The following is a 228,660-nucleotide window of genomic DNA, read 5'->3' as shown; positions in this document are numbered from 1 at the left end:
GAACCGAGCCGGCTCCCGAAGGGGCTCAGCGCCGAAACCGGCCGCCTCGTGCTCGACATCCTGCGATCGAAGGGCGAACTGTCGTCGACCGAATGCGCCGAACTCGCCGGACTGTCCCGGGTCAGTGTGCGCCGCTACCTCGAGCACTACCTGTCCGAGGGGCGGCTGGAGGTCCGGCTGGAATACGGGGGCGCGGGCAGGCCCGTGCGCCGCTACCGTCCCGCCCCCCGCTGACCCGGACCCCGTCAGGATCGGGTGCACGTGCCGGGCAGCGCGAACGGTGTCGAATCGCCCGTGCCGCGGCTCTCCGCGCGCCGCAGCAGGTCGAGCGTGGCGGCGCCGAAGGCCGGCGAGTACGAGACCGAGTCGGTGCACCCGCCGTGGTCGAGGCCACCGACGAGCGCGACGACCCGCGAACCCGCCACCCACGGGCCCCCACTCCTTCCGTCACCGAGACCGGCGCAGACCACCGTCGGATAGCTGTCCGTCGACGTGGTCGCGGCAGTGCACGACACCGGACCGTCGCCCAGCGTCGGGTAGCCGGTGACCGCCACCGTGGTCTCGGTTGCCGGGGCAGGCGCCAGTTCGAAGCCACCACCCACGACCGATTCGACGGAAGCGGGAACGGTGGTTCCACTCGGCGCCACCCGGAGGACGGCGTAGTCGTGCCGGGGGTTCTGCGCCTCCAGCCAGGCGGGATCGACGTAGATCTGGGACACCGTCCACAGTCCGAACGGGGCGACTCCGCGGTCGTATCCGGGCGCGAACGACAGGGCGCCGCCGGACCCTGCGATGCAGTGCGCGGCGGTGAGCACGAGGTCGCCGTCCGTGCTGTCCAGTACCGATCCGGTGCAGACGTGGATCGGCGTCCCGGCCAGGAACAGCGGACCGACGCGTGCGTCCGCCGCGGCGGACGCGGCGGTGGCCGGAGCCCCGGCAGCCAGCAGCAGGGCCAACGCGGCTGCTGTCGTGCCGAACGTGCGGGTGGGCGTGACCACAGGACCATCATGCTCCGCCCGGCGTTCGCGGGCGGGCCGTTTCCTGCTGCCCGCCGTCCGGGTCAGCCGCGTTGCGGAAGCTGCTGCAGCGCCCACTCGTTGCCGTCTGGATCGGCGAAGTACACGAAGCGCCCCCACGCCAGATCCTGCACCTCGCTCACGGGCACACCGCGGGCCGACAGCTCCGCGTGGGCGGCGTCGGCGTCGTCGATGACGATCTGCAGTCCGTGCACCGAGCCGGGCGGGGTGTCGACCAGGCCCTCGCCGACGGCGATCGAGCAGGCCGATCCGGGCGGGGTGAGCTGGACGAACCGCACATTCTCGTCCACGCGGTGATCGTGGTCGACGACGAAGCCGACCTGGTCGGCGTAGAACGCCTTGGCCCGGTTCACGTCGGACACCGGCAGAATGATCAGCTCGATTTTGTAGTCCATGACCGGATGCTATCGACGGTCCCGGGCAATCGGGCCGAAACGCTCACGCCTGTTGCGCCGCCTTCTCGGCGGCCTGCGCCTGGGCGACCTGCTGCGGAGTGAAGCGGATGAACAGCGCCGCGAATCCGGCGATGAGGGCGCAGCCGGCGCTGCCGACGAGGGCGAAGGTGTAACCGTTGCCCAGTGCCTCGAGTTGCGCCGGATTCATGTCCGCAACCTTGCCGGAGATGCCGCCGAGCGACAGGGTGCGCGAGGTGGCCATCGCCCCGATGACGGCGAGGGCCAGGGGCCCACCCAGTGTCTGCGCCACCTGCGCGATCGCGGCGAGCGGCCCGATCTCCGTTTCCGACACCCCGGCGATGGCGCACAGCGGGAGCGGGACCACGGCGAGTCCGACGCCGAACCCGATCCCGATGACCGGTACGAACAGGTTGGCCAGATAGGTGGCGGAACTGTCGAGGGTCGATCCGTAGAGCAGCCCGACCACCATGATCGTGGCGCCGGCGACCACCAGCCACCGGGGCTGGATCCGCACGGCGAGCTTGGACGCCACCGCGGCCGCGCTGCCGAGGCCGAACGCGAACGGGATGAACGCGAGGCCCGCCTCTAGAGGGCTGTAACCGAGGATGTCCTGGACGAACAACGCCACGAACGCGGCGACCGTGAACATGACCGCACCGGCGAAGAAGATCGCGACGAGCGTCGCCACCCGGTTCTTGTCGTGGAACAGTGAGAACGGCAGCAGCGGGTTGTCGGCGGTCCGTTCGACGTACAGGAACGCGCCGAACAGCAGCAGCCCGGCAACGAGCGCGCCGATCACGTACGGACTCGCCCAGCCGAGCTCCGGGCCCTCGGTGAGCGCGAACACGACACCCGTCGCCGCGACCGTCGCGAGGACCGCCCCGGGAACGTCCAGCGCCAGACGCTCGCCCGCGGTCTCCTTCAGCGCCACGACCGCGCAGCCCACGATGACGACCCCGATGGGCACGTTGATGAGGAAGATCAGACGCCACGACACCTCGGTGAGCGCGCCGCCGATGATCAGCCCCGCGATCGATCCGATGCCGGTCATCGCCGCGAAAATCGCGATGGCCTGGTTGCGCGCCGGTCCGGCCGCGAACGTCGTCGCGACCAGGGCCAGCGCCGTCGGCGATGCCACCGCGGCGCCGACGCCTTGCAGGAACCGGGCCGCGATCAGCATGAACTCGCCCACCGCGAGGCCGCACAGCAGCGAGGCGACGGTGAACAGGGCGACACCGCCGACGAACATCTTCTTCCGGCCGAACGCGTCACCGAGCCGTCCGCCCAGGAGCATGAGGCCGCCGAACGCGAGCGCGTACGACGTGAGCACCCAGTTGCGGCCGCTGTCGCTGAGACCGAGATCGGCCTGCAGCGGGGCGAGCGCCAGGTTGGCGACGGTGCCGTCGAGAACCACCATCATCTGCAGCCCGCTCAGCACGACGATCGCCAGACCCATCACACGGGTGGCGGCAGTCGGAATCACCGCAGACTTCTTCGACGCTGAGGTGGTTTCGGGCATTCCGGAATCAGACACGAGGGTTCACGTTACCCAGCGTCCACAGAAAACCCGGCCACGGGCCCGATGACCACGATGGCGGGGGGACGGATCTGCTCTTCCTTGACCCGCGCCGCGACGGTCTGGAGATCGGCCCGGAGGGTGCGCTGCGTCCGCAGGGTTCCCTCCTGGATCACCGTGACCGGGGTGTCCACGGGACGCCCGCCGTCCATCAGGACGGTCGCGAACGCCTCGATGCGTTCGACGGCCATCAGCAACACGATCGTGCCCTTCAACCGGGCCAGGGCCGACCAGTCGACGAGCGAATCCGGGTGGTCGGGGGCGACGTGGCCGCTGACGACGACGAACTCGTGGGTGACGCCTCGATGCGTGACCGGGATGCCTGCGGCCGACGGCACCGAGATGGCGCTGGTGATGCCGGGAACCACGGTGACGGGCACACCCGCCGCGGCGCACGCCTCCAGTTCCTCGTAGCCGCGCCCGAACACATAGGGGTCGCCGCCCTTGAGCCGCACCACGAACTTGCCTGCCTTCGCGCCGTCGACGAGGGCGGCGTTGATCGCCTCCTGTGCCATCGCACGGCCGTAGGGAATCTTCGCGGCGTCGATGACCTCGACGTCCGAGCCCAGTTCGGCGAGCAGTTCCGGCGGGGCGAGGCGATCGGCGACCACCACGTCGGCACGGGCGAGCAGTCGACGGCCGCGCACGGTGATGAGGTCGGGGTCGCCGGGGCCGCCGCCGACCAGTGCGACACCGGCCGCCGGGGGCTCGGCGGTGTCCGCGACGGCACCGGACTGCAGACCCTCGACGAGTGCGGTGCGCACCGCGGCGGACCGGCGGTGGTCGCCGCCCGCGAGCACACCGATGCTCATTCCGTCGTAGCTCGCGCTGGCCGGGGTGACGGCCGTCCCGTAGCGGGCGTTGTCGGCGCGTACGCAGAAGACGCGATTCCGTTCGGCCTCGGCGACGATGGCCGCGTTGGTGTCCGGTTCGTCCGTGCACGCGATGGCGTACCAGGCGTCGGCGAGGTCGCCGTCCCGGTATTCGCGAAGGTCCACTGTGATCTGTCCCGCGGTGGCCATTCCCTCGACCGCCGGTGTGACCTCGCGGCTGATCAGGTGCACCCGGGCACCCGACGCGATCAGGAGCCCGAGCCTGCGCTGCGCCACCGTTCCGCCACCGACCACGACCACACGACGATCGGCCAAATTGAGTCCGACCAGGTAGTTGGTCTCGTCTCCGGTGGCAGCAGTCACGCGCTCTCCCCGTTTCTCCTGAAATTCCTGCACGACTCGTCTCGAACCTACGAAACTTTACGGGCTGCGGCGACGACGACGCCATTCGCGGACCACTTGGTCACGATCAGCGGCCCGCCGCCCGCACCGAGCACGGCCGCCGCTTCCGCGACGCTCGGCGATCCCGTCGCCGAGTGCACCCGGTCCGACGGGTTGGCCACCGCGACGGCGGCGAGTTCGTCCGCGGCGAATCCGCGGACGGGGACACCCAACTCCGATGCGGCGTCCACGAGGGCCGGTTCCGCGGCCTTGCGGTCGAGGGTGCACAGGCAGTGCAGCGTCGCGTCCGAAACGTGGTTCGCGGACGCCAGCGCGTGACGGACGGCGGCGAGAATGTCGGCGCGGCCCGCTGCCGCCCGGAACCCGACGCCGACGCAGACGTCAGCCACGAGCGGAGAACGTGCGCGCGGCGGCGACGAAACGGGTGATCGCCCGCGGATGACCCGCGGGGTGGGTGTGCAGGTACGAGGCGTGCACACCGCCGCGCACGAAGCCCTCCCGCGCGGGGGCGCCGTCCCAGGGGCGCCACCCCCACGCGGGTGCGAAGCCGTCCGCCTCCGCCGCGGCGAGGAACGTGCGATGGAACTCGTGGCCGACCACCCGCTCACCCGCCGCGAAGAGGGCGGAGTCCGTCACCGCCACGGCTTCGCGGTATCCGAGCGTCAGGCGAGACCCGAATGCGGCGTCGACCCCGACCACGGAGGCCATCGCGTGACCGTCGAGGCTGCGCGCGAGGTAGAGCAGACCGGCGCATTCGGCATGGATCGGCGCCCCCGCGGTGGCGAGCTCGCGGATCTGCGCCAGGAGAGCGGCGTTCCCGGCGAGCGCGACGGCGTGCTCCTCGGGGAAACCGCCGGGCAGCACCACACCGCTCGTGCCGGGCGGCAACGGGTCGTGCAGGGGGTCGAACGTGGTCACGTCCGCACCCGCCGCGCCCAGGAGTTCGCGGTGCTCGGCGTATCCGAACGTGAACGCGCGACCTCCGGCGATCGCCACGGTGGGACGCGGGCCGGGCGGAGGGGGCCCGACCTCGGCGGCGGGATCCCACACCGGGCCGTCGACCGCCGAGGCCGCGAGTGCGCGAATGGCCGGGAGGTCGAGGTGGCGGGCGGCGAGGCGGGTCATCGCGTCCACGGCGTTCACCGCGTCGGCGCCGTGTTCGGCGGCCGGGATCAGCCCGAGGTGGCGCGACGGGACCTCCAGCTCGGCCATCCGCGGGACGGCGCCGAGCACGGGGAGCCCGACGCGTTCGCACGCCTGCCGCAGCACCTGTTCGTGCCGTGCGCTCCCCACCCTGTTGAGGATCACCCCGCCGATGCGGACCCCGGAGTCGTACGTCGAGAAGCCGTGCAGGACGGCGGCCAGACTCTGACTGTGGCCGCGGGCGTCCACCACGAGCACCACGGGGGCGCCGAGCAGCGCAGCCACCTGGGCCGTCGATCCCTCGGCCGACGGCTCGTGGGACGCGGCGTCGATCTTGCCGTCGAACAGGCCCATGACGCCCTCGACGACCGCGAGGTCGGATCCCGAACTCCCGTGCCGGTACAGCGGGGCGATCCGCTCCGCGCCCACCATGACCGGGTCGAGGTTGCGTCCCGGGCGTCCCGCCGCGAGCCCGTGGTACCCCGGGTCGATGTAGTCGGGGCCGACCTTGAACGGCGCCACCGCACAACCGGACTCGCGCAGCGCCCCGACCAGACCGGTTGCGACGGTGGTCTTTCCGCTGCCCGACGCGGGCGCGGCGATGACCACCGCGGGCACCGCGGGGAGGGTGGTCACCACTCGATGCCTCGCTGGCCCTTCCGGCCTGCGTCCATCGGATGCTTGATCTTCGTCATTTCCGTCACCAGGTCCGCCGCGTCGATCAGCGCCTGCGGGGCGTCGCGGCCCGTGATCACCACGTGCTGGTTGCCCGGCCGGTTCCGCAGGACCTCGACCACCTCGTCGACGTCGACCCACCCCCACTTCAGGGGATAGGTGAACTCGTCGAGCACGTAGAAGCGGTGCTCCTCGGAGCCCAGCCTGCGCGCGATCTCGGTCCACCCCTCGGCGGCCGCGGCGGCGTGGTCTTCCTCGCTGCCGTGCTTACGCGTCCACGACCAGCCCTCGCCCATCTTGTGCCACTGCACGGCCCCGCCGGCACCGGTGTCGTCGTGCAACTGACCGAGCGCGCGGAACGCGGCTTCCTCCCCCACCTTCCACTTGGCGCTCTTGACGAATTGGAACACTCCGACGTCGAATCCCTGATTCCAGGCGCGCAGCGCCATGCCGAACGCGGCCGTCGACTTCCCCTTGCCCGGTCCGGTGTGGACCGCGAGCACGGGAGCGTTGCGCCGTTGACGCGTGGTGAGGCCATCGTCGGGAACGTTCTCGGGAACACCCTTGGGCATGTGTCTTCTCTCTCCCTGCCGAATTTCCGGATCCGGGTCAGGCCGCGGCGCGGACGACGCCCGCGACCTGCTGCGCGGACAATTCGCCGAGCCGGACGTACCCACCCCGCAACCGGCGGGCCAGCTCCGCGGCCAGCCCGAGCCGGACCATCCCGCTCTCGCAGTCGACGACCACGGACGCGACCGCGCTGTCGGCGAGCAGCCCCGCGGCCACCTTCGCACGGTGCAACGCATCCTTACCGCCGGTCGCCCGCCCGTCGGTCAGCGCGACGACGAGGGCGCGGCGCTGCGGGTCGCGGAGCCGTTCCCGCAACACGACCTCGCGCGCGCGCAGAAATCCTTCTGCCAGTGGAGACTTGCCGCCCGTCTTCATTCCCTGCAGACGGCGGACGGCGATGTCGACCGACGAGGTGGGCGGCAGGACGAGTTCCGCGGCCCGTCCGCGGACCGTGATCACCGCCACCTTGTCGCGGCGCTGGTACGCGTCGCGGAGCAGTGAGACGACGGCGCCGGTCACGGCCGACAACCGGTCACGGGCCGCCATCGACCCGGATGCGTCCACGACGAACACCACGAGGTTGCCCTCGCGGCCTTCGCGGATCGCTCCGCGCAGATCGACGGAATCGAGGATCATCCGCCCGGTGGTCCGGCCGCGGGCCACCTGCTGCCCGGCTGCGGCGAAGAGCGTGCCCACGAGGTGGAGTCCGTGCCCAGACTCGGCGGTCGAGCGCACCGCGCGACCGCGCGACGAGCGGGAACGTGAGCGCCGGCCCGGCGCGCCCTCGCCGACTCCGGGTACCTCGAGGAGTTTGGTGGTGAACTGGGTGCCGGTCGGCCCGGCCGGGCGCTCCGGGGGTGCCGGTGCGCCGCCGCCGGGCCCGTCCGGATCGTCGGGACCCTCGGGGTCGGTGTCCGCGCCGTCCGCCGCGGGCGGTGCGGTGGGCGGAGTTCCGGGTTCCTGCTCCGGCTGTTCCCCGCCGCCGGACCGCGCATCCTCGTCGGCCTGCCGGAGAGCGTCGTCGAGTTGCTGTTCGTCGAGACCGGGTTCGTCGAACGGATCCCGGCGGCGGCGGTGCGGCAGGGTCAGTTCGGCGGCCACTCGCACGTCCTCCGCCTCGACGGCCCCGGCGCCCCGCCACGCGGCGTGCGCGGTCGCCGTGCGGGCGAGGACGAGATCGGCGCGCATGCCGTCCACATCGAACGACGCACAGAGAGAAGCGATTCGGCGCAACTCGACGTCGTCGAGCACGACGGAGTCGAGCCGGTCGCGGGCCGCGAGGATGGCCGCGGCGAGGGCGGCGTCCTGCTCGGCGTAGCGCTCGACGAACCCCGCGGGGTCGCGCTCGAAGTCCAGACGACGCCGCACCACCTCCATGCGCACGTCCACCTCCCGCGACGCGGCCACGTCCACGGCCAGCCCGAAGCGGTCGAGGAGCTGCGGCCGGAGCTCACCTTCCTCAGGATTCATCGTGCCGACCATCACGAACCGGGCGGCGTGCGAATGCGAGATGCCGTCCCGTTCGACGTGCACGCGGCCCATCGCCGCCGCGTCGAGAAGCACGTCCACCAGATGGTCGTGCAGCAGATTGACCTCGTCGACGTAGAGCACACCCTGATGCGCGGCCGACAGCAGTCCGGGCTGGAACGCGCGCTCACCGTCGCGCAGCACCTTCTCCAGATCGAGGGAACCGACGACGCGGTCTTCCGTGGCTCCGACGGGCAATTCGATCAGCCGCGCCGGGCGGGTGCCGTTCTCGTCCTGCACCGCGGGCAGCAACGCGGTGAGAGCACGGACCACCGTCGACTTGGCCGTCCCCTTCTCACCGCGGACGAGGACGCCGCCGATGCCGGGATGGACCGCGCAGAGGACGAGGGCCAGCCGCAACCGGTCCTGGCCGACCACCGCACTGAACGGAAAACCCCACGAAAAGTCGGGTCGAACCTGGTCCACTTCACGATCCGTACGCACGCTGCATCCCTTCACGTCCCGGTTTCCTCGCCGAGAGCTTTGGCCGGTACGAACGCCGCGGCAATCTGGCTGGGAGACCGGATCGGCAACCAGGGTGATGGCAGCCGGTCAGAGATCCGTCACAGTGGCGGGACCGCGCCTGATTCGAACAGGACTTCCCCGCGGACATTCACCTGACGACCCTAGTCGGCGCTCACTGCCCCGCACTCGACGGGGCCGCCTCCGCCACCTCGTACGGGGCACCGCCGCCGCGACGCATGGGGACGTGCGGGATTCCGTCCTCGACGAACTCCTCACCGTCCGGCTTGAAACCGTGCTTGGCGTACATGTCCACGAGGTACGTCTGCGCGTTGATCCGGCACGGCGCGTCGCCGACCTCCGCGAGCGCGGCGCGCAGCAGACGCGTCGTGTGTCCTTGCCCCCGGGCCGGCCGCGCCGTGCACAGCCGGCCGATGCGGAACGACTTGTTGCCGTCGGCGTGCTCCTCGAGGAGGCGCAGCGTGCAGACCACCTGACCGTCCTGCTCCAGCCAGAAGTGGCGCGTCTCGGCCAGCAGGTCCCGGCCGTCGAGTTCCGGGTACGGGCACGCCTGCTCGACGACGAAGACCTCTACGCGAAGCCGGAGCAACTCGTAGAGCGTCTTGTTGTCGAGATCGAGAGCCCACGAACGCTTGAGTGCTGCGGTTGCCGTCATGACAGGCAACTATCGCACAGCACCCGCGAGCGTGCGCGCCCGTGGACCCGGGCCGAGCAGTCGGTCAGACCGCGACCGACGCGTCCTCCACCTTGCTGGTGTCGAGCTGCAGAACCTTCGACGTCCAGTCCCACACCTGCGAGAACAGGCCGGTGTCGTCGGAGAGCTTCACGCCCAGCGACGGGACCATTTCCTGAAGCTTCGGCTTCCACGACTCGTACTGGGCCGGGAAGCACCGCTGCAGGACGTCGAGCATCGCCGGCACGGCGGTCGAGGCGCCCGGCGAGGCGCCGAGCAGGCCCGCGATGCTGCCGTCGCCGGCGTTCACCACGGCGGTGCCGAATTCGAGGACGCCGCCCTTGCCCTTGGCGCGGCGGATGACCTGGACGCGCTGGCCTGCGGTGATGAGTTCCCAGTCCTTGCCGAGTGCCTTCGGGACGAATTCCCGCAGGGTCTCGATGCGGCCGGCCTCGGACATCGCGAGCTCACTGATCAGGTACTTGACGAGACCGAGTTCACTGACACCGACGCCCAGCATCGACAGGAGGTTGTTCGGCTTGACCGAGCTGGGCAGATCGGTGACGCGGCCCTGCTTGAGGAACTTGGGCGACCAGCCGGCGTACGGACCGAACAGCAGTCCGGGCTTGCTGCCGATCACGCGGGTGTCGAGGTGCGGAACCGACATGGGGGGCGCGCCGACCGCGGCCTTGCCGTAGACCTTGGCACGGTGCTGGTCGATGAGTTCCGGGTTGGTGCAGCGCAGGAACGCGCCGCTGACGGGGAACCCGCCGAAGCCCTTGGCCTCCGCGATGCCGGACTTCTGCAGCAGGTGCAGTGCACCGCCGCCTGCGCCGACGAACACGAACTTGGCGCGCACGACCTTCTTCGCACCATTGCGGCGATTGGTGACCTTGACCACCCAGCTGCCGTCGGACTGCTTGGTGAGGTCGGTGACCTCGTGTCCGAAGTGGACGACGCCGCCGGACGCGCCGACGTAGCCGAGGAGCTGCTTGGTGAGGGCGCCGAAGTCGACGTCGGTGCCGTCCTGGGTCCAGTTGAGGGCGATCGGATCGCTGAAGTCGCGGCCCTTCGCCATCAACGGCAGGCGGCGGGTGAACTCGTCGGGGGCGTCGATGTACTCCATGCCCGCGAAGAGGGGGTGGCCGGCAAGGGCGTCGTAGCGGGCCCGCAGGTACTTCGCGTTGGCCTCGCCGTGCACGAAGCTCACGTGCGGGATGGGGTTGATGAACTCCTTGGGCTGCGTCAGCACACCGCTCTCGACGGCGTGCGCCCAGAACTGCCGCGACACCTGGAACTGCTCGTTCACGTTGACGGCTTTCGTGATGTCCACGGTGCCGTCGGCGTTCTGCGGGGTGTAATTGAGCTCACACAGCGCGGAGTGGCCGGTGCCCGCGTTGTTCCACGGGTCGCTGCTCTCGGCGGCTACTGCGTCGAGCCGCTCGAATGTGGTGATCGACCAATCGGGCTGCACCTGACGCAGGATCGCTCCCAGCGTCGCGCTCATGATGCCCGCGCCAACCAGCACTACATCCGTTTTCGTCTCTACCGCATTCTGATCTGACACTGGAGTATCGACTTCCTTGTCCATAGCCGTACGCGCATACGCCTGCCGTGTTCGCCGGATAGGTTACCCGCGCGTATGAGCGAAAATCACCTGCCCCAATTGTGCGCCTCCCCGCACCCCCGAAACGCACATTAGATTGTGATCTGTGACTACTTGGGCTCCCGACGTTCTCGGCGACGGATATCAACAGCTGACCATCCCTCTCGGCACCGACCCCGACGGCGAGGGCGAGGTGAAGGCGACGCTGATCCGGTACCAGCCCCCGCAGGAGACGAGGAAGACCGGCCGCGCCGTGCTCTACGTCCACGGATTCACCGATTACTTCTTCCAGAAGCACCTGGCCGAGCACTTCGCCGAACAGGGTTACGCGTTCTTCGCCCTCGATCTGCGCAAGTGCGGACGCTCGCTCGAACCGGGGCAGACGCCGCACTTCGTCTCCGACCTGAGCCTCTACGACGCCGAACTGGACGAGGCGTTGCGCCAGGTCCGGGAACAGACCGCCGACGGGGAGGTCCTGCTGGTCGCGCATTCGACCGGCGGACTGGTGCTGCCGCTGTGGCTGCACCGCCTGCAGCGCAAGGCGGGCGGCACCGCAGCCCTCGGCATCAGCGGGGTCATCCTCAACAGCCCGTGGTTCGACCTGCAGGGTCCGTCGTACCTGCGGAACGTCGGCACGGTGGCCGTCGACGCGGTCGGGCGGGTCAAGCGCAAGTCGATCATCCCGAAGACCGGGCTCGACACGTACGGCGTGAGCCTGCACGTGGAGGGCAACGGCATCTGGAACTACAACCTCGACTGGAAGCCGCTGAGCGGTTTCCCCGTCACGTTCGGGTGGCTGCGCGCGGTGCGCCGCGGGCACGCCCAGTTGCACCGAGGGCTCGACATCGGGGTTCCCGCCCTGATCCTGCGGTCCAAGGCGTCGTACTTCGCGCCGCGGTACGACCCCCGGGTCGACACCGCGGACGCGGTCCTCGACGTCCGGCAGATCGCGCGCTGGGCGGGATGCCTCGGCGACCGCACCACGATCGTGCCCATCCCGGGCGCCCGTCACGACGTGTTCCTGTCCTCCGACGAGCCCCGCGCCCAGGCCTTCGCCGAGGTGGACCTCTGGCTCGAGTGGCTGCACGGCCACAACTCCGCAGAGGCCGCGCGGTGACGCACTTCGATCTGGCCATCATCGGTTCGGGGTCCGGCAATTCGCTGCCCGACGACCGGTTCGCCGACAAGAAGATCGCGATCCTCGAGGAGGGCACGTACGGCGGAACGTGCCTGAACGTGGGCTGCATCCCGACGAAGATGTTCGTCTACGCCGCGGAGGTGGCCCGCACGGTCACGGGGTCCGCGAAGTACGGCGTCGACGCGCAACTCGAGGGTGTGCGCTGGCCCGACATCGTGAAGCGGGTTTTCGGCCGCATCGACCCGATCTCGGCCGGCGGGGAACGCTACCGCGCCGAGGACAGCCCGAACACGACGCTGTTCCGCGGGCACGCGACGTTCGTGGGACCGCGGACCCTCGACACCGGGACCGGGGAAGTGATCACGGCCGATCAGGTGGTGATCGCCGCGGGGTCGCGGCCGATCATTCCCGGCGTCGTCCGGGAGTCGGGCGTGCGGTACTACACGAACGACGACATCATGCGGCTGCCGGAACTACCCGAGCGCATGGTGATCATCGGCGCGGGATTCATCGCCGCCGAGTTCGCGCACGTGTTCTCCGCGCTGGGCACCCGGGTGTCGCTGATCGCGCGCAGCTCACGCCTGCTGCGCCACCTCGACGACGACGTCTCCCGCCGGTTCACCGATCTCGCCGAGCGGAAGTGGGACGTGCACCGCGGGCACGCCGTGGCGGCCGTGCGCCGGGACGGCGACGGGGTCGCCGTCGAGCTCGCGGACGGCACCGTCGTGTCGGGCGACGTTCTGCTGGTGGCCACCGGGCGGCAGTCGAACGGTGACGCCATCGGGGCTGCCGCCGGTGGCGTCGACCTCGACGACGAGGGACGCGTCGTGGTCGACGAGTTCCAACGGACCGGTGCCGAAGGCGTTTTCGCGCTCGGCGACGTCTCCTCTCCCTACCAGCTCAAGCACGTCGCCAACCACGAGGCCCGGGTCGTTCAGCACAATCTCCTGCAGGGCGCGTGGACGGACACGTCGGGGCTGCGCTCCTCGGACCACCGGTTCGTTCCCGCGGCCGTGTTCACCGATCCGCAGATCGCGCACGTCGGGCTCACCGAGGCCGAGGCCCGCGAGGCGGGCTGGGACGTCACGGTGAAGGTGCAGGCCTACGGCGACGTCGCGTACGGGTGGGCCATGGAGGACGACGAGGGACTCTGCAAGGTCGTCGCCGAACGCGGCACCGGGCGTCTGCTGGGTGCGCACGTGATCGGCGCTCAGGCGCCGACGGTGATCCAGCCGCTGATCCAGGCGATGAGCTTCGGCCAGACGGCGCAGCAGATGGCGCGGGGGCAGTACTGGATCCATCCGGGGCTGCCCGAGGTGGTCGAGAACGCCCTCCTCGGCCTCGACCTGCCGTCCGAGTGACGGTCGCGAAGTCGGTCGCACTGTTCGCCGTTGCGGCGCTGTTCGAGATCGGCGGCGCCTGGCTGGTCTGGCAAGGGGTCCGCGAGCACCGCGGCTGGATCTGGATCGGCGCCGGTGTGGCGGCGCTCGGAGCGTACGGGTTCGTCGCGACGATGCAGCCGGATGCCAATTTCGGCCGCATCCTCGCCGCCTACGGCGGCGTGTTCGTCGCGGGCTCGCTGATCTGGGGCATGGTGGCCGACGGGTTCCGGCCGGACCGGTGGGACGTGTCGGGGGCCCTCATCTGCCTGCTGGGCATGGCCGTCATCATGTACGCCCCACGCTGAGCCCGGCCGGGCTCGGCGTGGGGCCACACCGGGTCTACCAGGGGCTGGTGCGAAGGACGATCTCGGTGGCCAGTTCGGCGGCCGCCGAGGCCGGAACGTTGGTGACGCCGTCGAGTTGGACGACGCGGAAGTCGGAGTAGACGAAGCGTCCGCTGGCGTCCGCCTCGGCGCGCCGGCCGGGGTCCGCGACCATCACGGTCGTGGGGAGTTCGACCGCCGGACAGTCGGATCCGCGCACCGCACCCGCGGCGTCGGGCGCCGCTGGATGCCCCCGGTCGGCGACGACGAGGCTCGCGAAGCGCCCGAACTGGCGGGCCGCCAGCGACCAGGCGAGTTCGGCCCCTTCCCGGCTGCCGACGAGGTTGACCCACCCGACCTTCAGCTCGTCGAGCAGGCCCATGACGGCTGCCTCGTCGAGACCGGTGATGTCCTCGGGGACGATCGTGCGCAGGTCCGAATTGTGCAGGCGTTCGCAGACGCCGTCGTAGACATCCGGCCCGTCGCCGGCCCCCGGTAGCAGGAGGACGGTGTGTTTGCTCTCCGGTCCGTCGATCCGGACCGTGCAGTTGCCATTTCCCACCGCCACGTGCGTCAGTTCCATGGGCTAAAAACTACGCGATCGCGGACCTGTTGCGCTCGGACCGCCCTAGTTCTATGGTTCATTACATGAGTAATGAACCGATCAACCGACGAGGCGGGCGTCGATGATCGACAACGGCAGACCGCTGTTCCAGCAGATCGCGGCGCTCATCGAGAACTCGATCATCGACGGAACCCTTCCCGAGGAAGGCCAGGTGCCGTCCACCAACGAGCTCGCCGCGTTCCACCGGATCAACCCGGCGACCGCAGCCAAGGGCCTCAATCAGCTCGTCGCCGACGGGATCCTCTACAAGAAGCGGGGAATCGGGATGTTCGTCACCTCCGGCGCCCGGAATGCGCTGCGCTTCAGGCGACGCGAGCGGTTCGCGCGCCAGTTCATCGATCCGCTCGTCACCGAGGCGGACAAACTCGGCGTCAGCATCGCCGAACTCAAGACCATGCTCGACCAACGGGAGGGAGCACGATGATCGGCACGCTGTCCGATACGAAGACCATCGCCGCGGCGCGGGGACTCGGTAGGCGATTCGGCGACGTCGCCGCGCTCGACGGGGTCGATTTCTCGTTGCAGGAGAACAAGATCTACGGTCTCCTCGGCCGCAACGGCGCGGGCAAGACCACGCTCATGCAGATCCTCACCGGCCAGGAGTTCCAGACCTCGGGCGCCGTGGAGGTCTTCGGGCGGGCGCCACACGAGAATGCCCGGGTGCTCACTGACGTCTGCTTCGTCAAGGAGAGCCAGAAATACCCGGACGACTTCAAGGTCCGGCACGTCCTCGCGAGCGCACGGCACCTGCTCCCCCACTGGGACGAGGAACTCGCACAGACATTGCTGGCGGATTTCGATCTTCCGCCCGGCCGCAAGGTGAAGAAACTCTCGCGGGGCATGACGTCCGCGCTCGGCGTGACGGTCGGCCTGGCCTCCCGCGCACCACTGACCCTGTTCGACGAGCCGTATCTCGGTCTCGACGCCGTCGCGCGGCACCTCTTCTACGACCGGCTGCTCGCCGACTACGCCGAGCACCCACGCACGGTCGTGCTGTCCACGCACCTCATCGACGAGGTCAGCGACCTCATCGAACACGTGATCCTGATCGACAGGGGGCGGATCGTCCTCGACGAGGACGCCGACGCGCTCCGCGAGGGCGCGGTCGTCGTCTCCGGTCTCGCGTCGCTCGTCGCCGACTTCACCTCGAACAAGACCGTGCTGCACCGGGAATCGCTCGGCGGACACGAACGGGCGACCGTACAGACCACGCTGTCGGACACCGAACGGGACCGAGCGGTGGACGAGGGCCTGCGGTTCGAGCCGCTCAGCCTTCAGCAACTCGTGGTCCGCAGCACCACAGCCGCCGGCACCACGGCCGGCAAGGAGGACGCACGATGACGAACCGGATCCTGACCGTCTCCCGCATCCACACCGTCGCCTGGCCCCTGCTCGTCGCGTGGCCGCTGGGCATACTGCTCGCGTCGTTCACGATCGGCGCGGCCATCTTCGCGCTGGTCGGCGACACCGGCAGCGACACCAATTTCACAGGCGGGGTCTTCTCCCTGTTCGGGTTCGCCCTCGTGTTCTACCTGCAGGCCATGACGCAGACGTTCCCGTTCGCCCTGGGAATGAGCGTCACCCGGCGCGACTACTTCACGGCCACCCTGATCGTCGCCGGCGTCCAGGTCCTCCTGTTCGGAGTGCTCCTCTACGGACTGTCGCTGATCGAGGAGGCCACCGGCGGCTGGGGTGTGGGGATGCGGATGTTCGCGATTCCCAACTACTTCACCTCCGCCCCGATGATCCAGCTCGCCACGTACTTCGCCTTCCTCGCACTGACCGCGGCGGCCGGAATGCTCTTGGGCGCACTGCATCACCGGTGGCGGGTGGTGGGCCTGTTCACCCTCGGCGTCGGCACGCTCCTCGCCGCGGGCGCCGCCGCATTCGTGATCACGTGGCAGAGGTGGTGGGCGGACATCGGCCACTGGTTCGCGGACGTCCCCCGATCGGTTCCGATGGTGTGGCTGCCTGCGCTGGCCGCCGCGGCGGGAATCCTCGCCGCATGGACGGTCGTCCGCCGCGCGACGGCCTAGCGCAGAAGATCTGACGCGATGACAGGCAGCCCTGCCGGGGCGCCCGCCCCGAGCAGCGCCTGGAGGGCGGGAAGATCGAGATTCTGCTCCACCAGGTCCGCCAGCAGATCGAGTTGGGCGGTCCGGATCGCGGCGACGTCCGTGTCCGGGGCGGTGACGAAACCGGTTCTCCCCGCGTGCTCGGCCACGTCGTCCAGCAGGATCCGGCGGAACCGGTCGGTCTCGAGCAGACCGTGCCAGTGGGTGCCGTACACGGCGCCGCGGATGCTGCCCTCCGCGGCGCCGCCGCGCGCGTGGAGCAGCGGCGGATCACCGTTGCGCCGGACGCGGCCGTGATGGATCTCGTACCCGGACACCGGGACTCCGTGGGCGTCGCCGCGGACCTGCGCGAGCACCTTGTCCGGGGCGAACTCCACCTCGAGGTCGAGCAGCCCCAGCCCGGGGACTGCACCCCGGCCGGATTCGACGTCGTCGACGATGACGGACCCGAGCATCTGGTAGCCGCCGCAGACACCGAGAACCGGGCCGCCGCGTTTCGCATGCACCGCGATCGCGTCCGCGATGCCGTTGCGGCGCAACCACTCCAGATCCGACACGGTCGACTTGCTGCCGGGCAGCACGACCAGGTCGGCATCCTCGAGCCGCGACGGGTCGGTGACCCAGCGCACCGACACCCCCGGTTCGCACGCGAGCGCCTCGACGTCCGTCGAATTGGAGATGCGGGGCAGGCGGATCGCGGCCACGCGCAGCCAGTCGTCGCCGACCGGGGGCGCCGGCCGCCCGACCGGGGCGTCACCCACCACACCCAGCGAATCCTCCGCGTCGAGCCACAGGTCCTCGGCGAACGGAATCACCCCGAGCGTCGGGCGACCCGTCATCGCCGTCAGCTGTCCCAGACCCGGCGCGAGCAGCGACACGTCGCCGCGGAACTTGTTGATCACGAAGCCCGCGATCAGCGCCTGGTCCTCCGGGGCGAGGACGGCCACGGTGCCGAACAGGTGGGCCAGTACCCCACCGCGGTCGATGTCGCCGACGACGAGCACCGGGAGGTCCGCCGCGCGGGCGAGGCCCATGTTCGCCAGGTCCGTGGCGCGCAGATTGATCTCCGCGGGTGAGCCGGCCCCCTCGCACAGCACCACGTCGTAGTCGGCGCGCAGCGACTGCAGTTCCTCGGCGACCACCGTCCGCAGGTGCCCCCGGTGCTCGATGTAGTCGCGGGCCCCGACGGTCGTGACCGCCCGCCCCCGCACCACGAGTTGCGACGTGCGGTCGCTGCCCGGTTTCAGCAGCACCGGGTTGAAGCGGACACTCGGCTCGAGCCCGCAGGCCGCGGCCTGCAGGGCCTGCGCCCGGCCGATCTCGCCGCCGTCCAACGTGACGACGGAATTGTTCGACATGTTCTGCGCCTTGAACGGCGCCACCCGGACACCCCGCCGCGCCAGCATCCGGCACAGTCCCGCCACGAGCACACTCTTGCCCGCGTCGGACGTGGTGCCGGCGACGAGCAGCGCGCCCCTCCACCGGCTCTCGCTCAAGGCAGGGTGAGGATCTCGTTGCCGGTCTCGGTGACCACGATGGTGTGCTCGAACTGGGCCGTCCACTTGCGATCCTTGGTGACCACGGTCCAGTCGTCGTCCCACATCTCCCAGCCGATGTCACCGAGGTTGATCATCGGTTCGATCGTGAACACCATGCCGGGTTCGATGACCGTGTCCACGGAGGGCTCGTCGTAGTGGAGGATGACGAGGCCGTTGTGGAACGTGGTGCCGATGCCGTGTCCGGTGAAGTCGCGGACCACGCCGTACCCGAAGCGGTGCGCGTACGACTCGATGACGCGGCCGACGACGTTGAGCGCCCGGCCCGGCTTGACGGCCTTGATGGCGCGCATCGTCGCCTCGTGGGTCCGCTCCACCAGCAACCGGTTCTCCTCGGCGACGTCGCCGGCGAGGAACGTGGCGTTGGTGTCTCCGTGCACGCCGCCGATGTAGGCGGTGACGTCGATGTTGACGATGTCACCGTCCTGGATCACCGTCGAGTCGGGGATGCCGTGGCAGATCACCTCGTTGAGCGACGTGCAGCACGACTTGGGAAATCCCTTGTAACCGAGCGTCGACGGATAGGCGCCGTGATCAGTCATGTATTCGTGCGCGATGCGGTCGAGTTCGTCGGTGGTGACGCCCGGCGCCACCGCCTTACCGGCCTCCTGCAGTGCCTGCGCGGCGATCTTGCTCGCCACCCGCATGGCCTCGATGGTCTCCGGGGTCTGGACCCACGGCTCGTTGCCTTCCTTGGCCGTGGGCTTCCACGCGTACTCGGGACGCTCGATCCCCGCCGGTACGGCGAGGACGGGAGACACGGTTCCGGGGCTCAGTGCTGTGCGGACAGACATGGGTACCAGGTTAGACCCGCACCTGGCCGGGTCGCCTCGGGACCCGCCGCGCGAGCTCTCAGTCCCGCAGGGTCGTGAGGAATGCGATCCGGTCGCCGCGGTAGAGAGAACGCACCCGTTCGATCGGAACACCCCCGGCGTCGAGCGAGAGCCGGTGGAGCAGCAGCATCGGCATGGCCGTGGTCGAGTCGAGCAGCGCGGCCTCTCGCGGGGAGGCCAGCACGGTCTCGATCCGCTCGGTGGCCGACGCGAACACCACTCCCGACTCGCGGATCGCCGCGTACAGCGAGGTGCCCGGGTCGAATGCGCGCGCCATCTCCCCGAAGCGACCCGCCGGCAGATGGGTGCTCTCGAGGCCGATCTTCTGGTCGTCCGCGAGCAGGACCCGTTCGAGGTGGATCACCGGTGCGCCGGCCGCGAGACCGAGCGCCTCGGCGAGGTCCGCGTCGGCGCCGAGTTCCTCGAACGTGACCAGTTCACGCCCGGGCACCCGCCCCTGGCTGACCGCGCCCTCCGTGTAGGACCGCAGCGACAGCGGCTGCACGAGCTTCGGGCTGGCGACGACGGTGCCGCGGCCTCGACGCTCGACGCGGCCCTCGACCAGCAGCTCGTGGATGGCCTGCCGCACCGTCTCGCGGGACACCGTGAACCGCTGGGCGAGTTCCCGCTCCGCGGGCACCGCGTCCCCCACCTCGAGTTCGGCGAGGATCGACTCGAGTTCGGTGCGGACCCGGTAGTACTTGGGGACGTTCGGCGCCTGGGTCATCGCGTGACGGTGCCGTTCAGCACGGACTCTCCTCGCGCGTCTGCGTCGTCGTTCATGCGGCTGAGCGTACCCGAAAAATGGTCTATACCAATTGTTCACCTGCCGTTCCCCCAGCGGTGGCCCACTGGTCTAGACCAAACGGCAGGCTTCTGGGCACCGACCTCTCATCGTAAGGAACTCACCATGCGCCTTCGCCCACGGATCGCGGCAGCCGCCCTGGCCGCGACCGTCCTCACTCTCGGAACCGCCTGCGGCGGAACCGGTACCGCCTCGACCTCGGGCACCGACACCGTGACCGTGTACAGCGCCGACGGCCTCTCAGGGTGGTACCAGTCGCGGTTCGACGCCTTCACCGCACAGACCGGCATCGCGGTGAATCTCGTGGAGGCCGGATCCGGCGAGGTCGTCTCCCGCCTCGAGAAGGAACAGTCCAACCCGCAGGCCGACGTCGTCGTCACGCTGCCGCCGTTCATCCAGAAGGCGGACGCTCAGGGACTGCTCGTCCCCAGCGGCGTCGACACCTCGGCCCTCCCCACGGCGGAGACGGACCCGGCCGGCCGCTACGTTCCCGTCGTCGAGAACTACCTGTCGTTCATCGCCAACCCCGCGGCGTCGCCCGCTCCCGCTTCCTGGGACGACCTGCTGTCCGACCGCTTCAAGGGCAGGATCCAGTACTCCACCCCAGGTCAGGCCGGCGACGGCACCGCGGTGCTGCTGCTCCTGCAGCACCTGATGGGCAAGGACGGCGCACTCGACTACCTCGCGAAGCTCCAGGCCAACAACGTGGGACCGTCGTCCTCGACCGGCAAGCTGCAGCCGAAGGTCAGCAACGGCGAACTGCTCGTGGCCAACGGCGACGTCCAGATGAACCTCACCTCGATCGCCGACGACGGTTCGACGTTCGACCTCTTCTTCCCTGCAACCGCCGACGGCACCCGCACCACCGTCGCCCTGCCGTACGTGATGGGTCTGGCGAAGGGTGCGCCGCGCAGCGAGCAGGGCAGACAGTTGATGGAGTTCCTGCTGTCCGAGGAGTCCCAGAAGACGGTCGCTGGCGAGGCGCGCGGCGTGTCGGTCCGCGAGGACGTGCGCGCCGCCACGAGTGACAGCGCCCCGGCGCGCGCCCTGCAGGGTGTCCAGGTGTGGTCGCCGAACTGGAACGACGTACTCACCGAACTCGATTCGGACGTCGCCGCGTACCAGAACGCCACCGGGAGCTGATCGTGTCGGGAATTCCAACAGGGCGGACGCACCAGCCGCACACCGTCGCAGTCCGCGGCGCCACCGACTACTCGGCGCCCGCCATCACGTTCGACCGGGTCACCGTCACCTACGGACGCGGCAGAGGCGTCACGCACGCCCTCGTCGACTTCAACCTCCGCGTCGCCCGCGGTGAGACCGTCGCCCTCCTGGGACCGAGCGGCTCCGGAAAGTCGACCGCGCTGAAGGCGCTTGCCGGATTCGTCCGTCCCACTTCGGGTTCGGTGCGGCTCGGATCACGCGACGTCACCGGCCTTCCGCCCGCGAAACGGGGAATCGGCGTCGTCGTGCAGTCCTACGCGCTGTTTCCGCACATGCGGGTTTCCGACAACGTGGCGTTCGGGCTCCGGGCCCGGCGGGTACCGCGGGCGGAGATCGGCGCGCGGGTGATCGAGGCCCTCGAGATGGTCGGCATGACCGCCTACGGTTCGCGCCTGCCCCGCGAACTGTCCGGCGGGCAGCAGCAGCGGATCGCGATCGCCCGGGCGCTGGCGATCCGGCCCGCGGTCCTGCTGCTCGACGAACCACTCGCCGCCCTCGACGCGCAGTTGCGCGAGAGCATGCTCGGTGAGCTCACCCGGCTGCGGGCGGCCCTGCCCGACACGGCGATGCTCTACGTCACCCACGACCAGGGCGAGGCGCTCGCCCTGGCCGACCGGATCGCCGTCATGCGGAACTCCCGGCTCGCGGACGTCGACACCGCCGAGAACCTGTGGAAGCGGCCACCCAGCAGTTTCACCGCGGAATTCCTCGGCGGCGCCAACCTGTTGCCGTGCACCGTCACCCGGGTGATCGGAACGTCGGCGCTCGTGTCGATCGGCGGCACCCCCGTCACCGCGACGGCCCCGCAACCCGACATCGGACACGTCGAGTGGGAGTCGGACCTGCCCGCGTTCCTGTGCGTCCGCCCGCACGCGGTCACGCTGACCGCGCCCGGCGTCAAGGGTTCGTTCTCGGCGCGAATCGTCTCGACGGTGTGGCGGGGGTCGACCACGCGGATCACCCTGTCCGTCGACGAACTCGAGGGAGTGCAGGTGGACGCGGACGTCGCCGGCCACGACCAGCGCACCCCCGGCGCCGTCGTCGGCGTGCAATTCCCCTCCGACGGCAGCGTCCTGGTGCCGGCGGCATGACCGCGACACTCGAACGCCCGCCCGCGGCGGCGACGTCTCCCCGGCCGGAACCGGTCCGGTGGCGCGCCGTCGCCTGGACGCTCCCACCCTTGCTGCTCGTCCTCGGATTCGCCGTCTACCCGATGGCTCGGGTGCTCACCGAGTCCCTCGGCTCCGACACCGGTTCCGGCCTGGACACCTGGTCCGACGTGCTCGGCTCGGAACTGTTCCGCACGGCCCTGTGGCGGACGGTGCAGATCGCCGCACTCTCGACTCTCGGCTGCCTGGCCCTCGGCACGTTCCTCGCGCTGGTGCTGGCGTTCGTCCCGTTCACGGGATCGAAGGTCGTGGGACGGCTGATCGACGCCGTGCTGTCGCTGCCGTCCTTCCTGATCACCCTCGCGTTCACCTTCCTCTACGGCACTGCCGGGGCGGTCAACGCGCTGATCGCGCGGATCACCGGCGACGGCGACGGGCCGCTGAACTTCGTCGGCACCCCACTGGGGGTGATCGCCGCCGAGATCACGTTCTTCACCCCGTTCGTCGTCCGCCCCCTGCTGGCCGCGTTCACCCAGATCCCCCGGGAACAACTCGACGTCGCCGCCAGCCTCGGGGCGTCGCCGCTGCGGGTGCTGCGGACCGTCGTGATGCCGGAGGCCTGGCCCGCGCTGCTGGCGGGTGGGTCGCTGGTGCTGCTGCTCACGCTCAACGAGTTCGGCATCGTCCTGTTCACGGGCGCCAAGGACGTGGTGACGCTGCCCGTTCTGATCTACACGCGCGGCATCGTCACGTTCGACCTGCCGGGCGCGGCCGTGATCGCCACGGTCCAGGTGGCGTTGTCGCTGGCCCTGCACTGCACGTACCGAACTCTGTTCGCGACACTGACGGGAGGCAGCCGTGCTGCTGTGGACGAGAAGATCTAGGGCGCTGGCCCTGAGCCTGTTCGGTCTCGTGGTGACCGTCGTCTTCGCGGCGCCGATCGCCACCGTGGTTGCCGCCGGTCTCGCCGGATCCTGGACGGGCCCACTGCCCTCGGACCTCGGCGGGCAGAATTTCGCGGCGGCACTGTCCGACGAGAATCTCGCCAGCCTCACCGTCAGCCTGCAGACGGCGTTCATCGCGGGTGCACTGGCACTCGCGGTCGGGACGTGGGCGGCACTTGCGGCGCGGGAGGCGCCGGCGTGGTTGCGCCGCGTCACCGACGCCGTCTTCCACCTGCCGATCGCGATCCCGTCCGTCGCGATCGGTCTCGGCCTGCTGATCGCGTTCAACTCGCGGCCGCTGCTGCTCGGCGGGACCAAGTGGATCGTGATCCTGGCGCACACCATCCTCGTGCTGGCGTTCACGTTCAGCGCCGTCTCGGCCGCGCTGGACCGGCTCGATCCGGCGTACCGGCAGGCCGCCGAATCGCTCGGCGCGGGGCCTGCCCGGGTGTTGTTCCGGATCACGCTGCCGCTGCTGCTCCCGGCCCTCGGCGCCGCGGCGGGTCTGTCGATCGCACTGTCCATGGGCGAACTGGGCGCCACCGTGATGGTGTACCCGGCGACCTGGAAGACGTTGCCGGTGAGCATCTTCGGCCTCACCGACCGCGGCCGGGTGTTCCTCGCCGCGGCCGACACCACCCTCCTGCTGGCGGTCACCCTGCTCGCGCTGCTGGTCGTCGGCCGCCTCCGCAGGCGCTGACGCACCCGTGCGCCTTTCTGGTTGTGGGAGCAACCAGAAAGGCGCACGGGCGGCGGAGCCGCCTACTGCTGGCGGAGCAGGTACCGCTGCACCTTGCCGCTGGGGGTCTTCGGCAGGCTCGGGACGAAGTGCACCGTGCGCGGGTAGGCGTGCGCGGCGAACTTCTTCTTCACCAGCGTCTGCAGTTCGACCTCGAGTTCGCCCGTCCCGTCGATGCCGTCGCGCAGGACGACGAACGCCTCGAGCACCTCACCGCGCAACTGGTCGGGCATGCCGACGACTGCCGCCTCGACGACGGAGTCGTGCATGACGAGCACGCTCTCGACGTCGAACGGCCCGATCCGGTAGCCGGCCATGATGATCACGTCGTCGTCGCGGGCGGAGAAGAAGTAGAAGCCGTCCTCGTCGGTCTGGCCTGCGTCGCCGGTGAGGTACCAGCGACCGTCGGCGGTGAACCGCTGCGCGGTCTTCTCGGGTGCGTCGACGTAGCCGGTGAACCACATCAGCGGACTGTTCCGGGTGTCGATGGCGACCCGTCCCGGGGTGCGCGGCGGGGCGAGCGCGTCGGAATCGTCCTCGAGGACGGCGCACGCCCACCCCGGCAGCGGCTTGCCCATGGACCCCTCGCGCACCTCGTCCCGCAGCCCGTCGGCCCAGGCGTTGGCGATGAACATGCCGTGCTCGGTCTGCCCGTAGTGGTCGCGGACGAACACGTTCAGGTTGGCCTCGGCCCACGAGATCACGTCGGGGGTGAGGGGTTCACCCGCCGACGACGCGCGCCGCAGCGTCACGGTTTCGGGGATCGGGGTGGGGTCGGCGCGCAGGCTGCGGTAGACGGTGGGGGCGGCGGCGAAGTTGGTGACGCCGAATCGCTCCATGACCTGCCAGGTGAGGGGTGCGGAGAACCCGGCGTGCAGCAGAATGCTGCGGGTGCCCGCGGCGAGCGGCCCGAGCAGCGCGTAGTAGAGGCCGTACGCCCAGCCGGGGTCGGCGGCGTTCCAGAACACGTCGTCCTTGCGGACGTCGAGGCCGAACTCCTGGTAGGCGTGGAACGACGCGAGCGCCCGCAGGGGCACCGGAACGCCCTTCGGTGTCCCGGTGGTGCCGCTGGTGAACAGCTGGACGAGGGGACCCTCGCCGCCGACCGTGACGGCGGCGCCCTTCGTATCGGTCGCGTCGTGCGCGTCCACGAGCGTCGCAAAATCGAGAGCGCCGGAGCCGCCGCCCACGACGACGACCTGCCACGGCGCGTCCACCGGAATGTCCTCCCCGGGGGCCAGCTTGTCGACCTGATTCGCGTCGGAGACGACGACCTTCGCACCGCTGGCACCGAGCCGGAACGCGATCGCCGGCGGCGCGAACGCGGTGAACAGGGGGACGTGGACGGCGCCCCGGCGCCAGATCCCCAGCAGCGCGACGACCAGTTCCGCGGACTTGCCCATCAGCGTCGCGACATGGTCGCCCGGCTCCACCCCCAGGTCCGCGAGTGCGGCGGCGAATCGCGCCGACTGCTCGCGCAGGTGGCCGTAGGTGAGGTCCGCCGACGACAGGTCGGATTCGACGACGGTGAATGCCACGTCGTCGGCGGGGTGACGATCACACAGCAGTTCCGCGGCGGACGCCGTCGGCGTGTCGTACTGGTCCAGCAGCTCACGCACGCGTGCGGCGGGATCGGTGGTCATGCGGTACTCCTCGTGTTCTCATGGCCAGGTAAAGAGGTCGGGCCGTCACCCGACTTCACTACGGTTATGATCTAGCTCACAGACTGCTGTGACTACCCCCGGAAAGGGGTGACGACTTGGTTGCTCGTGCACCGTCGCTGCTGCGCCCTCGGGACGGGGACGCACTGCGTGGTGAGCTGCGCAGCATCGCAGCTCACGGCGTCGCGCCGGTCCTGTTCGCCGGCGAGGTGCAGGGCGACACCCTCCACCTCAGCGAGTTCGTCGGCACCCGAACGAACAACCTCAAGGGGCTCGCCATCCCTCCGCGTTCCGGACTGGGCGGTCGCGTCGTCGCCCAGCGCACACCCGCGGCGGTCAACGACTACGGCAGAGCCTCGACCATCACGCACCACTTCGACCGGCCCGTCCTCAGCGAGGGGCTGCGGTCCATCCTGGCGGTGCCCGTCATGGTGCGGGGCAGCTCGCGCGCGGTGCTGTACGCCGCCATCCGCGATTGCGCGCCGATCGGCGACCGCACCGCGGACATCGTCGTCGCGGCGTCGCGACGCCTCGGTACCGAGATCGCCATCCGGGACGAGGTCGATCGCCGCCTGGAGATGATGGCGACGCTCGAGGGCAACGGCGCAGGCGGTGCCACCACCGAGGAACTCCGTGACATCCACGCGGAGTTGCGGAGTGTCGCGCAGACCGTCACCGACACCTCGCTGCAGGCCCGCCTCCGCGGGCTGTCCCAGCGCCTGGCCGGGATCCTGCGGCCGGACGCCGTCGCCGACGAGGACCCCGGCGTCCGCCTCACCCCGCGTGAGATCGACGTCCTGTCCCACGTGGCGCTGGGATGCACCAACGGGGAAGCGGCACAGCGACTCTCCGTCGGGCCCGAGACGGTGAAGAGCTACCTGCGCAGCGCCATGAGCAAGCTCGACGCCCGGTCGCGGCACGAGGCGGTGGTCACCGCCCGCAGGCTCGGGCTGCTCCCCTAGCGAACACGGTCTCCTCGAACGAGGGCCGCAGGCGGTAGCGAAAGGCGGTGGGTCATGGGATCGACAGCGGACGCCACGAATTCGAACGCACCCGGTTCGAATTCGCCCGAACAACCGAGCCTCAAGCGGGTCATGGGCCCGGGGCTGCTCCTGTTGTTCATCGTCGGCGACATCCTCGGCACCGGCATCTACGCCCTCACCGGCAAGGTGGCCAACCAGGTCGGGGGCGCGGTGTGGCTGCCGTTCCTGGTGGCGTTCCTCGTCGCGATCATCACCGCCTTCAGTTACCTGGAGTTGGTCACGAAGTACCCGAAGGCCGCGGGCGCCGCGCTGTACACGCACAAGGCGTTCGGGGTGCACTTCCTCACCTACATGGTCGCGTTCGCCGTGATGTGCTCGGGAATCACATCCGCGTCGACGGCGTCGCGGGCGTTCGCAGCGAACTTCGTCGAGGCGTTCCACCTCGACTTCTCCACCGGGATCGGCATCACCCTGCTCGGTCTCGGGTTCATGACGCTCGTGGGTCTCGTCAACTTCCGCGGGGTCAGCGAGAGCGTCAAGACGAACGTCGTGCTCACCTGCGTCGAACTGTCCGGCCTCCTCATCATCATCATGATCGGGCTGTGGGCCCTCGGCGTCGGCGACGGCGACTTCTCCCGGGTCACCACGTTCGACACCGGCGACCGATCCGCGCTCGGCGCGGTCGTCGCGGGAACCGCCCTCGCGTTCTTCGCGATGGTCGGGTTCGAGGACTCGGTCAACATGGCCGAGGAATGCAAGGAACCGAGCCGCATCTTCCCGAAGGTCCTGCTGACCGGTCTCGTCATCACGGGCTGCATCTACGTGTTCGTGTCGATCACCGCGATCGCGCTGGTACCGGTGAGCGAACTCGGCGAGGGCGACACTCCGCTGCTGAAGGTCGTTCAGGCCGGGGCGCCCGGCTTCCCGATCGGCATCTTCGCGTTCATCACCATGTTCGCCGTCGCCAACACGGCGCTGATCAACATGCTGATGGCGAGCCGGCTGCTGTACGGCATGAGCCGGGAGGGCGTCCTGCCGCCCCCGCTCGGCCGCGTGCACTCCACCAGGCGCACCCCGTACGTGGCGATCGTCTTCACGACGCTCCTCGCGTTCGGCCTCATCACCTTCGTCGGTGAGGTCCCCGAACTGGGCGGCACCACGGCGCTGCTGCTGCTGGGCGTGTTCACCATCGTCAACATCACCGTGCTCGTCCTGCGCAAGCAACCGGTGGAGCACCAGCATTTCCGGGTGCCGACCATCCTGCCGATCGTCGGCGCCCTCACGTGCGGCTTCCTCGTCACTCCCTTCGCCGACCGGCCCGCCGTGCAGTACCAGATCGCGGGCATCCTTCTCGGAATCGGTGTCGTTCTGTGGGCCGGGACCGTCGTCGTGAACAAGCGGATGGGCAAGGGCGGGCCCGAGATCGACCCCGAGAAACTCGCCGAGCACGAGTGACCCGACCGTCCGCCGCTCAGTGGAGCGAGAGGAACAGTTCGACCGACCCGTCCGGGTGGTGCACCTCCAGATCCTCGGTGAACGCGCGTTCGATCCGGCCGCGGGCCGACGCGTAGTCGGCGACGCTCCACGTCTCGGCCAGCGCGTCCGGTTTCGATTCGTCCTCGCAACAGAACCGAGCGAAGTAGCCGGACCGTACGCTGATCAGGACGTCACCGGGGTCCATCTTGTCGGTGGAATCGCACGGGTATCCGACGACGACCGTGAACGTGCGCGGCGGTGGGGATGCCGCGTAGACGACGAAGACCTCGGAGATCCCCCGATCCCTGATCCGCTCCACCGTGTAGTCGACGAGTTCCCGGCCCGGCCCGGGACGTCCGGGTCTCCCTTCGGGGATGGTCAGGCCCACAAACGATTCGGCCTGCCTCTTGACGATTTCGATCATTGCTTCTCACCTGTTGCACTCGACGGTCGGACGGCCTCGTCCACATGGATCGGGATGTACAGGTCGACGGCGTAGGCGTGTGGATACGCCTCGAGGTCGCCGGTGTACGTCCGCTCGATGTCGCCGTTCGACTCCGCCTCGCTGACCTGCGCCCACAGCCGCAGCATCACGTCCGGGAACATGCCCCGCGAGGTGAACTTCGCGTAGGTGCCGGGCGGGATCCGCGAAATGACGTGACCCCGGGTGGCGTCGTCCACCGTCGCGCACTCGTACCCGACGATCTGGGTGTAATACGACTCGACGTCGGGCGCGAAGTCGATGTAGGTGGAGGCGAGCGGTCCCCCGACCTCGTGGTGGAGCACCCTCGTCCAGGCGCGGTCGAGACGAGGGTCGCTCAGCTTTCCCAAGGCCCGCTGGGGGCTGCGCACGGGCAGCCCGGCCACCAGGGTTTCGCCGCGCTCGATGATCTCGAATGACATGTCAGATCGCGTCCTCGAGCACGTGCGCGTCGCGAACGCCGACGCAGGGCACCCCTCGAGCCCGCGCCAGCTGCATCGCCATCGCATCGGATGGCGAACAGAGTCCGTCCAGAACGTCCTCGGTCGCGATCGCGCAGACGACGTCACCCTCACATTCGGTGATCGATTCGATTCCACGGTCGGAAGCCCACTGCCGCAACGCAACCCACCGCGTCAGCTCGGTGCCGGCGCCCGGGCGCCCGACGAACAACACCCGCCGGGTACGGTTCGCCGTCTCCACACGATTCACTTCTGCACTGATGGTCATGGTCCGACTTCCTGTCCGCGTTGGCTTTTCGATCCCCGCTGTGCGGGTTCTTCCGTCTGCAACCAACTATGGACGGCACCGACGGCGAAGTCTGTCCGCCGATCAGCCCCCGAACAGGATGAATTCCGCGTCCCCCGATCGGTGGACAGCGGCCGGGTCAGTACCCCTCGGGCAGGGCGGCGAACATGTCGCGGGTGACGGCGACGGCGTTGTCGGAACTGCCGCCCCGCACCACCAATGTCGCGAATGCCAGGTCGCCGCGGTATCCGACGAACCAGGCGTGCGAGCCGCCCTCGACCTCGGCCTCACCGGTCTTGCCGTACACCTCGCCCTGATCTTCGATCCGCTCGGCGGTACCGCTCGTCACGACGAGGCGCATCATTCCGCGCAGCCCGTCGACCATCTCCGGGCTGATCGGCGGATGCTCCCCGTCGATCTTGGTCTCCCGTCCCGCGATCAACCGCGGCACGGGCGTCGTGCCGTGTGCGATGGTCGCCGCGGCCAACGCCATTCCGAACGGACTGACCACCACCTTGCCCTGCCCGAACCCGTCCTCGGTCCGCTGCACCAGGTCGTCGGCGGGCGGCACCGAACCCGAGTCGGTGGGCAGGCCGACCACTTCGTAGTCGGGCCCGATTCCGTACTGCGAGGCGGCGACGGTCAGTGCGTCGGGCTGCATCTCGCTGGCGAGTTTCGCGAACGAGGTGTTGCAGGAACGGGCGAACGCCGTCGCCATGGGCACCGTGCCGAGCGCGAATTCGTTGTAGTTCGGGACGCTGCGTTCACCGATGTCGATGCGCCCGGGACACGGCACCATCGTGTCGGGTGTCGCGATGCCCGAGGAGATCGCGGCGCCGGCGGTGATGATCTTGAACGTCGAACCGGGCGGATACAGGCCGGTGAGCGCAACCGGTCCGTCCTTGTCCGCCGCCTTGTTCTGCGCGACGGCCAGCACGTCGCCGGTCGACGGCTGGATGACGACCATCATCGTCTGGTCGGTGCGGGCGTTGACGGCGTTCTGCGCGGCGATCTGGATGGGACGGTCCAGGCTGATCGAGAATGACGGGGACGTCTGCGGCGCGGTCTCGGTGAGCACATCCGTGTCCACACCGTTCTGGTTGACCGTGACCACGCTCCAGCCGGCCTTGCCGTCGACCTCGTCGATCACGGTCTTCTTCACCTGACCGACCAGATCCGGAGCGAAATTCCGGTCGGTGGCCACGAGGTCCGCCTCGTCGGACACGCTCACCCCGGGAATGGCGCCGAGCACACCGGCGACCTGTTCGTAGTCGTCCGACCGCAACCGGGTGACGAGGTAGTCGCCCTTGACCGCCGTCGCCGATTCGGCGATCGACTGCGCGGTGAGCGTGTTGTCGAACGTGACGAGCGCCGACGCGAGGGACTGGGCGCTGCCGATCACGTTGCCCGACTGCGCCGCATCGAACTTCACCCGGTACACCACGCCGGGGACGAGGACGTCCGAACCGGAATGCTCGTTCACCCGCGCCCGAGGGGCCGCGGTGGACCGCAGTGACATCGTCTGCCGGTCCCCGAGCCGGGGATGGACGTTGGTGGAACTCCACCGCACGGCCCAGTCGCCGCCGCGCCGACCCATCTGCAGTTCACCCGAGTACGTCCAGACCCGGTTCTTCGGCAGATGCCATTCGTAGGTGTACCCGACGGTGGCCGTGTCACCGCTGACGTCGACGTCCGTCGTCCGGGCGTCGAGCGACTCGGCCTGCAGCGACGTCCACGCGGACTCGAGGGCCTGACGCGCGGCGTCCGGGCGATCCGACAGGTCGGCGGCCTGCTCCGAATCCTGCTCGGCGAACGCCGTCAGAAACGCCTGCGCCGCCGGTTCCGGACCGTCCGGTCTAGGCGTGCACGCGGCGAGACCCACCGTCAGCGCAGCGGCGCCGCAGAGGGCGATCGACTGGACGACGCGGGAGCGAGAGTGTGGCCGCAGGTTCATCGCCGCCCATGCTATGTCGGCGGACGCCGCCGACACGGTAGGCGGCCAGCGCGTCAGTCCAGGAGAATTGTGGCGAACGTCGCGACCTGCCGGAAGCCGATGCGTGCGTACGCGCTGCGGGCCACCGTGTTGAAGCTGTTGACGTAGAGACTGGCGATGCGGCCCTCCGCGATGACGGCCTCCGCGACCGTCGCGGTGCCCGCCGCGCCGAACCCGTGTCCGCGGTACATCGGGTGCACCCAGACGCCCTGGATCTGCCCGACCCGCGCGGACACCGAACCGACCTCGGCCTTGAACACCACCTGATCGTCCTCGAATCTCGCCCACGCCCGGCCGGCGGCGATGAGATTGGCGACGCGGCGCCGGTACCCTCGACCGCCGTCGTTGGCGCGGGGGTCGATGCCGACCTCCTCGATGAACATCGCGACCGCGGCGGGCAGGTACTGCTCGAGTTCGTGCATCCGCACCTGCCGGACCAGGGGATCCGGGCGGCACTGCGGGGTACTCGCGAGCGCCAGCAGCGGCTGATCGGGCCGGACCTCGCGGGCCGGCCCCCAATCCAGCTCGAGCATCTCCCACAGCGGCAGCGTCAATTCGGCCCGCCCGACCAGCGACGAGCACATGCGCGGCGTGCGACAGGCGCGGTCGGCGAACGCCCGCATGTCGTCGATGCTGCCGCGCAGCGGCACGAAATTCGCACCGGAGAAGCACAACGATTCGAGCGGCCCGCCCCGACTCCACAACTCGCCGTGGATCATCCGGGGATCGATACCGCCCTCTTCTACGCGAGCGGCAACCATGCAGGCGGCGACAGGATCGGCGTCGAGAACGCGGAGCACGTGTGCGGCGTCCCGACTGCTCAACTGTTTGGCACCGAGGAGCTTGAGCATCTACCCAACCTTGTCAGCTAGTGGACCTGCCCACCAGATTGCCACGAACTCGCCGGAAACGGGAGACGTTTCGTCGGCCACCGCGGGCGCCGGGTCAGCTGACCGTCACGACGGGAGATCCGGTGGTCGAATCGCCCTCCATCTCCTCGGCGATCCGCATCGCTTCCTCGATCAACGTTTCGACGATCTGCGCCTCCGGCACCGTCTTGATGACCTTGCCCTTGACGAAGATCTGCCCCTTGCCGTTGCCGGACGCGACACCCAGATCGGCCTCGCGGGCCTCACCGGGGCCGTTGACGACGCAACCCATGACCGCCACGCGCAGCGGGATCTCCATGCCCTCGAGTCCGGCGGTGACCTCGTCGGCGAGGGTGTACACGTCGACCTGGGCGCGCCCGCACGACGGGCAGGACACGATCTCGAGCTTCCGGGGCCGCAGGTTCAGCGACTGCAGGATCTGCGTGCCGACCTTGATCTCCTCCGCGGGCGGGGCGGACAGCGACACCCGGATGGTGTCGCCGATGCCCTCGGCCAGCAGCGCGCCGAACGCCACCGCCGACTTGATCGTGCCCTGGAACGCGGGACCGGCCTCGGTCACGCCCAGGTGCAGCGGGTAGTCGCACTGCGCCGCCAGCTGCCGATAGGCCTCGACCATGATCACCGGGTCGTTGTGCTTCACCGAGATCTTGATGTCGCCGAATCCGTGTTCCTCGAACAGGCCCGCCTCCCACAGCGCGGACTCGACGAGCGCCTCCGGCGTGGCCTTGCCGTACTTCTGCATCAGCCGTGGGTCGAGGGATCCGGCGTTGACGCCGATGCGGATCGGGATGCCTGCGTCGCCTGCCGCCTTCGCGACCTCCTTGACGCGTCCGTCGAACTCCTTGATGTTGCCGGGGTTCACGCGGACGGCCGAGCAGCCGGCCTCGATGGCCGCGAAGATGTACCGCGGCTGGAAGTGGATGTCGGCGATGACCGGGATCTGGCTCTTCTTCGCGATGGTCGCGAGCGCGTCGGCGTCCTCCTGCCGTGGGCAGGCGACGCGAACGATGTCGCAACCGGATGCCGTGAGTTCGGCGATCTGCTGCAGCGTGGCGTTGACGTCGTGCGTCTTGGTGGTGCACATCGACTGCACGGAGACCGGGAAGTCGCTGCCGACACCGACAGATCCGACCTGGAGCTGGCGAGTCTTGCGGCGAGGTGCGAGAACGGCGGCCGGGCCTTCGGGCATTCCCAATCCGACAGGGCTGGTCACGTGGGTGCCTTCTTTCGTAGCTTCGGGTCCGAGTTTAGCCATCACTGGAAGAGCTTGATCGGGTTGACGATGTCGGCGGTCAGCGTGAGGAGCATGTATGCGCCACCTATGACGATCACCACATAGGTGACGGGCAGGAGCTTCATGTAGTCGACGGGTCCGCCGCGCGGAAGCCCGCGCCTGCTGCGGAACCAGTCCCGGACCCGCTCGTAGACGGTGACCGCCATGTGCCCGCCGTCGAGGGGCAGCAGCGGCAGGAGGTTGAACATCCCGAGGAAGAAGTTCAGGCTCGCCAGCAGCAGCACGAACGCTTCCCAGATTCCCTGTTCGGCGATCTGACCGCCGATGACGCTCGCGCCGTACACGGAGATCGGGGTCTCCGGGTCGCGTTCGCCGCCGGTCACCGCATGCCACAGGTCGACGGCCTTGCTCGGCATCTGCACCATCCGCTCGGCGGTCATCGCGAACATGTCGCCGGTGAACTCGAACGACGCGGGAACCGCGGAGAGGGCCGAGTGTTCGACGACGCTCGGGGTCGCGCCGATGCCGATCGCACCGACAGTGGCCTCGTGCGGTTCGGTCTCCCCCTTCTCCTGGACCCAGCGCTGCACCTGCTGGACCGGGACGACGATCGTCTGTTCCTCGCCGTCCCGCTCGATCGTGAAGTCGACCGGACCGGACAGCGAGCGGGTCGCGGCGGCCACGTCGGCGAACGTCGGGGTGTCCGTGCCGTCGACCGCGGTGATGACGTCGCCGGTCCTGATGCCCGCCTGTTCGGCGGGGCCCGGTCCGGTGCACTCGGACAGGGCGAAGTCGGGGCCGGGACCCTGTGTCGGCGCCGCGCACCCGACCGATCCGACGACCGCGTCGGGAGACCGGTTCAGATCGGGCAGCCCCCAACCGACGGCGAGGACGTACACCAGCACGAGGCCGAGGACGAAGTTCATGCCGATGCCGCCGGACATCACCGCGAGGCGCTTCCAGGTCGGCTTCTTGTACATGGCCCGGTCCTCTTCGTCCGGCGCGAGCTCGTCCAGCGCCGTCATCCCGGCGATGTCGCAGAACCCGCCGAGCGGGAGCGCCTTGAGTCCGTACTCGGTCTCACCGCGGCGGAAGGAGAAGATCTTGGGTCCGAAGCCGATGAAGTACCGGCGGACCTTCATGCCGGTGGCCTGCGCCACCCACATGTGCCCCGCTTCGTGAAGTGCGATCGACAACGCGATCCCGAGGGCGAAGAGAACAACGCCCACTGCGAACACCATGCAGTTCTAGCCTTCCTGCTTCACGAGCTGGCGTGCTCGCTCACGTGCCCAGCCGTCGGCGGCCAGTACGTCTTCCACGGTAGCCGGTGGCGCCGACCACTCGTCCGCCTCGGACAGCACGGAGGCGACGGTGCGGACGATGCGCGGGAACCGGATGATTCCGTCCAAGAATGCCTGAGCGGCGACCTCGTTCGCAGCGTTGTAGACCGCTGTGAGGCATCCCCCACCCTTGCCTGCCTCGCGCGCGAGGTCGACGGCGGGGAAAACCTGCGAGTCGAGTGGTTCGAACTCCCAGGTGGAGGCGGTGGTGAAGTCGCAGGCCGCGGCGGCGCCCGCGACCCGGTGCGGCCAGCCGAGGGCCAGCGCGATCGGGAGCTTCATGTCGGGTGGGCTGGCCTGCGCGAGCGTCGAGCCGTCGGTGAACGTGACCATCGAGTGCACGATGGACTGCGGGTGGACGGTGACGTCGATCCGGTCGTAGTCGACACCGAACAGCAGGTGGGTCTCGATCAGCTCGAGCCCCTTGTTGACGAGGGTCGCCGAGTTCAGGGTGTTCATCGGCCCCATCGACCACGTGGGGTGGGCCCCGGCCTGCTCGGGTGTCACCGATTCCAGCCGGTCGGCCGTCCAGCCGCGGAACGGCCCGCCCGAGGCGGTGAGAACCAGACGGTCCACTTCGTCCGCACCGCCGCCGCGCAGGCACTGCGCCAGCGCCGAGTGCTCGGAGTCGACCGGCACGATCTGTCCCGGCGCCGCGGCCGCCGTCACGAGCGGCCCGCCGGCGACGAGCGACTCCTTGTTGGCCAGCGCGAGCCGCGCACCGGACTCGAGCGCGGCCAGCGTCGGCTCGAGGCCCAGCGAACCGACCAGTGCGTTGAGCACGACGTCCGCTTCCGTGGTCCGCACGAGTTCGGTGACGGCGCCGGGTCCGCTCAGCACCCCCGGCAGATCCAATGACGCCGCGGCCTGCGGATCCGCGACCGCGACGGACGACACACCCGTCTCGTGAAGCTGCCGGCCGAGCAGTTCGACGTTTCCGCCACCGGCCGCGAGCCCCACCACCGTGAACTTGTCCGGGTTGGCGGCCACCACCTCCAACGCCTGGGTGCCGATCGAACCGGTGCTGCCGAGCAGCAGGACGCGAGTGGGCCTGGTTTCATCCACCCACCCATTGTTCCTGATGAAATGCGGACCGCCCGCCACGGATGGCCCCGCTACGTACGACGGACAGTCGTATGTCACGATATGTCGAGTAGCGCAACCGAATCTGCAGGAGGATCGATCGTGGCCGGTACCCAGTTGGAGCCCTCGTCCAGCGACCCCATCGTGGCCGCACACATCGACACCGCGGAGGTCCCGTCGGCGGCGTGGGGCTGGAGCGGTGAGGCTCCGAAGACGTTCCGATTCTTCGGATGGTTCTTCGCCGTGTTCCTGCTGCTCATGATCATCGGCAACCACACCGGCCTGGTCGAGGACCTGTGGCTGATCGGCTGCGCGGCCCTGATGGTCCTCATCCTCGTGCGCGACATCGTGCTGCGGCGCAAGCCCCGGTAACACCGGACCACGAACAAACCCCTCGCCCCGATCACCCGGGGACGAGGGGTTTCGTCGTATCGGCCTGCGCGGCGAACGCTCAGTTCTCGGCGGCGAGCTGCCCGCAGGCGGCGGCGATCTCCTGGCCGCGGGTGTCACGAACCGTGCAGGACACGCCCTGCGCCAGCACGCGCCGGACGAATTCCTTCTCCACCGGCTTCGGGCTCGCGTCCCACTCACTGCCCGGTGTGGGGTTCAGCGGGATCAGGTTCACGTGCACCAGCGGTCCGAGCGCCTTGCGCAGCTTCTTTCCCAGCATGTCGGCGCGCCACGGCTGATCGTTCACGTCCCGGATCAGGGCGTACTCGATGGAGACCCGGCGGCCGGACTTGTCCGCGTAGTAGCGGGCGGCGTCGAGGACCTCCGCCACCGACCAGCGGTTGTTCACGGGAACCAGGGTGTCGCGCAGTTCGTCGTCCGGGGTGTGCAGGGACACGGCCAGCGTCACGCTGAGATCCTCGTCCGCGAGCTTGCGGATGGCGGGCGCCAACCCCACCGTCGACACCGTCACCGAGCGTTGCGACAACCCGAGGCCGTCGGGGGCTGGCGAGGTGATGCGGCGGACGGCGGCGACCACGCGCTTGTAGTTGGCGAGCGGCTCCCCCATGCCCATGAACACGACGTTCGACAACCGGCCCGGACCACCGTGGACGTCTCCGTCGCGCAGGGCGGCCGCGGCGGCACGCACCTGATCGACGATCTCGGCGGTCGACAGGTTGCGTTGCAGCCCGCCCTGCCCGGTCGCGCAGAACGGGCACGCCATTCCACACCCGGCCTGGCTGGAGATGCACAGCGTCGCGCGGTCCGGGTAGCGCATGAGGACACTTTCGAGCAGCGTCCCGTCGTTCGCCTTCCAGAGCGTCTTGCGAGTGTCGCCGCCGTCGCACGCCAGGTGCTTGACGGCGGTGAGCAGTGTCGGGAACAGCGCCGCACCCACCTGCTCGCGCACCGCGGCGGGAAGATCGGTCATCTTCTCCGGATCCGCCTCGAGCCGCGCGTAGTACTGCCGGGCCAGCTGGTCGGCCCGGAACCCGGGCAGACCCAGCTCCTTGACGGCCTCCCGCCGCTCGGTGGAGTCGAGGTCCGCGAGATGCTTGGGAGGCATCCCACGCCGGGGCGCGGTGAAAACGAGGGGAAGCGAGACAGCCATAATTTCTCCATTGTCCCATTGATTCGGGGTTCGTTGTCGTGCGGATGCCTGATCGACGTGGTTTCGCCGCCCGATGCGCATGCGGAACCCGCCCAGGTGGGTGAAGATCAACTCATGTCGAAAACACCGGACGACCCTTCGAACTTCCCACCGGACGTCCCGGCCGGTCGTGGTCCCGGCACCGGGCCGGCGCCCACGGACCCGGCACACCCCGACACGCCGCCGACCGGCACCGAGCATCCCGACGTCGCCCGCCGCAAGGGGATCAAGCACACGCGGGTGGGTGCCACCTGGACCGGCCTGGTCATCGGAATCGTCGTTCTGGTACTGCTTCTCGTGTTCATCCTGCAGAACCTCGACAGCGTGACCCTCGAACTGTTCGCCTGGGAGTTCACGCTCCCGCTGGGCGTCACACTGCTGTTCGCGGCGATCGCGGGTGCGGTGATCATGGCCCTCGCGGGCGGTGTCCGCATCATCCAGATCCGGCGGGCGGCGAACCGGCAGCGGCGTCTGAACAGTAATTTCTAACTGAACAATAGTTACGCAAGTGGATTACGACGACGCCCTGCGAGCAGAATTACTGTCGTGGATATCACCGGAACGGCACGACTGTGAAGGCCGACATGGAGACGACTGTGGCACCGCGCATCGCGGCTGAACAAGCACGATCCTGGCTGCTGGTTCCCGCCGGCAAACCCGAGGGTTTCGAGGCGGCCCACACCAGCGCCGCCGACGCGGTGATCCTCGACCTCGAGGACGCCGTCACTCCCGACCGCAAACCCCGGGCCCGGGCCGACGTCGTCGCCTGGCTCGGCGAGAACCGGCGCGCGTGGGTGCGCATCAACGACGCCACCACCCCCTACTGGGCGGACGACCTGGCGGCCCTGAACGGTGTTCCGGGTCTCGAGGGCGTCATGCTCGCCAAGACCGAGAGCGGCATGCAGGTCGACGCGACGGCCGAGCGACTCCCGGAGGGCACGAAGGTGCTCGCGCTCGTCGAATCCGCGATGGGTCTCGAGGCCGCACCCGAGATCGCCCGGACGGAGGCCACGTTCCGCCTGGCATTCGGCAGCGGCGACTTCCGTCGCGACACCGGCATGGACGACTCACCGCTGGCGATGGCGTATCCCCGCTCCCGGCTGACCGTCGCCAGCCGCGCTGCCCGGATCGCACCGCCGATCGACGGCCCCACCCTCGGCACCGATGTCGACGCCCTGGTCCGCGCGTCGGCGCTCACCCTGTCGATGGGGATGAGCGGCAAGCTGTGCATGACCATCGCGCAGACGGCGCCGGTCAACGACGCGCTGAGCCCGTCCCCGGCCGAGGCCGAATGGGCGCGCGACGTGATCGCGGACCTCGGCGAGGACGGTTCCCGGGTACGGGACGGCAGCGACCTCCCGAAGTTGGCGAAGGCCAAGAAGATAAACGCGCTCGCGAAGCTCTTCCACATCGCGCCGCGGTAGCGACACCGGTCAGAGCAACTCCAGCCCGGCGGGCTTTCGGCGGACGTGCACTCGGTAGCGCACGTCGAGAGCCACGCCGGGGGTCTGAGCGAACGCCGCCGATGCCGTCCTTGTGGTGAACTCGATGCCGAGGACTGCGCGCAGCGCCTCCCGGTACGGGAAGCGCCATCGGGTCTCCACGCGGGCCAGGTCGAACCCCTGGGCCGCGAAGAACTCCTCCACGGTCGCCGGGTGGTATTGCGGCAGGTCGGTACGCATCCACTCACCGTAGGGGTGGGCCGTCGCGTCGAGATCGACCACCACCAGCGCGCCGCCCGGGCGCAGCACCCGCATCGCCTCGCGGATCCCGCGGCCGCAGCCCGGACCGAAGAAGTACGCGGTCCGCGCGTGCACGACGTCGACGGTCGCGTCGCCGAGGGGTATGTCCTCCGCGGAACCGTCGAGGACGCGGACGTTCGGCAGATGCCCCACCCGGGTGCGGGCCCGTTCCAGGAGCGGCGGATGCGGTTCGACGCCGTAGACCGTCGCCGCGGACTCCGCGAAGACCGGGAGATGGAAACCGGAGCCGCAGCCCACGTCGGCGACGGTGCCGGCCGTCCAGTCCACGGCCGCGCGCAGGTGCCGGAAGATCGCCCCGTCCACGTCCTGGGCACGATTCTCCACCTCGTACCACTCCGGCCAGTGCCAGATGTTCGGGCTGGGAATGGTCACGGCAGCGCGGTCACACGAGGACCGTGAGCACCAGCCACGTCACGAACGCCGACGGCAGCAGGGAATCGAGACGGTCCATGATCCCGCCGTGCCCGGGCAGCAGGGTGCCCATGTCCTTGATGCGCAGCTCGCGCTTGACCTGGGATTCGATGAGATCGCCGAGCGTGGCGGTGACCACCAGCACGACGCCGAGGAGAACACCGATCATCGAGTTCTCGTCGAGGATCAGCGTGACCGTCAGCAGGCTGCCGATCACGCAGAACAGCAGCGAGCCGAAGAACCCCTCCCACGACTTCTTGGGGCTGATCGCCGGCACCATCGGATGCTTGCCGAACAGCACCCCCGCCGCGTAACCACCGACGTCGGAGCAGACCACGCCGATCATCAGGCACAGCACCCGCCCGGCGCCGTCGTCCTGCAGCACCATCAGCACGGCGAACGACGCCAGCAGCGGAATCCAGGACGCCACGAACACGGTGACCGCCGTGTCCCGGAGGAAGTTCTGCGGCGTCGCCTTCAACCCGTGGTCGAACAGGCGCCAGACCATGCAGACCAGTACCGTGCCCGCGAAGGCGCTGAGCACTCCGACCGGGCCGAACGGCCACCCCAGCCACAGGATCGCCTGGCCCCCGGCGATCAGCGGGATCCGGGGGGCGCTGATGCCGGCTTCGCGCAGCCGCTTCGTGACCTCCCACGTGGCGACGGCCATCGCGACCGCGACCACCCCGATCCACACGAGGGGCACGTAGACGAGGATCAGGATGAGCGCGACGCCGAGTCCGACGCCGACGCCGATCGCTGCGGGGAGGTTACGCCCGGCCTTGGACTTCGCGGCCGTGGCCGGTTCCGGCGTGGGCTTCCCCTCGGAGACCGGTCCCGAGGGGTCGCCCTCGGAGATGGGTCCCCCTGAGGTCCCGTGTTCTGCTGGCACGGTCACTGTCCCCGATCCACTCCTCGTCTCGTGACTAAACTTCCAGTAACTCGGCTTCCTTGTGCTTCACCAGTTCGTCGACCTGCGCGACGTACCGGGCGGTCGTCTTGTCGAGTTCCTTCTCGGCCCGCCCCACCTCGTCCTCGCCGGCCTCGCCGTCCTTCTGGATCCGGGACAGCTCGTCCATCGCCTTGCGGCGCACGTTGCGCACCGACACCTTCGCGTCCTCGCCCTTCGACTTCGCCTGCTTCACCAGTTCGCGGCGGCGTTCCTCGGTGAGCTGGGGAACGGAGATGCGGATCAGGTTTCCGTCGTTGGACGGGTTCACGCCCAGGTCGGAGTTCCGGATCGCCGTCTCGATGGCATTCAGCTGTGAGGCCTCGTACGGCTTGACGACGACGAGTCGCGCTTCCGGCACGTTGATGCTGGCGAGCTGCGTGATCGGGGTGAACGCGCCGTAGTAGTCGATTCCGATGCGGTTGAACATGCCAGGATTCGCGCGGCCCGTGCGGATCGATCCGAGATCGTCCTTGGCCACCGTGACAGCCTTCTCCATCTTCTCCTCGGCTTCGAAGAGAGCTTCATCAATCACGGCTGTTCCTCCATGTCGTTCTGCATCGATTCGTCACTGCCTCTGTTTCGAGAAAACACTGTGTCGAGCGTGGCACGCGCGTCATGACTTGACGAGCGTTCCGATCTTCTCACCGGACACCGCCCGAGCGATATTCCCCTCGGTCAGCAGATTGAACACCATGATCGGCATCTGGTTGTCCATACACAGGCTGAAGGCCGTTGCGTCGGCCACCTTCAGCTCCTGTTCGATGACCTCGCGGTGCGTGATCTGCGTGTACATCGTCGCGTTCGGGTCGAGGTTCGGGTCCGCGGTGAACACACCGTCGACGGCCTTGGCCATCAGCACCACCTCGGCGCCGATCTCGAGGGCGCGCTGCGCCGCGGTCGTGTCGGTGGAGAAGTACGGCATGCCCATGCCGGCGCCGAAGATCACGACGCGTCCCTTCTCGAGGTGACGCTGGGCGCGCAGCGGAATGTACGGTTCCGCCACCTGGCCCATGGTGATCGCCGTCTGCACGCGGCTGTCGATGCCCTCTTTCTCCAGGAAGTCCTGCAGAGCAAGGCAATTCATGACAGTGCCGAGCATGCCCATGTAGTCGGAACGCGCGCGGTCCAATCCTCGCTGCTGTAGTTCCGCACCACGGAAGAAGTTGCCGCCACCGATGACCACCGCCACCTGCACCCCGGAGCGCACGACCTCGGCGATCTGCTCGGCAACCTTGGTCACCACGTCGGGGTCGAGACCGACCTTGCCACCACCGAACATTTCTCCGCCGAGTTTGAGAAGGACCCGATGGAATCCCGTACGTTCGTTGGCTGGTTCGGACATTGCTCTCCTCAGTTCCACAGCACTCGTCGATTTCGACAGCGGCCGAGCGCACCCACGCGTCTCCTCGGCCCATTCAGACGGCCATCCTCATCCTGCCTCATCAGGACGGTGGCGGTATACGTAGGCCCCGCCGGGCGAGCGCACTCGTCCGACGGGGCCATACGGTTCACACGACTAGCTCGAAGCACCGACCTCGAAGCGCACGAAGCGCTTGATGGTCACGCCGGCCTCGTCGAGGATCGCCTTGACGGACTTCTTGGAGTCCTGCACCGAGGACTGCTCGGTCAGCACGACGTCCTTGAAGTAGCCGTTGACGCGGCCTTCGATGATCTTCGGCAGAGCCTGCTCCGGCTTGCCCTCGGCGCGCGCGGTCTCCTCGGCGATGTGACGCTCGTTGGCGACGATGTCCTCGGGAACCTCGTCGCGCGTGACGTACTTGGCCTTGAGCGCCGCGACCTGCATGGCGGCGCCGCGAGCGGCCTCCGCGGCAGCGTCACCCTCACCGGTGTACTCGACGAGCACGCCGACGGCGGGCGGCAGGTCGGCGCTGCGCTTGTGCAGGTAGACCGCGACCGGCCCGTCGAAGGAGGCGATCTTGCTCAGGACGAGCTTCTCGCCGATCTTCGCGGACTGCTCCTGGATGACGGTGTCGACCGTCTTGCCGTCGAGTTCGAGCGCCTTGAGGGCGTCGACGTCGGCGGGCTTCGCTGCCGCGGCGACCGTGACGATCGACTCGGCGAGCTTCAGGAAGTCCTCGTTCTTCGCGACGAAGTCCGTCTCGCAGTCGAGCTCGAGCAGGACGCCGTCCTTCGAAACGACCAGGCCCTCGGCCGTGGTGCGCTCGGCACGCTTGCCCACGTCCTTGGCGCCCTTGATGCGCAGCTGCTCGACAGCCTTGTCGAAGTCACCCTCGGCCTCAGCGAGAGCGTTCTTGCAGGCCATCATTCCGGAGCCGGTGAGCTCGCGGAGCCGCTTGACGTCAGCGGCGGTGTAGTTCGCCATGGTGAGCGAGCCTCCTCATATGTCTGTTGGGACGTAAGTCAGGGTAGTACTCGGGGCAGACCGTGAAACGGCCCTGACCAAAGATCTCTTGGTCAGGGCCGTGTGCATCGGATCAGGCCTCGGTGGAGGGAGCCTCTGCTGCGGGGGCCTCGGCAGCCGGAGCCGCCTGTGCCTCAGCTGCGGGAGCGGCCTCTGCTGCGGGCGCTGCCTGCGAGAGCAGTTCCTGCTCCCACTCGGCGAGGGGTTCACCGGCGCCGGCCTCGGGCTTCGCGTCCTTGTCGGAGCTCAGTCCGGCACGGGCCTGCACGCCCTCGGCCACCGCGGAAGCGACGACCTTGGTGAGCAGGGCGGCGCTGCGGATGGCGTCGTCGTTGCCCGGGATCGGGTAGTCGACGAGGTCGGGGTCGCAGTTGGTGTCCAGGATCGCGATGACCGGGATGTTCAGCTTGCGGGCCTCGGCAACCGCCAGGTGCTCCTTGTTGGTGTCGACGACCCACACCGCGGAGGGAACCTTGGCCATGTCGCGGATACCACCGAGGGTGCGGTCCAGCTTGGTCATCTCACGCGTGAGCATGAGGATTTCCTTCTTGGTGCGACCCTCGAAACCACCGGTCTGCTCCATCGCCTCGAGCTCCTTGAGGCGGAGAAGACGCTTGTGGACGGTGGTGAAGTTGGTGAGCATGCCGCCGAGCCAACGCTGGTTGACGTAGGGCATCCCGACGCGAGTGGCCTCGGCCGCGATGGACTCCTGGGCCTGCTTCTTGGTGCCGACGAAGAGGACGGTGCCGCCGTGGGCAACGGTCTCCTTGACGAATTCGTACGCCTTGTCGATGTACGTCAGCGTCTGCTGCAGGTCGATGATGTAGATGCCGTTGCGGTCGGTGAAGATGAACCGCTTCATCTTCGGGTTCCAGCGACGGGTCTGGTGGCCGAAGTGCGTGCCGCTGTCCAGCAGCTGCTTCATTGTTACGACAGCCATGGCTGTGTATCTCTCTTTCATTGCCGGTTGATGCCGAACGTCGGTGACGTTCCGCCCTGGCGCCCGTGAACCGTCGGACTCACATCGAAATGCGAGACCAGCCGACGATCCGTACACTGCGCGGACGCGCGAAGTCGGACTGTGCGAACACAGACCGCTCGATCAGTGTACGGCCTCCACGCCCTCCGCCCTAACCGCCCCGTCACACCACGGCCGACCGTGCAAGGGTTTCGCGAAATCTGTGGACAAAGCGCTCTCGATCCACAGATTCTTCCCGGCTGCCCTCGGCGTCCCGAACGTGCGGGATCGTCGGACCATGACGAGGTTCGGAACGACGCTGCGGGCGCTCGCGGCGACAGCCACGGCCGCCACCGTGCTGGCCGCGGCCACCCTCCTCACACCGCCCGCCGACGCCGCGCCGACCGGCGACTTCGACTGGCCCCTGCACCCGCGGCCGCGGGTGGTGCGGGCGTTCGACAATCCCGAGCACGACTGGCTTCCCGGCCATCGCGGCGTGGATCTTGGTGGCGTGCCCGACGAGGCGGTGCTGTCCGCGGGGGCTGGTGTGGTGGTGTTCGCAGGCACGGTCGCGGGCAAGCCCGTCGTCTCCGTCGACCACCCGGGCGGTCTGCGCACCACGTACGAACCGGTGACCGCCCGGGTCGCCCCCGGACTGCGTGTCGGCCGCGGCACCGTCCTCGGCACCCTCGAACCCGGTCATCCTGGCTGCATCACCCCCGTCGCCGCGTGCCTGCACTGGGGTCTGCGCCGCGACCGTGACTACCTCGACCCGCTCGGACTGGTCCGGGTGGCGCCGGTACGGCTCGAACCTGTCGGCGGCTAGCGCCACTCGGCGACAGCGTGTCTGCCCGCCGACTCCGGGAAGTCGTCCGCGACCATCGCGGCGAGTTCGACGAACGCTTTGCGCGTCGCGGGACGCAGCAGGTCCAGATCCACGACCGAGCCCTCGGCGAGGTGCTCGTCGAACGGCACCACCTTCACCGCACGGCACCGGGCTAGAAAGTGATTGGTCAGTTCCGTCATGTCGATCATGCTCGAGCCGGGCCGGGCGGCGCTGATCACGACGACGGTGCGGGACACGAGGTGCCCGTACCCGTGGTGCTGCAGCCAGTCCAGCGTGGCGGCGGCACTGCGGGCGCCGTCGATGGCCGGCGAACTCACCAGCACCAGGGAATTGGCCAGTTGCAGAACGCCGTTCATCGCCGAATGCATGATGCCCGTGCCGCAGTCGGTGAGGATGATGTTGTAGTACACCTGCAGGATGTCGATGACCCGCCGGTAGTCGTCCTCGCTGAACGCCTCGGAGATCGCCGGGTCCTGCTCGCTCGCGAGCACCTCGAGGCGGCTCGGCGCCTGCGACGTGTGAGCTCGGACGTCCGAGTAGCGCCGGATGTCCGGTTCCGCCGCTATAAGGTCGCGGACGGTCGAATGTGTCTGCAGGGGCACCCGTTGCGCGAGCGTCCCGAAGTCGGGGTTGGCGTCGACGGCGACCACGCAGTCGCCGCGCAGCGACGCGAACGTCGATCCGAGCCCGATCGTGGTCGTCGTCTTCCCGACACCGCCCTTCAAGGACAGGAACGCGATGCGATAGTCCCCCTGGATCGGCTGCCGGATCCGGTCGAGGAGCGCCGCGTCACGAGCCTCCCCCGACGACTCCCCCGGATTCACCGTTCCCCCGGTGAGCCGGTGCAGTCCGCGCCGCCAACCCCGGCTCGGCGCCTGGCGCGCCCGCTTCAGGAGCGCATCCGCCACCAGATCCTGATTGGTGACCTGATGCTGACTCGGTGCGGGAGCGGGATCGTCCCACGACTGCTGCACCCACGGATCCGCTGCGGCTTCGCCCACCGGGGCGCCGCCACCGTCGTTCAGCCAGGACGGCTGCGGTCGAGTCAAGTTTTCGCGGTCCACTGTTCCCCCGGGATGATGCAGAAACAACTGCAGATTCGTGGGGCGACGCTACCAAACCGGGCCAGGCCCGGGGATGCGCCTGATCGTGCACCGTACGCAGCCTCGACACGGACACGTCGGGCCGGGTGTACTCCTCGAGTATCAGCTCCACCGGTGCCGGCATGTCGTTGCGCATCGAGGCGACAGTCGACTCGGTCGGGACAGGAATCGAGCAGCACCGCCGCTAGAGTTCTTTTGTGCAACGAACGATCTCCATCCCGATGTTGTGTGTCCTGGCGTTACTGTCCGCGATCGCCCCACTGGCCACCGACATGTATCTCCCCGGTCTCCCCGTGATGACGGAGAGCCTGAACACCTCGGCGCCGAGCGTGCAGCTGACGTTGACCACGTTCATGGCCGGGCTCGGGATCGGCCAGCTCGTGGTCGGACCGTTGTCGGACGGCCTCGGGCGGCGGCGCCTGCTGATCGGCGCCACCGTCGTGACGACACTCGCCGCAATGGCCTGCGCCGTGTCCCCGACCGTCGAAATCCTCATCACTGCACGACTTTTCCAGGGGCTCAGCGGTGGTGCCGCGATCGTGCTAGCCCGTGCCTGCATCGCCGATCGTGCCCGCGGCGACAACGCCGCCCGGCTCTTCAGCATCATGATGATCATCGGCGGGGTCGCACCGGTGGTGGCGCCGCTGCTCGGCGGTGCCCTGCTCGGACCCGTCGGCTGGCGAGGAATCTTCTGGGTGCTCACGGCCGCCGGGGTCGTGATGTTCGCCGGCGTGCTGATCCTGGTTCCGGAGACGCTGCCCGAGGAGAACCGACACGGCGGCGGCCTCGCGGCCCTGGTGCACAACCTGCGGTATGTGGTCGGCAACCGCGTGTACCTCGGCTATGCGTTCGCGTTCATGTTCGGATTCGTCGCGCTCTTCTCGTACATCTCCGCGTCGCCGTTCGTCGTGCAGAACGTGCTCGGTTTCAGCCCGGGGCAGTTCTCCGTGGTCTTCGCCGTCAATGCAGCGGGCATGGTGACTGCGGCGATCGTGAACACCAGGCTCGTGGGCACGTTCCATGCCCGGCAGCTGCTGGGTTTCGGGGTGACGCTACTCCTGGCCGCGGGGGTCGTCCTGCTGCTCGCCGCGACGTTGCCGGCCGCGCCGCCGTGGTGGGCGATTCTCGTTCCGCTGTTCGTCTCGGTGTCGAGCATCGGTTTCGTGATGGGCAACGCGACGGCACTGGCTCAGGGTGAGGTGACCAAGGCGTCCGGCACCGGATCCGCACTCCTCGGGGCCGGCCAGTTCGGGCTCGCCGCGGTGGTCTCACCGCTCGTCGGCATCGCCGGACCCGACACGGCCGTGCCGATGGCGGTGGCAATCCCCGCCGCCGGCGTCGTGGCGATGACGTCGCTGCTGGTGCTGACGCGGCGGACGCATACGTCGTAGCGTCCGCCGCATCGGGTCACGCATCGGGTCAGCGGGAGGCACCCTCGCTCGCGGCGAGTTCGGACTTCCACACTCGGAAGCCCTCCTCCGTGCGGCCGCGGCGCCAGTATCCGGAGATCGACGCATCCGCCGCGGGGACGCCCCGCTCGTTGCGCACGTACGAGCGGAGGTTGTGCATCACGGCCTGCGCCTCACCGTGAACGAACACCTGCGCGCGGCCGGGCAGCCATTCGGTGTCGCGGACCGCCGCGACGAGGGGGGCGTTGTCTCCCGACGCCTCGTCCCCGATCCGGTCCGCCGTGTCGCCCCGGTGGATCCACGTGACGTCGACGCCCGTGGGCGCGTCGAAGGGAATCTCGTCGTCCGGCCCGGCGACCTCGATGATCACACTCCCCACCGCCGACGCGTCGAGTTTCCCGACGGACGCCGAGATGGCGGGGATCGCGGTCTCGTCGCCCGCGAGCAGGTACCAGTCGGCCGCCGGGTCCGGCGCGAACGCCCCTCCGGGGCCGCGCAGTGTCAACACGTCACCGGCGGCCGCGGACGCGGCCCACGGGCCGGCGACACCGGCGTCACCGTGGACGACGAAGTCGATGGCGATCTCACGCGTCACCGGGTCCACGGACCGGATCGTGTAGGTGCGCAGGACCGGCGCTTCGGGGCTTCCGAATTCGAGTTTCGCGTACGCGTCGGTGAAGGCGTTGGGAACGAAGCTGTCGAATCCCGGGTCGCCGAGGACTACCCGCACCATGTGCGGGGTCAGCCATTCGGTCCGGAGCACGGTCAGGGTCGCAGTCGGTTTTGCCACAGGCATCTCTCCAATGAACTCAAGTTGGTTAGCGTTACCTAACCACGGTACAGGAGGGGCTGCCGGCGGCGGTCGGAGCCGTTTACGAGCCGGATGCGATCAACAGGCTCAATACCTGCGCGACGAAGTTCCGCCACAAGTCCTCGGCTGACCCCATATCTCACTCCTCACGTGACGTATCCCATTCCAGAGACGTTTCTACTCCACCTCGGCGCCGATCGGCCGGTTCGACTCGCCCCGAGGCAGGCCGGCATGCGACGAACAGCCGGATCCGCGACACCCTTCGGTCCTTGCCTATATTGGCGACAGCCGATATAAAGGGAGTTGTGCATGCGTTCGACGTACTCGGCGACCCCGTTCGGCGGCGGATCATGGAACTCCTGTCGGCGGGCGAACTCTCGGCCGGTCAGGTGACCGAGGTCGCAGCAGCGGAGTTCGGAATCTCACAGCCGACGGTGTCCGGGCACCTGCGGGTGCTCCGGGAGAACGGGTTCGCCACCGTCCGGCGGGAAGGCACCAGACGTCTCTACGCGGTCGAGCCGGCGCCGCTGCAGGAAGTGGATCGATGGCTCGACGGGTTCCGGCGGTTCTGGAGCCAGCCGCTCGACGCGCTGGCCACCGAACTCGCCCGCGGGAGTCGTCAGAATCCCCGGCCGAGCCGAGCCGCACACCCCAACTCATCGACAGAAGGAGACCGACTGTGAACGAGATCGCCGGTCAGGACACCAGCCTGACGACAGTGCAGCGGAGCATGGGCAACCGGGAGATCGCCGAGGGTGCAGCGCGAACGGCAGTGCTCAGGCGACGGTACGACGCTCCGATCGACGAAGTCTGGAATGCCATCACGACCCCGGACCGCGTCGACCGCTTCTTCCTCCCGCTCAGCGGCGACCTGCGCGCGGGTGGTTCCTTCGCACTTCAGGGCCAGGCCAGTGGGGAGATCCTGGCCTGCGACGCCCCGCATCTGCTGCGGCTGCAGTGGACTCCTCCCGGCGACCGGGGTTACAGCGACCAGGTCGAGGTCCGGCTGACCGCCGACGGTCCGGATGCGACGTGGCTGGAGTTGGAACACGCCTCCGTCGCGGACGTCTTCCGGAACGATCCGGACACGGGCTGCTACGGCGTCGGAACGGGCTGGGAAGGTCCCCTGCACTATCTCGGCGAGTACCTGCGAGGCGTCCTGCCGGACCGCCCCAGCACCGAGTGGTACACCTTCGACGAAGCCGAGGAACTGCGCCTCGCCAACTACCGCGGAAGGGAGTGGGCGAAGGTCGAGGCACAGTACGCGCGAAGCACCGGCGACGCCTGAGAACGCACCGGGTCGCCCGCCCCCGGACCTGCCCCGTCTCACCGCTGCCGCGACCATCCCGTGTCGTCGACGCCGACGAAGCCCTCCATCTCCAGCAGCGGGAGCACGGCGCGGACCTGATCCACCGCGACCCCCGACAGTTCGGACAGTTCCCGGACCCCGCGCGGTCCGGCGGCCGGCAACGCCTCGTACACCAGCAGGGCGTCCCCCGACAGCGCGTCGAGATCGCGGACCACCTCGGGGCCTTCCCGCAGCCCGATCGGCCCGGCCTCCTCCACGACGTCACCGGCATTCGCGACCAACCGCGCCTCACCCTCCCGAATCATCCGATTGCATCCGGTCGACGACGCCGACGTCACCGGACCGGGCACCGCCATCACCGGACGCCCCAGTTTGCGCGCCCAGCTCACGGTGTTCCTGGCGCCGCTGCGCCAGCCCGCCTCCACCACGACCACCCCGTCGGACAGGCTCGCCACCAACCGGTTCCGCGCCAGGAACCGATGTTTCGCGGGAGTTGTGCCCGGCGCGTACTCGCTGATCACCGCACCGTTCTGCGCGATTTGCCGCAACAGGCGCGCATGCCCCGACGGGTATGCGCGATCCACGCCACACGCGAGCACCGCCACCGTCAGGCCACCGACGCCCAGCGCCGCACGATGCGCGGCGCCGTCGACCCCGAACGCCGCGCCCGACACGATCGTCCACCCGTCGACGGCGAGATCACCCGCGATCTCCGCCGTCACGTGCTCGCCGTACCCACTCGCCGCCCGTGTCCCCACGATCGAGATCGCCCGATCGGTGAGTTCGGCCACCGGGCGCGATCCGAGCACCCACAACGCCAGGGGCGGACCCTCGTCCCGCGACCGCGACAGAGTCCCGAAACCGAGGAGCCGCCACTGCGGCCACTCGTCGTCGTCCGGTGTCACGAGCCGGCCACCCATCGCCGCCACCAGTTCGAGATCCTGTGCTGCCGTGTCCACGTGGGCACGGGCGACCGTGCGCTCCCCCAGCACGTCCGACAGATCCCTCTCCCGCACCGCCCGCGCAGCCTCCTGCGGCCCCACCTCCTCTGCGAGCCGCGACAGCGCCGGACACGGCCCCTGCACCACCTTCGACAGATACGCCCACGCCAGTCGGCGCGGATCGGAAACTCCACTCGGATCGCTTGCATCACTTCGAATTTCCACCGTCATTGAAAACTCCGATCACGAAATCCCAGCGCGGTGACCACCTGCTCCGGCCCCGGCATGTCCAGCCCTGCCAGATCACTCACCGTCCATGCCACTCGCAGCGCGCGATCGGCCCCTCGGGCGGTGATCAGCCCCTTGCGCAGCGCGCGCTCCACCGGCGCCAGTGCCGGGCGCGCCAACCGGAACTTCTGCCGCAGGGCCGGGCCCGGCACCTCCGCGTTGGTGCGCCACCCGTAGTCGCTCCACCGCTCGCCGGCCGCGGCTCGCGCCTGGGCCACCCGCTGCCGGACGTCCTCGGTGCTCTCGCCGACGTCGTCGATGAACGCCCCGGTCGCGACGGCCTGCATCCGCACACGAAGGTCCACGCGGTCCATCAGAGGTCCCGACAACTTCCCGAGATAGCGTCGCCGGGCGGTCGGCGCGCACACGCAGTCCGCCTCCCGCGGCGGCGCGCACGGGCACGGATTGGCCGCGAGGATCAGCTGGAAACGCGCCGGGTAGCGGGCCACCCCGTCCCGTCGTGCGATCCGCACCTCCCCGTCCTCGAGTGGGGTCCGCAGAGCCTCGAGCACCTTGGTTCCGATCTCGGCGCACTCGTCGAGAAACAGCACCCCGCGGTGGGCGCGACTGACCGCACCGGGCTTCGCGACGCCGCTGCCGCCGCCGACGAGCGCACTCACCGACGCGGTGTGGTGGGGTGCGATGAACGGCGGCACGTCGATGAGGGGGCGCTCGGGTGGCAGGAGCCCCGCCACCGAGTGGATTGCCGTCACCTCGAGCGACTCGGTCTCGGTGAGCGGCGGCAGAACCCCCGGAAGACGTTGCGCCAGCATTGTTTTCCCGACGCCGGGTGGGCCGGTGAGCATGAGGTGGTGTGCTCCCGCCGCGGCGACCTCGACGGCCCATCGTGCCTCCGCCTGACCCACCACCTCGCTCAGATCGGCACGCACCGGTTGCGCGGCCCACTGCGCCGGCTCGGGGTACTCGAGATCACGCTCCTCCCGCATCCACGCGATCGCCGCCCGCAGATCGTGCGCGCCGAGCACCTCGACGCCGCCGACGAGCCCCGCCTCGGGCAGTGACTGCACCGGGACCACCACCGTCGCCCAGCCCGCGTTCTTCGCTGCGAGCACCGCGGGCAGGATCCCGCGCACCGACCGCAGCCGCCCGTCCAGCGCCAGTTCGCCGAGCAGAACGGTCTCGCGCAACCGCTGCCGCTTCACCTGCTTGGCCGCATCGAGCACGGCGGCGACGAGCGCCAGGTCGTACACCGAACCGACCTTCGGCAGCGTCGCGGGCGACAACGCGAGAATCACCTTCGAATCCGGCCACTCCTCGCCGGAATTCGCGACCGCGGCCCTGATCCGATCGCGAGCCTCCGACAGCGCGGTGTCGGGCAGCCCGACCAGATGCACCGCGGGAAGCCCACGGCCGATGTCGGCCTCGATCTCGACCAGCTGACCGTCGACCCCGGTCACCGCCACCGAATGCGCGCGTCCCAGCGCCATCAGAACGCATCCCGGACGTGTTCGATCTGGGGCTGCGGGCCGTGCCCGATCATGATCGCGACGACGTCGAAGCGCACCCGCGACCAGTGCCGGCTCGACTCCCGCAGCCATTCCACCGCCAGCAGACGGATCCGTCGCTGTTTGGAGAACGTCACCGCCTCGGCGGGAGTGCCGTATCCCAGGCCGCGCCGTGTCTTCACCTCGACGAAGACGAGCCAGTCCCCCTCCGCCGCAATGAGATCGACCTCACCGTATCGGGATCGCCAGTTGCGGTCGATGATCTCCATGCCCGCCTCGGTGAGGTACCGGGCGGCCAGATCCTCTCCATGTGCACCCAGCGCGAGATTGTGCGCCACAGCAGCCTCCACCCCGTCCCGCGGCGGCCCACCGATGCGAACCGCGCCTCTCGCACCACCGTGGCCCACTCGGATTACGGAAGAAGTGCTCGAGCTGGGCAAACGATTTGGGATGTGGATGGATCACACGTTGTGGACAACTCGGCATCTCGCGGCGACGGCTCACGGGAAAACCCCTGGCCAGTGCTGTCAAGCCGGTAATCGAGGGTCAGCCGACCGCCGGCATCCAGCGGCGTGCGAGACCGGCCACCCATTCGGCGGCCGCACCGGGATCCTCGGGTGGTGATTCGACGAGGACGAGTTCGTCGACTCCCGCGCCGGCCAGGGCGCCGACGTGGGACGGGTCGACTTCGCGCAGGGCAACGGACAGTCGCAAGTCGGCGGGATCGCGGCCCGAGTCCCGGCACAGTGCGCGGATCGCCTCGATCCGTTCGGCTACGGCGTCGACGCCGTCCAGGTTGAAGCCGTACCAGCCGTCGCCCCACGCCGCGACCCGGCGGAGCGCGGCATTGCTGTTGCCGCCGAGGACGATCGGAATCCGGCGGTCGCGCACGGGTTTCGGGTTCACCCGAATCGAATCGAAGTGGACGAACTCGCCGTCGAATGTCGCGACGTCGTCACTCCACAGTGTGCGCATCGCGGCGACGTATTCGGCGGTGCGCTCGCCGCGGCGCTCGAACGGAATGCCGAGCGCAGCGAATTCTTCCCTGGACCAGCCGATGCCGACGCCGAGGGTCAGCCTGCCACCGCTCATCAGATCCAGCGTCGCCGCCTGTTTGGCCATGAGCACGGGATTGTGTTCGGGTAACAGCACTATCCCGGTGGCGATGCCGATCGTGCGAGTGGCCGCCGCGGCGAAGCTCAGCCCGACCATCGGGTCGAGCCAATCCGCGACCGCGGGGACGGCGATCTTCCCGTCATCCGCGTACGGATACCGCGACGCCGGCCGGTCGACCATCACGACGTGTTCGCCGGCCCACAGCGTGGCGAATCCGCTGCTCTCGGCGGCTACGGCGACCGCGTCGATCACGGCGCGGCGAGCGCCGGTGCCGATTCCGAGGGCGTGCAACCCGAGGCGCATCGGCCGATCGTCTCACAGTTGCCCGGCCGGAGTCCCCGGTTCCGGGACGCACGACTCACCTATCCGCGCACGTCGAGGCTCCTGGCGTAATGCTCCTTGAACACTTCGAGGTGCGTCCAGGTCTCCAGGGCCACCACCCCGGTGATCGTCCGGATGTGCTCGGCGAGGGCGTAGAGGTCACCCGACGAGTCGGCGGCGACGGTGCCGATCAGGTCGAATCTGCCGAGTGACCGCGCCAGGAATTCGATACCCGGCAAGGCCTCGATCTGCGCGCAGGTTTCACGATCCCGCGATCCGAGGTTCACGCCGATGCCCATGGCGAGGGTCCGGCCGCCACCCCGCCGCCGTACGACGGCACCGACGCGCAACGCGGTGCTGTCGATCAGATGGTTCACCCGGTTCCGCGCCGCGCTGGGCGAGAGTCCGGTGCGCTCGGCGAGTTCGAGAAACGGCATCCGGCCGTTTCGTTCCAGCAACTCGATGAGCGCGACGTCCTTCGAGTCCAGTCGCACATCGGCCCGTAATGCGCTCTTGGGCATGAAGATTCCCTTGACGACCTCGGCGTAGAACAGCGTGTTGACGGTGCGGACACCGGGCACCTCGCGGATCGCGGCGATGGCGTCGTAGAGGTCCCGCCTGCCGGGGACACGCAGTTCGGCGATGATGTTGTACTGCCCGCTGACCGCGGAAATGTAGACGGCGGCCTCCGCCGCACAGAGCGCCGCCGCCACCGGGTTCACCGGCCCCGAGACGGCGACCGACACGTGCGCCATCGCCTCGAGGCCCAGCAACTCGGGATGGGCGACGGCGACGATGCTGACCGTGCCGGTGTCGAGCAACGCCTGGACGCGCGCGGACACGGCGGCACGCGGCGCGCCGACGGTCGCGGCGAGTTCGCGGTAGGTCGCTCGACCGTTCGCCTGCAACGCTGCGATGAGTTTGGAATCCAGTTCGACACTCATGAGACCCCGAATTTTCTCGATTTTCTTTCTGCACCGACGACAGATGAGAAGAATCGCATGGATCGTCGTATTCTGCGAATCGGTGCGAATCTGCTCCGATTTTCGAACACATTCACCGTAGACCGCGCGGTACGGAACTTTGATGCATTGCACCGCCCCTGGTCGGGGCGTAATTTCCCTCGCAGCCGGAACGTGACCCACACCACCATCTCGAAGGATCCCCATGCGCAAGCTGTTTCACCACGAGGCGTCGCCCCTCGACGCCACCGCCACCGTCTTCACCGGTGGCACGCTCCGCACCGTGGACGCCGACACCGAAGGCGCCGAGGCCTTCCTCGTCTTCGGTAATCGGTTCGCCGCCGTCGGCACCGTCGCGGAATGTCGTGAGGAGGCGCGGCGGATCGGTACCCGGACCGCCGATGTCATCGACCTCGCCGGGGCGACCGTCGTACCCGGGTTCGTCGATCCGCATGCGCACCCCCTGATGTACGGCCAGATGCTCAGCTGGGTGGACTGCGGCCCCGAGAAGGCGCGCAGCATTCCGGAGATCGTCGCGCTGCTGCAGGAGGCGGCCCGGAACCAGCCCGCCGGGATCCCGGTGCGCGGGTACGGGTACGAGCACCGCAACCTGGTCGAGGGCAGGCACCCCACGAAAGAGGAACTCGATCAGGTCGGTACCGACCGCGAGGTGTACCTGATGAACGCCAGCGGCCACGGCGGCGTCGTCAACACGTTCACCCTGGAACTCCACGACGTCACGCGCGAGACCCCCAATCCGCCCGGCGGCGAGTTCTTCCGCGACGCGGACGGCGAACTGACCGGCGAGCTGTCCGACGCCGCGTGCAACATCCTCACCGGCGTGAACGGGGTGAAGGTCGGCCACCACGGGCCGAACTTCCACCTCGAGGACGAACCCGAGGAACATCTGCGGCAGCTCTCCGTGGCGCAGGAGAAGTTCCTGGAGGGCGGCGTCACCACGATCGGCGACTGCCAGGTGACCCGGCGCGAGTTCGACATGTACCTGCGCCTGGCGGAGCAGGGACGGCTCGAGACCCGCGTGAGCATGTACCTGCTCAGCCACCTGCTCGATCATGCGCTCGACACCGGATTGCACGGCGCGTTCGGCAACTCGCGCCTCGCGTTCGGCGGGATCAAGTTCTACGCCGACGGCACGCTCGGCGGCTGGACCGCGTACTTCCCCGACGGGTACGTGGGCGACCCGTGCCGGACCGGTCAGCTCTATCACGAACCCGCCGACTATGCGGCGCTGATCGCGAAGGCACACGCGGCCGGCCTGCAGACCGCGACGCACGCGCAGTCACCGACCGCGATCGACATGGTCCTCGACGCCATAGATGCTGCGCAGAACGCGCGTCCCGACGCCGACGCCCGCCACCGCATCGAGCACTGCGGGTTGCCGACCCCCGAACAGATCACCCGGATGCACGCGCTCGGTGTGTACCCCGTCAACCAGCCACAGCACTACTACAACTGGGGCGAGGGCGTGACCGCCGCCATCGGCACCCCGGGCGAGCGGTTCAATCCGCTGGGCGAATTCGTCGAAGCCGACGTGCCGGTCACGATCAGTTCCGACGCACCCGTCGCCGAGCCCAAACCTCTCGAAGCCATCCAGGCCGCCGTCACCCGCATCACCCGCCAGGGCCATCAGCTCGGCTCGAACGCGTTGCGGCTGACGGCCACCCAGGCTCTCACCGCGCACACGCTGAACGGCGCCCGCGCACTCGGACGGGAATCCGAACTGGGCAGCATCTCCCCCGGCAAACGCGCCGATTTCGTCGTCCTCGGCGCCGACCCGCTCACCGTCGATCCGCACACCATCGCCGACATCGAGGTCCGGGAAACGTGGATCGACGGCGAATTGGCGCATTCCACCCGCAGCGACCTATTCTCGACCACTGCAACCACCGAGGATCAGTCATGAGTCACGACACCCAGATCGCCAAGGCCCGCAAGGCGGGTTTCGCGGCCTTCGTCGGCACCACCATCGAGTGGTACGACTTCTACGTGTACGCCACGGCGGCGGCACTGGTGTTCGGTGAGATCTTCTTCCCCTCCGACACCGACCGCCTGACCGGCATCGCGGCCGCGTTCGCGACCTACGCGGTGGGATTCTTCGCCCGCCCACTCGGCGGCATCGTCTTCGGGCACGTCGGCGACCGGCTCGGCAGGCGGACCGCACTGGTCGTGACACTCACCCTGATGGGCGCGGGCACGTTCCTGATCGGCGCGCTGCCGACGTACGCGCAGATCGGATTCTGGGCACCGCTGCTGTTGGTGGTCCTGCGATTCGTGCAGGGCTTCGCGGTGGGCGGCGAATGGGGCGGTGCCGTCCTGATGGCCGTCGAACACGCACCCGAGGACAAGAAGACGTTCTACGGCGGATTCGCGCAGCTCGGCAACCCCGCGGGCGCGCTGCTCGCCACCGGCTTCTTCAGCGTCCTCTCGACCTTCGGGGACGACGCGCTGCGCGACTGGGCGTGGCGGCTGCCGTTCCTGTGCTCGGCGCTGCTGGTCGGTGTCGGACTGCTGGTGCGACTGAAGGTGGAGGAATCGCCCGTCTTCGAATCCGAGGTGCACACGGCGACCGAACCCGAAGCGCTCCCGCTGAAGTACGCCCTCGTCACCAACTGGCGCCCGATCCTGCTCGGCATGGGCATCCTGCCGGTCGCGGTGGGTGGCTACTACCTGGTGACGACGTTCATCACGGCCTACGCCACCGACCCGGACGTCGGACTGTCCGAGACGCTGATCCTCAACGCGCTCAGCGTCGCCGCGGTGGTGGAACTGATCGCCACGCTCGGAGTCGCCTGGCTCGGCGACAAGGTCGGCCGGATCCGCGTCGTGATCTACGGACTGCTGGCGGTCGCGGTGCTCGCGGCGCCGCAGTTCCTGGTGCTGAAGTCCGGCTCGGTCGCCCTGATCTTCGTGACCTTCGCCGTCATGCGGCTGGTCCTGGCCGCGACCTACGGTCCGATCGCGGCGGTGTTGTCGCAGATGTTCCGACCGCAGGCCCGGTACACCAGCATTTCCCTCGCCTATCAGGGTGCGGGCGCGCTGTTCGGTGGACTGTCGCCGTTGGTCTCGACGCTCATGTATCAGGCCACCGGCAGCGTGTGGCCGGTGATCGGACTCCTGATCGGCATGTGCGCCGTCAGCATTCTCTGCCTGCTCGTGGCGCCGCAGCACGTCGATCGTGTGGACGAAGACACGTCCGTCACGTCGCGTCGCGGTCCGAATTCACCGGAGACGCATCCGCTGTCGTCGAGGTGAGTCCGGCGTCGTCGAGTGCACGCCCGGTGAGCACACGGCCCAGTTCGATCATCTCGGCAGCGCGATGGAAGTCGAGACTGCGGCACGCATTCCGCGGGACCCGGACGTGCACGTCCGGTGGATACGCGGCGAGCTGGTACCGGGCCAGCGTCGCCTGCATCACGTCGAGCGAACGGTTCATCACCGCGAACCGGCTGAACTTCGGGACGGCCACCGCGGTCCCCTCCACCACGGGCTGATCGCCGGTCAACTGGCCGTCCGGCTCCTCCGACGGATCCGGTTCGGTGTGCGCGGCTCCGAACCGTCCGACCACCGACCGCACGATGTCCAGGTCACGCAGCTGCGCGGCGCTGCGGCGGAAGCGTGCCATCCATTCGTCCACCGGCCGCGAGTCCGCACTGACGTTTTCGGGGGCCGGCGAACGGCCGTCCCGATCCTCGGCGCCCAGGCTGATCCCGACGGTCAGGTCGGCGCTCACCGAAACGAGCGGGGCCATCGGCAACGGGTCGAGGATGCCACCGTCGGCGAGGACCCTGCCGTTGAGCACGTACGGCGTGATAACCCCGGGGATGGCGATCGACGCGCGGATCGCGGCGTCGACCGGGCCGCGCTGGAACCACACCGACCGGCCGGCCGCGAGATCGGTGGCCACGGCGGTGTACGGGACGGGAAGATCCTCGATGCGGATGTCGCCGAGGATCTCCCGGACCCGGTGCAGGATCTTCTCGGCGTGGATGGCGCCCGGCGCCGATACCGACAGGTCGAGAAGCCGCACGACGTCGAGCTGTGTCAGACCGATCGCCCAGCGGGTGAAGTCGTCGAGCGTGCCCGCGGCGTGGAGGCCACCCACGAGGGCACCCATCGACGACCCTGCGACACCGACGATCTCGAATCCGCGCTCCTCGAGTACCTGGATTGCGCCGATGTGGGCGTACCCCCGCGCGCCGCCACTCCCCAGAGCCAGCGCGACGCGCCTCGGTCCGGTCATCGGATGATCGTACGCGGCCGGGAACTGCGGTCCGTCAGGACAGACCGTTGTCCGGCAGCCGCAGGTCCGGCTTGTCGAGTTCCTCGATGTTCACGTCCTTGAACGTGATGACGCGGACGTACTTGACGAACCGCGCGGGACGGTACATGTCCCACACCCAGGCGTCGGACATGCGCAGCTCGAAGTAGATCTCGCCGTCCGCGTTGTGCGGCAGCAGTTCCACCGAGTTGGCCAGATAGAACCGGCGCTCGGTCTCCACGACATAGGAGAACTGACCGACGATGTCCCGATACTCGCGGTAGAGCGACAGCTCCATCTCGGTTTCGTACTTCTCGAGATCCTCGGCACTCATCGGTCTCGGAGTCCTCCTGCTCTGGTGTGAATTGTCATCATCTCGCACTTCCGGAACTGTTATCCACTCGGTGTAGCAGCGCCGCCACATTCGACCACGAGCGGCGGTGCTCCGGGCACGGGCCCAGCACCTCGAGCGCCGCCAGGTGGGCGGGCGTGTTGTACCCCTTGTGGATCGCGAAACCGTAACCCGGATGTGTCTCGTCCATCGCGACCATCACCCGATCCCGCGACACCTTGGCCAGGACACTCGCCGCCGCGATGCATGCCGCCGCGGCATCGCCTCCGATCACCGGCAGCGACGGGGCCGGGAGCCCCGGGACGCGGAAGCCGTCGGTGAGAACGTAGCCGGGGGTCGTCGTCAGGCCGGCGACCGCACGCCGCATTCCCTCGATGTTGGCGACGTGGACCCCCATGCGGTCGACTTCGTCGGCCGGGAAGGACACCACGCTCCACGCCACTGCCAGGCGGGTGATGGCCGGGAACAGCTCTTCCCGGGTGCGTTCGGTGAGCTTCTTCGAATCGTCGAGCCGCGCCAGCGCCGGATACGGCTTCGGTGCGAGCACACACGCCGCCACGACGAGCGGGCCCGCACACGCGCCCCGGCCGGCCTCGTCGACACCGGCCACCGGGCCGAGTCCGCTGCGGACCAGGGCCGACTCCATCGTCCGCAGACCGGACGACCTGCGAATGACGATGCGTGGAGGCCAGGAAGTCACTTGCCCTGGATATCGGGTGAACTGATCGTGCCCATTCGCGACGGCGGCAACGCGATGAAGACCGCCTTGCCGATCACGTTGTCGAGCGGGATGGTGCCTTGCATGTCGTCGCCGACGTGGTAGCGGGAGTCCGCGGAGTTGCTGCGGTTGTCGCCCATCACCCACAGGTGCCCCTCGGGGACGGTGACGGGACCGAAGCAGCGCGCCGACTTCAGCGCCGTGTCGCAGGCCTGGGAGCCGGGGACGAAGGGGAAGTCCATGACGACGTAGGGCTCGTCGATCGGTTGTCCGTCCACCAGGATGCGGCCCTGGTCGTCGCAGCATTCGACGGTCTGACCGCCGGTGGCGATCACACGCTTGACGAGGTCGTTCTCGTCCGGCGGGACGAGTCCGACGAGGGAACCGACTTCCTGCGCACCGCGGATCACCACGTTGGAGGAACGGGTGGAGACGAAATCCTGTGACCACGAGTCGGGCCCGCGGAACACGATGACGTCACCGGGTTGCGGGTCCCCGAAACGGTAGCCGATCTTCTCGACCACGATGCGGTCGCCGGTGCAGCCCGCGCACCCGTGCAGCGTCGGTTCCATCGACTCCGACGGAATGAGATACACGCGGGCGACGAACGTCTGCAGCAGGAAACTCAGGACGAGCGCGACCAGGATCAGGATCGGCAACTCGCGGAGGAAGGAGCGGGGTTTCTTCTCGGTCTCCGCCGCACCGCCGTTCACTGCGGAGGTGGCGGCCGAATCGCCGGTGGTCTCGGATTCCGACGACAATGCCCGCTCCTTCGAAGAATCTGTCACGAAATCAGATTAGCCCGGCACCGCGAGTACGCAGTGCCGGGCTCATCGGAAAGGTCAGCGCTTTTCCTTGATCTTGGCGGCCTTGCCACGCAGATCGCGGAGGTAGTACAGCTTGGCGCGACGGACGTCACCGCGGGTGACGACCTCGATCTGTGCCAGGTTGGGGCTGTGAACCGGGAAGGTGCGCTCGACGCCGACACCGAAGGAGACCTTGCGGACGGTGAAGGTCTCGCGAACGCCGCCGCCCTGACGACGGATCACGACGCCCTTGAAGACCTGCACGCGCTCCTTGGAGCCTTCGATGACCTTGACGTGCACGTTGAGGGTGTCGCCGGGACGGAACTCGGGAATGTCGTCGCGGAGGGACTTCTTGTCCAGGAAATCGAGAGTGTTCATCGGTGTTCCATCCTTGCGTTTTCGCAGGAGCAGAGGAACCGAGCGGCACCCGGACGTTCGGAGAACACCGGCGCTCGTCTGGTTCGTGCCCAGATCAAGTACTGCTGCCTGGTCCAGGCAACCCGTCCATTGTGCCAGACGCCACCGGATGAAGCGAAATCGGCGGTGGCGCCGCATGCACCACGTGGTCGAGTTCCACCTCGGCCGCCACCTTGGCGTGTTCCGCGGCTTCCTTCACGTGTACCGCGCTGGGGGTGCCGGCGATGAAGTCCTGCACGAAGATCTTGGCCCGGATGACCGGCCGCCGCCACTTCCGCTCCCGTTCGAGCGCCCGGAGCATCCGCTTCGGCTTGGACGTGTAGCGCCACCGTGCCCACGGCGCGCTCGGCCTGCTCAGCCGAAGCGCCCCGATCAGCAGGATCGGGAAGACGAACAGTCCGAGCAGCCCGGTCCAGATCTTCCCCTTGAGCAGCACCACCGCCGCGATGAGCAGGTTGATCACGGATGACAGCGCGATCGCGACCCGCACCCAGGGATCCGGGGAATCGCGGAAGTCGGTGACGTTGATCAGTTCGAGCGGACGGAGACCGAGGAGCAGCAGACCGGTGACGGCGATCGCGACGAACACGGCATCGACGGACGTCCGGCCCTCGTCCGCCCAGTACACGTCCTGCAGGTAGAAGATCAGCGCGAACTCGTCCAGCACCAGCGCGGCGCCGATCCCGAAGAACGTGGCGAGGACGGCACCGGTGGTCTGGGTGCCGTCCTCGTACACGGCGATGAGGGAGACACCCGACACGAGCATCGTCACCACGCCGAACACCACGTGGTGGACGTGGTGCCCGCCGGGTTTCACGTTGCCGGGCCACCACGAGACCTCGGCGCGGATCATCCGCACGCTCAACCTGATGAACAGGAACGACGCGAGAAATCCGAGCAGGAAAAAGAGCAGAGGCAGGCGCCCGTGCCCGACGATTTCCCTATCCAGCCATTCGTACATCGGCATCCACTATCCCAGTAAAGAAAGGGTCACTCCACGGGAAAGAGGCCGCTCGTGTCGGGATGGTGACCTCTTACTTGCCGAACCCCGCCTTTCGGAGCGCGTCCGCCATCGACCCGCCGGGCGCCGGGCGGTTGTCCCGTCCCCGATCGCGTCCACCCTGCTGCTGCGGCTTGCCGCCGCCGCGCCGGTCCTGCCGCTGTCCGCCGCCGCTTCGATCCTGGCGCTGCGCGCCGCCGCTTCGATCCTGGCGCTGCGCGCCGCCGCTTCGATCCTGGCGCTGCGCGCCTCCGCTTCGATCCTGGCGCTGCGCGCCTCCGCCGCGGGGCCCGTCGTTCTTGCGACCGCCCGCCCCGACCTCGTCGTCGAGCCGCAGCGTCAACCCGATGCGCTGACGCGCCTCGTCGACCTCGAGGACCTTCACCGTCACCACGTCGCCCGACTTCACGACGTCCCGCGGATCCTTGACGAAGTTGTGCGACATCGCCGACACGTGGACGAGGCCGTCCTGGTGGACCCCGATGTCGACGAACGCGCCGAACGCCGCCACGTTGGTGACGACGCCCTCGAGCGTCATCCCCGGCTTCAGGTGCGACACCTTCTCGATGCCGGCCGCGAACGTGGCCGTCTTGAACTCCGGCCGGGGGTCACGTCCGGGCTTCTCGAGCTCACCGATGATGTCGGTGACGGTGGGGAGACCGAACCGGTCGTCGACGAAGTCGGCCGGGTTCAGGCTGCGCAGCGCGGACGTGTTGCCGATGATCTCGCGCACGCCGGTGCCGCTGGTCTGGACGATCTTGCGCACCACCGGGTAGGCCTCGGGGTGGACGCTGGACGCGTCGAGCGGGTCGTCGCCGTTGAGGATGCGCAGGAAGCCGGCGCACTGCTCGAACGCCTTCGGGCCGAGCCTCGCGACGTCCTTGAGACCCTTGCGGCTGCGGAACGGGCCGTTCTGGTCGCGGTGCGCGACGATGCTCTCGGCCAGGGACCCGGCGATACCGGACACGCGGGACAGCAGCGGTACTGACGCCGTGTTGACGTCGACGCCCACGGCGTTCACCGCGTCTTCGACGACGGCGCCGAGCGAACGCGCGAGCAGGGTCTCCGACACATCGTGCTGGTACTGGCCGACGCCGATCGACTTCGGGTCGATCTTCACCAGCTCGGCGAGCGGATCCTGCAGACGCCGGGCGATGGAGACGGCGCCCCGGATCGACACGTCCAGGTCGGGCAGCTCCGCCGAGGCGTACGCGGACGCCGAATACACGGACGCGCCGGCCTCGGACACGACGATCTTCGTCAGGTTGGTGGCGCCCGACTTGGCGATCAGCTCGCTCGCGAGCGCGTCGGTCTCCCGGGACGCGGTGCCGTTCCCGATGGCGATCAGCTCCACGCCGTACTTGGCGACGAGACCGGCGAGAGTGGCCAGGGAGGCGTCCCACTTGTTCTGCGGCTGGTGCGGGTAGATCGTCTCGTGGGCCACCACCTTGCCGGTGGCGTCCACGACCGCGACCTTGGTGCCGGTCCGGAAACCGGGGTCCAGGCCCATGGTGGCGCGGGTCCCGGCAGGCGCCGCCAGGAGCAGGTCGCGCAGGTTGGTGGCGAACACGTCGACGGCGTCCTTCTCCGCCGACTGACGCAGCCGCATCCGCGTGTCGATACCCAGAGTGACGATCATCTTGGTGCGCCACGCCCACCGCACGGTGTCGAGGAGCCACCGGTCGGCAGGCCTGCCGCGGTCGGCGATGCCGAACCGTCCGGCGATCCGGCCCTCGTAGACCGTCGCCTCGCCCGGGACGGGTTCTTCCGTGTCGGGCGCCAGGGTGAGCGAGAGCACCTCTTCCTTCTCGCCGCGCAGGACCGCCAGGATGCGGTGGGAGGGGAGCTTGCCGAACGGTTCGGAGAACTCGAAGTAGTCGGCGAACTTCGCGCCCTCGGTTTCCTTGCCCTTGCGGACGGCGGACACCAGTTGCCCGCGCGTCCACATCAGCTCACGGAGTTCGCCCACCAGGTCGGCGTCCTCGGCGAAGCGTTCGACGAGGATCGCGCGCGCACCCTCGAGCTGTTCGGCCGTGTAGGACGCCGGATCGGTCGACGGATCGGTGATCAGCGCGTCGGCGACGGGTTCGTGACCGGCCTCACGCGCGATCTGCGCCTTCGTGCGGCGCTTCGGCTTGAACGGCAGGTAGATGTCTTCGAGGCGCGCCTTCGTGTCGGCGGTCATGATCTGCCCGCGCAGCTGATCGTCGAGCTTGCCCTGCGAGTCGATCGACTCGAGCACGGCGTCCCGGCGCTCGTCCAGTTCCCGCAGGTACCGCAGACGTTCCTCGAGCTGGCGCAGCTGAGCGTCGTCGAGCGTTCCGGTGACTTCCTTGCGGTACCGGGCGATGAAGGGCACGGTGGCTCCACCGTCGAGGAGGTCCACGGCGGCCGCGACCTGCCCCTCCCGTACGGCGAGTTCCTCGGCAATGCGCTGGTTCACGGTCTTGAGGGTCACGGAAATGGACCCTACCGCTACGCTGAGACAATATCGTCGGCGGTGAGGCCGTCACGGAAATCTCGGGAGAATTTCATGTCCAGGCTGATCCGCTGCCTGACGGTCATGGTCCTCCTGCTGGTTGCGACGCTCGCGTGCACCATCCCGACCGAGACGAACTCCGTGGTCGACATCCCGGTCACCTCGCCGGCGGTCGCGACCCCCGACCTTCTCCCCGCGGGCGAACCCGCCGGTGACGGCGTGACCGTGAGCCCGGAACCGTTCCCGTCCGCGCGGGTGCCCGTCTCCGCACCCCTCGCCGACCGCATCTCGGCGGCGGTCGCGACGGCGGCGACCGAACGCGGCGCCGACGTGTCGATCGCCGTCCTGGACCGTGCCACCGGCAGCTATCTGGAGGACGCCGCAACCGAACCGGTCGAAACGGCGTCGCTGGCCAAGCTCTTCATCGCCGCCCAGATGTATCACCTCGACGCGCTCGGTGAGCGGCCGCTGTCCGACTTCGACCGTCTCCTGTCGGAGCGGATGCTCGAATCGTCCGACGACGACGCGGCCAACACACTCTGGGACGATCTCGGCGGTTCGGACCTGGTCGTCGACGTCGCGCGGCGGTACGGACTCGCCGCGACCACGCCGCCGTGGGACGGGTCGTGGTGGAACACCGAGACGACCGCGGCAGACCTCGTGACGTTCTACACCGGACTCCTCGACGACCGTGACGGTCTCGGCCCCGGGCGCATCGCCGAGTTCGTGGGCTACCTGCGTGGGTCGACACCCGAGGGCATCGACGGCTACGACCAGCGCTTCGGCATCCCCGACGGGTTGCCGGGCGAGACCGTCGTCGGGGTGAAACAGGGCTGGATGTGCTGCGTGGGCGACCGGTGGATCCACGTGTCGACCGGGGCGATCGGGGAAGACAACCGCTACATCGTGGCCGTCGCGTCGCGGGAGGACATCCGGTACGAGGACGACGAGGAGTCGTACCCGGACACCGCGATCACGGACGTCACCGAGGATTCGAGTGCGCGGCACGCGCGGGACACGATGACCGGGTTCGTGAAGTCCGTGTTTCCCGCCGGGGTCGTCGACGACTGGGCGCAGCCCCAGGGTTAGAGCCCGGCCCCGAAATCGTTTCAGGGCAACAGGTCCGGGCGGCGTTCGGCGGTGCGGTGCAGGGACTGCTCGCGTCGCCACGCCGCCACCCTCGCGTGATCGCCCGACAGGAGGACGGGCGGGACGTCGAGTCCGCGCCACGTGGCGGGACGGGTGTAGCTGGGACCTTCGAGGAGGCCGTCTGAGAACGAATCCTCTTGGTGGGATTGCTGATTGCCGAGGACTCCAGGAATCAGGCGCACGAACGCCTCCGTCATCACCAGCACGGCCGCCTCCCCGCCGATGAGGACGTAGTCGCCGATGCTCACCTCTTCGACGCGCACCCGGCGGGCGGCGTCGTCGAAGACCCGCTGATCGATGCCTTCGTAACGCCCGCAGGCGAAGACGATGTGCTGCTCCCCTGCCCAGCGCTCGGCGGTGGCCTGCGTGAACGGAACGCCGGCGGGTGTGGGGACGACGAGCAACGTGTCGGTGTCGTCGCCACCGGCGGCGAGGACGTCGTCCAGCGCGGGCCCCCACACGGTGGGTTTCATGACCATCCCCGGCCCGCCGCCGTACGGCGAATCGTCGACCGCCTTGTGCACGTCGTGCGTCCACTTCCGCAGATCGTGCACCTCGACGGAGATGAGGCCCTTGTCGATGGCCTTGCCGAGCAACGCCGCACGAAGCGGTTCGAGGTATTCGGGAAAGATGGTGACCACGTCGAGGCGCATGCCTACCGACTCACTTCCCGTCGGCGGATTCACCGAAGTCGGGGTCGAGCAACCCTTCCGGCGGATCGATCACGACGACGCCGTCGGCCACGGACACCGACGTGACGATCGCGGCCACGAACGGGACCAGAAGTTCGCCCGACTGTTCACCGGCTCGACGGATCGACAGCAATTCGCCTGCCGCGGAATGCAATACCTCGATGACGGCGCCCAGCTCGGTGCCGTCCGCGAGGCGCACCGACAGTCCCTCGAGTTCGTGATCGTAGAACTCGTCGGGGTCGTCGGAGGGCACGAGTTCAGCGCTGTCGATGACGAACAGCGTGCCCCGCAAGGCATCTGCGGCGGTGCGATCCGGGACACCCTCGAGGCGCAGCAGAAGCCGCCCGGAATGCTCCCGGGCGGCTTCCACCCTGTACGTGTTCACAGTCTGCTCGCGCGGCTTGTGTCCCCGCAGCACGGCACCCACGGCAAATCGATCCTCGGGTTCGTCGGTGCGAACCTCGACCACGATCTCACCCTTGATGCCGTGCGACTTGGCGACACGGCCGACCACGAGCTCCACTGTCGAAAGGCCTCTACTGATCGGTGTCGACGACGTCGACACGGATCCCCCGGCCACCGATACCGGAGACCAGCGTGCGCAGAGCGGTCGCGGTGCGACCACCGCGGCCGATGACCTTGCCGAGGTCGTCAGGGTTGACGTGCACCTCGACAGTGCGCCCCCGACGCCCGGTGATCAGCTCGACACGAACGTCGTCGGGGTTGGCGACGATGCCACGAACGAGGTGCTCCACGGCATCGGCGACGACGGCACTCACTTGTCAGCAGCCTCGGACTCTGCAGCAGCCTCGGCGGGAGCGTCGGCAGCAGCCTCGGCGTCCTCGGCCTTCGCCTTCTTCTTCTTGGGCGTGATGGCCTCGCCGACGGGCTCGTTCTCGGCCTGCGCGAGCGCAGCCTGGAACAGCTCGAGCTTGGTGGGCTTGGCTTCCTTGACGCGGAGGGTACCCTCGGCGCCCGGCAGGCCCTTGAACTTCTGCCAGTCACCGGTGATCTTGAGGATGGCCTCGACGGGCTCGGTGGGCTGGGCGCCGACGCCGAGCCAGTACTGCGCGCGCTCGGAATCGACCTCGATCAGCGAGGGCTCTTCCTTGGGGTGGTACTTGCCGATGGTCTCGATCGCACGGCCGTTGCGGCGGGTGCGGGAGTCGGCGACGACGATGCGGTACTGCGGGTTCCGGATCTTGCCGAGCCGGGTGAGCTTGATCTTGACAGCCACTGCTGTACTTCTCCTTCAGTGCGCACACGAATGTGCCCACGTGTCACGTGCAATTCGGCGACGCGCAGGAATAGCGCGCCCGGTTTTGCCTCTAATCTGTGACCGCCGCGCGGTGCGTAACCGGATGCGACGAACAGCGGTTCATTCTGCCAGACGAACCCCGCCGGGGGGAAACCAGGTCACCGGGTCTTGACGACGACGCCCCGCAACACCACGACGTCGGGCGCGGCGAGGGTGTCGCTGCTCGCGCGCGGGTCGTTCCGGAAGACCAGCAGATCCGCGGGGGCACCCGCTTCGACACCCGGATGTCCGAGCCACGCGCGCGCATCCCAGCACGCGGCGCCGAGCGCCTCGGACGGAGTCAGCCCGACCGCCTTCAGTTCCTCGACCTCGTCGGCGATGCGCCCGTGGACGATCGATCCGCCCGCGTCGGTGCCGGCGTAGATCGGGATCCCCGCGTCGTGAGCGGCACCGATCGTGTCCTTCACCCGCGAGTGCAGGTCGCGCATGTGCGCGGCGTAGACCGGGAACCGTGAGGCGGACTCGGCGATCTCCGGGAACGTCGCGATGTTGATCAGCGTCGGGACGAGCGCGGTCCCGTGCGACACCATCAACTCGATGGTCTCGTCGGTGAGCCCGGTGCCGTGCTCGATGCAGTCGATTCCGGCGTTGATCAGGCCCGGAAGCGCATCCTCCGCGAAGACGTGCGCGGTGACGCGCGCCCCTTCGCGGTGCGCCGCCGCAATCGCCTCGACCAGGATGTCGTCGCTCCACAACGGCGCCAGGTCGCCCGCGGAGCGGTCGATCCAGTCGCCGACGAGCTTGACCCACCCGTCGCCGGCCCGGGCCTGGCGCAGCACCTCGTCCGGCAACTGCGACTCGTCCTCGAGATCGACCGGAAGTCCGCGGATGTACCGCTTGGGGGCGGCGATGTGCTGCCCGGCGCGGACGATCCTCGGCAGATCGGGGCGGTCGTCGACGAATCGGGTGTCGACCGGCGAGCCGGCGTCACGAATCAGCAGGACCCCGCAGTCGCGCTCGGTCTCCGCCTGCGCGATCAGCCCCTCGACGCTCTCGCCACCGCCACCGCCGAACCTGATGCCGACGTGGCAGTGGGCGTCGACGAGACCGGGAACGATCCACCCCGACTCGCAGACGGTCTCGGCCCCGGGAATCGGCTCCGTCGAGATCACACCGTTCTCGACCCATAATTCGACCGGCTGTTCGTCGGGCAGACCGGTTCCCCGGAAGTGCAGTGCAGCCATCGGCTACTTCTTCGGCAGCTTCAGCTGGGACAGATCGATGCCTTCGAGACCCGGCGGCAACTCGTCGAGGCCCTTCGGCATGTTCGACAGATCGGGCATCCCCGCGGGGAGCCCTCCGGGCGGCATACCCGGGAACCCGCCGGGCAGGCCGCCGGGGAATCCTCCGCGCACCTTCGGCGGCGTGGGTCCCTTGCCACCCTTCTTGCCCTTCTTGCCCTTCTTGCTGCGCTGCGGCTTGCGCGCACCCGGCATGCCCATGCGGCCGGCCATCGCGGCCATCATCTTGCGGGCCTCGAAGAAGCGGTCCACCAGCTGGTTGACGTCGGACACCTTGACACCGGAGCCGTTCGCGATCCGCAGGCGGCGGGACGCGTTGATGATCTTCGGGTCGTCGCGCTCGGCGGGGGTCATACCGCGGATGATCGCCTGCACCCGGTCGAGCTGCTTCTCGTCGACGTTAGCGAGGGCGTCCTTCATCTGCCCCGCACCCGGGAGCATGCCCAGCAGGTTGCCGATGGGGCCCATCTTGCGGACGGCCATCATCTGCTCGAGGAAGTCCTCGAGAGTCAGCTGGCCGGAGCCGATCTTCTGCGCGGTCGCCTCGGCCTGCTTCTGGTCGAAGACCTGCTCCGCCTGCTCGATGAGGCTGAGCACGTCACCCATGCCGAGGATGCGGCTGGCCATGCGGTCGGGGTGGAAGACGTCGAAGTCCTCGAGCTTCTCACCCGTGGACGCGAACAGGATGGGCTGCCCGGTGACCTCGCGGACGCTGAGCGCGGCGCCACCACGGGCGTCGCCGTCGAGCTTCGTGAGCACGACACCGGTGAACCCGACGCCCTCGCGGAACGCCTCGGCCGTGCTGACCGCGTCCTGACCGATCATCGCGTCGAGAACGAAGATCGTCTCGTCGGGGTTCACGGCGTCGCGGATGCCCGCCGCCTGCGCCATCAGGTCGGCGTCGATACCCAGGCGACCCGCGGTGTCGACGATGACCACGTCGAACTGCTTGTTGCGGGCTTCCTCGACACCGGCCCGGGCCACCTCGACCGGGTCGGCCGCGGTGATGCCCAGTTCGTTGTCGCCGCCGCCGATGGACGTGCCCGGGTGCGGCGCGAACACCGTGGCGCCCGCGCGCTCACCGACGATCTGCAGCTGGGTGACGGCGCCGGGCCGCTGCAGGTCGCAGGCGACGAGCAGCGGGGTGTGCCCCTGGTCGCGCAGCCACTTCGCGAGCTTCCCGGCGAGGGTGGTCTTACCGGAACCCTGCAGGCCGGCGAGCATGATGACCGTCGGCGGCGTCTTCGCGAACGCCAGTCGGCGGGTCTCGCCGCCGAGGATTCCGACGAGTTCCTCGTTGACGATCTTGACGACCTGCTGCGCCGGGTTCAGCGCCGCCGAGACCTCGACGCCCTTGGCGCGTTCCTTGATCTTGGCGATGAACGAGCGGACGACGGGCAGCGCGACGTCTGCCTCGAGCAGGGCCAACCGGATCTCACGGCAGGTGGCATCGATGTCGGCTCCGGAAAGGCGACCCTTGCCACGCAGATCCTTGAGGGCTCCGGTCAACCTGTCGGAAAGGGATTCGAACACCGAGTGCGCTCCTGAAGTCATGCGAGTGTGCGGTGGATATTCTCGGGCACCAGCCTAGCCGCTCACGTCCGGTCGTTCATTCTCCCCCGCTGCCCTCCTGCTTCTTCGGCTTCGTGAGCGGAACGACACCGAGGATCGCGCTCTCGACCTGTTCCCTGCTCGCCCGGGTGTCCCCGCCGCCGACATCGAGGCAGAACGAGTCGATCACCGACGAACCCCGAGTGGTTACCCGCGCCCACCGGACGTCGGCTCCGCACGTGTCGAACGCGTCGGCCAGCCTGCACAGCAGCCCCAGCCGGTCCTCCGCCCTGAGCTCGAGGATGACCTCGCCGGGGGTCGCCGTGTCGAACCAGATGACCCGCGGCGGCGCCTGCGCGTACTGCACGGGAACCGCGGCCTCGCCCCGCTCCTCGACCGCGGCCACGCGCTGACTCTCGCGAGCCTCCTCCTCCTTGGCGGTCAGCATCTCCAGCAGATCCAGCTCCCCCGCCAGCGCGCGGATCAGCTCCTGCCGCAGCAGCCCCGCCTGCGGCGGCGCCCCGAACCTCGGGGACACTACGAACGAGTTGACCGCGGAACCCCCGGCACCGCCCAGCGAGGCGGAGTAGACCCGCAGGGAATGCAGCGCGAGCACGCCCGCCGCCTTCGACAGCAGCCCCCTCTCGTCTGGCGCGATGACCGTCACCACATACGTGTGGGGACTGTCGGCGGGGACCAGTGCGACGTGCACGCCCCCTGTCGCCGCCAGTGCGACGTGCTCCGGATCGAGCGGGTCGGGTGCGGGCAGCACCTCCCCCGCCATGACCAGGCGGCAGCGGCGCACGAGCTCACCGATCAGCGAGGACTTCCAGTCGCCCCACACCCCGGGACCGGTCGCCAGTGAATCCGCCTCCGCCAGCGCGTGCAGCAGTTCCAGCAGAACGCCGTCACCGCCGAGCGCCTCCACCACCCTCTCGACCGTCTCGGGATCGTCGAGGTCGCGCCGCGTCGCGGTGTGCGGCAGCAGGAGATGGTGGCGCACGATCGCCGTCAGCAGCGCGACATCGGACGGCCACAATCCGAGCCGTTTGCCGATCTGGGTGGCCAGTTCCGCGCCGACCACGCTGTGGTCGCCGCCGCGGCCCTTGCCGATGTCGTGCAGCAGTGCGCCGAGCATCAGCAGGTCCGGGCGGGCGACACGGGTGGTGAACCCACTGGCGTAGGCAGCGGTCTCGACGAGGTGACGATCCACCGTCCACGTGTGCACGGCGTCGCGCGGAGGCAGGTCCCGGACGGCACCCCATTCGGGAAGCAGCCTGCCCCACAGTCCGGTGCGATCGAGAGCCTCGATCGCGGCGACGGCGCGGCTACCGGAGCCGAGCATCACCAACAGGTCGTTCAGTGCCTCCTTCGGCCACGGTTCCCGCAGCTCGGGGGCGTTGTCGGCCAGGCGATTCAGAGTGGACGCCGACATCGGCATCCCCGTCGTCGCCGACGCGGACGCGACCCGCAACACGAGGCCGGGGTCCTTCGCGGGCCGGGCGTCGCGGGCCAGCACCACTTCACCGGCGTGCTCGACGACTCCCTCGTCGAGGGGCCGCCGCACCGGTGGGCGGCGCAACCGCGCCAGGCCGCGCCGCGGCAGTGCATGGCCTGCCGTGCGCACACCGACGTCGACCGAGTAGCTGATGGTGCGCGCGGCGTCGCTGAGCATGCGCGCGAGGTCGAACCGATCACCGATCCGGAGTGCGGCGCCGATCTCGTCGGCATCCTGCGCCCGCAACTGGTCACGCGAGCGGCCCGCAACGCGGTGCAGTTCGGTGCGGACGTCGAGGAGCCGCCGGTGCGCGAGTGCCAGCCCCCCGCCCGGCGACTCCGGACCGAGTCCCGGCATGCCGTCGGTGAGCTGCGCGATGGACAGCGCGTTGAGCAACTGCACGTCCCGCAGTCCACCGCGACCGCTCTTGAGGTCGGGCTCCGCGCGGTGGGCGATCTCGCCGCTGCGTTCCCACCGGGACCGCGTCTGTTCGATGAGGCCGTCGAAGCGGTTGCGGATGTCGGTGCGCCACTGCCTGCGCACCCCGCTGATGAGCAGGTTGGTCAGCTCGACGTCGCCGACGATGTGGCGCGCCTCGAGCATTCCCAGGGCCGCGGTGATGTCCGTGTCCGCCACCTGCATTGCCTGAGGGATGGTGCGGACGCTGTGGTCGAGCTTGATGTGCGCGTCCCACAACGGATACCAGAGCTGGTCGGCCACCTGCGAGACCACCGCCGGATCCATGTCGTCGTGGAGCAGGAGGAGGTCGAGGTCCGAGTACGGCAGCATCTCCCGCCTGCCGAGCCCACCGACCGCGACGAGCGCGAAGCCGCTGTCCGGCTTGATGCCGAGTTCGGCACCCTTTGTGGTCAACCAGAACTCGTGCAGGTCGACGAGCGCGTGCCGCAGCGCGGCCGCATCGAGCCGACGTCCGTGGCCTGCCGGATTCCTTGTGCCGGGGCCGGTCTCGGCGCCGCCGGTGAGCAGTTGCCTGCGTGCGCGGGCCAGGTCCGCCGCTTCGTCCGATCCGCCTGACGCAACCGGCCCTGGTTCCGTCGCCTTGGCGGCGGAACCAGGGCCGGTCTTACCGGACCCGTTGGGGTCAGAGCGCATCCGCGCCGCGTTCCCCGGTGCGTACCCGGATGACCGACTCGACCGGCGAGACCCACACCTTGCCGTCACCGATCTTGCCGGTGCGCGCCGCCTCGACGATCACCTCGACGACCTTGTCCACAGCAGCGTCGTCCACGACGACCTCGACCCGGACCTTCGGTACGAAATCGACCGAGTACTCGGCGCCGCGGTAGACCTCGGTGTGACCCTTCTGGCGGCCGTACCCCTGGACCTCGCTGACGGTCATGCCCAGGACGCCCGCCTGCTCGAGTCCCGTCTTGACGTCCTCGAGAGTGAACGGCTTGACAATTGCCGTGATCAGCTTCATTTCGTTGTCCCTTCCAAAGCGCTTCGGTACTCGATGTTCACTCTTATCACTAGCCGATCAGGCGAAGTCGTAGGCGGTCTCCGCATGTTCGCCCTCGTCGATGCCCTGAGCCTCTTCCTCGGCGGACACCCTCCAGCCGAGCGGCTTGAGAGCGAACGCGATGACAGCGGTCAGGATGCCGGTGAACACGAGCGCGAACAGCGCGATCACGATCTGGACAACCAACTGCTTGTAGTCACCACCGTAGAACAAACCGGTCGACGTTCCGAAGAATCCGATGGCCACCGTGCCCCAGAGTCCGGAAACCAGGTGGACACCGACGACGTCGAGCGAGTCGTCGTAGCCGAACTTGAACTTCAGGCCCACGGCCAGCGCAGACAGGATGCCGGCGATCGCGCCGAGGACCAGCGAGCCGACCGGGCTGAGGGCACCGGCAGCCGGGGTGATGGCGACGAGGCCCGCGACCGCACCGGACGCGGCGCCGAGGCTGGTGGCGTGACCGTCGCGGATGCGTTCCGTCAGGAGCCAGCCCAGGATTGCGGCGGCAGTCGCGGAAGTCGTGTTGACCCAGGCGAGTCCGGCGTTGCCGTCCGCGGCGAAAGCGGAGCCCGCGTTGAAACCGAACCAGCCGAACCACAGCAGAGCGGCACCGAGCATCACGAACGGCAGGTTGTGCGGGCGGAACGCAGTCTTGCCGAATCCTGCGCGCTTGCCGATGATCACGGCGAGGACGAACGCGGCGATACCGGCGTTGATGTGGACGACGGTGCCACCGGCGAAGTCGATCGGGGCCACTGAGGCGACGAGTCCACCCTCGCCGTCGTCGGTGGTTCCGAAGATCTTCGCCGCGAGTCCGTTCTCCGAACCGGACAGCAGACCGCCACCCCACACCATGTGAGCGAGCGGGAAGTACACGATGGTGACCCACACGCCGGAGAACAGCATCCAGGTGCCGAACTTGACGCGCTCGGCCAGCGCACCGCTGATCAGCGCGGTGGTGATGATCGCGAACGTCACCTGGAAGGCGATGTCGATCACGTTGGGGTAGCCGAACGCGCCGGCGATGAAGTTGCCGTCGGCATCGGTGATGCTGTCCTTCAGTCCGAAGAACTCGAACGGGTTCGCGAAGACGCCCCCGATGTCGTCGGTCCCGTAGGACATCGACCAACCCCACAGCACGTAGATCACCGCGATGACCGCCATCGCGCCGAACGACATCATCATCATGTTCAGCACGGACTTCGACCTGGACATGCCGCCGTAGAAGAACGCCAGGCCGGGCGTCATCAGTAGAACCAGGGATGCCGACATCAACATCCATGCGGCGTTGCCGGAGTTTGCCAACACTTCGTCGGGACTCACTTACTACCTCCTAGTCGCGCGCTGGTCTGCACGTCGTCAGGAAGTAGATTCGCTTTGCGGTGTTTCGGCTGTGCCACTGCACTGTTTCGCGCGCGTGAACGCATCGGCCTATTTTGTTGCGTATACGTTTCGCCAGGCGATTTGCGGTCGGTTTCAGTTCCCCGGAGCGGTCCGGGCCCCCGCGACGGCCTGCCCGATCGCTCGTCAGCCGAGCAGCGCGTCGACGAAGGCGCCCGGCTCGAACGGTGCCAGATCGTCGGCACCCTCGCCGAGTCCGACGAGCTTCACCGGGACCCCGAGTTCGTGCTGAACCTGGAACACGATGCCGCCCTTGGCGGTCCCGTCGAGCTTGGTGAGCACCACGCCGGTGATGTCGACGACCTCGGCGAACACCCGGGCCTGCGCCAGACCGTTCTGGCCGATGGTCGCGTCGAGGACCAGGAGGACGTCGTCGACCGACGCCTTCTTCTCGATGACCCGCTTGACCTTGCCGAGCTCGTCCATCAAACCCGTTTTGGTGTGCAGCCTGCCCGCGGTGTCGATGAGCACGACGTCGACGCCGTTGTCGATCCCCTTGGACACCGCGTCGAACGCCACGGCTGCCGGATCCGCGGCTTCCTTCCCGCGCACCACCTCGGCGCCGACCCGTTCGGCCCACGTCTGCAACTGGTCCGCGGCGGCCGCACGGAAAGTATCGGCGGCGCCCAGCAGGACGCGCCTGCCGTCGGCCACGAGCACACGCGCGAGCTTGCCCGTGGTGGTGGTCTTGCCGGTGCCGTTCACCCCGACGACGAGCAGAACCGCCGGATGGTCGTCGTGAGGGAGAGCGCGGATGGAGCGGTCGAGTTCCGGACGGAGTTCCGCGACCAGGACCTCGCGCAGCAGTGCGCGGGCGTCGGCCTCGGTGCGGACGCTGCGGGACGCCATCTGCTCACGCAGGGACGTGACGATCTTCGTGGTGGTCGCCGAGCCGAGGTCCGCGATGAGGAGCGTGTCCTCCACCTCTTCCCAGGAGTCCTCGTCGAGGTCGCCGCCGCCGAGCAGTCCCAGCAGGCTCTTGCCCACCGCCGACTGTGACCGGGACAGGCGACCGCGCAGACGGTCGAGTCGGCCTTCGGTGGGCGCGATGACGTCGAGTGCGGGTGCCGCGAGTGCCGGCTCGGGCTCGGGCTTCGGTGCAACCTCGGGTTCCGGTTCGACCTCGGGGGAGACCACCGGTTCGTAGGTGACCGGCTCCGGCGGGGCCGCCGGCTTCTCCGGTGCCTTCTCCGGTGCCTTCTCGGGAGCCTTCTCCGGGGTGGGGGCCGTCTCCGGCTCCGGAGGCGCCACGACCTTCGGTTCGGGGGTGATCGTGGGTTCCGGGGTGATCGTGGGTTCGGGCAGGACCGGCTCCGGCACCGCCTCCCGGGGCGGCGCGGTCGCCGTCGACCCCTGGCTGAAGTTGAATCCGCCGTCGGCGCGATAACTGCCCGAACGGTCTTTCTCCGCCGTGGTGACCTGCGGGGTGTCCGGCGCCTTCAGAGAGATCCGACGACGCCGATACAGCAGGGAACCGACGACGAGAACGACGAGTAGTACGGCCAGTGCGGCCGCGATGGCAATCCAGGCTCCGGTAGTCACGCCGCCCATTGTTTCAGGCTCCGGATTCCGTCGCGCACCGCCTCGCCGGGCGAACCGACCCGGCCGGTGCCGGAATCAGGCGTCCGCGGCCGCCATGTCCTGGCCACGGAGTCGCTGGGAGATGACGGTGGTGATGCCGTCGCCGCGCATGCTGACGCCGTACAGCGCGTCGGCCACCTCCATCGTCGGCTTCTGGTGGGTGATGACGATCAGCTGCGACTTCTCCCGCAACTGCTCGAACAACCCGATGAGGCGACGCAGGTTGGTGTCGTCCAGCGCGGCCTCCACCTCGTCCATCACGTAGAAGGGGGACGGCCGCGCCCGGAAGATCGCCACGAGCATCGCCACTGCCGTGAGCGATTTCTCACCACCGGAGAGCAATGACAGCCGCTTGACCTTCTTGCCGGGCGGCCGGGCCTCCACCTCGATGCCGGTCGTCAGCATGTCGGACGGGTCGGTGAGCACCAGCCTGCCCTCGCCACCGGGGAACAGTTTCGCGAAGACCTGGACGAATTCGCGTTCGACGTCCGCATAGGCCTCGGTGAACACCTGCAGGATGCGGGCGTCGACGTCGGCGACGACACCGAGGAGGTCCTTGCGGGCGGTCTTCACGTCCTCGAGCTGGGTGGAGAGGAAGTTGTAGCGCTCCTCGAGCGCGGCGAACTCCTCGAGCGCCAGCGGGTTGACCTTGCCGAGTGTCGCAAGGTCCTTCTCGGCACGCTTCGCGCGACGTTCCTGCGTGGTTCGGTCGTACGGAACCGGTGCGGGCATCGTGACCTGTTCGCCGCGCTCTTTCGCCTGCTCGTACTCCTCCATCTCGAGTGCGGACGGCGGCAGCGCCACGTCGGGACCGTATTCGGCGATCAGATCGTCCAGGCCGATCCCGTGCTGCTCGAGGATCGCCTCCTCGAGCTGTTCGATGCGCAGCGCGGCCTGGGCCCGTGCCACCTCGTCGCGGTGCACGGCGTCGGTGAGCGACGCCAGCTGTCCGGTGAGCTGACGCACCCTTTCCTTCACCTGTTCTAGTTGGGTCGTCCGCTCGGTGCGGGCCCGGGCGAGGTCGTCCCGGTGCGCCATCGCGGAGTCGACGACCTCTCCGAGGTGCTCGGCGACCCGCTGTCCGGACTCGGCGACCGCCGCCGCGACGGCGGCCGCGTTCTGCCGGGCCTTCATGGCACGCTCGGCCCGGGCCCGCGCGTCGCGTTCCACCTGAGCGGCGCGGCGCAGCGAATCGGCCTTGCCACGCACCGACTCGGCGCGTTCCTCGGCCGTCCGCACGGACAGCCGGGCCTCGACCTCGACGGCCCGCACTTCCGCCAGGGCCGCGGCCGCCATCTCACGATCGATACTCGTCGAATCGGAACCACCCGTGTCGCTGCCGGCGGGCGAGCCGTCCTGTTCCGCCATCCGCAGCCGTTCCTCGAGTTCGGCCAGCGCGGTCAGCGTGTCCTCGCGACCGCTCTCGGCCTTCTCCCGCTGCGCCATGAGCCGATCGGATTCGGCGTGCGCGGCGCGTGCGGCCTGGCCGAGGCGGCCGAGGCGCTCGTAGATGGCCGACATCGCGGCGTCGGACTCGTTCAGTGCGGCCAGCGCCTGCTCGGCGTTCTCCTGGCGGTCTGCCTGCTCCGCGACGGCGCCGGACAGTGCCGCGGACAGTTCCTCGGCGCGACGTTCGGCGCGGGCGAGATCCTGCACCGAGTTGTCGATTGCGGCCTGGACCTCGAGGGTGCTCGGCTGGCGGTCCGAGCCGCCGCTCATCCAGCCCGCCCCGAGAAGGTCTCCGTCGCGGGTGACGGCGCGCACGTCGGGCCTGCGCCGGACGTGTTCGACGGCGTCGTCGAGGGAGTCGACCACGACCACTCCACCGAGGAGCGCCGCGAGCCCGGTCCGCAGTTCGGTGGGGCAGTCGATGACGTCGACGGCCCACCGGGCGCCGACGTCCAGGTGCCCCGCGCTCGGCGCGGCCTGATCGGTGCCGATGACCAGGGACGCCCGACCGCTGTCCGTCTCCTTCAGCGCACCGACCGCGCCGCGGGCGGCGTCGAGGGAATCGGCGACGACGGCGTCGGCGGCGGGGCCCATCGCTGCCGCGACAGCGCCCTCGTAACCCTTTTCGACGGTGATGAGGCCACCGATCGGTCCCCGGATACCGTGCTCGCCACGGTTCTCGACGAGCCAGCCGGCGCCGTCCTTGCGTTCGAGGCCCATCGACAACGCGTCGATCCGGGCGCGGAGCGACGCCACTTCCTGCCCTGCGGCACGCTCTTCGGCCTGAAGTTCGGTGACGCGTTCGGTGATCAGGCGCAGCGCCTCGACGGCACGTTCGTGGTGGGAGTCGAGACCGAGTTCACCGGCGTCGAGGTCGCCGATCTCGTCCTGGACGACCTCGAACTCGGACTGCGCGGCGTCGCCGCGCCGGCGGGCCTCGTCGATCGCGACGGTCAGCCGGGACACTTCGGCGTCGACGGAGTCGGCGCGGGTGCGCAGGGTGTCGACCTGCCCGGACAGCCGGGCCATGCCTTCACGGCGGTCGGCGATCGCCCGTACCGCCGCCATGTGGGCCCGTTCCGCGTCGGCGGCGGTCTCCTCTCCCAGCGCCAGTTGCTCCTTGGCCGCGTCCAGTGCCGCACGCGCCATGTCGACGGCTTCGACGAGTTCCATTTCCTCCGCGGCGATCCGGTCGGCGCGGGCCTCCATCTCGTCCGGATCCTGACCGCGGTTCGCGGACGGCTCGGAGTCGAGGTGGCGCGCCCGTTCGCGCGCGATGCGGATGGTCGCGTTGACGCGCTCCGCGAGTGCCGACAGCTGGAACCACGTCTGCGCGGCCGCTTCGGCACCCGGGGTGAGCCTCGACAGTTCCTGCTCGTGCCGTCCCAGCTCGAGATTGGCCTCGTCGAGCGCCTCGGTGACCTGGTCGTGCTGCTCGCGGGCGACCTTCTCGTCCTGCGCCTGGCCGGCGAGCTCCTCCCGCCGCGTCACCAGGTCGTCGGCCGCGAGCCGCAGCTTCGCGTCGCGCAGGTCGGCCTGCACGGTCTGCGCGCGGCGGGCCACCTCCGCCTGCCGCCCGAGTGGTTTGAGCTGGCGCCGCAGTTCCGCCGTCAGGTCGTTCAGGCGGGCCAGATTGGCCTGCATCGCGTCGAGTTTGCGGACCGCTTTTTCCTTGCGTTTGCGGTGCTTGAGCACCCCGGCGGCCTCTTCGATGAACGCGCGCCGGTCTTCCGGACGCGATTCGAGGATGGCGGCGAGGCGGCCCTGCCCGACGATCACGTGCATCTCCCGGCCGATACCGGAGTCGCTGAGCAGTTCCTGCACGTCCATCAGCCGGCACGAGCTGCCGTTGATCTCGTATTCGCCGGCGCCGTCGCGGAACATACGCCGGGTGATCGACACCTCGGAGTAGTCGATCGGCAGGGCGCCGTCGGAATTGTCGATGGTCAGTGTCACCTCGGCGCGCCCGAGGGGTGCCCGCCCGGCGGTGCCGGCGAAGATGACGTCTTCCATCTTGCCGCCGCGCAGCGCCTTCGCCCCCTGCTCACCCATCACCCAGGTGAGGGCGTCGACGACGTTGGACTTACCCGACCCGTTGGGCCCCACGACACAGGTGATTCCCGGCTCGAATCGCAGAGTCGTTGCGGACGCAAAGGATTTGAATCCCTTCAGCGTCAGACTCTTCAGATGCATGACGGAGAACTTTACCTGCGGTTCACCGTTCGACGAACCCGGCGAGGCCGCCGCGGGGGGAATCCCATTGCTCCACGACGAGATCCACCGCGCCCGGCGTGTCTCCCGACCGCAGCAGTGTCAGCAGGGCCTCCAGCTTGTCCCGGGGTCCCTCGGCGATGACGAGTACCCGGCCGTCCTTCTGGTTGGCGGCGTATCCGACGAGGCCGAGCTCGAGTGCACGGGCGCGGGTCCACCACCGGAATCCGACACCCTGCACGTACCCGTGCACCCACGCGGTCATTCTCTCCATGTCAGTCACGACCGTTCGAGCTTGTAGATCTTCCCGGTGAAGCTGGTGGCGTAGAGCGCGTCCGGGTCCCAGCCCGGTCCGGCGCCGAAACGCACCGAGGAGACGAGGGGCAGTCCGGACGCCAGGGCGCAGCTCTCCCCCGTCGCCGGATCGACACGGACCACCTTGCCGCCGCCGTTGTACGCGACGTACACGATGCCGTCCGATCCGACGGTGAGGTCGTCGGCCGCGTTGAGTGGCCCGGAGCCGGGCAACTCGACGGACACGACGGGACCGCGCAGATCGTCCTCGCGGAGGATGCGCAGCGTGGTCGTGGTGTCGAACGTCGTCACGGTGTACACGCTGCCGTCGTGCACGGCGAGTCCGTCGACCGTTCCCAGGTCGGTGCGCACGATCTCCGGGGTGTGGGGATCGTCGGCCGGGACACGGGTCAGGCCGGCGCCGGAGCCGAGATTCCGCGCGGTGAGGATGTCGCCGTTGCTCAGCCGGACGAGCCCGTTCGGCATCACCAGCCCCTCGGCCACGGTGCGGGTGTCCCCCGTGGCGATGTCCACGACGTCGACGGTGCCGCTCGCCGAGCCGGTGACCCCGGAGGCGAAGGAATTCCCCGTGGCGAAGTACGCCTGGGCGCCGTCCACGGCGATCCCGCCCGGCGACTCGACCTCCGGCACGATCGGGGTGACGGTGCCGTCGGGGCCTACCCCGTCCAGGGCTCCGCCGCCCACCAGACCCGTCCGCGACACCAGCATGGTGCCCGCGCCGTCGAAGGCCAGGTTCTCGAGCACGCCCGCGCCGGACGTCACCTCCGACACCGACCACGGGGTGCAGGCGCCGCCGGGCGGCGCGAACGCGGGTCCGGCCGCCGCCGGCGCGACCACCAGCAGACCCGCGCAGAGCGCCGACCCGCCCGCGAGCGCCGCGAGCTCACGCCGCATCATTGTTCCTTCTCGACGGTCAACGTCACTTTCGTCCCGGCCTTCAGCGTCCGCCCGACCGTGCACACTTTGTCGACCGACCGTTCCACGAGCGTGACCAGACGATCCTGCGCATCGGCGTCGAGTTCGCTGAGATCGAGCTCGAGCACCTCGTCGAGCTGCGGGTACACCTCGTTGTCCCGGTCGGCGGCGCCGGACACCCGGATGGTGGCCTCGTAGTTGTCGCCCAGGCGGCGTGACAGCGGGAAGTCCGAGCTCATTCCGCTACACGCGGCAAGGGCGATCTTCAGGAGCTCCCCCGGAGTGAACACGCCCTCCACGCCCTCGGAGCCGATCAGGACCTCGGCGCCGCGGGAGCTGCGGCCGGTGTACCGCCGGGTGCCCGTTCGCTCGACCCACAGTGAGGTGGGCGCCGTCGTGTCGGAAGTCTGTTCTGCCATGCGCACAATCCTGCCACCGACCTGCGCAACGCCAGGTAGGCGGGTGGGCGGCACCGGTTTCCACCAATTTGTGAACGCCGATTCTCAGCAGTGGGAAGCGGCGGGCCGTAGGGTGAACCGACCAACGACGCCGAGACGTAGCGGGGAATGCAGATGGGGCAGATCGGGAGTGCGGGAGAACGCCGACTTCAATCCGAGTTCGGCACCGAGGATCGTGCCGCCAAGTTCTACTCGGATCAGATGCTGGACCATCTCAATCCGACGATGATCGAGTTCGTCGGACGCCAGGAGATCGCGTTCATCGCCACCGCCGACGCGTCGGGCGAGTGCGACAACAGTCTGCGCGCAGGCACACCGGGATTCATGCACGTCATCGACCCGAGAACCCTGGCGTACCCGGAGTACCGCGGCAACGGCGTCATGGCGAGCCTCGGCAACATCCTGGAAAACCCGCACGTCGGAATCATTCTCGTGGACTTCGTGCAGGACCTCATCGGGCTGCACGTGAACGGGTCGGCCCGGATCGTCGACGACGAGGTCCTCCGCGCCGAGGTCGCGGATCTGCCGGCGGACCATTCCGGCGGGCGGGTCCCGGAACGCTGGGTGGTGGTGGACGTGGAGGAGGCATACATTCACTGCCGCAAGCACATTCCGCGGATGGCACCGGTTCCCCGCCACCGCGAATGGGGAACCGACGACGTGAAACGCAAGGGCGGCGACTACTTCGACGCCAAGGCGACGCCGCGCCACGACGCCGGCGGCCGGACCGGCCGGGAGTCCGCTCCCGCCGAACTCACCCAGGTCATCTCGCCGGGCTTCTCCGTGGCGCCCGCTGGCACTTCGGGCAGCTGAACGACGAGCGATTCATGAATTTCTCCCGCCGGATCGCGGTGCCGCAGCGCGGGCACGGGCGATCCTCCTGACCGTAGGCGGACAGGGAGCGGTCGAAGTAACCCGACTCGCCGTTGACGTTCACGTACAACGCGTCGAAGGACGTGCCGCCCTGGGACAGTGCCTCACGCATGACCTGCTGGGCGGCCGTGAGTACGGCTCCGATCCGGGGACCGGTCAGCCTGTCGGTGAGCCGATTTCCGTGGATCTGCGCGCGCCACAATGCCTCGTCCGCGTAGATGTTGCCGATGCCGGACACCACGGTCTGATCCAGCAACACACGTTTGATCTCGGAGTGCTTGCCGCGCACCACCTTCACGGTGGCCGCGAGATCGAAACGCGAATCCAGTGGGTCGCGGGCGATGTGCGCCACCGAGTCCGGCACGAGCGAGCCGTCGACCTCGACGAGGGGCGCGAGCGCCCAGCCCCCGAACGTCCGCTGATCCACGAACCGGAGGTCGAGACCGGAGTCGAGCCGAGCCCGGATGCGCAGATGCTTCTCGGTGGGCAGTTCCGGTGGCTGCACGAGCATTTGACCACTCATACCGAGGTGGACCACGAGTGCCACCGTGCTGGGTTCGAGGACCAGCCACAGATACTTGCCGCGGCGGTCGGCGCCCGCGATACGTTCACCGGTGAGCTGTCCGGCGAGGTCGGCGGCACCGGGCAGGTGACGCCGGATCGCCCGCGGATGAAGAATGTCCACGGAATCGATCGACGCCCCCACGATGTGGCGTTCGAGTCCGCGCCGGACTACCTCGACTTCGGGTAGTTCAGGCACTGACGCCGTCGGCCGCTACGTCGGGGCCTGCGTCGGACAACGCATTCCACGCCGTGCTCGCGGCTTTCTGCTCGGCCTCTTTCTTGGAGCGGCCGATTCCGACGCCGAGGGGCTTGCCGCCGACGATCACGGTGGCGGTGAACTCCTTGTCGTGATCCGGACCGGTCGCGGTGATCTCGTACGCCGGAACTCCGACGCCGCGCTCCGCGGTCAACTCCTGCAGGCTCGTCTTCCAGTCCAGGCCCGCGCCGAGGCGGGGGGCTCGCTGGAGGAGGTCGCTGAAGAGATCGAGCACGACACGGCGGGCCGTGTCGATTCCGTGCTCGAGGTGGATGGCGCCGAGAATCGACTCCATGCCGTCGGCCAGGATGCTCGGCTTGTCGCGTCCGCCGGTCATCTCCTCACCCTTCCCGAGCAGGAGATGGGCACCGAGACCGCCCTCACCGAGGCTTCGTGCCACCTCCGCGAGCGCGTGCATGTTCACGATGCTCGCCCGGATCTTCGCGAGGTCGCCCTCGGATTTGTCGGGGTGCGCGAGGTAGAGCTTCTCCGTGACAGTGACCCCGAGTACGGAGTCACCGAGAAACTCGAGACGCTCGTTGGTGGGCAGACCGCCGTTCTCGTACGCATACGAGCGGTGCGTCAACGCCAGAGTGAGCAGTGAAGGCTCGATTTCTACGCCGAGGGCGGCGAGGAGGGAAGCATGATCCTCCTCGCCGCCGGCGGGTGTATTACTGATGTCGCTCGTCACAACGCCTCTCCGTGGAGAATTAGACGGCGGCAGTGACCTGGCGGCCCTTGTATGTGCCACACGACGGGCACGCGACGTGGGGCAGCGTCTTCTCGCCGCAGCCACGGTTGGGGCAGGTGACGAGGGTAGGCACAGTGGTCTTCCACTGGCTGCGACGCGACCTCGTGTTGGATCGCGACATTCTGCGCTTGGGGACAGCCACTTCTACTTCTCCTCGGCTTCGTTGTTCACAAGATTCTTGCTGGGTTCCGAATCCACGCCAAATTTGGCTGCAAGACCAGCCCAGCGAGGATCAAGTATGTCATGCCCGTGGCCAGATTCGGCAATCGCCAGGCGAACGCCACATTCTGGGCACAATCCTTGGCAGTCGTCACTGCAGAGCGGCTGCAACGGCAGTGCGAGGCCGACGGCGTCGATCACGACGGGTTCGAGGTCGATCTCGTCGTCGACGACGTGATAGACCTCCCCCTCCTCCGTGGTCTCCTCCGTGGTGCTGTCCGGGTACGCGAACAGCTCCGTGAGAGTGAGGTCCACCGTGCCGGAGAACGGCTCGAGACATCTCGAGCACTCCCCGGCCGTGTCGGCTCGCAACGAACCGGTGACCAGGACCCCCTCGGATACGGCCTCCAACCGGAGATCCAGATCGATCTCCGATCCTTCCTCGATGGCGATCAGGTCGAGCCCGATGCGCTGTGGCGCCGTCACCACCCGTTCCACGGTGCGCATCGAACCAGGACGACGGCCGAGTTTGACCGTGTCCAGCACGAAGTCCGCGTCCCGACGGGAACGCGATGAGCTGTGGCGATGGGATGGCAACAAACTTCACTTTCGAGAAAAGGGAAACGACAAAGGGCAACCACTCCACGATACGCAATGAGCGCGGTGGAGCCAAATTCGATCGAGAGTTCGGACGCTCGGCGAAGTGCTCAGCGACGACGCTCGGCGCGGCGGTCGTCGACGTCGTAGTCGGAGGCGTAGTCGGGCACGCCAGAACCCGTCCGCAACTGCTGACGCCCCCGCCCGACGGACCGGACGGTGCCGTTCAGGAAGTCCTCGAACTCCGCGAGCTTCGTGTCGACGTACAGGTCGCAGTCCGAGCGGAGTCGATCCGATTCGGCGTGCGCGGAATCGATCACCCGGGCCGACTCGGCGTGCGCGGCCTGCACGACCTCCGTCTGCGAGACGAGCCGCGCCTGCTCGGCGGTGCCCTCGGCGACGGACCTCTCGTAGGACGCCTTGCCCGACTCGATCATGCGGTCGGCCTCGGACCGTGCCCGTCCCGTGAGCTGGTCGTACTCGCGCCGGCCCTCGGCGACGGAGGACTCGGCCTCGGCGCGGGCGTCGGTCACCAACTGCTCGGCGTGCGCGCGGGCCTCGGCCACCATCCGGTCGGCCTGCGCCTTCGCGTCCGCCAGGATGCGATCGGCGTCGTCGCGGGCGTTCTCGATGGTGGAGTTCGCCTCGGCGTTGGCGCTGGAAACGGTCTTCTCGGCGTTGGCCCTGGCGTCCCCCACCAGTTTGTCCTTGTGATCCAGGACGTCCTGGGCGTCGTCGAGTTCACCGGGAATCGCATCGCGCACGTCGTCGAGCAGTTCGAGGACGTCGCCGCGCGGAACCACGCAGCCGGCGGTCATCGGTACGCCGCGTGCCTCTTCGACAATCGCGACAAGTTCGTCGAGCGCCTCGAATACCCGGTACACAAGCAACCCCAATCGTCGATGACCCTCAGCAGGTCGGCGCAGCCTTCCCCGTGCAAGTCTGCACGACCGGACGCCGCGGGTGTGTCGTGGCAGCCGGTGTGTCGGGTATCAGCTGCTCTCGGCGGCGCGCTCGGCGATCCGTGTGAGAAGGCGGGCGTGCACCTTCTCGGGGAGCATGTCGGAGACGTCGCCGCCGAACGTGGCCACTTCCTTGACGAGCGAACTCGACAGGTAGCTGTAGGTGGGGTTGGTCGGGATGAAGAGGGTGTCGACGCCACTGAGCTTCTGGTTCATCTGCGCCATCTGCAACTCGTAGTCGAAGTCGTTGGCACCGCGCAGGCCCTTGACGATCGCCGTGATCCCTTGCTGCTTGGCATAATCCACCAGCAGGCCGTGCCAGGAGGAGACCCGCACGTTGGGCAGGTCGGCGGTGGAGTCCTCGAGCATCTCGATGCGTTCCTCGACGGTGAAGAGGCCGCGTTTGTTCTTGTTGACCATGACCGTCACGATGACCTCGTCGAACTGCGCGGCAGCTCTGCCGATCACGTCAAGGTGGCCATTGGTCACGGGGTCGAAGGATCCGGGGCAGACAGCGCCAGTCATGAGTCCAGACCGTAGCAGGTCGCCAATTCGATTCTCGCCTCACCGTACTTCTTCGCCTTGACGGGCGCGAAGCCGTCGGGCCAGGCCGTCTCGGGCGACCTCGACGACCGTTCGAGCACCACGATCGAGCCGTCGCCGACCCAGCCGTTGACCCGCAGGTGACCGAGGACCGTCTGCACCGCCGCGTCGTCGACGGCGTACGGCGGATCCGCCATCACCAGGTCGTACGGCCGGTCGGCGCTGCCCGCGAGCACCGCGGCCACCGGAGCGCCGCGGACTTCCGCGCCGGGAAGGCCGACCGTCGTCACGTTGTGCTTGATGATGCCCGTCGCCTTCGAGTCGGACTCGACGAGGACGACGCGATCCGCACCCCGGGACAGCGCCTCGAGGCCGAGCGCCCCCGATCCCGCGTAGAGATCGAGGACGGACGCGCCCTCGAGGTCCATCCTGCTGTGCAGAGCGCTGAACAACGCCTCGCGGACCCGGTCCGAGGTGGGCCGGGTCCCGCTCGGCGGGACCCGCAGGCGTCGGCCGCCCGCGAGTCCCGCGATGATCCGAGTCACTCGCTCGCGGACTCCCCCGTCGCCACGACGGCGAGGAGGTCGCCGCCTTCGACCTGCTGGACCGATCCGATGGCCAGCCGGGTCACGGTGCCGCCGCGGGGTGCGGTGATGGCGGCTTCCATCTTCATGGCCTCGATGGTGGCGATGGTGTCGCCGGCGGCGACGTGCTGGCCCTCGGTGACGGCGAGGGTCACCACCCCGGCGAACGGCGCCGGCACGTGGCCGGGGTTGTTCTTGTCGGCCTTCTCCGCGGCGGGGATCTCACTGGAGATCGACCGGTCCCGCACCGACACCGGACGCAACTGCCCGTTGAGGATGGCCATGACGGTGCGGTAGCCCCGCTCGTCGGGTTCGGAGATCGCCTCGAGCCCGATCAGCAGCTCGACGCCCTGCGCGAGACGGACCCGGTGCTCGTCGCCGCGGCGCAGTCCGTAGAAGAACTGGTTCGCCGACAACTGCGAGGTGTCGCCGTACTTGTCCCGGTGCTCGAGGAATTCCTTCGTCGGGCCGGGGAACAGCAACCGGTTCAGGGTCGCGCGGCGCTCCGCGGACGTGCCCGCGAGGGCCTTCTCGTCCTCCGCGGACAGCGGCACCTCGGGCTTGGCCTCGCCGCGGCCTTCCAGGGCCCGGGTGCGGAACGGTTCCGGCCAGCCACCGGGCGGGGTGCCCAGTTCACCGCGCAGGAACCCGACCACCGAGTCGGGCAGGTCGAACTTCGCCGGGTTGTCCTTGAACTCCTCGGTGGAGGCCCCGGAGCCGACCAGGTGCAGGGCGAGATCGCCGACCACCTTCGACGACGGGGTGACCTTCACCAGGCGGCCGAGCATCCGGTCGGCGGCCGCGTACTTGGCCTCGACCTCCTCGAACTTGTCGCCGAGCCCGAGGGCCACGGCCTGGGTGCGCAGGTTCGAGAGCTGACCGCCCGGGATCTCGTGGGTGTAGACCCGGCCGGTGGGGGCGGGCAGCCCGGACTCGAACGGTGCGTAGACCTTGCGCAGCGCCTCCCAGTACGGCTCGAGGTCGCACACCGCCTGCAGGTCCAGGCCGGTGTCGTGCTCGGAGTGCGCGGCCGCGGCCACGATCGCCGACAACGCCGGCTGGCTGGTGGTGCCGGCCATCGCCGCCGAGGCACCGTCGACGGCGTCCGCGCCGGCCTGCCACGCCGCCAGGTAGGTGGCGAGCTGTCCGCCCGGGGTGTCGTGGGTGTGCACGTGCACGGGCAGGTCGAAATTCTTCCGCAGCGCCGTCACCAGGGTGGTGGCGGCCGGGGCGCGGAGCAGTCCGGCCATGTCCTTGATCGCGATGATGTGCGCACCGGCCTCGACGATCTCCTCCGCCAGGCGCAGGTAGTAGTCGAGGGTGTACAGCTTCTCGTGCGGGTTGGACAGGTCGCCGGTGTAGGACAGGGCGACCTCGGCGACCGAGGTGCCGGTCTCGCGGACCGCGTCGATCGCCGGCCGCATCTGGTCGACGTTGTTGAGGGCGTCGAAGATCCGGAAGATGTCGATGCCGCTGTTGGTGGCCTCCTCGACGAACGCCCGCGTCACCTTCTCCGGGTACGGGGTGTAGCCGACGGTGTTGCGGCCGCGCAGCAGCATCTGCAGGCAGATGTTCGGCACCGCCTCCCGCAGCGCGGACAGCCGGTACCACGGGTCCTCGTGCAGGAACCGCAGCGCCACGTCGTAGGTGGCACCACCCCACGCCTCGATCGACAACAACTCGGGGGTCAGCCGGGCGACGTGTCCGGCGACGTCGAGCAGACCGCTGGTGCGCACACGGGTCGCCAGCAGCGACTGGTGAGCGTCACGGAACGTGGTCTCGGTGACCGCGAGGGCCTTCTGCTCCCGCAGCGCCTTGGCGAATCCCTCCGGCCCGAGGGCGAGGAGCTTCTGGCGGCTGCCGTCCGGCGGCGGGGTGGACAGATCGATCTGGGGCAGCTTGTCGCGCGGGTACACCGCGGACGGCCGCTCGCCGTGCGGCTTGTTGACCGTCACGTCGGCGAGGTACGACAGGATCTTGGTGCCACGGTCCGCGGAGCTACGCAGCGTGAGCAGCTCGGGGCGCTCCTCGATGAACGAGGTGGTGGCCCGTCCCGCCTTGAAATCGGGGTCGTCGAGCACCGCCTGCAGGAACGGGATGTTCGTCGACACCCCGCGGATGCGGAACTCGGTGACCGCACGCCGGGCCCGGGCGACCGCGGTCTCGAAGTCCCGGCCCCGGCAGGTGAGCTTGACGAGCATCGAGTCGAAGTACGCGCCCACCTCGGCACCGAGGGTGGCACCGCCGTCCAGGCGGATACCGGCACCGCCCGGGGTGCGGTACGCGGTGATCCGGCCGGTGTCCGGACGGAACCCGTTGGCCGGGTCCTCGGTGGTGATACGGCACTGCAACGCCGCACCCCGCAGCGTGATCTTGTCCTGACTCAACCCCAGATCGGCCAGGGTCTCCCCGGACGCGATCCGCAACTGCGACTGCACCAGGTCGACGTCGGTGACCTCCTCGGTCACGGTGTGCTCGACCTGGATACGCGGGTTCATCTCGATGAACACGTGGTTGCCGCGGGTGTCGAGGAGGAATTCGACGGTGCCCGCACAGGCGTAGTTGATCTCCTTCGCGAACGCGACCGCGTCCGCGCAGATCTTCGCCCGCAGCTCCTCCGGCAGGTTCGGGGCCGGCGCGAGTTCGATGACCTTCTGGTGCCGGCGCTGCAGCGAGCAGTCCCGCTCGAACAGGTGGATGACGTTGCCCTGGCCGTCGGCCAGGATCTGGACCTCGATGTGCCGCGGGTCGACGACGGCCTGCTCGAGGAACACCGTCGGATCCCCGAACGCCGACTCCGCCTCGCGGGCGGCGGCCTCGATGGACTCCTTGAGCTGCGCCCGCTCCGCGACCCGGCGCATGCCGCGGCCACCGCCACCCGCGACGGCCTTCACGAACAGCGGGAACTGCATGGTCTCGGCGGCGGCCAGCAACTCGTCCACATCCGCGGACGGCTCCGACGACGCCAGCACCGGCAGCCCGGCCGCCTTCGCCGCGGCGATCGCCCGCGCCTTGTTGCCGGTCAGCTCGAGCACCTCCGCGGAGGGGCCGACGAACGCGATGCCCGCCTCGGCGCACGCGGCGGCGAGATCCGGGTTCTCGGAAAGGAAGCCGTAGCCGGGGTAGATGGCGTCGGCGCCTGCCTGCTTGGCCGCGGAGACGATCTCGTCGACGGAGAGATACGCCCGAACCGGGTGTCCCTCCTCGCCGATCTGATAACTCTCATCAGCCTTCAGACGGTGGATCGAGTTCCGATCCTCGTACGGGAACACCGCAACCGTTCCAGCACCTAGTTCGTAGGCGGCACGGAAAGCGCGGATCGCAATTTCGCCACGGTTGGCGACCAGGACTTTGGAGAACATTGGAGCAAACTACCCCGCCGAAGACGGCCGTGGAGAACAGGCATCCCACATTGCAAGATTCTCCACAAACTTCACAAAGACCCCCCTGACGTGTGCGAATTCTGCAACAGACCCGAAACAGACGTGCGAAGATTTACGTGAAGCGAAGTAAGTTCTCACGTTTTCTCCAGATATTCGATGCGGTCGGCGTCGAGCGCCGACGTCACCATCGCCGACAGCCCCGGGTGATTTTCGAGCCGCGGATCGTCAGCGATCACCGCACGCGCGAACTCGGACGCCGCCGCGATGACTTCCTCGTGGCCGAGCAGCGACAACAGCCGCAGCGTGGACGTCGTGCCCGACTGCGCCGCACCGAGGATGTCGCCCTCGCGGCGGGTGGCGAGGTCGAGTTGGGCGAGTTCGAAGCCGTCGTTGGTCGACGCGACGTTCGACAGTCGCTCGTAGGCGGGGCCGCCGGGGTTCATTTCCGTGACGAGAATGCAGAGCCCCTGATGCTTGCCCCGGCCGACGCGTCCGCGCAGCTGGTGCAGCTGACTGACACCGAAACGGTCCGCGTCGACGATCACCATGATCGTCGCGTTCGGCACGTCGACTCCGACCTCCACCACCGTGGTGCACACGAGGACGTCGATGTCGCCGGCCGTGAAGTCGCGCATCACCGCGTCCTTCTCGTCCGCGGGCAGCCTGCCGTGCAGGAGTCCCACCCGCAGGTCGGCCATGATGTCGCCGCTCAGTTCGTCGAACACGTCGACGGCGGACTTCGTCTCGGGTGCCTTCTCGTCGAGCGCGTCCTCGCCGTCGCCCTTCTCGCCGTCGCCGATGCGTGAGCACACGACGTACGCCTGCCGCCCGTCCGCCACGTCCTCGCGGATCCGCTCCCACGCCCGCGCGACCCACTGCGGCTTCTGGGACGCAGGTACCACACTGCTCTTGATCGGGGAACGCCCCTTCGGCAGCTGGCGCAGCGTCGACACCTCCAGATCGCCGAGCACCGTCATTGCGATCGTGCGGGGAATCGGCGTCGCCGTCATCACCAGCAGATGCGGGCTGAGACCCTCCCGCGCCCTCGACCGCAGCCGGTCGCGCTGCTCGACACCGAACCGGTGCTGCTCGTCGACGATCACCATCCCGAGGTTGAAGAACTCGACGTTGTCCTGGATGAGGGCGTGCGTGCCGATGACGATTCCGGCGTCGCCGGTGATCGCCTCGTTCATGGCCGTCCGTTTGGCGGCGACGCCCATCGACCCCGTCAGCAGCGCCACCCGCGTCGCCTTCTCGTGCGCCCCGAGTTCCCCGGCGGTCGCGAGGGAGCCCAGCATCGCCCGCAGCGACCGGGCGTGCTGCGTGGCGAGCACCTCGGTGGGTGCGAGCAGCGCACACTGGTAGCCGGCGTCGACCACCTGGAGCATGGCGCGCAGAGCCACGATCGTCTTGCCCGAACCGACCTCGCCCTGCAGCAGCCTGCTCATCGGGTGCGGCCGCGCCAGGTCGGCGGAGATCTCGTCTGCGACCGCATGCTGACCGTCGGTGAGCTGGAACGGGAGCATGCTCTCGAACACGTCCGCGATCCCGCCGGGCACGGGCGGGCACGCCGGTGCGACCCGCTCGGCGTTGTCGTGGCGGCGACGGGCGAGCACCAGTTGCAGCGCGGTCGCCTCGTCGAACCGCAACCGGTCGTGGGCGTTCTCGACATCCTCGCGGATGTCGGGCAGGTGGACCGACCGCAGGGCTTCGTCGAGCCCGATGAGGTCCCGTTCGGCCCGGATTTTCTCCGGCAGGGGGTCGTCGACGCGGTCGAGCTGATCGAGGATCTGGCGGACGCATTTCATGATCGTCCAGCTCTCCACGTCGCGGGTGGCGGGGTAGAGCGGGATCAGCGCTCGGTCGAACACCGACATGTCGACCCCGGCACCGGGTTCCTGCGACGCCCGGGCGATGCCGGCGAGATCACCGGCGCCGCGGATCCGGCCGACGTTCACGACGGGGTCCTCGGAGCCCGCGCGCGGTTCGGGGAGGATGAGGTAGCTCGGGTGGGTCAGGCTCCACTTCTGGCGGAAGTACTTCACCGTTCCCGAGAACATCGCGCGCACGCCGGGCTTGATCACGTGCTTGACCTTCTGCGGGCTGAAGAACGTGACGTCCACGTTCTGGGTGTCGGTCGACAGGACCACCTTGAGCATGCTGCCCGGCCGGTTCTTCATCTTCACGACGGCCGCGGACGTGACCCGGGCGATGATCGTGATGTGCTCGCCCTCCGGCGGGTCCTTCTCCGCAAGCTCCCGGCCCTGCGAGGCGTACCGGTGCGGGTAGTGCCGCAGCAGGTCCTCGACCGTGCGGATGTCGAACGCCTCCTCGAGCGCGTCGGCGGTCTTCTTCCCCAGCAGATGATCGAGCCGGTCGGACAATGTGGCCATCGAATTCCTCATTCCACCCCGAGTTGCAACAGGTCTCCAGGTTGTCCTCCGTGGTAGATCATCACCTCGACGCCGGGGTGCCGCTGCGAGATGTGATCGGCCAGTTCCGTGTCGAGGCCCTCGGGCGCCTCCGAGCCCATCAGGAGTGTCACCAGTTCCCCACCCGCGCCGAGCACGAGGTCGACGAGCCGGCGGCCGGCGGCGACCGCGTCCGGTTCGATGACGATCACCTCGTGACCCATCAGTCCGATGCCGTCTCCCGGTTCGCAGGTGCCCACGTACGTGAGCGCACGTTCGCGGGCGATCCGCAGCGACCCCCAGCGGGTGGCGGCGGCGGCCTCGGACATCGCGAACGCGTCGTCCACCGCCTCGCGCTCGGGATCGTGCACCGCCAGGGAGGCGAGTCCCTGCACCATCGCGGACGTCGCGAGCAGCAGGACCTCGTGCCGGGCGTCTCGTGCCGCGGCGCTGACCGCGACGAGTTCCTGCGCCGTCAACGCGCCGTTGGGAAGCACCAGCACCTCCGTGCGTCCCATCTGCCTGATGACGCCGAGGAGCTGGGCGCGGGTGACGGGGGCGTCGTCGCAGCGAAGGATCGTCGCGCCCTCGCTCGCGAACAGTTCGGCGGCGCCGTCCCCGGCCACGACCGCGACGATTCCCCGCTCGCCCTGATCCGGCCGGGTACGGACCGGCGGAACGAGCAGTCCCTGGTCCCGGGCGTCCACCAGGAAGCTGCTGACCCGGATTCCGTGGATGCGTCCCGCCGCGAGTCCGGCCTCCACGGCGGCGCCCGCGTCCGTGCAGTGCACGTGCACCGACCAGCCGCCGCCGCCGTCGCCGACGATCACGATCGAATCCCCGAGGTCGTGCAGCGCGCTGCGCAGCCCCGCCATTCGGGCCTCGTCGGACTCCGACACCAGGTACATCACCTCGAAGTCCTGGTCGGAGCCCTCGTCGCAGTCGGGTCCGCGTGCCGGATGCGCGTGCGCGGCCTGCGGCGCGCCGACGGGAACGGGTTCGGCGCGGCGCGCGGACGGCGTGCGCCGCGGAACGTGGAGGGCGACCGGCGGGCGATCCGGGGGCGAGCCCGTGACGGCGGTGACGAGCGCGTCGAGGATGACCACGAGTCCGAGTCCGCCCGCATCGACGACACCTGCGGTGCCCAGCACCTCGAGTTGCGACGGCGTCCTGGTGAGCGCGGCCGCCGCCGCGTCGGCGGCCGCCCGCGCGGTCTCCGCGATCGGCGCCTCGTCCGGAAACTCCGCCGCCGCGTCGGCGGCGCAGCGCAGCACGGTGACGATGGTCCCCTCCACCAGGTAGCTCACCGCGTCCGTCACCAGGTTGGTGGCCATCAGCAGTCCGGTCCGGACCGTCCGGGTGTCGACCGCAGGCGTGACGGCCGCCTCCGCGACCCCCCGCAGTACCTGCGACAGGATCACCCCGGAGTTCCCGCGCGCGCCGGCGACCGCACCCCGCGCCAGGGCTATCGCCACCTGGCGGACGTCCTTGGTGCCGCCGTCGGCACCCGCGTACTCGTCGATCGCACCGAGCGCCGCGCGCATCGTGAACAACAGGTTGGTGCCGGTGTCCGAGTCCGGTATCGGAAAGACGTTGAGGCTGTTGATCTCCTCGCACCGCCGTTCCAGTCCCGCGACGGAGGTCCGCGCCCACAACTCGAGGACTCGACCGTCCATCGGGAGCTCAGGGGCCACTGTCGTCCTCTCCGGCCGGGGAATGGTGAAGGTGCCGCCAGACTAGTCGGGGGACGGTGATCGGGCCCGCGGTCCGAGCCGTTCGGCACCGGGTTTGGCCATTCCCCCCTCGAGCGGCTACTCTTGCACGGTTGCTCGTTGAGGGCGCACTTGCTGTGCCCTGTCTCCACGAGGCCAGCAAATTTCACAGTTCACTATCTTGAAGGAGTTCGCGACTATGGCTGCCGTCTGCGACGTATGCGCCAAGGGGCCCGGCTTCGGTAAGTCGGTCTCGCACTCGCACCGGCGTACCAACCGTCGCTGGAACCCGAACATCCAGACCGTTCGTGCCGAGGTTGCCCCCGGAAACACCCGGAAGGTCAACGTCTGCACGTCCTGCCTGAAGGCTGGAAAGGTTGCTCGGGGCTGACCCGACGCTGCGTGCGATGTCACTGCGCCCCCGACACTTCGGTGTCGGGGGCGCAGTTCTTTTCTGTGCGACGTGCTGCCCGATTCGGCATCGTCGCAGCGCATCGGCGCTCGACGGGCACCGGCAGGGGCCCACGTAAGGTGCAACGGTGACTTCTCTCGATGGATTCAGCAAAGTACAGCTCGAAGACGGCGTCCTGCGCGTCACGATCGCGACGGCGGAGAACGGCACGTCGCTGGACGGCGAGGGTTTGGTGCAGGGTGCCCGCGCACTCGAAGCGGTCGGTGACCGGATCGGCAGCGTCCTCCTCGTCGGTGAGGGCCCGAACTTCTGCGCAGGCGGCAACGTTCACGCCTTCGCGTCCGCGCCGGTGCGCAGCGAGTGCGTCGCCGAGGTGGCGGGCGTCTTCCACGACTTCGTTCGGGCGCTCGACGCCGTGACCGTTCCCGTGATCGCCGGTGTCCACGGCTGGGCGGCGGGTGCCGGCATGAGCCTCGTCTGCCTCACGGACGTGGCCATCGGCGGACCCGGCACCAAGCTGCGCCCCGCCTACCCGTCGATCGGCTACACGCCGGACGGCGGCATGTCCTGGACGCTCCCGCGCATCGTCGGCGACGCCCGGGCGCGTGAGATCCTGATCACCGACGCCGTTCTCAGCGGCGACGAGGCCGTGCGCCTCGGCATCCTCAGCCGCCTCGTCGGCGACGACGTCGTCCAGGACGAGGCGCTCCGGCTCGCCCGCACCCTCGCGGCCGGCCCGACGTCGTCGTACTCGGGGATCAAGACACTCGTGCGCGATTCGCGGTCGCGCACGCTCGCCGAGCAACTCGACGCGGAGGCCGAGTCGATCGCCGCCGCGGCCGACAGCCCGGTGGGACGCGAGGGTGTCGACGCGTTCATCGAGAAGAGGCGCGCCGATTTCGCGTCCGTGAAGTGAAGAGGCGTGCCGATTTCGCGTCCGTGAAGTGAACGCAGAACCTACGGCAACTGCCAGTTCACCGGTTCCGCGCCCAGGCTGTCGAGGAGTTCGTTCGCGCGGCTGAACGGCCGCGAACCGAAGAATCCGCGCGACGCCGACAACGGTGACGGGTGCGCCGACTCGATCGTCGGTACGTCGCCGAGCATCGGTTTCAGGGTGGACGCGTCCCGGCCCCACAGAATCGCGACGAGGGGTTCGGGGCGCGCCACGAGAGCGCGAATGGCCTGTTCGGTGACCGCCTCCCAGCCCTTCTTCCGGTGCGAGGCCGGGAGTCCCGGCTGCACCGTGAGGACCCTGTTCAGCAGGAGCACACCCTGCCGTGACCACGGGGTGAGGTCGCCGGTGGTCGGCGTCTGGTAGCCGAGGTCCTTGCTGTATTCGGTGAAGATGTTGCCGAGACTGCGCGGCACCGGCCTCACCTCCGGCGCGACCGAGAAGCTGAGGCCGACGGCGTGACCGGGCGTGGGGTACGGATCCTGCCCCACGATCAGGACCTTGACCTCGGAGAACGGGTGGGTGAACGCCCTCAGGACGTTCTCCCCGGCGGGCAGGTACTCACGACCGTCGGCGATTTCCGCGCGCAGAAACGCGCCCATCTCCGTGATCCGTCCGGACACCGGCTCGAGCGCCTCGGCCCATCCGGCCTCGACGAGGTCCGACAGCGGCGCCGCCATCAGTCGAGCCTGCGCAGCGACTCGCGGTAGTAGGCCGCGTTCGCGGCGTACATCTTCACATTCCTGTCGAGGTGCCCCTCGGGGACCTCGTAGCCCTCCCGGATCTTCGCGGGGACGCCGAGCGCCATGCTCCGCGGCGGAACCTCGAACTTGAACGGGACGACGGCGCCCGCTCCGACGACCGACCCGGCGCCGATGACCGAACCGTTGAGCACGATCGAACCGGACGCGATCAGGCAGTGGTCGCCGATCGTCGATCCCTCGATGTGCGCCGCGTGGCCGACCACGCATCCCGAGCCGATGACGGTGGGATCGAACACCGTGCAGTGGATCACGGTGCCGTCCTGGATGTTGGTGTCGGTGCCCACGGTGATGGTGCCGTAGTCGGCGCGGAGCACGGCCTGCGGCCAGACCGAGGTTCCCGCCGCAAGGGTGACGTTTCCGATCACCACGGCGTCGGGGTGGACGTAGGCGTCCGGATGGATGTCGGGTTCGCGGTCCCCGAGCGCGTAGATAGCCATGCGTGCAACCTATACCGCGAAACTCTGCCAGCCGCCGGCCCCCGGCCAGGTCTCGCCGTCGACCGAGATGCCGGACCCGTCGCGGACGACGCCGATCCGGGTCCACCCCGCCGGGAGCGGGACGTCGCCGGGAAAGGTGGCGGCGAAGCCGTGGTCCTCTCCCCCGGTGAGCACCCATTCCCAGTGGTCGGCGCCGAGACTCTGCGCCGCCGATACCAGTTCGGGTGACACGGTGATGTCGGATCGGGTGAGCGCCATCCCGACTCCGGACGCGTCGCAGATGTGGCCGAGATCGGCGAGGAGCCCGTCGGAGATGTCGGTCATCGCGTGGACGCCGCCGTCGGCGGCGGCCCGGGCCGCGGCATACGGCGGGGTGGGTACCCGGTGCGCGGCGAGGAGGTCCGGGAAGTCCGTGGATCCGCCGAGCAGCAGCGCGAGACCGGCCGCCGACCGGCCGAGTTCCCCGGCCACCGCGACCACGTCACCCGGCCGGGCGCCCGACCGCCGGATCGGGCTCCTGCCGCCCAGGTCCCCGAGGACAGTGACGGAAATCACGACCTGTGCGGCCTGCACGAGATCCCCGCCCACGACGCCGGCTCCGAGTTCCTCGGCGCTCTCCCCGATCGCGGCGGAGATGCCGTCCGCCACGTCGATCGGCGTGTCCGGCGGCAGGCCGAGGGACACCAGGAACGCGGTCGGTCGCGCCCCCATCGCCGCGACGTCGGCGGCGTTCTGGGCCACCGCTTTGCGGCCCACGTCCCTCGGCGAAGACCAGTCGAGCCGAAAATGCCTGCCCTGCACCAGCATGTCGGCGGATACCGCCACCCGGCCGTCGGCCGCGCGGACGAGAGCGGCGTCGTCTCCGGGGCCGATCAGGGTTGTCGGGGGCTGCACCCGGCCCTCCACCGCACGACCGATGACGGCGAATTCGCCGACGTCGGCGACGGTGCGGGGCGGGGTCGGGTCCGGGGAATCCGTCGGTGTGATGGTGTGCCTCCAGGCGCGCCGTAGTGTCGGGTGTCCCGCGCGGCGGCCGTGGGTCCGGTCGACGGAATGTGCGACTGCGGTACCTTTTAGCTGTTGCCGGGACTACTCGGCACGCGACCGATCAGCGCGCCGAAGCACCCGCGACTCTACCGAGACACCTGCGGCGCGGAGCAGGGAAGGGCCGGAGCGAGAGTGCAAGCGTTCATCCTGATCCAGACCGAAGTCGGCAAGGCCGCGGCGATCGCGACCGAGATCGCGAAGATCACCGGGGTGCGGACCGCCGAGGACGTGGTCGGACCGTACGACGTCATCGTGCGGGTGTTTGCCGACGACGTCGCTCCCGTCGTCAAGGAGATCCGTCAGGTCGCCGGCATCACCCGCACGCTCACCTGCGACGTCCCCGAAAAGTCTGCGAACAAGAACTGAGCATGTCCGATCTCGAACCCGAACAGAACCCATCCGGCGGCACTTCCGATCAGGCTCCCGCGGAACGACGGAATCCGGCGCTCATCGCGACGGCCGTGGCGCTTCCCGTCGCTCTGATCATCGGCATCGTCGTCGCCGCGGTGTTCGCCGGGCGGAACCCGGCCAAGGAACCCGTGTCGCTGGGGCCGGTGCCCGCGCCGGCGTCCGGCTCCGCGGAGTGCGCCACCCTGATGGCGGGCCTCCCCGACGCGCTGGGCGACTACACCCGGGCGGAACTCACCGAGCCGGCACCCGAGGCGACCGCCGCATGGCAGCCGGCCGAGGGCGAACCCCTCGTCCTGCGATGCGGCCTGGACCGTCCCGCCGAGTTCGATCAGGCGTCACCCCTTCAGGTGATCGACGGGGTGCAGTGGTTCGAGATCTCCGGTGCGAGCGCCGGAATCGACGCGAGCAGCTATTTCGCCGTCGACCGCGGCGTGTACGTCGGGCTCACCGTTCCCACGGGCGTGGGCCCGACGCCGCTCCAGGACATCTCCGGCGCCGTGTCGCAGACGCTGCCGCAGAAACCCCTCGATCCGGCGCCGGTCGCGAACCCCTGAGCGCCGGATCGCAGTTGCCCTATCGCAGGCCGGTGCCGCGCGCGAGGGCGGTGTCGACCAGGGTCGAGACGAGGGTGCCGTAGTCGACGCCCACGGCGTCCCACATGCGCGGGTACATCGAAATGGACGTGAATCCCGGCATCGTGTTGATCTCGTTGATCACCGGGCCGTCCTCGGTGACGAAGAAGTCGACGCGCGCGAGTCCCTGGCAGTCGAGCGCGGAGAATGCGCGCACCGCGAGTGCGCGGATCTCGTCGCTGACCGAGTCCTCGAGTTTCGCGGGCACGTCGAACTCGCACACGTCGTCGAGGTATTTGCTGTCGAAGTCGTAGAACGCCTCGTCGTCGTCGGCCCCTTCCGGCATCCGGATCTCGGCGATGACGCTGGCCCGCACGTCGCCGTCCGGGAACTCGAGGACTCCGCACTCGACCTCGCGGCCTGCGATCCCCGATTCGACGATCACCTTGGGATCGTGCCGGCGGGCGTGGGCGATGGCGTCGTCGAGTGCGGCCCACTCGGCCACCCGGGTGATGCCGATGGACGAGCCGCCGCGGGCCGGTTTCACGAACACCGGGAGGTGGAGGCGCGACCTCTGCTCGTCGGTCAGCGTGGCGGTGCCGGGACGCAGGACGACCTGGAACCCGATCGGCAGGCCTTCCGCGGCGAGCAGTTTCTTCGTGAATTCCTTGTCCATGCCTGCCGCGCTAGCGAGCACGCCGGGACCGACGTACGGGACACCGGCGAGCTCGAGCAGGCCCTGGATGGTGCCGTCCTCGCCGTAGGCGCCGTGCAGGACGGGGAAGACGACGTCGACGGACGCCAGGATCTTGCCCGCTTCGCCGTCGTCGAGTGCGACGAGGTCGCCGGACCGCGTCGGATCTGCGGTGAGCGCCAGCGCGGACCCGTCGGCGTCGACACTGGGCAACGACCGGCCGCGGATGGACAGCGACTCGGGGTCGGTGGAGCCGAGAACCCACGAACCCTCGGTGGTGATGCCGATCGGCACCACCTCGTACCGTTCCGGGTCGAGATTCCTCAGGACGCTTCCGGCCGACACACAGGACACGGAATGCTCGTTGCTGCGGCCACCGAAGATGACGGCTACCCGGGTACGCGGTTTACTCACGACACAGACCGTACCGTCGATGCGACCCGCTCACGAACCCACCTCTCCTCGCGTTTTCTTCGCCGACCTCAGGACACGACGGGCGGCACGCACGTCACAATGCGGACAGTGCACTCTCGAGATCGGCGACGAGGTCGTCGGTGTCCTCGATTCCACACGAGAGCCGCACGAACCCGTCGGGCACGGGGTCACCCCATCGGGCCCGGCGGTCGGCGCTGGTGTGGATGCCACCGAAACTCGTCGCCGGTACGAGGAGGTCGCTGCCGGCGACGAGCCGGTGGAACCGGTCGGCGGAGTCGACCTCGAACGTCACCAGCCCGCCGAACCGGCTCATCTGCCCGGCGGCGACGGCATGCGCGGGATCACCGGGCAGCCCCGGGTAGCGGACGCGGTGGGCCGCCGGGTGCGTCTCCAGCACGGTCGCGAGCGCCAGGGCGTTGGCGCATTGCCGCTCGAATCGCAGACCCGCCGTGCCGAGGCTCCGGTGGGCGAGCCACGTCTCGAAGGGGCCCAGCACCGTGCCCGACAGCGCCCTCTCCCGTTCCATACCGGCCAGGAAATCGGCGTCCGACGCAGCGATGTACCCCATGAGCAGATCGCTGTGACCACTCAGAGTCTTTGTGCCGCTGGCGACTACGACGTCCGCGCCGAGCTCGAGCGGTTGCTGGCCGAGCGGGGTGGCGGTCGTGTTGTCCACCACGAGAACGGCGCCCGCGTTCGCGCACTGCTCGGAGACGGCCCGCAGATCCACCACGTCCAGGGACGGGTTGGCCGGGGTCTCGGCCACCACGACCGTCGTCCCCTCCGCGGAGGCCAGCAGTGCGGCGGCCCCTTCGCCGGCCATGTCGGCAGTCCGCAGTTCGTGCACGGTGATGCCCATCGGCTCCAGACGCTCCCGCGCGTACGCGCGCACCTGGTAGTAGCCGTCCGACGGCACGACGACGGTGTCACCGGCGGTGAGAAGACTCCGCAGCACGACGGTGATCGCCGACATCCCGGAGCCGACGACCAGTGCGCCTGCGGCGCCCTCGAGCGCCGCCAGCGCCGACTCGAGGTCGCGCCAGCCCGGGTTGGAGGCGCGCGCGTAGGTGTCGGTTTCGGTCCCCTCGTCCGCGCTCAGCTGATAGGGCGCCGCGAAAACCGGCCCCCTCTGCATCGGCGAACCTGGAACCTGTTCCACTGCAACGGCTTTGACGCAGCGGGTCGAATCACCACTCACGGGTATCACTCCGGCTTCGTGCGGCGGCCGAGCAGCTGACCGATCGCGTCCTGCACCACGAGGCCCTCGTGGCACACCCGGTGCACGGCGTCGGTCAGCGGCATCTCGACGTCGTAACTGGCGGCCAGGGCACGCACCGACGAACACGATTTGACGCCCTCGGCGACCTGACCGTGGGTGGCCGCCTGAGCGCTCTCGATCGATCCGCCCTGACCGAGACGCTCCCCGAACGACCGATTCCGGGACAGGGGCGACGTGCACGTCGCGACCAGATCACCCACCCCGGCGAGGCCCGCAAGGGTGGCGGGTTTCGCACCGAGCGCAACTCCGAGCCGGATGATCTCGGCGAGACCGCGAGTGATGATGCTCGCAATCGTGTTCTCTCCCAAACCGATTCCCGACGCCATACCGCAGGCGAGGGCGATGACGTTCTTGCAGGCGCCGCCGATCTCGCAGCCGATGACGTCCGAATTCGTGTACGGCCGGAAGTATCCGGTGGCCGAGGCCTTCTGCAGTTCGAGCGCCCGCGTCGAATCCGTGCACGCGACGACCGTGGCCGCCGGCTGGCCGATCGCGATCTCCCGGGCCAGATTGGGCCCGGACAACACGGCGACGCGCCCCGGATCGGCGCCGGTGACCTGAACGATCACCTGACTCATCCGCATCAGGGTGCCGGTTTCGATGCCCTTGGCGAGACTCAGCATGGTCGAGTTCGCGGGAATCATCGGACTCCAGACCTGCAAGTTGTCGCGCAGCGACTGCGACGGCACCGCGAGGACGACGATGTCGGCGCCGTCGAGCGCGGCCCGCGCGTCGTCGGTGGCGGTCAACGACGGAGGCAGGGCAATGCCCGGCAGATAGTCCACGTTCTCGTGGCGCGACACGATCGATTCGGCGATCTCGGCGCGTCGCGCCCACACGGTGACATCGGTCCCCGCGTCAGCCAGGACCTTCGCAAATGCAGTCCCCCATGAACCCGCTCCCAGTACCGCAGCCTTGCTCACACAGCCCCCTCGTCGTTCGTTACCCGATGCGTCGCCCACAGTATTGCCGATGCCGAGGTCGGGCGCCGCCCCGCTACCGAACTCGTTCGCTGCTCAGCCGCGACCCGGGCGTCCGGCGCACCGCCCCGCGCGGGCTGGCAAGATATCCGCATGAGCACAGCGACCCGATCCGTGGCGCCGCGCGCGCACGTACTCGTCGCGGTGAAGGAACTCCACGCGGCCAAGACGCGACTGTCGGGTGTCTTCGACACGGACGACCGCACCGGACTGGTGCTGTCGATGCTGCGCGACACCCTGGCGGTCGTCAGCGACGTCGCGACGGTCGTCGGCGTCACCGTGGTCACGCCGGACCCCGCGGTGGCCCGGCTCGCCCGCAGCGTCGGCGCCCACGTCTACGCCGATCCCGCCCCCGTTGCTGCCGGCGACCCGGCGGACGAGGGCGGCACCGAGCACGGTCTCAACGCGGCACTGGCCGCCGCGGCCGAGCACGTGCGCCGCAACGAGAGCGGCGTCGACGTCGTCGCGCTGCAGGCCGACCTTCCGTCTCTGCGCGGAGGCGAATTCGGCGAAGCACTCGCCGCGGCGAGAACCGGCGGCAGGTCGGTGGTCGTCGATCATCACGGCACCGGAACGGCCGCACTCTTCTCCTGCGACCCGGAGGTTCCCCTCGATCCCCGGTTCGGTCCGGGGTCGGCGAAGCGGCATCTCGAATCCGGCGCGCGCCCCCTCGACGGGCACTGGCCGGGGTTGCGGACCGACGTCGACACCGCCGACGATCTCGATGCCGCTCAGGCTCTCGGCGTCGGACCTGCGACGCGTGCCGCACTCGACGCCCTCGAACACAGCGCGCCCTCGCACTGCGGAAACGAGTAGCCCGCTAGCCCGCGAACGCCGTGTGAATTTGCCCCATCGATTGTCCGCGGTCGAATTCTCGAGGGATGATCGTGGAGTGAGTAACCGAGAAGCACTCGATCACCCGACCGACGTCGACGGAAAGAACGGAACCCGCGACGGCATCGTCACCGCCAACCCCACGAACGTTCCGATGGCTCCCCCCGCTGCGACGAGTGCCCTCACGAGCGCGCTGACCGACGGGCTCCCCGAAGATCGTTACCTCAACCGTGAACTCAGTTGGCTCGATTTCAACGCCCGGGTGCTCGCCCTCGCCGAGGACACGTCGCTGCCGCTGCTCGAGCGCGCGAAATTCCTCGCCATCTTCGCGTCCAATCTCGACGAGTTCTTCATGGTCCGGGTCGCCGGTCTCAAGCGCCGCGACGAGACCGGCCTGTCCGTGCGATCCGCCGACGGCCTGTCCCCCCGCGAGCAACTCTCGCTGATCGCGACCCGCACCCAGGAGATCTCGGAGAAGGCCGCGCGGGTGTTCCTCGACTCCGTGCGTCCCGCGCTTGCCGCCGAAGGGATCTCCATCATCGGATGGGACGAACTCACCGACGACGACCGCGTGCGACTGTCGGTGCATTTCCAGGACCAGATCTTCCCCGTGCTCACCCCGCTCGCCGTCGATCACGCCCATCCGTTCCCCTACATCAGCGGCCTGAGTCTCAACCTCGCCGTGACGGTGAAGGATGCGCTCACGGGTGGGGAACACTTTGCGAGGGTCAAGGTTCCGGACAACGTGGGCAGGTTCGTCCGCGTCCGCCGCGACGAGACACCGTCCTCGGTCGACGCGTTCCTCCCCCTGGAAGATCTGATCTCCGCTCACCTCGACATGCTGTTCCCGGGCATGGAGATCGTCGAACACCACGCCTTCCGCATCACCCGCAACGCCGATTTCGAGGTCGAGGAAGACCGCGACGAGGATCTGCTGCAGGCGCTCGAGCGTGAATTGGCGCGCCGCCGCTTCGGTTCCCCGGTGCGGCTCGAGGTCGCCGACGACATGACCGAGCACATGCTCGACCTTCTGCTGCGCGAACTCGACGTCGATCCCGGCGACGTCATCCAGGTGCCCGGACTGCTCGACCTGTCGTGCCTGTGGCAGGTGTACGCCGTCGACCGCCCCGCCCTCAAGGACGCGCCGTTCGTGCCGGCGACGCATCCGGCGTTCGGCGAACGCGAAACACCCAAGAGCGTCTTCTCGACCCTCCGCGACGGCGACGTCCTCGTGCACCACCCGTACGACTCGTTCTCCACGAGCGTCCAGCGGTTCATCGAACAGGCCGCCGCCGACCCGCAGGTGCTGGCGATCAAGCAGACGCTCTACCGCACGTCCGGCGACTCCCCCATCGTCGACGCCTTGATCACCGCCGCCGAGGCAGGCAAACAGGTTGTCGCACTGGTCGAGATCAAGGCGCGATTCGACGAGCAGGCCAACATCAAGTGGGCCCGCAAGCTCGAACACGCCGGCGTGCACGTGGTGTACGGGTTGGTCGGGCTCAAGACCCATTGCAAGACGTGCCTCGTCGTGCGCCGCGAGGGGTCCACCATCCGGCGCTACTGCCACATCGGCACCGGCAACTACAACCCGAAGACGGCCCGCCTGTACGAAGACATCGGTCTGCTCACCGCCGCCCCCGAGATCGGCGCCGACCTCACCGACCTGTTCAATTCGCTCACCGGCTACTCGCGGAAAACGCAGTATCGCAACCTCCTCGTCGCGCCGTACGGTGTGCGCCGGGGAATCATCGAGCGGATCGACGATGAGATAGCGCACAAACTGCGGGGCGAAGACGCCGGAATCCTCCTGAAGGCCAACGCCTTGGTCGACGAACAGGTGATCGACGCGCTCTACCGGGCATCCCGGGCCGGTGTGCCCGTCGAAATCGTCGTGCGCGGCATCTGCGCCCTCAAGCCCGGAGTTCCCGGGCTGAGTGAGAACATCCACGTCCGGTCGATCCTCGGCCGTTTCCTCGAGCATTCGCGTGTCTTCCACTTCCGCGGCGCCGACGAGTTCTGGATCGGCAGCGCAGACATGATGCACCGCAACCTCGACCGACGCGTCGAGGTCATGGCGCAGGTGAAGGATCCCCGCCTCACCGCTCAGATCGGCGAGATCGTCGATTCGGCGCTCGATCCCGTCACGCGGTGCTGGGTACTCGGACCCGATGGCCGGTGGGTTCCGTCGCCGGCACACGGCGAGGAGGTCCGGGACCACCAGGAGGCCATGATGCGTAAACGAATGGGCACCGGATCCTGATCGCGGCGCACCCGCGGCAATAAGGAAGGAACTCGGTGAGCAGTACTCGCGGCAAACCGGTCAAGGCCAATATCTTCGCGGCGGGAGCAGTGCTGTGGCGAAAGTCTCCCGAGAATCCCGACGAAATCGAGGTCGCGCTCATTCACCGGCCCAAATATGAGGACTGGTCGTTTCCCAAGGGAAAACTCGACCCCGGCGAAACCGCGGTGGTGGCAGCGCTACGCGAGGTGGAAGAGGAGACGGGTATTCGCGGGCGTCTCGGCAGGCATCTCGGCGCGTTGACCTATCCGATTCCCGGGCACCGCCGGTTGAAACGCGTCGAATACTGGGCGGCCGAGGCCCGCGCCGGCGAATTCGTCCCCAACAGCGAGGTGGACGAGATGCGCTGGCTTCCCGTATCCGAGGTGGCCGACCAGCTGTCGTATCCCATGGATCGCAAGATGCTCCGCCGGTTCACGGCGGGGCCGCCCGACACCGCGACCGTCCTCCTGGTCCGGCATGCCAAGGCGGGAAGCCGGAAACGGTACAAGGGCGACGACTCCACCCGGCCACTGGATGCGAACGGCGTACTCCAGGCCGACGCCCTCGTAGCCCAGCTCGAGGCTTTCGGGGCCACCGACATCACGTCGGCCGACCGGACGCGGTGCACGCAGACGGTCGAGCCACTGGCCCGCGCGTTGGACACGACCGTCCGGTTGGATCCGCTGCTGTCCGAGGAGAGTTACACCGCCGACCCGGCAGCCACCCGCACCCGGGTACGCAAGATCGCCGCGCTCGGCGGCGTCCAGGTGATCTGCAGTCAGGGTGGCGTCATTCCCGACCTGCTCGACTGGTGGGCGGACATCGACGGCGTCGCACTCCCCCCGGCGCGGAACAGAAAGGGGAGCACCTGGGTGCTCTCACTGTCGGGCGGCAAACTCATCGCCGCCGACCACATCGACAGTCCGCTTCCCCCCACGCGGAAGGACTGAGCGCCGCCGGACGAATTTCACCCGGTAACGACAACACAGACAGGCGCCAACCCCCAGGGTCGGCGCCTGTCTGTGTTCGGGAAGTCCCGTGTGCGGTGTCTTACTTGGCGCGCTTTGCAGGCGCCTTCTTTGCTGCCGTCTTCTTTGCAGCCGTCTTGGCCGGAGCCTTCTTTGCTGCCGTCTTCTTGGCTGCCGCGGTCTTGGCAGGAGCGACCTTCTTCGCGACGGTCTTCTTCGCTGCCGCGGTCTTGGCCGGAGCCTTCTTTGCTGCCGTCTTCTTCGCTGCCGCGGTCTTCGCGGGAGCGACCTTCTTCGCGACGGTCTTCTTCGCTGCCGCGGTCTTCGCGGGAGCGACCTTCTTCGCGACGGTCTTCTTCGCTGCCGCGGTCTTGGCCGGAGCCTTCTTTGCTGCCGTCTTCTTCGCTGCCGTCTTCTTGGCAGCAGCCTTCTTGGCAGCAGCCTTGGTGGCGGGCGCCGCTGCACCGCGCTTGACTGCCGGACCGGTGGCCGGAAGCTTCTGGCCGCCAGCGATAACCGCCTTGAACTGAGCGCCCGGACGGAACGCCGGCACCGACGTCGGCTTGACCTTGACGGTCTCACCCGTGCGCGGGTTACGTGCGACACGTGCCGCGCGACGCCGCTGCTCGAAGACGCCGAAACCGGTGATGGTCACGCTGTCGCCGCGGTGCACTGCCCGGACGATCGTGTCCACGACATGCTCGACAGCTTCCGTTGCCGTGCGCCTGTCCGTGCCCAGTTTCTCGGTCAGAACATCGATGAGCTCTGCCTTATTCATTGAAATTCCTCCGCGAACTAATGGTCCATCATCGGACCGACTACGAACTACGGTAAACCTGAATACCGCAGGAGTCTATGTGCCACGCCAATTCTCAAACAACGCGGCACCATTCTCAGGAACTTATTATCTGGGAGACAGGGCTCCGATTCCAACTTTCAGTCGGCCGAAGTGGGCTCCGGAAGAGTCACAGGTTTCCAAGAAGGCCTTGCCTTTTCGAACTCCGAAATGGCTTCTACCTGCCGTAATGTCAATCCAATGTCGTCCAGACCCTCGAGCAGACGCCACCGTGTGTAGTCATCAATCGCAAAGGGCACCACGGTGGTTCCGGCGGTCACGGTCTTGTTCTCGAGGTCGACGACCAATTCGAGACCGGGCTGTTCGTCGAGCAGTTTCCAGAGCAGTTCGACGTCCGACTGGGACACCTGGGCGGCCAGCAGACCGGCCTTGCCGGCGTTGCCCCGGAAGATGTCCGCGAACCGAGACGCGATGACGACCCGAAATCCGAAGTCGGATAGCGCCCACACGGCGTGCTCCCGGGAGGAGCCCGTGCCGAAGTCCGGGCCCGCGACCAGAACGCTGCCCTTGTCGTACGGGGCGACGTTGAGGACGAACTTCGGATCGGTCCGCCACGCAGCGAACAGACCGTCCTCGAAACCGGTGCGGGTCACTCGTTTCAGGTAGACCGCCGGGATGATCTGGTCCGTGTCCACGTTGGATCGCCGCAGCGGAACGCCGATACCTTTGTGTGTGCTAAAGGATTCCATCGAAAAATCTCCTAAATTCCTTGGGTCCTAGGCCAGATCTGTCGGCGCGGACAGGGTTCCCCGGACTGCCGTCGCGGCGGCGACCAGCGGCGAAACCAGGTGAGTCCGCCCGCCCTTGCCTTGACGGCCTTCGAAATTGCGGTTGGACGTGGAGGCCGAACGCTCGCCGGGCGCCAGCTGATCCGGGTTCATGCCGAGGCACATCGAACACCCCGCCTGCCGCCATTCGGCGCCGGCGGCGGTGAAGATCTCGCCGAGCCCCTCCTTTTCGGCCTGGGCGCGGACGCGCATCGAACCCGGCACGATCAGCATCCGGACGCCGTCGGCGACGTGCCTTCCGCGCAACACGTCGGCCACGGCCCGCAGATCCTCGATCCGGCCGTTGGTGCACGAACCCACGAAAACTGTGTCGATCGCCACCTCACGCAACGGAGTTCCGGCTTCGAGACCCATGTAGGTCAGTGCCTTCTCCGCGGCGTGCCGTTCGCTCTCGTCCACGATCTGCTCCGGATCCGGCACCGCCTCGCCGAGCGGCAGGCCCTGCCCCGGGTTGGTGCCCCAGGTCACGAACGGCGTCAGCGCGCTCGCGTCGATATGAACCTCGTTGTCGAACACCGCGCCCTCGTCGGTCTTCAACTGCTCCCAGGCCGCCACCGCGGCGTCCCAGTCGGCGCCCTTCGGCGCGTGAGGGCGTCCCTTGATGAATTCGTAGGTGATCTCGTCGGGGGCGATCATGCCCGCCCGCGCGCCCGCCTCGATGGACATGTTGCAGATGGTCATCCGCGCTTCCATCGACATCTTCCGGATCGCTTCGCCGCGGTACTCCAGGACGTAGCCCTGGCCCCCGCCGGTTCCGATCTTCGCGATGACGGCCAGAATGAGATCTTTGCTCGTCACGCCTTCCGGCAATTCGCCGTCGACGGTGATCGCCATCGTCCGGAACGGACGCAGCGACAACGTCTGCGTCGCCATGACGTGTTCGACCTCACTGGTGCCGATACCCATCGCGATCGCACCGAAGGCGCCGTGAGTGGACGTGTGGCTGTCGCCGCACACCACGGTCATACCGGGCTGGGTGAGACCGAGTTGCGGGCCGACGACGTGCACGATGCCCTGGTCGATGTTTCCCATCGGGTGCAGCCGGACACCGAATTCCTCGCAGTTGCGCCGGAGCGTGTCCACCTGAGTCTTGGAGACGGGGTCCGCGATCGGCTTGTCGATGTCGACGGTGGGGACGTTGTGGTCCTCGGTGGCGATCGTCAGGTCGGGCCGGCGCAGCGGGCGCCCCGCGAGCCGAAGTCCGTCGAATGCCTGCGGACTCGTCACTTCGTGAACGAGATGCAGATCGATGTAGATGAGGTCGGGGTTGTCTCCCTCACCCCGGACCACGACGTGGTCGTCCCACACCTTCTCTGCCAGGGTGCGTGCTTTCTCGGCCATCTTCTCCACCTCTGTGTGTCCTCTCGCACCGCGGGCTTCGGGCTGGTCCGCCGTGCGCTTGTCGTCGTTAACCTCTTCCCGGACACGCACTCGACGTGAGACGAAGGTGCGCTATGATCCCAATATGCGAGAAAGTGGTATCGACCTATGAGACAGCATAGCGGCATCGGGGTCCTTGACAAAGCGGTGGGCGTGCTCCACGCCGTCGCCGAGAAGCCCTGCAGCCTCACCGAACTGTGCTCGCGCACCGGACTGCCCCGCGCGACCGCCCACCGGCTCGCCGTCGGACTCGAGGTCCACCGCCTCCTGACACGTGACTCCGACGGGCTGTGGTGCCCCGGTCCCGGCCTCGCCGAACTCGCTGCAACGGCTAACGATCCGCTCGTGTCCGCGGCGGCTCTCGTCCTTCCGCGACTGCGCGAGATCACCGGCGAGAGCGTGCAGCTGTACCGCCGGGAAGGCACGCAACGCATCTGCGTAGCGGCGATGGAGCCACCCACCGGTCTCCGCGACACCGTTCTCGTCGGGGCACGCCTCCCGATGAGCGCCGGTTCCGGCGCCAAGGTCCTCCTCGCCTGGGCCGATCCGCAGACCCAGCGCACGGTTCTTCCCGACGCGGCGTTCGGCGAGCGCGTGCTGCTCGAGGTCCGCCGCCGCGGCTGGGCACAGAGCGCCGCCGAGCGTGAACCCGGGGTCGCCAGTGTCGCCGCACCCGTGCGCGACTCCGCAGGCGCTGTCATCGCGGCGATTTCGGTGTCCGGTCCCATCGACAGGATGGGCAGGCGCCCCGGGGCCCGGTGGGCTGCCGACCTCCTCGCCGCCGCGGAGGCGTTGCACAAGAGACTCTGACCGCTCACACCGACACTCACCGCGACAGGAGAAGCCGATGGGGAAGAACCAACGCTCGCAGATCACGATGACGGATTCGGAGATCGCCGAATTCGTGAACCGGAGCCGGATCGCCACGCTGGCAACGGTGGCAGCGGACGGCCGGGCTCATCTGGTCGCCATGTGGTACGCCGTGATCGACGGGGATATCTGGTTCGAGACGAAGAGCAAATCGCAGAAGGCGGTCAACCTGCGCCGCGACGACAGGGTCACCGTCCTGATCGAGGACGGCCAGACCTACGACACGCTGCGGGGAATGTCGATCGAGGGCCGGGCGGAGATCGTGGAGGATCCCGACGCGATGTTCGCCGTCGGCGTCAGCGTGTGGGAGCGCTACACCGGGCCTTACACCGACGATCTGCGTCCCGCCATCGATCAGCTGCTGCACAAGCGGGTGGTCGTTCGGATCGTTCCCGAGCGCATCAGGAGCTGGGACCACGCCAAGCTCGGCCTTCCCGCGATGCCGGTGGGCGGAACGACGGCCGCGTACGTGGAGACGGCCGAACGCCGCTCCTGATATCGGTCAGGGCGAAAAAACAGGAGCATTCCCGGTGCCCTCGGCGTAGCTTCACAAAGTGAACCGACTACCCGAGGGAGTTCACCGTGACTGACGCCGATAACGAAGACACGAAAAAGAAATTCCGCGAAGCACTCGAGCGGAAGAATCATCAGGCCGGACTGTCCGCCGATCACAAGGACGCACATTCCAAGGTGCACGAGGCGCACGGGCCTGCCGACCACAAACGCGAATTCCGCCGCAAGACCGGATAAACGACACAGCATCCGTATAGAAAGAAACACCCTCCGATTTCTCGGAGGGTGTTTCTTTTTGTAGCCCCGACGGGATTCGAACCCGCGCTACCGCCTTGAGAGGGCGGCGTCCTAGGCCGCTAGACGACGGGGCCAGGAACTTTGTCTTGCTTTGGAAGCTCAGCAAGCATAGCTTCCAGAAGTTCGGAGTCAAAATCGGCCGAACTTCCGCTGGGGTACCAGGACTCGAACCTAGAATGGCGGTACCAGAAACCGCTGTGTTGCCAATTACACCATACCCCAATGGCCGTTCTCGAACCGCCGAGCTTCTGGGCTCTGCGGCCCGCCTCGGGCCGAAGAAGAGATTACCAGCCTACTGCCGTGATTTACCAAATCGTATGGTCAGAGGCTGTTTTTGCACACTTTTCGGCCCGAGGACGGCGGTCTAACCGGCGAGGGAGGCCCGTGCCGAACGCAGCCGGGACAGCGACACGTCGCGTCCGAGCAGTTCCATCGATTCGTACAGGGGCGGGCTGATGTGCGAGCCCGTGACGGCCACCCGCACCGGAGCGAACGCCTTACGTGGCTTGAGGCCCAGTTCGTCCACGAGAGCGGTCTTGAGGGCCTCCTCCAGCGAGGCTGCGTCCCACGCACCGACTGCGTCCAGCGACGCGAGGGCGGCGTCGAGAACCGGCGCGGAGTCGGCCCCCAGGTTCTTCGCCGCGGCGGCCGGGTCGATCGCGAAGTCGGATTCTTCGACGAACAGGAACTTCAGCAGATCCCACGCGTCGGACAGAACCACGATGCGAGTCTGGACCAGATCGGCAGCGGTCGCGAAGACGGACTCGTCCACCGTTTCCCCGAGGTGGCCGTGAAGCGTGAGGAACGAGCGGAGGCGCGCGGCGAAGTCGGCGGGCTCGAGCAGCCGGATGTGCTCGGCGTTGATCGCGTCGGCCTTTTTCTGATCGAACCGGGCCGGATTGGAATTGACCTTGCAGATGTCGAAGGCCGCGACCATCTCGTCCAGGGAGAACACGTCGTGGTCGTCGGAAATACCCCAGCCCAGCAGCGCCAGGTAATTCAACAAACCCTCGGGAACGAAACCGCGGTCGCGATGGATGAAGAGGTTCGACTCGGGATCGCGCTTGGACAGCTTCTTGTTGCCCTGCCCCATGACGAACGGCAGATGCCCGAACTTCGGCGTGAAATCGGCCACACCGATCCGCTGCATCGCCTCGTAGAGGGCGAGCTGCCGTGGTGTGGACGACAGCAGATCCTCGCCGCGGAGGACGTGTGTGATCTTCATCAACGCGTCGTCGACAGGGTTGACCAACGTGTACAGCGGAATCCCGTTGCCGCGGGTCAGGGCGAAGTCGGGCACGGTCCCTGCCTTGAACGTCGTCTCGCCGCGCACGAGGTCGTCCCACGTCAGGTCGTGGTCGGGCATCCGGAGCCGGACCACAGGCTTGCGGCCCTCGTCGAGGAACGCTTGCCGCTGCTCGGGCGTCAGGTCACGATCGAAGTTGTCGTAGCCCAGTTTGGGGTCGCGGCCGGCGGCCTTGTGCCGCTCCTCGACCTCCTCGGGCGTCGAGAACGACTCGTACGCCTCGCCCGCTGCGAGCAGCTTCGCGACGACGTCCAGGTGCAGGTCACGCCGCTGGGACTGGCGATACGGCTCGTACGGTCCCCCGACCTCCGGGCCCTCGTCCCAGTTCAGTCCGAGCCAGCGCAGCGCGTCCAGGATCGCCTGGTACGACTCCTCACTGTCACGGGCAGCATCGGTGTCCTCGATGCGGAACACGAACGACCCGCCGTTGTGTCGGGCGAACGCCCAGTTGAACAGGGCCGTTCGGACGAGCCCCACGTGCGGGGTTCCGGTGGGCGACGGGCAGAAACGGACGCGAACTTCGCTTGTGGTCATGGCTCACTTGGGTCGACGCTGGGAAAACGGACTCCTACAGGCTAGTCCGCTCCCGATGTCGACACGAGAGCCGTCAGCGCTTGGCGGTCACCGGGTTGGTGAGGGTGCCGATGCCGCCGATGGTCACGCTGACGCTCTGGCCGTCGACGATCGGGCCGACGCCTTCCGGTGTGCCGGTGAGGATGACGTCGCCGGGGAGCAGCGTCATCACGGCCGACACCCATTCGATGATCTTCGGAATGTCGTGCAGCAGAAGCGAAGTGTTGCTCCGCTGCTTCACCACCCCGTCGACCTCGGTGGTGATGTCGACGTCGGACGCATCCAGCTTCGTCTCGATCCACGGCCCCAGCGGGCAGAACGTGTCATGCCCCTTCGCCCTCGTCCACTGACCGTCGTGGCGCTGGTGGTCGCGGGCCGACACGTCGTTGGCCGCCGTGTAGCCGAGCACCACGTCGAGGGCCTTGGCCGCCGGTACGTCCTTGCAGGGACGGCCGATGACGACCGCGAGTTCCCCTTCGTAATGAACTTCGTTGGAGGACTTCGGCAGGACGATCGCGGCGTCGGGGCCCACGATCGAGGTGTTGGGCTTGAGGAAGATCACAGGATCGGCCGGCGCCTCCCCGCCCATCTCGGCGGCGTGGGCGGCGTAGTTCTTTCCGATGGCGACGACCTTGCTGGCGAGAATCGGCGCCAGCAGCCGCACATCGGCGAGCGGCCAGCTCCGGCCGGTGAAAGTCGGGGTGCCGAACGGATGCTCGGCGATCTCCTTCGCGATCCGGGACTCGCCGTCTCCTTCGATACTGACGAACGCAACACCATCGGGACTTGCCACTCGACCAAGACGCATGGCGCCGAGTCTATCGGCCCGGGTCCACCGCCGTGCCGGGACGTCGGACGACGCGGGGTATAGAATCCGAACCAGCGCCAATATATGAGAATCAAATCCTAGATATTGAGATGACATGACAGCATCGATCGACACCGCGTCCGCCGTCGGAACTGCTCGCAGATGGTGGATGCTCGCCCTCGGGATGTTCGCCCAGGCCGCGCAGGCGGTCTTCGTCAACGGCGTCGCCTTCCTCATTCCCGAACTCCAGGCGAATCACGGGCTCAGCCTCGCTCGCACCGGACTCGTCGTCGCCGCACCCACCCTCGGGGTCATGGTGACGCTCATCGCGTGGGGCGCGCTGGCCGACCGCTACGGCGAACGCAGGGTGCTGGCCGCCGGCATGGCGACCACGGCGGCGGCGGGGCTGGGCGCGGCCCTCTCCGGATCTCTCACGGCCACCGCAGTCTTCCTGCTGCTCGGCGGGATGGCGGCGGCCTCGGCGAATGCCGCGAGCGGACGCGTCGTCGTCGGATGGTTCCCGCCCGAGCGCCGCGGCCTGGCCATGGGGATCCGGCAAATGTCACTGCCGCTCGGCATCGCCTGCGCTGCGCTGACTCTCCCCTCGGTCGCCCACGACCACGGCATCGGATGGGCGCTCACGCTGCCCGCTGCCCTGTGCGCCGCTGCCGCGCTCGCCTGCGCACTCTGGGTGGTCGATCCGCCCCGGCCGAGTCGCAGCGACGCAGCGGATCTCGGCATGCTCACCAATCCCTACCGCACCAGCGGCACACTGTGGCGGATCCACGCCGTCTCCGTGCTGCTCGTCGTGCCGCAGTACACGGTGTGGACCTATGCGCTGGTGTGGCTGATCTCCGAAAGACAGTGGGAAGCAACGTCGGCGGGCCTCGTCGTGACCCTCGCGCAGATCCTCGGCGCGTTCGGCCGGATGGGCGTCGGCTTCTGGTCCGATGTGGTGGGCAGTCGCATGCGTCCGCTCCGCTGGGTCGCGGCAGGCGGCGGACTGTCGATGGCGGCGCTCGCCGTGACGGACGCGATGGATTCGCCTCTCGCGATCGTGGCGTTGCTCGCGGCGTCCGTCGCGACGGTGGCACCGAACGGCCTCGCCTTCACCGCCGTCGCCGAGATCGCGGGCCCGTTCTGGGGTGGGCGTGCCCTCGGTGTCCAGAACACCGGCCAGTTCGTCGCGGCGTCGATCGTTCCCCCGGTGTTCGGCGCGCTGATCGGAATCGTCGGATTCCCGGTGACTTTCGCCATAGCGGCGGGATTCCCGGCCGCCTCGATACCACTGATCCCCGTGGCCCGGTCCGAAGACCGGTCCACGGGGATCGAGGAAGACAGGGTCGAAACGCGGCCCTAGAGGGCGGCGGCGATCCGGTCGCCGACCTCGGACGTGACGACCTTCGAGTCGCCCCGGGACGCCAGATCGGCCTCGACCGCGGTTTCGATGCGCGCGGCGTCGCCGTCCCGGCCGAGGTGCCGCAGCAGCAGTGCCGCGGACAGGATGGCCGCCGTGGGATCCGCGATCCCCTGGCCTGCGATGTCCGGGGCGCTGCCGTGCACCGGCTCGAACATCGACGGGTTCGTTCCCGAGGCGTCGATGTTTCCCGACGCCGCCAGGCCGATGCCGCCCGTGACCGCACCCGCGAGGTCGGTGATGATGTCGCCGAACAGGTTGTCCGTGACGATCACGTCGAAGCGCGACGGGTCGGTGACCATATAGATGGTGGCCGCGTCGATGTGGCAGTACGCCGTCTCCACGTCCGGGTATTCGGCCGACACGGTCTCCACCGCACGCGTCCAGATCGCGCCCGCGTTGGAGAGGACGTTCGTCTTGTGGATCAGGGTGACGTGCTTCCGCCGCGTCTGTGCGAGCGCGAATGCGTAGCGCACCACCCGCTCGGCGCCGAACCACGTGTTGATCGACACCTCGGTCGCGATCTCGTGCGGGGTGCCCACACGGATCGCGCCGCCGTTACCGGTGTACGGGCCCTCGGTGCCCTCGCGCACCACCACGAAATCGATGTCCGGCTGCGCCGCGAGCGGCGACTTCGATCCCGGATACAGCTGCGACGGACGCAGATTCACGTGATGATCCAACGCGAACCGCATGTTCAGCAGCAGCCCCCGCTCGAGCACGCCCGGTGTGACCGACGGGTCGCCGATGGCGCCCAGCAGGATCGCGTCGTGCTCGCGGATCGCCGCGAGATCGGCGTCCGGGAGCAACTCCCCCGTGGCGTTGTATCGACGGGCACCGAGGTCGTACTCGGTGGTCTCGAGATCGGGGACGAGTTTCCGCAGCACCTTCAGCGCCTCGGCCGTGACCTCGACACCGATGCCGTCACCCGGAATGACCGCAAGCTTCATGAACGCCTCACTTCGAAAGAGAGCTGTGCGCGTGCCACGACGGGGTCGTGGCACGCGCACAGTGGGGATTAGGCCAGGTTGACGAGCTCGATCTTGGTGGCGCCGACGGCGGTGGAGATCGCGTCCCGCACCTCGCTCGGCACCTCACGGTCGACGCGGAGGAGGATGGTCGCACCCTCGCCCTCGGCGTCCTGACTGAGCTGCGCGGCCTGGATGTCGATGCCGGCATTGCCGAGCTGCGTGCCGATCTTGCCCAGCGCACCGGGCTGATCGGTGTAGTTGATCACCAGGTTGAGACCCTCGGCGCGCAGTTCGAAGTTGCGGCCGTTGATGTTGACGATCTTCTCGACCTGCTGCGGGCCGGTCAGCGTGCCCGACACGTTGATGACGCTGCCGTCACCGAACACGGCGCGGAGGTCCACGACGCTGCGGTGGTTGGGGCTTTCGGCCGCCTTGGTGACCTCCGCCGTGACGCCACGCTCCTCCGCGAGAGCGGGGGCGTTGACGAACGTGACCGCGTCCTCGATGACGGCGGAGAACACGCCGCGCAGCGCCGAGAGCGCGAGCACCTCGACGTCCTCGGAGGCGAGCTCGCCGTGCACGTCGACCGACAGGTTGACGGGCAGTTCACCCGACAGCGCACCGATCAGCACACCCTGCTTGCGGACGATCTCGAGCCACGGGGCAACTTCCTCGCCCACGGCGCCACCGGACACGTTGACCGCGTCGGGAACGAAATCGCCTGCGAGAGCGAGCAGTACGGACTTCGCGACGTCCGTGCCCGCGCGGTCCTGAGCCTCGTTCGTGGACGCGCCGAGGTGCGGCGTCACGACGACCTCGGGCAGGTCGAACAGCGGGCTGTCGGTGCATGGTTCGCTCTCGAACACGTCGAGGCCGGCGGCGCGGACGTGACCGGACTTGATGGCCTCGGCGAGTGCGGCCTCGTCGATCAGGCCGCCGCGGGCGGCGTTGACGATGACGACGCCCTTCTTCGTCTTCGCCAGGTTCTCGGTGCCGAGCAGCCCCTTGGTCTCGGGCGTCTTGGGGAGGTGCACGGAGATGAGGTCTGCGCGCTCCAGCAGCTCGTCGAGGGTGACGAGTTCGATGCCGAGCTGCGCGGCGCGCGCGGCCGACACGTAGGGGTCGTACGCGATGACGTGGGTCTCGAAAGCGGCGAGTCGCTGCGCGAACAGCTGCCCGATGCGGCCGAGGCCGACGACGCCGACGGTCTTGCCGAAGATCTCGACGCCGTTGAACTTGCTGCGCTTCCACTCGCGGTCGCGCAGGGTGGCGTCGGCGGCGGGGATCTGGCGGGCGGTGGCGAGCATCAGCGCGACGGCGTGCTCGGCGGCCGTGTGGATGTTGGACGTCGGGGCGTTGACGACCATGACACCGCGCTCGGTGGCGGCGGGCACGTCGACGTTGTCGAGGCCCACGCCTGCGCGGGCGACGATCTTGAGCTTGGTACCGGCCGCCAGGACCTCGGCGTCGACGGTGGTGGCGGAACGGACAAGGATCGCGTCGGCTTCGGGCACCGCCGCGAGCAGGGCCGGGCGATCAGGTCCGTCGACCCATCGCACCTCCACACCGTCGCCCAATGCCTCGACGGTGGACGGCGCGAGCTTGTCGGCGATCAGAACTACAGGACGGCCTGGCTGGCTCACGTGCAAACTCCCTGAATAGGTGGGTGTGGGGGTGTTTTAACCACACACAGCTTAGTCCGCCCTCACCGGGAAACCGCATCCTGGTCTGCGATACCACATATTGGACGCCCGCAACAACGGAAACGGGCACGAAACAACACCGGCCCGGTGTCGCAGCGGAGGCCTCTGACGAGGCCGGCGCGACATCGGGCCGGTGTGTCGATGGAGCTGTAAAGCGGTGAAACCTAGGCGGTTTCGGTGATCGGCCGGTCGACCCAGCTCATCAGGTCGCGCAGCTTCTTGCCGGTGACCTCGATCGGGTGCTCGGCGTTGGCCTTGCGCAGGCCCTCGAGCTCGGTGTTGCCGTTCTCGACGTTGGCGACGAGGCGGCGGGTGAACTCACCCGACTGGATGTCGGCGAGGATCGCCTTCATGCGCTCCTTGGTGCCGGCGTCGATGACGCGCGGGCCGGACAGGTAGCCGCCGAACTCCGCGGTGTCGGACACCGAGTAGTTCATGCGGGCGATTCCACCCTCGTACATGAGGTCGACGATGAGCTTGAGCTCGTGCAGCACCTCGAAGTACGCCATCTCGGGCGCGTAGCCGGCCTCGACCATGACCTCGAAACCGGTCTTGACCAGTTCCTCGGTGCCACCGCACAGCACGGCCTGCTCGCCGAAGAGGTCCGTCTCGGTCTCTTCCTTGAACGTGGTCTTGATGACGCCGGCGCGGGCGCCGCCGATGGCCTTGGCGTAGGACAGCGCGAGGGCCTGGCCCTCACCCTTCGGGTCCTGGTCGATCGCGATGAGCGCGGGAACACCCTTGCCGTCGACGAACTGACGGCGCACCAGGTGGCCGGGGCCCTTGGGGGCGACCATGCCGACCGTGACGAACTCCGGAGCCTTGATCAGCTCGAAGTGGATGTTGAGGCCGTGTCCGAAGAACAGCGCGTCGCCGTCCTTCAGGTTCGGCTCGATGTCATTGGTGAAGATCGACGCCTGCGCGGTGTCGGGTGCGAGCACCATGATCACGTCGGCCCACTCGGAGACCTCGGCGGGGGTACCGACGGTCAGGCCCTGCTCCTCGGCCTTCGCGCGGGACTTCGAGCCTTCCTTGAGGCCGATACGCACATCGACGCCCGAGTCGCGCAGGCTCAGCGAGTGCGCGTGGCCCTGGCTTCCGTAACCGATCACAGCGACCTTACGGCCCTGGATGATCGACAGATCGGCATCGTCGTCGTAGAACATCTCGACTGCCACAGTTCAACCTCTTTCTTGGATTTGCGTATCTAAAGTACTAGCGAGTGGCCGTGATGGACTTAGGCCCCCGTCCCACGGCCACGACCCCGGACTGCACGATCTCCCGGATGCCGTACGGATCGAGCATCCGCAGCAGCGCATCCAGCTTGGATCGCGTTCCAGTCGCCTCGATCGTGACCGACTCCGGGGAGACGTCGATCACCTTGGCGCGGAACAGATTCACCGTCTCGATCACCTGCGTGCGCACGCTGGCGTCGGCTCGCACCTTGATCAGCACCAGCTCGCGGGCGACGGAGGCCTCGCCGTCCTGCTCGACGATCTTGATGACGTTCACGAGCTTGTTCAGCTGCTTGGTCACCTGCTCGAGCGGGAACTCGTCGACGGTCACGACGATGGTCATGCGCGAGATCTCGGGAAGCTCGGTGCCACCGACGGCGAGCGACTCGATGTTGAACCCACGACGAGAGAACAGCGCGGCCACCCTGGCCAGCACGCCCGGCTTGTCCTCGACGAGAACACTGAGGGTGTGGCTGGTGCTCACTGATTTTCCTCCCCGGCCGCTGCGGCCGTGCCCGAACGCTGCTCGCGCTCCATGGCCTCGTGAATGACGGCCGGCTCGGCGGCCGCCTCGTCGTCGTCGAACAGCGGACGGATGCCCCGCGCCGCCATGATCTCGTCGTTGCTCGTGCCCGCCGCGACCATCGGCCACACCTGGGCGTCGGCTCCGACGATGAAGTCGATCACCACCGGCTTGTCGTTGATGGCCTGCGCCTCACGGATCGCCACCTCGACGTCCTCCTCGCGCTCGACCCGAATGCCGTGGCAGCCCAACGCCTCCGCGAGCTTGACGAAGTCGGGGATGCGGACGGCGCCGTGCGTGCCGAGGTTCGTGTTGGAGTAACGCTCGTCGTAGAACAGCGTCTGCCACTGGCGCACCATGCCGAGGTTGCCGTTGTTGATGAGCGCAACCTTGATCGGGATGCCCTCGAGCGCACAGGTGGCGAGTTCCTGATTGGTCATCTGGAAGCAGCCGTCACCGTCGATGGCCCACACTTCGGTGTCGGGCATACCCATCTTGGCGCCCATCGCGGCGGGCACGGCGTAGCCCATCGTGCCGAGACCACCGGAGTTCAGCCAGGTGCGCGGCTTCTCGTAGTTGACGAACTGCGCGGCCCACATCTGGTGCTGGCCGACGCCGGCGCAGTAGATCGCGTCGGGACCGGCGAGCTTGCCGACCGACTGGATCACGTATTCCGGGGACAGCGCGCCGTCGGAGGGACGGTCGTAGCTGAGCGGGTACGTGCGGCGGATCCCGTCGAGGTACGCCCACCACTCGGTGAGGTCCAGCGTGGTTCCGGTGGCCAGATCGGCCTTGATCGCCTCGATCAGCTCGACGATGACCTCTTTGCAGTCGCCCACGATCGGGACGTCCGCGTACCGGTTCTTGCCGATCTCCGCCGGATCGATATCGGCGTGGATGACCTTGGCGTCGGGGGCGAACGAGTCGAGCTGACCGGTGACGCGGTCGTCGAAGCGTGCACCGAGCGTGATCATCAGGTCGCTGCGCTGCAGAGCCGCCACCGCCGCGACCGTGCCGTGCATGCCGGGCATGCCGCAGTTCAGCGTATGGCTGTCCGGGAACGCGCCGCGCGCCATGAGCGTCGTGACCACCGGAATCCCGGTGAGCTCGGCCAGTTCGAGCAGTTCCGGAGACGCCTCGGCCTTGAGCACGCCACCACCGACGTACAGCACCGGGTGCTTCGCGTCGGCGATCAGGCGAGCGGCCTCGCGGACCTGCTTGCCGTGCGGCTTGGTGACGGGACGGTAGCCGGGCAGCCGCATCTCCGGCGGCCACGAGAACGTGGTCTGCGCCTGGAGGACATCCTTCGGGATGTCGACGAGCACCGCGCCGGGACGGCCGCTGGAGGCGAGGTAGAAGGCCTCGGCGATGATCCGCGGGATGTCGACGCCGTCGGTGATGAGGAAGTTGTGCTTGGTGATGGGCATCGTGATGCCGGAGATGTCGGCTTCCTGGAACGCATCCGTGCCGATGAGCCCGCGGCCGACCTGACCGGTGATGGCCACGACCGGAACGGAGTCCATCTGCGCGTCGGCGAGCGGCGTCACGAGGTTCGTCGCACCCGGACCGGACGTCGCCATGCAGACGCCGACCTTACCGGTGGCCTGGGCGTACCCGGTGGCGGCGTGACCTGCACCCTGCTCGTGACGGACGAGCACGTGCCGGACCTTCTTCGAGTCGAAGAGCGGGTCGTAGACAGGCAGAACGGCACCACCCGGAATGCCGAATACCGTGTCGACCTCGAGCTCCTCGAGGGCTCGGACCACGGACTGGGCGCCACTGACCCGCTCGGGGGCGAGTTGGCGGCGGCTTCCGGTCTGCGTCGCGGCGGCCGCGGTCGTCGGGCTTGCTGCCCCCGACTTGCGCGGCGTGGGTTGAGGCCGTGCGGTTGGTGCGCTCACTGGGAAATCCTCTGATTCTGGCTCCGGGCAACAAAAAACCCCCGTCAGCTGATGCTGTACGAGGGTGGCGCGTCGTTATCTGGCGAGTTGAAGAAATCGACTCAGGCGACGACGCGCCGGCCGATTACGAGCAACTCATTCTGTTTCACGCGCTCGACGGTAGGCGCGCTAATGGTGAACAGTCAACTTGGTGAGTCGGCCGTCCCAGAATATGAGATACGTCGGCTGCGGTGCGAAGATGTAGAGGTGTCAACTCCGCAGCAGCCCGTGCCACCAGAATCATCATCCCACACGTCGAACCCGCCCAAGCAGGTCATCCGGATTTCTCCCCTCGCCTATCTGGGATGCGCCTTCCTCCTGTTCGCCGTGTCGTTCCCCATCTTCGGCTGGCCCGCCGCCTTCGGCTGGCTCGTGATCGCCCCGATCCTCGCGGTGGCCTGGGTCGCGCGGGTGCGCACCACGGTCACGCCCGACGGGCTGGCGGTGCGCCGGCTGTTCGGCGGCCGGTCCCTCACCTGGTCCGAGATCACCGGATTCCGCTTTCCCAACCGCGGCTGGGCCCGGGCCACGCTGGCCGACGGCGGCGAGGTCGCCCTTCCCGCGGTGACGTTCGACCGGCTCCCCGACATCGCCGAGGCGAGCGGCGGCCGCATCACCGACCCCTACGCGGCAGCGGCCGCGGCGGAGGAAGCGGCCCGGCACGCCGACGCCGAGCCGAACGGCGAGCAGCCGGCGAAGAACCGGCCGGACACAGACGGGGAATAGTGCGCGAGTAGCGTTTGTCAGTACTTCCGTACGCTGACTAAGGAATACGCTCATGCCCCCGCTGAGGTCCCGAACCACCACCGCAGGACGAAATGCCGCAGGCGCCCGCGCACTGTGGCGCGCCACCGGAATGACCGACTCCGACTTCGGTAAGCCGATCGTCGCGATCGCCAACTCGTACACGCAGTTCGTTCCCGGGCACGTCCACCTCAAGAACGTCGGCGACATCGTCGCCGACGCCGTCCGCGCCGCCGGTGGTGTACCTCGCGAATTCCACACGATCGCCGTCGACGACGGCATCGCAATGGGACACGGCGGCATGCTGTATTCCCTTCCGAGCCGGGAGATCATCGCCGACTCCGTCGAGTACATGGTCAACGCGCACACCGCCGACGCACTCGTGTGCATCTCCAACTGCGACAAGATCACCCCCGGAATGCTCAATGCCGCACTGCGTTTGAACGTTCCCACCGTGTTCGTCTCGGGCGGGCCGATGGAGGCCGGCAAGGCGGTGGTGGTCAACGGGGTCGCCCAGGCACCGACCGACCTCATCACGGCGATCTCGGCGAGCGCCAACGACGAGGTCGACGAGGAGGGTCTGTCCGAGGTCGAGCGCAGCGCCTGCCCGACGTGCGGATCGTGCTCGGGCATGTTCACCGCCAACTCCATGAACTGCCTCACCGAGGCGCTCGGTCTGGCGTTGCCTGGCAACGGTTCGACACTGGCCACCCACGAGGCCCGCCGCGCGCTGTTCACCCGCGCGGGCACCACCGTCGTCGAGGCCGCCCTGCGGTACTACCGGGACGAGGACGACTCCGTACTCCCCCGCAACATCGCGACGCCCGCCGCGTTCCGCAACGCGATGGCGCTGGACGTCGCGATGGGCGGTTCCACCAACACGGTGCTGCACACCCTCGCGGCCGCACAGGAGGGTGAGGTCTACGACTTCGACCTCGACAAGATCGACGAGATCAGCCGCAAGGTGCCGTGCCTGTCGAAGGTCTCACCCAACTCGGACTACCACATGGAGGACGTGCACCGGGCGGGCGGAATCCCCGCGATCCTCGGCGAACTCCGCCGTGCGGGGCTGCTCGAGAGCGACGTCTCGACCGTGCACACGGAGAGCTTCGACGAGTGGCTCGACACGTGGGACATCCGGTCCGGCAAGGCATCCGACGAGGCCGTCGAGCTGTTCCACGCCGCTCCCGGCGGCGTCCGCACCACCGAGCCGTTCTCGACGAACAACCGCTGGTCGTCGCTCGACACGGACGCAGCGAACGGCTGCATCCGCGATTTCGAACACAAGCACACGGTCGAGGGCGGCCTGGCCGTGCTGCGCGGCAACATCGCCGTCGACGGCGCTGTCATCAAGACGGCCGGCATCGACGAAGACCTGTTCCACTTCCAGGGACCCGCTCGCGTCGTGGAGTCGCAGGAAGAGGCGGTGTCGGTGATCCTCGGCAAGAAGATCGAGCCCGGTGAGGTCCTCGTCGTGCGCTACGAGGGCCCCGCGGGCGGCCCGGGCATGCAGGAGATGCTGCACCCCACCGCATTCCTCAAGGGCTCCGGCCTCGGCAAGAAGTGCGCGCTGATCACCGACGGCCGCTTTTCCGGCGGTTCCTCGGGGCTGTCCATCGGACACATCTCCCCCGAAGCCGCCAGCGGCGGCGCCATCGGCCTGGTGGAGGACGGCGACCAGATCCTCATCGACATCGCGACCCGCACCCTGAAACTCCTCGTCGACGACGCGGTGCTCGCCGAGCGCCGGGCGAAGATGGAGTCGTCCGAGCGCCCGTGGCAGCCGGTGAACCGGGAACGGACCGTCACCACGGCCCTGCGCGCCTACGCCGCACTGGCGACGTCCGCAGACAAGGGCGCGGTCCGTCAGGTTCCCTGACCGAGCGCACCAACAACTGAGGGCACACGAAGCCGGGTGCCGCAGCAGGGTTTCCTGCCGCGGCACCCGGCTTCCTTCGTCAGAGCGGCCGCGGATCGTGACGCGAATGTGACCGCGCTCACGGGTGATCAACTCGCTCAAACGGCAACACCCCTGAACAGGTTCTACTGATCGAATTGATCAGTTGAGCCGACGCTTCTTGCACACGGCGCTCAGTAGTGGTTCCCTCAGTTGGCCGTTGAGACCTACATCACAATCGGCAGCACCACCGGAACATCTCCGGCCCACGAGGCCATCGGGAACACAACCTAGGAGCGACACATGCCAGGAGTCGGCATATGGCGAACGAAATCCGTTGAGCAATCGATAGCGGACACCGACGAACCCGACACCCGGCTGCGGAGGGAACTCACCGCGAAGGACCTCACCGTCTTCGGGGTCGCCGTCGTGATCGGCGCCGGAATCTTCACGCTCACCGCCCGGACTGCAGGCAACGTCGCCGGGCCGTCCATTTCGCTCGCCTTCGTCCTCGCCGCCATCGCGTGCGGCCTGGCCGCCCTCTGCTACGCCGAGTTCGCCTCCACCGTCCCCGTCGCGGGCAGCGCGTACACGTTCTCCTACGCCACCTTCGGCGAGTTCGTCGCCTGGATCATCGGCTGGGACCTCATCCTCGAATTCGCCCTCGCGGCGGCCGTCGTCTCCAAGGGCTGGTCGCTGTACCTGGGCAACGTCCTCGGATTCAGCGGATCCACCACCGCCCACCTCGGGCCCGTCGACTTCGACTGGGGCTCGCTGATCATCGTCGGCGGCATCACCCTCGTCCTCGCGATCGGGACCAAGGTGTCCTCACGCGTGTCCGCCGTCATCACGGCCATCAAGATCGCCGTCGTCCTCCTCGTCATCGCCGTCGGCGTCTTCTACATCAAGAAGGAGAACTACGCCCCGTACATCCCGCCGGCCGAGGGCAACGAGAGCACCGCACAGGGCGTGCATCAGACCCTCTTCTCCTTCCTCTCCGGAGCGGACGGCAGCAGCTACGGCTGGTACGGCCTCCTCGCCGCCGCGAGCCTCGTGTTCTTCGCGTTCATCGGATTCGACGTCGTCGCCACCACCGCCGAGGAGACCAAGGACCCACAGAAGGCGCTTCCCCGCGGCATTCTCGGCTCGCTCGCGATCGTCACCGTGCTCTACGTCGCGGTCACCCTCGTGCTCACCGGCATGGTGAAGTACACCGACCTCAAGACCGGCAGCCCGCTCGTCGGCGACAGCAGCGCCACCCTGGCGACCGCCTTCGAGGCGCACGGCATCACCTGGGCGCAGACCGCCATCAACTTCGGCGGACTCGCAGGCCTCACCACCGTCGTCATGGTGATGATGCTCGGCCAGACCCGCGTCCTGTTCGCGATGTCCCGCGACGGACTCGTGCCCCGCGGTCTCGCGAAGACCGGCAAGAAGGGCACACCGGTCCGCATCACGCTGTTCGTCGGTGCCGTCGTGGCCGTCCTCGCCGCGTTCTTCCCGATGGGCACCCTCGAGGAGATGGTGAACATCGGCACCCTCTTCGCGTTCGTGCTCGTCTGCATCGGCGTGATCATCCTGCGCCGCACCCGTCCCGACCTGCCGCGCGGATTCCGCGTTCCGCTGGTCCCGCTCGTTCCCATCCTCGCCGTCCTGGCCTGCGGATGGCTGATGCTGAACCTCTCCGTCGAGACCTGGATCCGATTCCTGGTGTGGATGGCCCTCGGCGTCGTCGTCTACCTCGCCTACGGCAGGCGCAAGTCCGTCCTCGGACAGAAGCTCAGGGCGCAGGCCCAGGCCGGCCCGCCCGAGGAGGAAAACATCCCGGAACTCGTCCAGCGCTGATCTCGGCCGGCACCGATCCGGCAGAAACGACTGCGCCGCACCCCGATCGGGGGTGCGGCGCAGTCGTCGTTCTCGGAAACGATCAGATGAGCGGGTTGGCGCCGTTGAGGAAGATCCAGATGCACACTCCGGCAGCGACGCCCAGGATCAGTGCCGCGAACGACCCGATGAACGGCCGCGTGGCCCAGCCGCGGCGGCCGTCGAGTGAGATCCGTCCCGGCCCGGTGAGAATGATCACGCCCGCGCAGACGCCGAGCAACGTCTCGTACTCGGTGCCGGAGGGCGCGAAGTACTCCAGTCCCGGTTCCGCGATCTGCCGGAACGCCCAGGCATTGATCATCACGGCCAGCACCGAGGCGGCGGCCAGCGGGGTGACGAGCCCGAGGATCAGCAGCGCACCGCCCGCGACCTCACCGATGGCACCGAGGATCGCGAGCAGCTTCGCCTGCTGGAAGCCCGCGTTCACGAGCACCTCCTCGAAACCGTCGAGGCCCGGGCCGTTCCACATTCCGGTCAGCTTCTGCAGGCCGTGCACGAGCGCCGTGCCGCCGACCGCGAGTCGCAGTGCCAGCAGGCCCAGATCCAGGGTGCCGCGGCCGATCTTCACGTCGCCCTCGCCGAGCCGGTCGGTCGACGGATCACCCGCAGTGGCCCCGAGGGACGCACCGGAGGTCGCGCCGATCACCTGCGTCGGCTGGTCCGGCACGTCGGACGCCGGCTGCCGATACGCGGGGATCTGCTCGGTGGGAAGACCGGCGCCGCGCGCATCGCCGTAATCGAGTTCGTCGTCGGTGCGCGGGAGGCCCTGTCCCGCGGAACCGGATGCCGGCGTGGCCGACGGAAACCGCTCGGTGGGAAGGTCGTAAGGGCTCGAGACCCTGCCGTAGCCGGGTGAGGCGCCTTGCTGCGCGGCACCGTCGTCCGACGACTCGCTGGGGTCTTTCCGCATGTCAGTCACACCGTCAAGCCTAGGTCGATCCGCCGGACATCGCTGGTAGGCGGAACCGGCGTGGCGGCGACCTCGCACTCTTCCGTAACGTCTCCATCATGATGGTGGGTGGGCGGCGCCGCACGGCGTCCCGCAAGATGGCGATGTCCGCACTCTGCGTGACGGCGGTCCTCGCCGCCGGGTGCGCGAAATTCGACGACTCCGCGTCCTCCCCTTTCACCCCCGAGCCGACGGGTGCGTCGGGCGCGGAGGTCGAGCCCGAGAATCCGCCGCCGTCGACCACGACCACACCGCCGCCGAGCGGTCCGCTGGGACCGTGCCAGGATCCCGATCCCAGTGTCATCGCGACGTGTCTCGATACCACCGGCGGACTCGTGGTCCTTCCCGACGGGGCGACCGCTCTGGTCGCGGAGCGCCGGACGGGACGCATCCTGCAGGTCGCCCAGGGGCAGACCCCCAAGGAGGTCGCGCACGTGGACGTCGACGGCAGCACCGACGGCGGTCTCCTCGACATCGCGCTGTCGCCGAGTTTCGTCGAGGACAACCTCATCTACGCCTACGTCACGACCCCGACCGACAACCGGGTGGTGCGGATCGCACCGGGTGACTCCGCCAAGGAGGTTCTCGGCGGGATCCCGCGCGGCGACACGGGCAATGCGGGGTCGCTCGAATTCTCCGGCGACGAACTGATGGTCCTGACCGGCAACGCGAACAACGCGGCGGCGGCCGCGGACCCGGCATCGCTGGCCGGGAAGCTGCTGAAGGTCACCGCGCTGTCGCCCGCACCGACACCGGCGCAGCCACGGCCGCAGGTGGTGCTGACGGGCATCGGGACCGCGGGCGGGGTCTGCGTCGACCCGGGGGTGGCGGTGTGGGTCACCGACCGCACCCCGCTCGAGGACCGGCTGCTGCGGGTCAGCGCGGACGGCGCGGTGTCGTCTCCGGTGTGGACGTGGCCGGAGCGGCCCGGCGTCGGCGGCTGCGTCGCCGCCGGGGACGTCGTGGCGGTGTCACTGAGCACCGCGAAGGCCATGTCGGCGCTCGCCGCCGACCCCGGCACGGGCGCAGTCACCACCGCACCCGGTGTCATCGTCCAGGACCGGTACGGCCAACTCGGCGGCGCCGCACTCGGTCCCGACGGGCTCATCTGGGTGAGCACCGTCAACAAGACCGCCGGTCAGCCCGGACCCAACGACGACCGCGTCATCAAGATGCCCCTGCCCTCCGGTGGCGGCGGATTCGACTGACGGTCCCCGCCCCGGCGCCGCATCCCCACGGGCAACGAACGGGACGCTCGTTCGGTTGATCCGAACGAGCGTCCCGTTGGTGCAGTGGGGTCAGCCGCCGCAGGCCTCGATGACCAGCTCCTTGACGCGGGCCGGGTCGGCCTGACCGCGAGTGGCCTTCATCACGTCGCCGACGATCTTGCCCGCGGCCGCGACCTTGCCGCCGCGGATCTTCTCGGCGATGTCGGGGTTTGCGGCCAGGGCCTCGTCGACGGCGGCCTTCAGCTTCGTGTCGTCGCGTTCGACGACGAGTTCGGGGTGATCCGCGACGACCTGCTCCGGGTCGCCCTCACCGGCGAGAACGTGGTCGACCACCTGGCGGGCCACCTTGTTGTTCAGCTTCCCGCTGTCGATCAGCGCAACCACCTGCGCGACCTGAGCCGGCGTGATCGGCAGCTCGCCGAGTTCGACCCCGCGGGTGTTCGCCTGCTGCGCCAGGTACGACACCCACCAGGACCGTGCGGCCTCCGGCGAGGCGCCGGCCTCGACGGTCGCGATGACGAGGTCGAGGGCGTTCGCGTTGACGAGGTCGCGCATGACCTCGTCGGAGACACCCCAGTCGGCCTGGATCCGGGCGCGGCGCACCCACGGCAGCTCGGGCAGGGTGCCCCGCAGTTCCTCGACCCATTCGGCACTGGGCGCGACCGGCTCGAGGTCGGGCTCCGGGAAGTAGCGGTAGTCCTCGGCGGTCTCCTTGCGGCGACCCGGGGACGTGGTGCCGTCCGCTTCCTGGAAGTGCCGGGTCTCCTGGATCACCTCGCCGCCGGCCTCGAGCACCGCGGCCTGGCGGCGCATCTCGTACCGGACCGCGACCTCGACGCTCTTGAGGGAGTTGACGTTCTTCGTCTCGGTGCGTGTGCCGAGTTCGGTTGCCCCGATCGGCATCAGTGACGCGTTGGCGTCGCACCGCATCGAACCCTGATCCATGCGGACGTCGGAGACGTTCAGCGACTTCAGCAGGTCGCGCAGCGCGGTGACGTACGCGCGGGCGACCTCGGGGGCGCGGGCACCGGCGCCGCTGATCGTCTTGGTGACGATCTCGACCAGCGGGACCCCGGCACGGTTGTAGTCGAGCAACGAGTGGCTGGCACCGTGGATGCGACCGGTCGCGCCGCCGACGTGCAGTGACTTTCCGGTGTCCTCTTCCATGTGCGCGCGCTCGATCTCGACCCGCCACGTGGTGCCGTCGTCGAGGACGACGTCGAGGTAGCCGTCGGTGGCGATCGGCTCGTCGTACTGGGAGATCTGGTAGTTCTTCGGCTGGTCCGGGTAGAAGTAGTTCTTCCGCGCGAACCGGCCCCACGGTGTGATGGAACAGTTCAGTGCCAGTCCGATCCGGATCGCGGACTCCACCGCCGCCTCGTTCACGACGGGCAGCGACCCGGGCAGACCGAGGCACACCGGGCAGACCTGCGTGTTCGGCTCGGCGCCGAACTCGGTGGGGCACGGGCAGAACATCTTCGTGTTGGTGCCGAGCTCTACGTGCACCTCCATGCCGAGTACAGGCTCGTACTTGGCGAGCACTTCGTCGTAGTCGAGGAGGTCCGGAGTGTCGACAGCAGTCATGCCACAGAGTTTATGCGTCCGGCGGTTCGCCGGAAAACGCGGTCAGCCGAAAAATGCGGCCGCCTCGTCGTACCGCTCCCGCGGCACCGTCTTGAGGCGGCGGGTGGCCTCCTCGAGGGGCACGAGGTCGATCGACGTGCCGTGCAGCGCGACCATGTTGCCGAAGTCGCCGCGGTGGACGGCGTCGGTGGCGTGGACCCCGAAGCGGGTGGCGAGCACCCGGTCGTACGGCGTCGGCGTGCCGCCGCGCTGCACGTGCCCGAGGACCGTCGTCCGGACCTCCTTGCCGATGCGGCGGACGATCTCGTCGCCGAGCTGCTGCGCGACCCCGGTGAACCGCTTGTGGCCGAACTCGTCGATGCCGCCTTCACGCAGACTCATCGACTCCGGGGTGGGTGTGGCGCCCTCCGCGACGACGCAGATGAAATGCGAATCGCCGCGCTGGAACCGCTTCTTCACCATCGCGCACACCTCGCCGACGTCGAACGGGACTTCGGGAACGAGTGTGAGGTGCGCGCCGGTCGCGAGCCCGGAGTGCAGGGCGATCCAGCCGGCGTGCCTGCCCATCACCTCGACGAGCATCACCCGCTGGTGGGACTCGGCGGTGGTGTGCAGGCGGTCGATCGCGTCGGTCGCGATGGACAGGGCGGTGTCGAAACCGAACGTCACGTCCGTGCAGTCGATGTCGTTGTCGATGGTCTTCGGAACCCCGATCACGGGAACGCCGCTCTCGGCGAGCCAGCTCGCCGCCGTCAGCGTGCCCTCGCCGCCGATCGGGATGAGCGCGTCGATGCCGTTGTCGTCGAGTGTCTGCCGGATCTGGTCGAGGCCGGCCTTCAGCTTGTCGGGGTTGACCCGTGCGGTACCGAGGATGGTGCCGCCCCGGGTGAGGATCCGGTCGATCCGGTCGTCGTTGGACAGCGCGACCTTGCGGTCTTCGAGCAGGCCACGCCACCCGTCACGGAATCCCACCACCGAGCTGCCGTATCGACCGGCGGCGGTCCGCACCACCGCCCTGATCACCGCGTTGAGTCCGGGGCAGTCGCCGCCTCCGGTGAGCATTCCGATCCGCATCCAAGCACCCCTCGTCGTCTCGTGTGGTGATGGTGGTTCTCTACACATCTTGCCGCTCGGAGCGGGTTCGAGCACCTCGGATCGGGCTGCAAGACCTCAGCCGGGTGTGACGAGACCGCTCTCGTAGGCCAGGACCACGGCCTGTGCGCGGTCGCGGAGGTCCAGCTTGGACAGCACCTTGCCGACGTGCGTCTTGACGGTCTGCTCGGCGACGAACAGGCGTTCCGCGATCTCGGTGTTCGACATGCCGCGGGCGATGAGTTCGAGCACCTCGCGTTCGCGTGGTGTCAATGCGGACAGCGCGGCCGGTTTGCGCCGCGCGGTGCTGCGGCGACTGGTCACGTCGGCGATGAGACGCCGGGTGACGGTGGGGGCGAGAAGGGCTTCGCCGTCGGCCACCACCCGCACCGCGCGGATGAGTTCCTCCGCGGGCGCATCCTTGAGCATGAAGCCGCTGGCCCCGATGCTCAGTGCCTCGTACACGTAGTCGTCGACGTCGAATGTGGTGAGCATCAGCACCCGCACCGGCGGATCGAAACCGGCGGACAGGATGACGCGGGCGGCGTCGAGCCCGTTCATCTCCGGCATGCGGACGTCCATCAGGACCACGTCGGGTCGCAGGCGCTTCACCTCGCTCACCGCGACCGCCCCGTCCGGGGCGTCACCGATGACGCTGATGTCGGGCTGCGAGGCGAGCAGGGCTCCGAAACCCTGCCGGACCATAGCCTGGTCGTCGGCGATGAATACGGTGATGGCCACGCCGCCAGCCTAGGCGGAGGCGACCGGGAACTCGGCGTGGACCTCGAATCCGCCGTTGTCGTGGAGATGGGTGGTGAGTACGCCGCCGACCGCCTGCGCACGCTCACGCATCCCGATGATGCCGTTGCCGCCGGTCGACTCGTGCCTGGTCAGAGCGGAGACGAGACTCTTCCGCGGCGGGCCGTTGACGATCGACACGGACGCGATCGGAGTCGCGTACGCGATCTTCACCTCGACCGCGGCGCCCGCCGCGTGGCGGGCGCTGTTGGCGAGGGATTCCTGCAGGATGCGGTACATCACCAGCCCGACCGATTCCGACACGAGCCGCGGGTCTCCGTCGGTGTCCCAGGAGACGGGGATGCCGGCCCTGCGGCTGCCCTCGAGCAGCTCGCTGATCTGCTGGACCCCGGGCTGCGGCGCGTGCTCGGCGACCTGGCCGTCGCTGCGCAGCACGCCGAGGAGCCCGCGCACCTCGTTCAGCGCAGCGCGGCCCGCGGCTCCGATCGATTCGAACTCGGCCCGCGTCTCGTCCGACATCCCTGCGATGCGGTATGGCGCGCTCTGCGCCTGCACCACGACCATCGACATGTGGTGCGCGACGACGTCGTGCAGGTCCCGGGCGATGCGCGCCTTCTCCTCGAGGATCGTCCGGCGCGTGCGCTCGAGTTCGCTCAGCTCCTCCTGCTGCGCGAGTTGCCGCCGGGACAGCACCAGCCACCGGATCAGCAGACCGAACACGACGATGGCGGTCAGTCCCACGGCCCACCCGCGACCGTTGGTGCCCGGGGTGTCGGCGAGGAACAGCAGGACGGTGGAGATCCAGGCCACACCCACGACCGGGATCGCGGCCCGCATGCTGACCGCGGCCAGCAGGGCGAGCATCACGAGGATGTGGACCACCTGCCAGGGGTAGTCGTATCCGTCCTGCAACGCGAAGACGCGCGGAATCACCAGTGCCGAGATCGCGGAGACCGCCCAGGCCAGCGCCGGGTTCGACCGGATGAGCAGGAACGGGAACGTCGCGAGCGCCGCCACGAACGGCTGGATGGGAGGACTGACCTGGTGCGTCAGCTGCAGGGTCGGCCACGCCACGGCGAACAGGATCGCGGTGACCACGACGATGGCCACGTTCAGCCATTGACCTTCGGCGGCTCTCCGGATGCGCGTCTTCGTCTTCACACCGTCGAGAGTAGAAACACAGGTCACAGCGTGTCCTCATACTCCGGGCTCGGGCCGGCGTAGTACCCGAGTATGAGATCGGAGCCCCCTCCCACCACGAGGCCAGGGATCGAACCGGACCCGGGAGTGATGTGGCTGCGCAACACGAATTCATAACGTCGTCGTCATGCGAACGACGGGGACACGGAGAACGACTTGGGCGGCGGTGGCGTGCGCCGCCACCGCACTGCTGACGACGACAGGATTCGCCGGCACCGGCGCGGCGAGCACGCCCCGGCACGAGAACGTCGCCGCTTCCGCCGCGGTGCACACGCTCACCACACCGGCGGCGCTCACCGAGGACTCCATTCCCGAGGACTTCGCGTCGGTGATGGGGTACACACCGGTGCGGATCGACGGGATGCTCGCCAACCCCGGCGGAGACTGCTCGTCCCCGGTGCCGCTGCCGCTCGAGTTCGACACCGCGTGCAAGGCCCACGACCTCGGCTACGACCTTCTGCGGTACGCGTCGCGGTCGGGCGAGGACCTCGGACCCTGGGCTCGTCAGAGCCTCGACGCGCAACTGGATCAGCGCATGCATGCGGCGTGCGACACCCGCGCCGACGAGCAGGCACGGGCGCAGTGCTTCGTGACGGCCAACGTCGCGACCACCTTCGTCACCGGAAACAGCTGGCGCCAGGCCTATTCGGCGCCGGTCACCGAATCCGGCCTCCCGTACGCGCTGGCCGGCGGGGTCGGAGTCACCCTCCTCGCCGGCGCGGCGGCCTGGTCGATCCGCCGCCGTCCACGTCCGGCCGGGGCGATCGCATGACCACCGCGGCTCTGTCCGGTCCGGGACGGAGCCCGGCGCACAGTCGCTCGCGAACCGAGCCGAATGCCCTGCGCCGCACACTGACCACGACGATCCCCATCTCCGCTCTCCCCCGCGCCTCCTCCACGATCGCCGTCACCACCGCGACGCTCACGTCGCTCGCCCCCTCACTGCTCCCCCGGAGTGCGCTGACGCAGGCGCTGTTCACCGGGTTCCTCGCCGCGGTCGGCTTCGGGATCGCCGTCCTCGTCCGTCGGTTGCGGCGACTCGTCACGCGGTCGCGCCCCCATCACCCTCCGCGGGACTCGGTGCGTCTCCTCGTCCTGATCGGCGCCATGATCGTGGTCACGTGGTCGATCGTGCTCGCCGACCACTGGCAGGACTCGCTGCGCGCCGCCATGGGCATGCCGGGCATCGGGCCGGACCACTGGATGCAGGCGATCCTCGTAGCGGCGTCGACGTTCCTCCTGTTCGCCGGTATCGGCAGCGTCGTCGCCGCGGTCGCCCGCCGGCTCGGCTGGATCGGCAGCGCCACCACCGCCGTCGTTCTCGCGACCGGGTTGCAACTGGTCGCCGGACCCGCGGTGTGGGGCATGATGGCCCGTTCCTACAGCGACTCCAACGCGCTCGTCGACGTGTCGCTGCACCGGCCGGTGTCTGCCGAATCGTCCGGCAGCCCGGAGTCCGCGATCAGCTGGGAGTCGCTCGGGCGCCAGGGACGGCGGTTCGTGGCTGCGGGCGAGCAATCGGCCGCCATCCGCACCTACGTGGGGATGGATTCGGCCCCCGACGTCGAATCGCGTGCGGCACTGGCAGTCTCGGAGCTCGAGCGGGCAGGCGGTTTCACTCGATCCGCCATCGTGGTCACCGTGCCCACCGGCTCGGGGTGGATCGACGAGAACGCGGCCGAAGGATTCGAGGAGCGCTTCGCCGACGACGTCGCGATCGTCGGCATGCAGTACTCGTATCTGCCGAGCTGGATCACGTTCGTGTTCGGACGTTCCGCCGCAGACGAGTCGGCGGCAGCATTGTTCGATGCCGTCGCCGAGCGGATCTCCGACCTACCCGACGTCCTCCGCCCGGCGCTCTACGTCTACGGTCAGAGCCTCGGATCCGTCGGCGGCAGTGCAATTTTCAGCGACGCCGGCCAACTCCGGGAACGCGTCTGCGGCGCATTGTGGTCGGGACCGCCCGCAGGCTCGGTGCTGACGGACGGCGCGACGGTACTGGCGAACACGTCCGACCCGGTGGTGTGGTGGTCCCCCGACCTGATCCTGCACCGGCCCGACCTCTCGCTCGCGGTACGCGATGCGCCGGTCCCCCAATGGATTCCGGGCATCACGTTCCTGCAGACGAGTGTCGACCTGGTGTCCGCGCTGAACTTCGCGGCCGGGCACGGACACCGCTACGGCAACGAGCAGGGCACCGCCCTGCCCGACTGCCCCTAGCTCGGCGAGACCGTGTCCTAGTTCGGCGAGCCGATCGGACCGCGCGCGGCCTCGTAGGCGGCACCGACCCGGTACAGCCGCTCGTCGGCCAGCGCGGGTGCCATGATCTGCAGACCCACCGGCAGACCGTCGTCCGCGGACAGCCCCGACGGAACCGACATCGCGCAGTGCCCGGCCAGGTTGGTGGGCAGCGTGCACAGGTCGGAGAGGTACATCGCGAGCGGGTCGCCGACCTTCTCGCCCAGCTTCCATGGCGTGAACGGACTGGTGGGCGACACCAGCACGTCCACCTTCTCGTAGGCCTTGTCGAAGTCCCGAGCGATGAGCGTCCGCACCTTGAGCGCCTGACCGTAGTAGGCGTCGTAGTAGCCGGACGACAGGGCATAGGTGCCGATCATGATGCGACGCTTGACCTCCGGGCCGAAGCCGGCGGCACGCGTGGCGGCCATCACCTGGTCGGCACTCATGTCGCCCTGGTCGATACGCAGCCCGTACCGCATGGCGTCGAAGCGCGCGAGGTTCGACGACACCTCACTCGGCAGGATGAGGTAGTACGACGCGAGCGCGTACTCGAAGTTGGGGCACGACACCTCGACGACCTCGGCACCGAGTTCGGTGAGTTGCGCGACGGCCGCATCGAACGAGGAGATGACCCCGGGCTGGTAGCTGTCGGAGTGCAATTCTTTCACGACACCGACCTTCACGCCCTTCAGGTTGCCGCCGGCGCCCTCGCGCGCAGCCGCCACCACGGGACGCACGGGTGCGTCGATCGACGTGGAGTCGCGCGGGTCGTGCCCGGCGATGACCTCGTGCAGCAGTGCGGTGTCGAGGACCGTGCGGCCGCACGGGCCACCCTGGTCGAGCGAGGACGCGCAGGCGACGAGACCGAACCTGGAGACCGTGCCGTACGTCGGCTTGGTGCCGACCGTCGCCGTGACGGCGGCGGGCTGGCGGATCGAGCCACCGGTGTCGGTACCGATCGCGAGCGGGGCCTGCCGGGACGCGAGGGCCGCGGCACTGCCGCCACCGGAGCCGCCCGGGATGCGGGTGGTGTCCCACGGGTTGCGGGTGGGGCCGTAGGCGGAGTTCTCGGTGGACGATCCCATCGCGAACTCGTCGAGGTTGGTCTTTCCCAGGATCGGGATGCCGGCGTCGCGCAGCTTCTTCGTCAGCGTCGCGTCGTACGGCGCGATCCAGCCTTCGAGGATCTTCGACGCGCACGTGGTCGGCATGTCGGTGGTGGTGAAGATGTCCTTGAGCGCCAACGGAACTCCGGCGAGCGGGGAGGCGGGGGCATCGCCTGCGGCGAGGCTGCTGTCCACCTCCTTCGCCGACACGAGGGCCTGCTCGCCCGCCACGTGCAGGAAGGCGTTCAGTTCGCCGTCGACGGCGGCGATGCGGTCCAGATGGGCCTGGGTGACCTCGACGGACGACACCTCACGGCTGTGGATCTTCGACGCGAGATCGGCGGCGTCGAGAGTGGTCAGATCGGCGCTCATTCGCCCTCTCCAAGAATCTGCGGGACGGCGAACCGGTCCTGTTCGACGGCCGGCGCGCCGGACAGCGCCTGCTCGGGCGTCAGGCCGGGAACGATCACGTCGGGACGGGTCACGTTGGTGACGGCGTTCGGGTTCGCCATCGGCGGAACATCCTCGGCGGGCACCTCGGTGACCACCTTCACGTGGCTGAGAATCGAGTCCAGCTGACCGGCGAACTCGTCGAGCTCGGCATCGGTCAGGGCGAGTCGAGACAGCCGCGCGAGGTGCGCGACCTCGTCACGGGAGATGGCAGGCACCGCGGGGCCCCTTTCGGTTCGGACGTACACATTCGGACGTACACAAGTGGATCCCAGCCTAGTGCAGTGCCCGGATCAGCCGTGCAGCCAGCGCCGAACCGGTACACCACGTGGTACTGCTCGGGGTCGGACGCCGCGCGCAGCCAGCCCCCGCCGAGGAACCCGGGGAACGTGCCCGCCATCGCCATGCCGGCGTCCGTCCAGCGCAGGAATTCCTGTTCCCGGCCCGCCGCCACCCGCCGCGAGACGGACGTCGTCACTCCCGTTGCCGTGGTGTTCACGCACCCATGTTTGGGCTGTCGTGTTTCGCGGACGAGGCGAATCCGTATCGGCAGTGTCACGAATCGAGCGCGACCTGCGAGTCCCCGTCCCGTCCCCGGCGAAGCCGCAGGGGCGGCCGCATACTCGGGAACGAAAGTGCAAGGATGGTGAACGACGGGGGTCGCAGGTACTCCCGCGTCTATCTCGTGGTGAAAGGGACGCACGTGTCGTATCTGCTTCGCGTCCAGCTCCCCGACCGTCCCGGTAGCCTCGGCTCTCTCGCCGTCGCCCTGGGCTCGGTGGGTGCTGACATTCTGTCGCTCGACGTGGTGGAACGGGGTGCCGGATTCGCCATCGACGACCTCGTGGTCGATGTCGAGCCGGGATCGCTCCCCGACACCCTCATCACGGCCGCCGAGAACCTGCCCGGCGTCAGCGTCGACTCCATCCGGCCGTACGCCGGAATACTCGACACCCACCGCGAGCTCGAGCTCATCGACCAGGTCGCCACCGCCGCGGACGATCGACTGCAGGTCCTCGTCGACGGCGCTCCGCGGGTGCTCCGGGTCGGCTGGTCGGTGGTCGCAGATCTCGGCCCGCACGGCGCATACCGGGTGGTCGGCAGCTCGGGAGCGCCCGAGACGCACGCCACCGAGATCCCGTGGATGCCGTTGGAGAAGCCCACGGCGCTCGACGGTGAGGGCGACTGGGTGCCGCAGGTGTGGCGCGACATGAACACCACACTCGCCGCGGCCCCCCTCGGGACCACCGGCCGGGTGCTGATGCTCGGCCGCCCCGGCGGCCCGGAGTTCCGTCCGTCCGAGATCGCCCGGCTGGGCTACCTCGCAGGCATCATCGCGACGGTGCTGAGCTGACCTCCGCCCCGGGCCGGACGGTCCGGGGCCGTGGTCGCCTCAGACGAGTTCGCGGACCAGGACGGTGAGCTCGACACCCGGGATCGGTGCCCAATTGCGTTCGGGCACAGGTACGAAGCCGTTGCGGTCGTAGATGCGGCGGGCGTCTTCCATGTCCGGCTGGGTCGACATCACGACCGCCCGGTCGCCGCGGTCGTAGGCGGTGTCGAGCACGTGCCGCACGAGCGCCGACCCGACGCCGGCACCGCGGGCGTCGGGTGACACGGCGAGCATCCGGAATTCGAGTTCCCCCGGCTGCGCGACGTCGGCGTACGGGGAGGCCGGTTCCGCGATCGTGACGGAACCCACGACCCGGCCCTCCATCACCGCCACCCGGACCTGCGCCTTGTCCGCCCGTTCCGCGGTGTCGCGCAACCGGTTCGTGTACGGATCGTGCGCCTCGACGTGCCCGCCGCCCACGTACGCGATCACCGTGAGGTCGCTGACGGCCTCGTACTCGTCCGGTGTCGCATTCCGAATCTCGATCATGTCGAGAACTATGACAGGACAGCTCACGCCGCCCAAAACTCGAGCGTGAGGTTCCCGTCACACTCCGGAATCCGTGACCGCGTCCGGTCCGCCCTCGAGCAGTCGGCGGAACCCGTCCTCGTCGAGGACCGGCACACCGAGTTCGACGGCCTTGTCGTGCTTCGACCCCGGGGATTCGCCGGCCACCACGAACGCCGTCTTCTTCGACACCGAACCCGCGGCCTTGCCGCCCCGGACGAGGATCGCCTCCTTCGCCTGGTCGCGGGAGAACGTCTCGAGCGAACCCGTGACGACGATCGACAGGCCCTCGAGGTTGCGCGGAATCGATTCGTCGCGTTCGTCTTCCATGCGCACCCCGGCCGCCGACCACTTGTCGACGATCTGCCGGTGCCAGTCGACGCCGAACCACTCGGCGACGGCGGCGGCGATGGTGCCACCGACCCCGTCGACCGCCGCGAGTTCCTCGACGGAGCTCTCCCGGATCCGGTCGAGCGACCCGAACTCACCGGCCAGCGCACGCGCCGCCGTCGGACCGACGTGGCGGATCGACAGGGCGACCAGCACCCGCCACAAGGGCTTGTCCTTGGCGGAATCGAGGTTGTCGAGCAGCCTGCGGCCGTTGGCCGACAGCCCGCCGGCCTTGGTTCGGAAGAGCGTCGTCTTCAGCAGGTCGTCCTCGGTGAGTGAGAACAGGTCGCCCTCGTCGCCGATCGCCTTCGCCTCGAGCAGGCTCGTCGCGGCCTCGTAGCCGAGCACCTCGATGTCGAACGCACCGCGGCCCGCGACGTGGAACACGCGTTCCCGGAGCTGCGCGGGGCAGTACTGCTGGTTGGGGCAGCGAATGTCCGCGTCACCCTCCTTGGCGGGAGCGAGCGGCGTGTCGCACTCCGGGCAGTTCGCCGGCATCACGAACTCGTATTCGTCGCCGGTCCGGGCGTCGACCACGGGCCCGAGTACCTCGGGAATCACGTCACCGGCCTTGCGTAGCACCACCGTGTCGCCGATCAGCACGCCCTTGCGCTTGACCTCGGAGCCGTTGTGCAGGGTGGCGAGGGAGACGGTGGATCCGGCGACCGTGACCGGCTCCATGTAGGCGAACGGGGTGACCCGGCCGGTGCGGCCGACGTTGACCCGGATGTCGAGGAGTTTGGTGGTGGCCTCCTCCGGCGGGTACTTGTACGCGATCGCCCAGCGCGGCGCCCGCGACGTGGAACCCAGCCGGCGTTGCAGCGACGTCTCGTCGACCTTGACCACCAGGCCGTCGATCTCGTGCTCCACGTCGTGCCGGTGCTCGCCCCAGTACTGCACCCTGTCCACGACAGCGTCCGCGCCCGTCACGCGGACGGTGTGGGTGGACACCGGCAGGCCCCACGCCGCCAGCGCCGTGTACGCGTCGTACTGGGAGGCCGGCTCGAATCCTTCGCTCCGGCCCAGGCCGTGGCAGATCATCCCGAGCCGCCTGCGGGCCGTGACGGCCGGATTCTTCTGCCGCAGCGACCCGGCCGCCGAGTTCCGGGGATTCGCGAACGGCGCCTTGCCCTCCTCGACGAGCGCCGCGTTGAGCGCCGCGAAGTCCTCGAGCCGGAAGAACACCTCGCCGCGCACCTCGAGGAGCGCCGGAATCGGGTATTTGTCTGTGCCGGTGAGCTTTTCCGGGATGTCGTCGATGGTCCGGGCGTTGAGCGTCACTTCCTCGCCGGTCCGGCCGTCGCCCCGGGTGGCGGCGCGGACGAGTCTGCCGTTCTCGTACACCAGGTTCAGCGCGACCCCGTCGATCTTCACCTCGCACAGGTAGTGCAGGTCGGGGCCGGTCTCCTGCTCCACCCGGCTGATCCAGGTGCGCAGTTCGTCGGTCGCGAAGACGTTGTCGAGGCTCAGCATCCGCTCGAGGTGATCGGCGGAGGCGAAGTCGGTGGCGAATCCGCCGCCGACGAGCTGGGTCGGCGAATCGGGCGTCCGCAGGTCGGGGTACTGGTTCTCGAGGTCGTTCAGCTCGCCCAGCAGCGCGTCGAACTCTCCGTCGGAGATGATGGGCGCGTCGCGGACGTAGTAGCGGAACTGGTGCTGCCGCACGTCCTCGGCCAGCTCGTTCCAGTGCTCCCGGACGGATCCGGGGGCCGGTGTCGGGGCTTCGGTCGATTCACTCACCATCGAAGATTAACCGGTCCGGCCGACACCGAACGCCGGACTCAGAGTGATTCGGGGTCGTCGGTGAACGCGCCGCTCACGTCGGCGCACAACTTCAGCGCGTCGCGGCTCCAGGAGGCGTCGGCGCCCGCGAGTCCGCAGGCCGGCGTCACCGCGACCTGGGTCCGCAGCGTCGTGCGCGGAAAACCGAGCCGGTCGACCAGCGTCACCGCAGGTCGGGCGAGGTCGCGCCAGGTGGCGGGCACGGCGGGGGCGGTGGCCGGGATCAGCCCCAGCGCCAGCTCCTTGCCCGCGTCGAGCAACTCGCCGATGCCGTCCAGGTCCGAGGACGCCAGCTGTGCCACGTCCAGTCCGACCGCGCGCGCACTGCTGCGCCGCAGGAGGCCGGTGGGCAGATCGCCGGAGCAGCAATGCACCATGGTCACCGCGCCGGAGCCCGCGAGGGCGGCCTCGAGCACGGCGAGCGCCTCCGGTTCCGGCATCGCCCGCACGGTCTCGAGCCGCGACCGGCCGGACAGTGTGCCCGCCAGCACGGCGGGCAGTCGTGGCTCGTCGAACTGGACCAGCACCTGCGCACCGAGACGCCGAGTGACCTCCGCCGCGTGCCGCGCGAGTCCTTCTCCCAGCGATTCGGCGAAGTCGCGCACCGCACCGGGGTCGGTGAGCACGCGCCTGCCGGTGCCGAGTTCCACCTCGGCCGCCAGCGTGAGAGGACCCACCGACTGCACCTTCACCACGTGATCGGCCCCGACGAGGCCCGCACTCTCCCACGCCTCCTCGAGCGCGTCGAGGTCCTGGTTCAGGAGGTCGGTCGCCCGCTTGGCGACCGAGCCGCGCCGCTGCACCACGCGGTAGGCGGACGTGGACACGTCCAGCTGCAGATCCACCAGTAGGGCGCTGGCCCGGCCGATCATGTCGGCGCCGAGCCCGCGGGCGGGCAACTCCACCAGATGCGGGAGCCGGCCGAGTTCGCCGAGGACGATCGTGGCGGATTCGCGCGGGTCCGTTCCGGGCCACGAGCCGACGCCGGTGACGGCTCCGGCCAGTGAGATATCCTGCGTCACTGCGTGTTCGGACGCGCGTCGGTACCCGAGATGGTTCCGCTGCCCAGCACGATGTCGCCTGCCGGGTCGGTCCGGTACAGAACGGCGGCCTGCCCCTTCGCGACACCGGTGAGCGGTTCGCGCAGCGAGATACGGATACCGCCGTCGACGGCTTCCGCCACGGCCTCGGCGAGTCCGCCGTGCGCGCGCACCTGGACGGTGCATTCGACCGGTCCTGACGGCGCGCGTCCGGACGTCCACACGGCGCGGTCCGCGGTGATCGCGTGCACTTCGAGGTCGCGTGCCGAACCGACACGGACGGTGCCGGTTTCGGGTTCGATCGACGTCACGTACCGCGGCTGCCCGTCGGCCGCGGGGCCCTGGACGCCGAGGCCCTTCCGCTGGCCGATCGTGAACCCGTGCACGCCTTCATGTTCCGCGAGCACCTCGCCCGAATCGGCGTCGACGACGCTGCCCGGGCGGACACCGATGTGGGCGCCGAGAAACGCCCGGGTGTCGCCGGACGGGATGAAGCAGATGTCGTGGCTGTCGGGCTTGTTCGCCACGGCGAGACCGCGTTCGGCGGCCTCTTCGCGGATCCGGTCCTTCGGGGTGTCGCCGACGGGGAACATCGCCCGCGACAGCTGCTCGGCGGTGAGCACACCGAGCACGTACGACTGGTCCTTGTCCGCGTCGACGGCCCGGCGCAGCACACCGTTCTCGAGCTGCGCGTAGTGGCCGGTGGCCACCGCGTCGAACCCGAGGGCGATCGCGCGGTCCGCGAGTGCCGCGAACTTGATCTTCTCGTTGCACCGCAGGCACGGGTTGGGGGTCTCCCCCGCCGCGTACGACGCCACGAAGTCGTCGATCACGTCTTCCTTGAAGCGGTCGGCGAAATCCCATACGTAGAACGGGATTCCGAGCACGTCCGCGGCACGGCGGGCGTCACCGGCGTCTTCCTTCGAGCAGCAGCCCCGGGATCCGGTCCGCAGCGTGCCCGGCTCGGCGGACAGCGCGAGATGCACGCCCACCACGTCGTGTCCGGCAGCGACTGCCCGTGCCGCCGCCACGGCGGAATCGACGCCGCCACTCATTGCCGCCAGTACTCGCATCAACGATCCCCTCCACGCGCTCCGACACCGGCGAGCCCGGCGGCGCGGGCCCGCTCCACAACTTGCGGCAGTGCCGCGACGACTGCATCCACGTCCGCGACCGTCGACGTGTGCCCGAACGAGAAGCGCAACGATCCGCGCGCGGTCGCGGAATCCACGCCCATCGCAGTCAGGACGTGACTCGGGCGGGCGACACCGGCGGTACACGCCGAACCGGTCGAACACTCGATCCCGGCGGCGTCGAGCAGCATCAGCAGCGAATCGCCCTCGCAGCCGGGGAACGTGAAGTGGGCGTTGCCCGGCAGTCGCGCGCTGCCTGCCGGACCGTTCAGCACGGCGTCCGGAACGATCTCGCCGACGCGCTCGATGAGGCGGTCGCGCAGCACGGACAGTTCCGCGGCGCGGGAGTCGAGGTTCGCGGTCGCGTCGCGCAGCGCCGCCGCCATGCCGACGACACCGGCGGTGTCCGGGGTGCCCGAACGCAGGTCGCGTTCGTGCCCTCCGCCGTGCAGCAGCGGCACACACGGCACCTGCCGTCCCAGCAGGAGCGCACCGACGCCCTGCGGTCCGCCGACCTTGTGCGCGGCGATGCTCAGCGCGGACAGTCCGCTCGCGGCGAAATCCACGGGGATGTGCGTGACGGCCTGGACGGCGTCGCTGTGCGTGGGCACACCGAACTCGGCCGCCACCGCGGCGAGTTCGGTGATCGGCATGATCGTGCCGACCTCGTTGTTGGCCCACATGATCGTGACCAGCGCGGTCTCGTCGGCATGGACGGCGAGTTCGTCGCGCAGCGTCTGCGGCGACACCCGGCCCAGCTCGTCGACGGGCAGCCACGTGACCTGTGCGCCCTCGTGCTTCTCGAGCCACTCCACCGCGTCGAGCACCGCATGGTGTTCGACGGCACTGGCCAGGATCCGCACCCGGCCGGGGTCGGCGTCGCGTCGCGCCCAGAAGATGCCCTTGACCGCGAGGTTGTCGCTCTCGGTGCCGCCGGAGGTGAAGATGACCTCGGACGGCCTGGCGCCGAGGTCGGCGGCGATGGACTCGCGGGCCTCCTCGATGCGACGGCGGGCGGCGCGCCCGGAACCGTGCAGCGAGGACGCATTGCCCACGGTACTGAAGATGTCGGTCATCGCCCGGACGGCGGCCGGCACCATGGGAGTGGTGGCTGCGTGGTCCAGGTAGACGGGGTGATCGGCACTGCGGGCAGAGGTCATGACGTGACCAGGATAGCTCAGGCGACGAGACGCTCCGCCGCCTCGATGCCCGCAGCCGCCGTCCCGACCGCGCCCTGCAGCGGATCGACGATGTCGTGCGCAGCGAGATCGATGCGTTCGTCGCCTCGTGCGGCGCGTTCACATCGGGCCGCCAGATCCCTGCGGCACTCCCCGGGATACTCGATCGGCGCCAGCCGGACCTCGGCGTTGACGCCCTTCTGACGGATGATGCGCCGGATCGACCGGCCGATCGTCTCCTCGCCCACGAAGCACGGCCCGGTCGTCAGTTCCCCGCCCCGGCCGGTGTATCGCAGCGAGATCGGCTGGACCGGGCATTCCGCGTCGATCGCCGCCTGGAACAGCGCGGGCCGGAATCTGCCGTACGCCCGTCCACACCACGTGGTGCCCTCCGGGAACGCCACGACTCGTTCGCCGTCGCGCAGCCTGCCCGCCGTCGTGGCCACCGTGCCGGGGAGCGCCCGCAGGCTCTGCCGTTCGATCGGAACGACCCGCATCCGCCGGGCCAGCGAGCCCAGAACCGGCCAGTCCAGCAGATCGCCGCGGGCGACGAAGTTCGCCGGTGCGAGCGCACTGAGCACCAGCACGTCGGTCCAGGACACGTGGCCGGCCACCACCAGAAGTCCGCCGTCGTGCCGCCGCTTTCCGCGATGATCGACCACGACGAGCCGAATTCCCACGCAGCGCAACAGAATCGCCGCATACCGACGCTGCAGGCCGGTCCGCCACGACCGCGGCAGCAACCATCCCGCGGTCAGGAGCGGCGCCGTCGCGAGCGCCGACACCACGAGGCACCACCGGACGACCACGGTCGGGATCGACACGGCATTTTTCTCCGCGGGCAGGCACCCGGCGCCGCACGGGCTCGACGGCATCCACGAATGCACGGGCACCGGCGCCGTCTCCGCCACGGCGGCGGTCATGCCTGCGCCCCCGCCTCGAAAGTGGCCGAGGCCGAACGCAGGCGGTCGAGGTACCGCTCGTTCGCGCCGTGCAGTCCCTGCAGGGCGACGAAGTCGGCGACCCCGAATTCCGGATCGTGCGCGGGCTCGCCGCACACCGTGGCGCCGAGGCGCAGATATCCCCGGAGCAGCGGCGGCAGGACCGGGCGGGCGGGCGGGTCGATCTCGTCGAGGGACCGCCCGTCGACGCGCACCGGGTTCCTGGGCACGGCCCGGGAAGCCGGGTCGCTGCCGTACTTGCGGAGCAGCAGGTCACGCACGCCGCGGACGTTCGAACCGGCCACCGCGTCCGGGTGCTCCCGCATCGGCACGGAGACGCAGCCCATGACCCACTCGTATCCGGTCAACTGCAGGTAGTGGAGGATCCCGGCCCACATCAGGCTCAGGACCGAACCGGAACGGTGATCGGGGTCGACGCACGCCCGCCCCATCTCGACGATGCGGTTGCCGACCGGGTCGAGCGCCGAGATGTCGAATTCGGTGGCGGTGTAATAGCCGCCGGCCTGAGCGGCGGCGTCGGGCGGAAGCATGCGGTAGCACCCGACGAACTCGCCGGTCTCCTCGTGCCGGACGAGGAGGTGGTCGCAGAAGTCGTCGAACCGGTCGGCGTCGAGGGCGTCCGCGTGCGCGGGGACGGAGAAGCCGGGTTCGGAGGCGAACACGCGGTACCGCAACCGCTGAGCAGCCACGCGATGCTCGCGATCGGACGAGACGACCAGGGAATACCTGGGTGCGGTTACAACAGAATCGGCGGTCTCACTCGGTGCGCGGAGAACAGACGAAGTTGTCATGGCGCAGGTTTACCGAGCAGGGGCGGCGTGGGGGCGTCGCCCGGGTGTCGTGTCGATGCAGCCCGGATGAACGACGGAAGATACGACGGCGGCCCCGCTCCCGGGAAAGGGAACGGGGCCGCCGTCGGTGGAAAATCAGCCCTTGTGAGCCTTGACGGCCTCGGTGAGCTGCGGAGCGACGTTGAACAGGTCGCCGACGATGCCGTAGTCCGCGATCTCGAAGATCGGGGCTTCCTCGTCCTTGTTCACGGCGACGATGGTCTTCGACGTCTGCATACCGGCGCGGTGCTGGATGGCACCGGAGATGCCGAGCGCGATGTACAGCTGCGGGGAGACCGTCTTACCGGTCTGACCGACCTGGAACTGGCCCGGGTAGTAGCCCGAGTCGACCGCGGCACGCGAGGCACCGACAGCGGCACCGAGCGAATCGGCGAGTTCCTCGACGACGGTGAACTTGTCGGCGCTGCCGACACCGCGGCCACCGGAGACGACGACGGTCGCCTCGGTGAGCTCGGGGCGGTCGCCACCGACGATCGGATCACGCGAGGTGATCTTGACGGCACCCTCTTCCTGGGCCGGAACCTCGACGGAAACCTTCTCGCCTGCACCGGCTTCGGGCTTCGCCTCGATGGCGCCCGGGCGGACCGAGATGACCGGGACGTCGCCGTTGGCCTTGGCGTCGACGGTGAACGCGCCACCGAAGATGGAGTGCACGGCACTGCCGTCGGACTTCACGTCGACGACGTCGACGAGCAGGCCGGAGCCGATGCGGGCAGCAAGACGTCCGGAGACCTCCTTGCCCTCGACGCTGGCGGCGGTGATGACCGCGGCCGGGGCGGCCGACTCGACGAGCGACGCGAGCACGTCGACCTTCGGCGTGACCAGGTAGCCCTCGATGTCGTCCGACTCGGCGACGTAGATCTTGGCCGCGCCTGCGGCGGCGAGGCCCTCGGCCAGCTTGTCCGCGGTACCGGCGGGACCGGTGACCACTGCGGCCGGCTCACCGAGCGCGCGTGCGGCGGTGATGAGTTCGGTGCTGACCTTCTTCAGTGCACCCTCTGCGTGCTCGACGAGCACCAGTACTTCTGCCATGACTAACTCTCCCTGTATGTGTCTGCTGGTCTGTAGAGGGGCGCGATCAGATGATCTTCTGGCCCACGAGGTAGGCAGCGATCTTGCTGCCGCCGTCGCCCTCGTCGACGATGCGCTCACCAGCGGTACGCGGGGGCTTGGGGGTGGAGGCGGTGACGGTGGTGCCCGCGTTGGCGACACCGACGGTCTCCGGGTCGACACCGAGGTCGGCCAGCGTGTAGACGAGGACTTCCTTCTTCTTCGCGGCCATGATGCCCTTGAAGGAGGGGAAGCGGGGCTCGTTGATCTTCTCGGTGACGCTGACGATGGCCGGCAGGCTCGCCTCGAGGCCGAAGACGCCCTCGTCGGTCTCGCGCTCACCGGTGACGGTGCCGTCGGCGACGGTCAGCTTGCGCAGCTGCGTGAGCTGCGGGATGCCCAGGTACTCGGCGATGATGGCCGGAACGGCGCCGACGCGGCCGTCGGTGGCCTCGTTGCCGGCGATGATCAGGTCGGCGGGCTCTTCGTTCTCGAACGTGATCTGTCCGAGCGCCGCGGCCAGGGTCCACGCGGTCTGCACCGCGTCGGAGCCGTGGAGGGCCGGGTCGTTGATGTGCACAGCCTTGTCGGCACCCATGGACAGGGCCTTGCGGATGGCGTCGGTGGCGCGGTCCGGACCTGCGGAGAGGACGGTCACCTCGCCACCCTGGGCCTCCTTGATCAGGAGCGCTTCTTCGACGGCGCGCTCGTTGATCTCGTCGAGCACTGCATCGGCGGCCTCGCGGTCAAGCGTGTAGTCGCCGTCGGTCAGCTTGCGCTCGGACCACGTGTCGGGGACCTGCTTGATCAAAACAACGATGTTCGTCATGGGTCTTCGTCGACCTCCTGTGTGTTCTTGCGTGGTTATCGTGAGTCGCTCCGCGTGGACCGAGCTCTCGTCTTCGATATTTCGTCGCACGATTGCTCTGCGACAGATTACCCCACGCTAAGTTACCCGTTGGTAACTTGCGCGAAAGTCTCGTTCACCATAACGGCCGAAACCGCATTTCACCGCTGTGATGTAGACCACCTGGACGAGCGACCTTGCCGGGGGCACTAACCTCGCACCGGTGAGCGAATCATTTGTCGGCGACCGCGAGGACGCGCCACTGCCCCTCACGGGCGAGCGAACCGTGCCCGGTATCCCCGAGGAGAACTACTGGTTCCGGCGGCACGAGGTCGTCTACCGCGACCTCCTCCCCCGCTGCGCCGGGCGCCGGGTACTCGAGGCCGGATCCGGAGAAGGCTACGGCGCCAACATGATTGCCGATGTGGCACAGGGCGTCACCGGACTCGACTACGACATCACCGCCGTCGAACACGTCCGCGCGCGGTACCCCCGGGTCGAGATGCTGCACGGCAACCTCGCGGAGCTTCCCCTCGGCGACGAATCCGTCGACACCGTCGTCAATTTCCAGGTGATCGAACACCTGTGGGACCAGGCCCAATTCCTGCGCGAGTGCTTCCGGGTGCTGACCCCCGGAGGAGAACTGCTCGTCAGCACCCCCAACCGCATCACGTTCTCGCCGGGCCGCGACACACCGCTCAATCCGTTCCACACCCGCGAACTCGACGCCGCCGAACTGACCGAACTGCTCGAGGAGGCCGGATTCACCGTCGCCCTCATGACCGGCGTCCATCACGGCGCGCGGCTGAAGGCCCTCGACACCAAGCACGGCGGCTCGTTCATCGGCGCGCAGATCGACCGCGCACTCGCCGGCGAACCCTGGCCCGAGGAACTGACCCGCGACGTCGAAGGCATCACGGTCGACGACTTCGCACTGCACGAGGGCGACATCGACGACAGCCTCGACCTGGTGGCCATCGCGGTGAAGGATCCCGTTCGGTGACCGAATCCGACAACCGCACCGGAGCGGGCGACGCGACGGAACCGGGCATGTTCTGCCTGGTTCTGCACTCCCACCTGCCCTGGCTCGCCAACCACGGCCGCTGGCCCGTCGGCGAGGAATGGCTGTACCAGTCGTGGGCGGCGTCGTACCTCCCCCTCACCGCGATGTTGCGGCGCCTGTCGGACGAGGGTCGCTCGCATCTGCTGACCCTCGGCATCACCCCCGTTCTCGCAGCTCAGCTCGACGATCCGCACTGCCTCGCCGGGATGCACCACTGGCTCGGGAACTGGCAGATCCGCGCGCACGAGGCGGCAGGCATGCCCGACGACGCGCATCGCGAACTCGGTGCCCGCGAACACCGCGCGTCCGCCGCCGCACTCGCCGACTTCGAGTTGCGCTGGCGGCACGGCGGCTCTCCGGTACTGCGCGAACTGCTGGACCGCGAGGCGTTCGAACTGCTCGGCGGTCCGCTCGCCCACCCGTTCCAGCCGCTGCTCGACCCCCGGTTGCGCGCCTTCTCCCTCCGAGAAGGGCTCGCCGACGCCGCCGCGCGGTGGAACTGCACACCGACAGGTATCTGGGGGCCCGAATGCGGGTACACCCCCGGCATGGAGACCGGATACGCCGAGGCCGGCGTCACGCATTTCATGGTCGACGGTCCCGCCCTGCGCGGCGACACGTCCCTCGGCCGGCCGGTCCGGGACTCGGACGTGGTCGCATTCGGGCGCGATCTGCAGGTCAGTTACCGGGTGTGGTCGCCGAAGTCGGGCTACCCCGGCCACGGCGCCTACCGCGACTTCCACACCTACGACCACGCCACCGGTCTCAAACCCGCCCGGGTCACCGGCCGCACCGTCGAGTCCGCCGACAAGGCGCCGTACGACCCCGCCCTCGCGACGGCGGCGGCCGACCGGCACGTGGCCGATTTCGTCGCCACCGTCCGCAGACGACTGCGCGACGAGTCCGCGCGCATCGGACGTCCCGCGCTCGTGGTCGCCGCGTTCGACACGGAACTGTTCGGGCACTGGTGGCACGAGGGCCCCGAATGGCTCGAGAAGGTGCTGCGGGCGCTGCCCGAGGCCGGAATCCGGGTCGGCACCCTCGACGACGCCCGCAACCAGGGCTACGTCGGCGAACCCGTCCAGCTCGAGAACTCGTCGTGGGGATCCGGCAAGGACTGGCGGGTGTGGGCCGGCGATCAGGTCTCCGACCTGGTGCAACTGAACACCGAGGTGGTCGCGACCGCCCTCGACACCGTCGACAAGTACCGGGATGCCGACGCCGCACCCGGACGTCCCGCGCTCCGGAATCGCGTGAACGACCAGATGCTGAGGGAGGCGCTCATGACGGTGTCGAGCGACTGGGCGTTCATGGTCAGCAAGGATTCGGCGGCCGGGTACGCCCGCGACCGGGCGCACAAGCACGCACACGCCACCCGCGAGATCGCCGCCGCCGTGTCGGCGGGCAAGGACGCGGCCGCGAGCAGGCTCGCAGAGGGATGGAACCGCGCCGACGGCCTGTTCCCCGGGCTCGACGCGCGGCGTCTGCCCGCCGGGGACCACCGGCCGACGGGCACCGAGGGAGGGGCGTCGTGAAGATCCTGATCGTGTCATGGGAGTACCCACCCGTCGTGGTCGGCGGTCTGGGCCGCCACGTCCACCACCTGGCCACCGAACTCGCCGCCGCGGGACACGAAGTGGTGGTGCTGTCGCGGCGGCCGTCGGGCACCGATGCGTCGACCCATCCCACCGTCACCCACATCGAGGACGGCGTCCTGGTGGTCGCCGTCGCCGAAGACCCCGCGCACTTCGTGTTCGGCGAGGACATGCTGGCGTGGACACTCGCGATGGGGCACGCGATGGTGCGGGCCGGTGTGGCATTGCACAAGCCGGGCGTCGGGGAGGGCTGGCAGCCGGACGTGGTGCACGCGCACGACTGGCTGGTGGCGCATCCGGCCATCGCGTTGGCCGAATTCTACGACGTCCCTTTGGTTTCCACGCTCCACGCCACCGAGGCCGGGCGGCACAGCGGCTGGGTGTCGGGCCGGATCAACCGGCAGGTGCATTCGGTGGAATGGTGGCTCGCCAACGAATCCGACGCGCTCATCACGTGTTCCGCGTCGATGCAGGACGAGGTGACCGCACTCTACGGTCCGCAGCTCCCGCCGATCACGGTGATCCGCAACGGAATCGACCTCACCACGTGGAGTTTCCGGGAGCGCGCGCCGCGGTCCGGGCCGCCGAAACTACTGTTCGTCGGCCGCCTCGAATACGAGAAGGGCGTGCAGGACGCCATCGCCGCGCTTCCCCGCATCCGCCGCAGCCACCCCGGGACGACACTGTCGATCGCCGGGGAGGGCACCCAGTTCACGTGGCTCTACCAGCAGGCCCGCACCCATCGCGTCGCCCGCGCGGTGCACTTCCTCGGCAACCTCGACCACATCGAACTGCTCGGGTGGCTGCACGGCGCCGACGCCATCGTCCTGCCCAGCCGGTACGAGCCGTTCGGCATCATCGCGCTCGAGGCCGCCGCCTCCGGAACCCCGCTCGTCGCGTCCACCGCAGGCGGGCTCGGGGAAGCGGTCGTCGACGGCGACACCGGCATGTCGTTCCAGCCGGGCGACGTCACCGGACTCACGTCCGCGGTCCGGGAGGTGCTCGACGACCCGGCCGGTGCGCAGCAGCGCGCGGTGGCCGCCCGCGACCGGCTCACCGCCGATTTCGACTGGCACAAAGTGGCCGAGGAGACGGTCCACGTCTACGCGGGCGCCAAACGTCGCGTGCGGCACCCGCTGGCGCGGCCGGAGATTCCCGAGCGTCCCCTGCCCGGCCGCTGACCGGGCGAATGTACCGTCGGCCGCCTTCGGTGCGCCGAACGGTACATTCGCCTCAGCCTGTGCGGGCGCGGCGGATCCGGATCGGACCCTGCGCCGACGCCGGATCCACCACGTCACCCTTCTGCGTGATCTCGACTTCCCCTGCCTCGACCAGACGCCGGGCGGCCGCCCGCACCGGTTCCATGAGGGGTCGCCAGTCGTCGGGGGCGACGGCTCGGGCAACGTCCGACGGGCAGATGCTCGCACTATCGGCCCGGGCGTCGAGGAGCGCCCGGATGCGGTCCTCGAGGTCGCTCTCCGACGCGGTCATGTTGCCGACTATGCCACCGCGCCGCTCAGTTCTCCTGCGCCGCCTTCTTCCGGGCGATGTCTTCGAGGGCCGCGATGTACCTGGCGCGTTCGGCCGCGCCGGCCTCCCACTCCGCCTTGCGGTTCTTCACGGCCTTGGCCGGCGACCCGACCGCGATGCTGAAGTCGGGGATGTCGCCCTTCACGACGGCGTGCGCACCGAGAACACAGCCTCGCCCCACACGCGTGTTGCGCAGGACCGTCACCTTGGCCGCCACCCACGTGTCGGGACCGATGCGGACGGGGCCCTTCACGATGCCCTGATCCTTGATCGGGACGTTCACGTCGTCCATGCGGTGGTCGAAGTCGGTGATGTAGCACCAGTCGGCCACGAGCGTCGACGCACCGATCTCGATGTCGAGGTACGTGTTGACGACGTTGTCCTTGCCGAACACGACCTTGTCGCCGATGCGCAGCGAACCCTCATGGCAGCGAATCGCATTACCGTCGCCGATGTGTACCCAGCGGCCGATCTCGAGCCGGGACAGGTCCGGGGTCGAATGGATCTCCACCCGCTTGCCGAGGAACACCATGCCGCGCAGGATCACGTGCGGGTTGGCCAGCTTGAACTTCGCGAGCCGGTAGTACCGCACGAGGTACCACGGCGTGTACGCCTTGTTCGCCAGCACCCAGCGCAGCGAGTCGCGTGTCAGAAAGCGGGCCTGCTCGCTGTCACTCCGCCGGGATCCTCGCCACCTCGTACGCAACGGTGCGCCCCACATGCTCGTCATAGCCTGTCAGCCTACGTTCACCGCCCGCTCCCCCGTTCGGCTGCGTCCGGACACCCGCACCGGCCTCGGGGCGTGACGCTCGGCTCGGCCTCGGGGCGTGACACTCGGCTCGGCCTCGGGGCGTGACACTCGGCTCGGCCTCGGCGGGATAGTCTCTGGGCCGAGCGTTATCGAAGACGAGGAGATGTAATGCGGCGGGTCCTACGTTCGTCAGTACTGGCGCTGGCGACGATCTCGACTGTCGTCCTCAGCGGCTGCAGCAGCGGACCGCAGGTCGACGACATCTTCTCGGCAGGCGGGTGGCCCGGCATGCACGCCGACGCCCGCAACAGCGACACCAGCCCCGTCACCGGTTCCCGCGACCTCTCCTTCGCCTGGTCCCGCCCGCTCGGCGGCCCGGTCGCGAACTACGCGTCCGTGGCGGCGAGTGGCCAGATCTTCGTCACCGCGCGCACCGAGAAGGGCTGCAACCTCTTCTCCTACCAGATGGACAGCGGCCGCAAACGCTGGTGCCGGCAACTCGCCCCCGGCGTCGTGGCGTCCACACCGGTCGTCGACGGCGCCGCCAACGTGTACGTCGGCGAGGACGGCGCCATCAACTCGTTCAACGAATACGGCCAGCTGCGTTGGCGCACACCGGTGGTCGGGACCCCGCTGTCCGCGCAGTTCACCGGCGACGGCAATCTCCTCTTCATCACCCAGCTCGGCCAGATCAACGTCGTGAACACGCAGAACGGCCAGAAGGTCGTGGCGCCGTACGATCTCGTCCCGCCGCCGTCCTTCGCCGACGGGGCCGACGTCGACATCCTCCCCGACGACAAGGGCCTGCGCGGCTGCTTCTTCGGCGCCCCCGACTGCCCGGTCGCGAACATGCCCGCCATCGACCTCGAATCCGGCAAGTTCTATTTCACCCTCTTCGCCCCCGGCGCATCCCAGGCCGAACTCGTCGCGATGAAGTACTCCGGCGGCGACAATCCGGCGATCACCCAGGAATGGTCGAGCGACACTCTGCCGGGCGGCAGCGCGTCCAGCCCCGATCTGTCTGCCGACGGATCCGTCGTCTACGCCAACGACAACTGGGGAACGATGTGGGCGATCGATTCTGCGACCGGTGACCCGAAGTGGAGCTACGACATCGGGTACGCCGCGGCAGGCAGCCCGTCGACGTCCGCAGACGGCCTGATCATCCCCGCGGGTGGCCCCGACGGCCACCTGCTGGCGCTGCAGGACAAGGGCGATCACGCCGAACTCGTCTGGGAGCGGAAGGATCTGCTGCAGCTGGGGGTCCCGGCGCAGACGGCCGGGTCCACCGGGTACGCGGTGGTTCGCGAGGGCACGGACGGACTGGCGATGCTCACGTTCGACACCGGAACCGGCGAAACCCTCGATCAGGACACCCTGCCCGGGGCGAAGGGGTTCACCGTCGGCACCTCCGTCGGCCCGAAGGGCGAAGTCCTCACGCCCACCCTGCTCGGGGAGCTGTTCGTCCTCCGCTGACCCGTGAGTACTTGTCAACGTCCCGCGGTTAAGAAGTACTCACGGGGGCGGAGCACAGATGAAGGCGACACCGGCCCGGCCGATCCGCGTGATCACCACACTGAGCGAACGACTTCCGCGCAGCTTCAGCTTGGGCCGCAGGACCGCGGGATCGACGTCGACGCCGCGCACCAGGATTTCCGCCACCCCGCAGTCGTGCCGGGACAGTTCCTGCCGCAGCGACTTCTCCGAATACTTCACCTGGTCGAGAACGCGGAAGCCCCGCACGCCGTCGGGCACCGAATCGCCGGTGAGATAGGCGATCCGGGGATCGAGCTGCCACAGTCCGTGCCGGGCGGCGTAGTGCCGCACCAGGCCCGCACGCACCACCGCACCGTCGGGGTCGACGAGCCATTCCCCCGGCGCGCGTTCGGGGATGTCGTCGTCCTCTGCGTCGGTCACCGTCCACGCGGTGCCGTCGGAGCCGAGCACGCTCGCCCGGCGGGTGACGTCGGCGCCGGACAGTCCCGGCGACCACAGGCACGCCTCGCGCACGCCGCCGTCGAGGGAGACCACCTCCACTTCGCCGTCCCAGCCGAGCCGGTCGAAATCGAGTCCGGGGGCGCACTTCACTGCGAGATCCCGTCCGCGGTAGGCGTCGATCAGATCGGGCAGCGGCGGCTCCAGCGCGGCCGGATCGTGCGTGCGCCTGCCGCCGGACCGTCGCGCCGGATCCGCGAGGACGACGGTGCCGCGCGTGCACGGGACGAGCGCGTCGGCGCGCAGAATTGTCGCCCCGGGAACGTTGTTCCGCGCCATCAGCAGCCGCACCGGGTCGAGGTCGCTACCGATCACCGTTGCCGCCGTCCCGACCACGGCATCCAGTTCGGCGCCGATGGAACAGGTGACGTCGTGGACGTTCCGGCCCGTCAGCCGCGTCGCACGGTGTGCAGCGACCGCACGCGGGGTCGCCTGCTGCAGTGCGTCGTCGGTGAAGAACCAGGTGTCGGTGCCGGGTAGTTTGGCGGCCGCCTTCCGCCGCAGCAGGACCGTCTCGACCAGCATCGCGACGCGTGATCCGAAACGCGTACGCGCCCGGCCGATGTCGGCCAGGCGCGTAGACGCGGTCAGTGCGAGGGCGTCCACTTCCGCGAGAGCGGCTGCCCCTTCCGGGCTCCGCAGGAACTCCACGTCCCCGGGAGTGAACGCATAGCCCAATTCAGTTGCCGGGCTTCACGCCGGTGATCATGACGTTGTAGAAGAATCCGCGGGGCACCACGCGCCGGAGGATCTTCTCGTCGACCCAGCTGAGCGTCTTCCATCCGTTGAACGCGAAACGTCCCCAGCCCCAGCCCAGCTTCTCCGGGGGCACCGCGGCCTCGAACGTGCGGACGGGCCACCCGAGCAGAGCGGCGGCGAATTCCTCGGTCGCCGCGTGAACCTGCTCGGCGCCTGCCGATTTCGCGATCTTCTCGAGATCGCTCGGATCGAACGTGTGGAGGTCGACGACGGCCTCGAGCGCGGCCGCGCGGGAGGACTCGTCCAGTTCCGCCTGCGGTCGACGCCAGTCGGCGAGGAACGGCAACTTGGTGACCCGCGTGGTGGCCTCCCACGTCGCGCGGCCGAGCCAGCGGGCGTAGAAGTTGCCGATCGTGGTCGGCTCACCGGCGAACACGAAACGCCCGCCCGGCTCGAGGACGCGCAGAACCTCGCGCAGCGACTGCTCGACGTCCGGGATGTGGTGCAGGACCGCGTGTCCCACGACGAGGTCGAACGTGCCGTCCTCGTACGGGATGGTCTCGGCGTCGGCGACGCGGCCGTCGACGGACAGTCCGAGGCCCTCGGCGTTGCGGAGCGCGACCTTCACCATGCCGGGCGACAGGTCGGTGACCGATCCGGTCTTCGCGACCCCGCCCTGCATCAGGTTCAGGAGGAAGAATCCGGTGCCGCAACCCAGTTCGAGCGCCCGCTCGTAGGGCAGCGGCTGATCGCCCGCAACGGCGTCGAAACGTCCGCGCGCGTAGTCGATGCACCGCTCGTCGTACGAGATCGACCACTTCTCGTCGTACGTCTCGGCTTCCCAGTCGTGGTAGAGCACCTGGGCCAATTTGGTGTCCTTCAGCGCAGCCTCGACCTCTTCGGCGGTGGCGTGCGGATGAGGAGCTGGGTCGTCATGGGCGCTTGCAGTCATGCGGCAAATCCTACTCGCTGGTAAGAGTGAACAGGTTCTAGTTTCGGACTCCAGACTACTCGCCCGTGAACTGAGCCTTACCCGGGCCGTTCTCGATGAACGATTCCATCCCGATCGTGCGGTCCCGGGTGGCGAACAGCGCGGTGAACAGCTGACGCTCCACCGCCAGCCCGGTGCCGAGGTCGACGTCCAGACCTCGGTCGACGGCAGCCTTGGCCGCGGCCAGTGCGCGGCCCGCCCCCTTCGTGAATTGCGACGCCCAGGCGCGCGCCGCCTCGTACACATCGTCCGGCGCCACGACCTCGTCGACCAGACCGATTGCCAGCGCCTCCTCGGCGTCGACGAACCGGCCGGTGAACAGCAGATCCTTGGCCTTGGACGGTCCGATCAGCCGGGCGAGACGTTGGGTGCCACCGCCTCCGGGAATGATGCCGAGCAGGATCTCCGGCACGCCGAGTTTGGCGTTGTCGCCCACGATGCGCCGATCGGCCGACAGCGCGACCTCCAGGCCGCCACCGAGCGCGTACCCCGTGATGGCGGCGACGGTGGGCTTCGGGATCTCGGAGACCGCCGCGAGGTCGGACTGCAGGTCGCCGATCACGTCGGCCATCTGCCCGAAGTCCATCTCGGACATTTCCTTCACATCCGCGCCCGCGGCGAAGACCTTCTCGCCGCCGTAGACGATGACGGCTTTCACGTCGGAGTCGACGGTCGCGGCACGGGCCGCGGCCCGCAACTCCTGCTGGACCTGACGGTTCAGAGCGTTCATCGGGGGCCGCGCGAGCCGGATGGTGCCGATGCCTTCGGATACCTCGAGGGTGACAAACTCAGCCATGAGGCAAAAGGCTACTTGTCTGCCTCCGACCCGGTTTCGCGGCCCGCCCCATCGCGATCAGCCGCGGGACGCCCACGGATGCGGGCCGGCTTCGTAGTAGCCGTCCTGCCCCGGGAACTCGACGCGGAGCTGCTCCTCGCCGGTGATGAGCGTCGGCAGGATCACCGGGATCTCCGGCTCCGCGGCCAGCACGTCCGCGACCGAGCCGTACGCGCCGAGCGCCGTGAGCTGGCTCCACGTCGGCGGCAGCAGAATGCTTCCGCCGCCCTGCCAGTGCGCGAGCGCCGCGGCCGGACTCTGCCACTGCACCTCCTCGGCCTCGGAGGTCGCACCGTCCGCGATCTGGCCCTGCGGTGCGGCGGCGACGAAGAACCTCGTGTCGTACCGGCGACCCTCGCCGACCGGGGTGATCCAGTTGGCCCACGGCCGCAGCAGGTCGGCCCGCAGGACGAGGTTCTCGCGTCTCAGGAAGTCGCTGAACGAGAGTTCGCGTGTCTCGAGTTGCGTGCGCGCCTGTGCGTACCGCGACGTGTCCGCCACGACCGTGTCCGCGGTCGGTCCCGCGAGAAGCACGCCGCATTCCTCGAACGTCTCGCGCACCGCCGCGCACACGAGCGCCTTCGCGCGCGCCGCGTCGGTGGAGAACCGCCCGGCCCACCAGTCGACGGACGGTCCCGCCCAGTCGACCTCGGCCTCGGCATCCGAGGGGTCGACGCCGCCGCCGGGGAACACGGTCATTCCTCCGGCGAACGCCATCCCCTTCACCCGGCGGAGGAGGAACACCTCGATGCCGGATGCCGCGGCGCCTGCCTCGGCATCGCGGATGAGGATGACGGTGGACGCATCTTTGGGCGCCACGCCGGTGCTGTCGCCGGACGCCTGCTCTTGCTTCGAGACCATGATTCGGAACCTACGCCGCCGGGTGACGCGCGTCGCAGTCGGTCCCCCCGCCGGGTCGCGCCGACCGGCCCTGTCCTCAGCCCCGCCGGTGCGCGCCGGGGACGCGGGTCCGCCGCGCGAAGAACCGGCCGTCCACCTTGTCCAGGCTGATGGACTGGCTGAACGCCTCGCTGAGGTTGTCGGCCGTGATGACGTCGTCCAGGAGCCCCTGCGAAACCACCTCCCCCTCCTTGAGGAGCATGGCGTGGGTGAATCCCGGCGGGATCTCCTCGACGTGGTGGGTGATGAGGACCGTCGCGGGGGCATCGGGGTCGGCGGCGAGGTCGGTGAGGCGCGCCACCAGTTCCTCGCGCCCACCGAGGTCGAGACCGGCAGCGGGCTCGTCGAGCAGCAGCAGTTCCGGGTCGGTCATCAGTGCACGGGCGATGAGAACACGCTTGCGCTCACCCTCGGACAAGGTGCCGTAGGTGCGCTTGGCGAGGTGCTCGGCGCCGAGGCTCTCGAGCATCTCCACGGCACGGTCGGTGTCCATGTCGTCGTAGCGCTCACGCCAGCGGCCGAGCACGGCGTAGCCGGCGGAGACGACGAGATCGCTCACGATCTCGTCGGACGGCACCCGGTTGGCGAGCGCCGAGGAGGACAGTCCGATCCGCGGCCGGAGTTCGTTGATGTCGACGCGGCCGAGCCGCTCACCGAGGAGGTAGGCGCTTCCGCTCGTGGGATGCAGTTCGGCGGCCGCGATGCGGAGCAGCGACGTCTTCCCTGCCCCGTTCGGTCCGAGGACGACCCATCGTTCGTCGAGTTCCACCTTCCAGGTGACCGGGCCCACCAGAGTGTTGCCCCCGCGGCGGAGGAGAACGTCGTCGAATTCGATGAGGAGATCAGGATCAGGTTCATGCACGCACCCATCTTCCCGCACATCTTCCGGGCATTCACGGCAGGATCAGTTGCGTGTCGCCTCACATCGATCCGTACCCCGGCGAGATGTCGTCCCTCCCGCCGAGTCTGCGGCTGCCCGGGTCGCCGTTTCCCCTGGGAGCGAAAGTGCGTGGCACCGGAACGCAGTTCGCGGTTCACGCCCCCGACGCCGAACTGGTACAGGTGTGCCTGATTTCGGAGGACGGCGACGAGACGCGGATCGACCTGGTCCAGCGGACGTACGGCATCTGGCACGGCGTCGTCGACGGCGTCGGCGCGGGGCAGCGCTACGGCTACCGGGCGCACGGTCGCTGGGATCCCGCGCATGGCGTGCGCCTCAATCCCGCCAAACTAGTGCTGGATCCGTGGGCGAAACGCGTCGCCGGCCAACTCGGCGACCACGACGCGCTCGTCTCGCACGACGGCGACCCGTTCGGCGGCCCGTCGCGCATCGACAGCCTGGGCCACACACCGCTGTCGGTGGTGACGGCCGATCACGCCCGCACGAGCGGACCGCGGATCGAAAGGCCGTGGGAGGAAACCGTCGTCTACGAACTCCACGTGGGGTCGTTCACCGCACGGCACCCCGACGTCCCGCCGCGGTACCGCGGAACGTATCTGGGTCTCGCCGAACCGTCCGTCGTCGGTCATCTCGTGCGCCTCGGGGTGACCGCGGTCGAGCTGCTTCCGGTGCAGGCGTACGTCTCCGAGGCCACCGTGCGCTCGCGGGGCATGCGCAACCACTGGGGATATTCCACCGCAGCGTTCTTCGCCCCCCACCCGGGATACGCGGTCGTGCCCGGCGAGGAGATCGCCGAGTTCCACACGATGGTCGACGCGCTGCACGCCGCAGGGATCGAGGTGATTCTCGACGTGGTCTACAACCACACCTGCGAGCAGAGCGTCGACGGCGTCAGCCTCAGCTGGCGCGGCCTCGACGCGCCCGGCTACTACCTCCTCGACTCCGAGGGGCGCGACATCGACCTCACCGGTTGCGGGAACACCGTCGACGCGCAGTCGCCCATCGTGGTCCGGATGATCGGTGACAGCCTGCGTTACTGGGCGCACGAGATGGGCGTCGACGGCTTCCGGTTCGACCTCGCGTCCGCGCTCGGCAGGCCCGGTGGCGGCCGATTCGATTCCCGCGCTTCGATCTTCTCCGCGATCACCGCCGATCCCGTTCTCTCGCGCTGCAAACTGATCGCCGAACCATGGGACGCCACGCCCGACGGGTACCGGGTCGGGCACTTCGGCTCTCAGTGGTCCGAGTGGAACGACAAGTACCGCAACACTGTTCGACGGTTCTGGAACGGTGGCACCGGGGTGCGCGAACTCGCCTCCCGGGTCGCGGGCTCGGAGGACGTCTTCGGCAGCCGGCGCCCCTGGGCGTCCGTCAATTTCGTCACGGCCCACGACGGGTTCACCGCCGCGGACCTCGTGTCGTACACCCGCAAGCGGAACGAAGCCAACGGCGAGGACAACCGGGACGGCGCCGATCACAACGACTCCGTCGACCACGGCGTCGAAGGTCCCACCGACGACCCGTCGATCGCCGGGGCACGGTCCCGGCACGTCCGCGCGCTGCTGGCCACCCTCGCGCTGTCCACCGGCACGCCGATGTTCACCGCCGGCGACGAATTCGGCCACACCCTGGGCGGCAACAACAACGCATACTGCGTTCCCGAAGGCACACCGCGGAAAGATTCCTGGCCACTCGACTGGAGCGCCGGGGACCCGGCCCTCGTCGCGTTCGTCACCCGCGCCCTCGATCTCCGGCGCGCCTCCCCCGCCCTGCGGCAGCCGGAATTCTTCGAGGGCAGGCGCACACCCACCGGCCATCCCGACCTCGTGTGGTTCGGCGCGGACGGCGCCGAGATGGACGATCCGGCGTGGCACGACGACTCCCGGCGCACCCTCCAGGCGTGGATCGACGGCTCCGACATCCGCTCCCACACCGAGGACGGGCACCAGCTCACCGACGACAGCTGGCTTCTCGTCTTCCACTCGGGCGGGCCGGCCGCGATCACTCTGGGGTGCCCCGAATGGTTCTACGGGACGGTGCTCGCCGAGTTCGACTCGGCTTCACCGGACGGCGCGCCGGCGCCGGGCGGCCCGATCTCCGGCGACTCCACGATCGCGGTGTCCGGTCCGGCACTGCTCGTCTTCCGCGCGGTCGGGTAGATGCCGCCGACGCGCATCATCAGCTGGATGAGCGGGCCGATGCCCAGCGCGTAGACGACGGTGCCTGCTCCGACGGTGCCGCCGAGCAGCCAGCCGGTGGCCAGCACGGTGACCTCGATCGACGTGCGGATCACCCGCACCGACAGACCGGTCCGCGCGACCAGGCCGGTCATGAGGCCGTCCCGCGGGCCGGGACCCATTCCCGCACCGATGTACAGCACGGTCGCGAGCGCGTTGAGGACGACACCACCGAGCATCACTGCGGTCCGCACGCCGAGGGAGCCGGCGGGTTCGAGCACCGCCAGCGACGTGTCCACCGAGACGGCGATGACCACCACGTTGGCGACGGTGCCGAATCCCGGCTTCTGACGGATCGGGATCCAGAGCGCGAGCACCAGTACGCCGGTCAACGCGGTCACCACACCGAAGCTGAGGGACGTGCGGCCGGCCACGCCCTGGTGGAACACGTCCCACGGATCGAGTCCGAGGCCGGGTGATCATCATGGCCATCGAGAAGCCGTACAACCACAGTCCGGCGAACAGAGCGATCAGGCGTCGGGCGAGCATGACCGTCAGTGTTCCGCGAAACCCTGCCGCACCAAATAGCCATGTCGGCGTTACTGGACCGCGAGGCGCCGGCCGCCGGTGATCAGGGGCAGGCGATCACGGTCATGGATCCGGGTGCCACCTCCGTGAAGCCGGCGTCGCGCACCGCGACCGCCCTGCCCCGCAGCACCTCGATGGTCAGCGTCTCCCACAGCCCGACGTCGGCGTCACGCACGGCGCAGCGGTAGCCGGTGGCCGCCCAGGCCCGCGCCTGTTCGGTGGTCATCGCCCCGGCGAGCAGCATGGAGGCGTGACCGACCTGCGCCGCGGCCTTCCCGACCGTCATGTCCAGGGCGGAGTTGATCCACAGCACCGGAATGCCGTCCGGGATCTCCCCGGGCTCGTCGCGGTCGAGATCGGTGCCACCGATCTGCAACTTCCTGATGCGGGGATCGAGCGCGCCCACGGCGACCGGCACGAGGGCGCGGGCCTGCGCACCGTCGACGTCGACGGTGATCCCGTCGACCTCCTGCGCCGCCCGCCAGCCGGCTCCCCGCGCCCGCCTCGAGACCTTGCGGATCCGGGACCCCACCCACGCGAGGTAATCCGCCTGCCACGGTCCGGGCGCGCCCGTCTCGTCGGGGCCGACTCGCGGGTCGAGGCACAATGCCACCGTCGCGGTCGCGGCGGCCTCCAGCAGCGCGGTGCGCGGCGGGGGGTCGGCCTTCGGGATGTGCAGCACGATCGGCATGGCGAGGACCTGCGCCGGGTCGTCCGGATCCGGCCGGCCGCCGTATCCGGCCGCGAGGACGGCATGCCGCGAAGCCCACCCGGTATCGGCACCGGCCTCCCCGGTGACCGCGTCGCGGCACGATTCCGTCACGGCAGCGGGACTCGTCGCACCACGCCGTCCACCGCGTCGGCGGCCTCGACCTCGTCGCGGGTGACACCGAGGATGAACAGCACGGCATCGAGGAACGGGTGCGACAGGGCGGTGTCCGCGACCTCCCGCAGCGCAGGCTTGGCGTTGAACGCGATTCCCAGCCCGGCCGCGTTGAGCATGTCGATGTCGTTGGCGCCGTCGCCGACCGCCACCGTCTGCTCCATCGGGACGCCGACCTGACCGGCGAACTTGCGCAGCGCGGTCGCCTTCGCCGCCCGGTCGACGATGTCGCCGATCACCCGGCCGGTGAGTTTGCCGTCCACGATCTCGAGCGTGTTGGCCTGGACGAAGTCCAGTTCCAGTTCGTGCGCCAGGCCCTCGATGACCTGCCGGAACCCGCCGGACACCACACCGCAGTGGAAGCCGAGCCTGCGGAGCGTCCGGATGGTGGTGCGGGCGCCCGGGGTCAGCTCGAGCCCGTCCGCGACGTCGTCGATCACGGACGCGTCGAGGCCGGCGAGGGTCGCGACCCGCTGGTGCAGGGATTCGGTGAAGTCGATTTCGCCGCGCATCGCCGATTCGGTGACGGCGCGCACCTCGTCCTCGACGCCGGCCCGGGCGGCGAGCATCTCGATGACCTCACCCTGGACGAGCGTCGAGTCGACGTCGAACACGATGAGCCGCTTGGCGCGGCGGGCCAGTCCCCCGCGTTCGACCGCGATGTCGACGTTCTCCCGCACGGCCACTTCGGCCAGCACGGTGCGCAGGCTCTTGTCCGCCTCCGCGGTGCCGGGAGCACTGACGAGCAGTTCGAGTCCCGTCACCGGATAGTCGGCGACCCCGCGGATCGAGTCGATGTTGACCCCGAGGGTCGCCATCTCCCGGGCGACCGAACGTAGCGCGCGAGCCGACACGGGGCTGCCCAGAACGACCACGGCATGGGTGGACAGCGACTGCCTGCCCGGATCGGCACCGATCTCGACATCCACCGACATCCCGACGGTGGCCATCGCCTCTTCGAGTTCCTCCTGCAGCGCTTCCCCGTTCTCGGGGCACGCCACGAGGACACCGAGCGTCAGTCGCCCACGAATCACCACCTGCTCCACGTCGAGAAGGCTCACGTCGTGGCGGGAGAGCGACCCGAAGAGCACCGAGGTGACGCCGGGTCGGTCGGGGCCCGTCACGGTCACCAGGACAGTGGTGTCAGCTGCACCCACCGATGTACTCCGATCATGTTGCTCGCGCGGCTTGTCCGGCACCATTGTGCCAAGTGAAAGGCCCCGCCCGTTGCTGGGGCGGGGCCTTTCCGAAACGTGCTGTGTCAGCGGCCGGTGTCCGTACCGGGGTCGCCTTCGTCGCCGACCGTCAGCGGCTCGTGGCGTTCCTTCTCGAGCACGGTGCTGGCGTGCTTGCCACCGTGACCCGGTCCGACGTGCGCCTCGGCCTTCATCCGCTCGACCATGTGCGGGTAGTGCAGCTCGAACGCGGGGCGCTCGGAGCGGATGCGCGGCAGCTCGGTGAAGTTGTGCCGCGGCGGCGGGCAGCTGGTGGCCCACTCGAGCGAGTTGCCGTAACCCCACGGGTCGTCGACGGTGACGACTTCGCCGTACCGGTAGCTCTTGAAGACGTTCCAGATGAACGGCAGTGTGGAGGCACCGAGGACGAACGCGAAGATCGTCGAGAACGAGTTCAGGAACGTGAAGCCGTCCGAGGGCAGGTAGTCGGCGTAACGACGCGGCATGCCTTCGTTACCCAGCCAGTGCTGGACGAGGAACGTGCCGTGGAAGCCGATGAACGTGGTCCAGAAGTGCCACTTGCCGAGACGCTCGTCCATCATGCGGCCCGTCATCTTCGGGAACCAGAAGTAGATGCCCGCGTAGGTGGCGAACACGACGGTGCCGAAGACCACGTAGTGGAAGTGGGCGACCACGAAGTAGGTGTCCGTGACGTGGAAGTCGAGCGGCGGGCTCGCGAGGATGACGCCCGACAGACCACCGAAGAGGAACGTGATGAGGAAGCCGATCGAGAACAGCATCGGCGACTCGAACGTCAGCTGACCCTTCCACATGGTGCCGATCCAGTTGAAGATCTTCACACCCGTCGGGACGGCGATCAGGAACGTCATGAACGAGAAGTACGGGAGCAGCACGGCGCCGGTGGCGTACATGTGGTGAGCCCACACCGCGATGGAGAGCGCGGCGATCGCCAGGGTCGCGTAGACCAGGCCGCTGTAACCGAACACGGGCTTACGGCTGAAGACCGGGAAGATCTCCGAGACGATGCCGAAGAACGGCAGCGCGATGATGTACACCTCGGGGTGGCCGAAGAACCAGAACAGGTGCTGCCACAGCAGCACACCACCGGTGGCCGGGTCGAAGATGTGGCCACCGAGGTGACGGTCGACGAACAGACCCATGAACGCGGCGGTCAGCAGCGGGAACGCCAGCAGAATCAGGATGCTGGTGATGAAGATGTTCCACGTGAAGATCGGCATCCGGAACATGGTCATGCCGGGGGCACGCAGGCAGATGACGGTGGTGATCATGTTGACACCACCGAGGATGGTGCCGAGGCCGGCGACCGCGAGGCCCATGACCCAGAGGTCGGCGCCGACGCCCGGGGAGTGCAGCGCACTCGTCAGGGGCGTGTAGGCGGTCCAGCCGAAGTCCGCAGCACCGCCGGGGGTGATGAAGCCCGCGGTCGTGATGATCGCGCCGAACACGTACAGCCAGTAGCTGAACGCGTTGAGTCGCGGGAACGCCACGTCGGGGGCGCCGATCTGCAGCGGCAGGATGTAGTTGGCGAACCCGAACACGATCGGCGTCGCGTACAGCAGCAGCATGATCGTGCCGTGCATGGTGAACAGCTGGTTGAACTGTTCGTTCGACAAGAACTGCATACCGGGCACAGCGAGCTCGGCGCGCATCATCAGGGCCATGAGACCACCGATGAGGAAGAACGCGATCGAGGTCGTCAAGTACATGATTCCGAGCACCTTGGGGTCGGTGGTCGTAATCATTTTGAAGATGAACGAGCCCTTGGGTCCCTGCCGCGGCGGGTAAGGCCTGGCTGCAGCTATCGCGGGGACTGGCTGGGGCGCTACGGCAGTCACTGATCCTCCTGAATGCGCGTCCGACCCCGGGCTGCGAGGCGAACGGTCTCTGGCTTGCGCTCATCGAATCGTAGACCGTGCCCTCTGCGGCCTCCGACTGGGTCCTACCCACTGTCGTACTTACCCGGACTCCGAGCAAACCGGGGCGCGGGCGACCTGCGGTTTGTCTCACCGGGGATCACCGGGGAGTGCTCACTGTCACGCGGTCCGGCGTGTCGCGCGGGGACGGTCGAGGCGGTCTCGCGGAGGCTCCGGCACGCCGGAACCTAACTGCTAAGGTTTCGCTCACCTAACTTCTCTCAGGAGCTCCATGTGAACGTTCTCTCCCGCCGCCGGCTCGTCGCCGGCGCGGTCGCGCTGGCCGCGGCAGCCACCTTCTCGATCACGTCCTGCGCCGGCAGCGACGACTCCGCCGCCTCCGACACCACGTCGTCGACCGGGCAGTTCCCCCGGACCGTAGACCACTTCCGCGGCAGCACCGAGATCCCGGCCGCACCGCAGCGCATCGTGGCGCTCGACAACAGCTTCACCGACGCCGTCCTGCTCCTCGAGGCGCCATTGGTCGGGTACGTCGACTACCGCGAGCCCGGCCTGCCCGACTACCTCGGCACCACGCGGGACGAGTTCGCGGCGGACGCGGAGTCGGTCGGCAAGGTCAGCAACGCGAGCCTCGAGCAGATCGCCGCGCTGCAACCCGACCTGATCATCTCCGCCGAGGTGCGCGACGGAAAGAACTACGAGCAACTGTCGGCAATCGCGCCGACCATCTTCACCGAGACCACCGGGCCCACGTGGAAGGACAACATCCGGCTCGTCGGCAAGGCGCTCGGCAAGGAAGACCTCGCGGAGCAGAAGATCGGCGCCTACGAGGAGCGCGCCGCCGCCGTCGGTGCGGAGATCAACGGGACGGCGTCGAATCCGGTGATCTCGGTGGTCCGGTTCGCGGGCGAGCCGACGGCACGCCTCTACCGCACCACCTCGTTCAGCGGGATCGTCCTCTCGGACGCCGGGCTCGCACGTCCGCAGAGCCAGGGCCCCGATCCGGCCGATCCGGACAACATCATGCAAGCCGTCAGCCCCGAACTGATCAGCGAGGCGGAGGGCGACGTCATCTTCGTCAGCACCTGGCAGGACCCGGCGGGCAAGAGCGCGGAAGCGGCGAAGCCCTTCCTGGAGAGCCCGCTGTGGCAGACGCTGAAGGGACGCAAGATCGACGTCGACGACGCCCGCTGGATGTCGCCGGTCAGTGTCCAGGGCGCGCATCTGATCCTCGACGACCTGTCGGACACGTTCGGGGTGGACAAGCACAGCGGCTAACCTGAACGCGCCCGCACACACAGGAAGTCGCCGAATTGTCCCCTCGTAGGTTTTCCGCCCGCCGCGCGTCCACCGGTCTCGTCACAGCCGTCGCCGTCGTCGCGCTCGCCGGCTGCTCGCAACCGGCCGACGACGATCCCGCAGCGTCCATCGTCCGGACCACCACGCAGATCGCCGGAGCCGGCGTGGTCGGCATCGAGCGGGACACCACGACCGCCTGCGCCGGGCCGGCCCCGGTCGACGCCGCACTCGCGGCCGGCTCGACGCATCGGGTGGTCCACACGAAGGGCGAGAGCGACGTCCCGTCCGATCCCCAGCGGATCGTGGTGCTCGACAGCGCCGCACTGGACGCGGTGTGCGCCCTCGGCCTGTGGGAGAACGTGGTCGGCGCTGCAACCCTCGACGGCGATTCGCCGCAGCCCGGCTACCTCGGCACCGGCGTCTCCGAGATCCCGAGCGTCGGACCCGCCGACGCCCCGGACGTGAACAGGATCGCGCAGGCGGACCCGGACCTGATCCTCGGATCCAGTCCGGCGTCCGAACAGCTGTACGGCGCGCTCTCCCCGATCGCGCCCACGGTGTTCGTCGGCTCCGACCCCGTGTACTGGAAGGCGCAGTTCCTGCTCGCCGGCAACGCCCTGGGCCGGGCCGACGCGGCGACGGCGGCGCTCGAGAAGTACCAGCAGGACGCGAAGCAACTCGGCATCGACATCGATGCCGCGCAGACGCAGGCGTCCGTCGTCCGTTTCGACGCCGACAGCATGGAGGTCGAGGGTCCGGCCACGTTCGCAGGCCAGGTCCTCACCGACGCCGGGGTGCGGCGGCCCGCCTATCAGAACCTCGAGGGCGTCGTCACCGAACCGATCTCCGACGCCGACATCGACCAGGCCGAGGGCGACCTCATCTACGCCGTCCTGGACGGCGAGGAGGGCACCGCGCACGCGGAGGACGTCATGTCCGGGGAGTCCTGGGAAGACCTCGAAGCCGTCCGCGACAAACGGGTCTTCGCCGTCGAGGGTGACGTGTGGGGCGGAAACGGCGTCGTCGCCGCGCGCGCGATGCTCACCGACCTCAGGAACACGCTGAACGGCTACGTCGGCTAGGAGGCTCTCATGCCCGTCCCCGAGTTCGTCACCGCCCTGCGCGGCCACGTCGGCACCGCGCCGCTGTGGCTGTCCGGAGTGAGCGTCGTGGTGCGTGACGACGACGGGCGGGTGCTGCTGACCCGGCGCGTCGACAACGGCAAGTGGGCGGTCGTGTCCGGCATCCTCGAACCCGGGGAGGAACCGGGACCGGCCGCGCTCCGGGAGATCCGGGAGGAAACCGGCGTGGACGCCGAACTGGTCCGGATCACGAGCGTCGACGTCACCGACCCGGTCACGTATCCCAACGGCGACGTCGCGCAGTACCTCGACGTGTGCTTCCTCGCCCGGTACATCGGCGGTGAGGCCGCCGTGTCGGACGACGAGAACCACGACGTGGCCTGGTTCTCCCCCGCCTCGCTGCCGGACGACCTCACCCCGTCGTCGCGGCTACGCCTCGACAAGGCGCTGCAGGACCAGCCGGAGGCGTGGTTCCGCCGCTGAACGCCGTTCGCCCGATGTCGCACCGGTGCAGTCGAACTGAACCGGTGTGACATCGGGCGATGCGAAGGAGTCGCTCTAGAAATCGCGAGCGGGTCGCTCTAGAAATCCCAGTCTTCGTCTTCGGTGTTGACGGCCTTGCCGATGACGTAGGAGCTGCCCGAGCCGGAGAAGAAGTCGTGATTCTCGTCCGCGTTGGGTGAGAGCGCCGACAGGATCGCCGGGTTGACGTCCGTCTCGTCCTTCGGGAACAGACCCTCGTAGCCGAGGTTCATCAGTGCCTTGTTGGCGTTGTACCGCAGGAACTTCTTGACGTCCTCGGTGAGGCCCACCTCGTCGTAAAGGTCCTGGGTGTAGTCGACCTCGTTGTCGTACAGCTCGAAGAGCAACTCGAACGTGTAGTTCTTGAGGTCGTCGCGCTCCGCCTCGGTGAGCTGCTCGAGACCCTTCTGGTACTTGTAGCCGATGTAGTACCCGTGCACGGCCTCGTCACGGATGATGAGACGGATGAGATCGGCGGTGTTGGTGAGCTTCGCCCGCGACGACCAGTACATCGGCAGGTAGAAGCCGGAGTAGAACAGGAAGCTCTCGAGCAGGGTGGATGCCACCTTGCGCTTGAGCGGCTCGTCGCCCTGGTAGTAGTCCATGACGATCTCGGCCTTGCGCTGCAGGTTCGGGTTCTCCTCGGACCAGCGGAAGGCGTCGTCGATGTCGCGAGTGGAGCACAGCGTCGAGAAGATCGAGCTGTAGCTCTTGGCGTGCACCGACTCCATGAACGCGATGTTGGTGTACACCGCTTCCTCGTGCGGCGTGATGGCGTCGGGGATGAGGCTGACCGCGCCCACCGTGCCCTGAATGGTGTCGAGGAGCGTCAGCCCCGTGAACACCCGCATCGTGAGCTGCTTCTCCTGCGCCGTGAGCGTCCCCCACGACGGGATGTCGTTGGACACGGGCACTTTTTCGGGCAGCCAGAAGTTGCCGACGAGACGGTCCCACACCTCGGCGTCCTTCTCGTCCTGGACGCGGTTCCAGTTGATCGCGGATACGCGACTCACCAGCTTGACCATTGATTCCTCACTTCGTTCGGCTGTGAGTACTTGTCAACCGCCGGCGGTTGACAAGTACTCACGGGCTACAGCATGCAGCTGACGCAGCCCTCCACCTCAGTGCCCTCGAGGGCCATCTGACGTAGACGGATGTAGTACAGCGTCTTGATTCCCTTGCGCCACGCGTAGATCTGCGCCTTGTTGATGTCGCGGGTGGTGGCGGTGTCCTTGAAGAACAGCGTCAGCGACAAGCCCTGGTCCACGTGCTGGGTGGCCGCGGCGTAGGTGTCGATGATCTTCTCGTACCCGATCTCGTACGCATCCTGGTAGTACTCCAGGTTGTCGTTGGTCAGGTAGGGCGCCGGGTAGTAGACGCGGCCGATCTTGCCTTCCTTGCGGATCTCGATCTTCGACGCCACCGGGTGAATGGAGCTGGTGGAGTTGTTGATATATGAGATCGATCCGGTCGGCGGCACCGCCTGTAGGTTCTGGTTGTAAATGCCGTGCTGCTGCACGGACGCCTTCAGCTCACGCCAGTCGTCCTGGGTCGGGATGTGCAGGCCCGCATCGGCGAACAGCTGCCGCACCCGCTCCGTCTTCGGTTCCCACACCTGATCGGTGTACTTGTCGAAGTACTCACCCGAGGCGTACTTGGACTCCGGGAAGCCGGCGAAGTACGTGCCGCGCTCCTTGGCGATCTCGTTGGACGCCCGGATCGCGTGGAACACCACGGTGTAGAAGTAGATGTTCGTGAAATCGATGCCCTCGTCGGAGCCGTAGTGGATCCGCTCGCGTGCCAGGTATCCGTGCAGGTTCATCTGCCCGAGACCGATGGCGTGTCCCTCGTCGTTCGCCTTCTTGATCGACGGGACCGAGTCGATGGAGGTCTGATCGGCGACGGCGGTCAGCGCCCGGATCGAGGTCTCGATGGTCTGCGCGAAGTCCGGCGAGTCCATCGTCTTGGCGATGTTGAGCGAACCCAGGTTGCAGGAGATGTCCTTGCCGATATGACTGTAGGACAGGTCGTCGTTGAACTCCGACGGCGTGGAGACCTGCAAAATCTCCGAGCACAGGTTGGAGTGGGTGACCTTGCCCGCGATCGGGTTGGCCCGGTTCACGGTGTCCTCGTACATGATGTACGGGTACCCGGACTCGAACTGCAGCTCGGCCACGGTCTGGAAGAACTCGCGTGCCTTGATCTTCGACTTGCGGATCCGCTTGTCGTCGACCATCTCGTAGTACTTCTCGGTGACGTTGATGTCCGCGAAGGGCACCCCGTAGATGCGCTCGACGTCGTACGGCGAGAAGAGGTACATGTCCTCGTTCTTCTTCGCCAGCTCGAACGTGATGTCGGGGATGACGACGCCCAGCGACAGCGTCTTGATGCGGATCTTCTCGTCCGCGTTCTCGCGCTTGGTGTCGAGGAAGCGGTAGATGTCCGGGTGGTGCGCATGCAGGTACACCGCGCCTGCGCCCTGACGCGCACCGAGCTGATTGGCGTACGAGAAGGAGTCCTCGAGCAGCTTCATGATCGGGATGACCCCGGAGCTCTGGTTCTCGATCTTCTTGATCGGGGCGCCGTGTTCGCGAACATTGCTGAGCAGCAACGCAACTCCGCCGCCGCGTTTGGACAGCTGCAGGGCGGAGTTGATGGAGCGGCCGATCGACTCCATGTTGTCCTCGATGCGGAGCAGGAAACAGGACACGGGCTCGCCGCGCTGCTTCTTGCCCGAGTTGAGGAACGTGGGGGTGGCGGGCTGGAAGCGGCCGGCGATGATCTCGTCGACGAGCTTGGTCGCCAGCTCCTCGTCGCCTGCGGCGAGGGTGAGCGCGACCATGCAGACCCGGTCCTCGAACCGCTCGAGGTACCGCTTGCCGTCGAACGTCTTCAGCGTGTACGACGTGTAGTACTTGAATGCACCGAGGAAGGTGGGGAACCGGAACTTCTTCGAGTACGCGTGGTCGATCAGCGACTTGACGAAGTTGCGCGTGTACTGGTCGAGGACCTCGCGCTCGTAGTAGTTCTCCTTCACCAGGTAGTCCAGCTTCTCGTCCTGGTTGTGGAAGAAGACGGTGTTCTGGTTGACGTGCTGGAGGAAGTACTGGTTCGCGGCCTCGCGGTCCTTCTCGAACTGGATCTCGCCGTTGGGGCCGTACAGGTTCAGCATCGCGTTCAACGCGTGGTAATCGAGTTCTCCCGAGGAGACGTCGGGTCGTGCCACAGCGCGTTCTACACTCCCAGCCGGGGCTGTGTCTGTGATTGTCGGTGCCACTGTTCACTCTCCATGAATTGTTCGAGCCCGTCCAGGACTGCTACTACGTCTTCGGCGGTACCCATGAGCTCGAAGCGGTACAAGTACGGAACCCTGCACTTCTGCGAAATCACGTTTCCGGCATAGCAATACGACTCGCCGAAGTTCGTATTGCCTGCAGCGATCACCCCACGGATGAGGGAGCGATTGTGCGTGTTGTTGAGGAATCTGATGACCTGCTTGGGCACGTAGCTCGTGTCCCGACCGGTCGCGGTGATCCCGCCCCCGTAGGTGGGCAGGATCAGGACGTACGGCTCATCGACCTCGAACGTGCCCGCGCGGTCGTGCAGCGGAATGCGCGTGGCCGGGACACCCAACTTCTGAACGAAGCGATGGGTATTCTCCGAGGCGCTGGAGAAGTACACCAGCGATGTCATCGGTTTCCACCATCTGGACTAGTACTACCGTTTACTGCCGCCTGGGAATCGGCTCGTTCTCCGCCTCGGGCGGTGCGATCGCCTCGCTTCAAGCAGCGTTTGCCGAGAGGGTCTTGATGCGGTCGGGACGGAAGCCCGACCAATGCTCGTCACCGGCCACGATCACGGGCGCCTGCAGGTATCCCAGTGCCATGACGTAGTCCCGGGCTTCGGGGTCTTCGGTGATGTCGACGACGGAGTATTCGATACCCGCCTTGTCGAGGGCCCGGTAGGTGGCATTGCACTGAACGCAAGCGGGCTTGGTGTAGACGGTGATGCTCATGAAGTCCCTCTTTCCACTGCCGAATGGAGCTGACGAAGTGTGTGTTCAGCGCACTGAGACTTCCCCTGATCGAGATGGCGGTGACCCCCGATGGAGATGCTCACCGAGTCGGTTCTCGTTGTGGTCTCTCAGTGCTCAAGACACTACACCTAGTGGCCGACAGAAACACTTAACCCGAGATGTTGTGAGTCACATTGATGAAATTCCCTGGTCGTCATCCTGCGGACCACAAATTTCGTGCTCGCTCCGGCGTGTCGCACATCACATTTTCGGCGTGACGCGGAACACCCCGCGCATCGCGCTCGTGCACTGGAGGCTCGGGGAGCTTACGTCACCTCCGAAGACACGCCCGCATCGGCGGCGCGGGCACCGGGAGAGTCCCGTGCAAACCCGCCGGGCACAACTTCCGCCGGACGACGCCGACCCCTTCCAGGACCCGTCCCCAGCCGCACTCGGCACCACCTCACACCTGCCTGCCGCGGCCGGGCGCACCGGGTGCCGCACCCGACCGGCCCCGACGCTTGCCGGCCGGTAACTGCGGGCCCCCGACTCCCCTCCCGGTACCTTGAGCGCATGTCCGACGACTCCCTGGGCGACCTCGACTGGTCGGCGCCCGTAGCGCGCACGAGGCGGGTGACGCCGAACATGCAGAGGATCACCCTCGCGGGCGGCGATCTGAGTCGATTCGAGTCCAGCGGGACACCCGACGAGCGCCTGCTCCTGGCCTTCCCGCCGGACGGCGCCGAGAAACGCAGTTACACCGTGCGCCGCTGGGACCCGGAGGCCCTGGAGATGGACATCGATTTCGCCGTCCACGCGGGCGGGGTCGCGGCGCGCTGGGCCGCGAGCGCGTGCCAGGGCGAAATCCTCGGGTTCTCCACGGCCTCGGGGTGGTACACGCCGCCCGCCGACGCCGAGTGGCAACTCCTCGTCGCCGACATGACGGCATTGCCCGCCGTCGGCCGGATCGTCGAGGAACTACCGGGTTCGGCGCGGGTGCACGTCATCGCGGAGGTCACCACCCCGGCGGACCGTCAGAATTTCGTCACCGATGCCGCGCTGGCCGTGACGTGGCTCGACGGCAGCGGCAACGGCGCCGGGGACAGCCTGCTCGCCGAGGCGGCCCGCGAGTGGTCGCGACCGGATGCGCCGGGATATGTGTGGTTCGCGGGCGAGGCGACGGTGTCGCGGGTGGTGCGCCGCTGGTTGCGCCACGAACTGGGCTGGCACACCGACCGCTACGACGTCATCGGCTATTGGCGCGACAACAAGGAGGAATGGGTCGCGCGGTACGAGTCGGTGCGGGAACAGATAGAAGCCGCCAGAGACGCTGCCCTGGCGGCCGGTGACGACTTCGACACGGTGCGGGACGCCGTCGACGCGGCCCTGGATCGGACCGGACTGTAGCGGCGACGGCGTTCCGCGCGTGGATTCGTCAGGCGTCGACGAGTTCCTTCGTGGCGTCGACGAGGCTGGCGACGACGCCGGCGACCTGCTGCGCGACCTCGGCGTTCTCGCGCGGGTGCCGGTCACCGAACTTGTCGATGGTGCCGCCGATGGTGAGGGTGACGTCCTCGAGGACCTTGCCGCCTGCGATGCGGACGGCCTTGCGGGTGTCCTCGTGCGCCCACTGCGCGCCGTTGCCGCTGGGCGAGGCGCTGATGACGGCGACGGGCTTGTCCTTGACCGCGCCGGTGCCGTACGGCCGGGAGATCCAGTCGATGGCGTTCTTGAGGACGGCCGGGATGGTGCCGTTGTATTCGGGGGTGAGCAGCAGCAGCGCGTCGGCGCGGCCTGCGGCGTCACGCAGGGCCTCGACGGCGGGGATGGAACCGGCGACGTCGATGTCCTCGTTGTAGAAGGGGACCTCTCCGAGTCCGTCGAACACGGTCACTTCGGCACCCTCGGGTGCCACGGCGACCGCGGTCTCGGCGAGCTGACGGTTGACCGAGGCGGCGCGCAGGCTGCCGACGAGAACGAGAACGTTGGTCTGTGACATGTCAATAATCCTTCGATGGTGCGTAGGGCGACTCGCGAACATGTATAGCAACTAAACGGACCGCGGTCCACTTATGTTCCCGTCACGGTAGGATGCGAGACGTGACCAGCCCCCTGCTGCCCCAGATCGGGGTCGATCCCCCCGAACGCGGCGACGCCGCACGTAACCGGCGCCTTCTGCTCGACGCGGCCGCGTTGCTGGTCGCCGAACGCGGCGTCGACGCCGTCACGATGGACGCGGTCGCCTGCAGGGCGGGTGTGGGCAAGGGCACAGTGTTCCGCCGGTTCGGCAGCCGGTCGGGTCTCATGCACGCACTCCTCGACCACACCGAACGAGAACTCCAGCAGTCCTTCATGTTCGGTCCGCCGCCCCTCGGGCCGGGGGCCGACCCGATCGACCGCCTGATCGCCTTCGGACACGCCCGTATCGCAATCGTCGAAGTACAGGGCGAGGTCCAGCGCGCGGCCGAGAACTCTCTCGAGTTCCGGTTCGCCGCTCCGGCGCGGGCAGTGTCCGTGCGCCACGTCGTGTCCCTGCTCCGCGCGGCCGGTGTGCAGGGCGATCACGAACTGCTCGCCTGTTCGCTGCTCGCACCCCTGGAAGCCACACTCGTCCTGCACGAACTGCGCGACCTCGGGATGTCCGTCGAACGGCTCGGGGACGCCTGGGAGGACCTGATCCGGCGCGTCACCCGATGTTGATCCCGGATCCGGACATTTTGTCTAACCTCGAGGAATGCGCACCACCGCCGCCGTTCTCGGCCTCCTGACGTCCGCCGTGCTCACCGCCTGCGGCGGGGATGCGCAGACGGAGTCCCCGGACCCGGCGGGCCGCACCTTCGTCTCCACGTCCGTCGAGGGCGATCCCATTCCCGGCGGTGGGCCGCTCGTACTCGGGTTCACCGACCCCGGGCGACTGTCCGTCGACGCCGGGTGCAATCAGGGCAGCGCCGACGTCGACCTGGCCGGTGGGAAGCTCGTGACGGGACCGCTCGCCATGACGCTGATGGCATGCCCCGGTGAGGCGGCAGGCGCCGACGCCTGGGTTGCGGCCCTGCTGGACGCGCAACCGAACTGGACCCTCGGCGGCGACACACTCACCCTCACCACGCCCACCGGTTCGGTGACGCTGACGGACGAGAAGGTCGTCCGGCCGGACCGGCCCGTCGTCGGGACCACGTGGACAGTGACCGCGCTGATCAGTCCGGACGCGGTCACCACGACAGCGGCGCTGGAGCGGACGGCACCGCAGTTGCTGATCGCGGGCGACGGTTCGGCGTCCGGTTTCACCGGCTGCAACCGCATGACCGGCACAGCGGACGTGCAGCAGAGTTCGATCACGTTCGGATCGTGGGCCACCACCCGGATGGCGTGTCCGCCGGACGAGTCCGAGGTGGAGCGCGCGGTTCTCGCGGCATTGACCGGGGAGACGGGCTACAGCGTCCGTTCGGACTCGCTGCTCCTGGTCAACGGCGCCGGGGCCGGACTGGAACTGCGGGCGGGCTAGAGCGCGGCCAGCCAGCGTCCGAGTTCGCGGGCGCTCGCGTCGATCCTGGCGGGCCAGTCCAGCGCCGAGTCGTCGGCGGTGTCACTGACGTGCTTGACGAGCCGGCACCGGGCGCCGCCGCGGGCGCTGGCATAGGCGACGGCGAAACCCTCCATGTCGACGAGGTCGGCCCTGCGGGCGAGTTCGTCTCGCACGCCGACGTCGGACACGAACAGATCCCCCGTGGCGAGCACGGACCCATCGCCGTCGGGCAGGGCGAGGAGATCGGCCACCTCGTGCCCGAGCGCCCGGATGGCGTCGCCGCTGATGTCGTGGTTGAGGACGGTCGACGGCGTGAACAGGCCGCTGTGACGCTCGTGCAACGCGCCGGCGGTGCCGATGTTGACGACGAGCGGCTTGTCCGTTCGCGGGTAGTCGGCGAGTGCGGACGCCACGGCAACGGCAGCGCTCACCTTGCCGATCCCCGTGATCAGGACCTCGAACTCCGACGGGACGTGCACCGCCTCCGCCTTGGTCGCGCTGACCACCAGAACGTCCGATCTACTCATGCGCCGAACCGTACCCTGCACTCGTCAGGGGCACTCGCTAGAGTTCTGTCATGGCGAATCTACGTGCGCAGATCCTCGAGGAACTCGGTGCCCAGCCCACCATCGATGCGGCCGGCGAGATCCGCACACGTGTTCAGTTCCTGAAGGACTACCTGTTGTCGACCCCGGCCAAGGGATTCGTCCTGGGCATCAGCGGCGGTCAGGACAGCACCCTCACCGGGCGCCTCGCCCAGCTCGCGGCAAGCGAGTTGCGCGAGGAGGGCCACGACGCCGAGTTCGTCGCCGTCCGGCTGCCGTACGGCACCCAGGCCGACGAGTCCGACGCGCAGATCTCCCTCGACTTCATCAAGCCGGACCGGTCGGTGGTCGTGAACGTCAAGCCCGGCGCGGACGCCACCGCGAAGGAGTCGTCCGAGGCACTGCGCGACATCATCGGCGACGGCGGCGAACTGCGCGACTTCGTCCGCGGAAACATCAAGGCCCGTGAACGGATGGTGATCCAGTACTCGATCGCCGGCCAGCTGGGATATCTCGTCGTCGGCACCGACCATGCCGCCGAGGCGATCACCGGATTCTTCACCAAGTTCGGCGACGGCGGCGTGGATGTCACTCCCCTGACCGGGTTGTCCAAGCGTCAGGGCGCCGCGCTCCTGCGTGAACTGGGCGCACCCGAGAGCACGTGGAAGAAGGTTCCCACTGCGGATCTGGAGGACGACCGTCCCGCCCTTCCCGACGAGGAGGCGCTGGGCGTGACGTACGCGCAGATCGACGACTACCTCGAGGGCAAGGATGTGCCCGAGGACATCGCCCGGAAGCTCGAGACGATGTTCCTGAATACCCGGCACAAGCGGACGGTTCCCGTGACCCCCCTCGACACGTGGTGGCGGTGACCCGGTGGTCCAGGCGCTGGTCGCGGGTGGTACCGGCACTGCAGGCCGGCAGGTGGTCAAGGAGTTCCTCGCCCGCGGCCACTCCGTCCGGGTCCTGACCCGGCACGGCGGCGCGCCGGGTAGCGAGATCGCCCATTTCCACGGCGATCTCGTCACCGGCGACGGTCTCGCCGAGGCACTCGACGGTGTCGACGTGGTGGTCGACACCACCGACGGAAAGACCAAGGGCACCCGGGCGGTGCTGGAGAAGGGCGCCGAGAACCTGCTCTCCACCGCGGACGGCGCGGGCGTCGGACGTGCCGTCCTCCTCTCCATCGTCAACGTCGACCAGGCCGAATTCGCCTACTACCAGGCGAAGCGGACGCAGGAGCGGGTCTACGAGAGCGCGGCGATGGAGACGGCGATCGTGCGGGCGACCCAGTTCCACGACTTCATTCCCATGATCGCGAAGCCGGCGAGCCGGGTGGGGCTGATCCCGGCCTTCTCGAAGACGAGTTTCCAGACCATCGACGTTCGGGATGTGGCGACCGCGCTGGTCGACGCCGCGCTGGCCGCCGAACCCGCGCCGGAGGAGCCGATCACCATCGGCGGCCCGGAGGTGCGCACCGCCCGCGATCTGACGACGGCGTGGAAGAAGGCGACCGGGACGCACGGTTTCGTCGTGAACGTTCCCCTCCCCGGCGCGCTGGGGCAGTTCCTGCGGAACGGATCGAACCTGGTGCCCGACAACCGGTTCGGAACGATCACCTTCGACCGCTGGCTGGCCGACTCCCGCTGATTGCGCGCCTAGCCGCCGGCGAACGGCGGCAGCACGTCCACCTGCGCACCCGCCGTACGGGTGAGGTCGCGGGTGAGCTCGGAGTCGACGAGAAATGCGGACACCGACAGCACCTGCTGCATGTCGGGACCGTACTTGGCGAGGAGAAGGTCCTTCACCTGGCCGAGATCCGCGGTGGCAGGGAGATCGAGGGTTTCCTTGGTGCAGCCGGCCGCGTCGGCGGCGGCGGCGAAGTACCGAACCGAAATGCCTGTCACGTCAACCACCGATTGCTCCCATACTGCGTTGCGGCGGAGCGAAGCCGTCCGCGTTGATTCCGTGGCCTGCCCACTTGTTCCACATCGCGCCGCGCCACAACTGCGCCAACTCCTCGTCGTCCGCACCCGACCGCAGCGCCGACCGCAGGTCGATCTCCTGGTCACTGAACAGGCACGACCGTACCGTTCCTTCGGCGGTGAGGCGGGTGCGGTCGCAGTCCGAGCAGAACGACCGGGTGACGGACGCGATGATTCCGACCGTGGCCGGTCCGCCGTCGACGAGCCACTCCTCGGCAGGCGCCGACGGATCTTCTCTCCCGTGTTCGGTGAGCGTGAACCGCTCGCCGAGGACGGCCAGTAACCGGTCGGCGGTGACCATGTTCTCGCGGGCCCACTCGTGATCGGCGTCGAGCGGCATCTCCTCGATGAACCGCAGCGTGACACCCTCGCGCAGGCACCACTCCAGCAGGTCGGCCGCTCCGCTGAGTGTTTCGGGCATCAGCACCGCATTGATCTTCATCGGTGCCAGTCCCGCCCTGGCTGCGGCGCGGATACCGGCCATCACCGAAGGCAGTCGATCACGCCTCGTCAGTCTCGCGAAGTGCTCGCGATCGACCGAGTCGAGGGAGACGTTGACCCGTGTCAGTCCGGCGCGGGCGAGCCCGTCCGCGCGGTGCTCGAGACCGACCGCGTTGGTGGTCATCGCCAGCGGGACTCCCGGCACGCGCTCGGCGCAGCCGGCGATCATCTGCTCGAGATCCACCCGCATCAGTGGCTCGCCCCCGGTGAACCGGACCTCGCGCACGCCGAGGCGGTGGACGGCGATGTCGACGAGCCGGACGATCTCGCTCGCGGTGAGGAGGTTCTGCGCCGGGATGGCGGGCAGCCCTTCCTCGGGCATGCAGTACGTGCAGCGCAGCGAGCACTTCTCGGTGATGGAGACCCGCAGGTCGCGCGCGACCCGGCCGAACCGGTCGACCAGGTGGTCGACATCCGGCCTGCCCGCGAGCGACACCGAACGCCGGACGGTCGGGATACCCATCTCCACCGTCGTCATCGAGTTGCCTTTCCCTGCATCTGTCCAGTATGCCGCGAGGGGTGATCGCTGTGTGACGCGGTGCACTCGTGGCGCCTTCTGGAGGCGTGCCTAGGATTGGTGACCATGGCCGGAGGAATATCGTGACCGCACGCTCCGTGGAGCAGCACGCCCAGCACGTCGCGGAACTCCTCGCGCCGCTCCACGAGCGGCCGGCGCAGGAGGTTCCGCTCGGCGAGTCACTCGGGCGTGTCCTCGCCGCCGACGTCCACTCCCCCGTCGACCTGCCGTTGTTCCGCAATTCGCAAATGGACGGGTACGCGGTCGACGCCGCATCCGTGGTGTCGGTCCCGGCGGTGCTCCCGGTGCGGGGCGTGATCGCCGCGGGCCCGGCAGGCGCCACCACCCACACTCCCGGGACCGCGTACCGGATCATGACCGGGGCGCCGATCCCCGAGGGCGCCGACGCGATCGTCCCGGTCGAGGACACCGAGGCCACCGACGGACAGGTTCGCATCGAACGCTCTCGCACCGCCGGCGAGTTCGTGCGCGAACGCGGCAGCGATGTCCGGGAGGGCACCCTCCTGCTGCCTGCAGGCAGCATTCTCGCCGCCCGGCACATCGCCGTCCTCGCCGCCGTCGGCCTGCAGCACGTCCCGGTGCGCCCACGCCCGCGCGTCGCCGTCATCACCACGGGCGCCGAACTCGTGGACGCAGGCAGCACGCTGCATCCGGGAGAGATATACGACTCCAACGGAATCGCCCTCGCGTCGAGCGCCAGGGCCAACGGCGCCGAGGTCGTGTCGATCGCCCGTAGCGGCGACGACCCCGCCGAGTTCCGGACCCTGCTGGCGGAGGCGACCACCGCCGCCGATCTCGTCCTCACGTCCGGCGGGGTGTCGATGGGCGACTTCGAAGTGGTGAAGGAAACCCTCACACCGCTCGGCGCGCACTTCGGCCACGTCGCGATGCAGCCGGGCGGCCCCCAGGGCACCGCTGTCGTGGACGGCACGCCCGTCCTCAACTTTCCCGGGAACCCGGTGAGCACCCTCGTTTCGTTCGAGGTGTTCGCGCGCCCCGAGATCCGGCGCGCAGCAGGGCTGGACCCGACCGAACCCGAGGAACTGCCGCTTGCCGCGGCCGTCACCTCCATTCCCGGCAAGCGGCAGTTCCTCCGCGCACGCCGTACCGATGCCGGGGTCGAACTCGTCTCCGGCCCCGGCTCCCATCTCGTCGCCGCGATGGCGTGGGCGGACGTCCTCCTCGACGTTCCCGCCGACGTCACCGCGCTCGACGCCGGCCAACTCGTGAAGGTGATTCCCCTATGAGCGACCTGACGCACCTCGACAGCGAGGGCCGCGCCCGCATGGTCGACGTGAGCGCGAAAGCGGACACGACCCGTACCGCGGTGGCCGCCGGGCAATTGGTCACCACACCTGCGGTGATCGAATTGGTCCGCGCCGACGACCTCCCCAAGGCCGACGTTCTCGCGACGGCCCGGATCGCCGGGATCTCGGGTGCGAAGAAGACGTCCGAGCTGATACCGCTCTGCCATCAACTTGCGCTGTCGTCGGTGAAGCTGGAATTCGGGTTCACCGACACCGCCATCACGATCGAGGCCACCGCGAAGACGAAGGGGCCGACCGGCGTCGAGATGGAGGCCCTCACCGCCGTCGCGGTCGCCGGACTGACGTTGCACGACATGGTGAAAGCCGTCGACCCCGCCGCGACCCTGGACGGGGTCCGGCTGCTCACCAAGGACGGCGGCAAACGCGGGCACTGGACGCGGGGTCAGCAGAGCACCGGAACTCCCACGGTGACAGCGCGATCCGCGGCCGTCCTGGTCGCCTCGACCGGCGGGGCGAGGGGCACGCGCGAAGATACGACCGGACCTGTGATCGCCGCGTGGCTCGAGGAACGGGGCTTCACCACCCGGGGTCCGCTCGTCTACGCGGACGCGGACATCGCGGCCGGACTCGCCGACGCCCTGTCCGGGAACCCGGCACTGATCATCAGCACCGGCGGCACCGGCGTCTCCCCCACGGACGCGACCCCGGAGGCCACCCGCGCGGTGCTCGACCGTGAACTGCCCGGCGTGGCCGACGCCATCCGGAACCGCGGCACGGAGGTGACCCCGCACGCGTCGCTGAGCCGCGGGCTCGCCGGTGTGGCGAACGGCACAGTCGTGGTGAATCTCCCCGGCTCGCCGGGCGGGGTCAAGGACGGATTGTCCGTCCTCGACCCGATCGTCGATCATCTTCTCGCTCAAGTCGCCGGTGGAGGTGCGCACGATGCCTGACATTCTCGCCCAGATCTCGGATCAGCCACTCGATCCCGCCGTCGTCGACGCCGCCGTCGCCGGGCCCGAACACGGCGCAGTCGTCGTGTTCACCGGAGTCGTCCGCAATCACGATGACGGACAATCGGTTTCGGCCCTGGAGTACCAGTCGCACCCGGACGCCGAGCGCTTCCTCCGCACCGTCTGCGAGGAGGTCGCGGCCTCCACCGGACTCCCCGTGGCGGCCGTCCACCGGGTCGGTTCCCTCACCGTCGGCGACCTCGCGGTGGTCGCCGCGGTCGCCGCCCCCCACCGTGCCGAGGCATTCGCCGCGTGCGCCGAACTGGTGGAGCGCATCAAGCACGAGGTGCCCATCTGGAAGCGGCAGAAGTTCGCCGACGGGGCGTCGGAATGGGTCGGTCTGTGACGCCTCGGTCGGACCGGTCGGCTGCCACCAGGTAGAGTGGCCATCACTAGGTGACCACGACGGTCATCCAGCGTCGTAGAACGCATTCAGTTCGGTTACCCGAATCCTGTTGGATGTGCACCACCGCATCCGCTCTTCTTACGGCGAAGAAGCTTGCCGACCGGCAACGCCGCCAACCTGTGCTCGAGCTCCGACGGAGACCTTCCGTATCGGCCCTCCGGGCACGACCCTGTGCCCGAAAGGCCTGACCACTTGTCTGACACACACACCCCCGACACGACGTTTGCTGCGCTCGGCGTCCGCGAACCACTGGTGAAAGCGCTCGCCGACAAGGGCATCACCTCCCCGTTCCCCATCCAGGTCGACACCCTCCCCGACACGCTGTCGGGGCGCGACGTGCTCGGTCGCGGCAAGACGGGCAGCGGTAAGACGCTCGCCTTCTCCATTCCGATGGTGTCCCGCCTCGCCGGTGAACTGTCCGGCGGCAAGCGCCGCCCGGGCCGACCGGTGGGACTGATCCTCGCCCCCACCCGCGAGCTCGCCACGCAGATCACCGCGACCCTCGAGCCCCTCGCCGCCGCCTACGACCTGCGGGTCACCACGATCTTCGGTGGTGTCTCCCAGAACCGTCAGGTCAACGCACTCAAGGCCGGTGTCGACATCGTCGTCGCGTGCCCCGGACGGCTCGAAGACCTGATGAAGCAGAAGTTCGTGAGCCTCGACGCCGTCGAGATCACCGTGCTCGACGAGGCCGACCACATGGCCGACCTCGGCTTCCTGCCCGTCGTCACCCGCATCCTCAACGCCACCCCCCAGCAGGGGCAGCGGCTGCTGTTCTCCGCCACCCTGGACAACGGCGTCGACAAGCTCGTGAAGCGGTTCCTGAAGAACGAGGTGCTGCACTCGGTCGACGAGGCGAACTCGCCCGTCGCTGCCATGACGCACCACGTGTTCGACGTGGACGGCGTCGAGGCCAAGCGCAAGCTGGTCGAGCGGCTGGCATCGGGTACCGGACGCCGGATCCTGTTCATGCGCACCAAGCACCAGGCCCGCAAGCTGGCCCGTCAGCTCACCGAGGCGGGAATCCCCTCGGTCGATCTGCACGGCAACCTGTCGCAGGCGGCACGCGACCGCAACCTGGCGTCCTTCTCGGCCGGTGAGGCCCGCGTGCTGGTGGCCACCGACGTCGCGGCGCGCGGCGTGCACGTCGACGACGTGCAGTTGGTCGTCCACGTCGATCCGCCCGCCGAGCACAAGGCCTACCTGCACCGTTCCGGTCGCACCGCACGCGCGGGCAGCGCGGGCGACGTCGTCACCGTGGTGCTGCCCGAGCAGCGCAAGGACCTCGCCGTCCTCATGCGCAAGGCTGCGATCAAGGTGACCCCGGTCCGCAGCACCGCGGACTCCGCACACGTGCTCGACCTGGTCGGCGACATCGCACCGCACGTCGCTCCCGCCCCCAAGGCGGCACCGGCGACCAACGGCGGCGGACGCAACCAGCGGCCGGGCGGCGCCCAGGGTGGACGCGGCGGTCAGGGCGGACGCGCACACGGCCAGGGCGGCGGCGCACGGCGCTCCCGCTCGGGTGGAGCCGGACGCCCCCGCGCAACCTCCTCCACGGGCGGCGGAACCCGCACGGCGTCCGCCGGCGGATCACGCCGCCGTCAGGGCTAGAACTTCTCGAGGTGGACGGCGTCGGCCAACGGCCGGCGCCCCCGCCACCCGAAGCGCTCGAGGTCCGGCACCTGCTGGAACTCGGCAACCCTGCCCACGCACAGCCACGCGATGGGACGCACCGGCTCGGGGATTCCCAGCAGTTCGGTGAGGTAGGGCTCGTCGTAGAACGACACCCAGCCGACGCCCACGTTCTCGGCGGCCGCGGCAAGCCACAGATTCTGGATCGCGAGCACCGCGGAGAACAGGCCTGTGTCGTCGATCGTGTGCCTGCCGAGGACGTGTTCGCCGCCGCGACTGCGGTCGTAGGTCACGACCACCCCCATGCCGCTCTCGCAGATCCCTTCGATCTTGATGGGATCGAACGTCTTCTTCCGGTCTTCGGGCAGCGAGTCCGCGAACCGCCTGCGGGCGCCCGCCACGTGGTCGGCGAACGAGCTCAGCGTCCCGGTGTCGCGTACGACGACGAAATCCCACGGCTGGGTGTTGCCCACGCTGGGCGCGCAGTGCGCGGCGCCCAGGATGCGGTCGAGAACCTCCGCCTCGATCGGCTCCCCGGTGAATTCGGCCCGCACGTCGCGGCGGCGGCGGATCGCGTCGTACACCGACAGCGCCGGCTCGGGATTCGTATCGGAACTACACGCAGACTCGGTCACGCGGTCACGGTATAGCGGTGCACACCCAGCATCGCGCCGGGGTCCGCATCTTCGCCCTCCGCCACGACACAGCCCGCGAGCCGGGTCCGCACGGTGTCGGCCTCGATGTCGGCCCCGATGAGCACCAGCTGGGTCGCCCGCTCCTCGCCCTGCTCCCAGCGCGTCGACGTGAACCTGATGTGCGGGCCCACGGTCTGCACCTCGAACTTCCGCGACTGCCCGGGCACCGCGAAATGCACGAATCCCTTGATCCGGTAGATCCCGACCGGCCGTTTTTCGAGGAACTCGACGAGCCGCCGCGGATCGATCGGCTCGTCCGAGGCGAAATCGACTGCCTCATAGGACGAATGCAGGTGGTCGTGGCCTGCGCAGTGGTCGTGCTGATCCAGCAGGAGCTGGTCGAGGGTGAGCTGCTCACCCGCCACCGGTTCGCGCCCGGGTTCCCGGTCGAACAGCAGGGTGGGCTCGATCCGGCCGTGCGCGGTGGTCAGGACGGGCGCGCGGTCGTTGAAGCCGCGGACCATTGTCTGCACCGCGGCCCGCCGGTCGTCGTCGATGCGGTCCGTCTTGTTCAGGATCACGAGGTCGGCGAGCTTGACGTGCTTGCCGAGGTCCGGGTGCTGCTCCGACATGTCCTCGAACTGCTCACCGTCGACCATCACGACGAGACCGCCGTACATCACGTGTGGGTTGGTGCTTCCCAGGACGAGGCGAATCATGTTGCGCGGCTCGGCAAGCCCGCTCGCCTCGACGATGATCACGTCGATCTGCGACGCGGGATGCGCGAGGCGGTCCAGCATTGCGTCCATGTCGCTGACGTCCACGGCGCAGCACATGCAGCCGTTGCTCAGCGACACCATGGAATCGACCTGGCCGGCCACCATCATCGAATCGATGTTCACGGCGCCGAAGTCGTTGACGATGACGCCGACCCGGACGCCGCGGTTGTTGCGCAGCACGTGGTTGAGCAGGGTGGTCTTCCCCGAACCGAGGAACCCGGCGACGATGACGACGGGAATCCGCTTCTTCGCCAACGCTGCGACCTCCGTGGGACCTCGACGAGCTACCGGGCGCCCATCTTAGCCCCCGGCCGCCGACAGGTCCGCACTCAGCCGACGGACGGCACGGCGTCGAGGTCGCGGACCCGGCGCGCGGGCGCCCCCGCGTAGAGGCCGTTCGGCTCGCAGTCACGGGTGACCACGGAGCCGGCCCCCACGACGCACCCTTCCCCCACCGTCACTCCGGGAAGGATGATCGCGCCCGCGCCGATCCAGCACCCGTCGCCGACCACGATCGGGCGGTCGACGACTCGCCCACCCCGGCCGGAACTCGGACCGATCTCGTGGGTGCTCGTGACGAACTGGACGCGGTGTCCGACGGCGACCTGCCTGCCGAGCGTGATGGGCGCGGTGCCGTCGAACAGGACGCCGCGATTGACGAACGTCCCCAGCCCCATCGTGACGTCCTTGCTGCCGAAATAGCAGCCCGAGTAGATGCCGGCGCCCCACACTTTCGCTCCCGCGGCCATCAGGAGCAGCACCCGCAGCCACACCGGGACGAACGCGGAGGCCTGGACGATGGTGACGAACCGCATCCCGTCACCCTATCTCCGCGGAGCACGTTCGCGGCGGAGGTTGCCATTTGTTAGCTGAATCCACGCACGAATACGCGAGGCGCGGCGTACTATGTGGGCGCCATTGCTGAAGCACGAGGGGGAACCTTGAGACAACTTGATAGCGACGGATTCGCTGCGCTGATGGAGTCCATCCCCCACGCGATCAGCGTTCACGACCGCGAACGCAATGTCGTGTTCAGCAACCCCGCCTGCGCGGCCCTGATCGGCTACGGCGCCGACGAATTTGCGAACCTCGACCACGAGCAACTGTTCCACCCCGACGACGCCGCACTGTGGGGCACCATGCTTGCCCGAGTCCTGAGCCAGGAAAGCCCCAGCGCGACAGCGCATCTGCGCATCCGACACCGGGAGGGCCACTGGATCTGGGTGCTCGTCGCGGCGTCCACGTTCACCGCAGGCACCGAGAGGCTGGTCGCCCTCGTGCTCCAGGACGAGTCCGACATGATCTGGGGCAACCCGACGGCCGCGAGGCAGCCGATCCGGTAACCGTCCACTCACCGGGCATCGTCGGTAGCGCCGCTACACGGCGGAGTCCGGACCGTGGCGCCGCACCGCCGGCAGAAATGCGTGCGGTGCCCACCGTTATTCGACGTCGCGCACCCGCAGACCTCCCACCCCACCAGGCACGTATTGGCGGCCAGCGGGTGCCCGTTGGGGCAGCACCCCGGCGCGGTCTCGGTTCGGGAAGCCACACGTCGAATCTACCCGGTAGTCGAACGTATGTGTGAATCGAACCCGGGCCGAACCGTCACATGTAGTTGCCGGGCGAACCGTCCTCCTGGCCGTCCTCCCGCTCCACCAGGAACCAGCTCCCGGGCGCGTAGATCAGCTCCCGGGCGGCGCGGACGATGACGAGCGCCCCGGACTCGTGGATGCTGTAGCTGTCGTCGTCACCGAAGTCGGTGACCGCGAACTCCGCCAATTGATCGAATGAGCGATGCGTCACAGTGAATGTCATGACGCCAGTGTCCCACCGGGACAAGAGGGATGAACGAGGAAAGCCTCCCACCCGCATCGTCTGCGGATGAGAGGCTTCCCTCTGAAGTGGAGCTAAGGGGACTCGAACCCCTGACCCCCACACTGCCAGTGTGGTGCGCTACCAGCTGCGCCATAGCCCCGTATTCGGTTGTTCTCCGCACTCGGAATGACTTCCTCCGTGCTCGAAGAAAGTTACACCATTGCCGACCGGGCCAACAAATCGCCTGGTCAGAGGCGCTTCGCGCCCGTGCGCCTTTCTGGTTGTTCCAGCTACCAAAAAGGCGCACGGGCGGCGGAGCCGCCTACAGCTGCGACACCCAGTTCTCGTTGGACAGCGCGTCGATCACGGTGCCGTCCTTGACCACGGCGGGCGTGCCGGTGGCACCGCTCGCGGCGAGGGCCTGACGGCCCGCCTCGGCGTGCGCACGGGCCTGTTCGACGCTCGCCCCGGTGGTGATGCACTGGGCGGCCGCGTCGGACGCTCCGGCGTCGCGGGCGATCTGCGCGAGTTCCTCGTTGGTGTGATCGGAGCTGCCGTTCTCCTTCGGCTGGTTCGCCGGCGAGAACAACGCCGCATGGAATGCCGAATACGCCACGGCGTCACCGGTTTCGGCGACGCACTCGGACGCAGCGACAGCGCGGGTGGAGTAGTCGCCGCTGGCCGAGAGCCGGTCGAGGAAGTTCAGGACGTGGTACCGGACGGCCACCTTGCCGTCGTCGATGGATTGCGCGAGTTCCTGACCGTTCTTGTTCTCGAGTTCGGCGCAGTACGGGCACATGGGATCTTCGAACAGGTCGACCGTGGTCGCCGCGTCCGGCTTGCCGAGGAGCACGACACCGTCAGCCTGCAGCGCCACCTGGACCTCGGAGTTCTGGACCCCGCCGTAACCGTCGTTGCGCGGCTTGCTGCGGTTGCTCTGCCAGATCACACCGCCGATGACCAGTACGGCGATGACCAGTACGGCGAGCCCACCGAGAATGTAGGTGGACCGGCTGGATTCCGGCTGCGGGTTGTACTTGTTCTTCGAGCTCACGTGGATGCAGTCCTTCGACGTCGGATCGATTTACCGGATGCTTACTCTGCCACCGTCTGCTGAGGGGTCACTGAGAAAGTGGTGCGGGAGCGGAGCCCCAGCGCGAACGGGGAACGCGGGAACACGATCAGCCACACGGCCAGTGCGAGGAAGCCCACATCCCGGAGGATTTCGCGGGCGTAATCCCAGCCGTTCACGTCGGCGGCACCGCCGCCGCCGAAGCATCCGCAGTCGATGGACAGCCCGCGGGACCACACCGAGACGATCACGCCGATGAGGACGAGCAGAAGCACGGCGGACACCGAGGCCGTGGCGCGGACGGCGAGCCCGATCAGCAGGAGCAGACCGAGCGCGATCTCGAAGAACGGCAGCGTGTTCGCAACCGGCCGGACGAGGTCTTCGGGCAGTAGCTGGTACGCACGGACCGCGATGATCGTCTGGGCGGGGTCGGCGACTTTCAGTGCGCCGGAGACCAGCCAGACGGCGGCGAGTGACAGCCGGGCGAGCAGGGAGACGACCTTGATCCACACCCGGACGAGGGTACCGAAGACGCCGGTCAGACCGCCTCGACCGACACCTTGGGCGCCGGCTTGTTCGGGACCAGGAGCCAGCCGACCGCGGCGAGGAGCATGACCCCGCCGGTGACCCCGAATGCGACCGCGTACGACAGGTGCTGGGCGAGCAGGCCCGCGCCGACCGGGCCGAGGACCCCGCCGACGTCCGCGACCATCTGGAACGCGGCCAGCACGGGGCCGCCGCGGGACTTCGCGCCCACGACGTCGGCGACGGCGGCCTGCTGCGCGGGGCTCATCACTCCGGAACCGATGCCCGCGATGCCGGACAGCACCAGGAACACCAGCAGGTTCTCGCTGAGTCCCATCCCGACGGTGCTGGCGCCGCACACCAGCAGTCCGAGCAGGACGAACAGCTTCCGGCCGTACACGTCCGACAGCCGCCCGGACACGATGAGGACGAGCGCATTCCCGACGGCGAACACGGTGAGGGCGATACCGGCGAGTGCGGCGTCACGGTGCAGCGCCTCGACGACGAACAGCGGCACCATCGCCACCCGCACGCCGAAGATCACACCGCCGAACGCGAAGTTGGAGCCGAGCGCGGCCCGGTAGACGGGCTCCCCCAGTGCGTCCCGCAGCGTCATGGTGGCACCGGCGGCGGTGGCGTCGGGAGCTGTCAGGTGCGAACCCCGCAGGCTCACGAACACGACGGCGGCCGCGACGACGAGGGCGATCGCGTAGATGACGAACGGAACCCGGAGCCCGAATCCGACGAGCAACCCGCCGACGAGGGGTCCGGAGATCGATCCCATCAGGAAGCTGGTCGCGTAGAGCCCGGACACGCGGCCGCGACTGTCCACCGGTGCGATGCGGATCACCAGGCCCATCGCCGACACTGTGAACATCGTCGAGCCGATGCCGCCGAGTGCACGGAAGACGAGCAACTGCCAGTAGTCCCCCGCGACCGCGCAGGCGGCGGTCGAGGCCGCGACGATCAGGAGCCCGGTGATGTAGACGGGCCGCTCCCCCAGCTTCTGCACGAGCCGGCCGCTGACCGGGGCGAAGATCAGGCGCATGAACGCGAACGACGAGATCACGACGGTGGCCGCGGTCACGCTCACGTCGAAGCTGCGGGCGAACTGTGGGAGGGCGGGTGCGACGATCCCGAATCCGAGTGCGATGACGAAGCTGGCCGAGACCAGCACCCAGATTTCCGAAGGGAGCCGCGGGCTGCGCCCGGCGGGCAGCCCGGCTGCGCGAATGTTCATAGTTGAATCCGATGGTAGGTGCCCCCGCTTCGGCGACGGCACCTACCCCGCCGAACACCTATTTCAAGACGTCGGCCACCAGTTCCTTGGCCGCCGCCTGCACCTGCGCGAGATGATCCGGACCCTTGAAGGACTCGGCGTAGATCTTGTACACGTCCTCGGTGCCCGACGGCCGCGCCGCGAACCACGCCGAGTCCGTGGTGACCTTGAGCCCTCCGAGCGCTGCCCCGTTACCCGGGGCGCTCGTCAGCGTCGCGGTGATCGGCTCGCCGGCCAGTTCGGTGGCCGACACCTGTTCCGGTGACAGTTTCGCCAGCACCGCCTTCTGCTCCCGGGTCGCGGGGGCGTCGATGCGGGCGTACGCGGGACTGCCGAACTGCTCCGTCAGTTCCCGGTACCGGACCGACGGTGTCTTTCCCGTCACCGCCGTCATCTCCGAGGCCAGCAGGGCCAGGATGATCCCGTCCTTGTCCGTGGTCCACACCCCGCCGTCGTGGCGCAGGAACGACGCACCCGCGCTCTCCTCGCCGCCGAAACCGAGCGAGCCCTCGAGCAGTCCCGGGACGAACCACTTGAAACCCACCGGGACCTCGAGCAGTTCACGGCCGAGACTTCCGACCACCCGGTCGATCATCGACGAACTCACCAGCGTCTTGCCCACCTGCACCGTCGAGCCCCATCCTGTGCGGTGCGAGAACAGGTAGTCGATGGCGACCGCGAGGTAGTGGTTGGGATTCATCAGTCCCCCATCGGGAGTGACGATTCCGTGCCGGTCCGCGTCGGCGTCGTTCCCGGTGGAGATGTCGAACCGGTCCCGGGCTCCGATCAGCGAGGCCATGGCGTCCGGCGACGAGCAGTCCATGCGGATCTTGCCGTCGGTGTCGAGGGTCATGAACCGCCACGTGGCGTCGACGAGCGGGTTGACGACCTCGAGGTCGAGCCGGTGGATATCGGCGATCGCACCCCAGTAGTCGACGCTCGCTCCGCCCAGCGGGTCGGCGCCGATCCGCACTCCGGCGCTCCGGATGGCGTCGAGATCGAGAACGCTCGGCAGGTCGTCGATGTAGAAGCGGAGGAAGTCGTATCGTTCGGCCCGTGCCATCGCCCGGGCGGCCGAGATTCGCCGCACACCCGAGAGGTCCCGGCGGAGCAGCTCGTTCGCCCGGTCGGCGATGATCGTCGTCGCCTCCGAACCGGCGGGGCCGCCGTGCGGCGGGTTGTATTTGAAGCCACCGTCGCGGGGCGGGTTGTGCGACGGCGTCACGACGATGCCGTCGGCCCGGGACTCCGGGCCACTGCGGTTGTAGCGGAGAATCGCGTGACTGACCGCGGGCGTCGGCGTGTACCGGTCCCGCGAATCGATCAGCACCGTCACGTCGTTCGCGGCCAGCACCTCGAGCGCCGACGTCCACGCCGGCTCGGAGAGGGCGTGGGTGTCGCGCCCGAGAAACAGAGGTCCGTCGACGCCCTGCGACGCCCGGTACTCCACGATGGCCTGGGTGGTGGCGAGGATGTGCGCCTCGTTGAACGCGGTGTCCAGGCTCGACCCCCGGTGGCCGGAAGTCCCGAACAGCACCTGCTGCAACGGGTTCTCGGGGTCGGGCACACCGCTGTAATACGCGGTCACCAGGTGCGCGATGTCTACGAGATCCTCCGGCAGTGCCACCTGACCCGCCCTGTCGTGCGCCACGAGACCTCCTGCAAACGTTTCGGATCGAACTCGGCTCCAACCCATCCTGCACCCTCGCGCCGGGGTCTGCCCTCAAGACGTCAATCGGAACCCCAGCCAGGCGACGGCCAGACCGGCCGCCACACTCGCGACCGTGTAGACGACGGACGTGAGCGCCAGCCGGATCCGCAGCAGTCCCACCGATTCCACCGCGAACGTCGAGTACGTGGTCAGTCCGCCGCAGAAGCCCGTGCCCAGCAACGCGAACGTCTGCGCGGACATCGACGCCCCCGACAGCAGTCCGAGGATCAGGCACCCGGCGACGTTCACGAGGAAGGTGGCCACCGGGAAACTGCGGTACGAGTCGACGTAGCGGCCGGTGAGGTACCGCGTCGTCGCACCGAGCGCGCCGCCGGCCGCGACGAGGAGGACGGTCATGCCGCCGCCGCCTGCCGCGCCAACCGGTAGCGGTGACCGACGAGCATCCCCAGCCGCGCCGCGAGCAGGGCGGGAACCAGGGTGGCCACTACGTAGAGGGCCGCGGTCACCGCGTCCTCCCGGACCGCGTCGACGGCGAACGTCGAGAACGTGGTGAAACCGCCGAGGACCCCGACTCCCAGGAACAGCCGCCACAACCGGTCCGGTCCCATCGTCTCGGCGAGGCAGCCGAGCAGCAGCGACCCGATCACGTTGATCACGAGGACGGTCCAGATCCCCGGCCACAGCTCGGACAGGAGAAACCTCGCGCACGCGCCGAGCGCACCACCCAGCGCGACCACGGCCACCGGTTTCGTCAGGGACACGGCTCACATCGTGTCACGGCGGCCCGCCGGGATGGTCGAACTCCGGTGCGCACAAAAAAATCCGGGCCGGAACACCTGGTGGTGTCCGGCCCGGACTTCGTGGAGCTGCCGGGAATTGAACCCGGGTCCTCCGCAGCAAAGCTAGGGCTTCTCCGTGTGCAGTTTGCTATGTCTCTACTTGGATCTCCCAGTCTCGCAAACAAGCCAGGATGACGATCCCAGTCGCTGTTGGTTGTCCCATTCGACTCCGCGACCGAGTCGAACGGTAAAGCCCTCTAGCTGATGCCAGTACCCGGACCGAGGGCGAACCCGGACTGACAGACACGCAGTCGCTACTTAGGCAGCGAGTGCGTAGTCGCGCTGATTGGAATCGGCGCTTATATGTTTGCAGCGACGCTTACGGTGGTCTCTTGCCTGCACCGACACGCTTCCCCTACCTCAACGTACGCAGTCGAAACCGTTCAGCCCCGTACGTGCCCCACGAGTCTCGCGGGGCCACCTAGTGTAACGCGAACCTCGCCCGGATTCATCCCGGTTTTCGCCCGGAGTGTCGGCGGGCGCATTTCAGCTGGCCACGGCGATCATTCCGACGGCCGCGAGGGCGAGGAGCATCCCCGCCTGCTGCATTCTGCTCACCCGTTCACCGAGCATCACCATCGCCAGCAGCACGGTGGCCGCGGGGTACAGCGACCCGATCACGCTGACGAGCGACAGCAGCCCACCCTGGAACGCGTACATCATGGCCGCGTTCGCCAGAACGTCGAGGACACTCACGTACACGGCCAGTTTGAGCGGCTCGCCGTGCGGGGGCACGAAGTGGCCGGCCGCCAGGGCGACGAGCCACACCACGGCGGTCGCCGCGGCGCGGGACACCGCGAGGGCCCACATTCCGCCCTCCTCGCCGATCTGGTGCAGCGAGACGAAGGACAGCGCGAACGCGATGCCGGATCCGACGGTCAGCAGCGCCACGGTGCGGGTGAAGCGCAGCACCCGGCCGCCGGCCACCTCGCCCGCGGTCTCGTCAGGCGATTCCCGGCTGACGAGGACGACGGCGACCAGGGCGACCACGATCCCGATGTACGCGACGGGCCCGGGCCGCTCGCCGAACGCGAGCCCGATCAACACCGGAATACCGGCGACCAGCACGGCCGTCAGCGGCGACACCACCGACATCGGTCCCGACGCCAGCGCGAGATAGAACCACCAGACCGCCACGCCGCCTGCCACTCCCGCCACCGCCCCCCACACGAGCGAGGACGAGGTGAGGGTGCCCCCGGCGAACGGGGCGATCAGCAGCACGATCAGCAGCGACAGCGGATACGACACGATGACGACGCGCAGCGCCGCGACCCGCCGGGACGCGACGCCCCCGACGAAATCGCTTACGCCGTAACCGATTGCGGCCACGAGCGCGAGCAGGATGGACGTCAGCGCATGCCCTTGACTCGGCGTCCGAGTTCGCGGGTCACCTCACGCTCGGCGGTCCGCCTGGCCAGGTCCTGGCGCTTGTCGTAGTCCTGCTTGCCCTTGGCGAGCGCGAGTTCCACCTTGACCTTGCCGTCGGAGAAGTACATCGACAGGGGAACCAGAGTCTGGTTTCCCTCGCGGGTCTTGCCGACGAGGTGCTCGATCTCCCGCTTGTGCAGTAGCAACTTCCGGGTGCGGCGCGGCGAGTGGTTGGTCCACGTGCCCTGCGTGTACTCGGGGATGTGCAGGGAGCGCAGCCACACCTCCCCGTCGTCGACGGTGGCGAACGCGTCGACCAGCGACGCCTTGCCCTCGCGCAGACTCTTCACCTCGGTCCCGACGAGGGCGATCCCCGCCTCGTAGACGTCGAGAATGGTGTAGTTGTGACGCGCCTTGCGATTGGTCGCAATGACCTTGCGGCCCTTTTCCTTCACGTTCCGGGCCTTTCAGTCCGCGATGTCCGAGGTGAACAGTTCGTACCCTCCAGCATAGGAGAAGGGGCAAACGTAATTATTCGCGGACGTACAGGCGCAGGGTCACGTACGCGGTGACCGCCGCCATTCCGACGCCCACCAGCACCAGCACCGGCGACACGAACAGCACGTCGCTGTTGGAGATCCGGGCCACGATGTTGGCCTCGTACACGTCCGACAGCACGTCGTCGATGAACATGTTCTTCGCGGTGAACAGGCCGACGATGGCCAAGACGGCGCCGACCAGCGCGGCGACCACCGCCTCGAGCAGGAACGGCAACTGCGTGTACCAGCGGGTGGCGCCGACCAACCGCATGATGCCGACCTCGGTGCGCCGGGTGAAGGCCGCGATCTGAACCATGTTCGCGATCAGCAGAATTGCGGCCACGGCCTGCACGATCGCAATCGCGAACGCAGCGTTGCGCACCCCGTTGAGGACACTGAAGAGCCGTTCCACCAGTTCGCGCTGGTTGAGCACGCTCTCGACGCCCGGCCGGGTGCCGAAATTCTCGTTGATGACGCCGAACCGCTCGGGGTCGCTGAGCTTGACCTTGAACGAGGCGGGGAAGCTGTCGGGGCTGACGAGCGCGGCGAGTTCGGGCTGATCCTTGAACACCCGCTCCGTCGCGTCCTTCACCGCGTCGTCCCGGTTGAGGTACTCCACCGACACCACCGACGGCGTCTCCTCCAGTTCCGTGCGCAGCGACTTGCAGATCTCCCCCTCGCAGCCCGGGTCCGACGTGGAGATGTCGTCGGTGAGGAAAATCTGCACCTCGACGCGGTCCAGGAAGATCTGCTGGGTCTTGCCGGCCATCTGCACCACCAGCAAACCGCTCCCGAACAGGCCGAGGGAGATCGCGGTGGTGAGGATCATCGCAATGGTCATGGTGACGTTGCGGCGGAGTCCGGTCAGGACCTCACTGAAAATGAAACTGGCACGCATCGGGGAATCAGAGTCCTTCGTAGGAGACTTGGGGACAGTACTGAAGCTTGGAGTGCAGGCAGGGCGGCTAACGCCCCACGCCGTACACACCCCGAGCCTCGTCGCGCACCACTCTGCCGAGGTCCAGTTCCACCACGCGACGGCGCATCGAATCGACGATGTGGTGGTCGTGGGTCGCCATCACCACCGTTGTTCCGGTGCGGTTGATCCGTTCGAGCAGCAGCATGATGTCCTGGCTGGTCTCCGGGTCGAGGTTTCCGGTGGGCTCGTCGCACAGCAGCACCAGCGGCCGGTTCACGAACGCCCGCGCGATGGCGACGCGCTGCTGCTCACCACCGGACAGTTCGGTGGGGAGCCGGTCGGCCTTCCCGGACAGCCCGACCATCTCGAGTACTTCGGGGACGGTCCGGGAGATCATCGCGCGCGGTTTCCCGATCACCTCGAGCGCGAACGCGACGTTCTCGGACACGGTCTTCTTCTGCAGGAGCCGGAAGTCCTGGAAGACGACGCCCATGCTCTGCCGCAGCTTCGGCACCCGGCGGGCGGACAGCTTGTTGACGTGGAAATCCGCGATGTGAATGTCACCCGACGTCGGCGACTCCTCCTTCAGGAGCAGCCGCATGAACGTCGACTTTCCCGAGCCCGACGGGCCGATCAGGAAGACGAACTCGCCCTTGTCCACCTCGACGCTCACCTTGTCCAGGGCGGGCCTCGTGGAGGTCTTGTACGACTTCGACACATTCTCGACGCTGATCACGAGGAGCCAGTCTAGACGTTATCGAACAGTGACCAAATGGAGCGACGCGCGGGCGTCACCGCCCGGTCTGCGGTGTCGCCGACGTCGTCGGGACGGAAGACGTGGTCGGCGGCGTGGTCGGCGGGGGTGGCGGGAACGGATTGGGAATCCCGAACGGCAGGGTCGGCGTCGACGTCACCTGACTGGTCCCGGTGGGCGCGGTCTGCTCCGGCGTCGGCTCGGATGTCGTCTCGGTGGTCGTGGCCGTCTCCGTCGTCGACTCGATCGTCGTCTCGACCTCCGACGTCGGCAGGGTGGTCTCCTGGAGCGGCGCCTCCCGGGTGGGAACGACAGCCGGAGCGACCGGCCCCTGGACCACCTCTTCCGCGGGATTGAGGTACGTGTACAGCGTGTACAGCACCACCCACAGGATGCACAGCACCAGCGTCGACGTCCGCACCCGGCCGCCGAGGATCTTGGCGGGAAGGAACGAGGAGTTCAGAATCCGGTCCAGCCCGCGCCGGGGTTCGTCGGTCATCCCTCGCCCTCCGCTGCCCGGACCGTCTGGAGGTCCGGTTCGACTGTGATCCCCTGCCGTCTCATCGCGGTGGCGATGCGCACGCGCAGTGCGCGACCGACCTGGAACTGCTTACCCGGCAGGGTCCGCGCCACGACGCGGACGCTGACCTCGTCGACCGTCAGACTCTCCACTCCCATCACCGTCGGCTCGTCGAGCAGTAGTTTCTTCAGTCCGCGATCAGCGAAGGCCTCGACACCGACCTGGTGGAGCACCTCGTTGACGCGGTTGATGTCCGAGGTGGCCGGGACGGGAACGTCGATCACGGCACGCGCCCAGTCCTTGGACAGGTTGATCGCCTTCACGATCTGGCCGTTGGGCACGGTGATGACCTCACCGTCGGAATTCCGCATCCGGGTGACCCGGAGCGTGACGTCCTCGATCACTCCCTCGGCGTCCTCCGACGAACCCGTCACCGCGAGTTGCACCGTGTCACCGAACCCGTACTGGCGCTCGGTGATGATGAAGAAGCCGGCGAGAATGTCCTGCACGACGCGCTGCGCGCCGAAACCGAGCGCCGCACCGAGCACGGTGGCCGGGGCCACCAGGCTGCCGATCGGCAGGCTCAGCTGGTCGAGCACCTTCATCGTCGCGATCACGTAGATGATGGTGATGATCACCCACGTGATCACCTGCGCCACCGAATGCCGGTGCTTGGTCGCCTCGGAGCGCACGAGGGCGTCGCCCTGCATGTAGTTGCTGTCGATCCGGTCGGTGACCTTGCTGCCGCCCCAATTGACGAATCGCGCCATCAGGATGGCTCCGAGCACGGTGAGCGACACCGCGAGCCCCGTCGACGAGAGCCAGTCGAGCAGGTTCTGGGTGGGAGCGAACATCGCCGCCGTCGCTTCCATAGGTATTAGGACGCCTGATTCTCGCGCATCCGCCACCGGATGCCCGATTCGAGGAATCCGTCGATGTCACCGTCGAGCACCGACGACGGGTTGTTGACCTCGTACTCGGTGCGCAGATCCTTGACCATCTGGTACGGGTGCAGCACGTACGACCGCATCTGGTTGCCCCAGGAACTGCCGCCGTCGCCCTTGAGCGCGTCCATCTCGGCGCGCTCCTCCTTGCGCTTGACCTCGAGCAGCTTGGCCTGCAGGACCCGCATCGCCGACACCTTGTTCTGCAGCTGCGACTTCTCGTTCTGACAGGTCACGACGATGCCGGTCGGGATGTGTGTCAACCGGACCGCGGAGTCGGTGGTGTTGACGGACTGCCCACCAGGGCCCGAGGAGCGGTACACGTCGACGCGGACGTCGTTCTCGTTGACGTCGATGTGGTCGGTGGTCTCGACCACGGGCAGCACCTCGACCTCGGCGAACGACGTCTGGCGGCGGCCCTGGTTGTCGAACGGGCTGATCCGGACCAGCCGGTGCGTTCCCATCTCGACGGACAGGGTTCCGTAGCTGTACGGCGCCTTGACCGCGAACGTCGCGCTCTTGATGCCGGCCTCTTCCGCGTAGGACGTGTCGTAGACCTCGACGCCGTAGCCGTGCTTCTCCGCCCAGCGGATGTACATGCGCATCAGCATCTCGGCCCAGTCGGCGGCGTCGACGCCACCGGCGCCGGAGCGGATGTTGACCAGCGCGTCACGCTCGTCGTATTCGCCGGAGAGCATCGTCTTGACTTCCATCGCGGCGATGTCCTCGCGCAGGCTGTGCCGCTCGGCGTCGGCGTCCGCGATGGCCTCCGCGCCCTCGTCCTCGGCGAGTTCGTACAGCACCGGCATGTCGTCGAGCCGCGTTCGCAGTTCCTCGACGCGGCGCAGTTCGGCCTGGGAATGCGAGAGCTGGCTGGTGACCTGCTGGGCGTGCTCCTGGTCGTTCCACAGCTCCGGATCGGCGGCCTGATGTTCGAGCTCGTCGATGCGGCGGCGCAACTCCTCCACGTCCAGCACCGATTCGACGGTACGGAGGGTGGTGTCGAGCTCGCTGAGGTCTGCGGATACGTCGGGATGCACGGTTCCCAAGGTTACCGGGTGCGCGCCCGGGCCCTCTCACCCCTGCTTCCCAGCCGAAGTCACCCCTTCCGATCGCGTCGAGTCAAACCCTTGCGGACCCCGGATGCACCTTGTTGCATGCACGGGTACGCACTTGTTTGTGCCGCCATTCCGGACGGAGTCGACGATGACCGTGACCGACCACTACCTGAAGAACAACGAGGAGTACGCCGCCGGATTCACCGGGCCACTTCCCCTCCCGCCGAGCAAGCACGTCGCGGTCCTCGCCTGCATGGACGCGCGTCTGGACGTCTACCGGATCCTCGGCATCCAGGAGGGTGAATCGCACGTCATCCGCAATGCCGGCGGGGTGGTGACCGACGACGAGATCCGGTCTCTCGCGATCAGCCAGCGACTGCTCGGCACCACCGAGATCATCCTCATCCACCACACGGACTGCGGGATGCTCACATTCACGGACGACGACTTCAAGAAGTCCATCCAGGACGAGGTCGGTATCAAGCCGGCCTGGTCGGCCGAGGCGTTCTCCGACCTCGACGAGGACGTCCGGCAGTCGCTGCGCCGCATCCAGTCCAGCCCGTTCATCACGGCGACCACGTCCCTCCGAGGGTTCGTCTTCGACGTCGCCACCGGCAAGCTCGCCGAAGTGAAGATCGACTGAGTCCCCCCGGCGCGGTACGAGTAATCTGTGCGACCGTGACCGACCTTCACGCCGACCTGCAGCTCGCCCTCCGAATCGCCGACGAGGCGGACGCGATCACCAGGGCCCGATTCGGGGCGCTCGACCTGTCGGTCGACGACAAGCCGGACCTCACACCGGTTACCGACGCCGACCTGGCCGTGGAACGCGCAGTGCGCGCGACGCTGGAAGCCGAGCGGCCCGCCGACGCCGTCCTGGGTGAGGAGTTCGGCGGCGACGCGCAGTTCGCGGGACGTCAATGGGTGGTCGACCCGATCGACGGCACCAAGAACTTCGTCCGCGGCGTCCCCATCTGGGCCACGCTGATCGCGTTGCTCGAGGACGGCGTTCCCACTGTCGGCGTCGTCAGCGCCCCGGCACTCGCGCGCCGCTGGTGGGCCGCGTCCGGCGGGGGCGCCTGGTCGACGTTCGACGGGTCCGAGCCCGCACGCCTCGCCGTCTCCTCCGTCGACCGACTGGGATCGGCCAGTCTCACGTTCTCGAGTCTGTCGGGTTGGAAGGACCTCGGCATCCGCGAACAGTTCCTCTCCCTCACCGACGACGTGTGGCGGGTCCGCGGATTCGGTGATTTCTTCTCCTACTGCCTGCTCGCCGAGGGCGCCGTCGACATCGCCGCCGAGCCCGAGGTGTCGCTGTGGGACCTCGCTCCCCTCGACGTTCTGGTGCGCGAGGCCGGCGGCCGCTTCACCAACCTCGCCGGCGCCGACGGCCCGCACGGGGGCAGCGCACTGGCCACCAACACGCTGCTCCACGACGAGGCGCTGTCCCGCCTGCGCTCGAACCGACACGGGGACTAACACAGACAACGGGTTCCGACAAGACTCCGACGGAGGAGTCCGGCTCACCCATCCTCGGCCCCGAGGAGGACGGAACGTCGGCGTCGGTCCCGAAGAATTTCTCCTGAGCCAATTCCGCCGCGATCCGCGCGGCGACGGAACCCAGGAGAATCGTGACAGCCCTTGCAAGACGTACCTTTCTGATGGGATTGGCGGCCGCGCCGTTCGTGGTGACCGCCGCCTGCGTCTCCGGAGGATCGGAATCCGCCGCCCCCGCCCGCGGGAAATTCGCCCGGCGACTGCCGATTCCGCCGTTGGCCGCGTCCACTGTGGACGATTCCGGGGTCCGCCACTTCACGCTCACTGCACGAGCGGGCACGTCCGAGATCCTGCCCGGTCGCGGGACCCCCACCTGGGGGTACGGCGAATCGATGCTCGGCCCGACTCTTCGCGCCCGGCGAGGTGAAGTTGTCGCCTTCGCCATCGACAACGAATTGCCCGAGCCGACGTCGGTGCACTGGCACGGCATGCACGTCCCGGCCAGATGCGACGGCGGACCGCACCAGTCGATCGAGCCCGGCGCGCGGTGGGAACCGTCGTGGACGGTGAACCAGCCGGCCGCCACGCTCTGGTACCACCCGCATCCGCACGGCTCCACCGAGAAGCACGTCTACCGCGGCCTCGCCGGACTCTTCCTCGTCGACGACGGCACGACCGACACCCTCGATCTACCGAAAACGTATGGGCTGGACGATATTCCGCTGATCATCCAGGACAGGCGGTTCACCGCGGCCGGTGCACTGGACGAATCGGACCCGACGGACGTCGGCCTGCTCGGCGACACGATCGTCACGAACGGAATCGCCGGCGCACACCTTCCCGTCAGCACCGGTCTGATCAGATTGCGCGTCCTCAACGGCTCGTCGGGCCGCCTCTACAACCTCGGTTTCTCCGACGAGCGCGAGTTCCACCTGATCGCGACGGACGGGGGCCTCCTCGGCGAACCGGTACCCCTTCGACGGATCCAGGTCAGTCCGGGAGAACGGATCGAACTCGTCGTCGCAGCGGGTGACGGCCGCGCCGTGATGCTGCGTTCGCATCCGATCGAGGGCCGGGGCGGCGTCGACCGCGGCGACGCCGCCGGGTACGGCCTCGAGGATACGTTCGACGTCCTCGAATTGCGCCCGGACCGCGAGCTTCTCCCCTCCCGGCCGATACCGCCCACGCTGGCGGCCGTCCCGCGACTCGACCCGGCCACCGCTGCCGCGGAGCGGAGTTTCGAACTGCGATGGTTCATGATCAACGGGGCGCGAATGGACATGAACCGCATCGACTTCGCCCCCGTCGTCGGCACCACGGAGGTGTGGACGGTGCGCAACGTCGACAACTGGCCACACAACTTCCATGTCCACGACGTGCAATTCCAGATCGTCGACCTCGACGGCTCCCCACCACCCCCGGCGCTGGCCGGCTGGAAGGACACCGTGTACACGCCTCCCGGAACCGAGATCCGGCTGGCGATGCGTTTCACCGACTACACCGATGCGACGTACCCCTACATGTTCCACTGCCATCTTCTGCTCCACGAGGACCGCGGAATGATGGGGCAGTTCCTCGTCCTGGAGCCAGGTCAGCGGCCGGCTCCGATGACAATGGCGATGCCGTCGGACGACCACCACGGCGGCTAGAGCCGGGTGTGGGCGAACACGGCCAGTCGAACCCGGTTGTCGCAGCCCGTCTTCTCCATCAGGTTCGCCACGTGCGTCTTCACCGTCGTGACCCCGATGTGGAGGCGGGCCGCGATCTCCTGATTGCCCAGCCCTTCCCCCACCAGCGTCAGCACTTCTCTCTCCCGCCCGGTCAGTGCGACCGACGTCGAGGAGCGCTCATCCGAAGGTGCGGTGTCCAGCGCCCGGTCGACGAGGCGGCGAAGGAGCGCGGGGGTGAAGATCGTGTCACCGGCCGCCGTCCGGCGAATCGCGTTCAGGAGTTCGGCGGGATCGGTGTCCTTGACGAGGAATCCGGCTGCCCCCGCGGCCAGTGCGGGATAGAAATGGTCATCGTCGTCGAACGTGGTGAGAACCAGAACCTTCACCGCCGAGTGTGAGCTCGCGATCTGCCGGGTCGCCGCGATCCCGTCGAGTCCCGGCATGCGCAGGTCCATCAGGATCACGTCGGGTGAGCACTCGGCCACCAGCCGGACCGCGTCCAGTCCGTTGGACGCCTCGCCGACCACCTCGATGTCGTCCGTCGCCTCACACAACATCCGCAGTCCGGCGCGGACGAGCCGCTGGTCGTCGACTATCAGTACCCGTATCACTGGCCCACAACCTCATTCGTGCCGGTGTCGTCGCCGACACGACCGGGCAGCCAGGCATCGACCACCCACCCGTTCACGGTATCCGTCACTCCGAGGGTGCCGCCCGCGAGTTCCACCCGTTCGCCCATGCCGATGATGCCGTGCCCCTCCGAGTGATCCGCGGGGGTGGCGCGGTGGCCGGTGCTGGTCACCCGCAGAGCGATTCCGCCGGCGTTCGGTTCGAGTGTCACGGACACGGCACCACCTGGAGTGGAGTGCCGCATCGCATTCGTCAGCGATTCCTGCACCACACGCAGCAGAGTCAGCCGGCCGATCGCGTCGAGGCGGGCGATGCCGGGGTCGATGTCCGCCGCCACCGGGAAGCCCGCTGCTCGCGTGCGATCGACCGCCGCGGCGATCTCGATCGGCAGCGCGTCGGGTTCCACGAGCGCCACGTCGCCCATCGAAGGATCGCGCAACGCGACGAGCAGCCGCCGGATGTCGGCGAGAGCATCGGATGCGGTCCGGTGCACGTCCTCGAGCACCGACCTCGTCGGGCCGTCCACGTCCCTCAGCACGTGCTGCGCCACCCCGATCCGGAGGACGATCGACGCCATGTGGTGCGCGACGAGATCGTGAAGTTCCCGGGCCAGCGCGTTGCGCTCGGCGACCACGGCGCGGGACCGGTCCTCCAGCCGGCGCGACTCGGCTTCGGCGGCGCGCTGGCGGTACGTCGCGGCGAGGTCCCGCTGCGCGCGGAGATAGAGACCGAGCAGGAGTGGCAGTCCGACGTACGCGACGGTGGACACGACGGTGGCAACCCGCCAGAACGTGCCGTAGGAGTCCCACCGGAGACCTGCCACCACCGCCGCCGTCCAGCAGAGCGTGGCGGCGAGGATCGCCGGCGCCCGCCGGGCTCGCATCGCGACGTCGACCAGTGCGACCGCGCCGAGGTAGGGGACCAAATCGGAGAGCCCCCAGGCGTGCGCCGCGAACATCGGAACCGCGAGCACGGACGTGACGATCGACACCGCCAGCGGCCACCGGCCCCCGGCGGCGAACACGACTGCGGCCGTCATCGCGAGCAGCCAGTAGCTCGGGGGTACGCGGTACTCGCCGGGGAACGTGCTCGCCAATAGCAGCAACGGCACGAGCAGGAGGGGCGCGAGACGTAGGAGAGGACGCAGCCGACGAATCGCGGGGATCTCGATCACCGCTTCACCGTAGGTGAGTGGATTCGCCGCCACCTCCTCCCCGAGCAGGAGCCGGACGTTCCCCTGAAGGTCGCACCCACCCGAACTTACTCAATAGTAGACACCAACCTTACTGCTGAGTAAGATCGATCGTGTCCACGCCCGAACACCGAGAAACAGCTGGTGATCATGAGCAAGCAAGACACTGTTGCCCCCAACCGCCGGGCGAAGCGGAATCCCCGCGACACGTCGGCCGTCGGACTGAATCCCGTCAAGCGCGACGCCATGGGTGCCGCGATGCGCGTGCTGACCAAAATCACCGGATCCGATCTGGCCGAGAAGTACAACCTGCGCCAGACGATCGACCGGGTGACCTACGAAGGCACGAAGACCGGCTTCAAGACCCTCGGCGCCGCGACCCGCGGATTCCAGAAGGTGTCCGGCGGCGGCGCGCCGAAACGCCTCCCCGACAACCCGGCCGCCAAGGCCGGCTACTTCGACCTCACCCCGAGCGACGAGCAGCAGATGATCGTCGAGACCGTGCGCGAGTTCGCCGCCGAGATCCTGCGGCCCGCCGGGCACGACGCCGACGCGGCCGCCGCCGCACCGGCGGATCTGGTGAAGCGCGCCGCCGAACTCGGCATCACCCTGATCAACGTTCCCGAGGAACTCGACGGGGCCGCCAGCGAGCGAGGCGCCGTCACCAATTCCCTCGTCGCCGAGGCTCTCGCGCACGGCGACATGGGGCTCGCGCTGCCGATCCTGGCGCCGAGCGGCGTCGCCGTCGCCCTCACCCAGTGGGGCACCGATTCCCAGCAGAAGACCTACCTGCCCTCGTTCACGGGCGAGCAGGTTCCGAATGCAGCCGTGGTCGTCAACGAGCCCCGCGCACTGTTCGATCCGTTTGCGTTGCAGACCAAGGCGGTACGCTCCCCCAGCGGATACAAACTCAACGGCGTCAAGAGCCTCGTTCCCGCCGCCGCTTCGTCGGAACTGTTCATCGTGGCCGCCGAACTCGACGGAAAACCGTCCTTCTTCATCGTCGAGGCCGACACCAAGGGACTCGTCGTGGAGGCGGACCCGAGCATGGGCCTGCGCGCCGCCGGTCTCGGCCGGCTCAACCTCACCGACGTCGCCGTGCCCGAGTCGGGTCTGCTCGGCGCCGCCGAGGCCGACGCGCGGAAGGCCGAATACGCCGACGCCATCCGGCTGGCCCGCCTCGGCTGGGCGTCGCTCGCGGTCGGCACCGGCCAAGCTGTTCTCGACTACGTGATCCCCTACGTCAACGAGCGGGTCGCATTCGGTGAGCCGATCAGCAATCGTCAGGCGGTCGCCTTCATGGTCGCGAACATCGGCATCGAACTCGACGGCCTGCGCCTGGTCACGTTGCGCGGCGCGTCCCGCGCCGAGCAGGGACTCTCCTTCGCCCGCGAATCGGCCCTCGCCCGAAAACTGGCGTCCGAGAAGGGCATGCAGATCGGTCTCGACGGCGTCCAGCTGCTCGGAGGCCACGGCTACACCAAGGAACATCCCGTGGAGCGCTGGTACCGCGATCTGCGTGCCATCGGCGTCGCCGAGGGCATCGTCCTGATCTGAGCGGCCGGATTCGAACTAAGGAACAGTCATGATCAACCTCGAACTTCCCAAGAAGCTCAAAGCCTCCGCGAACCAGGCGCACCAGGTTGCGGCAGAAATCTTCCGGCCGATCTCCCGCAAGTACGACCTCGCGGAGCACGCCTATCCCAAGGAACTCGACACCATGGCCGCCATGGTGGAGGGTCTCAACGACTCCGGTAAGGGGGCGGCGGGCGCCGCCCTCGGACGCGGCGACGAACCGAAGGTCATCGGGAACGTCAACGGCGGCAACATGTCCTCGCTGATGAACGTCATCGAAACCTGCTGGGGCGACGTGGGTCTCACCCTCGCCATCCCCTACCAGGGACTCGGCAACTCGGCCATCGCGGCGGTCGCCACCGACGAGCAGCTCGAGCGGTTCGGCAAGGTGTGGGCGTCGATGGCCATCACCGAACCCGGTTTCGGTTCCGACTCGGCCGCCGTCACCACCACCGCGGTCCTCGACGGCGACGAATACGTCCTCAACGGTGAGAAGATCTTCGTCACCGCCGGTGAGCGGTCCACCCACATCGTCGTGTGGGCCACCGTGGACAAGACCAAGGGCCGCGCCGCGATCAAGTCGTTCGTCGTCCCGCGCGACGCCCCGGGCCTGAGCGTCGCCCGCCTCGAGCACAAGCTGGGCGTCAAGGCGTCGGACACGGCGGTGCTGCTGCTGCAGGACTGCCGGATCCCGAAGGACAACCTGCTCGGCACGCCGGAAGTCAACGTCGAGAAGGGCTTTGCCGGCGTCATGCAGACGTTCGACAACACCCGTCCGATCGTCGCCGGCATGGCGGTCGGCCTGGGCCGCGCCGCGCTCGAGGAACTGCGCGCCATCCTCTCCGACGCCGGTGTGGAGATCTCGTACGACACCCCCGCGTACAACCAGCACGCGGCCGCCGCCGAGTTCCTGCAACTCGAGGCCGACTGGGAGGCCGCCTACCTGCTCGCTCTGCGGGCGACGTGGATGGCGGACAACAAGAAGCCCAACTCACTCGAGGCGTCGATGTCGAAGGCGAAGGCCGGCCGCACCGGAACCGCCATCTCCCTCAAGGCCGTCGAACTCGCAGGCACATTGGGATACTCGGAGCGCCCGCTGCTCGAGAAGTGGGCACGCGACTCGAAGATCCTCGACATCTTCGAGGGCACACAGCAGATCCAGCAGCTGATCGTGGCCCGCCGTCTGCTCGGGAAGTCGTCGGCCGAGCTGAAGTAGCAGTTCGAGGGCACTTTACTCGAGGGGTGTGGCCCCCGCCGCGCTCACCTGCGGCGGGGGCTTCTTCGTACTGGATCCGGCCGCGCGTTTCCCTGACGGTGCGGCTTCGCCGGACCACGCTGGTGGACCCTCCCCGTCCTCTACGCTGAACGGGACACCCGTCACTGCAGCCGGAAGGGTTCTCCATGCCAGCTCAGCACATCCTCACCAAGATCGCGGACACCGTGGGAGCTGTGCGGGTGATGAACCGCGCAGGCCTCGTTCCGTTTCCCCGCGTCGACCAGGGCGTCCGATCCATTCTGGCGGTGCGGAAGTACGGCCCGTTCGCAGGACCCGTCCACGCGAATGCCGAGGCCGGCCTGGATGCGGTGGCGATCATCGACGAGCGCGGCCCGCTCACCTACGCCGACATCGAGGAACAGTCCAACGCCCTGGTGCGAGGGTGGCAGGCCGACGGCATCACGCCCGGGTCCGTCATGGGATGCATGTGCCGCAATCATCGTGGCCTGGTGCTCACGATGCTCGCCGCCGCCAAGAACGGCACCAAGCTGGTGCTGATGAATACCGGTTTCGCTCGGCCGCAACTCGTCGACGTCGCCGCCCGCGAGCAGGTACAGGCCTTCGTGTACGACGACGAATTCCACGCGGTCGCCGAGGCCCTCCCGGACGAGGTGCTCGTCTATCGCTCATGGGCAGAAGACGATTCGACGTCCCGGGTCCGCACACTCGACGACGTGATGGAGGGCCGAGACCGCGCGTCGCTGCCCGCACCGTCCGCGCTCGGCGGATTCGTCCTCCTCACCAGCGGCACCACCGGCACACCGAAGGGCGCTCCCCGCGGACACACGTCGCCACTCGCGTCGGCACAGTTCCTCGACCGGGTCCCACTGCGACGCGGCCAGACGATGATGATGGCGGCCCCCGCGTTCCACGGGACGGGAGTCTCCCAGTTCGCGCTCGCGCTGGCATTGGGCCAGACCGTGGCGATGCATCGGAAGTTCGATCCGGAGAACACGATTCGCCTGGTCGAGAAGCACCGCTGCGACACGCTGGTCGTCGTTCCCACCATGCTGCAGCGCATCATCGATCTCGGGCCGGAGACGTTGGCGAAGTACGATACGTCGAGTCTGAAGATCATCTTCGCGGCCGGATCCGCGCTCTCGCCCGACCTCTGCAAGCGCACCACCGCCGCGTTCGGCAAGGTGCTCCACAATCTGTACGGTTCCACCGAGGTCGCCGTCGCCACCGTCGCGACACCCGCCGACCTCGAACTGGCGCCGGGCACTGCGGGACGGGCTCCCGTCACCTGCCACGTGGAACTCTACGACGAGTCGAGTCGACGGATCACCGAGCCCGAGACCGTCGGACGCATCTTCGTCGCCAGCGGCCTCAGCTTCTCCGGATACACGGACGGTCGCGACAAGGAGCGCATCAACGGCCTGCTGTCGACGGGCGACGTAGGGCACTTCGACCGCAACGGACTGCTCTTCGTGGACGGCCGCGACGACGACATGATCGTCTCCGGCGGCGAGAACGTCTACCCGCTCGAGGTCGAGAACCTGCTCGCCGACCGCGAGGACGTGCTCGAGGCCGCCGTGATCGGTGTCGAGGACTCCGAGTTCGGCCATCGCCTCAGGGCTTTCGTCGTGCCTGCTCCCGGGTCCGCGAAGGACGCCGAGGAGATGAAGGCCCACGTCAAGTCGAATCTGGCGCGGTACAAAGTGCCCCGCGAGATCATCTTCATCGAGGAACTCCCCCGCAACGCGACCGGCAAGTTGCTGCGCCGCGTCCTGATCGAGATGGACGTCACGGAGAGCTGACCGCTACCGACGGCAGATAAAAAAGAACCGGTGCCCTGGACTCCAGGACACCGGTTCTTCGGTGGTAGCGGGGACAGGATTTGAACCTGCGACCTCTGGGTTATGAGCCCAGCGAGCTACCGAGCTGCTCCACCCCGCGCTGCATGAACAAAGTTACACGAGCGAACGAACGGATTGCAAATCGCCCGGAAAGAGGCCGACCAGCAACCTTTCAGCACCACTCGAGTCACATCCGTTACCTAAAAGTTATGACCTCCGTCACAATCTCGGGAAAATCTGTAACACTTGCGGAACCCGCAACTCGGCGGTCGACCTGCGAAAACACCGTGCGTTCATCCCAGTATTTGGACGCCCGTCACAGAAAATCGGCCCGTGACCATTCCGTGATCGCCGCGTACGTTCGTTGCCAGCCCGAAACCAACGGGCAACGCCGACCCGCCGCAGCTCGACCTGCCCCAGCGGGATCCGGAATCCCGACACCTCGAGGGGCAGGACGAGGACAGATCGACCGCCGGGTCGGCACACCAGCCGCCACCCACACGACCACCTCGTCGGCAGGCGCGGAGAGGAACCAACCACATGATCAATTCCAGCATCGTCAAGCGGACCATGGGCGCAGTCGCACTCACCGGAGCAGTCATCGGAGTGCCGCTCGGTCTGAGCACCGGCACCGCCTCGGCCGCTTCCGGAGACTGGGACGCTGTCGCAGCGTGCGAGAGCAGCGGAAACTGGGCCGCCGACACCGGAAACGGCTTCTCGGGTGGCCTGCAGTTCACCGACAGCACCTGGGCGGCGAACGGCGGCTCCGGCTCGCCTGCGAACGCCTCGCGCGAGGAGCAGATCCGTGTTGCCGAGAACGTCCTGGCAACCCAGGGACCCGGCGCCTGGCCGGTCTGCGGACAGTACCTCTGATCCGCACCCCACACTTGCCCGAGTGCCCTGCGCGCAGCACGACCGCGCGCAGGGCACTCGCGTGTGACACGGCGTCGGCATACACCACCACGAGTCGTTTCCTCGCCATTTCCGCGTGAGCTGCTGCACAAATTCGTGGTGATCCCCGCCACATAACAGCGGTGTAACGAATCGACTCCGAAACGATATCGACGGCCTCTGACCTGCACGAACGGAGGAAATCCGCCCTCGATGCCGGACAGCTGTCCACCGTTTTCGCCGGGTGAACTGCGGGCGAAGCTCCCGTACGGTCGCTCTCGGCCCGAAACAACCGGGCGAAAGCCGGCCCGCCGCTGCTAGCTCTGCCCCGCGGGTTCGGAATCCCCGAAACCTTCGAGGGGCAGGGACGCGGCACAGAATCGCAGCCCGGCGCGACGACGCGAAGTCGTCGCCCGCAGGCCGGCCACGCCAGCAAGCGCGGAGAGGATTGACCCCGCATGACCAATCACAGCATCAGCAAGCGTGCCCTCGGCTGGATCGCCGTCACCGGAGCCGTCGTCGCCGTCCCGCTCGGACTGAGCGCCGGCACCGCCTCCGCCGCCTCCCACAACTGGGACGGCGTCGCAGCGTGCGAGAGCGGCGGCAACTGGGGAATCAACACCGGAAACGGCTACTACGGGGGCCTGCAGTTCTCGCAGAGCACCTGGGAGGCCAACGGCGGCAGCGGCTCGGCGTCGAACGCCAGCAAGGCCGAGCAGGTCCGTGTCGCCGAGAATGTTCTCGCGACGCAGGGCCAGGGTGCCTGGCCCGTGTGCGGCCAGTACCTGACCACCGGTGGCGGCGACGTCGCCGAGGCTCCCGCTCCCGCTCCCGACCCCACCCCGGCGCCCGCCCCCGCGGCACCGGCACAGGTCCAGGCGCCCGCCCCGGTACAGCCCGCCGCGCAGCAGGCACTGGACACCGCGCGTCAGGTCGCCGAGCAGAACGGCTACGGACAGCAGTTCCAGCAGCTCGTGGACGCCAACCCGCAGCTGGTCGACGCGCTGCGCTGATCTTCCGCTCGCATACGACGAGGCCCTGTCATCCGGTTCGGATGACAGGGCCTCGTTCGTTCTCCCGGTGAAACGCCTCTACTTCGGGATCGCCTCGTACGCGGCGACCGCCTTCTGCACCCGGGCGAGGGCCGCACCGTATGCCGCGAAGTCACCGCTGCGCTGCGCCGCCGTCAACGCGTCGAGCGACGCATCCAGCTCCGCCACAGCCGCCGAGACGTCCGTGCCGGACGGCGGAGTCGCCGGCGCAGTGGGCGCCGGCGGCGCCGCACCCTGCTCGACGGGCGGCGTCGTGCCCGTCTCCGGAGGTGTCCCCTCCTCGGCGCTGGGCGCCGTGGCTACCGAGCCGGTGCCGGCGCCGAACACCTGGTCGAGCGCCTGTGCCAGTGTCGGGGCGTACCCGACGCGCACGCTGTTACTCGGCGGTGGCTCGCGGTAGCTCACCAGCACTCGGGACAGCTGCGGGAACGTCGACGTGTTCGGGCCCGTCGAACTTCGCTCCGTATACATCGGTTCGACGTACAGGATGCCGCCGTTCGCGATCGGCAGGGTCAGCAGGTTGCCGTACTGAATCTTGTTCGATCTCTCGAGCAGCGTTCTCTCCGACGCCACCCGCGGATCGGAGATCATCGAGTTCTGCGTCTGCTGCGGACCCTGAGTCTGGGTGTCCGTCGGCAGTTGGAGCACCGTGAACTTGCCGTAGTTCTCCGGGTCCGACTTCACCGACAGATAGGCGGAGAGGAACTCGCGGCTGTAACCCACCATCGCACTGGTCAGGTTGAAGGACGGTTTCCCGGTCTCTGGATCACCGACCAGCACGTAGTACGGCGGCTGGTTCGCGCTCGTGTCGATCGTGGGATCGCTCGGCACCGACCAGAACGCGTTGTTGGTGAAGAACTCCTTCGGGTCGTCCACGTGGTACTTGGCGAGCATCTCGCGCTGCACCTTGAACAGGTCCTCGGGATAACGGAAGTGCGCGCGCAGTTCGTCGGGAATCGAATCCGCGGGCTGAACGGCGTCGGGGAACACACCCATCCACGCGTCGAGCACGGGATCGTTCTGGTCCACCTGGTAGAGCTTCACGGTGCCGTCGTACGCGTCGACGGTGGCCTTCACCGAGTTGCGGATGTAGGACACCTCCTTGCGGGGCAGCAGACGGCCGGTGTTCTGGTCGATGCTGTCCTCGACGAGTCCGTCGAGCGAGCTGCGCTGCGCGTACGGGTAATCCTGCAGCGTGGTGTAGGCGTCCACGATCCAGACGACCTTGCCGTCGACGACGGCCGGGTACGAATCACCGTCCGCGGTCAGCCACGGTGCGACGTGTGTGACCCGGTCCCGGGGGTCCCGGTTGTAGATGATCTTCGAATCCGAACCGATGGCACCGGAGAACAGGATGTTGCGTTCGGTGTATTTCGCCGCGAACGCCAGCCGGTTGAACCAGTTGCCGATCGGCACACCACCCGAACCGGTGTACGTGTAGCGCGAGGTGTCCGTGTCGTACTCCCGCGGATCCGAACCCTCGGAACCGCCGACGATCGCGTAGTCGGCATCGGTGTCGGCGATGACCTCGCCGTAGTAGATGCGCGGCTGCTCGACCGGGATGACCTGATCGCCGGCAGCCTGTGAGGCGATGTCGCTCACCATGTAGACCGGGTAACCGCTGTTGCTGTTGGCGGCTTCCTCCGCCGACTCGCCCGCGGCGGCGTTCACCCGGTTCGCGGGGGCCGCGACCAGTCCGTTGCCGTGCGTGTAGACGGTGTGCTTGTTGATCCAGTCCGTCTGGTTGCCCGTCAGGCTCTTCGACGACAACTCGCGGGCCGCGACGATGTAGTCCCGCATCTCCCCGTCGATGTCGTACCTGTCGATGTCGAGCGTCGGCGGGAAACCGTAGAAGTTCTTCAGCTGCTGCTGCTGGGTGAACGTCCGCGACAGGATGTTCGGGTCCAGCAGTCGCGTGTTCGCGATCGTCGTCACGTCGGCGGGCACGTCACGCGGCGGCGTCGTCCCGTACCCCTGATAGTCCTGGTACTCGACCTTGTCGTCGGTGATGCCGTACGCCTGCCGGGTGGCGGCGATGTTCCGCTCGATGTACGCGCTCTCCTTGTCGGCGGCGTTGGGACGCACCGAGAACTGCTCCACCACGAGCGGCCACACCGCGCCGACCAGGATCGACGAGAGCACGAGAAGGGCTGTGGCCATTGCGGGAATCCGCAGATCGCGCAGGAAGATCGCGGCGAAGAACGCGCCCGCGCAGATGACCGCGATGGCCAGCAGGATCAGCTTCGCCTGCAGCACCGCGTTCATGTCGGTGTAGCTACCACCGGTGAACGTGGGCTCCTTACGGCTGCTCGACAGCAGGGAATACCGGTCGAACCAGTACGCGACGGCCTTGAGGAGAATGAACGTTCCCGCCAGCACCGCCAACTGGACTCGCGCCGCATTGGTCAGCGCCCCGCCCCGGCCCGCGAGCTTGAGGCCACCGAAGATGTAGTGCGTCACCAGGCTCGCGAAGAACGCCAGCAGCACCGCCACGAACAGCCAATTGAGCACGAAACGGTAGAACGGCAGATCGAACGTGTAGAAACCGACGTCGAGGCCGAATTCGGGATCGGCGACGCCGAACGAGCCGCCGTTGACGAACAGCTGCACCGTCACCCAGCTGGACTGGGCGATCAGGCCCGCGAGCAGTCCCACTGCGATCGGAATCGCGAGGCCGAACAGGCGCAGCCGGGTCATCACCGTGGTGCGGTACCGCGCCACCGGATCGTTGGGACCCGACACCGGCACGAACACCGGCCGCGAACGGTACGCGAGCAGCAGTGCCAGCCAGACGATTCCGCCGACCACCACCCCCACCACGAGGAAGAGCAGCAGACGGGTGACGAGGACCGTGGTGAAGACACCACGGAATCCGACCTCACCGAACCACAACCAGTCCGTGTACGTGCTGATCAGCCGCGGGCCCACCAGCAGCAGGGCCGCGACGACGAGCGCCAGCACCAGCAGCACTCGACTGCGTTTGGACAACGACGGTAAACCTGCGGGGGGCCGCATGCCCACGTGCCACACTCCAAGAACTCGGCGACGCTCTCACGCCGCGGTCGACTGCACCGTTCCATCGTCCACACCCCGAACAGCGAGGGCGTGACCGTTTCGTCCCACTCTACGTAACAACCGAGAGTTGCCGCCGTCGGTCCTGTTCCGGGGGTGCGAAGATGGGTCCCGTGAGTGAAGAGAATGTGAACCGAGAGACGGACGCCCTCGCCCGCTGTGTGCGTGAGGTGGTCGAATTCGTCGATGCCGGAGGGTGGGATCAGCCGCCCCAGATGTTCGCACTCGTCCCGACCGAACTCCTCGCGGCCGCCGAACCGAGCCTGCTCGACCAACTCGCCGACGGCGCGGAATTGACCCCGGTGGAACAGGATCCGTTCCCCGGCGACATCGACGGCGGGTCACGCGCGCTCGACGAATTCCTCGCCACCACCAGCTGGCCCGAGTCCGTGGTCGGGTGCGCCCTCGTCCAGGAGATCGTCGTCCTGCCGCCCGAGGCGGAATCCGATCTCGACGACGCCCTCGTGCCCCTCCTGTCCGACCGCGACGCCGCCGACGACGCCGCGCGGGCCGCGGCCGAGTCCCACCCCGACCGCCGGTCTGCCCGGCTCATCGCCGCCGTGCTGCGCGACGGACCGTCGCTGTGCCTGATGCAGTTGCGTCCCGACGAGGACGCCGACCCCTACGCCGGGATAGAACTGCTCACCTACGAGGACCTGGCGCCGAATCTCGTCAGCGCGCTGTACGCCACCCTCGACGCCACGGAAGACGACTGACGGTCAGCAGTGCGGTGCGTCGGCTCCGGTGTTGACGGCCTCGAGCGCGTCGACGGCTCCGTCGAGGTTCTCGACCTTCACCAGCCGGAGCCCGTCGGGTGCGCCCTGGCGGGCCTCGTCGCAGTTCTTTGCCGGCACGAGGAACGTCTCGGCGCCCGCCTCGGACGCGGCGATCAACTTGTACTTGATGCCGCCGATGGGGCCGACGTCGCCGTCGGAGTCGATCGTGCCGGTGCCGGCGACGAACTTGCCGCCGTTGAGTTCGCCCGGGCTGAGCTTGTCGATCACGGCGAGCGTGAACATGAGTCCCGCCGACGGGCCGCCCACGTCGGCGAGGTTGAAGTCGATGGTGAACGGGACGTCGGGGACTTCCTCCGGCGTGATCCCCAGGTAGCCCTTGGCCTCGTCGTCCGGGCGGGAACCGAGCACCACCCGCACCGTCGTCTCCGCGCCGTCACGCCGGATCACGATCGGCACCTCGGTGTTCGGGGGCACGTCGGCCACCGCCTCCTGCACGCCGCCGACCGTCGACACCGGTTTCCCGTCGACACTGACCAGAACGTCGCCTTCACGCAGGAGCCCCTGGGAGGGGCCGTCCTCACCGACCTTGGCGATCCGCAGGTCCACCGGCTCGTCCAGGAAGTGGAGCGCCGCGAGTTCCGCGCTGTCCTCCGACTGCTGGAAGTCGGCGTCGTTCTCCTGCTTGACCTCGTCCTTCGACTTGTCCGGCGGGTACACCTCCTCGCGGGGCACGATGCCCTGGCGTCCACTGGCCCACAGTCCGAACGCTTCGAACACGTTGAGGTCGTCGCGCACGGCGACGGTCGTCATGTTGAGGTGGCCGGCGGTGTCGTCCACGTCCGTTCCCTCGATGGCGACGACCTGCTCACCACCCACCTCACCCAGGGTGTTGAACGTGGGTCCCGGCCCGAGAGCCACGTACGGCACCTTGATCACGGTGCCGAGGATGCCGAGTACCACGATCGGGGCCAGCGCAGCCAGAAGCGTCACGATCCGTCGATTCACCTGGACCAGCGTAGAGCGCGAACGGGCGGGCACCGCTGTCGGCCGTCCGCGTGTTCGCCGTCAGCGTGACGCGGCCGGCAGCCACCGAACCATGCGCCTTGTACCGTTGAGTCATGAGCAATCCGCCCTTCGGCTTCTCCAAACCCGACGACGATCCCGATCGTGACAAGAACACGGGGGATCAGAACGGGCCCGACCGCGACAAGAACGCGGGCGGTACCGGCGACTTCGGTTTCGGGGCGGGTGGTTTCCCCGCCGGGGGGTTCGACCCGGCCGCCCTCGGCCAGATGTTCACTCAGTTCGGCCAGATGCTGAGCGGGATGGGCACGTCGATGGGGTCCGGTGAGCAGACCGGTCCGGTCAACTACGAGATCGCGAAGAAGCTCGCCCGCCAGCAGATGGGCTCCGTCGCTCCGATCACCCAGGGCAACTCCGAGGCGATCGCCGACGCCTCACGGCTCGCCGAACTGTGGCTGGACGCCGCGACGACACTGCCCGCGGGCGCGTCGAAGACCGTCGCGTGGACGCCCAACGACTGGCTCGACAACACTCTCGACACCTGGAAGCGGCTGTGCGACCCGGTGGCGGAGAAGGTGTCGGGCATGTGGGTGCAGGGGCTGCCCGAAGAGGCGCAGCAGATGGCAGGCCCCATGATCGGCATGATGAGCCAGATGGGTGGCCTCGCGTTCGGCTCCCAGCTCGGCCAGGCGCTGGGCCAGTTGTCGAAGGAGGTCCTCACGTCCACCGACATCGGCCTGCCCCTCGGTCCGGCGGGGACGGGCGCACTGCTTCCCGCCGCGGTGGAGCGGTTCAGCAAGGGGCTCGAACAGCCCGATCGGGAGATCCTCGTCTTCCTCGCCGCACGTGAGGCCGCCTACCAGCGCCTCTACAGCCATGTCCCGTGGCTGCGTCAGCGTCTTCTCGCCACCGTCGAGGAGTACGCCCGCGGCATCACGATGGACTTCTCCGCGATCGAGGACATGGCGAAGGGGCTCGATCCGTCCGCGCTGACCGATCCCTCGCAGCTCGAGAACATCCTGCAGCAGGGTGCGTTCGAACCGCAGACCACACCCGAGCAGAAGCAGGCCCTCGAGCGACTCGAGACCCTGCTCGCCCTCATCGAGGGCTGGGTCGAGGTCGTCGTCGCGTCGGCGCTGAACGACCGCCTTCCCGGCGTCGCGGCCCTCAGCGAGACGCTCCGCCGCAGGCGCGCGACCGGCGGTCCCGCCGAACAGACGTTCGCGACACTCGTCGGGCTCGAACTGCGTCCCCGCAAGGTCCGCGAGGCCGCCCAGCTGTGGACCCGCCTGACGTCCGAGTCGACCGTCGACGCCCGCGACGGTGTGTGGGCCCACCCCGACCTGCTGCCCGACTCGTCCGATCTCGACAGCCCGGACGCGTTCGTCGAACGTGTCCTCGGCGGCGGCGACGGCGGCGACTTCGACAATCCGATGGCGCAGCTGGAGGCGACGGAGGCCCGCGAGCGGGCCGAGGAGGCCGAACGCGGCAAGTCCGGCAAGGACGACGAACCGGAGTCCTGACCCCGGATCGCACCAATCGTGCGGTAGCTGGAAGTCCGCAGGTCGAACCACGTTTCGGCCTGTGGACAACTCGCCTTTTCCGGGCCGGCGGCCGGTCGTGGCCTGGAATCCTCGGTGCGTGACCATCTCGCACCCGCACCCTGTCGGTGTCACCCTCGATCCCCGGATCGCCGTGCTCGTCCGCCCCGACGGGCGGGTGCAGTTCGGCTGGGATCCCGAGCGCGCACTCGTCCTCTCCCCACCACCCGGAGTCCGGACCGAGCAGCTTCTCGCCGTCGTCCGGCTGCTCGACGGCAAGAACACGCGGCCGCACATCCTGTGGACGGCCGTCGGGTACGGCCTTGCCCCCACCGACGTGTCGAAACTGCTCGGTGATCTGGACCGCGCCGGTCTCATCGACGTCGCAGGCACCTCCCCCGTCGCGGACACGATCACCATCCGCGTGCACGGGCGCGGACCGCTGTCCGATGCGGTGTCCGCCGGGCTCACCGACGGCGGCATCCGGGTTTCCCGCTCCTTCCGCTACTCCGCCGACGTGGACGTCCGGCGGTGGAACGCGCTGTGCGTCGTGCTCGCGGACGACCTGGTGGCGGACCCTCGCCTCGCCGCGGACCTGGTCCAGAACGGGATCCCGCACCTGCAGGTCCGGCTGCGGGACGGTCGCGGTGTGGTCGGTCCGCTCGTACTGCCGGGCCACACGAGTTGCCTGCGGTGCGCCGACCTGCTCCGCTCCGCGTACGACGAGGACTGGCCGTACCTGTCCGCTCAGCTCCTCGGGACGGTCGGGCACGCGAGTCCCGCGGTGATCATGGCCACGGCAGCGGTCGCCCTCGGCCAACTCGAGGTCGTCCTGTCCGCCCCGCGTGGCGCGCCGCCCAGCAGTCTCGACGCCACGCTCGAGATCGATCTGGGGGCACACCGGCTGGTGACGCGGCGATGGCCGAGGCAGGCGAGTTGCAGCTGCACGTATCTGGCACCCGCCGTGGGCGAATCGAACCGGCATCGGTGATGATGCATGATGGTGGGGTGCCCGACATCCCCCGCAGGAGTTCTGCCCGCACCGCCAAACTCGCGAGCATCCCGTTGGGGATCGCGGGACGTGCCGCGATGGGGTTCGGCCGGAAACTGACCGGCGGCGACAGGGACGAGATCGATGCGCAGCTGAGCGCGAGGGCCGCCGAGCAACTGTTCGCCGTCCTCGGCGAACTGAAGGGCGGCGCCATGAAACTCGGCCAGGCGCTCAGCGTCATGGAGGCGGCGATCCCCGAGGAGTTCGCGGAACCGTACCGTGAATCGCTGAACAAGCTGCAGGCACAGGCACCCCCACTGCCCGCGCGGGCCGTTCACAAGATGCTCGACCAGCAGCTGGGCACCAAATGGCGTGAGCGGTTCCAGTCGTTCGACGACACCCCCACCGCGTCGGCCAGCATCGGCCAGGTGCACCGCGCCGTGTGGGCCGACGGCCGCGACGTCGCCGTCAAGGTGCAGTACCCCGGCGCCGACGAAGCGCTGCGCGCCGACCTGAAGACACTCGGACGGTTCGCGGGACTGTTCGCCTCGGTCATGCCCGGGGTCGACGTGCGACCCGTCATCGACGAATTCACCGCCCGCACCGAGGAAGAGCTCGACTACCGGATCGAGGCGAACAATCAGCGCCGCTTCGCGAAGGTGTACGACGGGGATCCGCAGTTCGCGATTCCGCACGTCGTCGCCAGTGCCCCCAAGGTGGTGGTCACCGAATGGATGTCGGCGAAACCGCTGTCGGCCATCATCTCCGACGGCACCCCCGAGGAACGCAACACCGCAGGCGCACTGCTCGCGGAGTTCCACTTCGCCTCCCCCGCCCGCGTCGGCCTGCTCCACTGCGACCCGCATCCGGGTAACTTCATGCTGCACAGCGACGGCCGCCTGGGGGTCATCGATTTCGGTGCCGCGGCGCCCTTTCCGCACGGTCTACCACCGGTGCTCGGGGCGATGGTCCGGCTGGCGCTCCACGAGCAGTTCGACGAATTGACGGAGTTGCTGCACGCCAATGGATTCGTCCTGCCGGGCAGAACGGTGACCGACAAGGAGATCGCGGACTACCTGCGTCCCGTCACCGATCCGATCCGTACCGAATCGTTCCACTTCACCCGCGCCTGGCTGCAGAAGGCGGCGGGTTCCGCGACCGACTTCAACAGTGCGCAGTTCCGAACCGCGCGCGCACTGAATCTGCCCGCCGAGTATCTGATGATCTTCCGGGTTCTCGTCGGCTCGGTGGGAATCTGCGCTCAACTGGACGCGTACGCGCCGTACATGGCGATCCTCACGCGGTGGCTCCCCGGGTTCGCCGATTCCTCCGGCCTGTGAGTACTTGTTAACCGCGGGCGGTTAACAAGTACTCACAGGTGCTACGCACAGACCAGAGCCGGCGTCTTGCGGGGGCGTCCACGGCCACGCTTGCGGGCGATCACGACACCCTGGTCGAAGATCTCCCCACCCCACACGCCCCACGGCTCACCTCGGTCGAGGGCAGCGTCGAGGCAGCGGGAGCGGATCGGGCAGGACGCGCACAGCGCCTTCGCCTGCTCCAGCTCGGTGGGAGAGTCCGCAAACCACAGGTCGGGGTCGTCGACCCGGCACGGCAGGTCACCACGTGCGGAAACAATCTGAACAAATCCGCTTGTGGCGGTTGAGGTTTCGGATACCCCTCGGCATGTCACGGTAGACACGTCGTTCTCCTCTGCTCTCATTGCGACGGTTATTCTCTTCGGTTCGATGAAACGGGTGCGAACCAGAGCCGAGGCTGCGAGCGGAAAAGGTGCTCGAACTACGAAGGCCACGGTCCGCGATGCGGGTCCGTGGCCTTGAAAAGACGGTGGGAGTTGCTCTACCGAGGAATTCCTCGACAACTCCGATACACGGACTCGACTGCTGTTGCGGGACGACGACGGGCTGCCGACCAGACAATCGCCGGTGCCTGTTCCGCCGCGTTCATGCCGAACAGCGCGGAGGCAGCAGCGACTGCCGACTCATGTGCTTGGAACTTCGTCATTTCACTGCCACCTCCATTTCTTCTCGATCCGATGTGAACCACACGGGTCTCCCCGCGCACTGAAACCACAGTAGGCAATTCTCCGGAACCGCACAACCTATTTTTGACCTGCGGTGATGCGTGTTACCTGCCACGCGCGCGGGAGTCGTTCAGCGACTGCCGCTTCCCTTGATCACACCGAGGACGTCTTCGCCGAACTGCTCGAGCTTCTTCGCGCCGATCCCGGGAATCGCGACGAGTCCGCGGTCGTCCTGCGGGCGTTGCTCCGCGAGAGCCGTCAACGTGTTGTCGCTGAACACCACGTACGCCGGGACCTTCAGCTCCCTCGACTTCTCGAGCCGCCACGACCGCAGCGAGTCGAGCAGCTCCACGTCGACGTTCGACGGGCATCCCTCGCAGCGGCCGAGCATGGTCGCGGTCGTCCCGATCAGCGGTTTTCCGCAGAGCCGGCACCGTGGACGCTTCTTGTTGCTCTTGACTGGCGCCGCGATCCGGGAGGCCGGTGAGTCTTCGGGGATGAGTCCGTGCAGGAACCGCGAACGGCGCCGCGACTTGCGCCCGCCTTCGTTCCGGGACAGCGCCCAGGACATCTGCAGGTGCTCGCGGGCGCGGGTGACGCCGACGTACAGCAGCCGGCGCTCCTCCTCGACGGCCGCTTCGTCGGGCGCCGAGTTGGAGTCGCCGAGCACGTGCTGGATGGGCAGCGTTCCGTCGGTGAGGCCGACGAGGAACACGGCGTCCCATTCGAGGCCCTTCGCGGCGTGCAGGGACGCGAGGGTCACACCCTGCACGACGGGTGGGTGCCGCGCCTCCGCCCGCAGGCTCAGCTCACGCAACAGCGCGTCGAGCGTCAATTCCGGATCCTGGGTCAGCTGTTCCTCGGTGAGCGCGACGAGCGCCGACAGGGAGGCCCATCGCTCGCGGGCCTGCGCACCCGCCGGTTCGGCGTCCGTGAGCCCCAGCGGGACGAGGACCGCGCGCACGAGCGTGACCAGGTCGGCGCCGACCGCGTCGGGCAGGTCGTCGCGGCCCGCGGCCTGACGCAGCGCCGCCACGGCCTGACGCACCTCGGTGCGGGTGAAGAAGCCCTCTCCGCCCCGCACCTGGTACGGGATGTCGAGTTTCGTCAGCGCCTGCTCGTGCACCTCGGACTGGGCGTTGATCCGGTACAGGACCGCGATCTCCGCCGCCGGAGTGCCGGACGCGATGAGCCGCTTGATGGTGCGCGCCACCCCGGCGGCCTCGGCCGGTTCGTCGTCGAACTCGACGAAACTCGGTTCCGGCCCGGAGTCGCGCTGCCCGATCAGTTGCAGACGGGTGCCCGCGATCCGGCCGCGCGCCGCTCCGATCACCCGGTTCGCCATCGACACCACCTCGGGGGTCGAACGGTAGTCGCGCTCGAGGCGCACGACGGTGGCCTCGGGGAACCGGCGCGAGAAGTCGAGCAGGTAATTCGGTGTGGCGCCGGTGAACGAGTAGATGGTCTGGTTGGCGTCGCCGACGACGGTGAGGTCGTCCCGCTCCCCGAGCCACGCGTCGAGGACACGCTGCTGCAGCGGGGTGACGTCCTGGTACTCGTCGACGACGAAGCAGCGATAGCGGTCGCGGAACTCCTCAGCGACGGCCGAATGTTCTTCGAGTGCCGCCGCCGTGTGGAGCAGGAGGTCGTCGAAATCGAGAAGCATTCCGTCCTGGCCGCGAGCCTTGAGCTGTTCGTAGCCGTGATACACCTCGGCGACCTTGGCGGCGTCGACCGGCGCTTCCCGGCGCAACTTCGCCACCGCGCGCGGGTAGTCCTCGGGCGCGATCAGCGAGGCCTTGGCCCACTCGATCTCGCTCGCCAGGTCTCGGATACTTTCCGTGCTCGTGGACAGGCCGACTCTCCCGGCGGCGGACGACACGACCGCGAACTTGCGGTCCAGCAGCCGCCATTCCGTGTCGCCGACCACCTGCGGCCAGAAGTACCGCAGCTGCCGCAGCGCGGCCGCGTGGAACGTGCGCGCCTGAACCTGCGCTCCCCCGTCGCCGATTCCCAGGCTGCGCAGCCGGCCGCGCATCTCACCTGCCGCGCGCGCCGTGAACGTCACCGCCAGCACCTGCCCCGCGGCGACGTGCCCACTGGCCACGAGGTGCGCGATCCGCCGGGTGATGGTCCGGGTCTTGCCTGTTCCGGCGCCCGCCAGCACGCACACCGGCCCCCGGGGAGCGAGGACCGCTGCGGACTGTTCGGGGTCGAGACCGGTAGTCGTCACCTCTGCTGCGCCGGCTGCTGACATGGCGTCCATCATGACAGGGGCGACCGACACGGCGCGAAGCGGACGAACACCCACGGCGCGAAGCGCATGAACGCACCCGGCGCGAAGCGGACGACACCGCAGTGGGAACACACGACGGGCTCGTGGTGTTATATGCGCCGTGACTGCTACCGACACCCCGGCCCTGACCATCTACTCCACCACCTGGTGCGGCTACTGCCGGCGCCTGAAGACGCAGCTGGACGAATCCGGCATCGGCTACGTGGAGATCGACATCGAGGACGATCCGGCGTCGGCGGAGTTCGTCGGCAGCGTCAACGGCGGCAACCACGTCGTGCCCACCGTCAAGTTCGCCGACGGCAGCACCGCAACCAACCCGTCGTTGGCGCAGGTCAAGCAGCTTCTCGGCGTCTAGGACTCCGTCGCTGCCGCCGCCCAGGACTCGATGATTCCACGCGCGATGGAGATCGAGCCCGGGAGCAGCAGCGTGGCGTCGGTGTCCGACGCCCAGTCGCCGAGTTCGAGTGCCGTGCGCACCTCGTCCCGGGTGAACCACCGGGCCTCGGCGATCTCGCCGTCCGCGAACGTCAGCGGGGCGTCGGGGTCGCCGACGGCCGCGAACCCGATCATCACCGAACGGGGGAACGGCCACGGCTGGCTGCCGAGGTAGCGCACGTCACGGACGTCGACGCCCACCTCTTCCTTGATCTCCCGGACGACGCACGTCTCGAGGGACTCACCGGCCTCGACGAACCCGGCGAGGATCGAGAACCGCCGCGGCGGCCACGTGGGTTGCCGGGCCAGGAGCACACGGTCTCCGCCGTCGTGCACGAGGCAGATGACCGCCGGATCGGTGCGGGGAAATTCCTCGTGCCCGGTGCTCGTCGAGATCCGCGACCAACCCGACATCGTCGGCTCCGACGCCGCGCCGTCGAGCGCACTGAAGCCCGCGCTGTCGTGCCAGTTGAGCATGGCGAGGGCGCCGGTGAGCACACCGGCGTCGGCGTCGTCCAGTGTGCCGCCCAGAATCCGGAGATCGGCGAGCTCGCCCGTGAGCGCCTGCACCCGCACCGCCCACACGTGCCGGTCCTTGCGGATACCGAGGAACACCGCCCCCGGCTTCGGTTCGGGGCCGAGTTCGGTGGCCTCCGCGAACACCAGACCGTCGTCCCCTACCCGCACCTGCCCGCGGTGATTGACGCGCAGCAGCAGCGCATCCCGCCAGCCCGTCCGCAGCGCGTCCGTGTCCGAACGCAGTTCCTCGGCCCGCCCGACGGCGGAGCGGGACAGGAGCGGGGTGTCGTTGAGCCGGAATGCAGTCACGCCGTCGACACTACTGCCGATCAGTTGGCGACCCGACGGATGTACAGCAGTCGGTCGTTCTCCTCGATCGAATCGACCTCCGGCGAGCCGACCCGGATCAGCCGCCCGTCCCGCACCACACCGAGCACGATGTCCGCGAGGTGTCGTGGGGAGCCGCCGATCTCGTCCCGCTCCACGAGACGCTCCGCGATCGCGAAACCCGCCTCCGGAGTCAGGAGGTCCTCCATCATCTCGACGACGCTCGGCGTCTTCGTGGCGATGCCGAGGAGCCGGCCCGCGGTCTCGGAGGACACGACCACCGAGTCGGCGCCGGACTGCCGGAGCAGATGCGTGTTCTCGGATTCGCGGATCGCGGCGACGATCTTCGCCTTCGGTGCGATCTCGCGAGCCGTCAGCGTCACCAGCACCGCGGTGTCGTCGCGGTTGGCGGCGACGATGATCGCCGACGCGTTCTGCGCGCCCGCCAACCGCAGCACGTCCGATTTGGTGGCGGATCCGTGGACCGTGACCAGGCCCTTGCTGGCCGCCGAGTCGAGCACGGCGTGGTCGGTGTCCACGACCACGATCTCCGACGGCGGAACGTCGTCGCCGAGCATCGCGTCGATCGCGGTGCGTCCCTTGGTTCCGTAGCCGATCACCACGGTGTGATTGCGCACGTGCTGCCTCCAACGCTGAATTTTGAACGCCTGCCGGGAGCTCTCCGTCAGCGCGGAGAGGGTCGTACCGACCAGGACGATGAGGAAGAAGATTCGAAGAGGCGTGATCAGGAGAACGTTGACGAGCCTCGCCGACGGCGTGAACGGCGTGATGTCGCCGTATCCCGTGGTCGACAACGACACCGTCGCGTAGTAAATACAGTCGAGCAACGACAGTTCGTTGTCCTGCGCGTCGCGGTAGCCCGCCCGGTCGATGTAGACGATGAGCACCGCCAACGCCAACGCCGACAGGGCGATCCCCACCCGGCGGTATATCGCCCGCGCCGGACTCGTCTGCAACTCCGGAATCCGGAGCACACCCACCAACGCGAAGTCCGGCCGGTCGGTGAGGGTGTCCGACCTGCTCAATCTCTCACGCAGCCTACCGGCCATATGTTCGTCTCCACGTTGCACTGAACTCCGACATCGGCTGGCAGCCTAACCCCGATTGTCCCACCTGTGACACGTCGGAGCCTCGTTGTCGCGAACCGGGTGGTTCGGGCAAGCTGGCGTCATGCAACGAGAGAGCCTCACACCACGACCGAGCCAGAAGCCCGCACTCCGCCTCGCCGCGCTGCTGCTGGGGGCGGGCACGATGCACTTCGTCGCCCCGAAGTTCTTCGATTCCACCATCCCCACACAGCTGCCGGGCGACGCCCGCACCTACACCTACGTGTCCGGGGTCGCCGAACTCGCCGTCGGCACCGCGCTCGCCGTGCCGCGCACCCGCAGGCTCGGTGGCGGTCTCGCCGCACTGCTGTTCGTCGCCGTCTTCCCCGCCAACATCAACATGGCAGTGGACTGGCTGAAGAGCCCGAAAACGACGAACGTGCAGAAAACCGGTGCGCTGCTGCGTCTTCCGCTGCAGATCCCGTTGGTCACCGAGGCTCTCAAGGCTCGGCGTCAGGCCTGAGCTCGTCTTCGGGACCACCGCCGGCGGGATCCGGTTCGCCTGCGCCGGCGGTACGGAGGAGACGGGCGAGCGCGTCGGCGCCGGGCAGGCGGTCCGGCGCGATCGTCCGTCCGGTCCGCACGTAGTGGAACGCGGCGCGCACCCGCTCGATCGGAACGTCCATCAGTTCGGCCCACGCCAGCCGGTACGCGGCGAGCTGCATCACGACGGCCTTCTCGTTGGCCGCGCTCGGTTCGGCGCCGGTCTTCCAGTCGATCACCGTCCACCCGCCGTCGGGGTCGGTGAACACCGCGTCGATCCGTCCCCTCAGCACGGTCCCCGCCACCGAGGTCTCGAACGGCACCTCGACCTCCGTCGGGTTGCGGTCGGCCCACGGCGAGCGGAGAAACGCGTCCTGCAGCGTCGCGAGATCGGCGTCCGGGCCCGCACCCGTGTCGGCGGCACCGGGCAGCTCGTCGAGATCGAGAAGCCGGGTAGCCCCGAAGCGGCGCTCCACCCAGGCGTGGAACGCGGTTCCGCGCCGGGCGAGCGGGTTCGGCGGGAACGGCAGCGGCCGCCGCAGCCGGGCGGCCAGGGCGTCCGGGTCGGCCTCGAGTTCGACGAGCTGGCTCACCGACAACTGGCCGGGTAACACCACCTCCGCGCGGGCGTTCGCCCGCGCTTCCCGCTCCGCGAGGAGAGCGTCGACGTCGGCGGCCCAGTTCTCGGGATCCTCGTCCTCGCCGGCCGGCGACTGCTTGCCGGCGTTCCTCAGTGCCGCGACGACCAGCGCCGCACCACGCTCGACCGCCTCCCGGCGAAGCCCGAGCGGATCCCGCGGCCAGACAGCAGACTTGGGGGTACTGGTCAGCGGGTTCTGCTCCTCGGGTTCGGGCGCGGGCGCCCAGAGGTCGACGACCCCGATACCCTCGTGCTCCTCGCCCGTCACCGTGTCGCGCAGTTCGGTGAGGAACTCCGACGGCCCCTTGGGCTCGGTTCCGGATTCTGCCCAGTGGTGACCCGACGCGAACAGCACCCGTTCGGTGCGGGTGAGCGCGACGTAGAACAGCCGGCGGTCCTCGTCCAGCCTGCGGGCCGCCAGCGCCGACTTGTGCGCCTTCACCGCCTCTTCGAGGTCTTTCCGGTCGTACAGGTTCTCCAGTTCGAGGACGGGCACGCCGTCGGCCGACTCGCCCGGCCGCGCCCGGTCGCCGCGCAGCGACGGCGGCAGCTCACCGACCGCTCCGAGCCAGGACCCGGACGCGGTCCGCGAGGGAAACACGCCGGCGGTGAGATGCGACACGGCCACCACTTCCCATTCCAGGCCCTTCGCCGAATGCACGGTCAGCACCTGGACGCGGTGCGGGTCCACCTCGACTTCGCCGGGCGCCAAACCTTTTTCGACCGATTCGGCGGCGGACAGGAAGGCGAGCAGTCCGGTGACGGTGGCCGACGTGCGGTTCGCGTAACCGGCGACGACGTCGGCGAACGCGTCGAGATGTTCACGGCCTGCGCTCCCCCGCGCCGACTGCCGCGTCCGGGCCTGCGCTTCGATGCCGATCCCCAGCACCCGTTCGACCTCGGCCACCAGTTCGGTGAGCGGCTGCCCGATCCGCTCACGCAGCGACGCCAACTCCGCCGCCACCGCGGTGATTCGTGCATAGCCGACCTGCGAATAGCGTTCGGCGGGGCCGGGATCCGCCAGCGCGTCCGCCAGCCCCGCCTGCTCCGCGTGTTCACCGGGCAGCGCCTCGCCGACGGCGTCGGCCAGAGCGGCCGAATCCGTGACGGCGCCGGTGGTTCCGTAACCGGTTCCGATGGCCAGTTCGGACGCTCGCCGCGACAGCGCCGTCAGGTCGGCCGCCCCGATCTGCCACCTCGCGCCGGTCAGCATCCGGACGGCGGCACTGCCCGCCATCGGGTCGGCGACGACCCGGAGCATCGCGATGACGTCGGCCACCTCGGGCGTGTGGAGCAAGCCGCCGAGACCGACCACCTCGACCGGCAGACCCCGCGACCGCAGCACCTCCGCGATCGGTGCCGCGTCGGCGTTGCGGCGGATCAGCACCGCCGCGGTCGGCGGATCCTCGCCCCGGCTCGCGGCGTCCGCGTACTGTTCGGCGATGCGGTCGGCCACCCATTCGCGTTCCTGCACGACGTCAGCGGTGAGGGCGAGCCGCACGTCTCCGGGAACGGCCTGCGGTCGCGCCCGCAGCATGCTGACCGCCACGCCCCGCTCCCGCAGGGACGCCGACGCCACGTTGGCCAGAGCCAGGGCCTCCGGTGGGTTGCGCCAGCTGGTGAGCAGTTCCAGCGTCGGCGCCGGATCCCCGTTCGCCATGGGGAAATCCGTGGCGAAGCGGGGCAGGTTGGCCGCCGACGCACCACGCCAGCCGTAGATCGACTGCATGGGATCGCCCACCGCGGTGAGCGCGAGTTCGCCGTCGAGTCCGCCGCCGAACAGCGACGACAGCAGCACCCGCTGCGCGTGTCCCGTGTCCTGGTACTCATCGAGCAGCACCACCCGGAAACGGGTGCGCTCGGCGACGCCTACCTCGGGGTGGTCCGCGGCCACACGTGCCGCCAGCGACATCTGACTGCCGAAGTCGAGCGCACCCTCCCGCCTCAGGGTGTCCGTGAGCCGCTGCACCAGCGGCAGCAGCTCGACCCGGCGGTGCTGGGTGTCGAGGATGTCGAGCAGGTCCTTACCCGGGCCGCCGCGCTGCCGCGGTCCGGCAGGAAGGGTGTGGACGAGCTTGTCGAGTTCGGTGTGCGCCTCCCGCAGATCGTCCGGCTCGACGAGGTGCTCGGCGAGCTGTCCGGCCAGCGCGAGCACCGCCTCGGTGACGGACGCCGGATTCCTGTCGGTGTCGAGGTCGCCGTCCCACGAGCTGACCACCCGGTGCGCCAGCTGCCACAGTTCCGTCTCCGACAGCAGGGTCGCCGACGGTTCGATGGGCAGCAGGAGCCCGTGCTCGGACAGCAGTCGCCCGGCGTAGGAGTGGTACGTGCTGACCTCCGGTTCGCCGGCGAGGATGCGCGATCGGAGGTCACCGCTCGGGTCGACCCTGCGAAGCAGCTCCGAACCCGCAAGCCGGGCAAGGCGTTTCCTGATCCGGGTGGTCAACTGCTGCGCTGCCTTGCGGGTGAACGTCAGCCCCAGCACCGCCTCGGGGTCGACGACCCCGTTGGCCACCAGCCACACGACGCGGGCGGCCATCGTCTCGGTCTTGCCCGCGCCCGCCCCCGCGACGACGAGGGTCGGGCCGAGCGGGGCGGCGATGACGGCGGCCTGTTCCGGGGTCGGCGGATGCTGCCCCAGTCCGATCGCGAGTTCTACCGGGTCGATTCGGATGGTCATTCCGACGTCACCTGCCGTCCCTCGTCGTGCGCGGGACAACTCGTCCGCACCGGGCAGTGCCGGCAACCGTCGTTGACGCGGGCCAGGAACTCCGGTCCCTTGGTGGCGGCGGCCGCCGCGTGGATGACCGCGAGCCACGACTCGAGAGCCTCCTCCGACAGCGGTGCCTGCACACGCTGCGTCGCGCCTTCCTTCTGGTGCGGTTTGGCGACGAAGACCAGCCGCGCCCCACCGGGTTTCGACGCCGGCTCCCCGTCGATCGCACCGATG

219 protein-coding genes, 4 tRNA genes, 1 other RNA gene and 1 pseudogene (2 of these 225 running past the window's edge) are annotated in these 228,660 nt (G+C 68.6%); 74 read left to right on the top strand and 151 right to left on the bottom strand.

The annotated features are described in order from the left end of the window. Window positions 1-234, top strand: the end of a protein-coding gene (locus ROP_RS33060) for a response regulator (RefSeq protein ID WP_015890342.1). 441 nt of this gene lie to the left of the window's left edge; only the last 234 of its 675 coding nucleotides appear in the window; the start codon falls outside the window, past its left edge; its stop codon occupies window positions 232-234. Window positions 235-245: 11 nt separating this feature from the next. Here ROP_RS33060 and ROP_RS33055 read toward each other — a convergent pair whose 3' ends face one another. The 10 genes from ROP_RS33055 to mqo all read right to left on the bottom strand — a co-directional run bounded on the left by ROP_RS33055 (window position 246) and on the right by mqo (window position 10,926). Further along, entirely contained in the window at window positions 246-998 is a 753-nt protein-coding gene (locus ROP_RS33055) for a trypsin-like serine peptidase (protein WP_015890341.1), read from the bottom strand. Between the two features lie 62 nt (window positions 999-1,060). After that, complete coding sequence (locus ROP_RS33050) at window positions 1,061-1,432, bottom strand: glyoxalase superfamily protein (protein ID WP_015890340.1); 372 nt, start codon at window positions 1,430-1,432, stop codon at window positions 1,061-1,063. Window positions 1,433-1,475: 43 nt separating this feature from the next. Beyond that, entirely contained in the window at window positions 1,476-2,972 is a 1,497-nt protein-coding gene (locus ROP_RS33045; protein ID WP_050785154.1) for an MFS transporter, read from the bottom strand. 26 nt (window positions 2,973-2,998) lie between these two features. Beyond that, on the bottom strand, window positions 2,999-4,225 hold the full coding sequence (gene cobA / locus ROP_RS33040) for a uroporphyrinogen-III C-methyltransferase (protein WP_015890338.1): 1,227 nt from the start codon (window positions 4,223-4,225) through the stop codon (window positions 2,999-3,001). A 47-nt stretch (window positions 4,226-4,272) separates the two neighbouring features. Continuing rightward, window positions 4,273-4,653, bottom strand: coding sequence for a cobalamin biosynthesis protein (locus ROP_RS33035; RefSeq protein ID WP_015890337.1), 381 nt, complete (start codon window positions 4,651-4,653; stop codon window positions 4,273-4,275). Beyond that, window positions 4,646-6,046, bottom strand: coding sequence for a cobyrinate a,c-diamide synthase (locus ROP_RS33030; RefSeq protein WP_043825841.1), 1,401 nt, complete (start codon window positions 6,044-6,046; stop codon window positions 4,646-4,648). The genes ROP_RS33035 and ROP_RS33030 overlap by 8 nt, the downstream gene beginning before the upstream one ends. Beyond that, window positions 6,040-6,654 carry a cob(I)yrinic acid a,c-diamide adenosyltransferase gene (gene cobO / locus ROP_RS33025; protein WP_015890335.1) on the bottom strand — a complete coding sequence of 205 codons (615 nt, stop codon included), beginning with the start codon at window positions 6,652-6,654 and terminating at the stop codon, window positions 6,040-6,042. Before cobO ends, ROP_RS33030 begins: the two co-directional genes overlap by 7 nt. Window positions 6,655-6,691: 37 nt before the next feature. Then, window positions 6,692-8,605 carry a magnesium chelatase subunit D family protein gene (locus ROP_RS33020; RefSeq protein WP_015890334.1) on the bottom strand — a complete coding sequence of 638 codons (1,914 nt, stop codon included), beginning with the start codon at window positions 8,603-8,605 and terminating at the stop codon, window positions 6,692-6,694. Window positions 8,606-8,816: 211 nt separating this feature from the next. Next, a complete protein-coding gene (locus ROP_RS33015; RefSeq protein WP_015890333.1) occupies window positions 8,817-9,317 on the bottom strand; it encodes a GNAT family N-acetyltransferase in 501 nt (166 codons plus the stop codon). Window positions 9,318-9,381: 64 nt separating this feature from the next. Next, window positions 9,382-10,926 (bottom strand): malate dehydrogenase (quinone), encoded by a 1,545-nt coding sequence (gene mqo, locus ROP_RS33010; protein ID WP_015890332.1) that lies wholly within the window; start codon window positions 10,924-10,926, stop codon window positions 9,382-9,384. A gap of 121 nt (window positions 10,927-11,047) precedes the next feature. On the opposite strand from mqo, the gene ROP_RS33005 reads away from it, so the two are divergent. From ROP_RS33005 to ROP_RS32995, 3 genes are read left to right on the top strand one after another with little or no spacing between them, the layout of a single operon-like run. Further along, a complete protein-coding gene (locus ROP_RS33005) occupies window positions 11,048-12,058 on the top strand; it encodes an alpha/beta hydrolase (RefSeq protein WP_015890331.1) in 1,011 nt (336 codons plus the stop codon). Further along, entirely contained in the window at window positions 12,055-13,440 is a 1,386-nt protein-coding gene (mtr, locus tag ROP_RS33000; protein WP_015890330.1) for a mycothione reductase, read from the top strand. Before ROP_RS33005 ends, mtr begins: the two co-directional genes overlap by 4 nt. Further along, entirely contained in the window at window positions 13,437-13,766 is a 330-nt protein-coding gene (locus ROP_RS32995) for a YnfA family protein (protein WP_015890329.1), read from the top strand. Before mtr ends, ROP_RS32995 begins: the two co-directional genes overlap by 4 nt. Before the next feature lie 34 nt (window positions 13,767-13,800). On the opposite strand, the gene ROP_RS32990 is transcribed toward ROP_RS32995, so the two are convergent. Continuing rightward, entirely contained in the window at window positions 13,801-14,367 is a 567-nt protein-coding gene (locus ROP_RS32990) for an alpha/beta fold hydrolase (RefSeq protein ID WP_015890328.1), read from the bottom strand. A gap of 103 nt (window positions 14,368-14,470) precedes the next feature. Here ROP_RS32990 and ROP_RS32985 point away from each other — a divergent pair, with 103 nt between their 5' ends. From ROP_RS32985 to ROP_RS32975, 3 genes are read left to right on the top strand one after another with little or no spacing between them, the layout of a single operon-like run. Beyond that, window positions 14,471-14,833, top strand: a complete 363-nt coding sequence (locus ROP_RS32985; protein ID WP_015890327.1) for a GntR family transcriptional regulator — start codon at window positions 14,471-14,473, stop codon at window positions 14,831-14,833. Continuing rightward, window positions 14,830-15,750, top strand: a complete 921-nt coding sequence (locus tag ROP_RS32980) for an ABC transporter ATP-binding protein (RefSeq protein ID WP_015890326.1) — start codon at window positions 14,830-14,832, stop codon at window positions 15,748-15,750. The genes ROP_RS32985 and ROP_RS32980 overlap by 4 nt, the downstream gene beginning before the upstream one ends. Beyond that, window positions 15,747-16,445 (top strand): hypothetical protein, encoded by a 699-nt coding sequence (locus ROP_RS32975; RefSeq protein WP_015890325.1) that lies wholly within the window; start codon window positions 15,747-15,749, stop codon window positions 16,443-16,445. Before ROP_RS32980 ends, ROP_RS32975 begins: the two co-directional genes overlap by 4 nt. Here the strand turns inward: ROP_RS32975 and ROP_RS32970 are convergent. The 3 genes from ROP_RS32970 to ROP_RS32960 are packed head-to-tail and all read right to left on the bottom strand — an operon-like array spanning window position 16,442 to window position 19,600. Continuing rightward, entirely contained in the window at window positions 16,442-17,980 is a 1,539-nt protein-coding gene (locus ROP_RS32970; protein WP_015890324.1) for a cobyric acid synthase, read from the bottom strand. The two genes, ROP_RS32975 and ROP_RS32970, sit on opposite strands and share 4 nt — an antisense overlap. Beyond that, window positions 17,977-18,834: a type I methionyl aminopeptidase gene (map, locus tag ROP_RS32965; RefSeq protein WP_015890323.1), complete on the bottom strand. Its 858-nt coding sequence runs from the start codon at window positions 18,832-18,834 to the stop codon at window positions 17,977-17,979. The genes ROP_RS32970 and map overlap by 4 nt, the downstream gene beginning before the upstream one ends. A 58-nt stretch (window positions 18,835-18,892) precedes the next feature. Beyond that, a complete protein-coding gene (locus ROP_RS32960) occupies window positions 18,893-19,600 on the bottom strand; it encodes a GntR family transcriptional regulator (RefSeq protein ID WP_015890322.1) in 708 nt (235 codons plus the stop codon). A 183-nt stretch (window positions 19,601-19,783) separates the two neighbouring features. Between ROP_RS32960 and ROP_RS32955 the strand changes: the two genes are divergently transcribed. The 4 genes from ROP_RS32955 to ROP_RS32940 are packed head-to-tail and all read left to right on the top strand — an operon-like array spanning window position 19,784 to window position 23,655. Next, window positions 19,784-20,821, top strand: a complete 1,038-nt coding sequence (locus ROP_RS32955; RefSeq protein WP_015890321.1) for a 2-aminoethylphosphonate ABC transporter substrate-binding protein — start codon at window positions 19,784-19,786, stop codon at window positions 20,819-20,821. 2 nt (window positions 20,822-20,823) lie between these two features. Then, a complete protein-coding gene (locus ROP_RS32950) occupies window positions 20,824-21,993 on the top strand; it encodes an ABC transporter ATP-binding protein (RefSeq protein WP_015890320.1) in 1,170 nt (389 codons plus the stop codon). Next, window positions 21,990-22,895 carry a 2-aminoethylphosphonate ABC transporter permease subunit gene (locus ROP_RS32945; protein WP_015890319.1) on the top strand — a complete coding sequence of 302 codons (906 nt, stop codon included), beginning with the start codon at window positions 21,990-21,992 and terminating at the stop codon, window positions 22,893-22,895. The genes ROP_RS32950 and ROP_RS32945 overlap by 4 nt, the downstream gene beginning before the upstream one ends. Next, window positions 22,870-23,655 carry an ABC transporter permease gene (locus tag ROP_RS32940; RefSeq protein WP_015890318.1) on the top strand — a complete coding sequence of 262 codons (786 nt, stop codon included), beginning with the start codon at window positions 22,870-22,872 and terminating at the stop codon, window positions 23,653-23,655. Before ROP_RS32945 ends, ROP_RS32940 begins: the two co-directional genes overlap by 26 nt. 62 nt (window positions 23,656-23,717) lie before the next feature. On the opposite strand, the gene ROP_RS32935 is transcribed toward ROP_RS32940, so the two are convergent. Continuing rightward, window positions 23,718-25,337, bottom strand: a complete 1,620-nt coding sequence (locus tag ROP_RS32935) for an AMP-binding protein (protein WP_015890317.1) — start codon at window positions 25,335-25,337, stop codon at window positions 23,718-23,720. Between the two features lie 116 nt (window positions 25,338-25,453). On the opposite strand from ROP_RS32935, the gene ROP_RS32930 reads away from it, so the two are divergent. Both ROP_RS32930 and ROP_RS32925 read left to right on the top strand, forming a co-directional pair. Beyond that, entirely contained in the window at window positions 25,454-26,317 is an 864-nt protein-coding gene (locus ROP_RS32930) for a helix-turn-helix transcriptional regulator (RefSeq protein WP_015890316.1), read from the top strand. 54 nt (window positions 26,318-26,371) lie between these two features. After that, window positions 26,372-27,793 carry an APC family permease gene (locus ROP_RS32925; protein ID WP_015890315.1) on the top strand — a complete coding sequence of 474 codons (1,422 nt, stop codon included), beginning with the start codon at window positions 26,372-26,374 and terminating at the stop codon, window positions 27,791-27,793. 16 nt (window positions 27,794-27,809) lie between these two features. Here ROP_RS32925 and ROP_RS32920 read toward each other — a convergent pair whose 3' ends face one another. From ROP_RS32920 to dxr, 8 genes are all read right to left on the bottom strand, one after another. Further along, window positions 27,810-28,238, bottom strand: a complete 429-nt coding sequence (locus tag ROP_RS32920) for a hypothetical protein (protein ID WP_015890314.1) — start codon at window positions 28,236-28,238, stop codon at window positions 27,810-27,812. Beyond that, window positions 28,235-28,717, bottom strand: coding sequence for a GyrI-like domain-containing protein (locus ROP_RS32915; RefSeq protein ID WP_015890313.1), 483 nt, complete (start codon window positions 28,715-28,717; stop codon window positions 28,235-28,237). Before ROP_RS32915 ends, ROP_RS32920 begins: the two co-directional genes overlap by 4 nt. A gap of 1 nt (window position 28,718) precedes the next feature. Next, entirely contained in the window at window positions 28,719-29,024 is a 306-nt protein-coding gene (locus tag ROP_RS32910) for a hypothetical protein (protein WP_015890312.1), read from the bottom strand. A 157-nt stretch (window positions 29,025-29,181) separates the two neighbouring features. Continuing rightward, window positions 29,182-30,996: a penicillin-binding transpeptidase domain-containing protein gene (locus ROP_RS32905; protein WP_015890311.1), complete on the bottom strand. Its 1,815-nt coding sequence runs from the start codon at window positions 30,994-30,996 to the stop codon at window positions 29,182-29,184. A gap of 53 nt (window positions 30,997-31,049) precedes the next feature. Next, a complete protein-coding gene (locus ROP_RS32900) occupies window positions 31,050-31,886 on the bottom strand; it encodes a GNAT family N-acetyltransferase (protein WP_015890310.1) in 837 nt (278 codons plus the stop codon). Between the two features lie 94 nt (window positions 31,887-31,980). Then, on the bottom strand, window positions 31,981-33,138 hold the full coding sequence (gene ispG / locus ROP_RS32895; protein WP_015890309.1) for a flavodoxin-dependent (E)-4-hydroxy-3-methylbut-2-enyl-diphosphate synthase: 1,158 nt from the start codon (window positions 33,136-33,138) through the stop codon (window positions 31,981-31,983). Between the two features lie 41 nt (window positions 33,139-33,179). After that, a complete protein-coding gene (locus ROP_RS32890) occupies window positions 33,180-34,400 on the bottom strand; it encodes a M50 family metallopeptidase (RefSeq protein WP_015890308.1) in 1,221 nt (406 codons plus the stop codon). A gap of 6 nt (window positions 34,401-34,406) precedes the next feature. Next, complete coding sequence (dxr, locus tag ROP_RS32885; RefSeq protein ID WP_015890307.1) at window positions 34,407-35,564, bottom strand: 1-deoxy-D-xylulose-5-phosphate reductoisomerase; 1,158 nt, start codon at window positions 35,562-35,564, stop codon at window positions 34,407-34,409. A gap of 120 nt (window positions 35,565-35,684) precedes the next feature. Between dxr and ROP_RS32880 the strand changes: the two genes are divergently transcribed. Next, window positions 35,685-35,954, top strand: coding sequence for a DUF2631 domain-containing protein (locus tag ROP_RS32880; RefSeq protein WP_005259333.1), 270 nt, complete (start codon window positions 35,685-35,687; stop codon window positions 35,952-35,954). A gap of 79 nt (window positions 35,955-36,033) precedes the next feature. Here the strand turns inward: ROP_RS32880 and rlmN are convergent, their stop codons facing one another. Continuing rightward, window positions 36,034-37,143: a 23S rRNA (adenine(2503)-C(2))-methyltransferase RlmN gene (rlmN, locus tag ROP_RS32875; RefSeq protein ID WP_015890306.1), complete on the bottom strand. Its 1,110-nt coding sequence runs from the start codon at window positions 37,141-37,143 to the stop codon at window positions 36,034-36,036. Window positions 37,144-37,257: 114 nt separating this feature from the next. Here rlmN and ROP_RS32870 point away from each other — a divergent pair, with 114 nt between their 5' ends. After that, window positions 37,258-37,671 (top strand): LapA family protein, encoded by a 414-nt coding sequence (locus ROP_RS32870; RefSeq protein ID WP_043826927.1) that lies wholly within the window; start codon window positions 37,258-37,260, stop codon window positions 37,669-37,671. Between the two features lie 83 nt (window positions 37,672-37,754). Continuing rightward, window positions 37,755-38,606, top strand: a complete 852-nt coding sequence (locus ROP_RS32865) for an HpcH/HpaI aldolase/citrate lyase family protein (protein WP_015890304.1) — start codon at window positions 37,755-37,757, stop codon at window positions 38,604-38,606. Between the two features lie 9 nt (window positions 38,607-38,615). On the opposite strand, the gene ROP_RS32860 is transcribed toward ROP_RS32865, so the two are convergent. The 6 genes from ROP_RS32860 to rpsB form a co-directional block, all read right to left on the bottom strand. Beyond that, window positions 38,616-39,317: a class I SAM-dependent methyltransferase gene (locus tag ROP_RS32860; RefSeq protein ID WP_015890303.1), complete on the bottom strand. Its 702-nt coding sequence runs from the start codon at window positions 39,315-39,317 to the stop codon at window positions 38,616-38,618. Window positions 39,318-39,327: 10 nt separating this feature from the next. Beyond that, on the bottom strand, window positions 39,328-40,254 hold the full coding sequence (locus ROP_RS32855; RefSeq protein ID WP_080512548.1) for a phosphatidate cytidylyltransferase: 927 nt from the start codon (window positions 40,252-40,254) through the stop codon (window positions 39,328-39,330). 28 nt (window positions 40,255-40,282) lie between these two features. Then, complete coding sequence (gene frr, locus ROP_RS32850; protein WP_015890301.1) at window positions 40,283-40,840, bottom strand: ribosome recycling factor; 558 nt, start codon at window positions 40,838-40,840, stop codon at window positions 40,283-40,285. Between the two features lie 81 nt (window positions 40,841-40,921). Next, entirely contained in the window at window positions 40,922-41,650 is a 729-nt protein-coding gene (gene pyrH, locus ROP_RS32845) for a UMP kinase (RefSeq protein ID WP_015890300.1), read from the bottom strand. Window positions 41,651-41,824: 174 nt separating this feature from the next. Next, window positions 41,825-42,652, bottom strand: a complete 828-nt coding sequence (gene tsf / locus ROP_RS32840; RefSeq protein WP_005259342.1) for a translation elongation factor Ts — start codon at window positions 42,650-42,652, stop codon at window positions 41,825-41,827. Window positions 42,653-42,764: 112 nt separating this feature from the next. After that, entirely contained in the window at window positions 42,765-43,631 is an 867-nt protein-coding gene (gene rpsB / locus ROP_RS32835) for a 30S ribosomal protein S2 (protein WP_015890299.1), read from the bottom strand. A gap of 241 nt (window positions 43,632-43,872) precedes the next feature. Between rpsB and ROP_RS32830 the strand changes: the two genes are divergently transcribed. Then, window positions 43,873-44,475: a M23 family metallopeptidase gene (locus ROP_RS32830; RefSeq protein WP_015890298.1), complete on the top strand. Its 603-nt coding sequence runs from the start codon at window positions 43,873-43,875 to the stop codon at window positions 44,473-44,475. Here the strand turns inward: ROP_RS32830 and ROP_RS32825 are convergent. Further along, complete coding sequence (locus tag ROP_RS32825) at window positions 44,472-45,497, bottom strand: MinD/ParA family ATP-binding protein (protein WP_043825838.1); 1,026 nt, start codon at window positions 45,495-45,497, stop codon at window positions 44,472-44,474. The two genes, ROP_RS32830 and ROP_RS32825, sit on opposite strands and share 4 nt — an antisense overlap. A 323-nt stretch (window positions 45,498-45,820) precedes the next feature. On the opposite strand from ROP_RS32825, the gene ROP_RS32820 reads away from it, so the two are divergent. Continuing rightward, window positions 45,821-46,990 (top strand): multidrug effflux MFS transporter, encoded by a 1,170-nt coding sequence (locus ROP_RS32820; protein WP_043826925.1) that lies wholly within the window; start codon window positions 45,821-45,823, stop codon window positions 46,988-46,990. A gap of 28 nt (window positions 46,991-47,018) precedes the next feature. Here the strand turns inward: ROP_RS32820 and ROP_RS32815 are convergent, their stop codons facing one another. Next, window positions 47,019-47,798 (bottom strand): siderophore-interacting protein, encoded by a 780-nt coding sequence (locus ROP_RS32815; protein WP_043825837.1) that lies wholly within the window; start codon window positions 47,796-47,798, stop codon window positions 47,019-47,021. A 326-nt stretch (window positions 47,799-48,124) separates the two neighbouring features. Between ROP_RS32815 and ROP_RS32810 the strand changes: the two genes are divergently transcribed. Together ROP_RS32810 and ROP_RS32805 are read left to right on the top strand one after the other, a co-directional pair. Next, window positions 48,125-48,502: an ArsR/SmtB family transcription factor gene (locus ROP_RS32810; protein WP_015890294.1), complete on the top strand. Its 378-nt coding sequence runs from the start codon at window positions 48,125-48,127 to the stop codon at window positions 48,500-48,502. Continuing rightward, window positions 48,499-49,107 carry an SRPBCC domain-containing protein gene (locus ROP_RS32805; RefSeq protein ID WP_015890293.1) on the top strand — a complete coding sequence of 203 codons (609 nt, stop codon included), beginning with the start codon at window positions 48,499-48,501 and terminating at the stop codon, window positions 49,105-49,107. Before ROP_RS32810 ends, ROP_RS32805 begins: the two co-directional genes overlap by 4 nt. A 38-nt stretch (window positions 49,108-49,145) precedes the next feature. Here ROP_RS32805 and dprA read toward each other — a convergent pair whose 3' ends face one another. The 5 genes from dprA to ROP_RS32780 all read right to left on the bottom strand — a co-directional run bounded on the left by dprA (window position 49,146) and on the right by ROP_RS32780 (window position 54,204). Further along, a complete protein-coding gene (dprA, locus tag ROP_RS32800; protein ID WP_015890292.1) occupies window positions 49,146-50,300 on the bottom strand; it encodes a DNA-processing protein DprA in 1,155 nt (384 codons plus the stop codon). Then, the gene (locus tag ROP_RS32795) at window positions 50,297-51,805 is read right to left on the bottom strand and encodes a YifB family Mg chelatase-like AAA ATPase (RefSeq protein WP_015890291.1); all 1,509 of its coding nucleotides are present in this window, start codon (window positions 51,803-51,805) and stop codon (window positions 50,297-50,299) included. Before ROP_RS32795 ends, dprA begins: the two co-directional genes overlap by 4 nt. Then, window positions 51,805-52,161 carry a YraN family protein gene (locus tag ROP_RS32790; RefSeq protein ID WP_015890290.1) on the bottom strand — a complete coding sequence of 119 codons (357 nt, stop codon included), beginning with the start codon at window positions 52,159-52,161 and terminating at the stop codon, window positions 51,805-51,807. Before ROP_RS32790 ends, ROP_RS32795 begins: the two co-directional genes overlap by 1 nt. 208 nt (window positions 52,162-52,369) lie before the next feature. After that, on the bottom strand, window positions 52,370-53,242 hold the full coding sequence (locus ROP_RS32785; RefSeq protein WP_015890289.1) for an LLM class F420-dependent oxidoreductase: 873 nt from the start codon (window positions 53,240-53,242) through the stop codon (window positions 52,370-52,372). 59 nt (window positions 53,243-53,301) lie between these two features. Continuing rightward, the gene (locus ROP_RS32780) at window positions 53,302-54,204 is read right to left on the bottom strand and encodes an Lrp/AsnC family transcriptional regulator (protein WP_015890288.1); all 903 of its coding nucleotides are present in this window, start codon (window positions 54,202-54,204) and stop codon (window positions 53,302-53,304) included. Between the two features lie 223 nt (window positions 54,205-54,427). Between ROP_RS32780 and ROP_RS32775 the strand changes: the two genes are divergently transcribed. Next, complete coding sequence (locus tag ROP_RS32775; RefSeq protein ID WP_015890287.1) at window positions 54,428-56,146, top strand: amidohydrolase; 1,719 nt, start codon at window positions 54,428-54,430, stop codon at window positions 56,144-56,146. Next, entirely contained in the window at window positions 56,143-57,495 is a 1,353-nt protein-coding gene (locus ROP_RS32770; protein ID WP_015890286.1) for an MFS transporter, read from the top strand. Before ROP_RS32775 ends, ROP_RS32770 begins: the two co-directional genes overlap by 4 nt. Here ROP_RS32770 and ROP_RS32765 read toward each other — a convergent pair. The 7 genes from ROP_RS32765 to ROP_RS32735 all read right to left on the bottom strand — a co-directional run bounded on the left by ROP_RS32765 (window position 57,440) and on the right by ROP_RS32735 (window position 64,252). Continuing rightward, window positions 57,440-58,483, bottom strand: a complete 1,044-nt coding sequence (locus ROP_RS32765) for a patatin-like phospholipase family protein (RefSeq protein WP_015890285.1) — start codon at window positions 58,481-58,483, stop codon at window positions 57,440-57,442. The genes ROP_RS32770 and ROP_RS32765 overlap by 56 nt on opposite strands. A 34-nt stretch (window positions 58,484-58,517) precedes the next feature. Next, the gene (locus ROP_RS32760) at window positions 58,518-58,835 is read right to left on the bottom strand and encodes a DUF2469 domain-containing protein (RefSeq protein WP_005240496.1); all 318 of its coding nucleotides are present in this window, start codon (window positions 58,833-58,835) and stop codon (window positions 58,518-58,520) included. A gap of 37 nt (window positions 58,836-58,872) precedes the next feature. Continuing rightward, window positions 58,873-59,553, bottom strand: coding sequence for a ribonuclease HII (locus ROP_RS32755; RefSeq protein WP_015890284.1), 681 nt, complete (start codon window positions 59,551-59,553; stop codon window positions 58,873-58,875). After that, window positions 59,550-60,332 carry a signal peptidase I gene (gene lepB, locus ROP_RS32750; protein WP_043825831.1) on the bottom strand — a complete coding sequence of 261 codons (783 nt, stop codon included), beginning with the start codon at window positions 60,330-60,332 and terminating at the stop codon, window positions 59,550-59,552. Before lepB ends, ROP_RS32755 begins: the two co-directional genes overlap by 4 nt. Before the next feature lie 81 nt (window positions 60,333-60,413). After that, on the bottom strand, window positions 60,414-60,755 hold the full coding sequence (rplS, locus tag ROP_RS32745; protein WP_005240490.1) for a 50S ribosomal protein L19: 342 nt from the start codon (window positions 60,753-60,755) through the stop codon (window positions 60,414-60,416). A gap of 94 nt (window positions 60,756-60,849) precedes the next feature. Further along, entirely contained in the window at window positions 60,850-61,755 is a 906-nt protein-coding gene (locus ROP_RS32740) for a hypothetical protein (RefSeq protein ID WP_043825828.1), read from the bottom strand. Window positions 61,756-61,828: 73 nt separating this feature from the next. Beyond that, window positions 61,829-64,252: a Tex family protein gene (locus tag ROP_RS32735; protein WP_015890281.1), complete on the bottom strand. Its 2,424-nt coding sequence runs from the start codon at window positions 64,250-64,252 to the stop codon at window positions 61,829-61,831. Window positions 64,253-64,327: 75 nt separating this feature from the next. On the opposite strand from ROP_RS32735, the gene ROP_RS32730 reads away from it, so the two are divergent. Then, on the top strand, window positions 64,328-65,362 hold the full coding sequence (locus ROP_RS32730; protein WP_419789307.1) for a hypothetical protein: 1,035 nt from the start codon (window positions 64,328-64,330) through the stop codon (window positions 65,360-65,362). A gap of 20 nt (window positions 65,363-65,382) precedes the next feature. On the opposite strand, the gene trmD is transcribed toward ROP_RS32730, so the two are convergent. From trmD to ROP_RS32660, 14 genes are all read right to left on the bottom strand, one after another. Next, complete coding sequence (trmD, locus tag ROP_RS32725; protein ID WP_015890279.1) at window positions 65,383-66,075, bottom strand: tRNA (guanosine(37)-N1)-methyltransferase TrmD; 693 nt, start codon at window positions 66,073-66,075, stop codon at window positions 65,383-65,385. Between the two features lie 10 nt (window positions 66,076-66,085). After that, window positions 66,086-66,637, bottom strand: coding sequence for a ribosome maturation factor RimM (gene rimM, locus ROP_RS32720; RefSeq protein WP_015890278.1), 552 nt, complete (start codon window positions 66,635-66,637; stop codon window positions 66,086-66,088). Between the two features lie 13 nt (window positions 66,638-66,650). After that, entirely contained in the window at window positions 66,651-66,893 is a 243-nt protein-coding gene (locus ROP_RS32715) for an RNA-binding protein (protein ID WP_005240479.1), read from the bottom strand. Beyond that, window positions 66,890-67,351 (bottom strand): 30S ribosomal protein S16, encoded by a 462-nt coding sequence (gene rpsP, locus ROP_RS32710; RefSeq protein ID WP_015890277.1) that lies wholly within the window; start codon window positions 67,349-67,351, stop codon window positions 66,890-66,892. The genes ROP_RS32715 and rpsP overlap by 4 nt, the downstream gene beginning before the upstream one ends. Before the next feature lie 179 nt (window positions 67,352-67,530). Then, window positions 67,531-68,616: an amidohydrolase family protein gene (locus ROP_RS32705; RefSeq protein WP_015890276.1), complete on the bottom strand. Its 1,086-nt coding sequence runs from the start codon at window positions 68,614-68,616 to the stop codon at window positions 67,531-67,533. Between the two features lie 3 nt (window positions 68,617-68,619). After that, window positions 68,620-70,206, bottom strand: a complete 1,587-nt coding sequence (gene ffh, locus ROP_RS32700) for a signal recognition particle protein (protein ID WP_043825821.1) — start codon at window positions 70,204-70,206, stop codon at window positions 68,620-68,622. Window positions 70,207-70,282: 76 nt separating this feature from the next. Then, window positions 70,283-72,835 (bottom strand): [protein-PII] uridylyltransferase, encoded by a 2,553-nt coding sequence (locus ROP_RS32695; protein ID WP_015890274.1) that lies wholly within the window; start codon window positions 72,833-72,835, stop codon window positions 70,283-70,285. After that, window positions 72,825-73,163: a P-II family nitrogen regulator gene (locus ROP_RS32690; RefSeq protein WP_005240467.1), complete on the bottom strand. Its 339-nt coding sequence runs from the start codon at window positions 73,161-73,163 to the stop codon at window positions 72,825-72,827. The genes ROP_RS32695 and ROP_RS32690 overlap by 11 nt, the downstream gene beginning before the upstream one ends. A gap of 57 nt (window positions 73,164-73,220) precedes the next feature. Beyond that, window positions 73,221-74,480 carry an ammonium transporter gene (locus tag ROP_RS32685; protein WP_050785245.1) on the bottom strand — a complete coding sequence of 420 codons (1,260 nt, stop codon included), beginning with the start codon at window positions 74,478-74,480 and terminating at the stop codon, window positions 73,221-73,223. 249 nt (window positions 74,481-74,729) lie between these two features. Continuing rightward, a complete protein-coding gene (ftsY, locus tag ROP_RS32680; protein WP_015890272.1) occupies window positions 74,730-76,154 on the bottom strand; it encodes a signal recognition particle-docking protein FtsY in 1,425 nt (474 codons plus the stop codon). Between the two features lie 66 nt (window positions 76,155-76,220). Continuing rightward, window positions 76,221-79,826: a chromosome segregation protein SMC gene (smc, locus tag ROP_RS32675; protein ID WP_015890271.1), complete on the bottom strand. Its 3,606-nt coding sequence runs from the start codon at window positions 79,824-79,826 to the stop codon at window positions 76,221-76,223. Window positions 79,827-79,848: 22 nt separating this feature from the next. After that, window positions 79,849-80,118: an acylphosphatase gene (locus ROP_RS32670; RefSeq protein ID WP_269454465.1), complete on the bottom strand. Its 270-nt coding sequence runs from the start codon at window positions 80,116-80,118 to the stop codon at window positions 79,849-79,851. A 5-nt stretch (window positions 80,119-80,123) separates the two neighbouring features. Continuing rightward, entirely contained in the window at window positions 80,124-81,053 is a 930-nt protein-coding gene (locus tag ROP_RS32665; protein WP_080512547.1) for a hypothetical protein, read from the bottom strand. After that, window positions 81,053-81,493, bottom strand: coding sequence for an OsmC family protein (locus ROP_RS32660; RefSeq protein ID WP_015890268.1), 441 nt, complete (start codon window positions 81,491-81,493; stop codon window positions 81,053-81,055). Before ROP_RS32660 ends, ROP_RS32665 begins: the two co-directional genes overlap by 1 nt. Before the next feature lie 147 nt (window positions 81,494-81,640). Here ROP_RS32660 and ROP_RS32655 point away from each other — a divergent pair, with 147 nt between their 5' ends. Next, a complete protein-coding gene (locus tag ROP_RS32655; protein ID WP_015890267.1) occupies window positions 81,641-82,345 on the top strand; it encodes a pyridoxamine 5'-phosphate oxidase family protein in 705 nt (234 codons plus the stop codon). Here the strand turns inward: ROP_RS32655 and mutM are convergent. The 10 genes from mutM to ROP_RS32610 all read right to left on the bottom strand — a co-directional run bounded on the left by mutM (window position 82,296) and on the right by ROP_RS32610 (window position 94,291). Beyond that, window positions 82,296-83,165, bottom strand: coding sequence for a bifunctional DNA-formamidopyrimidine glycosylase/DNA-(apurinic or apyrimidinic site) lyase (gene mutM, locus ROP_RS32650; protein ID WP_015890266.1), 870 nt, complete (start codon window positions 83,163-83,165; stop codon window positions 82,296-82,298). The two genes, ROP_RS32655 and mutM, sit on opposite strands and share 50 nt — an antisense overlap. After that, window positions 83,158-83,916 (bottom strand): ribonuclease III, encoded by a 759-nt coding sequence (gene rnc / locus ROP_RS32645; RefSeq protein ID WP_015890265.1) that lies wholly within the window; start codon window positions 83,914-83,916, stop codon window positions 83,158-83,160. Before rnc ends, mutM begins: the two co-directional genes overlap by 8 nt. Window positions 83,917-83,935: 19 nt before the next feature. Continuing rightward, complete coding sequence (gene rpmF / locus ROP_RS41630) at window positions 83,936-84,118, bottom strand: 50S ribosomal protein L32 (RefSeq protein ID WP_005240446.1); 183 nt, start codon at window positions 84,116-84,118, stop codon at window positions 83,936-83,938. Between the two features lie 2 nt (window positions 84,119-84,120). Further along, the gene (locus ROP_RS32640; RefSeq protein ID WP_043825817.1) at window positions 84,121-84,681 is read right to left on the bottom strand and encodes a YceD family protein; all 561 of its coding nucleotides are present in this window, start codon (window positions 84,679-84,681) and stop codon (window positions 84,121-84,123) included. Window positions 84,682-84,842: 161 nt separating this feature from the next. Next, the gene (locus ROP_RS32635) at window positions 84,843-85,616 is read right to left on the bottom strand and encodes a DivIVA domain-containing protein (protein ID WP_015890263.1); all 774 of its coding nucleotides are present in this window, start codon (window positions 85,614-85,616) and stop codon (window positions 84,843-84,845) included. A 108-nt stretch (window positions 85,617-85,724) separates the two neighbouring features. Beyond that, a complete protein-coding gene (gene coaD / locus ROP_RS32630; protein ID WP_015890262.1) occupies window positions 85,725-86,219 on the bottom strand; it encodes a pantetheine-phosphate adenylyltransferase in 495 nt (164 codons plus the stop codon). After that, complete coding sequence (gene rsmD, locus ROP_RS32625) at window positions 86,216-86,782, bottom strand: 16S rRNA (guanine(966)-N(2))-methyltransferase RsmD (RefSeq protein WP_015890261.1); 567 nt, start codon at window positions 86,780-86,782, stop codon at window positions 86,216-86,218. Before rsmD ends, coaD begins: the two co-directional genes overlap by 4 nt. Continuing rightward, entirely contained in the window at window positions 86,779-90,183 is a 3,405-nt protein-coding gene (locus tag ROP_RS32620) for a pyruvate carboxylase (protein ID WP_015890260.1), read from the bottom strand. The genes rsmD and ROP_RS32620 overlap by 4 nt, the downstream gene beginning before the upstream one ends. Window positions 90,184-90,338: 155 nt before the next feature. Further along, window positions 90,339-92,597: an ATP-dependent DNA helicase RecG gene (recG, locus tag ROP_RS32615; protein ID WP_015890259.1), complete on the bottom strand. Its 2,259-nt coding sequence runs from the start codon at window positions 92,595-92,597 to the stop codon at window positions 90,339-90,341. Between the two features lie 8 nt (window positions 92,598-92,605). Continuing rightward, window positions 92,606-94,291, bottom strand: a complete 1,686-nt coding sequence (locus ROP_RS32610; RefSeq protein ID WP_015890258.1) for a DAK2 domain-containing protein — start codon at window positions 94,289-94,291, stop codon at window positions 92,606-92,608. Between the two features lie 235 nt (window positions 94,292-94,526). On the opposite strand from ROP_RS32610, the gene rpmB reads away from it, so the two are divergent. Next, complete coding sequence (gene rpmB, locus ROP_RS41625; RefSeq protein WP_005240429.1) at window positions 94,527-94,718, top strand: 50S ribosomal protein L28; 192 nt, start codon at window positions 94,527-94,529, stop codon at window positions 94,716-94,718. Between the two features lie 148 nt (window positions 94,719-94,866). After that, window positions 94,867-95,655: an enoyl-CoA hydratase/isomerase family protein gene (locus ROP_RS32605; protein WP_015890257.1), complete on the top strand. Its 789-nt coding sequence runs from the start codon at window positions 94,867-94,869 to the stop codon at window positions 95,653-95,655. A 41-nt stretch (window positions 95,656-95,696) separates the two neighbouring features. Here ROP_RS32605 and ROP_RS32600 read toward each other — a convergent pair whose 3' ends face one another. Genes ROP_RS32600 through ROP_RS32590 form a run of 3 tightly spaced genes read right to left on the bottom strand, consistent with a single transcriptional unit; the run spans window position 95,697 to window position 97,786 of the window. Continuing rightward, the gene (locus ROP_RS32600; RefSeq protein WP_043826921.1) at window positions 95,697-96,374 is read right to left on the bottom strand and encodes a uracil-DNA glycosylase; all 678 of its coding nucleotides are present in this window, start codon (window positions 96,372-96,374) and stop codon (window positions 95,697-95,699) included. Further along, entirely contained in the window at window positions 96,371-96,892 is a 522-nt protein-coding gene (locus tag ROP_RS32595; protein WP_015890255.1) for a gamma carbonic anhydrase family protein, read from the bottom strand. The genes ROP_RS32600 and ROP_RS32595 overlap by 4 nt, the downstream gene beginning before the upstream one ends. A gap of 9 nt (window positions 96,893-96,901) precedes the next feature. Further along, window positions 96,902-97,786, bottom strand: a complete 885-nt coding sequence (locus ROP_RS32590) for a thiamine-phosphate kinase (protein WP_043826920.1) — start codon at window positions 97,784-97,786, stop codon at window positions 96,902-96,904. Window positions 97,787-98,071: 285 nt separating this feature from the next. On the opposite strand from ROP_RS32590, the gene ROP_RS32585 reads away from it, so the two are divergent. Both ROP_RS32585 and ROP_RS32580 read left to right on the top strand, forming a co-directional pair. Further along, window positions 98,072-98,305 (top strand): Lrp/AsnC ligand binding domain-containing protein, encoded by a 234-nt coding sequence (locus ROP_RS32585; RefSeq protein ID WP_015890253.1) that lies wholly within the window; start codon window positions 98,072-98,074, stop codon window positions 98,303-98,305. Window positions 98,306-98,307: 2 nt separating this feature from the next. Continuing rightward, window positions 98,308-98,904: a DUF3515 domain-containing protein gene (locus ROP_RS32580; RefSeq protein ID WP_015890252.1), complete on the top strand. Its 597-nt coding sequence runs from the start codon at window positions 98,308-98,310 to the stop codon at window positions 98,902-98,904. A 19-nt stretch (window positions 98,905-98,923) separates the two neighbouring features. On the opposite strand, the gene ROP_RS32575 is transcribed toward ROP_RS32580, so the two are convergent. The 3 genes from ROP_RS32575 to ROP_RS32565 all read right to left on the bottom strand — a co-directional run bounded on the left by ROP_RS32575 (window position 98,924) and on the right by ROP_RS32565 (window position 102,253). Then, entirely contained in the window at window positions 98,924-100,030 is a 1,107-nt protein-coding gene (locus tag ROP_RS32575) for a D-alanine--D-alanine ligase family protein (RefSeq protein WP_015890251.1), read from the bottom strand. 94 nt (window positions 100,031-100,124) lie between these two features. Further along, the gene (locus ROP_RS32570; protein ID WP_015890250.1) at window positions 100,125-101,249 is read right to left on the bottom strand and encodes a cystathionine gamma-lyase; all 1,125 of its coding nucleotides are present in this window, start codon (window positions 101,247-101,249) and stop codon (window positions 100,125-100,127) included. 5 nt (window positions 101,250-101,254) lie between these two features. Then, a complete protein-coding gene (locus ROP_RS32565; protein WP_015890249.1) occupies window positions 101,255-102,253 on the bottom strand; it encodes an NAD(P)H-dependent glycerol-3-phosphate dehydrogenase in 999 nt (332 codons plus the stop codon). Between the two features lie 171 nt (window positions 102,254-102,424). Here ROP_RS32565 and cofC point away from each other — a divergent pair, with 171 nt between their 5' ends. From cofC to ROP_RS32550, 3 genes are all read left to right on the top strand, one after another. Continuing rightward, complete coding sequence (gene cofC, locus ROP_RS32560; protein ID WP_331458004.1) at window positions 102,425-103,126, top strand: 2-phospho-L-lactate guanylyltransferase; 702 nt, start codon at window positions 102,425-102,427, stop codon at window positions 103,124-103,126. A gap of 76 nt (window positions 103,127-103,202) precedes the next feature. Next, a complete protein-coding gene (locus ROP_RS32555; RefSeq protein WP_015890247.1) occupies window positions 103,203-105,407 on the top strand; it encodes an RNA degradosome polyphosphate kinase in 2,205 nt (734 codons plus the stop codon). A gap of 35 nt (window positions 105,408-105,442) precedes the next feature. Beyond that, on the top strand, window positions 105,443-106,378 hold the full coding sequence (locus tag ROP_RS32550; RefSeq protein WP_015890246.1) for an NUDIX hydrolase: 936 nt from the start codon (window positions 105,443-105,445) through the stop codon (window positions 106,376-106,378). Between the two features lie 100 nt (window positions 106,379-106,478). Here ROP_RS32550 and ROP_RS32545 read toward each other — a convergent pair whose 3' ends face one another. The 3 genes from ROP_RS32545 to leuC form a co-directional block, all read right to left on the bottom strand. Beyond that, window positions 106,479-107,174 (bottom strand): HU family DNA-binding protein, encoded by a 696-nt coding sequence (locus ROP_RS32545; RefSeq protein WP_015890245.1) that lies wholly within the window; start codon window positions 107,172-107,174, stop codon window positions 106,479-106,481. 158 nt (window positions 107,175-107,332) lie between these two features. Next, a complete protein-coding gene (leuD, locus tag ROP_RS32540) occupies window positions 107,333-107,941 on the bottom strand; it encodes a 3-isopropylmalate dehydratase small subunit (RefSeq protein ID WP_015890244.1) in 609 nt (202 codons plus the stop codon). A gap of 27 nt (window positions 107,942-107,968) precedes the next feature. Continuing rightward, window positions 107,969-109,390: a 3-isopropylmalate dehydratase large subunit gene (gene leuC / locus ROP_RS32535; RefSeq protein ID WP_015890243.1), complete on the bottom strand. Its 1,422-nt coding sequence runs from the start codon at window positions 109,388-109,390 to the stop codon at window positions 107,969-107,971. Between the two features lie 138 nt (window positions 109,391-109,528). Between leuC and ROP_RS32530 the strand changes: the two genes are divergently transcribed. The 3 genes from ROP_RS32530 to ROP_RS43250 all read left to right on the top strand — a co-directional run bounded on the left by ROP_RS32530 (window position 109,529) and on the right by ROP_RS43250 (window position 111,040). Continuing rightward, complete coding sequence (locus ROP_RS32530) at window positions 109,529-110,230, top strand: IclR family transcriptional regulator (protein ID WP_015890242.1); 702 nt, start codon at window positions 109,529-109,531, stop codon at window positions 110,228-110,230. A gap of 37 nt (window positions 110,231-110,267) precedes the next feature. Beyond that, complete coding sequence (locus tag ROP_RS32525; protein WP_015890241.1) at window positions 110,268-110,786, top strand: pyridoxamine 5'-phosphate oxidase family protein; 519 nt, start codon at window positions 110,268-110,270, stop codon at window positions 110,784-110,786. Between the two features lie 86 nt (window positions 110,787-110,872). Then, on the top strand, window positions 110,873-111,040 hold the full coding sequence (locus ROP_RS43250) for a DUF5302 domain-containing protein (protein ID WP_015890240.1): 168 nt from the start codon (window positions 110,873-110,875) through the stop codon (window positions 111,038-111,040). Between the two features lie 61 nt (window positions 111,041-111,101). Here the strand turns inward: ROP_RS43250 and ROP_RS32520 are convergent. From ROP_RS32520 to ROP_RS32505, 4 genes are all read right to left on the bottom strand, one after another. Further along, window positions 111,102-111,174 (bottom strand) — tRNA-Glu (locus tag ROP_RS32520). A gap of 76 nt (window positions 111,175-111,250) precedes the next feature. Beyond that, window positions 111,251-111,322: transfer RNA gene (locus ROP_RS32515), tRNA-Gln, on the bottom strand. Window positions 111,323-111,464: 142 nt separating this feature from the next. Further along, window positions 111,465-112,940 carry a glutamate--tRNA ligase gene (gene gltX / locus ROP_RS32510; RefSeq protein WP_015890239.1) on the bottom strand — a complete coding sequence of 492 codons (1,476 nt, stop codon included), beginning with the start codon at window positions 112,938-112,940 and terminating at the stop codon, window positions 111,465-111,467. 73 nt (window positions 112,941-113,013) lie between these two features. Then, window positions 113,014-113,787: a fumarylacetoacetate hydrolase family protein gene (locus ROP_RS32505; RefSeq protein ID WP_015890238.1), complete on the bottom strand. Its 774-nt coding sequence runs from the start codon at window positions 113,785-113,787 to the stop codon at window positions 113,014-113,016. 115 nt (window positions 113,788-113,902) lie between these two features. On the opposite strand from ROP_RS32505, the gene ROP_RS32500 reads away from it, so the two are divergent. After that, window positions 113,903-115,147 carry an MFS transporter gene (locus tag ROP_RS32500; RefSeq protein ID WP_043825810.1) on the top strand — a complete coding sequence of 415 codons (1,245 nt, stop codon included), beginning with the start codon at window positions 113,903-113,905 and terminating at the stop codon, window positions 115,145-115,147. Here the strand turns inward: ROP_RS32500 and ROP_RS32495 are convergent. The 5 genes from ROP_RS32495 to ROP_RS32475 all read right to left on the bottom strand — a co-directional run bounded on the left by ROP_RS32495 (window position 115,144) and on the right by ROP_RS32475 (window position 121,537). Next, on the bottom strand, window positions 115,144-116,154 hold the full coding sequence (locus ROP_RS32495; protein ID WP_015890236.1) for a 3-isopropylmalate dehydrogenase: 1,011 nt from the start codon (window positions 116,152-116,154) through the stop codon (window positions 115,144-115,146). The genes ROP_RS32500 and ROP_RS32495 overlap by 4 nt on opposite strands. A 68-nt stretch (window positions 116,155-116,222) precedes the next feature. Next, window positions 116,223-117,818, bottom strand: a complete 1,596-nt coding sequence (serA, locus tag ROP_RS32490) for a phosphoglycerate dehydrogenase (protein ID WP_015890235.1) — start codon at window positions 117,816-117,818, stop codon at window positions 116,223-116,225. Window positions 117,819-118,042: 224 nt separating this feature from the next. Further along, complete coding sequence (gene ilvC / locus ROP_RS32485; RefSeq protein WP_193384903.1) at window positions 118,043-119,044, bottom strand: ketol-acid reductoisomerase; 1,002 nt, start codon at window positions 119,042-119,044, stop codon at window positions 118,043-118,045. Between the two features lie 49 nt (window positions 119,045-119,093). Then, window positions 119,094-119,597 (bottom strand): acetolactate synthase small subunit, encoded by a 504-nt coding sequence (ilvN, locus tag ROP_RS32480; protein WP_015890233.1) that lies wholly within the window; start codon window positions 119,595-119,597, stop codon window positions 119,094-119,096. Next, window positions 119,594-121,537: an acetolactate synthase large subunit gene (locus ROP_RS32475; protein WP_015890232.1), complete on the bottom strand. Its 1,944-nt coding sequence runs from the start codon at window positions 121,535-121,537 to the stop codon at window positions 119,594-119,596. Before ROP_RS32475 ends, ilvN begins: the two co-directional genes overlap by 4 nt. Before the next feature lie 267 nt (window positions 121,538-121,804). Here ROP_RS32475 and ROP_RS32470 point away from each other — a divergent pair, with 267 nt between their 5' ends. From ROP_RS32470 to ROP_RS32460, 3 genes are all read left to right on the top strand, one after another. Beyond that, window positions 121,805-122,302: a PH domain-containing protein gene (locus ROP_RS32470; RefSeq protein ID WP_015890231.1), complete on the top strand. Its 498-nt coding sequence runs from the start codon at window positions 121,805-121,807 to the stop codon at window positions 122,300-122,302. A gap of 52 nt (window positions 122,303-122,354) precedes the next feature. Next, complete coding sequence (gene ilvD / locus ROP_RS32465; RefSeq protein WP_015890230.1) at window positions 122,355-124,199, top strand: dihydroxy-acid dehydratase; 1,845 nt, start codon at window positions 122,355-122,357, stop codon at window positions 124,197-124,199. A 321-nt stretch (window positions 124,200-124,520) separates the two neighbouring features. Next, window positions 124,521-126,062 (top strand): amino acid permease, encoded by a 1,542-nt coding sequence (locus tag ROP_RS32460; RefSeq protein WP_015890229.1) that lies wholly within the window; start codon window positions 124,521-124,523, stop codon window positions 126,060-126,062. 82 nt (window positions 126,063-126,144) lie between these two features. Here the strand turns inward: ROP_RS32460 and ROP_RS32455 are convergent, their stop codons facing one another. Further along, window positions 126,145-127,011: a DoxX family protein gene (locus ROP_RS32455; protein WP_043825803.1), complete on the bottom strand. Its 867-nt coding sequence runs from the start codon at window positions 127,009-127,011 to the stop codon at window positions 126,145-126,147. Window positions 127,012-127,109: 98 nt separating this feature from the next. Between ROP_RS32455 and ROP_RS32450 the strand changes: the two genes are divergently transcribed. Continuing rightward, window positions 127,110-128,258: a PQQ-dependent sugar dehydrogenase gene (locus ROP_RS32450; protein WP_015890227.1), complete on the top strand. Its 1,149-nt coding sequence runs from the start codon at window positions 127,110-127,112 to the stop codon at window positions 128,256-128,258. A gap of 90 nt (window positions 128,259-128,348) precedes the next feature. Here ROP_RS32450 and gatB read toward each other — a convergent pair whose 3' ends face one another. The 4 genes from gatB to ROP_RS32430 form a co-directional block, all read right to left on the bottom strand. Next, entirely contained in the window at window positions 128,349-129,863 is a 1,515-nt protein-coding gene (gatB, locus tag ROP_RS32445) for an Asp-tRNA(Asn)/Glu-tRNA(Gln) amidotransferase subunit GatB (RefSeq protein ID WP_015890226.1), read from the bottom strand. A gap of 42 nt (window positions 129,864-129,905) precedes the next feature. Beyond that, window positions 129,906-130,937 carry an ATP-dependent 6-phosphofructokinase gene (locus tag ROP_RS32440; protein ID WP_015890225.1) on the bottom strand — a complete coding sequence of 344 codons (1,032 nt, stop codon included), beginning with the start codon at window positions 130,935-130,937 and terminating at the stop codon, window positions 129,906-129,908. A 96-nt stretch (window positions 130,938-131,033) separates the two neighbouring features. Continuing rightward, complete coding sequence (locus ROP_RS32435) at window positions 131,034-131,696, bottom strand: response regulator (protein ID WP_015890224.1); 663 nt, start codon at window positions 131,694-131,696, stop codon at window positions 131,034-131,036. A gap of 9 nt (window positions 131,697-131,705) precedes the next feature. Continuing rightward, window positions 131,706-132,902, bottom strand: a complete 1,197-nt coding sequence (locus tag ROP_RS32430) for a sensor histidine kinase (protein ID WP_015890223.1) — start codon at window positions 132,900-132,902, stop codon at window positions 131,706-131,708. 139 nt (window positions 132,903-133,041) lie between these two features. Here ROP_RS32430 and ROP_RS32425 point away from each other — a divergent pair, with 139 nt between their 5' ends. Both ROP_RS32425 and ROP_RS32420 read left to right on the top strand, forming a co-directional pair. Beyond that, window positions 133,042-133,686, top strand: coding sequence for a hypothetical protein (locus ROP_RS32425; protein ID WP_015890222.1), 645 nt, complete (start codon window positions 133,042-133,044; stop codon window positions 133,684-133,686). Beyond that, window positions 133,683-135,134, top strand: a complete 1,452-nt coding sequence (locus ROP_RS32420) for an alpha/beta-hydrolase family protein (protein ID WP_015890221.1) — start codon at window positions 133,683-133,685, stop codon at window positions 135,132-135,134. Before ROP_RS32425 ends, ROP_RS32420 begins: the two co-directional genes overlap by 4 nt. Window positions 135,135-135,151: 17 nt before the next feature. On the opposite strand, the gene gatA is transcribed toward ROP_RS32420, so the two are convergent. The 3 genes and pseudogenes from gatA to ROP_RS44380 all read right to left on the bottom strand — a co-directional run. Beyond that, window positions 135,152-136,633 carry an Asp-tRNA(Asn)/Glu-tRNA(Gln) amidotransferase subunit GatA gene (gene gatA / locus ROP_RS32415; RefSeq protein WP_015890220.1) on the bottom strand — a complete coding sequence of 494 codons (1,482 nt, stop codon included), beginning with the start codon at window positions 136,631-136,633 and terminating at the stop codon, window positions 135,152-135,154. Next, window positions 136,630-136,929, bottom strand: a complete 300-nt coding sequence (gatC, locus tag ROP_RS32410; RefSeq protein WP_005240352.1) for an Asp-tRNA(Asn)/Glu-tRNA(Gln) amidotransferase subunit GatC — start codon at window positions 136,927-136,929, stop codon at window positions 136,630-136,632. The genes gatA and gatC overlap by 4 nt, the downstream gene beginning before the upstream one ends. Window positions 136,930-136,994: 65 nt before the next feature. Continuing rightward, window positions 136,995-137,210: pseudogene (locus ROP_RS44380) on the bottom strand (antibiotic biosynthesis monooxygenase); the annotation flags it as partial. A gap of 204 nt (window positions 137,211-137,414) precedes the next feature. On the opposite strand from ROP_RS44380, the gene ROP_RS32405 reads away from it, so the two are divergent. Beyond that, window positions 137,415-138,065 (top strand): amino acid-binding protein, encoded by a 651-nt coding sequence (locus ROP_RS32405; protein ID WP_043826919.1) that lies wholly within the window; start codon window positions 137,415-137,417, stop codon window positions 138,063-138,065. Between the two features lie 39 nt (window positions 138,066-138,104). Here ROP_RS32405 and ROP_RS32400 read toward each other — a convergent pair whose 3' ends face one another. The 9 genes from ROP_RS32400 to ROP_RS32360 form a co-directional block, all read right to left on the bottom strand. Beyond that, window positions 138,105-138,593 (bottom strand): GNAT family N-acetyltransferase, encoded by a 489-nt coding sequence (locus ROP_RS32400; protein WP_043825794.1) that lies wholly within the window; start codon window positions 138,591-138,593, stop codon window positions 138,105-138,107. Between the two features lie 57 nt (window positions 138,594-138,650). Beyond that, entirely contained in the window at window positions 138,651-140,741 is a 2,091-nt protein-coding gene (gene ligA, locus ROP_RS32395; RefSeq protein WP_043826918.1) for an NAD-dependent DNA ligase LigA, read from the bottom strand. Between the two features lie 41 nt (window positions 140,742-140,782). After that, the gene (locus ROP_RS32390) at window positions 140,783-141,805 is read right to left on the bottom strand and encodes a methionine synthase (RefSeq protein WP_015890215.1); all 1,023 of its coding nucleotides are present in this window, start codon (window positions 141,803-141,805) and stop codon (window positions 140,783-140,785) included. After that, entirely contained in the window at window positions 141,802-142,896 is a 1,095-nt protein-coding gene (mnmA, locus tag ROP_RS32385; protein WP_015890214.1) for a tRNA 2-thiouridine(34) synthase MnmA, read from the bottom strand. Before mnmA ends, ROP_RS32390 begins: the two co-directional genes overlap by 4 nt. Beyond that, window positions 142,896-144,116: a cysteine desulfurase family protein gene (locus ROP_RS32380; RefSeq protein WP_015890213.1), complete on the bottom strand. Its 1,221-nt coding sequence runs from the start codon at window positions 144,114-144,116 to the stop codon at window positions 142,896-142,898. Before ROP_RS32380 ends, mnmA begins: the two co-directional genes overlap by 1 nt. A gap of 17 nt (window positions 144,117-144,133) precedes the next feature. After that, window positions 144,134-145,057, bottom strand: a complete 924-nt coding sequence (locus tag ROP_RS32375; protein ID WP_015890212.1) for a lysophospholipid acyltransferase family protein — start codon at window positions 145,055-145,057, stop codon at window positions 144,134-144,136. Next, on the bottom strand, window positions 145,054-145,887 hold the full coding sequence (locus ROP_RS32370; RefSeq protein ID WP_015890211.1) for a GNAT family N-acetyltransferase: 834 nt from the start codon (window positions 145,885-145,887) through the stop codon (window positions 145,054-145,056). Before ROP_RS32370 ends, ROP_RS32375 begins: the two co-directional genes overlap by 4 nt. 135 nt (window positions 145,888-146,022) lie before the next feature. Next, window positions 146,023-146,979 (bottom strand): electron transfer flavoprotein subunit alpha/FixB family protein, encoded by a 957-nt coding sequence (locus ROP_RS32365; RefSeq protein ID WP_015890210.1) that lies wholly within the window; start codon window positions 146,977-146,979, stop codon window positions 146,023-146,025. A gap of 46 nt (window positions 146,980-147,025) precedes the next feature. Then, entirely contained in the window at window positions 147,026-147,826 is an 801-nt protein-coding gene (locus ROP_RS32360) for an electron transfer flavoprotein subunit beta/FixA family protein (RefSeq protein WP_005259535.1), read from the bottom strand. A 241-nt stretch (window positions 147,827-148,067) separates the two neighbouring features. Between ROP_RS32360 and ROP_RS32355 the strand changes: the two genes are divergently transcribed. Genes ROP_RS32355 through ROP_RS32345 form a run of 3 tightly spaced genes read left to right on the top strand, consistent with a single transcriptional unit; the run spans window position 148,068 to window position 151,683 of the window. Beyond that, window positions 148,068-148,847, top strand: coding sequence for a class I SAM-dependent methyltransferase (locus tag ROP_RS32355; protein ID WP_015890209.1), 780 nt, complete (start codon window positions 148,068-148,070; stop codon window positions 148,845-148,847). Then, entirely contained in the window at window positions 148,844-150,442 is a 1,599-nt protein-coding gene (locus ROP_RS32350) for a 1,4-alpha-glucan branching protein domain-containing protein (RefSeq protein ID WP_015890208.1), read from the top strand. Before ROP_RS32355 ends, ROP_RS32350 begins: the two co-directional genes overlap by 4 nt. Continuing rightward, window positions 150,439-151,683, top strand: a complete 1,245-nt coding sequence (locus tag ROP_RS32345) for a glycosyltransferase family 4 protein (protein ID WP_015890207.1) — start codon at window positions 150,439-150,441, stop codon at window positions 151,681-151,683. The genes ROP_RS32350 and ROP_RS32345 overlap by 4 nt, the downstream gene beginning before the upstream one ends. 52 nt (window positions 151,684-151,735) lie before the next feature. Here ROP_RS32345 and ROP_RS32340 read toward each other — a convergent pair whose 3' ends face one another. Both ROP_RS32340 and ROP_RS32335 read right to left on the bottom strand, forming a co-directional pair. After that, entirely contained in the window at window positions 151,736-151,993 is a 258-nt protein-coding gene (locus ROP_RS32340) for a DUF3253 domain-containing protein (protein WP_015890206.1), read from the bottom strand. A gap of 25 nt (window positions 151,994-152,018) precedes the next feature. Beyond that, window positions 152,019-152,762 carry an acyltransferase gene (locus tag ROP_RS32335; protein ID WP_015890205.1) on the bottom strand — a complete coding sequence of 248 codons (744 nt, stop codon included), beginning with the start codon at window positions 152,760-152,762 and terminating at the stop codon, window positions 152,019-152,021. 189 nt (window positions 152,763-152,951) lie between these two features. Between ROP_RS32335 and ROP_RS32330 the strand changes: the two genes are divergently transcribed. Continuing rightward, complete coding sequence (locus ROP_RS32330) at window positions 152,952-154,259, top strand: PQQ-binding-like beta-propeller repeat protein (RefSeq protein WP_043825787.1); 1,308 nt, start codon at window positions 152,952-152,954, stop codon at window positions 154,257-154,259. A gap of 39 nt (window positions 154,260-154,298) precedes the next feature. Here the strand turns inward: ROP_RS32330 and ROP_RS32325 are convergent, their stop codons facing one another. From ROP_RS32325 to ROP_RS32305, 5 genes are all read right to left on the bottom strand, one after another. Beyond that, window positions 154,299-155,456: a THUMP-like domain-containing protein gene (locus tag ROP_RS32325; protein WP_043825784.1), complete on the bottom strand. Its 1,158-nt coding sequence runs from the start codon at window positions 155,454-155,456 to the stop codon at window positions 154,299-154,301. Window position 155,457: 1 nt separating this feature from the next. Further along, entirely contained in the window at window positions 155,458-156,429 is a 972-nt protein-coding gene (locus ROP_RS32320; protein WP_015890202.1) for a class I SAM-dependent methyltransferase, read from the bottom strand. A gap of 55 nt (window positions 156,430-156,484) precedes the next feature. Next, a complete protein-coding gene (locus ROP_RS32315; RefSeq protein WP_015890201.1) occupies window positions 156,485-157,264 on the bottom strand; it encodes an enoyl-CoA hydratase/isomerase family protein in 780 nt (259 codons plus the stop codon). 57 nt (window positions 157,265-157,321) lie between these two features. After that, window positions 157,322-158,164, bottom strand: coding sequence for an NUDIX hydrolase (locus ROP_RS32310; RefSeq protein ID WP_015890200.1), 843 nt, complete (start codon window positions 158,162-158,164; stop codon window positions 157,322-157,324). Between the two features lie 76 nt (window positions 158,165-158,240). Further along, window positions 158,241-159,065, bottom strand: a complete 825-nt coding sequence (locus ROP_RS32305) for an ABC transporter ATP-binding protein (RefSeq protein WP_050785153.1) — start codon at window positions 159,063-159,065, stop codon at window positions 158,241-158,243. A 50-nt stretch (window positions 159,066-159,115) separates the two neighbouring features. Between ROP_RS32305 and glgX the strand changes: the two genes are divergently transcribed. Further along, the gene (gene glgX / locus ROP_RS32300) at window positions 159,116-161,263 is read left to right on the top strand and encodes a glycogen debranching protein GlgX (RefSeq protein ID WP_015890198.1); all 2,148 of its coding nucleotides are present in this window, start codon (window positions 159,116-159,118) and stop codon (window positions 161,261-161,263) included. A gap of 649 nt (window positions 161,264-161,912) precedes the next feature. Here the strand turns inward: glgX and ROP_RS32290 are convergent. The 3 genes from ROP_RS32290 to ctaD all read right to left on the bottom strand — a co-directional run bounded on the left by ROP_RS32290 (window position 161,913) and on the right by ctaD (window position 165,804). After that, window positions 161,913-162,692, bottom strand: a complete 780-nt coding sequence (locus ROP_RS32290; RefSeq protein WP_015890196.1) for an aminoacyl-tRNA hydrolase — start codon at window positions 162,690-162,692, stop codon at window positions 161,913-161,915. Then, window positions 162,689-163,909 carry a phosphoserine phosphatase SerB gene (gene serB, locus ROP_RS32285; protein ID WP_015890195.1) on the bottom strand — a complete coding sequence of 407 codons (1,221 nt, stop codon included), beginning with the start codon at window positions 163,907-163,909 and terminating at the stop codon, window positions 162,689-162,691. The genes ROP_RS32290 and serB overlap by 4 nt, the downstream gene beginning before the upstream one ends. A 104-nt stretch (window positions 163,910-164,013) precedes the next feature. Continuing rightward, window positions 164,014-165,804 (bottom strand): aa3-type cytochrome oxidase subunit I, encoded by a 1,791-nt coding sequence (gene ctaD, locus ROP_RS32280; protein WP_005240299.1) that lies wholly within the window; start codon window positions 165,802-165,804, stop codon window positions 164,014-164,016. A gap of 312 nt (window positions 165,805-166,116) precedes the next feature. Here ctaD and ROP_RS32275 point away from each other — a divergent pair, with 312 nt between their 5' ends. Genes ROP_RS32275 through ROP_RS32265 form a run of 3 tightly spaced genes read left to right on the top strand, consistent with a single transcriptional unit; the run spans window position 166,117 to window position 168,707 of the window. Further along, the gene (locus tag ROP_RS32275) at window positions 166,117-167,121 is read left to right on the top strand and encodes an ABC transporter substrate-binding protein (protein WP_015890194.1); all 1,005 of its coding nucleotides are present in this window, start codon (window positions 166,117-166,119) and stop codon (window positions 167,119-167,121) included. 35 nt (window positions 167,122-167,156) lie between these two features. Beyond that, the gene (locus ROP_RS32270) at window positions 167,157-168,224 is read left to right on the top strand and encodes an iron-siderophore ABC transporter substrate-binding protein (protein WP_015890193.1); all 1,068 of its coding nucleotides are present in this window, start codon (window positions 167,157-167,159) and stop codon (window positions 168,222-168,224) included. Between the two features lie 9 nt (window positions 168,225-168,233). After that, window positions 168,234-168,707 (top strand): NUDIX hydrolase, encoded by a 474-nt coding sequence (locus ROP_RS32265; RefSeq protein ID WP_015890192.1) that lies wholly within the window; start codon window positions 168,234-168,236, stop codon window positions 168,705-168,707. Between the two features lie 98 nt (window positions 168,708-168,805). On the opposite strand, the gene nrdF is transcribed toward ROP_RS32265, so the two are convergent. The 4 genes from nrdF to ROP_RS32245 all read right to left on the bottom strand — a co-directional run bounded on the left by nrdF (window position 168,806) and on the right by ROP_RS32245 (window position 172,761). Then, the gene (nrdF, locus tag ROP_RS32260) at window positions 168,806-169,771 is read right to left on the bottom strand and encodes a class 1b ribonucleoside-diphosphate reductase subunit beta (protein WP_015890191.1); all 966 of its coding nucleotides are present in this window, start codon (window positions 169,769-169,771) and stop codon (window positions 168,806-168,808) included. A 65-nt stretch (window positions 169,772-169,836) separates the two neighbouring features. Then, window positions 169,837-171,972, bottom strand: coding sequence for a class 1b ribonucleoside-diphosphate reductase subunit alpha (gene nrdE, locus ROP_RS32255; protein ID WP_015890190.1), 2,136 nt, complete (start codon window positions 171,970-171,972; stop codon window positions 169,837-169,839). An 8-nt stretch (window positions 171,973-171,980) separates the two neighbouring features. After that, window positions 171,981-172,439: a class Ib ribonucleoside-diphosphate reductase assembly flavoprotein NrdI gene (gene nrdI / locus ROP_RS32250; RefSeq protein ID WP_015890189.1), complete on the bottom strand. Its 459-nt coding sequence runs from the start codon at window positions 172,437-172,439 to the stop codon at window positions 171,981-171,983. 88 nt (window positions 172,440-172,527) lie between these two features. Then, entirely contained in the window at window positions 172,528-172,761 is a 234-nt protein-coding gene (locus ROP_RS32245) for a redoxin NrdH (protein ID WP_005240286.1), read from the bottom strand. Between the two features lie 573 nt (window positions 172,762-173,334). Between ROP_RS32245 and ROP_RS32240 the strand changes: the two genes are divergently transcribed. Then, window positions 173,335-174,168, top strand: coding sequence for a siderophore-interacting protein (locus ROP_RS32240; protein ID WP_015890188.1), 834 nt, complete (start codon window positions 173,335-173,337; stop codon window positions 174,166-174,168). A 28-nt stretch (window positions 174,169-174,196) separates the two neighbouring features. Here the strand turns inward: ROP_RS32240 and ROP_RS32235 are convergent, their stop codons facing one another. Further along, a complete protein-coding gene (locus tag ROP_RS32235) occupies window positions 174,197-174,760 on the bottom strand; it encodes an NAD(P)H-dependent oxidoreductase (RefSeq protein WP_015890187.1) in 564 nt (187 codons plus the stop codon). 101 nt (window positions 174,761-174,861) lie between these two features. Here ROP_RS32235 and ROP_RS32230 point away from each other — a divergent pair, with 101 nt between their 5' ends. Beyond that, a complete protein-coding gene (locus ROP_RS32230; protein WP_043826917.1) occupies window positions 174,862-175,461 on the top strand; it encodes a TetR/AcrR family transcriptional regulator in 600 nt (199 codons plus the stop codon). 34 nt (window positions 175,462-175,495) lie between these two features. Next, on the top strand, window positions 175,496-176,266 hold the full coding sequence (locus ROP_RS32225; RefSeq protein ID WP_015890185.1) for an META domain-containing protein: 771 nt from the start codon (window positions 175,496-175,498) through the stop codon (window positions 176,264-176,266). On the opposite strand, the gene ROP_RS32220 is transcribed toward ROP_RS32225, so the two are convergent. Continuing rightward, a complete protein-coding gene (locus ROP_RS32220; RefSeq protein WP_015890184.1) occupies window positions 176,263-176,814 on the bottom strand; it encodes a nucleosidase in 552 nt (183 codons plus the stop codon). The two genes, ROP_RS32225 and ROP_RS32220, sit on opposite strands and share 4 nt — an antisense overlap. A gap of 50 nt (window positions 176,815-176,864) precedes the next feature. Between ROP_RS32220 and nadE the strand changes: the two genes are divergently transcribed. Next, entirely contained in the window at window positions 176,865-177,704 is an 840-nt protein-coding gene (gene nadE, locus ROP_RS32215; protein ID WP_015890183.1) for an ammonia-dependent NAD(+) synthetase, read from the top strand. A gap of 4 nt (window positions 177,705-177,708) precedes the next feature. Next, complete coding sequence (locus ROP_RS32210) at window positions 177,709-178,482, top strand: SDR family oxidoreductase (protein WP_015890182.1); 774 nt, start codon at window positions 177,709-177,711, stop codon at window positions 178,480-178,482. Window positions 178,483-178,490: 8 nt separating this feature from the next. Here the strand turns inward: ROP_RS32210 and ROP_RS32205 are convergent, their stop codons facing one another. Then, window positions 178,491-178,748, bottom strand: coding sequence for a MoaD/ThiS family protein (locus ROP_RS32205; protein ID WP_015890181.1), 258 nt, complete (start codon window positions 178,746-178,748; stop codon window positions 178,491-178,493). Continuing rightward, window positions 178,741-179,796 (bottom strand): GTP 3',8-cyclase MoaA, encoded by a 1,056-nt coding sequence (gene moaA, locus ROP_RS32200; protein WP_015890180.1) that lies wholly within the window; start codon window positions 179,794-179,796, stop codon window positions 178,741-178,743. The genes ROP_RS32205 and moaA overlap by 8 nt, the downstream gene beginning before the upstream one ends. Before the next feature lie 122 nt (window positions 179,797-179,918). Between moaA and glp the strand changes: the two genes are divergently transcribed. The 4 genes from glp (at window position 179,919) to ROP_RS32180 (ending at window position 184,154) form a co-directional block, all read left to right on the top strand. Beyond that, the gene (gene glp / locus ROP_RS32195) at window positions 179,919-181,103 is read left to right on the top strand and encodes a molybdopterin molybdotransferase MoeA (protein ID WP_043825775.1); all 1,185 of its coding nucleotides are present in this window, start codon (window positions 179,919-179,921) and stop codon (window positions 181,101-181,103) included. Next, a complete protein-coding gene (moaCB, locus tag ROP_RS32190; protein ID WP_015890178.1) occupies window positions 181,100-182,074 on the top strand; it encodes a bifunctional molybdenum cofactor biosynthesis protein MoaC/MoaB in 975 nt (324 codons plus the stop codon). Before glp ends, moaCB begins: the two co-directional genes overlap by 4 nt. Beyond that, window positions 182,067-182,480 (top strand): molybdenum cofactor biosynthesis protein MoaE, encoded by a 414-nt coding sequence (locus tag ROP_RS32185; protein WP_015890177.1) that lies wholly within the window; start codon window positions 182,067-182,069, stop codon window positions 182,478-182,480. Before moaCB ends, ROP_RS32185 begins: the two co-directional genes overlap by 8 nt. A gap of 252 nt (window positions 182,481-182,732) precedes the next feature. Continuing rightward, the gene (locus ROP_RS32180; protein WP_015890176.1) at window positions 182,733-184,154 is read left to right on the top strand and encodes a DEAD/DEAH box helicase; all 1,422 of its coding nucleotides are present in this window, start codon (window positions 182,733-182,735) and stop codon (window positions 184,152-184,154) included. Here ROP_RS32180 and bluB read toward each other — a convergent pair. The 3 genes from bluB to ROP_RS32165 all read right to left on the bottom strand — a co-directional run bounded on the left by bluB (window position 184,151) and on the right by ROP_RS32165 (window position 186,404). Continuing rightward, window positions 184,151-184,810: a 5,6-dimethylbenzimidazole synthase gene (bluB, locus tag ROP_RS32175; RefSeq protein ID WP_015890175.1), complete on the bottom strand. Its 660-nt coding sequence runs from the start codon at window positions 184,808-184,810 to the stop codon at window positions 184,151-184,153. The two genes, ROP_RS32180 and bluB, sit on opposite strands and share 4 nt — an antisense overlap. After that, the gene (locus tag ROP_RS32170; protein ID WP_015890174.1) at window positions 184,807-185,844 is read right to left on the bottom strand and encodes a CobW family GTP-binding protein; all 1,038 of its coding nucleotides are present in this window, start codon (window positions 185,842-185,844) and stop codon (window positions 184,807-184,809) included. The genes bluB and ROP_RS32170 overlap by 4 nt, the downstream gene beginning before the upstream one ends. A 74-nt stretch (window positions 185,845-185,918) precedes the next feature. Continuing rightward, window positions 185,919-186,404: an acyltransferase gene (locus ROP_RS32165; RefSeq protein ID WP_015890173.1), complete on the bottom strand. Its 486-nt coding sequence runs from the start codon at window positions 186,402-186,404 to the stop codon at window positions 185,919-185,921. Window positions 186,405-186,530: 126 nt separating this feature from the next. Between ROP_RS32165 and ROP_RS32160 the strand changes: the two genes are divergently transcribed. Continuing rightward, window positions 186,531-186,932 carry a PAS domain S-box protein gene (locus ROP_RS32160; protein ID WP_043825772.1) on the top strand — a complete coding sequence of 134 codons (402 nt, stop codon included), beginning with the start codon at window positions 186,531-186,533 and terminating at the stop codon, window positions 186,930-186,932. Between the two features lie 262 nt (window positions 186,933-187,194). Here ROP_RS32160 and ROP_RS32155 read toward each other — a convergent pair whose 3' ends face one another. From ROP_RS32155 to prfB, 16 genes are all read right to left on the bottom strand, one after another. Beyond that, on the bottom strand, window positions 187,195-187,404 hold the full coding sequence (locus ROP_RS32155; protein ID WP_011598322.1) for a hypothetical protein: 210 nt from the start codon (window positions 187,402-187,404) through the stop codon (window positions 187,195-187,197). 87 nt (window positions 187,405-187,491) lie between these two features. Further along, a tRNA-Ala gene (locus ROP_RS32150) sits at window positions 187,492-187,564 on the bottom strand. Window positions 187,565-187,726: 162 nt separating this feature from the next. Beyond that, window positions 187,727-188,458, bottom strand: coding sequence for a DsbA family protein (locus ROP_RS32145; RefSeq protein ID WP_015890171.1), 732 nt, complete (start codon window positions 188,456-188,458; stop codon window positions 187,727-187,729). 41 nt (window positions 188,459-188,499) lie between these two features. Further along, the gene (locus ROP_RS32140) at window positions 188,500-188,988 is read right to left on the bottom strand and encodes a MauE/DoxX family redox-associated membrane protein (protein WP_015890170.1); all 489 of its coding nucleotides are present in this window, start codon (window positions 188,986-188,988) and stop codon (window positions 188,500-188,502) included. A gap of 26 nt (window positions 188,989-189,014) precedes the next feature. Further along, the gene (locus ROP_RS32135) at window positions 189,015-190,241 is read right to left on the bottom strand and encodes an MFS transporter (RefSeq protein ID WP_015890169.1); all 1,227 of its coding nucleotides are present in this window, start codon (window positions 190,239-190,241) and stop codon (window positions 189,015-189,017) included. 58 nt (window positions 190,242-190,299) lie between these two features. Next, window positions 190,300-191,931 carry a phosphoglucomutase (alpha-D-glucose-1,6-bisphosphate-dependent) gene (gene pgm, locus ROP_RS32130; RefSeq protein ID WP_015890168.1) on the bottom strand — a complete coding sequence of 544 codons (1,632 nt, stop codon included), beginning with the start codon at window positions 191,929-191,931 and terminating at the stop codon, window positions 190,300-190,302. 72 nt (window positions 191,932-192,003) lie between these two features. Continuing rightward, window positions 192,004-192,348 (bottom strand): fluoride efflux transporter CrcB, encoded by a 345-nt coding sequence (gene crcB, locus ROP_RS32125; RefSeq protein ID WP_015890167.1) that lies wholly within the window; start codon window positions 192,346-192,348, stop codon window positions 192,004-192,006. Further along, window positions 192,345-192,713, bottom strand: a complete 369-nt coding sequence (locus ROP_RS32120) for a fluoride efflux transporter FluC (protein ID WP_015890166.1) — start codon at window positions 192,711-192,713, stop codon at window positions 192,345-192,347. Before ROP_RS32120 ends, crcB begins: the two co-directional genes overlap by 4 nt. A 97-nt stretch (window positions 192,714-192,810) precedes the next feature. Further along, window positions 192,811-193,182: a transfer-messenger RNA gene (ssrA, locus tag ROP_RS40765) on the bottom strand. A gap of 95 nt (window positions 193,183-193,277) precedes the next feature. Beyond that, on the bottom strand, window positions 193,278-194,132 hold the full coding sequence (locus ROP_RS32115) for a DMT family transporter (RefSeq protein WP_080512545.1): 855 nt from the start codon (window positions 194,130-194,132) through the stop codon (window positions 193,278-193,280). Window positions 194,133-194,140: 8 nt separating this feature from the next. Then, window positions 194,141-194,614 (bottom strand): SsrA-binding protein SmpB, encoded by a 474-nt coding sequence (smpB, locus tag ROP_RS32110; protein WP_015890164.1) that lies wholly within the window; start codon window positions 194,612-194,614, stop codon window positions 194,141-194,143. Between the two features lie 76 nt (window positions 194,615-194,690). Next, the gene (ftsX, locus tag ROP_RS32105; protein WP_015890163.1) at window positions 194,691-195,596 is read right to left on the bottom strand and encodes a permease-like cell division protein FtsX; all 906 of its coding nucleotides are present in this window, start codon (window positions 195,594-195,596) and stop codon (window positions 194,691-194,693) included. A 67-nt stretch (window positions 195,597-195,663) separates the two neighbouring features. Continuing rightward, window positions 195,664-196,353 carry a cell division ATP-binding protein FtsE gene (ftsE, locus tag ROP_RS32100; RefSeq protein WP_005240222.1) on the bottom strand — a complete coding sequence of 230 codons (690 nt, stop codon included), beginning with the start codon at window positions 196,351-196,353 and terminating at the stop codon, window positions 195,664-195,666. Window positions 196,354-196,408: 55 nt separating this feature from the next. Continuing rightward, window positions 196,409-196,870: a hypothetical protein gene (locus tag ROP_RS32095; protein ID WP_015890162.1), complete on the bottom strand. Its 462-nt coding sequence runs from the start codon at window positions 196,868-196,870 to the stop codon at window positions 196,409-196,411. After that, window positions 196,867-197,763 carry a mechanosensitive ion channel family protein gene (locus ROP_RS32090; protein WP_005240218.1) on the bottom strand — a complete coding sequence of 299 codons (897 nt, stop codon included), beginning with the start codon at window positions 197,761-197,763 and terminating at the stop codon, window positions 196,867-196,869. Before ROP_RS32090 ends, ROP_RS32095 begins: the two co-directional genes overlap by 4 nt. A gap of 5 nt (window positions 197,764-197,768) precedes the next feature. Next, window positions 197,769-198,875: a peptide chain release factor 2 gene (gene prfB, locus ROP_RS32085; RefSeq protein WP_015890161.1), complete on the bottom strand. Its 1,107-nt coding sequence runs from the start codon at window positions 198,873-198,875 to the stop codon at window positions 197,769-197,771. Window positions 198,876-199,041: 166 nt separating this feature from the next. Here prfB and ROP_RS32080 point away from each other — a divergent pair, with 166 nt between their 5' ends. The 3 genes from ROP_RS32080 (at window position 199,042) to ROP_RS32070 (ending at window position 202,039) form a co-directional block, all read left to right on the top strand. Continuing rightward, window positions 199,042-199,536 carry a beta-class carbonic anhydrase gene (locus ROP_RS32080; protein WP_015890160.1) on the top strand — a complete coding sequence of 165 codons (495 nt, stop codon included), beginning with the start codon at window positions 199,042-199,044 and terminating at the stop codon, window positions 199,534-199,536. Window positions 199,537-199,571: 35 nt separating this feature from the next. Next, a complete protein-coding gene (gene hisN, locus ROP_RS32075) occupies window positions 199,572-200,372 on the top strand; it encodes a histidinol-phosphatase (protein ID WP_015890159.1) in 801 nt (266 codons plus the stop codon). A gap of 152 nt (window positions 200,373-200,524) precedes the next feature. Beyond that, window positions 200,525-202,039 carry a multicopper oxidase family protein gene (locus ROP_RS32070; RefSeq protein ID WP_015890158.1) on the top strand — a complete coding sequence of 505 codons (1,515 nt, stop codon included), beginning with the start codon at window positions 200,525-200,527 and terminating at the stop codon, window positions 202,037-202,039. Here the strand turns inward: ROP_RS32070 and ROP_RS32065 are convergent. After that, window positions 202,036-202,671, bottom strand: coding sequence for a response regulator transcription factor (locus ROP_RS32065; RefSeq protein ID WP_015890157.1), 636 nt, complete (start codon window positions 202,669-202,671; stop codon window positions 202,036-202,038). The genes ROP_RS32070 and ROP_RS32065 overlap by 4 nt on opposite strands. Then, window positions 202,668-203,897 carry a sensor histidine kinase gene (locus ROP_RS32060; RefSeq protein WP_015890156.1) on the bottom strand — a complete coding sequence of 410 codons (1,230 nt, stop codon included), beginning with the start codon at window positions 203,895-203,897 and terminating at the stop codon, window positions 202,668-202,670. The genes ROP_RS32065 and ROP_RS32060 overlap by 4 nt, the downstream gene beginning before the upstream one ends. 129 nt (window positions 203,898-204,026) lie before the next feature. Between ROP_RS32060 and ROP_RS32055 the strand changes: the two genes are divergently transcribed. From ROP_RS32055 to ROP_RS32045, 3 genes are all read left to right on the top strand, one after another. Beyond that, complete coding sequence (locus ROP_RS32055) at window positions 204,027-205,439, top strand: acyl-CoA dehydrogenase family protein (protein WP_015890155.1); 1,413 nt, start codon at window positions 204,027-204,029, stop codon at window positions 205,437-205,439. Between the two features lie 28 nt (window positions 205,440-205,467). After that, window positions 205,468-206,673: an acyl-CoA dehydrogenase family protein gene (locus tag ROP_RS32050; protein WP_015890154.1), complete on the top strand. Its 1,206-nt coding sequence runs from the start codon at window positions 205,468-205,470 to the stop codon at window positions 206,671-206,673. A gap of 185 nt (window positions 206,674-206,858) precedes the next feature. Then, entirely contained in the window at window positions 206,859-208,493 is a 1,635-nt protein-coding gene (locus ROP_RS32045) for an acyl-CoA synthetase (protein WP_015890153.1), read from the top strand. Window positions 208,494-208,555: 62 nt separating this feature from the next. Here ROP_RS32045 and ROP_RS32040 read toward each other — a convergent pair. Beyond that, window positions 208,556-208,632, bottom strand: a tRNA-Met gene (locus ROP_RS32040). Window positions 208,633-209,072: 440 nt separating this feature from the next. Between ROP_RS32040 and ROP_RS32035 the strand changes: the two genes are divergently transcribed. Both ROP_RS32035 and ROP_RS32030 read left to right on the top strand, forming a co-directional pair. Further along, window positions 209,073-209,405, top strand: coding sequence for a transglycosylase family protein (locus ROP_RS32035; RefSeq protein WP_015890152.1), 333 nt, complete (start codon window positions 209,073-209,075; stop codon window positions 209,403-209,405). 476 nt (window positions 209,406-209,881) lie between these two features. Continuing rightward, window positions 209,882-210,436 (top strand): transglycosylase family protein, encoded by a 555-nt coding sequence (locus ROP_RS32030; protein ID WP_015890151.1) that lies wholly within the window; start codon window positions 209,882-209,884, stop codon window positions 210,434-210,436. A gap of 78 nt (window positions 210,437-210,514) precedes the next feature. Here ROP_RS32030 and ROP_RS32025 read toward each other — a convergent pair whose 3' ends face one another. Then, entirely contained in the window at window positions 210,515-213,496 is a 2,982-nt protein-coding gene (locus ROP_RS32025) for a UPF0182 family protein (protein ID WP_015890150.1), read from the bottom strand. Between the two features lie 155 nt (window positions 213,497-213,651). On the opposite strand from ROP_RS32025, the gene ROP_RS32020 reads away from it, so the two are divergent. Next, the gene (locus ROP_RS32020) at window positions 213,652-214,263 is read left to right on the top strand and encodes a PPA1309 family protein (protein WP_015890149.1); all 612 of its coding nucleotides are present in this window, start codon (window positions 213,652-213,654) and stop codon (window positions 214,261-214,263) included. Window positions 214,264-214,266: 3 nt separating this feature from the next. Here ROP_RS32020 and ROP_RS32015 read toward each other — a convergent pair whose 3' ends face one another. After that, window positions 214,267-215,289: a YlbL family protein gene (locus tag ROP_RS32015; protein WP_043825768.1), complete on the bottom strand. Its 1,023-nt coding sequence runs from the start codon at window positions 215,287-215,289 to the stop codon at window positions 214,267-214,269. Between the two features lie 113 nt (window positions 215,290-215,402). Here ROP_RS32015 and ROP_RS32010 point away from each other — a divergent pair, with 113 nt between their 5' ends. The 3 genes from ROP_RS32010 (at window position 215,403) to ROP_RS32000 (ending at window position 219,179) form a co-directional block, all read left to right on the top strand. Continuing rightward, window positions 215,403-216,830 carry a zinc-dependent metalloprotease gene (locus tag ROP_RS32010; RefSeq protein WP_015890147.1) on the top strand — a complete coding sequence of 476 codons (1,428 nt, stop codon included), beginning with the start codon at window positions 215,403-215,405 and terminating at the stop codon, window positions 216,828-216,830. A gap of 118 nt (window positions 216,831-216,948) precedes the next feature. Continuing rightward, window positions 216,949-217,839 carry a hypothetical protein gene (locus ROP_RS32005; RefSeq protein ID WP_015890146.1) on the top strand — a complete coding sequence of 297 codons (891 nt, stop codon included), beginning with the start codon at window positions 216,949-216,951 and terminating at the stop codon, window positions 217,837-217,839. Continuing rightward, on the top strand, window positions 217,839-219,179 hold the full coding sequence (locus tag ROP_RS32000) for an ABC1 kinase family protein (RefSeq protein WP_043825764.1): 1,341 nt from the start codon (window positions 217,839-217,841) through the stop codon (window positions 219,177-219,179). Before ROP_RS32005 ends, ROP_RS32000 begins: the two co-directional genes overlap by 1 nt. Window positions 219,180-219,220: 41 nt before the next feature. Here ROP_RS32000 and ROP_RS31995 read toward each other — a convergent pair whose 3' ends face one another. Then, complete coding sequence (locus ROP_RS31995) at window positions 219,221-219,562, bottom strand: WhiB family transcriptional regulator (protein WP_015890144.1); 342 nt, start codon at window positions 219,560-219,562, stop codon at window positions 219,221-219,223. A 451-nt stretch (window positions 219,563-220,013) separates the two neighbouring features. Continuing rightward, window positions 220,014-222,152: an ATP-dependent DNA helicase UvrD2 gene (locus ROP_RS31990; RefSeq protein ID WP_080512543.1), complete on the bottom strand. Its 2,139-nt coding sequence runs from the start codon at window positions 222,150-222,152 to the stop codon at window positions 220,014-220,016. Between the two features lie 127 nt (window positions 222,153-222,279). Here ROP_RS31990 and ROP_RS31985 point away from each other — a divergent pair, with 127 nt between their 5' ends. Next, window positions 222,280-222,534: a mycoredoxin gene (locus ROP_RS31985; protein WP_015890142.1), complete on the top strand. Its 255-nt coding sequence runs from the start codon at window positions 222,280-222,282 to the stop codon at window positions 222,532-222,534. Here ROP_RS31985 and nudC read toward each other — a convergent pair. Beyond that, the gene (gene nudC / locus ROP_RS31980; protein WP_015890141.1) at window positions 222,531-223,442 is read right to left on the bottom strand and encodes an NAD(+) diphosphatase; all 912 of its coding nucleotides are present in this window, start codon (window positions 223,440-223,442) and stop codon (window positions 222,531-222,533) included. The two genes, ROP_RS31985 and nudC, sit on opposite strands and share 4 nt — an antisense overlap. Before the next feature lie 20 nt (window positions 223,443-223,462). Next, window positions 223,463-224,530: a potassium channel family protein gene (locus ROP_RS31975; RefSeq protein WP_015890140.1), complete on the bottom strand. Its 1,068-nt coding sequence runs from the start codon at window positions 224,528-224,530 to the stop codon at window positions 223,463-223,465. Between the two features lie 121 nt (window positions 224,531-224,651). Here ROP_RS31975 and ROP_RS31970 point away from each other — a divergent pair, with 121 nt between their 5' ends. Continuing rightward, complete coding sequence (locus ROP_RS31970; RefSeq protein WP_015890139.1) at window positions 224,652-225,050, top strand: DoxX family protein; 399 nt, start codon at window positions 224,652-224,654, stop codon at window positions 225,048-225,050. On the opposite strand, the gene ROP_RS31965 is transcribed toward ROP_RS31970, so the two are convergent. Both ROP_RS31965 and ROP_RS31960 read right to left on the bottom strand, forming a co-directional pair. Then, window positions 225,028-228,390: an ATP-dependent helicase gene (locus tag ROP_RS31965; RefSeq protein ID WP_015890138.1), complete on the bottom strand. Its 3,363-nt coding sequence runs from the start codon at window positions 228,388-228,390 to the stop codon at window positions 225,028-225,030. The two genes, ROP_RS31970 and ROP_RS31965, sit on opposite strands and share 23 nt — an antisense overlap. Next, window positions 228,387-228,660, bottom strand: the final stretch of a protein-coding gene (locus ROP_RS31960; RefSeq protein WP_043826912.1) for an ATP-dependent helicase. 3,023 nt of this gene lie beyond the right edge of the window; 274 of the gene's 3,297 nt are visible here — the last part of the coding sequence; its start codon lies beyond the right edge, outside the window; the stop codon is at window positions 228,387-228,389. The genes ROP_RS31965 and ROP_RS31960 overlap by 4 nt, the downstream gene beginning before the upstream one ends.

Origin of the sequence: Rhodococcus opacus B4 (assembly GCF_000010805.1) — a bacterium.
In the GTDB taxonomy this organism is placed as follows: domain Bacteria; phylum Actinomycetota; class Actinomycetes; order Mycobacteriales; family Mycobacteriaceae; genus Rhodococcus_F; species Rhodococcus_F opacus_C.
Note: the sequence above shows the minus strand (reverse complement) of the source record. Positions and strands in the feature narration are given on the sequence as shown.

What these genes read in the sequence shown, in the direction of transcription:
- ROP_RS32330 (WP_043825787.1), top strand. Translation starts at nt 152,952, where the DNA reads ATGCGGCGGGTCCTACGTTCGTCAGTACTGGCGCTGGCGACGATCTCG.
- crcB (WP_015890167.1), bottom strand. Translation starts at nt 192,348, where the DNA reads ATGACCGTCCTCCTCGTCGCGGCCGGCGGCGCGCTCGGTGCGACGACG.
- ROP_RS32320 (WP_015890202.1), bottom strand. Translation starts at nt 156,429, where the DNA reads ATGACTGCAAGCGCCCATGACGACCCAGCTCCTCATCCGCACGCCACC.
- ROP_RS32595 (WP_015890255.1), bottom strand. Translation starts at nt 96,892, where the DNA reads ATGGCTATCTACGCGCTCGGGGACCGCGAACCCGACATCCATCCGGAC.
- ROP_RS32460 (WP_015890229.1), top strand. Translation starts at nt 124,521, where the DNA reads ATGCCAGGAGTCGGCATATGGCGAACGAAATCCGTTGAGCAATCGATA.
- ROP_RS32780 (WP_015890288.1), bottom strand. Translation starts at nt 54,204, where the DNA reads ATGAGTGTCGAACTGGATTCCAAACTCATCGCAGCGTTGCAGGCGAAC.
- ROP_RS32225 (WP_015890185.1), top strand. Translation starts at nt 175,496, where the DNA reads ATGCGCACCACCGCCGCCGTTCTCGGCCTCCTGACGTCCGCCGTGCTC.
- ilvC (WP_193384903.1), bottom strand. Translation starts at nt 119,044, where the DNA reads ATGTTCTACGACGACGATGCCGATCTGTCGATCATCCAGGGCCGTAAG.
- ROP_RS32030 (WP_015890151.1), top strand. Translation starts at nt 209,882, where the DNA reads ATGACCAATCACAGCATCAGCAAGCGTGCCCTCGGCTGGATCGCCGTC.
- nrdF (WP_015890191.1), bottom strand. Translation starts at nt 169,771, where the DNA reads ATGGTCAAGCTGGTGAGTCGCGTATCCGCGATCAACTGGAACCGCGTC.
- ROP_RS32915 (WP_015890313.1), bottom strand. Translation starts at nt 28,717, where the DNA reads ATGTCATTCGAGATCATCGAGCGCGGCGAAACCCTGGTGGCCGGGCTG.
- ROP_RS32530 (WP_015890242.1), top strand. Translation starts at nt 109,529, where the DNA reads ATGAGACAGCATAGCGGCATCGGGGTCCTTGACAAAGCGGTGGGCGTG.
- mnmA (WP_015890214.1), bottom strand. Translation starts at nt 142,896, where the DNA reads ATGCGAGTACTGGCGGCAATGAGTGGCGGCGTCGATTCCGCCGTGGCG.
- ROP_RS32985 (WP_015890327.1), top strand. Translation starts at nt 14,471, where the DNA reads ATGATCGACAACGGCAGACCGCTGTTCCAGCAGATCGCGGCGCTCATC.
- ROP_RS31975 (WP_015890140.1), bottom strand. Translation starts at nt 224,530, where the DNA reads ATGGCCGGTAGGCTGCGTGAGAGATTGAGCAGGTCGGACACCCTCACC.
- ROP_RS32240 (WP_015890188.1), top strand. Translation starts at nt 173,335, where the DNA reads ATGTCCGACGACTCCCTGGGCGACCTCGACTGGTCGGCGCCCGTAGCG.
- leuD (WP_015890244.1), bottom strand. Translation starts at nt 107,941, where the DNA reads ATGGAATCCTTTAGCACACACAAAGGTATCGGCGTTCCGCTGCGGCGA.
- ROP_RS32425 (WP_015890222.1), top strand. Translation starts at nt 133,042, where the DNA reads ATGCGAACGACGGGGACACGGAGAACGACTTGGGCGGCGGTGGCGTGC.
- ROP_RS32080 (WP_015890160.1), top strand. Translation starts at nt 199,042, where the DNA reads ATGACCGTGACCGACCACTACCTGAAGAACAACGAGGAGTACGCCGCC.
- ROP_RS32690 (WP_005240467.1), bottom strand. Translation starts at nt 73,163, where the DNA reads ATGAAGCTGATCACGGCAATTGTCAAGCCGTTCACTCTCGAGGACGTC.
- ROP_RS32335 (WP_015890205.1), bottom strand. Translation starts at nt 152,762, where the DNA reads ATGACGAGCATGTGGGGCGCACCGTTGCGTACGAGGTGGCGAGGATCC.
- ROP_RS32765 (WP_015890285.1), bottom strand. Translation starts at nt 58,483, where the DNA reads ATGACCGGACCGAGGCGCGTCGCGCTGGCTCTGGGGAGTGGCGGCGCG.
- ROP_RS32935 (WP_015890317.1), bottom strand. Translation starts at nt 25,337, where the DNA reads ATGACCACCGATCCCGCCGCACGCGTGCGTGAGCTGCTGGACCAGTAC.
- trmD (WP_015890279.1), bottom strand. Translation starts at nt 66,075, where the DNA reads ATGCGCCTCGACGTGGTCACCATCTTTCCCGAATACCTCGAACCGCTT.
- ROP_RS32920 (WP_015890314.1), bottom strand. Translation starts at nt 28,238, where the DNA reads ATGATCGAAATCGTCAAGAGGCAGGCCGAATCGTTTGTGGGCCTGACC.
- ROP_RS32730 (WP_419789307.1), top strand. Translation starts at nt 64,328, where the DNA reads ATGTCCAGGCTGATCCGCTGCCTGACGGTCATGGTCCTCCTGCTGGTT.
- ROP_RS32910 (WP_015890312.1), bottom strand. Translation starts at nt 29,024, where the DNA reads ATGACCATCAGTGCAGAAGTGAATCGTGTGGAGACGGCGAACCGTACC.
- ROP_RS32760 (WP_005240496.1), bottom strand. Translation starts at nt 58,835, where the DNA reads ATGAGTGCCGAGGATCTCGAGAAGTACGAAACCGAGATGGAGCTGTCG.
- gltX (WP_015890239.1), bottom strand. Translation starts at nt 112,940, where the DNA reads ATGACCACAAGCGAAGTTCGCGTCCGTTTCTGCCCGTCGCCCACCGGA.
- nadE (WP_015890183.1), top strand. Translation starts at nt 176,865, where the DNA reads ATGGCGAATCTACGTGCGCAGATCCTCGAGGAACTCGGTGCCCAGCCC.
- ROP_RS32315 (WP_015890201.1), bottom strand. Translation starts at nt 157,264, where the DNA reads ATGGCTGAGTTTGTCACCCTCGAGGTATCCGAAGGCATCGGCACCATC.
- ROP_RS32420 (WP_015890221.1), top strand. Translation starts at nt 133,683, where the DNA reads ATGACCACCGCGGCTCTGTCCGGTCCGGGACGGAGCCCGGCGCACAGT.
- ROP_RS32090 (WP_005240218.1), bottom strand. Translation starts at nt 197,763, where the DNA reads ATGGAAGCGACGGCGGCGATGTTCGCTCCCACCCAGAACCTGCTCGAC.
- tsf (WP_005259342.1), bottom strand. Translation starts at nt 42,652, where the DNA reads ATGGCGAACTACACCGCCGCTGACGTCAAGCGGCTCCGCGAGCTCACC.
- ROP_RS32545 (WP_015890245.1), bottom strand. Translation starts at nt 107,174, where the DNA reads ATGAATAAGGCAGAGCTCATCGATGTTCTGACCGAGAAACTGGGCACG.
- ROP_RS32375 (WP_015890212.1), bottom strand. Translation starts at nt 145,057, where the DNA reads ATGACCGCCGCCGTGGCGGAGACGGCGCCGGTGCCCGTGCATTCGTGG.
- recG (WP_015890259.1), bottom strand. Translation starts at nt 92,597, where the DNA reads ATGGCCACATTGTCCGACCGGCTCGATCATCTGCTGGGGAAGAAGACC.
- ROP_RS32900 (WP_015890310.1), bottom strand. Translation starts at nt 31,886, where the DNA reads ATGCTCAAGCTCCTCGGTGCCAAACAGTTGAGCAGTCGGGACGCCGCA.
- ROP_RS32310 (WP_015890200.1), bottom strand. Translation starts at nt 158,164, where the DNA reads ATGGTCTCGAAGCAAGAGCAGGCGTCCGGCGACAGCACCGGCGTGGCG.
- ROP_RS32455 (WP_043825803.1), bottom strand. Translation starts at nt 127,011, where the DNA reads ATGCGGAAAGACCCCAGCGAGTCGTCGGACGACGGTGCCGCGCAGCAA.
- ROP_RS32660 (WP_015890268.1), bottom strand. Translation starts at nt 81,493, where the DNA reads ATGGCAGAACAGACTTCCGACACGACGGCGCCCACCTCACTGTGGGTC.
- ROP_RS32890 (WP_015890308.1), bottom strand. Translation starts at nt 34,400, where the DNA reads ATGGTGTTCGCAGTGGGCGTTGTTCTCTTCGCCCTCGGGATCGCGTTG.
- ROP_RS32990 (WP_015890328.1), bottom strand. Translation starts at nt 14,367, where the DNA reads ATGGAACTGACGCACGTGGCGGTGGGAAATGGCAACTGCACGGTCCGG.
- gatB (WP_015890226.1), bottom strand. Translation starts at nt 129,863, where the DNA reads ATGACTGCTGTCGACACTCCGGACCTCCTCGACTACGACGAAGTGCTC.
- ROP_RS32505 (WP_015890238.1), bottom strand. Translation starts at nt 113,787, where the DNA reads ATGCGTCTTGGTCGAGTGGCAAGTCCCGATGGTGTTGCGTTCGTCAGT.
- ROP_RS32095 (WP_015890162.1), bottom strand. Translation starts at nt 196,870, where the DNA reads ATGACCGACGAACCCCGGCGCGGGCTGGACCGGATTCTGAACTCCTCG.
- moaA (WP_015890180.1), bottom strand. Translation starts at nt 179,796, where the DNA reads ATGACGACGGTGGAGATGGGTATCCCGACCGTCCGGCGTTCGGTGTCG.
- coaD (WP_015890262.1), bottom strand. Translation starts at nt 86,219, where the DNA reads ATGACTGGCGCTGTCTGCCCCGGATCCTTCGACCCCGTGACCAATGGC.
- ROP_RS32740 (WP_043825828.1), bottom strand. Translation starts at nt 61,755, where the DNA reads ATGTACGAATGGCTGGATAGGGAAATCGTCGGGCACGGGCGCCTGCCT.
- ROP_RS32945 (WP_015890319.1), top strand. Translation starts at nt 21,990, where the DNA reads ATGACCGCGACACTCGAACGCCCGCCCGCGGCGGCGACGTCTCCCCGG.
- ROP_RS32135 (WP_015890169.1), bottom strand. Translation starts at nt 190,241, where the DNA reads ATGAACATTCGCGCAGCCGGGCTGCCCGCCGGGCGCAGCCCGCGGCTC.
- ROP_RS32580 (WP_015890252.1), top strand. Translation starts at nt 98,308, where the DNA reads ATGTCCGATCTCGAACCCGAACAGAACCCATCCGGCGGCACTTCCGAT.
- gatA (WP_015890220.1), bottom strand. Translation starts at nt 136,633, where the DNA reads ATGAGCGCCGATCTGACCACTCTCGACGCCGCCGATCTCGCGTCGAAG.
- ROP_RS32960 (WP_015890322.1), bottom strand. Translation starts at nt 19,600, where the DNA reads ATGACCCAGGCGCCGAACGTCCCCAAGTACTACCGGGTCCGCACCGAA.
- cobO (WP_015890335.1), bottom strand. Translation starts at nt 6,654, where the DNA reads ATGCCCAAGGGTGTTCCCGAGAACGTTCCCGACGATGGCCTCACCACG.
- ROP_RS32400 (WP_043825794.1), bottom strand. Translation starts at nt 138,593, where the DNA reads ATGATCGAGATTCGGAATGCGACACCGGACGAGTACGAGGCCGTCAGC.
- ROP_RS32050 (WP_015890154.1), top strand. Translation starts at nt 205,468, where the DNA reads ATGATCAACCTCGAACTTCCCAAGAAGCTCAAAGCCTCCGCGAACCAG.
- ROP_RS32925 (WP_015890315.1), top strand. Translation starts at nt 26,372, where the DNA reads ATGGGATCGACAGCGGACGCCACGAATTCGAACGCACCCGGTTCGAAT.
- ftsX (WP_015890163.1), bottom strand. Translation starts at nt 195,596, where the DNA reads ATGCGTGCCAGTTTCATTTTCAGTGAGGTCCTGACCGGACTCCGCCGC.
- ROP_RS31990 (WP_080512543.1), bottom strand. Translation starts at nt 222,152, where the DNA reads ATGATGGACGCCATGTCAGCAGCCGGCGCAGCAGAGGTGACGACTACC.
- ROP_RS33050 (WP_015890340.1), bottom strand. Translation starts at nt 1,432, where the DNA reads ATGGACTACAAAATCGAGCTGATCATTCTGCCGGTGTCCGACGTGAAC.
- ROP_RS32620 (WP_015890260.1), bottom strand. Translation starts at nt 90,183, where the DNA reads ATGTTCTCCAAAGTCCTGGTCGCCAACCGTGGCGAAATTGCGATCCGC.
- nrdI (WP_015890189.1), bottom strand. Translation starts at nt 172,439, where the DNA reads ATGACATCGCTGGTGTACTTCTCCAGCGCCTCGGAGAATACCCATCGC.
- ROP_RS32655 (WP_015890267.1), top strand. Translation starts at nt 81,641, where the DNA reads ATGCAGATGGGGCAGATCGGGAGTGCGGGAGAACGCCGACTTCAATCC.
- ROP_RS32235 (WP_015890187.1), bottom strand. Translation starts at nt 174,760, where the DNA reads ATGTCACAGACCAACGTTCTCGTTCTCGTCGGCAGCCTGCGCGCCGCC.
- rpmB (WP_005240429.1), top strand. Translation starts at nt 94,527, where the DNA reads ATGGCTGCCGTCTGCGACGTATGCGCCAAGGGGCCCGGCTTCGGTAAG.
- ROP_RS32365 (WP_015890210.1), bottom strand. Translation starts at nt 146,979, where the DNA reads ATGGCAGAAGTACTGGTGCTCGTCGAGCACGCAGAGGGTGCACTGAAG.
- ROP_RS32665 (WP_080512547.1), bottom strand. Translation starts at nt 81,053, where the DNA reads ATGCGGCGTGAGCTCGCGGCGCTCGCGGGCGGGTCGGCGCTCTGCGCG.
- ROP_RS32820 (WP_043826925.1), top strand. Translation starts at nt 45,821, where the DNA reads ATGTTGTGTGTCCTGGCGTTACTGTCCGCGATCGCCCCACTGGCCACC.
- ROP_RS32340 (WP_015890206.1), bottom strand. Translation starts at nt 151,993, where the DNA reads ATGACCGCGTCGGAGAGCGACCTCGAGGACCGCATCCGGGCGCTCCTC.
- ROP_RS32245 (WP_005240286.1), bottom strand. Translation starts at nt 172,761, where the DNA reads ATGAGCATCACCGTCTACACCAAGCCCGCTTGCGTTCAGTGCAATGCC.
- ROP_RS32010 (WP_015890147.1), top strand. Translation starts at nt 215,403, where the DNA reads ATGAGCAATCCGCCCTTCGGCTTCTCCAAACCCGACGACGATCCCGAT.
- ilvD (WP_015890230.1), top strand. Translation starts at nt 122,355, where the DNA reads ATGCCCCCGCTGAGGTCCCGAACCACCACCGCAGGACGAAATGCCGCA.
- ROP_RS32035 (WP_015890152.1), top strand. Translation starts at nt 209,073, where the DNA reads ATGATCAATTCCAGCATCGTCAAGCGGACCATGGGCGCAGTCGCACTC.
- pyrH (WP_015890300.1), bottom strand. Translation starts at nt 41,650, where the DNA reads ATGTCCGAACCAGCCAACGAACGTACGGGATTCCATCGGGTCCTTCTC.
- ROP_RS32685 (WP_050785245.1), bottom strand. Translation starts at nt 74,480, where the DNA reads ATGTTGATGTCGGCATCCCTGGTTCTACTGATGACGCCCGGCCTGGCG.
- ROP_RS32440 (WP_015890225.1), bottom strand. Translation starts at nt 130,937, where the DNA reads ATGCGGATCGGAATGCTCACCGGAGGCGGCGACTGCCCCGGACTCAAC.
- ROP_RS32905 (WP_015890311.1), bottom strand. Translation starts at nt 30,996, where the DNA reads ATGAACCTGCGGCCACACTCTCGCTCCCGCGTCGTCCAGTCGATCGCC.
- rpsB (WP_015890299.1), bottom strand. Translation starts at nt 43,631, where the DNA reads ATGGCTGTCGTAACAATGAAGCAGCTGCTGGACAGCGGCACGCACTTC.
- rlmN (WP_015890306.1), bottom strand. Translation starts at nt 37,143, where the DNA reads ATGGCTGTCTCGCTTCCCCTCGTTTTCACCGCGCCCCGGCGTGGGATG.
- ROP_RS32000 (WP_043825764.1), top strand. Translation starts at nt 217,839, where the DNA reads ATGATGCATGATGGTGGGGTGCCCGACATCCCCCGCAGGAGTTCTGCC.
- ROP_RS32695 (WP_015890274.1), bottom strand. Translation starts at nt 72,835, where the DNA reads ATGCGCTCTGACCCCAACGGGTCCGGTAAGACCGGCCCTGGTTCCGCC.
- ROP_RS32980 (WP_015890326.1), top strand. Translation starts at nt 14,830, where the DNA reads ATGATCGGCACGCTGTCCGATACGAAGACCATCGCCGCGGCGCGGGGA.
- dprA (WP_015890292.1), bottom strand. Translation starts at nt 50,300, where the DNA reads ATGACGGTGGAAATTCGAAGTGATGCAAGCGATCCGAGTGGAGTTTCC.
- ROP_RS32265 (WP_015890192.1), top strand. Translation starts at nt 168,234, where the DNA reads ATGCCCGTCCCCGAGTTCGTCACCGCCCTGCGCGGCCACGTCGGCACC.
- ROP_RS32785 (WP_015890289.1), bottom strand. Translation starts at nt 53,242, where the DNA reads ATGCGCCTCGGGTTGCACGCCCTCGGAATCGGCACCGGCGCTCGCCGC.
- ROP_RS32610 (WP_015890258.1), bottom strand. Translation starts at nt 94,291, where the DNA reads ATGGACGGTCGAGTCCTCGAGTTGTGGGCGCGGACCTCCGTCGCGGGA.
- ROP_RS32165 (WP_015890173.1), bottom strand. Translation starts at nt 186,404, where the DNA reads ATGCGGTTCGTCACCATCGTCCAGGCCTCCGCGTTCGTCCCGGTGTGG.
- ROP_RS32975 (WP_015890325.1), top strand. Translation starts at nt 15,747, where the DNA reads ATGACGAACCGGATCCTGACCGTCTCCCGCATCCACACCGTCGCCTGG.
- ROP_RS32220 (WP_015890184.1), bottom strand. Translation starts at nt 176,814, where the DNA reads ATGAGTAGATCGGACGTTCTGGTGGTCAGCGCGACCAAGGCGGAGGCG.
- ROP_RS31970 (WP_015890139.1), top strand. Translation starts at nt 224,652, where the DNA reads ATGCAACGAGAGAGCCTCACACCACGACCGAGCCAGAAGCCCGCACTC.
- ROP_RS32795 (WP_015890291.1), bottom strand. Translation starts at nt 51,805, where the DNA reads ATGGCGCTGGGACGCGCGCATTCGGTGGCGGTGACCGGGGTCGACGGT.
- ROP_RS32500 (WP_043825810.1), top strand. Translation starts at nt 113,903, where the DNA reads ATGACAGCATCGATCGACACCGCGTCCGCCGTCGGAACTGCTCGCAGA.
- ROP_RS33045 (WP_050785154.1), bottom strand. Translation starts at nt 2,972, where the DNA reads ATGCCCGAAACCACCTCAGCGTCGAAGAAGTCTGCGGTGATTCCGACT.
- ROP_RS31965 (WP_015890138.1), bottom strand. Translation starts at nt 228,390, where the DNA reads ATGACCATCCGAATCGACCCGGTAGAACTCGCGATCGGACTGGGGCAG.
- ROP_RS32525 (WP_015890241.1), top strand. Translation starts at nt 110,268, where the DNA reads ATGGGGAAGAACCAACGCTCGCAGATCACGATGACGGATTCGGAGATC.
- ROP_RS32020 (WP_015890149.1), top strand. Translation starts at nt 213,652, where the DNA reads ATGGGTCCCGTGAGTGAAGAGAATGTGAACCGAGAGACGGACGCCCTC.
- ROP_RS33015 (WP_015890333.1), bottom strand. Translation starts at nt 9,317, where the DNA reads ATGACGGCAACCGCAGCACTCAAGCGTTCGTGGGCTCTCGATCTCGAC.
- ROP_RS32360 (WP_005259535.1), bottom strand. Translation starts at nt 147,826, where the DNA reads ATGACGAACATCGTTGTTTTGATCAAGCAGGTCCCCGACACGTGGTCC.
- ROP_RS32870 (WP_043826927.1), top strand. Translation starts at nt 37,258, where the DNA reads ATGTCGAAAACACCGGACGACCCTTCGAACTTCCCACCGGACGTCCCG.
- map (WP_015890323.1), bottom strand. Translation starts at nt 18,834, where the DNA reads ATGTCTGTCCGCACAGCACTGAGCCCCGGAACCGTGTCTCCCGTCCTC.
- ROP_RS32045 (WP_015890153.1), top strand. Translation starts at nt 206,859, where the DNA reads ATGCCAGCTCAGCACATCCTCACCAAGATCGCGGACACCGTGGGAGCT.
- rplS (WP_005240490.1), bottom strand. Translation starts at nt 60,755, where the DNA reads ATGAACACTCTCGATTTCCTGGACAAGAAGTCCCTCCGCGACGACATT.
- ROP_RS32955 (WP_015890321.1), top strand. Translation starts at nt 19,784, where the DNA reads ATGCGCCTTCGCCCACGGATCGCGGCAGCCGCCCTGGCCGCGACCGTC.
- moaCB (WP_015890178.1), top strand. Translation starts at nt 181,100, where the DNA reads ATGAGCGACCTGACGCACCTCGACAGCGAGGGCCGCGCCCGCATGGTC.
- ROP_RS31995 (WP_015890144.1), bottom strand. Translation starts at nt 219,562, where the DNA reads ATGAGAGCAGAGGAGAACGACGTGTCTACCGTGACATGCCGAGGGGTA.
- smc (WP_015890271.1), bottom strand. Translation starts at nt 79,826, where the DNA reads ATGCATCTGAAGAGTCTGACGCTGAAGGGATTCAAATCCTTTGCGTCC.
- ROP_RS32370 (WP_015890211.1), bottom strand. Translation starts at nt 145,887, where the DNA reads ATGACAACTTCGTCTGTTCTCCGCGCACCGAGTGAGACCGCCGATTCT.
- ROP_RS32495 (WP_015890236.1), bottom strand. Translation starts at nt 116,154, where the DNA reads ATGAAGCTTGCGGTCATTCCGGGTGACGGCATCGGTGTCGAGGTCACG.
- ftsY (WP_015890272.1), bottom strand. Translation starts at nt 76,154, where the DNA reads ATGGGCGGCGTGACTACCGGAGCCTGGATTGCCATCGCGGCCGCACTG.
- ROP_RS32705 (WP_015890276.1), bottom strand. Translation starts at nt 68,616, where the DNA reads ATGGCTGCACTGCACTTCCGGGGAACCGGTCTGCCCGACGAACAGCCG.
- ROP_RS32670 (WP_269454465.1), bottom strand. Translation starts at nt 80,118, where the DNA reads ATGGAGAGAATGACCGCGTGGGTGCACGGGTACGTGCAGGGTGTCGGA.
- ROP_RS32155 (WP_011598322.1), bottom strand. Translation starts at nt 187,404, where the DNA reads ATGACATTCACTGTGACGCATCGCTCATTCGATCAATTGGCGGAGTTC.
- mqo (WP_015890332.1), bottom strand. Translation starts at nt 10,926, where the DNA reads ATGGACAAGGAAGTCGATACTCCAGTGTCAGATCAGAATGCGGTAGAG.
- ROP_RS32775 (WP_015890287.1), top strand. Translation starts at nt 54,428, where the DNA reads ATGCGCAAGCTGTTTCACCACGAGGCGTCGCCCCTCGACGCCACCGCC.
- ROP_RS32380 (WP_015890213.1), bottom strand. Translation starts at nt 144,116, where the DNA reads ATGACCTCTGCCCGCAGTGCCGATCACCCCGTCTACCTGGACCACGCA.
- ROP_RS32450 (WP_015890227.1), top strand. Translation starts at nt 127,110, where the DNA reads ATGATGGTGGGTGGGCGGCGCCGCACGGCGTCCCGCAAGATGGCGATG.
- ROP_RS32185 (WP_015890177.1), top strand. Translation starts at nt 182,067, where the DNA reads ATGCCTGACATTCTCGCCCAGATCTCGGATCAGCCACTCGATCCCGCC.
- ROP_RS32770 (WP_015890286.1), top strand. Translation starts at nt 56,143, where the DNA reads ATGAGTCACGACACCCAGATCGCCAAGGCCCGCAAGGCGGGTTTCGCG.